Below are 183,112 nucleotides of genomic sequence, written 5' to 3'. Positions count from 1 at the left end.
CGAGCCGCTCCTGAAGGGCATTCCCTTCAAGGACGGCACTCCGGTGATTGAAAGCACACCGGCTCCTCAAGCGCTGGCCGCCTGATCATGCCGCCTGACCCGCGTACACCACTCTTGACGATTGCTCTCAAATTTCTGTTGATTTATGTTTTGCTCGGATTACTACTCGCCGCTTTTTTGCTTATGAGCATCCTCGGTAGCTTGGGGAAATTTGAGAGTAACGGCCATAAGCACTCGCTGACTGAACCACACTTCAGCGGATCGTGGCCCGCGCTTGGACTAACGGAGGTGACCCGTCGCGCAGGGAAGAACAAATCTGCTGTTAAAGAATTGGCGGATGGCTGTCGTAAGACAAAAATAGTGAGAGAGAACAACAGAACATGAAAAACTTGATGCGTGGTCTTCGTTTTTTGACTTCGATTACGATTTCGCTCTTTTTTCTTTCTATAGCGCCGAAGTGTCTCGCGTTCGACGAGTGGGGCTTTAAAAGTGGAACACTTAAAGCTGAGATCGAGCAGACTGCGCGATCAGGCGGTGGAAGCATTTCACAGTCTGGTGATGCGACAACCGTTGCACGATTCGATCCTGTCAATGGTCAAGCATCAATATTCATCTTGCGATTCTGTGACGATCGCCTAACTAGTGTTTTGAAAACGGAATCATTCACTCCGACAAAGTTAATTGATTTGCAATTTGATCTCGTGAAACAACACGGAAGTCCGGTGCTGTCAGCGCAAGATAAATCGATAAAAACAAAGATGGGTGCCTTCGTTTCCCGCGAGCTGGATTACACTTGGGAACTAGCGAATGATAAGACTCAAATTATAGCAACTGTGCCTATCTCCTCACCTTTTCAGATCAATCCCGGCCTTTCCGTGGTTCACAGTGACTCGTCAGTATGCTTGAACCGGGACGGAGAGCGACCAGCGGTCAATGAGTGACGCAACGAATTTCGACGGTGACAGATACTTCATTGTTTCCGCTTAGCGGTTGCCGACCGCCCGATTTAGGTGGTGGCTACCTACGAGGTGCAAATGGCCGCTATTAGCAGGCTCGAAGGTCTCTTCCGGGTCGGCGGCTGTCTTCGGCGTTGCGTTTTCCGGCAGTGCTGCGCGCGTATCATCGTTGGGTCAAGCTCGGCTATCTTGCGACTTTCGACAGCGTGGCTAGAATCGTCGACAATCCACAGACTTACCGTTGGTGGGAATCGAAAGCAACTGATGAAGAACAAACGAAATCTCGCTCGCCTTGCTCTATGCGTGTTTTTCCTGGCCGCGACCTCGTTGGCACTTGCTGGATGGTACGACATTGACAACTACGCCGGCACGATCGGTAGCCTGCCTATTCATGTGTCGTTGCAGACCTACGATGATGTCCACCGTGACGAGCCAGGACAGCGGCGCGTCGACGGCAGTTACTATTACGATACCCACCGCATTCCGATTCCGTTGCAAGGGAAACGCCAACCCGATGGAACGATACAGTTGTGCGAAGCAAACGCGCCAACTTCCTCGGCAGATTCACCCACCGTGCCGGCCGCTTCGGCAACGCACCCCGTCCCTTGCCCTATAACGTTGAAAATAATTGGTACTGGGGCATCCGGCGAGTGGCGCGACGACAAACGCGTTCTACCGATCGCGCTCCATCAGGTCGGAAGTCTCAACGACACCGGCCTGCAGCCTGTTCGATTAGACGGTGTCGTTGAAGTCCCAATGTGGTATCACACAAAAAATCATCTATTGCTCGGTGTCTATGATTCTTCCAAGGATTGCCCGCTGTCAATGGCCCGCTTGCGACTCGTCAATCTCAGAAGTGGACGAATCGACAAGGAAATGAAATTTCCCTGTGGCACGGGCGTCGTGTCCACCCCTATCTTCGGAAACGTTTATCGTGCGGGTACCCCCCGCCATGTGACCGTCATGTTTCAGGGCGGTTATCATGGGATGGGCGACGACCGGGACGTTGCAGTCGAACCATAAATCTTCACCTTGTTATGAATGCTAGTCGGGTAGTGTGCCCGTTTTTCGTTTGCATTTTGGCGGCATCCTTTTGTACTTGTTCGGTTGCAGGGATTCGAGAAAATCGCTGTGGCTGGTTACAGAACCCGACGCCCGCAAACTGGTGGCTTGACGACAAGGATGGAAGTTGGACTCTATCTGTTATGGGCGGGAGGCCGGTACCCGGGTTCGATGATCTGCCTGACACGACCACGCATGATTGGGTCGTCACCAATGCGGGCGGGCACGGCCACGGATGCGCCTGCATCGATATGGAAGTCGACAAGGGCACAGGTGACGTCGTACGGATCTATTCGGCAAAGGCGCTTCCACTAAAGCGTTGCAAAGCCGATCGCTCGCTGCCGCGGCCGTAAGCATGTGGTGAAGCGGGTGCGCGCGATGTGTGACGACGGTGTCGGAGCGGCCAAAAACGGCTGGTCGACGGACGGCTGGAGATCGCCGACAATTCAGACAATGTTAGAACGGTGGGTTGCAGGTAAATGCGCATTACGATTGCACTGCTTGCCTTCATGGCCGGCAGCCATGCTTGGGCCGGGTACGACGTTCACATCACCCGGAAGTCGTTTTGGGCGGACACAACGGGCCCGAGGATCACACTCGAGCAATGGAAGGCATACGTCCGTGGCGACCCGCAAGTAGTGAATGATCCTGCGAACGGTCCGACAGACTTTCTCGTTACAGTCAGAAGCGCAGCGTTCCCGCTTTGGTACAACGTGGAGCTGGGTGAGCTCTACACAAAGGATCCGACGGTCGAAGCGGTTCGCAAGCTTGAGGATATCGCTAGGGGGATGAGAGCGAAAGTTCAAGGTGATGACGGCGAACCGTATCCTGCTCCGCCATGACCTCTGGTACATGCACGCTGGCCGTCAGCCAGCTTTGGTTATTCGAATTCTAGCTTCGAATCGACGACAGTACTGAGGTATAGACCTAGGCCAACCCGCCTCCCGGCTGCTGCCTTCTGTTCCTTAAAGGCCCAGCGCTGGTCGCCAATGAACAAATGGTGGGTACGGGACACCGTTGAAGAAGGCCGGAAATACTTCGACAACTTGGTCAGCCATGAACCATTCATCTGAGCGCATTGGAATGTTGCCCGCCCGGAAGACCAAGACTGTGCCATCGGGGCGCACGGGTGACGGTTTGTCGTGGAATGCCCTCCACCGCTGCGCACCAAACTCGTAACGCTCGATCATGCAACTAGTACTGCCACCCGCTACCTGCACGTAGCTACCACGAGCGTCAGTCAACGACGCATAAGAAGATTTGCCATAAGTTCGCAGCGATTGCAGTGATCGGGTGATCTGTCGTGGAGTTGGCGAGATGATTTCCGCTTTCCCTTCGATCTCGAATTTCATTTGCTGAATCGCTCCGATTCATCCGACCAGACGTGAATCCTACCAGCGCCAAAGCCTGATGCTGAACGGCCGTTAGCTGCAAAGCTGATTGGCCGTTTCGGGTCGGTAACTACCGCCTGCGCCCGGCAGCGGCCAACGGCTTATGGTGAGAAGGAGCGGCCGAACTGGATCATCGCGATCGCGCCGCACCTTGCTCGGGTACACTCATAGCTCCGCCACGCGCTCCGCAATTGCATGGACACTCAACTCTGGGCCATATGCGGGCTTACATTCGTAATCCACGTGATCGCGACATTGGCCTATGCAGTGCGGATCGCTGGCGTTCGCACGCGCCGCATCGCCTTGTCGTTTTCCCTTTTCGGGATCATCGCGCTGGTTTCCAGGACGGCCAATTCCTTTCAGGGGCCATTCATTGCCAAGCGCGTCGAAGTGGACATTGCGCATCACATGGGAAGGGGATTGCTCGCCGACTTTCGGCTGTTTCTGCTGACCGCCACTGTGGCAACCATTGCCGGATCATTCCTGATTCCCACGTTCCAGCGGTACTTCAGCCGGGCGGTCGATCACTTTCAGATGTACCGCTCGATCCCACGTCTACTGCTGGACGCATTCAGCCGTGCCGGCTTCAGCTACCTGCGTATCGGCGCGCGCGTTCCTTCCCGCCACAACGTTACGCAACTGGCAGGTAATACGGGTCTGTCCTGGAAGGTCATCGTGCTGAATGTCGTTGCAATGGCGATCTGGACAGTCGGCGTATTCGCATCGCTGTATGCCGGTTATCTGAAGCCCGAGCTCAGAGTGACATGCGCTAATCTTTCATCGGTCATCAACGGCTTCGCGACTGTGGTCCTGACAGTCGTCATCGACCCGCAGGTTTCCGTAATGACCGACGATGTTATCGAAGGCCGGCTATCGGAAAACTGCTTCAGGCGGGCGATCACGGCGCTCGCGGGTGCCCGCGTTCTCGGTACATTGTGCGCCCAGGCTGTACTTCTCCCCGCGGCCCTCATAATCGTCCGCGTCGCAGAAGTCATTTAGCGCGACGGCCGGCACGATTCCGTCTGGACTGATCTCGCCTGTCTTGTCGATGCCCCAATGAAGGCTTGGGAGTGCCCCGGCTTGCCGTTGGCGTTCTTTACGGCGACGACGTAACGCGCGTCAAAGGTCTCCTTGGGACGACGCACGTTCCAATATCGGTTTCGGAAATCCGCATCGGCACACGTCTTCTCTCGATAACCGTTCTCCGATTGATGCAATGGCTACGTTCTCAGCCGGAGCGCTTGAATAGGCCATCTATTGCGGCTTTCTGCCGTGCATTTAAAATGCGCTCTGGTTGCGCCGATCAAAGAGCCATAATGGCAGCGATGTAAAGATAGGCTCGCTTCTGGAATGTATTTTTTACTGGACTAATTTCAAGATTTAACGATAAAGAAAAGAAAAGGGGTAAAAATGACTGGCGCGCTATACAGGGCGATGCGCGATGGATATGTGCAGGCTAACCGGCTGATCAGGCTAGACACGTCGCTCGGGGAAGACTGGCTCATTCCGCTTCAGGTCAAGGGTTCCTCACGGCTGGGCCGCGATTACGAATTCACGGTCGACGCCGTCAGCGCACGTGGCGATCGCGTGAAGCTCAAGGCGTTGATCGGCCAGGCCGTCACGCTGTGGATTCAGCAGACCGACGGAAGCTATCTGCCCCATCACGGCTATGTCCACCATTTCAGCCGGCTGGGATCGGATGGTCCGTTGACCTGGTACCAGCTGCGCTTCTCGTCATGGATGTACTACCTGCGCCTGCGCCGGGATATGCGTGACTGGCAGGAGCAGGGCGGCGAGCAGATTCTGTCGGACGTGTTCGACGAGCACCCGCAGGCCAAAGGCGCCTACCGTTTCCAGCTCAGCCGCTCGCTGCCGTCCTATTCAAACCGTGTGCAGTACGAGTACGACTGGAACTTCGTGCACCGCAGCCTCGAAGAAATGGGCTTGTTTGGCTACTTCGAGCAGGCCAGCGACGGCAAATCGCACACCCTCGTTCTGATGGACGACCTGTACCACGCGCCGCAGCTCGCCCAGCGCACCGTCTGGTTTGCTCGCGGTGGCATCGGTGAGGAAACGGATGGCCTCACGCAGTGGAACGAGCGGCTGCAGATCGACAGCGAACAGCTCACCACGCGCACGTTCAACTACAAGCGTGAGGACTTGACCAACGAGGCGAGCGGTTCAGTCGGCGAGGCCAACGGTGGGTTACCCGCACAGGGCGAGGTGTACGACTACACCGGGGCCTATACCGGTTCGAGCCGCGACCAGCGTGAGCGGCTGCTCGGCATCCGGCTAGAGGAACGGCTTTCGCGCATGAAGCGCTTTCACGGCACGGGCGGGCTGCGCAGCGCGATGCCGGGGTACTGGTTCGAACTGCAGGGTCATCCTGTGCACGATGCCGGCACGCAGCAGGACCGCCAGTTCGCGATCCTTGCGGTCGACTGGACAATCCGCAACAACCTCCCTGGTCTCGACGGCATTGCGGACCTGCCGGGCAGCCTTGGTGCAGAGGTTGCGCAGGCCGTCACGTCGAAGCGTGGCGCGACGGTGAGCCATGCGGACGGCAGCGAAGGCCACTTCCTGGTGCAGATCGAGGCACAGCGTCGGCGCGTTGCGTTCAGGAGTCCCTTCGAGCACAGGAAGCCGATTATGCAGCTACAGTCGGGCATCGTCGCCGGTCCGGAGAAGGAGGAGGTGTACACCGATTCACTGAACCGGGTGAAGGTGTGGCTACCGTGGAACCGCCGCAACGGCCGGAACGAGACTGCGTCATGCTGGATACGCGCTGCGTTTCCTGATGCCGGATCGCGCCGGGGCGGGCACTTTCCGCTGCGTACGGGCGATGAGGTGATCCTCGGCTTCATGGAAGGTGACTGCGACCGGCCGGTCATCCTGAGCAGAATGCACGGCGGCTCGACGCCGCCGGTCTGGAACACTAACGGGCTGCTGTCGGGACACCGGTCGAAGGAATACGGAGGCAACGGCTACAACCAGTTGCTCTTCGACGATTCCACCGGCCAGAACCGCATTCACCTGTACTCGACGAGCAGCCAGTCGCACCTGCATCTGGGGTACCTGGTACAGCACGCGGACAACACGCGCGGCGCTTTCATCGGCAATGGCTTCGACCTGAAATCCGACGCGTATGGCGCGATCCGCGCCGGTCAGGGGCTGTACGTCTCGACACACGCCACGTCGGTCGCCCAGCCGCTGAATGCGACGCAGGCCAGCCGGCAGCTCGTGAGTTCGGAGTCGCTGGTCGAAACGCTGTCACAGGCAAGCGTTGCGGCCCGTGCCGAGAGCCTGCAGGCCGGTCAGGAGGCTCTGCGGGCGTTTACCGACGCCACCCAGCAGAGCGTGGCAGGGAACGCATCCGGCGGGCGCACGGCCGGCGGCGGCGCGGGTAATGCGAACGGCTTCGCGAAACCGGTGCTGCTGATGGCAAGCCCGGCTGGTGTGGCGGTCTCCACGCAGCAGTCGGCCCAGATCACCGCTGACCAACACGTGAACGTGGTGAGCGGCCAGAACACGCACCTTGCCGCCGGCAAGTCGCTGGTCGCGAGCGTAGCGGAGAAGATCAGTCTGTTCGTGCAGAACGCGGGCATAAAGCTGTTCGCGGCGAAGGGCATGGTGGAAATCCAGGCGCAGACCGACGGGATGGCGCTCACTGCGCTAAAGGATCTGAAGATCACGAGCGCGAACGGACGGCTCGTGCTGACCGCAGAGAAGGAGGTGTGGATCGGCGCGGGTGGCTCGTACATCAAGATCGGACCGAACCTGATCGAGAACGGCACGGCGGGACAGATTCTCGAAAAGTGCGCGTCGTGGGACAAGCCGTCGGCGGCCTCCTCGAAGCTAACGGGCAACCTCGCGACGCCGGGTGACATTGCGACGAAGCCGGGGCACCTGCTGGACTACTCGGGCTAGGGACGAAGCCTGTCCGCAACGCAACCCGGTACCCACAGAATGATCGCAGACCATGAGCACGAAGAACGATACGCATAACAAACCGGCGCCGCCCCCGACGACTGCCGCGCCCCAGCCGCTCCAGCCGCTCAGGAACTGGAGTTATCCGTTCGCACCGAACAACGCGAGAGCAGTCGGTGCCCAATCCTGTTTCGAGGCACTGGGCAAGGCCGAAGATGGCTTCTTTCCGCTCGGGGCGAACGGCATCTGGCATGGCGGTATCCATTTCGGCAAAGGTACCGAAGGGATGCTGAAGCAGGACGAAGGCGTCAGCGTCATCGCAGATGGCGAGATCGTCGCCTACAGGCTCGACAGCAAGTATCCGGAACTGGACTATCCGGATGGCAGGAAGGGGCTGTACTCAACGAGCTTCGTGCTGGTACGGCACAAGCTCGCCATTCCTACGTCACAACCACCATCCACTTCCTCTGGAACGCAATCATTGTCGCAAGCGCCTAGTGCCCAAGGCGCCTCGACATCAGCACTGCCGGCAACTACCGCGGAGCCGCCTTCGGACGACGTTCTGGAGTTCTACAGCCTCTACATGCACCTGCTCGACTGGGCGCATTACCAGTCGACCGGCAAAGATGCTGATACGGCAAACGGCACACCCGCCGTCCAGCGAATGCCTTTCTGGAAAGGTGACCGATGCTTCGTGGTGGGTAGCAAGGCGAAAGATACGCAGGCAGCGGCGAGAGTGCCGGAATCTGTGAGTGGGGACCCCATCGGCGACCTGATCGCCAACGACTTTCAGGTACGGGTTCAGACACCCTCCATCACAGGCCTTCATATCCGTGAACTTCCGCAGGGAAAGATCATCGGACTGTTGCCTCGCGGTAGCGAAATCACAGTTGTCGGCACCGCAAAGAGCGGCTGGGCGCGCATCGATAAAGTGCAGAAGGGTAGTCCCGTTGCCGCAACTGAGAGCGAGGACCCTCCCGTCACCGCCGCAACAGGCTGGGTCTATATCGATGAACTGGATTCGAAGATTACGCCGAATCCGCTCGATGCAGTCGTCGTGCTTGACACGCCGTTTCCGGTCAAGGCGGGCGACAAGATCGGCCATCTTGGACATTTCCTGCGATATCGCGAATCAACGCAATTACCTCCACAGGCTTCCAGGCCGCTACTGCATCTGGAAGTCTTCGCGGGCGACAAGCTCAAGGCATTCATCGACAGGTGCCGCTCTCGGGCCGATAGTCTCCCGAAGACTATGCTGGTTGTGTCGCCGGGGGCAATGCTGGTGACCCCGTCGGAACCCGACCAGACCATCGATATTGGCCTCACGCTCAAACCCGTTGCAGGCAGCCCTTCGAAGGGCCCGTGGGTGAGGGTGCAACCAATGCAGATGCCTACGTCGGGCACCTCCGGTCATTCGCATACTCATCATGCGAAACACAAGGCAAACGGCACGCCGAAGGGCAATCCGCTGTGGGTCGAGCGATCATTGAGCGGCCAGGTAACCGAGCGTGTCACCGACGGCTGGAACGAATTCCCTTTGAAGCTTGCGAATGCCAAAGGGCCGGCAGCAACGTTCCAGGACGTATTCACACAAAGCGAATTGCAACAGATCGAATCGGCCGAAGACGACCAACGGCAGCACTGGTGGAAAATCACCATCGGGACCGGAAAGGGCGACAGCACTACAGGCTGGGTGTGCGATAAAGGTCATCCGAACACGTCGTGGCAGAGCCAGTGGGCATGGCCCGGATTTGAGATCGTTGATAACACCAGCATCTCGATCGTCGACTCGTTCAAGCGGGCGGTCTACGTGACCAAAGAACTGCTGGACGGGGAGGAAGACGAATTCAAGCCCTCAGCGTTGGGCGTAAACAGCAGCGAACTCATTACCAAGCTGGAAAAGGCCATCGACCACGATGGAAACGGCACATTAACCGCAGCCGAGCTGGCGAAGGCGCAGGAGATCCCGTGGCTGGCAGAAGCACTATCACATCTGATCGTGCGCTACGAAAGCGAATGGGGCGGCAGTATGGGGAAATGGGACCAGCTGTCGGCGCTCATGAAGGAGCACAAGCAGATCTGGCAAAGCGAGCTCGAGCGTATCGAGAAACTTCAGTGGTGGAATAAAGTCGCCACCGTTAATGGTTTCCCAGATTCGCCAGTCGTATATCATATCCATCCGATCGGGCTGATCGGGAATTTTGCGTCGAAAAACTTAACTCTGGAAGAGGCGCGTGTTCGCGCTTTTCTTCGAATGATTCGAGTGGGGGAGGGGACTGAAGGAGAGGCCGGTTACGAAAGACTGTTCGGCGGGGAGTCATTTATCAAGAACTATGGTCGAGATTTCAGTGATCACCCGAAGATCCTCATAACGCGGACAAACAGTCGTGGCAAAACGCTGAAATCGACCGCTGCGGGAGCGTACCAGGTCATGGGCTACACATGGGACGATCCAACGTTCATAAGTTACCGACAGCAGTATGGGATCGATAATTTCACACCTGCATCGCAAGATCGATTTTGCGTGGTTTTGTTGAAATTCAAGAGAAACGCAATTGAAGATATAAAGAAAGGTGATATTCAGAGAGCTATATTCGATGACGGATGTAACAAGGAATGGGCCAGCTTGCCCGGGGATATGTACGGCCAGGGTGGTGTAAGTATGAACACCGTCAATCAGAAATTTTCTACGTATCTCGATGATGAATTGAGCGGAAATAGCGATCTGGCCGTTCCTGTCGGTGAGTTGGATGATTTGATCAAATGACCGGAGTTGCAATGCGCGCAAGGTTCTTTTTCGTGGTCTTTCTAGGCATCGTCTCCTGCAATGCCCGGGCCTTCACGGCCGAAGGTGCCGCTGCACCCAAGTTTTCGGACTATCCCTCGCCGATATACAACGGGAACATTCACACTCCCTCTTATTACGTCAAATCAGGCGACACGTGGAGGGACGACATGGGGAAGGAGGTTTCTCCTCCAAGGGTTAATTTTGCGGGCAAGTACTACATTGGGCTCCACAGTTGCGGAACGGAGTGTCGTTACTACACGTTGTCGGACTTGGCCACGGGCAAGGACTCCAAGGCTCTGGACATGTTCTCGTCGGATGGAGAAAAGCCGCAAAAGACCAGTGACGGACGTAACTACGTAACTGAATTGCTTAGTCACCCGGACAGCAGGTTGGTGATCGCCCAGTACCACATCGAGCAAATCCCCGGAAAACCGGGCGAGTGCCGCGAAAGGATGTTCGTGCTGAGCGACGACGGCGAGAAGGTGGCGCCGGTAACGAAGACTCTTGATGGCTGTCAGCCACGTTGAGCTGCATCTGGTTCGGCCGATATTGCGTTCTTGATTTCGACACATCAATGATGAACTTGATACGCATCGACGACGATACTGATCATGGTGGAAAAGTTATCACTGCGTCGTCCACCATGAGCTTCGATGGTCGTTTCGTCGCCCGTAAGGGCGACGAAGTGTCTTGCCCGAAACACCCTGACACGAAGCCGAATGTCATCATCGAGGGGGACACGTCAATGACGGACGATGGTATTCCGATCGCGCGACATGGCCATCGCGCAACCTGTGGATGTCATCTGATATCGAGCCTGAGCGATCCCTCATGATGTCAGGCAGCCGGTGACCTTACCCCTTCGAGTACACCACTCGTAAGTTAGTGGGCTTGCCGGTTTTCGGTTAATGCAGTTGCCGGAATTGGTCCGGCGCCAGTTGCCCTAAGGCACTATGCGGGCGCACCGAGCTGTAGTCAGTGCGCCACGCTTCAATTCGCCTGCGCGCATCATCGAGACTGACGAACGCATGCTTGTTCAAACATTCTTCGCGCAGTCGGCCGTTGAAGCTTTCGATGTACGCGTTTTCCACCGGCCTGCCTGGACGGATGAACTGCAGCCTGATGCCATGTTCGTGCGCCCAGGCATCGAGCGCCTTGCTGACGAACTCCGGTCCGTTATCCACCTGAATCAGGCCGGGGCATCGTCCGCGTTGCCGCAACTGCTCGAGCACACGCGCCACGCGAACACCGGTGAGCGAGAAGTCGACCTCGATGTGCGGGCACTCGCGGTTCCACGCGTCGATGATGGTCAACATGCGAATGCGTCGGCCATGCACCAGTGCGTCAGCAACAAAGTCCATCGCCCAGCTTTCGTCTGCGCCGCCGGGCGCCGGCATTACCGCGCGTAGATGCCCCGGGCGCTTCTTTCGACGTTTCAGGCGAAGCGACAGGCCTTCTGCGCGGTACAGCCGCTCAGTGCGCTTGTGGTTCTGGACCAGACCCTCCCGGCGGAGCAACACATGCAGGCGGGGCGAACCAAACCGTGGCCGCTCCTGTGCCAGCTCGCGCAGCCTGCCGAACTTCGCGGTCGGCGTCAGGCAGCACCGGCCGTCGGAACGTCCGGCGGTTCACGCCAATGAGCGCGCACGCCCGGCGCTCCGAATAGTCGTGCTGGTCAATCACCTGCTGCACAATTTCCCGGCGCTGCGCGGGCGAACTCACTCCTTTTCCGAGAACGTCCTTCAGAACCCGGATGTCCAGTGCCTGGTCGGCCACCAGCTGCTTGAGCCGCTGGTTTTCTTCCTCCAGTTGCCGCAATCGTCGCGTTTCCGACACATCCATGCCGCCGTAGCGGCTACGCCAGTTATAGAACGTCGCATCCGATATGCCGTGCTTGCGGCGCAGGTCTGCGACCTTCATGCCTGCGTCGGCTTCCTTCAGCACCCCGATTATCTGCTCTTCGCTGAACCGGGACCTCTTCATGACAAGGGTTTTCCTGCGGCCTTGCCACTAACTTTACAGTGGGATACTTCAGAGGGGGAAGGTCAGAAACTTGCAGACTGCTTTTCTGCCGGGTGCAGCGTATGGATCTCCAACTCTCGATAGCGTCGTTCGACAAAGTCGCGTCCAGTTACCCAGCCCCAATGCCGGCATGGCAGGCAGCCGAATTCAGCATGTCGATCACGCGTCTCCTGGAGGCGTGACGGTATACGAACCACAGAAAACGGCCGTATACCGTCAGAAATACCGTCACCAAACCGTAGATTCAGCGAGATTCAGCGATACAACAATAGACAGTCAACGCGCCAAGAACTGAATCATTTCAACGGCTTATAGTCATCCTGAGCCGTCCCGAGCATCCGCTCCACATACCGCGCAATCAGATCCACCTCGAGATTCACCCGTGTGCCTGCCGCCAGATGCTTGAGCGTGGTGACCTCGACCGTGTGCGGAATCAGGTTGATCGAGAATTCGCAGCCGTCGGCGCGGTCTTCCACCGAATTGACGGTCAGGCTCACGCCGTTCACCGTAATCGAGCCCTTGTACGCCAGATAGCGGCCAATCTCGCGCGGCGCCAGCACGCGCAACTCGTGCGACTCGCCTACCTGCGCGAAGCGCGTGACCTGGCCCAAACCGTCCACGTGGCCCGAGACGATATGGCCGCCCAGCCGGTCATGTGCCCGCAATGCCTTTTCCAGGTTGACCTCGCCGGTTTCGGCCAGGCCCACGGTGCGGTTCAGGCTTTCGCGCGACACGTCCACGTCGAAGCTGCGCGCCGTCTTTTCGATCACGGTCATGCAGGCGCCCTGAATCGCGATGCTGTCGCCGATCTGCACGTCCGCGAGATCGAGGCTGCCTGCGTCCACGCTGAGGCGCACGCCCGCGTCCGGCGTGGTGCCGAGCGGGCGGATCGATTCGATGCGGCCCACTGCCGCGACGATTCCCGTAAACATCGTGTCGTTCCCTGTCAGTGTTGTCAGTGCGAAGGTTGAGCGGGCGTGAGGCGCGCGAGGATGCGCAGATCGGTGCCGATCCGCTCCACCTGGTGAAACTCGAAGCGCATGCGCTGTTCGAGCGAGTCGGGCGCGAGTACGTTGACCATGCTGAGCGAATTTGCGCCGAGCAGCGTGGGCGCCAGATAAACGAGCAGTTCGTCCACGCAGCCTTCGCGCAGCAACGAGCCATTGAGCTTGTAGCCCGCCTCGACGTGCAGTTCGTTCACGCCGCGTTCGGCCAGTTCCTTGAGCATGCCGGGCAGGTTCACCTTGCCGTGCTCGTTGGCGAGCGCGACGATTTCGGCGCCCCGCGCGCGCAGCGCTTCGGCGCGCTCTGCGTTGCGCTCGTCGAGCGCGGCGCAAAAGATCAGCGTGGGCGGGCCGGCCAGAATGTGCGCGTCGGGCGGCACTTCGAGCTTGCTGTCGATCAGCACGCGCCGCGGCTGGCGCGGCGTTTCCACGGCGCGCACGGTCATGCGCGGGTTGTCTTCCTTGACCGTGCCGATGCCGGTGAGAATGGCCGATGCGCGCGCCCGCCAGGCGTGTCCGTCGGCGCGCGCGGCCTCGCCTGTGATCCACTGGCTTTCGCCGGAAGGCAGGCCGGTGCGTCCGTCGAGCGAGGCCGCGACTTTCATGCGCACCCACGGCCGTGCCCGCGTCATGCGCGAGACGAAGCCGATGTTGAGTTCGGCCGCTTCGTTTGCGAGCAGGCCGCAGCGCACGTCGATGCCTGCGTTGCGCAACATGCCGAGCCCGCGGCCTGAGACCTGCGGATTCGGGTCTTCCATCGCCGCGATCACGCGCGCCACTTTGGCTTCGATCAGTGCGTTCGCGCACGGCGGCGTGCGGCCGAAGTGGCTGCACGGTTCGAGCGTGACGTAAGCGGTGGCGCCGCGCGGATCGTTGCCGCGCGAGCGCGCGTCTTTCAGCGCGCGAATTTCAGCGTGATCCTGGCCTGCGGGCTGCGTAAAACCTTCGCCGATCACCTCGCCGTTCTTGACCAGCACGCAGCCCACGCGCGGATTCGGGTCCGTGGTGTAGAGACCGCGCGCCGCAAGCGTCAGCGCGCGCTGCATGTGGACAAAGTCGGTTTGCGAGAACATCGGCTGGGTTTCTCCGCGGCGGCGTTCAGTAAGGGCGAGCAGGGCACGGCGGCCGGGCCGCCAAGGCGGGCATCGATCAGGCAGCGAGCGCGGCGAACGCGCCGCGCGCAGCGTCGATCGTCTCGTCGATCACGTCGTCGCCATGCGTGCTCGACACGAAGCCCGCTTCGTACGCGGACGGCGCGAAGTACACGCCGGCGTCGAGCATCCTGTGGAAGAACGCGTTGAAGCGCGCGATGTCGCTCTTCGTGACGTCGGCAAAGCTCTCGGGTACGTGCTGCGTGAAATAGAGGCCGAACATGCCGCCGAGCGAATCGGCCGCGAACGGCACGCCGGCTTCGCGCGCCACATCGGCAAGGCCGCGCACGAGCCGCGCCGTTTGTGCGCCAAGGCGCTCGTAGAAGCCCGGCGCCTGGATCAGTTCGAGCGTCTTCAGGCCCGCCGCCACCGCCACCGGATTGCCCGACAGCGTACCCGCCTGGTAGACGCCGCCCGTTGGCGCGAGGTGGGCCATGATGTCGCGCCGGCCGCCGAATGCCGCCGCGGGCATGCCGCCGCCGATCACCTTGCCGAGGCACGTGAGGTCCGGCGTGATGCCGAAGAGTTGCTGTGCGCCGCCCAGCGCCACGCGAAAGCCGCACATCACTTCGTCGAAGATCAGCACGCCGCCGTACTCGTTCGTGAGGCGCCGCAGTGCGTTGAGGAACTCCGGCGTCGCCTTCACGAGGTTCATGTTGCCGGCCACGGGTTCGACGATCACGGCCGCGATCTCGTTGCCGAATGCCTTGAACGCCTCTTCGAGTGCGGCGACGTTGTTGTACTCGAGCACCGTGGTGTGCTTCGCGATGTCGACGGGCACGCCCGCCGAAGTCGGATTGCCGAACGTGAGCAGCCCCGAGCCCGCTTTCACGAGCAGGCTGTCGGCATGGCCGTGATAGCAGCCTTCGAACTTGACGATGCGGCTGCGGTTCGTGAAGCCGCGCGCAAGACGCAGCGCGCTCATCGTGGCCTCGGTGCCGCTCGACACCATGCGCACCTGTTCCATCGACGGCACGAGCTTGCAGATCACCTCGGCGATCTCGATTTCGGCCTCGGTGGGTGCGCCGAACGAGAAGCCCTTCACCAGCGTGCGCTGCACCGCTTCCAGCACCTCGGGATGCACGTGGCCCACGATCATGGGGCCCCACGAGCCGATGTAGTCGATATAGCGTTTGCCGTCGGCATCCCAGAAGTACGGGCCTTCTGCGCGTTCGATGAAGCGCGGCGTGCCGCCCACGGAACGGAAAGCGCGCACGGGCGAATTGACGCCGCCGGGGATGGTGCGCTGGGCGCGTTCGAAGAGAGCCTGATTCCTGGACTGGGTGCTGGACATGAGTGACCTGACCTGCTGTGACGTTGAATGAGCGTTGAAATGCGCGTCGGGCGTGAATGAAGGGCGTCGTCGCTGCGGTGGGCGTCTTGTGTGCACGGGGTGGTGCGTCTTGTTTCGTGCGCCTTGCCGCGCGTTCCCTGCTGCCGATGCCCGGGCGCGCCCGGCGAGGCGCTGCGACCGGATAGTTCCTCGAAATTGTACCGGACTCCCGCGCCGCGAGCCGGGCCGCTGCCTGTGGCGCGCGCTACCGCCGCCGGGGCGACGGCCCCGCCGGCAGCGACCCCGGCACGGGCCGCTTGCCCGTGAGCGCCGCCCAGCGCTTTTCGAGCGCCCCTTCGGCAATCGGCTTGATGGTCGTGCCCGAACTCTGCGCGTCCCAGGTCTGCACGGAAAACGGATGTTCGCGCAGCGCCTCGCGCCCGATCACGACTTCTTCGTGCGCATCGACGAGCCAGTCGTAGACGAAATCGATGCAGAGCCGATAGCCGCGCTTGTAGGCGGGATCGGGCCCCTCGTAGGGCGCGCGCGTGACGTATCCCGACCCGAACAGGCCGCGCGGCTCCGACGCCACGCGATGCAGGAACACGCGGTCGCCGGGCAGGATGCCGCGGGCGAAGCCGCACCCCCAGACGTCGGCGACGGCTTCGCCTGCGGCAACGCGCCGCGCCACGTCCGGCAACTCCGGCCACGGCCACTTCTTCGGGCTCCAGATCAACAGGAAGGCGGTCATGCTGGCTGTTTCGAGGCGCAAGGGGAAGGAAACCGCGAGCTTAACGCATCGAAGCGGCAAGCCGCGTGCGGATTAAGCACCGGGTTACAATCGGCTCTGCTCCGCCTTTCACAAGGCCTGAACCGCCGCCGTAGCGTTGCGGGAACAGGCCGATTCTTCCGGATTCCCATGTCTCACGTCGTCAGACGCCGGCCCGATGCCCGGCTGATCCTGCTGCTCGGTGCGCTTGCCGCGTGCGGGCCGCTCGCTACCGACATGTATCTCCCGAGCCTGCCCGCCATCGCGCAAACATTCGGCGTGGCGCCCGGCGTGGCGCAGTCCACGCTCACGAGCTTCATGGCCGGCTTTTCGATCGGCATGCTGCTGTACGGCCCGGTTTCGGACGCCTATGGCCGGCGGCCGGTGCTGCTCGGCGGCATCGCGCTCTTTACGCTGTCGAGCGTGGCCTGCGCGTTCTCGTTCTCGGTCGGCTCGCTCGTGTTCGTGCGTTTTCTCCAGGCGCTCGGCGCCGGCGCGGCGTCGGTGCTGGCTCGCGCCATTGCGCGCGATGCCCACGAACCCGCCGACGCGGCCCGCGTGCTCTCGATGGTCGCGATCGTCACGGCGGTCGGGCCACTGCTTGCGCCGCTGATTGGCGGCCAGTTGCTGTTACTCGGTGGCTGGCGCGTGGTGTTTGCCGTGCTGACGCTGTTCGGCGCGCTGTGCGCTACCGCCGCGTGGCTGCGGGTGCCCGAGACGTGGCCGCGCGAAAAGCGTGCAAGCCCGGCCGTGCTGAAGTCGTTCGCTGCGTACGGCCGGCTGCTGCGCGACCCCGTGGTCTGGGGGCACATGCTGTGCGGCGGCATGGCGTTCGCGTCGATGTTCACGTACATCTCCGCCACGCCGTTCGTGTACATCGAACACTTTCACGTCTCGCCGCAGCGCTATGGCTTCTTCTTCGGCGCGAACGTGTTCGGCATCATGATCGGCAACTTCCTCAACACGCATTTCGTAGGTCGCTTCGGCTCGCTGCGGCTCATCTCCGTGGCGGCCACCGTGAGCAGCATCGCGTCGCTGTTCGTCGCACTCGTCTGCGTGACGGGGTGGGGCGGTTTGTGGTCGATCGTTGCGGGGTTGTTCTTCGTGGTGGGCGTGGTCGGGCTGCTGTCGGCAAACTGCGCGACCGACCTGATGCATCGCTATCCGCACAATGCCGGCGCTGCGGCGGCCGTATTCGGCGCAATGCAGCTCGCGCTGGGCGCGCTGGCGAGCATCGTGGTCGGACTCTGGCACGACACGACGCCCACGGGCATGGGCTTCACGATCGGCGCCGCAGGGCTGCTGTGCTACACGGGCCGTCTGCTGCTCGTGCGCTGGCATGACCGGCCGGTCTCGGGGTCGGCGACGGGACGCGTCGCGCCCTAAAGGCTGCGCACTGCGCACGCGACGGCCGGGAAGCGACCCGGGCACACAAAACAAAAGGGCCGTGATGCAACGAAGCATCACGGCCCTTGTTGTTTCATCGTGCGGGCGGCAGCGTTATGCGCTCAGCCGCCCGCCGTTCCTAGTCCTTCCCCGAGTACGCCGCGCCGTGGCTCAGCCAGTCGAGCACCGCGCTCGCGTCGTCGTCGGCGCTTTCGCGGGCTCGTGCCACCGCCTCGCTTACTTCGGCGTCCGGCGCTGCACGGCGAATGGCCACGCCCACCGCGAGGACGTCGATCATGAGCAGGTGCAGGATGCGCGAGATCATCGAAAGCTGCGACTCGCGCATCTCGATGTGATCGGTTTCGAGCGCCACCGTTGCGCGCTTGGCGAGCGGCGTATTGCTCGAGGTGATCGCGATCACCTTTGCGCCCGCCTGCATTGCCACTTCGAGCACGCGCAGCAGTTCCGGCGCGCGGCCCGACTTCGACACCGCCACGATCACGTCGCCCTTGCCGAGTAGCGCCGCGGACGCCGCCTGCATGTACAGGTCGCCGTAAGCGATCGTCGGGATACCGAAGCGGAAGAACTTGTAGTGTGCGTCCTGCGCGACGATGTTCGAGTTGCCGAGCCCGTAGAACTCGATGCGCCGCGCGCCGTTGAGCAGCTCGATGGCGCGTTCCACGTGCTCGAAGTTCAGGTGCTCGCGCAGCTGCAGGATGGCCGAGACGGTGTTGTCGAGCACCTTTGCGCCGAAGTCCGTAGCGGTGTCGCCCAGGTGCACCTGGCTGTGGCTCACGGGAATCGTGCCGGTGAGACCGGTGGCGAGCTTGAGCTTGAAGTCCGAGAGCCCCTGGCAGCCGAGCGAACGGCAGAAGCGGATCACGGTGGGCTGGCTCACGTCGGCCTTGCGCGCGATGTCCACGATCGGGTCGTTGATGATGGAGCGCGGATGGTTGAGCGCAAGATCGGCCACGCGGCGTTCGGCGGGCGTAAGTGCGTCGCGCATCTGGCGGATGCGCTCGAACACGGCCGACGAGCCGCCGCCCGCGCGATTCGACAACTGCTCCGCGAGAATTGCCGAGACGCCGAGGAACGCCGGGTATTCGGCGGTGATGACGTAGGTCGGAATGTTGGCGAGATAGGTCTCGAAACGGCCCTTCGCCTCGAAGCGCTGGCGGAACGACGAGCGCTCGAAGAACTCGCCGAGCCGCGGCACCACGCCGCCGCCGATATAGATGCCGCCGAGCGACCCCAGCGTCATCGCGATGTTGCCGGCGAACGTGCCCAGAATGCCGCAGAAGCATTCCACGGCTTCGGCCGAGAGCTCGTCGCCCTGCAGCGCGCGCTTGACGACCTCCGAGGTATCGAGCGAAGCGGCAACGCGTTTCTTGTCGCGCGCGGCGAGCGCCCGATAGATCACTTCGATGCCAGGCCCCGCGGCCACACGTTCGAACGACACATGCGACCACTTCTTGCGCGCGTACTGCAGCACGAGGTCTTCGCGTTCGTCCTGCGGCGAGAAGCTCGCGTGGCCGCCTTCGCTGCCGAGCGCGATCCAGCGGTCGTCGGCGGGAATGAGGCCCGACACGCCAAGGCCCGTGCCCGGCCCGAGCAGGCCGATCACGCTGTTGGGCCGGCGCTGGCCGCCGCCCACCTGCACGCGTTGCGCGTCGGTCAAGCCCGGCAGCGCCATGGCGAGCGCGGTGAAGTCGTTGACGACGAGCAGCGTGTCGAAGCCGAGCGCGCGTCGCGTGGCTTCGATCGAGAAGCTCCAGTCGTGATTGGTCATGCGGACCTGATCGCCGTCCACGGGGTTCGCGATCGCGATGGCCGCATGATTCACGCGGCCGATCTTCGTGTCCTTCAGGTACTTCTTGATGACCTCGGCTACGCCCGGGTACTCGGCGCAGGGGTAGACCATGACCTGCGAGATGTCGCCCGGTCCCGTCTCCAACGCGAAGCGTGCGTTGGTTCCGCCGATGTCGGCGAGCAGCCTCGGTCCGTCGGCGTGCTGGCCCGCGCCGGGGGCTGTTCTAGTTTGCACACCAGTAGACATCGAGTCTCACTCCCTTGTCGTTCGCCAACATCGAAATGGCGTTTTTTTGTTGGACCGCGGCGGCCTGTTGGAGAACTTCGAGCTTGCGCTCGCCCGCGATCAGCAGGAACAGTCGATCCACCTGCTTCAACGCGCTGAGCGACCAGCTCACGCGCGCATGCGGCGCGTTGCCGGGATGCACGGCGACGAACGGCCGCGGCGTCGAGATCGCGAAGTCCCATTCGGGCGCATCCGCGAAGATCGACGCGGTGTGGCCGTCTTCACCCATGCCGAGCACCGCGACGTCGGGCAGCTTGCGCTGCGCGTCGGCGTTGAGCGCGGCCACGTGGGCGTCGAGCGTCTGCGAGACGTCGACGAGCGGCAGGAAATGCGCGTGCTGCGCCGCGTTTTGCAGCAGCGTTTCGCGCACGAGGCGCGCGTTGCTCGCGCTGTCGGTCTCGGGCACCCAGCGGTCGTCCACGAGCGTCACGTCGATGTGCGCCCAGTCGAAGGCATGGGTCGAGAGGTCCTGCAGGAACGGACGGGGGCTCGTGCCGCCGGAAACGGCAAGCGTTGCGTGGCGTGCGCCGGTCACGGGCGCGGCCGCCTGAGCAGCAAGCGACGCCTGTAATGCGTCGCCCACCGCTCTCGCCAGCGCGTCGCGTTGGACGCGCGGGTCGTCGAAAGCGTGAAGCTCGATCACTTCTCCTCCATGCTGCTTTCTTGTGGTGCGGGGCGGATCATGCAGTGCGGCCGCCGCGCGGAACGACGCAGGTTACGCGTTCCGCGCGAGGGCCGTCGCCCCGCGCGAATCCATCAATTCTCTTCTTCCAGCCAGCAGGTGCCGTGCTGTGCCAGCATCGCGCTCGATGCCGCCGGTCCCCAGGTGCCCGCCGCATACGGCTTCGGCGGCTTGTTCGAGTTGGCCCACTCGCCAAGGATCGGCTCGACCCAGCGCCACGCGGCTTCCTGCTCGTCGCGCCGCACGAAAAGCGCGAGGCGCCCGCTGATGACGTCGAGCAGCAGACGCTGGTACGCCTCCATCTGGCCTTCGCGGAAGAACTGGTCGAACGCGAGGTCGAGGTGAACGCTGGCGAGATTCATGCCTTCGCCGGGTTGCTTGGCGAGGCAATACAGGCGAATTGTTTCGTTGGGCTGCAGGCGGATGACGAGCCGGTTCGCGCCGGGCCGCAATGCCGTCGCGCCGAGCGCTGAGTGCGGCACGGGGCGGAAGTTCACGACGATTTCCGCGACGCGGTCGGCGAGCCGTTTGCCGGTGCGCAGGAAGAAGGGCACGCCGGCCCAGCGCCAGTTTTCGATCTCGACCTTCAGGGCAACGAACGTTTCTGTCGTGCTGTCGGGCTTCACGCCTTTCTCGGTGGAGTAGGCCGGGACCGGCGTGCCGCGAATGCCGCCCGCATGATACTGGCCGCGCACCGCGACCTTGCTGATGTCGCGCGGGTCGATGGGCTTGAGCGAGCGCAGCACGCGCAGCTTCTCGTCGCGTACGGCGTCGGCATCCATGGAGTGCGGCGGCTCCATCGCAATGATGGAGAGCAACTGGAGCAGGTGGTTCTGCACCATGTCGCGCAGCGCGCCGGTGTTGTCGTAGAAGTCGCCGCGGCCTTCCACGCCGAGTTCTTCGGCGATGGTGATCTGGATGCTTTCCACCCATTCGCGGCGCCACAGCGGCTCGAAGAGCGCGTTGCCGAAGCGCAGCGCGAGCAGGTTCTGAACCGGTTCCTTGCCGAGGTAATGGTCGATCCGGTAGATCTGGCCTTCGGCGAAGATCTCGCCCACCGCGTCGTTGATCGCGTTCGACGAACGCAGGTCGTAGCCGAGCGGCTTTTCGAGCACGATGCGCGCGTTTTCGTTGAGCCCTACCGAAGCGAGCGCACGGCAGATCGGTACGAAGAGCGACGGGCCGGTGGCGAGATAGAACACGCGAATGCCGGGCAGCGTGCCCACTGCGTCGCGCAGCACGCCGAAGTCTTCGGGACGCGACAGGTCGAGCTTCACGTAGAGCACACGCTCAAGAAAACTCGTCCACGCTGCCTCGTCGAGCCCGTTCTTCGAGACATGCGGCTTCACGTGCTCGTTGACCCACGCGAGGTACGCGTCGCGATTGTCCTCGTGGCGCGCGACCGCGACGATCTTGCCGGCTTCGGCGAGCAGGCCCGCGCGGTGGGCTTCATAGAGGGCCGGCAGGATCTTGCGCATCGACAGGTCGCCGGTGCCGCCGAACAGCACGAAGGTGAAGCTTGAATCGGTTTGCATGAGTCTCCGTCGCCAGTCCTTGAGGGCCGTCAGACGCGGCCGTAGTCCGATAAAGTTTTTTTTGACACTGAATTGTAGTTTAACTACAATCCAAATCAAGAGGTAACGCTCATTCGATAAAAAAGCCGTGCGCCGCCTGCGGTGTACGTGTTTTCCCGAAGGAGCGGAACGTTCCTGCATGTTAACGGACAACGCACTCGCGCATTGTATGGCTCGCCTGCCGGGCCGCCGTGATGCAAGGATCGCTCCGTGTGACGCACGCGGTACCTCGGGCCAGCCACCGGATCGGGCAACGTACCCGGTGCTGGCGAAAACCAGAAGAGGAGACAGTCAGTTGCATTCCGAACCACTCATCTCTTGAGCGTCCCGCGGCCGGACACCGGCACGCGGCCCTGCATCCGCAGGTCAGCACCGACGCCCGACCGCCCAGTGTTTTGCCTGTTTGAACCAACCATCGCACCCTGGCGACATCAGGGGCTCATCGTTTTTTGTTCAGGTGTCTGGAGGAGATAAGCAATGAAATTCCGTGCGATCATGGGCGCCCTGTGCGCCGCAGGTCTGATGTGTGGCGTGTCGGCGGTGCAGGCGGCCGAGTCGGTCGAAGTGCTGCACTGGTGGACCTCGGGCGGCGAATCGAAGGCGGTCGGCGTCCTGAAAGACGACATGCAGAAGCAGGGCTACACCTGGAAGGACTTTGCGGTGGCGGGCGGTGCGGGTGCGGCAGCCATGACGGCACTCAAGACGCAGGTGATCTCGGGCAACGCGCCCACCGCGGCGCAGATCAAGGGCCCGCTGATCCAGGAATGGGCGCAGCAGGGCGTGCTCGTGAACATCGATTCGGCCGCAACGGACTGGAAGAAGAACCTGCCGCCTGAAATCGACAAGATCATGCACGCGGACGGCCACTACGTTGCCGCGCCGTTCTCGGTGCACCGTGTGAACTGGCTGTACATCAACAAGGCGGCGCTCGACAAGGTGGGCGGCAAGGTGCCGACCACGTGGCCGGAATTCTTCGCCGTTGCCGACAAGATGAAGGCCGCGGGCATCATGCCGGTCGCGATGGGCGGCCAGCCGTGGCAAGACCTGACGCTGTGGGAAGACGTGGTTCTCTCGCAGGGCGCGGACTTCTACAAGAAGGCGCTGGTCGACCTCGACCAGAAGACGCTGACCTCGGACAAGATGCTCCAGGTGTTCGATACGGTGCGCAAGATTCAGGGTTACTTCGATAGCGGCCGCACGGGCCGCGACTGGAACCTCGCCACGGCCATGGTCATCAATGGCAAGGCCGGCATGCAGTTCATGGGCGACTGGGCGAAGGGCGAGTTCGCAAACGCGAACAAGAAGCCGGGTAGCGACTACATCTGCGCCGCGGTGCCGGGCACGGAGAAGGCCTATACGTTCAACGTCGACTCGTTCGTGTTCTTCCAGCAGAAGGGCCAAAGCGCCGCAACGCCGGGCCAGCTCGCGCTCGCGAAGACCATCATGAGCCCGGCCTTCCAGGAACAGTTCAGCCTCTACAAGGGCTCGATCCCGGTGCGCCTCGGCGTTTCCATGGCGAAGTTCGACGACTGCGCGAAGAAGTCCTACGCGGATGAGCAGACGGCCATCAAGTCGGGCGGCTACGTGCCGTCGCTGGCGCACGGCATGGCTCAGCCCGATGCCACGGCCGGTGCCATCACCGACGTCGTGACGAAGTTCATGAACTCGTCGCAAGACTCGAAGAGCGCGGTGGAAGCGCTCGCGAAGGCGGCAAAGACGAAGTAAATGTGCAATACGGAACGCCCGGTGTACGCTCGCGCATACCGGGCGTTTCGTTGAGCGGTTGCAGTGCAACAGAGTCACATCAGCTGGCGCAGCATGAGGCGCCGGCATAGCTCAGGAGTCGAGTAGTGGCTGCCTCTCTTAGCGGAAACGGAAAGAACGCCGCGGCCCGCCGCGCGTCGCCCATGGCCGCGCTTGCCGACCGCTGGATTCCGAAGCTGGTGCTCGCGCCCAGCATCGCGATCAGCCTGGTCTTCATCTACGGTTTCATTCTTATCACCGGCTATCTGTCGCTCACCAACTCGCGACTGATGCCGCGCTACGACTTTGTCGGGTTCGCCCGCTACAGCGAACTCTTCCAGAACGACGTGTGGTGGACCTCGGCGCAGAATCTCGGCTGGTTCGGCATCCCGTTCATCGGGATCTGCGTGGCGCTGGGCCTGTTTCTCGCCATCCTGCTCGACCAGCGGATTCGCAACGAAGGCGCGCTGCGCGCGATCTTCCTGTATCCGATGGCGCTGTCGTTCATCGTGACGGGCACGGCGTGGCAGTGGATCTTGAACCCCGGCCTCGGCCTCGAGAAAGTGATGCACGACTGGGGCTGGACGAGCTTTTCGTTCAACTGGCTGGGCGACCCCGACAAGGCCATCTTCTGTATCGTGATTGCCGCCGTGTGGCAGTCCACGGGCTTCGTCATGGCGCTCTTCCTCGCCGGTCTGCGCGGCGTGGACAGCGAAATCTTCAAGGCGGCCCAGGTGGACGGCGCGACGCTGCCCACCATCTATCGCAAGATCGTGATTCCGAGCATGCGCCCGGTGTTTTTCTCCGTGCTGCTGATTCTCTGCCACATCACGATCAAGACCTTCGACCTCGTCGTCGCGCTGACGGCCGGCGGCCCCGGCACCTCGTCGTCGCTGCCCGCCATCTTCATGTACACGTTCTCGTTCAACCGCGGACAGCTGGGCGTGGGCGCGGCGTCTTCGGTGATGATGCTGGCCACGGTGGTCGCGGTGCTCGTGCCGCTCATGTATATGGAATCGAGGAGCACCCGCAATGCAGCCTGACGTGCAACAACCCCCGCGTTCGCTGCCCCCCGTGGGGGCTTCCAGTACGCTTGGGAGCGGCCCGGCGCGTACTGGAATGACGATCAGCCGCGCTGTCATTTACGCGGCGCTGATCCTGTTCGCGCTTTACTTCCTGTTCCCGATCTACGTGATGGTGTCCACGTCGTTCAAGGACATCGACCAGCTGCGTACCGGCAACCTGCTGACGCCGCCGTCGCACTGGACCGTGGCGCCGTGGGTGAAGGCGTGGAGCGAAGCCTGCACGGGCGTGCGCTGCGACGGCATGAAGCCGTTCTTCCTGAACTCCGTGCGCATGGTGGTGCCCGCGGTGCTGATCTCGTCGCTGATCGGCGCGTTCAACGGTTACGTGCTCACGCACTGGCGCTTTCGCGGCGCGGACGCGCTCTTCACGATGCTGCTGGTCGGCTGCTTCATTCCGTTCCAGGTGATCCTGCTGCCCATGGCACGCGTGCAAGGCATGTTCGGCATGGCCAACACCATCACGGGTCTCGTGTTCGTGCACGTGGTGTACGGCATCGCGTTCACCACGATGTTCTTCCGCAACTTCTACGTGAGCGTGCCCGCCGAACTCGTGAAGGCGGCGCGCATTGACGGCGCGGGTTTCTTCACGATCTTCACGCGCATCCTGCTGCCGGTTTCGCTGCCCATCTTCATGGTCTGCCTGATCTGGCAGTTCACGCAGATCTGGAACGACTTCCTGTTCGGCATCGTGTTCTCGGGCGTCGATTCGATGCCGATCACGGTCGCGCTGAACAACCTCGTCAACACGTCCACCGGCGTGAAGGAATACAACGTCGACATGGCCGGCGCCATCATCGCCGCGCTGCCCACACTGCTCGTCTACGTGATCGCCGGCCGCTACTTCGTGCGCGGCCTCACCGCCGGCGCGGTGAAGGGCTGACACCCTATCAGAGAGAAGAGGATTCACAGCATGGCAAGTCTTTCCATCCGTGACGTGTACAAGACCTACCCGAACGGGGTGCCGGTTCTGAAGGGCGTCAACATTGACATCGAAGACGGGCAGTTCCTGATTCTCGTGGGCGGCTCGGGCTGCGGGAAATCGACGCTGCTCAACATGATCGCGGGCCTCGAGACGGTAACGAAGGGCGAGATCTCGATCGACGGCAAGGTGGTGAACAACCTCTCGCCGAAAGACCGCGACATCGCGATGGTGTTTCAGTCGTACGCGCTCTATCCGTCCATGACGGTGCGCGACAACATCTCGTTCGGCCTCAACATCCGCAAGGTGCCGAAGGACGAGCAGAACCGCATCGTGGACCGCGTCTCGCAGATGCTCCAGATCCAGCACCTGCTCGACCGCAAGCCGGGCCAGCTCTCGGGCGGCCAGCGGCAGCGCGTGGCGATGGGCCGCGCACTTGCGCGCGACCCGGTGATGTTCCTGTTCGACGAGCCGCTCTCGAATCTCGACGCGAAGCTGCGTATCGAGATGCGCTCGGAAATCAAGCTGCTGCATCAGCGCCTCGGCACGACGATCGTCTACGTGACGCACGACCAGATCGAAGCGATGACGCTGGGCGATCGCATCGCGGTGATGAAGGACGGCATCGTCCAGCAGTTCGGCGCACCGCAGGACATCTACGATTCGCCGTCGAACCTGTTCGTCGCCGGTTTCATCGGCGCGCCGCCCATGAACTTCATTCAGGGCAAGCTGGTGGAGCAGGGCACGGGCGTGGGCGTCGAGCTCGACACGGGCGTCGGCCGTTCCGTGCTGAACCTGCCGTTCGAGGCGGGCAAGCTGAAGTCGCACGTGGGCCGCGAAGTGATTTTGGGCCTGCGTCCCGAGCGCATTACCGACGCGCGCAGCTCGCACAACGGCCACGGCGGCGAGTTGCAGGCGGTGGAGGTGAAGGTGGACGTGATCGAGCCGACCGGCCCGGACACGCTCGTGTTCGCGCAGGTGAACGGCAAGCGCATCGTGAGCCGCGTGCACCCGGGCTCGAACCCGCAGCCGCTCTCGAACATGACGCTGCTGTTCGATGTGTCGAAGGCCGTGCTGTTCGATCCGGCGACGGAAGAGCGGATCGCTTGATCGGCGAGAGAGGGTTGTGATGTGAATCGAGGCGCCCAGGCATTAGCCGGGCGCCTCGATTCGTTTGGTGCGCCGTATTCGTGTGAAACGCGCGCGGCTCAGTGCGGCAGCCGCACGTCGAGCCGGAACGTGATGAGCCGCGCCAGCAGAATGAAGGCGGTCGCGATCAGTACGCTATAGACGTTGTCGAAGCTGCTTCGGGCGAGCAGCACGTAGAGGCAACAGCCCGCGAACGCACAGGTCGCATAGGGCCGCGAGTCGCGCAGGATGAGCGGCACGTCGTTGCAGAGCACGTCGCGCAGCACGCCGCCGAACACACCCGTCACCACGCCCATCATCACGCAGGTGAACCAGGGCAACTGGGCGTCGATTGCGAGCGACGTTCCCGAAATGCTGAAGAGCCCGAGACCGATGGCGTCGGCCACGAGCAGCGTGCGCTCCGAAATCAGCCGCGTGGCCCACTTGAGCAGCCACGGCGCAAAGAGCGAGAGTACGAAGATCGCGATGACGTAGTCCTGATGCTCGACCCAGTAGAACGGCCGGCGCTCCAGCAGCACGTCGCGCACGGTGCCGCCGCCGAACGCGCTCGCCATCGCGACGAGGAACATGCCGACGGCGTCGAGCCGGCGCTTGCGCGCCTCGATCAGGCCCGAGATGGCGTAGGCGAAGATGGCGAGCGCTTCCATGAGGGAGAGCGCGAGCGTGAGGCGCGGATGAATCACCGGTGCTCCGTGGCGGCTGGATTCGAGGCTCGGGTCGATGCCTGATTCGTGGCTTGATTCGAGGCCTGAATGAGGGCCCGGCTCAAGGCTCGAATCCGGGTTTGATCGCGGCGCTTTGCGGGCTTGCGAGCTGCGGTTGCAGCAGAACGAGCACGGCGCCCGATCCACCGTCGTGGCCCCGAGCCTCGCAGAAGGCGATCACCTCCTCTTTCTGCACGAGCCACGTGCGGACCTTGCCCTTCAGGACCGGCTCCTTGCCCACCGAACCGAGCCCCTTGCCGTGGATCACCCGCAGGCAGCGCAGGCCGCGCTTCACGGATTCGCGGATGAACGTCTGCAGCGCCTCGCGCGCCTCGTCGCGGCGCATGCCGTGCAGGTCGAGTTGCGCCTGCACGATCCACGCGCCGCGCCGCAGCTTGCGCACGACCTCGGCACTGATGCCGGGGCGGTGGTAGTAGAGCGTGTCGTCGGTATCGAGCAGGGCTTCGGGGTCGAATTCGTCGGAAATGGCTTCGTGCAGCACGGCTTCTTCGTCGCGCTGCGTTTGCACGGGCAGCGGCACGGGCGGCGCGACGGTGCGCGGTGCGCGCGCGGCAGCGGCGAGCGGCGATACGGCGCCGATCTCGCGGCGGAACAGGTCCGCGTCTGCCGCGGCTTCGCGGCGTACCTGCGCGGCGGCCGTCTGCTCGCGTTCACGGCGCGCGGCATCGGCCTTCAGTGCGTCGCGCAATGCGCCGAGGCCGGCCAGTCCGGCCGCCGCCTGAGGTGCGGGTGCCGCGGGTGCGGCCGGCGCTGCGTTGGGCGCGGCTTGCTGCGCCGTGGCGCGCGGGCGCTTCGGCTCGCCCGGATGAGGGACGTTTTTCGGCATGGCGGTGACGAACTGCGAATAACTGCGAATAACTGAGGCGATAAAACGACGCGCGGTGCTGTCGGATGCTTCGATGGTGCGAAAGCGGTGCGGCGCAATGCGGCCGGGAGAGGCGGCCGCGCGGAATGCATAAGGGCCGCGGCGATCCGCCTGCGGCCCTTATTCGATGCACCGGCCGCCTGTTTTCACACCCAGGACGCTATTCTAGCGACCCGGCGGCAGACAGCTTGCGCAGCCCGGCAGCCCGCGCCGGGCCCGTGCCCGCTTCAGCGGTCCGCTTCCTGGCTCATCACGTGCGGCGCGCTCACTTCGTGGATGCTTTCGAGGTAGCGCTGTGCGTCGAGCGCGGCCATGCAGCCCGTGCCCGCGCTCGTGATCGCCTGGCGATACACGTGGTCCTGCACGTCGCCCGCGGCGAACACGCCCGGCACGCTCGTGCCCGTCGCGTTGCCGTTCAGGCCGCCGTTCGTGATGATGTAGCCGTTCTTCATCTCGAGCTGGCCCGCGAAGATGTCGGTGTTCGGCTTGTGGCCGATTGCGACGAAAAGGCCTTGCAGATCGACGTCGGTCGTCTCGCCGGTCTGGACATGCTTGATCCGCAGGCCGTTCACGCCCGAGTCGTCGCCTTTCACTTCGTCCAGCACGTGGTTCCACTTGATCTCGACCACGCCTTCCTTTTCCTTCTCCAGCAGGCGGTCGATCAGGATCGGCTCCGCGCGGAACTTGTCGCGGCGGTGGATCACCGTGACCTTCTTCGCGATGCCGGCGAGGTAGAGCGCTTCCTCGACCGCCGTATTGCCGCCGCCCACCACGGCGACGTGCTGCTGCCGGTAGAAGAAGCCGTCACACGTTGCGCAGGCCGATACGCCGCGGCCCATGAACGCCTCTTCCGAAGGCAGGCCGAGATACTGCGCGGAGGCGCCGGTGGCGATGATGAGCGCGTCACACGTGTATTCGCCCGAGTCGCCGATCAGGCGGATCGGCTTCTCGTCCAGCTTGGCCGTGTGGATGTGATCGAACACGATTTCGGTGTTGAACCGCTCCGCGTGTTCGAGAAAGCGTTGCATCAGTTCGGGGCCCTGCACGCCGTTCGGGTCGGCGGGCCAGTTTTCGACGTCTGTCGTGGTCATCAGCTGGCCGCCCTGCGCGAGTCCGGTGATGAGCAGCGGCGAGAGATTCGCGCGCGCCGCATAGACGGCAGCCGTATAGCCGGCCGGGCCGGAACCGAGAATCAGGACTTTGGCGTGTTTGCGTGATGACATGATCGAAATCCGTAACGAGATTCGGGTAAATGCGCGCTCCGTGCGGCCTGTGAGACCACTTCGGACGCCCGGCGCGTGGGCGCGCCGGCACAGCGGCAGGTGTTACATGAATTGGGTATCAGTCCGCGATTATAAAGGTGGGGGCCGGGTGCCGCTTCATGAAGCTTTCCGATCGCGGCGATAGCGCCGGGCGCAACGGCGGCCCAATAAGGGCGCATGAGGTGGCATTCGAGAGCGGCCCGCGGCGACATGGCGTCGCAGGCGGTCGTGCGGGCCGCCGTTACCGTCATTTACAGCCCCGGCCCCTGCAACGCGTTTACAATAGCCCGGATCGCAAAACGGGCACCCCGCGTCACCATGGCTGCCCGGCCGTAGCGGGCGCACACGCCCGCGCCGCGGTTGCATGAAGGATCAGCACCACCAGGATCAATGGCCAAAACTCCCTATTCGACGACCGCCACCAACGCGACGAATGCGCAGGCATTGCCGCATCGCATGTCGCGTCTTTTCACCGAAATCCGCTGGATTTTGCAGGTCGCGCTCGGCGTTTTCCTGCTGATGGCGCTTGTCAGCTATAGCCGGCGCGATCCGAGCTGGACGCACGCCGCTCAGGTGGACCACATCTCGAACTGGGCGGGCCGCGTCGGCGCGTGGACCTCGGACATCCTGCTGCTGCTCTTTGGCTTGTCCGCTTACTGGTGGGTCGTGCTGCTCGCCCGGCGTATTTCGGCCAACTACCGGCGCATCACGCGCGAAGCGATCGAAGACGATGCGCCGCGCGACCATGGCTGGCTGGCGGAAGCGGTGGCGTTCGTGGTGGTGCTGCTCGCCTGCGACGGCATCGAGGCGCTGCGCATGTGGTCGCTCAAGGTGCAACTGCCGCGCGCGCCCGGCGGCGTGATCGGCGAAGCCGTGGCGCGCGGCGTGTCGCACGCACTTGGTTTCACGGGCGGCACGCTGGCTTTGCTGGTGCTGCTCGCCGTCGGTCTTTCGCTGTATTTCCGCTTCTCGTGGCTTTCGGTGGCCGAGAAGGTGGGTGACTCGATTATCTCGGCCGTCACGCTCGCGAAGCTGCGCCGCGAAGCGGGCCGCGACCGGAAGCTCGGCGAGGCCGCGGCCGTGAAGCGCGAAGGCAAGGTCGAACAGAGCCGCGTGAAGATCGAAGAGCACGAGCCGGTCACCATCGTGCCGCCTGTCGCGCCGCAACGCTCGGAACGCGTGGAGAAGGAGCGCCAGGTGCCGCTCTTCACCGACCTGCCGGGCGACTCCACGCTGCCGCCCATCGCGCTGCTCGATCCGCCGCCCGCCTCGCAGGAAACCATTTCGCCGGACACGCTCGAATTCACGTCGCGTCTGATTGAAAAGAAGCTCAAGGACTTCGGCGTCGACGTGAGCGTCGTGGCGGCCTACCCCGGGCCCGTGGTGACGCGCTATGAGATCGAGCCGGCGGTGGGCGTGAAGGGCAGCCAGATCGTCAATCTGGCGAAGGATCTGGCGCGCTCGCTCTCGCTCGTGTCGATCCGCGTGGTCGAAACGATTCCCGGCAAGAACTACATGGCGCTCGAACTGCCGAACCAGCGCCGCCAGACGGTGCGCCTCTCCGAGATTCTCGGCTCGAGCGTGTACGGCGATGCGCCTTCCATGCTGACGATGGGCCTCGGCAAAGACATCAGCGGCAAGCCCGTGTGCGCGGACCTCGCCAAGATGCCGCACCTGCTCGTGGCCGGCACGACCGGCTCGGGCAAGTCCGTGGGGATCAACGCGATGATTCTCTCGCTGCTCTACAAGGCGACCGCCGAGCAGGTCCGCATGATCCTGATCGACCCGAAGATGCTCGAAATGAGCGTCTACGAAGGCATTCCGCATCTGCTGTGTCCCGTGGTCACCGACATGCGCCAGGCCGGCAACGCGCTCAACTGGACCGTGGCCGAGATGGAGCGCCGCTACAAGCTCATGAGCAAGCTGGGCGTGCGTAATCTGGCGGGCTACAACAACAAGATCGACGAAGCGACGAAGCGCGAAGAGAAGATTCCGAATCCGTTCAGCCTCACGCCCGACGAACCCGAGCCGCTCGCGAAGCTGCCGCACATTGTCGTCGTGATCGACGAACTGGCCGACCTCATGATGGTGGTCGGCAAGAAAGTCGAAGAACTCATCGCGCGGATCGCGCAAAAGGCGCGCGCAGCGGGCATCCATCTGATTCTGGCGACGCAACGTCCGTCAGTGGACGTGATCACGGGGCTCATCAAGGCCAACGTGCCGACGCGTATCGCGTTCCAGGTATCCTCGAAGATCGACTCGCGCACCATTCTCGACCAGCAGGGCGCCGAGTCGCTGCTGGGCATGGGCGACATGCTCTATCTGCCGCCCGGCAGCGGCCTGCCGGTGCGCGTGCACGGCGCATTCGTTTCCGACGAGGAAGTCCACCGCGTGGTGGAAAAGCTCAAGGAGCACGGCGAGCCGAATTACATCGACGGCCTGCTCGAAGGCGGCCTCGCGGGCGAGGGCGACGAAGGCTCGGCCGGCGAGGGAACCGGCGCGGCAGGCGGCTCAAGCGGCGAGTCCGACCCGCTTTACGACCAGGCGGTGGAGGTGGTGATCAAAAACCGCCGCGCGTCCATCTCGCTCGTGCAGCGCCATCTGCGCATCGGCTACAACCGCGCGGCGCGGCTCTTGGAGCAGATGGAGCAGTCGGGGCTCGTGTCGGCGATGTCGTCCAACGGCAACCGCGAAATTCTCGTGCCCTCGCGCGAGACCGAATGAGCGCCGACGGTCTTCGCTGCGATCCGCCTCGCCTGGTCTCTGCCACCCTCAATTTCTTGCCTCGTTCCAGTTTCAACACGGAGAGTCACATGCAGCATCACGCATCGTCCGGTGCCGATTCCAGTCACGGCGGCACCGTCCGCCGATCAACGTTTGAGCGGGCAGCGTTTCACCGCAGCCTTGCGCTGCTTCGCGCGCTGCCTCGCGTAGCGGGCAATCTGGCGGTGGGCGCGTCGCTGCTCGTCGCCTCGCATGCCTTTGCAAGCGGCACGGAGCAGCTCAAGCAATTCGTCGCGCAGGTGCATTCGGCGCGCGGCGCGTTCGTGCAGAAGGAGGTGAAGGCGCCGAGCAACGCGCAGGGCGCGAGCGGCACGCTCTCCACGGCTTCGCGCATGGGCGGCACGTCGAGCGGCACGTTCATGTTCGCGCGTCCGGGCAAGTTCATCTGGGAATACCAGAAGCCCTATGAGCAACTGCTGGAGGCCGACGGCGATAACCTCTACGTCTACGACAAGGACCTGAACCAGGTCACGGTGCGCAAGCTGGGTGGCGCGTTGGGCGCGAGTCCGGCGGCCATCCTGTTCGGCAGCAACGATCTGGAGAAAAACTTCACGCTGCACGACGCGGGCGTGAAGGCCGGTATCGACTGGCTCGAGCTGATTCCGAAGTCGAAGGACACGCAGTTCCAGCGCGTGGGCATCGGCTTTCGCGACGGCAACCTCGAAGCCATGGAGCTGCACGATGTGTTCGGCAACGTGACGCTACTCACGTTCTCGAACATCCAGAAGAATCCGCCGCTGCCGGCGGATCAGTTCAAGTTCAACGTGCCGAAGGGCGCGGACGTCATCAACGGCTGATCGTCCTGCGCCCCTGCGCCCCTGCGTTGCTACGTCGCTGCGTGCGGTGGGCTCCTAGGCGAAGGCCTGCCGCCGCACGCCGGCCAGCACCAGATAGCAGAGCGCGCCGGCGGCGAACGCCGGCAGCGTGGCGCCCACGTTCGGCAGCCACTGGTTGATCGCGTGATAGGCGGCGATGCCCGCGGCCCACGCCACGAACGCGCTCAGATGCCAGCCGCCCGAGTAGCCATAGCGGCCGCGGGAATCTGAGAGCGCGGCAGCGTCGATGCGCCGTCTGCGCACCACGAAGTGATCGGCGAGCACCATGCCGAAGAGCGGCGCGAACACCGAGCCGATCAACAGCAGGAAGTTTTCGTAACGCGCCATCGGCACGACGAGCGCGATCAACGTGCAAAGCGCCCCGAACGCGGCCGACAGCAGCGGAATGCTGCCGCGCGCCCACAGCGTGCCGGTCGAGACGGCGGCCGAATGGATGTCGGCGAACGCGTTGTCCGCTTCGTCGATCAACACCAGCAAGAGCGCAATGCCGCCGCCCGCCTGGGCCAGCGCCGTGGTGAGCAGCGCGTCGCCGCCGCCGGCGGCGAGTCCGTAGATCGCGCCGAGTACGTAAAACCATACGTTCGCAATGCCGTAGCCGATCAGCGTGCCGCGGAAGGTTTCGCCTGCGCGCCGGCCAAAGCGCGTGTAGTCGGCGATCAGCGGCAGCCACGACAACGGCATGGCGACGACGAGGTCGATGGCGCTGCCGAGCGGCATCTCGCCCGTGCCGGGCCGGGCGAGCAGCGCGGCGAGATCGTGTCGCGCGAGCACGTTCCACGTGAGCCAGCCCGCGCCGGCCAGCAGCAGCCAGAGTCCCCACGTGCGCAGGAAGCGTCGCACGAACGAGAGCGGGCCGCTTACCGCGAGCAGCGTGGCGAGCAGACCGAAGACGAGCGTCCAGACGAGCGGCGACGAGAAGCCGAAGGATTGCCTCGCGAGCGCGTCGGCGGAATCGCGCATGACGATGATCTCGAAGGCGCCCCAGCCCACGAGTTGCACGGCGTTGATCACGGCGGGCACCGAGGCGCCGCGCACGCCCAGCGTCGGCCGCAGCGACGACATCGCGGCAAGGCCGGTGTCGGTGCCGATTACGCCGGCGAGTGCAAGCAGTACGACGCCGACCGCGCTGCCCACGGCGATGGCGACAAACGCTAGCGGCAGCGAGAGCCCCGGCACGAGCAGCGCGCCGGCCTGAGCCACCAGGAGCCCGATGCCGAGCGAAAACCATAGTGCGAAGGCGTCGCCGGTGCGGAACTGGCGGCGTGCATCGGGCACCGGCGTGAGCGGCGCGTAGGTGGGGCCGGCGTTGCCGGCGAGCGGGTCTTGTGCCATCGAGAACGTTCCCTGTCTGTCGATCTGTTTGCGTATCGTGGCGACCACGAAGGGTCGCGGGTTCATTGCTTTGCGGTGATTCGTAGCCATTTGCCCGGGACGGCAAGACATCTGCGGTTGTCTGCGACGGTGCTCGGCGGGAATGGGCCTTGTTGTGACCGGCGATCCATCATCCCGGCGCGCGAAGCATGCTTTCGCAAGCGCGCTTGCCGCTGTCCCGCCCGTCGCCCCTGGGCGCCGGCTGTCATAATGCAGAACTACCCCGTTTCGGACGGGCCGCTGCGGTATCGCGCGGCACCGTTGAACCGTCGGACTGCTGTGCCGCGTCATGCCGCCTTGCCCGAACTGCACGGCAAAGTGCGGCGATGGCCAGCGCCTGCCGCCTGAAAGGCGACCCACAAAGCCGACATTATCGCGAAATCGCCATGTTTGAAGAAACCCGCGCCAACGTACCGCTTGCCGAGCGACTGCGCCCGCGCACTATCGACGAAGTGATCGGACAGAAACATCTGCTCGGTCCGAACAAGCCGCTGCGCGTCGCGTTCGAATCGGGCGAGGCGCATTCGATGATCCTGTGGGGACCGCCCGGCGTCGGCAAGACGACGCTCGCGCGGCTCATGGCGGATGCGTTTCATGCGGAGTTCATCGCGCTATCCGCCGTGCTCTCGGGCGTCAAGGACATTCGCGAGGCGGTGGAGACGGCGCAGATGCACCGCGCGCATGGGCACCAGACGCTCGTGTTCGTCGACGAGGTGCATCGCTTCAACAAGAGCCAGCAGGACGCATTCCTGCCGCACGTGGAGTCGGGGCTGTTCGTGTTCGTCGGCGCGACCACGGAGAACCCGTCGTTCGAAGTGAACAGCGCGCTGCTTTCGCGTGCCGCGGTGTACGTCCTGAAGAGCCTCGACGACGATGAGCAGCGCGAACTGCTCGATCGCGCGCAACGCGAACTCGGCGGCCTCACGTTCACCGACGAGGCACGCAACGCGCTGATTGCCTCCGCCGACGGCGACGGCCGCAAGCTGCTCAACAACCTCGAAATCGTGGCGCGGGCGGCGGCGCAGCAGAAGACAACCGAGATCGACGGCGCGCTGCTCGGCAGCGCGCTCGCCGAAAACTTGCGCCGCTTTGATAAGGGCGGCGACGCGTTCTACGACCAGATCAGCGCGCTGCACAAGTCGGTGCGCGGCAGCAACCCGGACGGTGCGCTGTACTGGTTCTGCCGCATGCTCGACGGCGGCGCGGACCCGCGTTACCTCGCGCGCCGCATCGTGCGCATGGCCTGGGAGGACATCGGCCTTGCCGACCCGCGTGCGGCGCGCATCGCGCTCGACGCCGCCGAAACCTATGAGCGACTTGGTACGCCCGAAGGCGAACTGGCGCTGGCGCAGGCCATCATCTATCTCGCGGTTGCGCCGAAGTCGAACGCGGGCTACATGGCGTACAACGAGGCGCGCCGCTTCGTCGGCAAGGACCAGTCGCGGGCGGTGCCCGTTCATCTGCGCAACGCGCCGACCAAGCTGATGAAGGAACTGGGCTACGGCCACGAGTACCGCTACGCGCACGACGAGCCGGATGCCTATGCGGCCGGCGAAACCTACTTGCCCGACGGCATGCGCGAGCCGCACTGGTATATGCCGACGCCGCGCGGCCTCGAAGGCAAGATCGGCGAGAAGCTCGCGCGGCTCTCGGAACTCGACGCGCAATGGCGCAGCGAGCACAAGACGAAGAAGGGATGACCCTTGCGGCCGGGCACCGCCGGCTGCCTTCCCGCGACACGTCCACGCGCCGGCAGACCTGGCCGGTGCGCTAAAATCCGTCTTTCACACAACGAAACTCCGTTCTCCCCATGCTCGACATCCAGCTGCTGCGCAAAGACCTCGACGGCGTTGCGAAACGCCTCGCCGACCGCGGCTATTCCCTCGACGTGGCGGCGTTCTCCGCACTCGAAGCGGAGCGCCGCGCCATCCAGACCCGCACCGAAGAACTGCAGGCGCGCCGCAACAGCCTGTCGAAGCAGATCGGCGCGATGAAGGGCCGCGGCGAGGACACGTCGGCGGTGATGGCGGAAGTGGGCGGCATTGGCGACGAGATGAAGACGTCGGCGGCGCAGCTCGACGAGATCCAGAAGCGTCTCTCCGATCTGATGCTGGGCGTGCCGAATCTGCCGCATGAAAGTGTGCCGGTGGGCAAGGACGAAAACGACAACGTGGAAGTGCGCCGCTGGGGCGCGCCGCGCCAGTTCGAGTTCACGGTGAAGGATCACGTGGACGTGGGCACGCCGCTCGGTCTCGACTTCGAGACCGGCGCGAAGCTCTCGGGCGCGCGCTTCACGATGCTGCGCGGTCCGATCGCGCGACTGCATCGTGCGCTTGCCCAGTTCATGATCGACACGCACACGCAGCAGCACGGCTATACGGAAATCTATACGCCGTACATCGTCAACCCCGAGATTCTCTACGGCACCGGCCAGTTGCCCAAATTCGCGGACGACATGTTCCGCGTGGAGAAGGGCGGCGGCGAGAACGTCGTGACGCAGTACCTGATTTCGACGTCCGAAATTTCGCTGACGAATACGGTGCGCGAAAGCATTGTCGAAGGGAGCGCGCTGCCGATCAAGCTAACGGCCCATTCGCCGTGCTTTCGCTCGGAAGCGGGTTCGTATGGCCGCGACACGCGCGGCATGATCCGCCAGCACCAGTTCGACAAGGTCGAGATGGTGCAGATCGTGGCGCCCGAAGCGTCCTACGACGCGCTGGAGCAGATGGTCGGGCATGCGGAGACGATCCTGCAGAAGCTCGAACTGCCTTATCGCGTGATCACGCTGTGCACGGGCGACATGGGTTTCTCCGCGGCCAAGACCTACGACCTCGAAGTGTGGTTGCCGGCGCAGAACACGTATCGCGAAATTTCGAGCTGCTCGAACACTGAGTCTTTCCAGGCGCGACGCATGCAGGCTCGCTACCGGAATGCGCAGGGCAAGCCGGAACTCGTGCATACGCTGAACGGGTCCGGGCTCGCCGTGGGGCGCACGCTCGTGGCCGTGCTGGAGAACTTCCAGAATGCCGATGGATCGGTGACGGTGCCGGCCGTGCTGCGCCCGTATCTCGGCGGGCTTGAACGTATCGAGGCAGCGGCCTGACGGGTTGTCTCAGATGAGAGCCGCTTGATGGTTTGCTGGCTCGTTGGATGGATGGCTGATACGCGCGTTCCGCAAAAAAAACTTGGAAAGCCGTATCGGCTGTTCTATAATCTTCGCTTCGCCAAGCAGCGACCCGCTTGGTGAGAAGTCAAAAGCCGAGTCAAACTCGCACGATTTCACGTGGTTTCAGCGCCTTCCAAGGCGCGTTGCATGTGAAGTCATCCATCCCGGAAAGGTGGCAGAGTGGTCGAATGCGCCGGACTCGAAATCCGGTATACGGTTATACCGTATCGTGGGTTCGAATCCCACCCTTTCCGCCAGGATTCAACAGAAAGCCCCGCAAGTTCAAGCGACTTGCGGGGCTTTTGTTTTTCCAGTCCGGATTTGGCGCCGTTGCATGGGGAAATGGAAAAGGGCGGTTGGCGCCGAATGCGCCAACCGCCCCATGCCTTCAATAGCGTGCCGGAGGCTTCGTCAATCGCGGGCCGGGCAAATCATTCACCCGGTCCGCGGTACGACTGAACTACCACTGATAGCTGGCACCTGCCCCGTAGGTCTAGCCTCCGGAGCACGCCACCCTTGATTTCAGGTTCTCCGTAATGCGGGCGCTGAAGCCAAGTGCTGCGGCGCGTGTTTCCGGTGGACCCGACAGAGACCGTGTTCGCCTCGTTCGCCACGGAATTGGCGCCCAGGGCGACCGCGCCTGTACCGGTTGCGACGTTCGGGTCGCCGATGGCGACTGCGCCATTTCCGGATGCCGTGTTGGCTACGCCGATCGACACTGCCTGACCGTTCTGCGCGAGCGCGGCACGGCCAATGGCGATGGCGCTATCGGAACTTGCCGTCGCACCGTAAGCAGACTCGTTTCTCGTGGTGAGCCGCATGGCGTCTGCAGAAAGGGAGTTTGATCGTGACGTCCGGTGCGGAGGTCGTGGCCATTGCGGATGCATTGCAACGCCAAATCGACGCCAAATCGTTAGTGCCCGGCGTCCAGCGTCCTGTCCGGATTGAAGTTTTGTCGCTCGTGTAATGGTCGAGGACGAAAGCGCCGGTGTAGTCCCACGAGAAAGGGCTGCACAGCATCACGGCCGGCCGCGATTTTCAGTGGCTCACGGCGCAAGGGCAGGGGACTGCCGCAACGTTTGGCGACAGCCCCCGAGAGCGGGATTTTGCGACGTCTACGTTGATGCGTCGCCGCTATTTGTGCGTGAGCGCCGCGAGCGTGCCGTCGATTTGCGAGCTTTTTTTGCCGGCGCAGTTTCGCCGTTATTCCCGATTTGTTCTGACGCTGATGCCGGCGCTGCTTCTTTCGCCCGCGGCGATGTGTCGACTTCAGGCGCGTCGTCACTCTTCTTCGCGGACTTGCGCGACGGGCGCTTGCCTCGTGGGGTAGATTTCGCAGCGTCGTTCAATTCGTCGCGGGTAGCGACCAGGGGCTTCGCGCTTTGCGTGTCGGCCTGTTCTTCCCTTGCCGGCTCGGCTGGGGCGATTTCGGTCCGCTGCGGTTCCGCCTCCTCCATGGGTGCTGCCGCTTCGTTGCTCGCACCCGTCCCAGCGGTGGCGTGGGTATCGTGGGTGTTGGACCGTGAGCGCTGTCGGCGCCGTTGTGCGCTTTTCTGGACGTCGCTCGCTTCGCCGTCGCGGTGCGTGTCGTCCATGTCATGAACTGCATCGCCGTTTCCGCTCGCGTCGGGGCCCCCGGGACGCTGCACGAACGTCCCCGACTTCTCGTCGCGCCCGATCTCGAGGAGCCCACGCGCCTGCGCTTCTTCGAGCAGGTTGCCGAACGCGCGGAAGCCGTAGCGCGATTCGTTGAAGTCCGGCCGGCGTCGCTTGATCGCGCTTTTCAACACCGATGCCCAGATCTTCCCGCTGTCGCCGCGTTCGGAGGCGAGCGCGTCGAACGTGTCCACCGCGAGTGCGATGGCCTTTGCCTTGCGATCTTCCTGGTCGGGCTTCGCTGCGCGCTCGTCGTTGGCGGGGCGCTTTGCCGCGGCGCTTTTCTCGCTCTTTTCGCGTCGCGCGGCTTCACGTTGCTGCTCGCGCACGAGATCGTCGTAGAAGATGAATTCGTCGCAGTTCGCCACCAGCAGATCGGACGTCGAGTTCTTCACGCCCACGCCGATCACCTTCTTGGCGTTCTCGCGCAGCTTCGAGACGAGCGGCGAAAAATCGGAATCGCCGCTCACGATGACGAACGTATCGACGTGCGACTTCGTATAGCAGAGGTCCAGCGCGTCCACTACGAGCCGGATGTCGGCCGAATTCTTGCCCGACTGGCGTACGTGTGGAATCTCGATCAGCTCGAAGCTCGCTTCGTGCATGCCCGCCTTGAACGTCTTGTAGCGGTCCCAGTCGCAGTAAGCCTTCTTCACGACGATGCTGCCCTTGAGCAGCAGCCGCTCCAGCACGGGCTTGATGTCGAAGCGGTCGAACTTCGCGTCGCGCACGCCGAGGGCGACGTTCTCGAAGTCGCAGAACACGGCCATGCTGACGCTTTCCTGGGGTGAAGCCATGAATTCTCCAACGGTGTTTCGCGACGGGTCGCCGGGGTTGGGCGTCGCCTGCGCCGCCACGATGCGGATGGGATTCCCGAAGTTTATGCCGAAGCTTGTGCCGGCCCGCGTTCGTTTATAGCGCAGGTGGACGAGGAAGTGCTGAATCTCACGCAAAAATGGCCGATCGGCCAGGAGATAGGGCCCTTCAGCGGCCCTGTACAATTGCTCCTGTCGTGCTGCCCGAGGCACCGTGGCGCACCCGGTGCGCCACGGTGCCTCGGGCAGGCACAGGGCGCCGTGCGGCGCCGCCCGAACTTCTTTGCCTCCATCACGATGGCCATTACCTACAAGACTCCTGACGACATCGCGCGGCTGCGCTTATCCGGCCGGCTTGCGGCCGAAGTGCTCGCGATGATCGGCGAATACGTGCAACCGGGCGTGTCGACCGACGAACTCGACGCCCGCTGTAACGACTACATCGTCAACACGCTGAAGGCCGTGCCTGCGAACGTGGGCTATCTCGGCTTTCCGAAGACCGTCTGCACGTCCGTGAACCAGGTGGTTTGCCACGGCATTCCGGATCGCAAGGAGATTCTGAAGGAAGGCGACATCATCAACATCGACGTCGCCGTGATCAAAGACGGCTACTTCGGCGACACGAGCCGCATGTACTGCGTCGGCCAGCCGAGCACGGTCGCGCAAGTGTTGATCGATACCACCTATGACGCGATGGTGGCCGGCATCCGCGAAGTCAAGCCGGGCGCCACGCTCGGCGACATCGGTCATGCGATCCAGAAGCGCGCGCAACGCGACGGCTTTTCGGTGGTGCGCGACTACTGCGGTCACGGTATCGGCAAGGTCTATCACGAGGAACCGCAGGTGCTCCACTTCGGGCAACCGGGGCAGGGTGTGCGCTTGCGCCCCGGCATGGTTTTCACCATCGAGCCCATGATCAACGCGGGCCGTGCCGGTACCACCGTGCTGCGCGACGGTTGGACGGTGGTCACGAAAGACCGCTCGCTCTCCGCCCAGTGGGAGCACATGGTGGCCGTAACCGACGACGGCTTCGAACTCCTTACGCCCTGGCCGGACGGCACGGGCCGCTACGAAGCGCCGTAAGGCGACGCGAGCGGCGACCGCGTCATGGCCGCGCCTGTCAGGCGCCGGACTGCCGCGGCATGGTGTTCATGATCGAGCCTGCGGGGATTTGACTCTCCGCGCCGTTCGGTTAAAGCTATATGGAAGCGTCCTACCGAGGTTCACGTCTGCATGAATCCTTCATTGACCGTTCGCCGCATCGCCGCTAATCAGGGCGTCGTGTTTCGCGAACTGCGCACTGCATCATTGCGCGATGCGCCCTACGCTTTCGGCGACACGCTGGAAGAAGCGCTGGGCGCGGACGCTTCCGTCTTCGAGGCCACGGCAGGCGAGCATGCCGTTTCCCGCACTGCCGCAACGTTCATCCTCTATACCGAAGGCCATCCGGCCGGACTCATCGGCGCGTGCTTCGACGACACACCGCAGCGCCGCGCGTTCGTGCGCGAGTTGTGGGTGGCGCCCGCGGTGCGCCACCTGCGCGGTGGCGAGTTGCTCGTGAATACCGCGAGCGAATGGCTCGCGAGCGAAGGGGCACGCGAGATCCATGCATGGGTGGCCGACGAGAACCGCACCGCCATGCGCTTCTACGAGCGCCTCGGCTTCGGACCCACCGGCGACCACGTCCGCATTGCACGGGCGCCCGATCAATGGGAAACGCTGCTCGTGCGCGACGTGCGCTTTGCGCCGGGTGTGCAGGAGCACTGACTGCCTCTGCGCGTGGTGGCTTCACCGCCTGCCATGCAAACTTCCTCCTGTGACGACGCTCGTGCTCGCCTGCCGGTGCGCGCGGCGGGCCGGCTCATCTAAAAATACTGATCGCGCGTCAGGACGCCTGTAAAATACGCAAAATTTTTTGCCGAACGCCATGTCGCCCAGGAAATCGCCTTACTTTGAACTGAAGAGCGGGACCGTCGATACGCTCCTGTTCGTGGTGAAAACGACCGAGCTCGACGCAATGCGCGCCGAACTCACCCGGCGCTTCGAGGCGACGCCCGAGTTTTTCGCGAACGACGTGGTGGCGATCGACGTGCGTCGTCTCGGCGAGCAAGAGCGCGTGCCGGTTGCCGAAATCGCGCAGTTGCTCGAGAGCGTGCGCATGAAACCGGTCGGCGTTGTTGCAGACGCCGCGCAGCACGAATGGGTGGCCGAAGCCGGGCTGCCGTTCCTCGAAGCGCGCGACCGCCGTTCGGCCAGCGCGAAAGCTGCAGACGACGAACGTGAAGCGCCAGTCGTGGCTGAGGTCCCGGAACCGGCCGGCGCGGCCACGTCTGCTGTTGGCGAGGCAGCAGCGGCTGCGCAAGCCGAGTCTCAATCCACCGCCGCTGTTTCGGCGGCAGCCGCCCAAACGCTCGTCATCGACAAACCTCTGCGCTCTGGGCAACGCGTCTACGCAAAGGGCGATCTGGTCGTGCTCGCAATGGTGAGCAACGGCGCGGAAGTGATCGCGGAAGGCAACATCCATATCTACGCGCCATTGCGCGGTCGTGCGCTCGCTGGCGTGCACGGCAACCACGACGCGCGCATTTTCTGCACGTGCCTTGAACCGGAGCTGATCTCGATCGCAGGCATTTACCGCACGACCGAAAATCCGTTGCCGGCGGACGTGCAGGGCAAGCCGGTTCAGGTCCGGCTCGACGAGGAAAGACTGATATTCGAACCGTTACGGCTCACGTGAAGGCGCCGCAGCGTGCGCGATGCGCGGGCGGCGAACCCGGTAGACGAAAATTGACGAACGCAAGGTAAGGGAATGGCAAAAATCATTGTGGTGACTTCGGGCAAGGGTGGCGTGGGCAAGACGACCACGAGCGCGAGTTTTGCGTCGGGCCTCGCGTTGCGCGGCCACAAGACCGCCGTGATCGACTTCGACGTCGGCCTGCGCAATCTCGATCTCATCATGGGCTGCGAGCGTCGCGTGGTGTACGACCTGATCAACGTGATCCAGGGCGAAGCGAACCTCAACCAGGCGCTCATCAAGGACAAGAAGTGCGAGAACCTGTTCATCCTGCCGGCCTCGCAGACGCGCGATAAAGACGCGCTCACGCAGGAAGGCGTGGAGAAGGTCATCAACGACCTCGTCGCCATGGACTTCGAGTACATCGTCTGCGATTCGCCGGCGGGTATCGAGTCGGGCGCGCTGCTCGCCATGCACTTCGCCGACGAGGCGCTGATCGTGACGAATCCCGAGGTGTCGTCGGTGCGTGACTCAGACCGCATTCTCGGCATTCTGTCGTCGAAGACGAAGCGCGCGATCGAAGGCAAGGAGCCCATCAAGGAGCACCTGCTGATCACGCGCTACAACCCGAAGCGCGTGAGCGAAGGCGAGATGCTTTCGCTGACCGACATCCAGGAGATCCTGCGCATCGAGCTGATCGGCGTGGTGCCCGAATCCGAAGCCGTGCTGCACGCGTCGAACCAGGGCGTGCCGGCCGTGCATCTCGACGGCACCGACGTCGCCGAAGCGTACAAGGACGTGGTTGCGCGTTTCCTCGGCGAGGACAAGGCGCTTCGCTTTACCGATTACCAGAAGCCGGGCCTGTTGCAGCGCCTCTTCGGCACCAAGTAAGGGGGGCGCACCTAATGTCGATTCTTTCGTTTTTGCTGGGCGAGAAGAAGAAGTCCGCGTCGGTAGCGAAGGAACGCCTGCAGCTGATCATTGCCCATGAGCGGGCCGGCGGCCATGCGCCTGCCGATTATCTGCCGGCGTTGCAGCGTGAACTCGTCGCGGTGATCTCGAAGTACGTGAAGATCTCGGACGACGATATTCGCGTGAGTCTGGAACGTCAGGACAACCTCGAAGTGCTCGAGGTCAAGATCGAGATTCCGCAGGCGTGATGCCTGGGGCGCGCCGGGGCACGGGTTATTCCGGTTATGCCCCGATCGCGTTTCTTCGCGACTCCCCACCGTCTCCGATCGAGGCTTTACGAGTTAGCGGCGTGGCCCGGCGTCTGACGCGGCGGCAGTCTGCTCGGGCTCGGTGACGTTCAGTGCCTCCGGTACTTCCGGCACAGGCGCCGGAGCCGGCTGCGGCAGCGGCGCCATATAGCGCTCGGAGAGCGATTCATATAGCGGCGGTGCCAGGAGCCTCGACACGCGGCTTGCAACGAGCGCGGTGGCCATCAGCGAAATCACCAGCGCGTGGCCATTGATCATTTCCATCACGATCACGAACGATGTGATAGGCGACTGCGTCACGGCCGCCAGATAGCCCACCATCGCGAGCGCGATGAGCATCTGCAACTGCAAACTTCCGAACACCATGTGCAGCAGATTGCCGAAGCCGGCGCCAATCGAGAGCGACGGCGCGAAAATGCCGCCCGGAATGCCGGGCAGGTACGAACCCACCATCGACGCCATCTTCAGGAACGGATAGAGCACGGAAAGCTGCTCATGGCCGTCCAGCAGTCCGCGTGCCTCTGCATAGCCGCTGCCGAACGTCGTGCCGCCCGACACGGCGCCGATCACCGCGATGCCGAGTCCGCACAGCGCGCCGAACACTATCGGCTGCTCTCCATGCAGCTTGCGCAGCGGTGCCGGGATCCAGCGCGCCGTATTGAGCGGCAGCCACGCAAAGACGCCGCCTGCGATGCCGGTCACGATGGCGGTCAACAATACCGCTACGGCAAGCAGATCCGGAAAATGTGCCCCGATCTGAATGGTGCCGAAGTAGGTGTAGTTGCCGTTCAAACCGAGCGCGATGACGCCCGCAATGATGATGGCCGTGATGAGCACGCCACTGGCGCGTGCCTCGAAGCTGCGTGTGAGTTCCTCGATGGCGAACACGATGCCCGCCAGCGGCGTGTTGAATGCCGCGGAGAGCCCGGCCGCCGCGCCGGCCAGCACGAGTTGCCGTTCGATCAAGGCGTTGGACCGCGGATAGAGCTTTCGCAAGTTGAACATGAGCGCGGCGCCAACCTGGACAGTGGGGCCTTCGCGCCCAATCGTGAAGCCGCCCAGGATGCCGAGGAACGAAACTGCGATCTTGCCGCACAGGATGCGCAGCGTAAGAAGGCGCGCACCCGATTCCCCTGGTTTGGCGTGGAGCGTCGCGATGACCTGCGGAATCCCGCTGCCTTCCGCGCCGCGAAAGAGGCGTCGCGTGAGCCACACGGAAGCCGCGGCGACGGTCGGCGTGATGATGAACGGAAGCCACGCGTGATCGTGCTGCGCGTTGCGGAACACGCCATACCCCCAATCGATGAGGCGTGCGTAAAAGACGGCGATCAAGCCCACCGCGATGGCGCCTAGCCAGAACACGCCGTACTGGCGCCAGAGGCGCCGCGCACGGCGTCCGACATGGGAAGGGAAGGAGGGCAGCGTCCGGCGCATCGGTATTCCGCCGTGAAAAGGCGCAAGTATACCGGCCGCATCATTTCGGTGCTCGGTCCCAACGCGTTCTTCCATGATGTGAAAGCAGGCCGGTAAAGGCGGCTCTGGCAGCCTTCGCATTTACATCTTGTAATACGAAGGCTTTCGCGCCCTTAATCCAGGAGCCTGATTTCCTTCTGTCGATGAAAGGATCGTCCGCTAAAATCTGCGTGGCAAACGATAAAACGAAACGCAACAATGAAACGAATTCTCATCGTCAAGGTGACCTCGCTCGGCGACATCGTGCAGGCCCTGCCCGTGGTAGCCGATATTCAGCGCGCATTCCCGGGCGCCAAGGTCGACTGGGCGGCAGACGAAGCGTTCGCGGACGTCGTGCGGTGGAACCGCGGCGTGGACCGCGTACTGTGTGCGCCCTTGCGGCGTTTCAAGAAGGCGCGGCGGTGGGCCGACTTCAAGGCGATCGCAGCGTCGATCGCCGAGCTGCGCGCGCACCGCTATGACGCCGTGATCGACATCCACGGTGTCTACAAGAGCGCCATCATCGCCTGGCTTGCACGTGCATCGCGGCGTTTCGGCTACCGTTCTAGGGATCTCGGCGAGCGCGGTGCTGCGTTCGCCTATAACGGTCGCTTCGGTCCGCGTCCCGATTGCGACGCGTGGCATGGCATGCGCATCAGTACGGGTGAGGCGCTCGGCTACCAGGTGGAAGGGCCGCCTGTCTACGATCTTCGGGTGCCGCGCAATACGCCGGCTGAAGCTGCCATGCCAATGGCGTCAGGCGCACAACCGCTCGCGCTGTTTTTTCACGCCACGTCGAAGGACGAGAAGAAGTGGCCCGTATCCCGCTGGGGCGAGCTGGGCCGTGAACTCGCAAGGCGCGGTTACCGTATCGCCCTGCCTTGGGGCTCGCAGGTCGAACATGCGGCCGCGGTGCAGATTGCGAGCCTCGTGCCGGGTGCAACAGTCTTGCCGCCGCTCTCAATCGTGGAACTCGCGCGCAAGATCGAGGAAGCGTCGCTCGTGGTAGGCGTCGATACGGGCTTCGTGCATCTCGCCCATGCATTGATGAAGCGCACCGTGATGATCTTCACGGCCACTTCCAAGGACCATTGCGGCGTGCATGCGCCGTTCCGCTCCACTTCCCTGGGTGGTCCTGGGCAGATGCCCGAGGTCAGGGACGTGCTCGATGCGATCGACTATGTGCATGGCGATCCGCGTATCGAGGAGCCGATGAGCCTCGGCTCCGTTGCCGCTGCCTGATATCTACACGACACTTGCCGGCAAGCAGGCACCGCGCGTCGGCTCATGCCAGTAGCATTTCCAGCGCAACCACCGTGCCGATGGCTACCACGTTCGCCGCGACCGCCTCGGCCAGAATGCCCTTCCACGTAGACGGGCGAAAGCGGATAGCGAGAAGCAGCGCCCCGATCAGCGCCAGCGCGATGACAGCTACGACGTCGGCATTGCTCAAGTGAAACTTCATGGTCGGCTCCCTGCAAGGCCCCTCATTTCGTCCCTTCGCATCCCGCGCGGCGGCTTCGCGCCGCGCGTGAGGGACTGCGTGTTTCGAGTATAGGCACGCCAATGAGCCCTGCAATTCGGGGAAAGCACGCAGGCTGCCGTTCCCCGCGCCGGTTGCGCTACATCAGATTTGCGTCGCGGGTCTCGCGCATGCAGAGTACGCCCACGAGGCTCACCACCGCCGCCGCGGAAACGTAGCCGCCCACCCATGCAAGCCCGCCGTGCGCCGCGAGCAGCTGTGCAATATAAGGCGCCACGGAGGCGCCCAGAATCCCGCCCAGGTTGTAGGCCACGCCCGCGCCGGTGTAGCGCACCCGCGTGGGGAAAAGCTCGGGCAGGAGCGCGCCCATCGGCGCGAAGGTCACGCCCATCAGGAACAGCTCGATTACGAGAAACAGCAGCACGAGCGGCGTCGATCCGCTGCCGAGCAGCGGTTGCATCGCGAAGCCGGAGAGAATCGCCGCGACGATGCCGACGACGAGTACCGGCTTGCGCCCGAAGCGGTCGCTGGCCCAGGCTGACAGCGGCGTGGCGAGCCCCATGAAAACTACGGCCACGCACAGCAGACCGAGGAACGCCGGACGAGAGAAGTGCAGCGTCGAGACGCCGTACGAGAGCGAGAACACCGTCGAGATATAGAACAGCGTGTAGCAGACCACCATCGCGAGCGCGCCGAGCACGGTCGCTCCGCCGTGTTGGGTCAGCAGCGTCGCGAGCGGCACGCGCACGCGTTCTTCGCGTTCGACTGCTGCCTTGAACGCGGGGGTTTCGGCGATCTTGAGCCGCACGTAGAGGCCGAGCGCGACCAGCACCGCGCTCACGAGGAACGGCACGCGCCAGCCCCAACTGCGGAATTGTTCGTCCGAGAGCGACAGGGCGAGACCGAAGAAAAGGCCGTTCGAGACGAGAAAGCCAACCGATGGCCCAAGCTGCGGGAACATGCCGAACCAGCCGCGCTTGCCGGCTGGCGCATATTCGGTGGCGAGCAGCGCCGCGCCGCCCCATTCGCCGCCAAGACCGATGCCCTGGCCGAAACGCAGCAGGCACAGCAGAATCGGCGCAAGGCTCCCGATGCTGTCGTAACCGGGCACGAAGCCGATCAGTGTGGTGGAGAGCCCCATGACGAGCAGGGACGCGACGAGCGTCGACTTGCGGCCGATGCGGTCGCCGAAGTGGCCGAACAGGAACGACCCGATCGGCCGCGCGATGAAGGCGATGCCGAACGTAACGAACGCCGAGAGCGCCTGCGCCGTGGCCGACCCGTGCGGAAAAAATACCGGGCCGATCACGAGCGCGGCTGCGGTGGCGTAGACATAGAAATCGTAGAACTCGATGGCCGTGCCGATGAAGCTCGCGAAGATGACGTGCGAAGTTCTGGTCGATGCGGCGGCGTTCTGTGCGTCCGCACGTGCGGAAGAAAGCGGCGATGTGGACATGCAGTGTCTCCTGTTCGAGGCGGCACGCGGCGGCTGTGCCCGCGGCGTGGCGGCCCCGCGCTCGAGGCGCAGGGTGTGTGTTGTCGTTCGGTTGTTATTGCCGTGATGGCGGTTGCTGTGATTCTCGTCGGCCCTTTGGCTGCCTCGCTTCGCGTGGCATGAAGCGTCTGGAGGCTCGACCAGGCTTCTGACCGCACGCGCGGCCTGCGCGGGTGGCGTGGCTGCATGGCGGTTGGAGCTTGCTGGCGCAGTGGGGTGGCGCGCTGCAAGTGCCGGCGCGCCGGCAGGGAAGTCGCGGGAAATTATAACGAGCGTGCGACAGGCGTGCCAGGCGCATGCGGGCACACGTGGAGGGTGCCGAGGACGGGTGTTGGCCGCGCGTCAGTTGAAATTCCGGGCCTGCGGCGAGGCGAGCGTGCGCAACTGGAACTTGCCGTTGTCGTTGAAAAGCCAGTCTTCCATCAGTTCGAGCTGGCCGCGCGTATTGAGCAGCTTCGAAGGTGGCTGCGGCAGCGGCGAGGCGCGCTTGAGGGTGGCGAGCGCGGTGCTCTCCGCTTCGTCGTCGCCATTGGTGCGATATACCGACTCCGTCACGACGCCGCCGCGGCTATCCACGGTGAACGAGACCACTACGAGAGAGCGCAGCATCGCTTGCGGCGAACCATGCAGCACGTAGGACGGATTGCGTTCGAGAATGCGTTGGGCGACGGCGGACCGGTACTGGTCCAGCGTGAGGCTGTTGACGGCGGCGGGCGGTGTGATGAGTGCCGGACGGCCCGGTGGCGTGACCGTAAAGTTGCAGGCCGACACGGCGAGGGCGAATACCAGGGCGGTCGCGCCGCGGGTGACGCGCGGCAGGCCTCGCGCACAAGCCGTAATGAAGCAATGAAGGTGACGTACGCAAGGGCGCATCGCCAGAAGCTCAGGTGCCGAACGTAATTCGATGCTAGGTCAAATTCGTGCGGTTGCAATCCGCATTCGCCCTGCGCGACTTCGTTGAAGCGTGCGCAATGAGCGATGACGTACAGAGCGGCTCGCGCTTCGGCGAGGTGCGCCTGCAGGCAACAAAAAGATCGGGTGTTGAGCTCAGCCGTGAATGGCTTGAGCGGATGATTAGCGTCGCGTGACGAGAAGCGACGTGCCGACGCCGTGAATCACTCGACAGGCATCTGCGCGCAGGGCTGGCTCATCGCCGAGGCGCACATGTACGAGTACTCCGTGCTCTTCAGGACGAGCTCCTTGCCTTCATGCAGACCGAAGCGGAATTCGGGCGAACTTTCGTACGCGATGAAGGCCGAGCAGAGAAGCGCGGCGAGCACGACGAGCGAAAACGCGATTCTTTCAACAAGCTGAAAACGGGCGGGCATGGCGGTATCTTCCAGGACTGCCCGCCATGATACCGGATCTAAGGGTTTTCACCTAGATGTGCGTGCGCCGCCGTTGCGTCCTTGCAGCGCTTGCTGGTTCCATTCCAACGGTGTTTCTATGCCGTTTCTGCCCCGTTCGCCCGCCGGACGGGCCTTTGCGCTCGTCCGGCGTTCCGTGCAATGCGTTCTCAATGGTTGATCGACTCGAGCGCCTGACCCCGCGTGGACGGCCCGAGCAGAATCATGCAGATGCCGACCACCATGGACGCCCCAATGAACACCGCGACGCCCGGCACGCCGTACAGATGCAGCAGGATGCCGATGGCGAGCCCCGCGAACGCGGCGGAGATCCGGCTCCACGAATAGACGAAGCCCACGGCGCGGGCGCGCACGCGCGTGGGATACAGCTCGGCCTGGTAGCCGTGGTAGGCATACGACATGATGTTCGAGGCCAGCGTGAACACCACGCCGAGCGCGATCAGCAGCCAGGGCTCGGACGTCTGCGAGAAGATCGCGATGACGATGCCCATCACGAAGAGGCCCGCGCAGATCTGCGTCTTGCGCTCCAGCCGGTCGGCGAACCAGGTGCCGAGCAGCGGTCCGAACGGATTGGCGATGGCGATGATGAACGCGTATTCGAGGCTCGCCGTCACGTGGATGCCGCGGTGAATCAGCAGCGTCGGGACCCACGCGGCGAAGCCGTAGAAGCCGATCACCTGGGCCATGTTGAACACTGAGAGGATGATCGTGCGTTTCAGGTAGAGCGGGCCGAAGATTTCGGCGTAGGAGCCGCGGCCTTCCTTCTCGGGCCGCGCCGGCTGGGGCGGCGGCAGCGTGATGTCTTTCTCGGCGGCCACCCGGCGTTCGATGTCGGCCACGATGCGTCCAGCCTCTTCGAACCGGCCGTGGCGGGCGAGCCAGCGCGGGCTTTCCGGCACGTTGCGGCGAATGATCCACACGAGGAGCGCGCCCACTGTCCCGATCAGGATCACGACGCGCCAGTAGTCGAGGCCGAACGGGTGTGTGCCCTTCAGCGCATAGGCGAGGAACGCGACCACCGGCACCACGAGGAACGTGATGAACTGGTTGGTGGCGTACGCGCGTCCGCGTTCGGCGCTCGGGATCAGCTCGGAGATGTACGAGTCGATGGTGACGAGCTCGACGCCGATACCGATGCCCGCGATCAGGCGCCAGATGTTGAGTTCGAGACCCGTCGTCTGGAACGCCATGATCGCCGTGCAGACCATGTACCAAACCAGCGACCAGGTGAAGATGAAGCGCCGCCCGAAGCGGTCCGCGACGAAACCGAAGACGAGGGCGCCAATCCACAGGCCTGCAAACGTGGAGAAGACAAAGGTGCCGAAGCCCGCGACCGCGAGCGGCTGGAGCGCCGCGAAGAAGCCGAGCGATTCCGGCTTGAACAGTCCGGACTCCACCATGCCTGGCGCCACGTAGCCGGTGAAGAACAGGTCGTAGAACTCGAAGACGCCGCCGAGGGAGATCAGGATCACCATCGTCCACACGGTGCGTGAGGGGGGCAGGCGGTCGATGCGCGCAGCAATTTCCGCCGATTGTTGTTCTGACACGTGGGCCTCTTGATTGTGATTGTCGAAAAGTTTGTAAGGACTTCCTGTGGAACAGGCTCATTTCACACGGCATTTCGACAATGTTCAAACCGGGGCAATACGGATATCGGCGAAGCAGGCGGGGGCGAAGCTCAACGATGGCCGCGATGTGATCAGGGCAGGCGCGGCGCTTTAGTGGGGAGCCGCATGCGTCGCGTGCCCACGGTTGGAGAGCGCGCGAGCGCGGATGGAAAGAGCGGAAAAAGGCGAGGCCAGAAAGCAAAAACGGGCCTGGCGGCCCGTAGTTGTCGACGTTCTGGCGGAGGCGGTGAGATTCGAACTCACGGAAGGGTTGCCCCTTCGCCGGTTTTCAAGACCGGTGCATTCAACCGCTCTGCCACACCTCCGAAGCCCGGCATTGTAACCTGGAACCGCCGTCCGACAGCATGGTCAGGCTGGGCATCAGAACGTAGCGCCGCGCCTTACGCGTCGTCTTTGAGAAAGAGCGCCTGCAGGTCGTTCAGGAAGCGCTGCCCGAGCGGTGTCGGGGCAATCGTTTCGTGGTCGCGCGCGATGAGGCCGCGTTGTTCGGCTTCCTCAAGCGCGGGCTCGATCGACGTCATGGGCAACCCCGTGCGCTCGACGAAGCGATGCACCGGAAAGCCTTCCACGAGGCGCAGCGCGTTGAGCATGAACTCGAAGGGCAGATCGTGCGGGCCCACCTCGTGTTCCTCTTGCACCGGCGTGCCGGCACGCGCCTGCTCGATGAATGTGGCCGGATGCTTGTAGCGCGCCTGCCGCAGCACGCGATGCGGAAACGAGAGCTTCGTGTGCGCGCCCGCGCCGATGCCCAGGTAGTCGCCGAAGCGCCAGTAATTGAGGTTGTGCTTGCACTGCCGATTCGGTTTTGCGTACGCCGAGACCTCGTAGTGTCCGTAACCCGCGGCGGCCATGTGCTCGTGAATCCAGTCCTGCATGTCCGCGGACGCGTCGTCGTCGGGCAGCGCCGGCGGAAACTTCGCGAACAGCGTGTTCGCCTCGAGCGTCAGGTGGTACAGCGACAGATGCGGCGGCGCAAACGCGAGCGCCGTTCCGATGTCGGCCTGACATTCGGCCAGCGTCTGTTGCGGTAGGGCGAACATCAGGTCGAGATTGAAATTGTCGAACGTGTTCGCCGCCACTTCGACGGCATGGCGCGCCTGTGCGGCATCGTGAATGCGCCCCAGCGCCTTGAGGTGGGCCTCGTTGAAGCTCTGGATGCCCACCGAGAGCCGGTTCACGCCGCTCGCGCGAAACTGCGCGAACTTCGCCGCTTCGAACGTGCCGGGGTTCGCTTCGAGGGTGATTTCGGCGTCGGCGTCCAGCGGCAGCAGCGCGCGCACGTCGGAGAGCAGCCGGTCGAGCCCGGCGGCCGACAGCAGACTTGGCGTGCCGCCACCAATAAACACCGTATGCACCTGACGGCCCCACACGAGCGGCAGCGCCTGTTCGAGATCGGCACGCAGGGCGTCGAGATAGTCGTTCTCGGGAAACTGGTCGCCCTTCCATTCGTGCGAATTGAAGTCGCAATACGGGCACTTGCGCACGCACCAGGGGAAGTGCACGTACAGCGCCAGTGGCGGCAGCGAGGTAAGGCGAATGCGGCCCGGCATCGTGAACGCGCCTACGACGTTCGCGCTCGTCGCCGCGGCGCTCACGCTTCCTCCTTCAGTCGCGCGAGCAGTTGGCGCAACGCCATGGCGCGATGGCTCGCCGCGTTCTTGATGGCCGGCTCCAGCTCTGCCGCCGTGGCGCTGAGCGCCGGCACGAAGAAGTACGGATCGTAGCCGAAGCCGTTCGCGCCGCGCGGCGTGTCGAGCACGAGGCCGTGCCAGCGGCCTTCGGCGATCAGCGGCTCCGGGTCCTCAGCGTGCCGCACGAGCGCGAGCACGCAGTAGTAGTAGGCGCGACGGTCGTCGTGTCCTTTCAATTGATCGACGAGCCGGGCGTTGTTCGCCGCATCGCTTTTTTCGCCGCCCGCAAGCTGCGCATAGCGCGCGGAGTACACGCCGGGCGCACCACGCAGGGCACGCACGCACAGGCCCGAATCGTCGGCGAGCGCGGGCAGGCCGGTCAGCGCCGCCGCATGACGCGCCTTGGCGAGCGCATTTTCGACAAACGTGGGATGCGGCTCCTCGGCCTCCGGCACGCCCAGCTCGCCTTGCGGCACCAGCTCGATGCCGGCCGCGCCGAGCAGTGCGGAGAATTCGCGCAGCTTGCCTGCGTTGTTCGAGGCGAGCACCACGCGCGTGAGCGTGCTGTCGCTCGTTGCGTGCGGCGTCTGAGCGTTCTGGTTCGTCACGCGGCGTTCTCCAGCGCGGCCTTTTGCATGTCGATCAGCGACCGGATGCCGGACTGCGCGAGATCGAGCAGCGCGTTCATCTCGTCGCGCGTGAACGGTACGCCTTCAGCGGTGCCCTGAATTTCGACGAAACCGCCGCCGCCCGTCATGACGACGTTCATGTCGGTATCGCATTGCGAGTCTTCGTCGTAGTCCAGATCGAGCACCGGCACGCCGTCGAAGACGCCCACCGAAATGGCCGCGACGTAATCCGTGATGGGCGATGCTTCGATGCGTCCCGTGGCGAGGAGCTTCGCGACGGCGTCATGCGCCGCGACGAATGCGCCTGTGATGCTCGCGGTGCGCGTGCCGCCGTCGGCCTGGATCACGTCGCAGTCGAGATGAATGGTGCGTGCGCCGAGCCGTTCGAGATCGAACACCGAGCGCAGCGCGCGGCCGATCAGCCGCTGGATTTCCTGCGTGCGGCCGGTCTGCTTGCCGCGTGCCGCTTCACGGTCGCTGCGCGTGTGCGTGGCGCGCGGCAGCATGCCGTACTCGGCGGTGAGCCAGCCCTGGCCGCGGTCGCGCAGGAATTCGGGGACGCGCTCCGTCACGCTGGCCGTGCAGATCACCTTCGTGTCGCCGAACTCGACGAGCACCGAACCTTCGGCGTGCTTCGTGTAGTGGCGCGTGATGCGTACATCGCGCAACTGGTCGGGACGGCGGCCGCTCGGGCGTTTCGTGGTGTCGTTCATCGTGGGGAGTGTGAAAGCGAAGGGGAACTGCGCATTTTAGCGCCGTTCGGAGAAGCGCAATGGCGCCCCACCGCGGGCCTTTTCCCGGCGTGCCGCCTGCGCCGGGCTTCGTAGCCAAAAATGGGATAATGTCAGTCTTGCGCGCCCCGCGTCTCGTACACGCCGGGCGCCTCACATCCAACGCCATGCGCGATCCTGGCGTCGCGCATCGGCCTTTTCGCGAGGCGAACGATGATCTACAGCATGACCGGCTATGCGAGCGCGACGCGCGAACTCACCTCGGGCGAGGGTAACGGCGGCGTGAGCGTGTCTGTCGAACTGCGCACGGTGAACTCGCGCTTTCTCGACCTGAACTTTCGCATGCCTGAAGACGTGCGCGCCTGCGAGCCCACGCTGCGCGAAATGCTCATGACGAAGCTCTCGCGCGGCAAGGTCGATATCCGCATCAACCTGCAGCGCAGCGAGCAAGCCGCCAACGCCGGTGCGCTGAACCGCGATTCGCTCGAACAACTGGCCGTGCTGCAGCGCACCGTGCTCGCCGCGTTCCCCGATGCGGGGCCCCTGCGCACGGGCGAAATTCTGCGCTGGCCGGGCGTGCTCACGGAAAGCGAAATCTCGACGGATACGCTGCGCGAGGCGGTGCTCGAATGCGGCAAGCGTGCCATTGCCGATCTGATCGACGTTCGCGCCCGCGAAGGCGCGCAACTGGCCACCATGCTGCTCGGCAACGTCACGGAAATGGAAGCGATCGTCGCGCGCATCACGCCGCTCGTGCCGGAGCTGATTGCCAAGCATCAGCAGAAGATCGTCGAGCGGCTGCAGGAGGCACTGGGTATCGCGGCGGCGGACCAGCCGGCGACCATCGTGTCGCGCGAGGAAATCGCCGAGCGCATCCGCCAGGAAGTGACGATGTACGGCATCCGCATCGATATCGCGGAAGAGCTCTCGCGGCTCACCGCGCATCTGAACGAAACGCGTCACGTCATCGAGAAGGGCGGCAAGGTCGGCAAGCGGCTTGACTTCATGATGCAGGAACTGAATCGCGAGGCGAACACGCTGGGCTCGAAGGCGGCGGCCAAGGAACTCGCGGATGCGTCGATGACGCTCAAGCTCCTCATCGAGCAGATGCGCGAGCAGGTGCAAAACCTCGAGTAACGGCAGCAGCAGACACAATCAGATATAGACGGAAGGACTTCGGCAATGACCGGACAAAGCAGCGAAAGCCCCGATTCGAGCAAGCGCCGCAACCCGTACGCGGGCGTTTATCCGGGCAATCTCTTCATGGTGGTGGCGCCCTCGGGCGCCGGCAAGTCGACGCTCGTGAACGCGCTTCTCGCAGAAGACGAAGCGATTCGTCTGTCGATCTCGTACACCACGCGTGCCCCCCGCTCGAAAGAACGCGACGGCGAGCACTATCACTTCACGACCGTCGACGACTTTCTCGCGCGCCATGCGGCCGGCGAGTTCCTCGAGAGCGCGGAGGTGCATGGCAACTACTACGCGACCTCGCGCGTGTGGATCGAAGAGCAGATGAAGATCGGCCACGATGTGCTGCTCGAAATCGACTGGCAGGGCGCGCAGCAGGTGAAGAAGCAGTTTCGCAACGCGGTGGAAATTTTCATCCTGCCGCCGTCGCTGGAAGCGCTTGAAGAACGACTGAAAAAGCGTGGCCAGGACGAGCCCAACGTCATCACACGGCGCCTGCTTGCAGCGGGCAGCGAGATGGCGCATGCGGCCGAAGCCGAGTACGTCGTGATCAACGAAAACTTCGATCGCGCGCTTGCCGAACTGCGTTGCCTCGTGGCTGCCACGCGGCTGCGTTTTGCGTCCCAGTACGCACGCCATACGGAGCTCTTCGTTCAGCTCGGCATTCACCTGCCTCAGCCCGGCGCATCCGGCACATAAGGTAGAATAGACACCATATCGAGAAGGAAGACCAACATGGCCCGCATCACCGTCGAAGACTGTCTCAAACAGATTCCGAACCGCTTTGAACTGGCGCTCGCCGCCACTTATCGTGCCCGTCAGCTGGCACAAGGCCATACGCCGAAGATTGAAAGCCGCGACAAGCCCACCGTGGTTGCGCTGCGCGAAATCGCGGCCGGCCAGGTCGGGATCGAAATGCTGAAGAAGGTGCCGGTATAAGGCACTCGCAGGCACTCGCGTTGATCGCACCCGCGATTGCCATTTGATTCACACCGCGTGCAGACATTCGAGCGCCACGCTGCGGCTAACCTGCGACTCACCTGATACGGAGGCGAACATGAGCACGACACCGTCGCCCGCCGCCACGGAAGTGGAACAGGAAACCGAGACGAGTTCGTCTGCACGCAACTACATCGACGCAGTCCTCGAACAGTCGTTCCGTCACCTCTTCGGACCGACTGCCACGCCGGAGCAGCCACGCAAGCACGGCGTCGTTTCCATCGCGAACCTGACGAGCGCGCTCTCCACGTATCTCGCCGCTGACGAGATCAAGGAAGTCAAGGCCGCGTTCCATTTCAGCGACGAGGCCCACCTCGGTCAGTATCGCCAGAGCGGCGAACCCTACATCACCCATCCGGTTGCCGTCGCGGAAATCTGCGCCGGCTGGAAGCTCGACGCCCAAGCCATCATGGCGGCGCTTTTGCACGACGTGATGGAAGACCAGGGCGTGACCAAGGCCGAGCTCGCCGAGCGCTTCGGCGCGAAGGTGGCCGAACTGGTGGACGGCCTCTCGAAGCTGGACAAGATGGAGTTTCGCAATCGCGAGGAAGCGCAGGCGGAAAACTTCCGCAAGATGCTGCTCGCGATGGCGCGCGACGTGCGCGTGATTCTCGTGAAGCTCGCCGACCGGCTGCACAACATGCGTACGCTCGGCGCCGTGCCGATGGAAAAGCGCCGCCGCGTGGCGCGCGAAACGCTGGACATCTATGCGCCCATTGCGCACCGGCTGGGGCTGAACAATACGTATCGCGAGTTGCAGGACCTGAGTTTCGCGAACTTCAATCCGAATCGCTACGCCACGCTCGAAAAGGCCGTGAAGGCGGCTCGCGGCAACCGGCGCGAGGTGGTCAGCAAGATTCTGGAGTCGGTGCAACGCGCACTGGCCGAGGCGAAAATTTCAGCCGAAGTTACGGGCCGCGAGAAAACCATCTTCAGCATCTACAAGAAGATGCGCGACAAGCAGCTGTCGTTCTCGCAGGTGCTCGACGTGTACGGTTTTCGCGTCGTCGTGGAAACGCCGCTCGAGTGCTATACCTGCATCGGCGCACTGCATGCGCTCTACAAGCCCGTGCCCGGCAAGTTCAAAGACTACATCGCGATTCCGAAGGTGAACGGCTACCAGTCTCTGCATACGACGCTGGTGGGGCCGTTTGGCGCGCCGATCGAGTTTCAGGTGCGTACGCGCAAGATGCACGAGATCGCCGAGGCCGGCGTGGCCGCGCACTGGATGTACAAGAACGGTGGCGCCGACCTCAATGATGTGCAGAAACGTGCGCATCAGTGGCTCAAGTCGCTGCTCGACATTCAGAGCGAAGCTGGCGATTCGAGCGAGTTCCTCGAACATGTGAAGATCGACCTCTTCCCGGATGCGGTCTACGTGTTCACGCCGAAGTCGAAGATCATGGCGCTGCCACGCGGTGCCACGGCGCTCGACTTTGCGTATTCGATCCACAGCGACCTCGGCAATCAATGCGTCGCCGTGAAGATCAACAACGAGCTGCTGCCGTTGCGCACGGAGCTCAAGAGCGGCGACATCGTCGAGGTCATCACAGCGCCGTACTCGAAGCCGAATCCGGCGTGGCTCGGTTTCGTGCGCACGGGCAAGGCCCGTTCGGCGATCCGCCACTACCTGAAGACGATGCGGCTCACGGAGTCGGTGCAGCTCGGCGAGCGGCTCGTGGATCAGGCGCTCAAGGGCTACGGCTACGCGCTCGCGGACGTGACACCCGAGGTGTGGGACAAGCTCGTGCAATGGACGGGCAACAAGAACCGCCAGGAAATCTTCGCCGACATCGGTCTTGGCCGCCGCGTAGCCGCGGTGATGGCCAAGCGCATCGAGGTGCTGATGAGCGGCCACGACGCGGATGACGACGAGCATCCGCGCGGCGAAGCCGCCCATCATCCGCATGCGCCGCCCGTCGTCATCACGGGAACTGAAGGCATGTCGGTGCAACTCTCGGCGTGTTGCCGCCCGATTCCGGGCGACAACATCATGGGCTACATCGGCATCGGCCTTGGTATGGCGATTCACACGACGGATTGCCGCGTCGCGCAGCGCATTCACCGTCGCGATCCCGGCCGCTGGATCGACGTCGCCTGGGCGCCGCAACCGGGTCGCCTGTTCGATGTAGCGGTGAAGGTGCTGGTCAAGAACACCAAGGGCGTTTTCGCCCGCGTGGCGGCCGACATCACGTCCGCTGACGCGAACATCGTTCACATCGCGATGGATGAAGACCTGTCGCAGGAATCCACCTTGCTTCGCTTTGTGATCCAGGTGAGCGACCGCGTCCATCTGGCGAACGTGATGCGACGGGTGCGGACGAATCCGGATGTGATGCGGATCGCGCGAGAACGGCCGAGCGAAGAGCCTCACCATCGCCACGATGGCGGAATGCGCATCGACCGGGAGCGGGCGGACTATTGACGGTCCGGACTGCCTGGCAGGCCTGTCTCCACGCTTACCAGCCAGGTGTGGGAGGGACGACGTGATGAAGGTAGCTGACTTGACAGGCGTGGCGCTCGATTACTGGGTCGCCCGCAGCCTGCATGACTTCGTGCGGGAAATCCATTTTACCGATAGCGGCAACACGGTCGCCGTTCGCGGCACGGACCGTGGCCGCCCGTGGGATGGCCGCTTCACGCCGTCCACGTCTTGGGATGCTGCGTCGGTGGTGCTTGAACGCACGCAGCGGCTCGAAGTGCAGGAGCCTGCCCATCAACGAGGCTCCGCTCATTGCGTGGCGCAGTTCGAGGGTAGCCATCGGACGGTGGAAGGGCGGGGCGAATCGTTTCGCATCGCGCTGCTCCGCGCGTTCGTGGCGAGCCGCTTCGGCGATACCGTGGGTGATGTGATGCGGCAGGCGCAGGCGCTCATCGGGCCGCGAGCAGAGCCGATTGCCGAGCAAAGTGCGCTGTGGTCGGTGGAAGACACGCCGAGGCCGGACATGCATATCGGCGATATCGGATCGGCCCCGCGGCCCTGATAAGCCATGGCTGGGCGCCCGGAGTGCGGCATTCGCGGATGGAGCCAAAGAAAAAGGGCCTTCCGATGGAAGGCCCTTCATAGGTGGCGCGGCTGGCAGGATTCGAACCCACGACCCCTTGGTTCGTAGCCAAGTACTCTATCCAACTGAGCTACAGCCGCACGCAAACCGGGTACTGCGTAAGCAGTGTGAAACGAAAGGGCCTTCAGGAAGAAGGCCCTTGAAAAAGGTGGCGCGGCTGGCAGGATTCGAACCCACGACCCCTTGGTTCGTAGCCAAGTACTCTATCCAACTGAGCTACAGCCGCACGCAGAAGCGAAATTATAGCAAAGCTGCGGAAAAAGGGAAGCGTCTCGACGCGGTTTGTATCGTCCGGGCGTTCGTGTAACCTTGGGAACGATGTCTATTGCGGTTGCGGATTATGAACAAAGCCTTCGTTAAAGAGTCGAGTGAGGACAGTGACGACGATCTCGACGTCGCCCAGGCCGAAATCCCGGCAGGTGCCAAAAACTACATCACGCCAGCGGGTTACGAGCGCATGCGCAGCGAACTGCTGCATCTCATCGACGAAGAACGGCCAGATGTCGTAAAACTCGTGTCGTGGGCGGCGTCGAACGGTGACCGCTCCGAAAACGGGGATTACATCTACGGCAAACGTCGCCTGCGGGAGATCGACCGGCGCATCCGCTTTCTGACCAAGCGCCTGGATCTTGCCGAGGTCGTGGATGCGAGCCGTCAGGAGAATCTCGATCAGGTTTTTTTCGGGGCGACGGTGGATTATGCGACGCAAGACGGCGAGGAACATACCGTAACCATTGTGGGTATCGACGAAGTCGACCTGGATCGCGGTCACGTGAGCTGGATTTCGCCGGTGGCGAGGGCGTTGCTCAAGGCGCGCATTGGAGAGCAGGTGACGCTGCACACGCCGGCGGGACCAGAGCCCATCGATGTGCTCGACGTGAGATACCCGCCGCGGCAATAAGCGTCTTCAGACGTTCGCCGAGACTTGCAGGATGTCGCTCTTTGCGGCGCGGCGAAACGAAAAAAGGCGCCGCAAGCGGCGCCTTTTCATGCTGCAGTGCTACCTGTCGCTTTAGAAGCGGTGACGCAGACCCGCCGTCACAGCGACCTGGTTGTTCGTGCTCGAAGCAGCGCCCAGGCCGTTGATGTTCGCAGTCAGGCCCGAACCTTCGTTCACAGTCTGATACACGCCTTGCAGGTAGACGTCGGTACGCTTGGACAGCGCGTAATCCGTCTGCAGGTTGACCTGGTTCCAGTGAGCGTGGACACCGCCGAGGCTTGCGCGCGTGTAAGTGTATGCGCCAGCCAGGCTCAGTGCCGGGGTCAGAGCGTAACGAACGTTGCCTTCGAAGTTCTGGAAGTGCGCGCTGTTGCCACCGAAGCCCGTGATGCCGTTCGAGAAGCCCGAAGCTGCCGACGAGATGCTGTTGAGGCCCGTCAGGTTGGTCTGCGTGTACACGATACCTGCGGTTGCCGGGCCGAACGTGTAGTTCGCGCCTGCGCCCCACGTTTGCTGGCGCTTGGCGCCGAACGTGAAGTCATCCGACACTGCGCCGCCGGCATTACCCGTACCGGCGTTGTTCAGTTGCAGGAAAGCGGCGCCGACGTTCAGGCCGTTCCACGAGTACGAACCACCGGCGCTGTATGCGCGGTTGTTCGAGAAGCCGCCAGCCTGGTTCGAGAAGCCATACAGGCCGCCGAACTTGAAGCCAGCGTAGTTCGTGCTCGTGTACTTGATCGAGTTGCTGACGCGGAACGAGTTGTTCAGGTTGTCGTTGTCGAACGGGTGCGCGAACTGCGTGCCGCCGTATTGCGTGCCGGTCAGCGCCAGCGGGCCGACGAAGTCGACCATGCTGTCATACTGGCGACCCAGCGTGACGGCGCCGAATTGATCGCTCGCCAGACCCACGAAGGCTTGACGGCCGAACTCACGACCACCTTGCTTGAACGTGCCGTTGTTGATGCCGAAGCCGTTTTCCAACGTGAAGATAGCCTTCAGGCCGCCACCCAGGTCTTCCGCACCACGCAGGCCCCAGCGGCTGCCGTTGATCGACCCGCTGGTTTCTTGCCAGGCGGCGTGGCCATGCTGGTTGTTCGTGTACGTGATACCGGCGTCAATCAGGCCATACAGCGTAACGCTGCTCTGTGCGTGAGCTGCCGTAGCAAAAACGCCCGACAGGGCAGCGACCATGAGAGTCTTTTTCATCTTTGTAAACTCCGAGTACAGGATGGGTTTTGTGGAACCCAGGCTTGAAGGAAACCCATCACGCGAGCGCTGCGAGAGGCGGAATTCGCGTGAAAGCGCGCAGACAAGCGAGCGCGCCGGTTTCCGGACAGGCAAAGTGTAGAGAGGCGCCTCGTCCCAGCGCATTCCGATTTCCGCAATAAAGTATTACTCTGCGAGAAATTATGTCGAAATGTGACTGGATGCCTTGCTGGAAAAGGCTTTGAGGTTGATTCGCCGTCTGGGCGACAGCGTGTCAATTGCGAGGCGTTGTGCGATTACGACACAACTCAGGAGGAAGCAACAATGCAAAAATTGGTAAAAATCAGATTGTTGCGGTATGAGGAATAGATGGTTGTCTAGTGTGCTGTTAATTGGTTCTAGTGCGGCCAGTTATACTGGCGCCACTGCTTTTCGAAGCAGACTTTTTCGTTGACGAAAAAGATCTCCAAACCTTTGTCAGCGCGGCTTCCGCCGCGCTTTTTTTTGGCCTTTGCTTTCGCGTGGCCTGCGGCCCTATTGCTTGGCCAATATTCCAGTCGGCTCCGGCTGAAATGCGGCAACGACGCTCCAATCTTCCATGACGTAGTGGCGTGCGTCCATAGGGGCTGACAGCAAGTTCTGCCAGTGGTCGCCATGCCATGTAGAGTCCAGCAGGGCTGACGACGATGGTGTGGACGCGACGGGCCGAACAAGTGATGCGGCGAGATGAAAGAGTTTGCTCAGCAGCATGGCCCTCTCCCTGAGTAAGGCGCAATTAATAGCTCCCATGTTGAGTTGAAGGGAGGCGCCGAACAACCGGTGGAAACACTTACGATTGACATGTTTTGTTACAAATCGGCAAGTATTTCCTGTCCTGTTCGTCCAATGCGTAATTAATGCTGATTTGCGTCGTTGGATGCTGCCTGATGGCAGTTTTTTCGCACTCGTTTTATGCATGTTGCCTCTGTTCTGCCGGGTGCGAATCTATTCTCTAAAATTCTCTTGACGCCTCATTGGACCGCCATTATAAAAGCATGGCTGATTTTCGACGTGCGACCGGTCTGTGGAACATTCACCGCACTCTTTCCGCGATGACGGAATACCGCTTCGTTTTTCGGCGTATGGGCTTGGCCCGCTTTTTTAAAATTTTGAGGGAAACTGCAACATGGAAACCGGTATCGTCAAATGGTTTAACGATGCTAAGGGGTTTGGCTTCATCACGTCGGACGCAGGCGGTGAAGATCTGTTCGCGCACTTTTCGGAGATCCGCGCCGACGGCTTCAAATCGCTGAAGGAGAACCAGCGCGTCTCGTTCGACGTCAAGGTCGGCCCGAAGGGCAAGCAGGCGGCGAACATCCAGCCGCTGTAAGTCCGCGCGCCCCTGTGGCGCCAAAGTGTCGTCGAGCCCCGGCATCTCAACCGGGGCTTTTTATTTTTACTTGACAGCAATGTCGATTCAAATTCGCCATTGAATGTCGCCAGGCTGCGTATTCGAGTAATCGGGTTAACCCTGAGATAATCGCGCTCGTTGAGTGGAGTATTGGCTGTCTGGGTAATGTGGCCGCATTACGGTCCACCTAAATTGTGCGCATCGCGTGTTGACGAAGACGCCACCTTATCGACCGGTATTGGAACTCGCGCGCGTTAAAAAAGCGTCCCAGACGGTGCATGCAATATCCGCGTGGACCGCTGACTCCGTTATGTCGCGCCACGAACTGGTGCATACTTTGGCCCACACCGCGCGCGCCACCGTAACATTTGCCATGTCCGAACTCTCTTCGCCATCCGTTCCCGTCATCGATCTGCCCATCGTTTTCGTCGACCTCGAGACAACCGGGGGTTCGGTTGGGGTCGATCGCATCACCGAGGTTGGCGTAGTGGAGGTCGGGGCGGGTGGCGTGACGCGCTGGAGCACGCTCGTCGATCCCGCCCGGCCCATCCCCGCGTTCATTCAGCAACTCACGGGCATCAGCGACGCCATGGTTCGCGGTGCGCCCACCTTCGAGGACATTGCGCCATCGCTCTTCGAACGGCTTGCGGGCAAGCTGTTCGTCGCCCACAACGCCAGTTTCGATCGCGGATTTCTGCGGGCGGAGTTCCAGCGGGCCGGCCTGGCGTTCAATCCCGACGTACTGTGCACGGTTCGCCTGTCGCGCGCGCTGTTTCCGGCTGAAAAGCGCCATGGGCTCGATGCACTCGTCGAGCGGCATGCGCTTGTGCCGGCGGATCGGCACCGCGCGCTAGCGGACGCCGATCTGCTCTGGCAGTTCTGGGGCCGCCTTCACACGCTCGTGCCGGCGGAGACCCTGCGCGTGCAGATTGACCGCACGACACGACGCTATCGGCTCGCGGGCGAAATTACGGACGACCTGATCGAGAGCGCGCCGGCCGGATGCGGAGCGTACGTGTTTTACGGCGAAGCGGGCGAGCCGCTCTACGTCGGACGCAGTGTGCGGGTGCGCCAGCGTATTCGCGCACATCTTTCCGGCGAACGACGATCGTCCCGCGAATTGCGCATGGCGCAGCAGGTACGCCGCGTCGAATGGCGCGCAACCGGCGGCGAATTGGGTGCGCTGCTGCTCGAGGCTCAGTGGATCGGCAGTCTGCGGCCCGCGTTCAACCGCGTGCCGCGCGTTTCAAAAAACGACCCCGTCGACGCGCCGTGGCCGTTCGACAGCGCGGTGGCATTCGAAGAGCAAGACGCGGCCGGGGACGTGCGCGCCTTCCACGTGGTCGACCGCTGGCGCTACATCGGGCACGCACCTTCGCTGGACGAGGCGGCCGCGCTTGCCGCTGCAGCCGCTCCGGGGGCGTTCGAGCTTCCCACTTACCGAATTCTCCAGACTCACCTCGCTCGCGGCCTGCGAGCGCTTCCGCTCGCGGGGCTCGCGACAGCCGGCGAACAGATGAGCGCGGCTGTCTGAGCTGTCTCAGGCGACGCCGCCCACGCCGCCCGACGCGCATACGTGCTGGAGCGCCTTTGTGAGCGCTTCGGCGCGCGCCGCGTCGTACCGCGTGAGCGATTTCCAGTTGGCGATGCCGCGGGCGACGCGCGTCGGACAATCCGACGCACTCCGCACCGGCTGAACGCGCGCAAGGCCGGCAATGAGCGACTGTGTCAACTGATCGAGTCGGGGCCGAGTGCTGGTTGCCAGATCGGGCGCCGGGCCCTCAGGCGGGCGCGTCGCTCGCCAGTTTTCGAACAACGCGTTTTGCACGATCTTGCTGGCTTCGATCTGATCCTGAAAGAACGCGCGTGCGTAGGCGGGATCGACGTTTGCTGCCGTGGCCCGTTTTTCGACATCGGCGAGCAAGGCGGCTTCTCGCGGTGCATCAGTGATCGATTGATGATGGGCCCACTTCCACCGTGCAACCGGCTCGGCAAGCGACAGCCGTTCGGAGGCGAGAGCAATCAGGTTGGTGAGGGCCGTATCGTCGCCGTCCGCATGGACGGTTCGAGGGAGGGCGAATGTCGCGATGAGCGCGACCACGACGGAAGACGCGGCGAGGCGAAAGGAGAACGTCATCGGGAAAGGGCCCGCGGAGGGCCGAAGCGGAAAAATCGCAGGATAGACGATGTGCCGCGCAGGTGTCGGCGACGCCGGCAACCCTGGTTAAGGCTGGTGCCGCGTAGGGGCATCCCTTCCCAGGCAGGAGAAAAACCGTCAGGCGAGTGCGATCAGGCGGCGTGGAAGGCCGCCGCGCGATTGGCGATGCGCGCGCGTAAAAACACCCGCCGCGCCATTGGTGCGGCGTCGCGCGGAATGGCCTTCAGCCGTCGCGTCATTTCGGTTCGTGCGCCTTGCGTTGCTCTTCGAAAAAAGCGCGTACGTGTTCAGGCAACTCAGCCCCGAGGAACTCGACGCCTGCGGGCTCCGGATCCGGGCTGAACACCTTGTCCGGGGTCGGAATCGTCGGCGGTTTGGCATCCATGATCTTTCTCCTGTGTAGGCCGATTATCAGCCTCGGCTCTTCGTTTGCGCCAGTGGCCCGGCGCGGCGCAATGTTTCTGGCTGCGCTTTTGTTGCTTTAACGGCACAAGGCCGCAGTATTTAAAGCATTGGGAATAAAATTTTCTGGTTGCGTCTAATTCCTCACGTCGCGTTCATCGGCACTGTTCGGTACCCGGCACTTACTTCCGTCAGTTGATGAGCGAGTCGGTCACTTCTTCCTCTCTTCCTCGGCGTGGCCGCGCCCGTTTGTGGGTCAGCCTCATCGACCTTCCTGCCTTCCGTTCTTTCTCAACGACTGATCTGCGCGTTGCGTTGACGCTTCGCGCCTGAAATGGTCTGTTCCCTCTGCGCGAAGGAATGAACGTGCGAGCGGGGCCTTTAGCGCACGTTCGTTAAACCGGTTTAAATCATTTTGCTAGAGATAAATCGCCTGTCTTGGGAAATGGCTCAGACTGAAGCGAAACGCTTGGCAAATGGGGCAGACGAGGCGGGTGAAGCAGAACAGGTCGGCGCGTTGTGCGCGGACTGTGTAAGGGAGGATGCTGCTGGGGAGAGGGGCACGGCCGAGCGGCCGCGCAAATGAAAAACCCGCATGGTCTTTCGACGATGCGGGTTTCTCGAATGATGCTTGGTGCCGGAAAGAGGAATCGAACCCCCGACCTTCGCATTACGAATGCGCTGCTCTACCGTCTGAGCTATTCCGGCATCAGGAGAAACGCGATTATAGGGACTTCTTCATTGGCTTGGCAAGACCCCTGCTCACTTTTTTGCTTCGAGGTGATAGCGCGTCACGCGATCCACCTCGTTCTTCGACCCGAGGAACACGGCCACGCGCTCGTGCAGGCTCGTCGGCTGGATGTCGAGAATGCGCTGTTCGCCGTTGGTGGCCGCGCCGCCGGCCTGTTCGACGATGAACGCCATGGGGTTCGCTTCGTACATCAGGCGTAGTTTGCCGGGACGGTCGGGCGTGCGCTTGTCCGCGGGGTACATGAAGACGCCGCCCCGGTTCAGGATGCGATGCACGTCGGACACCATCGAGGCGATCCAGCGCATATTGAAGTCGTGCTGCCGCGGGCCTTCGCTACCGGCGTTCAGCTCACCGATGTAGCGTTGCACCGGCTCGTACCAATGGCGCGCGTTCGACGCGTTGATCGCGTATTCGCGCGTTTCCACCGGGATGCGCATGTCGCTCTGCGTGAGTACCCACGAACCGAGCTCGCGGTCCAGCGTGAAGCAGTTCACGCCGTTGCCCGTGGTGAGCACCAGCACGGTCTGCGGACCGTACACCGCATAGCCCGCCGCAACCTGGCGCGTGCCGGGCTGAAGGAACGACTGCTCCGTAGCCAGTTGACCGTCCGGGCAGCGCAGTACGGAGAAGATCGTGCCGATCGACACGTTCACGTCGATGTTCGACGAGCCGTCGAGCGGATCGAACACCAGCAGGTACTCGCCCTTCGGATAGTTGGCCGGAATCGGGAAGAACGTCTCCATTTCCTCGGACGCCATCGCGGCCAGGTTGCCGCCCCATTCATTGGCGTCGAGCAGAATTTCGTTGGAAAGGATGTCGAGCTTCTTCTGCACCTCGCCCTGCACGTTCTCGCTGCCGGCCGAGCCGAGCGCGTCGCCCAGCGCGCCTTTGCTGACGTGATAGCTGATCGCCTTGCAGGCCCGCGCGACGACTTCGATCAACAGGCGCAGGTCGGCGGGCAGATTGTTGTTCTCCCGCTGCTGCTCGATCAGGTACTTCGTGAGAGTGGTACGACGTTGCAAGGACATTGCTGTGCTCCGGGGATGCCAGTGAATACCCCGAATTCTAACCGCTCACCTCCGCCGGGCTTGGCACTTCTTTCGCGCCCGGCAACGTGGCGATGCAGCGTCGGCTTGCAATCGGCAGGTGGATGGCGACCGTGAGCCCGAACGTGCGCGGCTCCGGTTCGATGCCAGCCGCCGTCGCATGACGCGCTGTGGCCTCAGCGTCGGCCCTTCGATGCATCACGGGTAACGGCGAGGCCACTGGCTCGACCGACGTCGAGGCCGACGTCAGGACTGCGGCCCGCAGCAGAGACGCGTGCGTGCACGAATACACGCATGCCGCCGCGGGCCGCTCTCGCTTCAAAGCTTCAAAGCTTCACAACCTCAGGCGAGGGCTTTCTCTACGATCTCGCGCACGTCGCGCGACTTCGCCTGCGCTGCTACTTTCTCGAGCGCAGTGCGCATCTTCTCGCGCAGCGCGGGCGTGAAGCGGCGCCACAGTTCGAGCGCGCGGGCAAGGCGCGCCGCGACTTGCGGGTTGAGCGCGTCGAGGGCAATCACCTGCTCGGCCCAGAACGCGTAGCCGGAGCCGTCGGGCGCGTGGAACTGCGCCGGGTTGCCCGAGCAGAAGCTGAAGATCAGCGAGCGCGCGCGATTCGGGTTCTTGAGGTTGAACGCGCGATGCGCCATCAGCGCGCGCACCGTCTCGATTACCGGCCGCGCCTTGGTGCCGCGCTGCGTGGCCTGTAGGGCGAACCACTTGTCGATGACGAGCGGCTCGTTTTCGAAGCGGCGGTAGAAGTCGTCGAGCGGCTCGTCGGCCCAGGCGCCGCCTGCTGTCGCCGCGGCATTGAGCAGCGTGCCGAGCGCGGCGGCGCGATCCGTCATGTTGTTCGCCGCGTCGTATTGCGCGCCCGCGAGGCGCACCGCCTCGGCCGGGTCTTCGAGTTCCGCCAGGTACGAGAGCGCGAGATTCTTCAACGCGCGACGGCCCGCAGCCTCGGGCGTGGCCTGATAGGCGCCCGGCGTGCGGTGACGCTCGTAGATGGCGAGCCAGTCGGCCTTCAGCGCCTGCGCAAGACGCCGGCGGACGAACTGGCGCGCCGTGTGCACCGCAGCCGGATTCGATTCGGCCATCTGCTCGGCGAGATACGCTTCCGACGGCAGCATCAGCGCGAGCTCGCGGAACGCGGGCGAGAGCGTCTCGTCGTTGAGCACGCGGCCGAACGCGGCCACCACGGCGTCGTCGAGCGTAAGCGGTGCGTCGCTGGCGGCGCGTGCGGCGAGCGCCAGCAGCTCGCGCGTGGCGAGGCGCTGGCCGGCTTCCCAGCGGTTGAACGGATCGCTGTCGTGCGCCAGCAGGAACGCGAGCTCGTCGTTGCTGTAGTCGTACTCGACGATCACCGGCGCCGAGAAGTTGCGCAGCAGCGAGGGCAGCGGCTTCGCGGCGACGTCCTCGAACGTGAAGGTTTGCGCGGTTTCGGTGACTTCCAGCACGCGCGTCGTGCCGCGCGCCTGCGTTTCGCCCTCGAGGCGCAGCGGCAAATCTTGACCGTCCGGTCCGATCAGGCCAATCGCGAACGGGATCAGCAGCGGTCCCTTTTGCGTTTCGCGCGCGGCGGGCGACGCCTCGCCGTAGCCCTGGGCGAGCGTCACGACATAGCGGCGCGAGGCTTCGTCGTAGCGCGTTTGCACCGTCACGCGCGGCGTGCCGGCCTGGCTGTACCAGCGCTCGTATTGCGCGAGGTCGCGGCCGTTGGCGTCCGCCATTGCGTGGCGGAAGTCGTCGCAGGTCACGGCCTGGCCGTCGTGCCGCTTGAAGTACAGGTCCATGCCCTTGCGAAAGCCTTCGCGGCCGAAGAGCGTCTGGTACATCCGCACGACTTCCGCGCCTTTCTCGTAGACGGTCATCGTGTAGAAGTTGTTGATCTCGACGTAGCTTTCGGGGCGCACCGGGTGCGCCATCGGGCCGGCGTCTTCGGCGAACTGCATCTGGCGCAGCACGCGCACGTCTTCGATGCGCTTCGTTGCGCGCGCCGCGGCGCCGCCGCCGTTATCAGCGCTGTTGTTCAGACTACCGGCTTCCATGTCCGCGGAAAACTCCTGGTCGCGAAACACCGTCAGCCCTTCTTTCAGGCTCAGCTGGAACCAGTCGCGGCAGGTTACGCGGTTGCCGGTCCAGTTATGGAAGTACTCGTGGCCCACCACGGCTTCGATGTTGGCGAAGTCGGTGTCCGTCGCGGTCTCGGGGTTCGCCAGCACGTATTTCGTGTTGAAGATGTTGAGCCCCTTGTTCTCCATCGCGCCCATGTTGAAGTCGCCCACGGCGACGATCATGAAGCGGTCCAGATCCAGTTCGAGCCCGAAGCGCGCTTCGTCCCAGCGAATGGCGTGGATCAGCGAATCCATGGCGTGACGCGTCTTCGGCAGGTCGTGCGGTTCCACCCAGACCTGCAGCAGCTTTTCCTTGCCCGAGGCCGTGCGGATGCGCTCTTCGAGCGCCACGAGCTTGCCCGCCACCAGCGCGAAGAGGTAGCTCGGCTTGCGGAACGGATCTTCCCAGCGCGCAAAGTGCCGACCATCGGGCAGATCGCCTTCCTCCACGAGGTTGCCGTTCGAGAGCAGCACCGGGTAGGCGGCCTGGTCGGCGCGCAGCGTGACCGTGTAGGTGGACATCACGTCGGGACGGTCGAGGAACCACGTGATGCGGCGAAATCCTTCCGCTTCGCACTGCGTGAAGAAGTTGCCGCTGGACACGTACAGGCCCGAGAGCGTGGTGTTTGCCGAGGGATTGCAGATGCCGACGAGCGTGAGTTCGAACGCATCGGGCACGTTCTCCACGGTGAGCCCGTGCTCGTGCACGCGCACGGCGGCGTAAGCCTCGCCGTCGAGCGCGGCGCTCACGAATTCGAGCGCTTCGCCCATCAGCTCGAGATGCGGTGCGCGGCCGGCCGCGTTGGCGGCATCGGGATTGCGGCGCACGCGCAGGGTGCTCTTGACCGTGGTGCGTTCGGCGACCAGATCGAATTCGAGCGCGACGGTGTCGATCAGAAAGGCGGGGGGCGCATAGTCGGCGCGGCGGATGACGGCGGGCGTGGCGGTATCGGACATGGCGTATGAGGTAGGAACGGGGGAGCCGCATCCGGAGGGCGGGCGGCGGGCCATGAGCCTTGGGCCTGCGCCTTTCTCGCCCGGATGGCGGGCGCGTCGGGCCATTGTACAAAGCCTTGCGCAAGACGTGCACGGCGAACTTTTGGCGGGCGGCGCGGGTGAGCGTATCATCGGGCCGCCGTCGGCTTTGACCCGCAACGTCCGTACCGCGGCGCCCGTACCGCCGCATCTGCACCAATAAGGAAGACCATGAAGTTCGACCAATGGACGCGCCGCGCGCTGCTGATGCTGGCCACGCTCGCCGTGACGCTCTCGGGATGCACGACCTACGTGACGACGCAGGTGACGGCGTTTTCCGACTGGAGCGGCAGCGACGCCACGCGCACCTACGCGTTCACGCGCACCGCACAGCAGCAAAACAGCATCGAACAGCGTACCTACGAAGGGCTGGTTGCGAACGAACTGGAGACGTACGCGTTCCGCCAGACGCCTGTGGACCGCGCGCGTTATCTCGTGGCGCTGACCTACGGCAGTCACACCGACCAGATGACGGTCGCCCAGCCGGTCTACTACAACTACAACCCGTGGCCGGGACCGTTCTGGCGTCCGTACGATCCGTGGGGGCCGCTGGGTCCGTTCCCGCCCACCTACGTGAATCAGACCTACGCGGTATTCACGCATTCGCTCGGCATCCGGATCACCGAGCGTGCGACGGGCAAGGAGGTCTATAACGTGACGGCGCGCAACGCAGGCGACGAGCCCTCGCTGGTTCGCGCGATGCCGTATCTCGTGCGCAGCGCGCTTGCCGATTTTCCGTTGTCCAACGGCGCGGTGCGTACGGTGAAGCTGCCGGTGGACCGGCATGGCGGGGTGGCATCGAATGAGGTGCCTGTTGAGCCTGCTGCACCTGCCGGAGCGTCCGCGCCTGCGGCGGCGAAGAATCCGCAGTAAAGAGCGCGCTGAAAATGACGCTCTAAACGCCGCTCCAAACCGCAGCGGCGCCCGTCGTCAACTTCATCTCACGCTGGCGGGCACGGCCAGCCGGCCTGCCCGCCTTATGTGGCCCGCGCGCTTACGTTGTGGCACGGGCCCACACAGCCTTTCTGTCAAATCCCCACGCCCAGCAGCGCCAGCACGCCCAGCACCACGAACAGCACGGCGGCGATGCCGTGCACGAGCTTCGTCGGCAGTCGGTGAGCGAAGCGGTCGCCGAGCAGGATGGCCGGCACGTTGGCGATCATCATGCCGAACGTCGTGCCCGCCACCACGCCGAAGAAGTCGTGGAAACGCGCCGCAAGGGCCACCGTCGCGATCTGGGTCTTGTCGCCCATCTCCGCGAGAAAGAAGGTGAGGACCGTGGTGCCGAACACGCCCAGATGCGAGCGCGTCAGGTGGGTTTCGTTTTCGTCGAGCTTGTCGGGCACGAGAATCCACAAGCCCATCACGACGAACGAGAGCGCGAGCGCCCAGCGCATCACGGAAGGTGTCAGGAGCGTGCCGAGCCACGCACCGAGTGCGCCCGCGCCGGCATGGTTGATGAGGGTGGCGGCCAGCACGCCGAGGATGATCGGCATGGGCTTGCGGTAGCGTGCCGCGAGGACGAGCGAAAGCAGTTGCGTCTTGTCGCCGATTTCGGCGAGAGCGACCGCGCCGGTCGAAATCAGAAAGGCTTGTTCCACGTTTTGATGATCCCCGGGCCGAGATGTGTGCGAGCGACGACCCACGGCTCGCCGGGCCCTGTGACGGCGGCGGTGGGTCATCGGTCTCGCCAGGCCAGAGGCTGTGTCCGCCATGGCCGCGCGGGCCAAGTCTGTTGACGGACACCCCCGCTCGCGCATGCACATACGGAACGAGGCGGCTACTCCCCAATGAGCGGCGGAGTATAGCAGCAATCGCGGCGGCAAAACCCGAATTGCCCGAATCGCTGTATGGGCGGCGCGGAAATTGCGCCGCCGGCAGCCTTCCTTTCCCGCCGCTTCAAGGCGTGTTTCGTCTCGTCTGCCCGTGCCGGTTCCGCACCGAATCCAGCGAAGTCAGCGGTCAGTGCGTAGCCTGAAGCGCTGCCGGCCTGGCCCCGGCGCCGATCGCTGCCCCGCGCCGTCCGTCGCGCCGATGCACGCACTGGCCGGCGGCATAGGTGGCGAAGACCGCGCGGTCGTCGCCGAGCAGCGCGAACGCGAACAGCAGTTCTTCGAGCGACTTGGCACGTGCCGTGCGTCGCGCGAGCAGCGGCGTCGCCTGCGGGTCGAGTACGACGAAATCCGCCTCGGCGCCAGGCGCGAGCGTGCCGACCTTGTCCGCCAGGTCGAGCGCCGCTGCCGCCCCCGCTGTTGCAAGCCAGAACATGCGTGTGGCCGTGAGATGGTGGCCCGTGAGGCGCGCCACCTTGTGGGCCTCGTTCATGGTCTGAAGCATGGAGAACGACGTGCCTCCGCCCACGTCCGTGGCGAGTGCGACGGGCATGCCCGCCTGCCCGGCCTTCTCGAAATCGAACAGGCCGCTGCCGAGGAAAAGGTTCGACGTCGGGCAGTGCGATGCCACGGAGCCGGTCTGCGCCATCCGCGCGCGGTCTTCGTCGTCGAGATGGATGCAGTGGCCGTACACGGCGCGCCGGCGCAGCAGTCCATAGTGATCGTAGACGGCGAGGTAGCTGCGATGACCGGGAAACAGCTCGGCTACCCACTTCACTTCGTCGAGATTCTCGGCCACGTGGCTCTGGATAAAGACGTCGGGGTGGCGCTTCGCGAGCTCGCCGCACGCCGTGAGCTGCGCTTCGGTGGACGTCGGTGCAAAGCGCGGCGTGAGCGCATAGAGTTGCCGCCCGCGGCCGTGCCAGCGTGCGATGAGTTCCGCGCTGTCGTCGTAGCCCGATTGCGCGGTGTCCTGCAGGAACTCGGGGCAGTGGCGATCCATCAGCACCTTGCCCGCCACCATGCGCAGATTGCGCGCCTCGCTTTCGGCAAAGAACGCATCGGCCGACTGCTTGTGCACCGTGCAGTAAACGAGCGCCGTCGTCGTGCCGCAGGCGAGCAGTTCGTCGATGAAAAAGCGCGCTGTCTCGCGGGCAACGGCCTCTTCGGCGAAGCGTCGTTCGGTGGGGAACGTGTACGTCTCCAGCCAGGGCAGCAGGCCCGGCGCCGGCGACGCGATCATGTCCGTTTGCGGATAGTGGATGTGCGTGTCGATGAAGCCGGGCACGATCAGCTTGTCGCGCATTTCGTGCACCTGTGCGCCGGGCGCGAGCCGCGAGACGAGCGCCGCGTGCGCGCCCGCCGCCACGACGCGGCCGTCTTCGACGATCACGAGGCCGTCTTCGTCGAATACCGCCGCGCTGGACGATTGCGCGGGGTCGCCGGTGAAGGTCAGCAGTTGCGCGCGGTAAGCCGATTGAGTCATGGGTACGACGTCTCCTGAATCCTGAAGAGAGAGGTGTGCTGTTGTTGTGTTGTTATGAGCCGCTCGCGCCGACGCTACCGCCGTGCTCACCGTGCCCGCCGTGCCAGTAAGCGTCGAGCGTCGCGATCAGTGCAGCGCGCTCCTCGGGCGTCACGAACGAGGCCTCGAAGCTGTTGCGCACGATCGTGTACACCTCAGCGTCGTCGAGCTTCAGCGCCTCGATGGTGGCGAGATAGTTGTCGTTGACGTAGCCGCCGAAGTAGGCCGGGTCGTCCGAGTTCACGGTGACGGCCACGCCGCGATCGAGCAGGTCTTTGAGCGTGTGCTTCGTCATGTCGTCGAATACGCAGAGCTTCACGTTCGAAAGCGGGCACACCGTGAGCGCGATGCGCGTGTCCGCGAGGCGTGCCACGAGCGCCGGGTCTTCGATGCTGCGCACACCGTGATCCACGCGATCCACCTTGAGCAGATCGAGCGCTTCGTACACGTACGAAGGCGGCCCTTCCTCGCCCGCGTGCGCCACGAGCTTGAGGCCTTTGGCGCGCGCCTTCGCGAACACGCGCTCGAACTTCGACGGCGGATGGCCGCGCTCGGACGAATCGAGGCCCACGCCGATCAGCCGGTGACGGTACTGCTCAAAGAGCGGCAGCGCCGCGTCGAAGGTGGCGAGCGCGTCTTCTTCGGAGAGGTGGCGCAGAAAGCAGAGGATCAGCTTGCTCGACAGGCCGCGCTTTTCCGCGTCCGCGAGCGCGCGGTCGATACCGGCCACCACCGTGGCAATCGGCACGCCGCGTTCGGTGTGCGTCTGCGGATCGAAGAATATTTCGGTATGCACGACGTTGTCGGCGAGCGCGCGCTCCACGTAGGCGGCGGTCATGTCGTAGAAGTCCTGCTCCGTGAGCAGCACGCTCGCGCCGGCGTAGTAGATGTCGAGGAACGATTGCAGATTCGTGAACGCGTAGGCCGCGCGCAGCGCCTCGATGGAGTCGTACGCGAGCTTCACGCCGTTGCGCTGCGCGAGGCGGAAGATCAGCTCGGGTTCGAGCGAGCCTTCGATATGGATGTGCAGTTCGGCTTTCGGTGCGCCGGCGGCTTTCTGTACGAGAGAGGCGGGGACGGAACTATTCATGTCGAGATCGAATTATTTTCAGTGCCTGGGGTAAAGAATGACGTGTAGGGTGCGCGCCCCGCGGTATTCACGCGGGCTCGCGCGTATGCACGTTTGCTTCCACAGCCTGCAGCAATTGCGCAGCCGCCGAGATCGCGATCACTTCGGGTGCCTTATCGACGATGCCGTCCACGCCGATCGGGCACTTCATGCGCGCAATCTGCATCGGATCGATGCCGCGCGCCGCGAACTGATGCTCGAACTGCTTGCGCTTCGTATGCGAGCCGATCATGCCGAAGAACGCGTAATCGCCGCGGCGCAGAATGCGTTCCGCGAGCACGAGATCACGCGCGTGGTCGTGCGTCATCACGATGAAGTACGTGCCGGCGACCGCGGTATCGACGGCTTCGTCGGGCGCGTCGCCCGGCTCCATGACGACGTTCGGCGCGCCGTAGGTGGCGAAGACATCGGGTGTGGGGAACGCGGCTTCGCGGCGGTCGATCCAGCGCACGCGGCAGGGCAGCGTGCCGAGCACGCGCACGAGCGCGTGGCCCACGTGCGAGGCGCCGAACAGCAGCACCTCGAATTCGTTGGGCGCGATGGTTTCGGTCAGCAGCGCGCCGTCGCTGCCGAAGCCCGCGCCTTCCCAGAGCAGGCAGTCGGAGCCGTGCACGCCGGGCTCGGGATCGGAGAGCATCACGGCGTCCGGGGCGGGGCCGAACGATACGCTGCGAACGGTCGAGGCGCCGGCAGCCAACCGCTTGGCAAGCGAGGCGAGCCAGCCCAGGTCGCCGATGTCGAGCCGTTCGAACGCGAGCACCACCGAGCCGCCGCAGCACTGCCCGAGACTCGGGCCGAGGGCGAGACGTTCGAGCCGCCGCGCGTGCGGCGTGCGCATGCCGTCACGCAGCACCTGGCGGGCGATCTCGATGGCTTTCCATTCCAGGTGCCCGCCGCCAATGGTGTGGCGCGCGCTGTCGCGCGTGACGATCATCTTCGTGCCGGCATCGCGCGGCACCGAGCCTTCCACGCGCGCGACCGTGACCAGCACGGCGGCGTCGCCGTGTGCCAGCAGGTGTTGCAGATCGGTGAGCCAGGCATGCATGCGGCTTTCTCCAACTGGGCCGCACGAACGCTCGCGGGAGCGCACGGGCGGCGGATTGATCGTTTCAGTTTCTACGTTGCACCGGAATCGTAGGGCCTGAAGGCGCGCGAACGTTCAGTACATCTTCGCGTATCGATCAGGTTCGTGGTGGCAAGTGCGCGGGGCGTGGGCCGGCGGTTGTGCGGGCGCGATACGGCTTCACGCCGCGACGCGGCCACGATGCGCGTGACCGGGACGCGGTGCATTTCGTGGACCGCGCCACGAGGGAAGAAGCGGATGGTTTGCGTTGTCATGGTGAATCCAGGAGACATTGCGGATCGGGCGCGCGTTACGCATCGGGCTGCCGCAGCCGGCCTCGCGCACGTAGATCGCCATCCAGGTTCGAAGATAGCACTGCTCGCGGCCAGAAATATTTCCCGCGCATGATGAAGCCTATCAGCCGGCTGTCATGGCCCTCTTACGATCCGGCTACGGGGAAGAAGTTGCGCGGCGGCCGTGGGTCAAAGGGGCGTTGAGGCGCATGGCAGGCGCTGCTGCAGAGCAGATGGCCGGTCTAGCGGCCGCAGAGGCGCGAAGAAGCAACCGCGGATCCGGGCAGACGGCGCGAAACACGCGGTGCAAAGGCGCGAGGCAAACGTACCAGGCAAACGCACAACCCAGGAGCGGACACCGCGCAGACCAAGCGCCACCGCCGCGCTTCGCTGCGCCTAACGATTCAACCGCGCGGCTTCAGCGCCGGCCGCGATTGCCCCACAGGCTCAACACGAGCGATACGAACGCGAGAGCAAAGCCGACGAGCGCCCAGGCCGGCAGCGAGAGGCCGAGTATCGGCGGATACGGCGTTTCGCACAGGCCGGCCACCTTGAAGACGCCGGGCAGCCAGTGCGCGGGCGGCAGGCTGTCCACGAGCGGTTGCAGTGCGTCGAAGCCGCAGCTGAAGCCCGGATGAGCCTGCACATAGACATGGCGCACCGCGGTAATGATGCCGCCTAGCGCCGAGAGTGCCGCCAGCGCTTCGAGCACGCGCACGCCGCCCCAACTGCGAAAGCGCGCGCCGAGGAACGCGAAGACGGCGATCAGCAGGAAGAAGTAGCGCTGGATGATGCACAGCGGGCACGGGTCTTCGTTCTTGAAGTATTGCAGCCAGAGTGCGCCGCCCACGAGCGCAAGGCAGATGAAGCCGAGCAGGACCAGCAGGGAGCGCTCGCGGCGCAACAGGGCATCGTTGTAGTTCATATCGGGTCGTGTGGCGAATCGTGTGCGAATTGTGTGGATTAAGTCGGGCGAAGCGTTGCGCGATTCTAGCGCGAAGCGTGTGACGGTCGTCGCGGCGCCTCGCCGGTTCCGCGGCGCCGGTCCGGGTCTAGCGGATCGTGCTCAGCACCGCTTCCACGGCGCGGCCCGTGGCGAGCAGGACGTCGTCCGCCCAGGGCGCGCTGGCGAGCATCAGCCCGACCGGCGCCGTGCCGCGCGCGTGGCACGGCAGCGAGAGCGCGCAGGCGTCGAGGAAATTGAACGCGGACGGGTTGCGCAACACCAGGGCGTTGGTGCGGCCGAACGCGTCGTCGTCGTGTTCGAGGTCGGCCACGCGCGGCGGCGCGATGGGCACCGTGGGCGCCACGACCGCGTCGAAGCGCTGCCACAGCGTGGTTTGCGCCGCTTCGAGCATCGCGGCGCGTTCGGCCATGAGGTCGAGATAGTCGGCGGCCGTGGCCGGTTCGCCCTTCAGGATGCGAGCGAGCACACGCGGATCGTAAGCGTCGCGGTGCTCGGCGAGCAGCGGACGGTGCCACGCGTAAGCCTCGATGGGCGAGAAGCCGAAGCGGTTGATCTCGGGCAACCGGTCGAACGGCGCGAACCGAACCTCACTTACGATGGCGCCCGCGGCTTCCAGGTGCTTGAGCGCCGTATCGAGCGTTGCGGCGACGGCGGGCTCCACGCCATCGGTCACGTAGTTCGTCAGCACGCCGAGCCGCAGTCCTTCAATGCTGCGTGCCGCCGGAACATGCGGCTCGAGTCCCGCGAGGATGCGGTCCACGAGTGCGCAGCACGCCACGGTCATGCCGATCGGCCCGAACGAATCCAGTGTGGTCGATAGCGGCACGCCGCCCTGTCTGGGAATGCGCGCGGCCGTGGGCTTGAAGCCGGTCAGGCCGCACAGCGCGGCGGGAATGCGGATGGAGCCGCCCGTGTCGGTGCCGAGCGCCACGGCGGCCATGCCGTCCGCGACCGACGCCGCCGCACCCGACGACGACCCGCCCGCCACCCGCTCGTCACCTTTCACGTTGCGCTGCCAGGGCGAGAGCGGATGCCCGTAATGCGGATTGAGCCCGAGCCCGGAGAACGCGAACTCGCTCATGTTGGTGCGTCCCACGATCACGGCGCCTGCGCGTTTGAGCCGTGCCACGGCGACCGCGTCGGTCGTGGCCGGTGCCGCGTTCGCGAGCGCGCGGGAACCGGCGCGAGTCACCTGGCCTTCGACGTCGAACAGGTCCTTCACCGACACGGGAATGCCCGCAAGCGGCGAGAGCACCGTACCGGCGGCGCGCAGGCGGTCGTGGGCGTCCGCGGCGGCGCGGGCGCTCGCGGCATCGACGTGAAGGAACACGGTGGAACCCTGGCCCGCCGGGTCGGCGATGCGTTCGAGCGCGGTCTCGACGAGCGCGCGACTCGTGGTGCGGCCCGCGGCGAGGTCGGCGGCCAGCCGGGCGAGCGGCGGGAAGGGGAGGGAGGCGTCGGCGTGGGTCGTCATGGTCGTGCGGCGTGCAGTGGTGGGGCTCGCTTCGCTTTGAGTGCTGAGGCGCTCGGGCGGCGTGGGCGTGGACGTGGGCCACATTCTAGGGCCTGTCCGTGCCGGCGACCGGCTTGCGCTCACCGCCAGAAGGGTCGGGCGCCATGCCGCTCACGTTTCGGCCTCTTCGTCGCCTGCGGTACCATCGCACTTCACATTACTGTTCGTAAGGAATCGTCTTCATGCACCACGGCATCGGCTTCATTCAGGACCTGGCGGTCGTGATGGTGCTCGCAGGTATCGTCACCGTGCTGTTCCATCGCCTGAGGCAGCCGGTGGTGCTCGGGTACATCGCGGCCGGCGTGATCATCGGCCCGTACACGCCGCCGTTCCAGCTGATTCACGACGAACAGACCATCCAGACGCTCGGTGAGCTTGGCGTGGTGTTCCTGATGTTCTCGCTCGGCCTCGAATTCAGCCTGCGCAAGCTCTTTCGTGTGGGCGCGACGGCCGTGGTGGCCGCGCTCTCCGAAATCGTGCTGATGCTGTGGATCGGCTTCGAGATTGGCCGCGCGTTCGGCTGGAGTCCGATGGACTCGCTCTTTCTGGGCGCCATTCTTGCCATTTCGTCCACGACGATCATCGTCAAGGCGCTCTCCGAACTCGGCCTCAAGCGCGAAAGCTTCGCGCAGCTCGTGTTCGGCATTCTGATCGTCGAGGACATTCTCGGCATCGCGATGCTCGTGCTGCTTTCGGGCATCGCTCAGACGGGGCAGCTTTCGGCGGGCATCGCCTTCGTCACGCTCGGCAAGCTGCTGCTCTTCATGACCGTTTCGCTGGTGGCGGGCATTCTCGTTGTGCCGCGCGCGCTCGCCTACGTGGCGCGCACGGGTAGCGACGAGATGCTGCTGGTCGCCGTGCTCGGCTTCTGCTTCGGCTTTTGCCTGCTCGTCGTGAAGCTCGACTACAGCATCGCGCTGGGTGCCTTTCTGATCGGCGCGATCATGGCCGAGTCACGCCATCTGCATCGCATCGAGCATCTCATCGCGCCGCTGCGCGACGCGTTTTCGGCCATCTTCTTCGTGACCATCGGGCTGATGCTCAATCCGCTCGTGCTCGTGGACTACGCGCTGCCCATCGCGACGATCACGGCGGCGGTGATTCTCGGCAAACTGGTGTCGTGCGGACTCGGCACTTTTCTCGCGGGCAAGGACGGCCGCACGGCGATGCGCGTGGGCATGACCGTTTCGCAGATCGGCGAGTTCTCGTTCATCATCGCCTCGCTCGGGCTCACGCTGAAGGTGACGAGCGCGTTCCTTTACCCCGTGGCGGTATCGGTCTCCGCGCTCACGACGCTCACCACGCCTTATCTGATCCGCGTGGCCGACCCGCTCTCGCGGCGTGTGGCGAACGCGATGCCGCCTACGCTCGCGAACGTCTTCGGCCTGTACGGCCAGTGGTTGCGCAGTCTGCGGCCGGCCAGCGGCGAGCCGACGGTGCTCGGCATGACGGGGCCGATCGTCGTACAGATCGCCGTGAATCTCGCGCTCGTTGCCGCGATCTTTCTTGGCGTGTCGTACAGCGCGCCCTGGACGAGCGGCTTGCTCGCCAACTGGCTCGGCGAGGAGTCGATGCGGCGCGTGGTGCTCTGGAGCGGGGCGCTCGTGCTCTCCATGCCGTTTCTCGTCGCGGTGTGGCGCAAGGCGACGTCGCTTGCGATGCTGCTCGCCGAGGTGAGCGTGCAGCCGGCCACGGCGGGGCGCTTCACGGGCGCGATCCGACAGACGATTGCGCAACTCGTGCCGGTGGTGTCGATGATCGGGGTGTTCCTGCTGGTGGCGGCGCTCTCGGGCGCCATCCTGCCGCCCGTGGGGCTGCTCGCAGCGGTGCTTGTCTGCGCGGCGCTCTTGATGGCGGTGCTCTGGCGCTGGTGCGTGAAGATTCACGCGAGCATGCAGATCGCCTTCAAGGAAACGCTCAACGAGCAGCCGGACCCGTGAAATGCGCGACGCGGCCGGCGCGGCAGAAGGGGCATGACGGAATGGGCACGACGAAGGGCCGCGAAGATGGGGCACGAAGGGCCGGTTTGCCGCGCGGCGACGTGCTGGCGGATAATCGCGCTATGTCCACCCGTTTGCGTGCGGCGCGCGCCTGACCCGAAGTCATGAGCGAAAACAATCCTCTTCCCACCGGTCTTGCCGGTTCCCCTTCCGCTTCTTCCACCGAACTTCCTGGCGCGTCGAATATGGCGAGCACGCCGACCGCGGCCGCCGCGCGTCCAACGCCGCCAGAAGAGGCGCCGGGCAAGGACGCCTCCGCGGCGGAGCGTGCGTCCACCGATGCCCCCTCCAGTGCCTCGACCGTAACGACCACGGAGCAGAAAGCGCCGCAAGGCGCGGCGCAGCGGGCCACCGCCCAGGCGGAAGCGGCTGCGGCGCAAGCTGCACAGGCCGAAGCCGCGCGGGCGTCGTCGTCTTCCGTCGATGCTGCTGCCTCGGCCTCATCGACTTCATCCAGCCAGGCATCCGGCTCACGGCCCGGCACCGCGCCGGCCGGTTTCGGCCAGGCGCCCGACTTCACCGCGCAGAATCCGCCGCCGCCTGGCGCCTTGCCGCCCGGCGCGCCGCGCTACCTGCACCAGAACGATTCGGCGTGGTCGGTGTTCGGGCGCATCATCGCGGCCCGCGCGCGGCAGATTTTCGACCGCGCCGGGCAGCGCATCACGCAGCGCACGCTGCGCATCGGCGTGTCGGCGCGCATCTTCCACCCTGAGCCGGGGGCGGTCGGCCTGCGGGGCAAGACGCTGCAGTATCTGGAGGAATCCATCGCGCACTGGGTGATGTCGCGTGACGTGCTGGTGTTCATGATCCCGACAGTCGGTCATCAGGGCATGTTGCACCCGAGCAACATCCGCCTGCGCGACTACGCGAAGCATCTCGACGGGCTGCTGTTGCAGGGCGGTGCGGACGTCTCGCCGCAAACCTATGCCGACGGCGCCGCGCGGCCCGAATGGCCCGGCGACCGCGTGCGCGACATGTACGAACTGGAGCTGCTGCACGAATTCGTCGAGTCGGGCAAGCCGGTGCTGGGCGTGTGCCGCGGCTGCCAGCTGATCAACGTCGCGTTCGGCGGCACGCTCTACCAGGACATCGCGACGGACGTGCCGACCGCGGGCGTCCACGTGAGCGAGCATTACGACCAGCATCGCCACGCCATCCATTTTCCGGAGGGCTCCACGCTCTCGCACATGTTCCCGGGCCGGCGCGAGGCTATCGTCAACTCGATTCACCATCAGGCCGTGAAGACGCTGGGCCGCGACCTGAACGTGGAGGCGGTCTCGGCGGGCGATGGCCTGATCGAAGCCGTGCGCTACCGGCGCGCGCCGTTCGTGGTGGGCGTGCAGTGGCACCCCGAATTTCACCGCGCGGGCGGACCGGAACTGCTCGACTGCACGCCGCTGCTCGATACCTTCCTGCGAGTGGCGCGCGAAACGCGGTTCTAGCGCCTCGCCTCGCTGTGGCGGCTGCGCTCAGCCCTGCGCGTGGAGCCGGTAGACGTAACGCAGCGCGGTGATGTCGATGCCGCCCATCTTGTCCGGTTCGGCGCCCGAGTATTGCCAGCCCTGGCTTTCGTAGAACGCGATGGCCGGGGCATTTCCTTCCAGCACGTATAGGTAGAGCTGCGTCTCGCCCTGTTCGCGTGCCCAGTCTTTCGCTGCGCGCATCATCAGCTTGCCGGCGCCCATGCCTTGCCATGCCGGCATCGCGTGAAGGTTGTCGAGCAGCACGCCCCATGGCGAGCCGATCTGCCGCTCCACGCACATGAAGCCCACCGGTTCGTGCGGCGCGCGCTCGGCGATCTGCACGAGCCGCCGCTCTTCGCCCGGCGCTTCGAGCCGCGCGCGCCAATAGGCCGCACGGTCATTGCTCACTTCGGTATCGAGGAACGTGTCGGGCAGCAGCCCGCGATAGGTGGCCTGCCAGCTCACCGCATGCATGGCGGCGATGAGCGGGGCGTCGGCGGGTGTCGCGGTACGCAGGGACAACGTGAGCGGGGTAAGCGGGGCAGGCGTGGCGGAGCGGTCGGCGTGCATCGGGCTGCATCGAAAACGGAGGGGAGGGTAGAGTGTACTGCCACCTTCCGTCGCCTTCTGCCGCGTTTGCGGCGGGCGGCGTACGCGAAAGATAGGCAGGGCGCGGCGGCTCGCCTCATGGTGCCAGGCGGCGCGTGGTTCGACGAGGCGCAGCCGGATGCTCGCTGGATCAGGTTTAACCCTGATATCGACGCCTCGACGAGCCGCGCATAATGGCCCGCCCCAGCGCGATAAGGGTAGACCCTATCAGGGATATCCCGAGGCGTCCCGCTCCGGCGCGGCGCCCCAGTCGTCAACTCAGAGCCGTGCGGCCGTGCCGCGCGGCGCGCTATTCAGAGAGTGTCATGTCTACTGCGTCCCACGCATCGCCCAACGAGTCGAAAGCCCGGACTGTGTTCCGCGTCGTCAGCGGCAACTTCCTGGAAATGTACGACTTCATGGTCTACGGCTATTACGCATCGGCGATTGCCAAGACCTATTTCCCGAGCGGCAACGCCTTCGCTTCGCTCATGCTGTCGCTCTCCGTGTTCGGCGCCGGCTTTCTGATGCGACCCATCGGCGCCATCGTGCTCGGCGCCTACATCGACCATCACGGCCGCCGCAAGGGCCTCATTCTCACGCTCGCGCTGATGGCGCTCGGCACGCTCACCGTGGCCGCGATTCCGGGCTATGCGACGATCGGCGCGCTCGCGCCCGTGCTCGTGCTCGCGGGACGCCTGCTGCAGGGCTTCTCGGCCGGTGTCGAGCTGGGCGGCGTCTCGGTGTATCTCTCGGAGATCGCGACCAAGGGCAACAAGGGCTTCTATACGTCGTGGCAGTCGGGCAGCCAGCAGGTGGCGGTGGTGTTCGCCGCGCTGATCGGCGTGTTCCTGAACCGCCTGCTGCCCGCCGAGGAAATGACAGCCTGGGGCTGGCGCGTGCCGTTCCTGATCGGCTGCCTGATCGTGCCGTTCCTGTTCCTGATTCGCCGCTCGCTCAAGGAAACCGATGAGTTTCTCGCGAAAAAGCATCGTCCGTCGATGAGCGAGATCCTGAGGTCGATGGCGCAGAACTGGGGCGTTGTGCTGGCGGGCATGGGCATGGTGATCATGACTACCGTGTCGTTCTACATGATTACGGCCTACACGCCGACCTTCGGCAAGGAAGTGCTCAAGCTCTCCGCCATCGACACGCTCGTCGTGACGGTCTGCATCGGTCTGTCGAACCTGATCTGGCTGCCGCTTTCGGGCGCACTGTCGGACCGTATCGGGCGGCGTCCCGTGCTGATCGCCTTCACGGTTCTCACGATTCTCACGGCGTACCCGGCGGTGCAGTGGCTCGTGGCCGATCCGTCGTTCGGCCGCCTGCTCGCGGTCGAAATGTGGCTCTCGTTCCTGTACGGCAGCTACAACGGCGCGATGGTGGTGGCGCTCACCGAGGTGATGCCGTCCGACGTGCGCACCGCGGGTTTTTCGCTCGCGTACAGCCTTGCGACGACCATTGGCGGCTTCACGCCCGCCATCTCGACGCTGCTCATTCACGTGAGCGGCAACAAGGCAGCGCCGGGCGCATGGATGGGCGTGGCCGCGATCTGCGGGCTCATCGCGACGCTCGTGCTCTATCGCACGCCCGAAGCGCGCAATCAGTACAAGACGGCATGAATGCTGTGGCGGCCCGCTGCCCCGTGGATGTTCAGGCGCGGTGACGAAGGCTGCGACGCGGCGTAGCGGTGAAAGCCGCGAGGGTTAAAGCCGCGAGCCCTCAAAGCAACAGCCCCGCACTCGATTCGCGAGTGCGGGGCTGTTGTGTTTTTATGGCTTGCTGCACGGGCCGTTCAGGGCTAATCGGACGATGAAGCCGAACTGCTAGCCGTGTCGCAGCGCCGCAGCCACCCGCTCCACCACGCTTGCCCAATCTCCCGGCTGCGGCTGACGAACGAGCGTGGCCGCCGGATACCAGGGGCTTTCGTCTGTGCCCGTGAACCAGCGCCAGTCGGCGGCGAACGGCAGCATCACCCAGAGCGGTTTGCCGAGCGCGCCGGCCAGGTGCGCAATCGACGTGTCGATGGTGACCACGGCATCGAGCCGTTCGATGATCGCGGCCGTATCCGCGAAGTCCGCAATGCGATGACCGATACGGTGGATCGTGCCGGCGCGCGGATGGGCGTCGAGCGAGGCCTGTTCCGCGGCGCTGAGGTCGGGCTGCAGCACGAGCCAGTCGATGCCCGGAAGCGCGAAGAGCGGCTCCAGCGCGGCGAGCGGCATCGTGCGGTTCTCGTGCTTCTGGATGCGGCCCGACCACGCGAGCCCGATCTTGCGCTTCGCCTGGCCGCCGAGCGAGCCGCGCCACTTGCGCCGGTACGCGGCTGGCGCCGCGAGGTAGGGCGTGCGTGAAGGCATCGTGTCGAAGGTCATGCCGAGCGCGAGCGGCAAGCTGAGCAGCGGACAGTGCAGGTCCGCCGCCGGACGCGGGCCGCATTGCGAGCCATCGGCGTTGCGTGCGAGGTTGCGTGCGACCAGCGTGATGCGCCAGGCTTCGGCTGCGGGCGCGATCAGCGGCATCAGTTCCGGCTGCACTTCGAGCACGATGCGCCCCACGCGCTGGGCCACAAGCGGAATGAAGCGCACGAACTGCAGCGTATCGCCGAAACCCTGCTCGGCCTGGATCAGCAGCGTGCGGCCCGCAGCCGGCTCGCCTTGCCAGCGCGGCAGCGCCGGTGTACGGGGCGATGGCGTGAGCGCTGCGGCATCTGCCGCGCCGGTTGCCGTCGGGTCGACGGCGAATGCGCCGTGCGCGAGCGCATCGAGCCGCCATTCGTACTCGGGCAGGCCGCGTGCGAAGTCGCGCAGCGTAAGCCACGTGAGCGCGCGATTCAGGTGGGCGGCGGCGAGATCGGGGCGCAGGCGCAGCGCTTCGTCGAACGCGCGCAAGGCAGCGGCGTGCCGACCAAGCGCATGGTGTGCTGTACCGAGCGCGAGCCACGCGAGCGCGAATTTCGGATCGTGACCGATGGCGCGCTCGAAGCGGGCTACCGCTTCCTCGTGCCGGCCCAACCCGGCAAGCGCATTGCCGAGTGCGAAGAGCGCAGGGGGCAGGTACGGTTGCTGCGCAAGAACGGTCTCGAAGGCGTCGATAGCCTCTTCGTGACGGCCGAGCGCGTCGAGCGTATTGCCCAGGTTGAACTGGGCAGCGGTGAACTGCGGTTCGGCTTTGAGCGCCTCGCGAAATTGCAGCAGCGCTTCGTCGGTGCGTTCCAGCGCGTTGAGCGCCATGCCGAGGTTGTTGTGCGCGCCGGCATGCCGGGGCCGCAACGCGAGCGTGCGTTTAAACGCTTCGATCGCTTCTTCGTGACGGCCGAGCGCATGCAGGGCATTGCCGAGATTGTTGCTGGCGGAGGCATCGTCGGGCTGCAGCCGCAGCGCGCGATCGAACGCGTGCGCCGCGTCTTCGTGGCGGCCCAGCGCAGCGTAGGCGTTGCCGAGGTTGTAGTGGGCGAGCGCGAAAGTGGGCGCGAGCGTGAGGGCGTTGCGAAAGCGCTCGATCGCGCGATCGATCTGCCCCATCGCCTTGAGCGCGTTGCCCAGGTTCAGTTGCAGCGCAGCGTCTTCGGGGCGCAGGTCCACGGCGCGGCCCACGAGATCCGCGGCCTCGGCGTGCTGCCCCTGCTGGTGACGCAGCACGCCGAGCAGGTGCAGCGCATCGACGTGCACGGGGTTGGCGTCGAGCGTCGCGCGGTAGCCGCGCTCGGCATCGTCGAGCCGGCCGTCGCGGTGGGCCGCGTAGGCGCGGGCAAAAACCTGTTCCATGACGGTCGGGGAAGGCCTGCAAAAACAAAACGCCGCATTTTCCCACATTCGCCGCGGCGTTCTACGCGCCCCGAATTTGATGCGCTGCGATGCGAGGGCCGCTGCGCGAAGTTGTCGCGTGTTGTCACGCGAAGTTGTGAACGACAGCGAAATGGGGCGGCGTACACTAACCGGCATGTCGACCTTCGGAGGTTCGATGCATGGCTGCCGTTTCTGACCTGCAGCCGGTGCTCGTCGTCGGCGCCGGCCCGACGGGGCTCGCCGCTGCGATGAGCCTTGCGCGCGCGCACATTCCCGTGCGTCTGATCGACCGCGCGCCCGAGCCCGCCCGGCATTCCCGCGCCATCGGCATTCAGGCCCGCACGCTCGAACTCTTCGAGCAGCATCGCGTGGTCGAGCCGTTTCTCGAACTCGGTCATCGCGCTCGGGTGGCCAACCTCTACTCGAACGGGCAGCGCCGCGCGCGGCTCGATTTCGATCCGCTGCAAACCCGCTATCCGTATCTGCTGTTTCTGGACCAGACGGTGACGGAGCGCATTCTCGCCGCGCATCTGGAATCGTTCGGCGTGAAGGTGGAGCGCGGCGTGGAACTCGTGGAGTTTTCGCAGGGATCGGCCGGCGTGCACGCCACGTTGCGGCGCACCGACGGCCATACCGAAACGCTGCGGCCTTCCTATCTCGTCGCCGCGGACGGCGCGCACAGCACGATTCGCCATCGGCTCGGCATGAGCTTCGTGGGCAAGGCTTTCGAGCAGACTTTCCTGCTCGCCGACGTGAGCGCCGAAACGGAATGGCCCGATGACGAGTTCCATCTCTTCGCGTCAGGCGAAGGTCTTGTCGGCCTGTTTCCGCTCGGCAAGGGCTGGTACCGGCTGATTGCCGATCACACGCCGGCGGGGATGCCGACTGCGAAGGGCGAGGAAGCGGATGCCAGCGGGCACGTGCCGGATGGCGGGGCCGCGGCTGCGCCCTCTCTCGACGAGTGCCGGGCCGTGGTCGAACGGCGCGTGCATCACGTGGTGATGCTCTCCGAACTCTCGTGGTCTTCGAACTTCCATGTGAACAGCCGCATGGTGGAGCAATTGCGCGTGAACCGCGTGTTTCTTGCCGGAGACGCCGCGCACGTACACAGTCCGGCCGGCGCACAGGGCATGAACACGGGCATCCAGGAGGCGTTCAATCTGGGCTGGAAGATTGCGCGCGTGCTCGCGCACGGCGCGCCGGACCGGTTGCTCGACACCTATCACATGGAACGGCATCCGATCGAGCGCGACGTGCTGCGGCAGACGAGCTTCGTCACGCAGTTGGTCGGCGCGGAGCACGGGCCGCTCAAGCTGCTGCGCGAGCGCGTGATGCCGCTGCTCGCTGCGTTCGGCCCGCTGCGTGACGCGGCGCGCGCCACGGTCAGCGAGCTTGCGATCCAGTACCGGCGCAGCCCGCTCACGCTGGAGCGCGTGCTGGACGGCGGACCGCGAGCCGGCGAACGGGCGCCCGACGCGCTCGTTCACGTCGTTGACGGTCCGCTAGGCAAGGCGCCCGGCAAGGGCTGCATTTTCGACCTGCACGATCCCGGCTGCTTTTCGCTGTTCGTGCTCGTGGAACGGGAGGCGGAAGCAGCGGAAGCGGCGGATGCGCTGGACGTGGCCACAGAGTCTGCGCCGGCAGTTACGGCCATGAACGAGCGCCTCACGCTCGCCGCAGCGAACGGTGGCGATGGCGACAAAGACGACCTCACGCGCCTCGTCTCCGCCGTGGAAGGGCTGCTCGGCGAAGCCGTGCGCATCTGGCGCGTGACGGACACCGAAGGCGAGGGCGCGGCGCCCCTCGTGGAGTCGTATGGCCGCACGCGGCCGGCGTTCTACCTCGTGCGGCCCGACGGCTATATCGCAGCGCGCGGCCGCCCCGCGTCGGACCTCAATGCGCTGCTGCGCCACTGCGAGGCCTGGTTTGTGCGCGGTGCGGACGAGACCGGCGCCGCGGCGCAGGGCTGATCTTGCGACAGCCGACCACGGTCGGCCGACCGCAACCCTTTAGGCCGCAACGGGCGTCAACTGCTCGCGATACTTCGTGAGCGCGTTGCTCACGATCTCCGACATGCCGGGCGTGCCGGCGTCGAAAGCTGCATACAACGCACGCCGCATGCGCGGTTCCCAGAAGCGGCGGATGTGATCGGCAACGCTGGCCGTGGCTTCTTCCCGGTCCGGCATCGATTCGAAGAAGCTGCCGATCTGGTTCGCCATCTCGATCAGGTGGTGTTGATCCATTGCGTCACTTCCCTGCGGTCACGGATTCGGTCGCACCGGCCGCGCTTCGCTGCCGCAACAGTTCGAGCTGCTCGGCGTTGAAGCGCGAGTAATCGCGCTGCCACTGCGACGGCTGCTGCACGAGGTTCACCTGCACCGCGGTCACCTTGTACTCGGGGCAGTTGGTGGCCCAGTCGGAGCTGTCCGTCGTGATAACGTTCGCGCCCGACTCGGGGAAGTGGAACGTGGTGTACACCACGCCCGGCTGCACGCGGTCCGTCACCTTCGCGCGCAGCACGGTCTGCCCCGCGCGCGATTCGATGCCCACCCAGTCGCCGTGACGAATGCCGCGCTCCTCGGCGTCGTGCGGATGGATCTCGAGGCGGTCTTCCTCGTGCCAGCGCGAGTTCTCGGTTCGACGGGTCTGCGCGCCCACGTTGTATTGCGTGAGGATGCGGCCCGTGGTGAGCAGCAGCGGATACTTGCGCGTGACCTTTTCCGGCGAGGCGATGAACTTCGTGATGACGAAACGGCCCTTGCCGCGCACGAACGTATCGACGTGCATGGTCGGCGTGCCTTCGGGCGCTTCCTCGTTGCACGGCCACTGGATGCTGCCGAACTGGTCGAGCTTCGCGTACGAGACGCCGTGGAAGGTGGGCGTGAGTGCCGCGATCTCGTCCATGATCTCGGACGGGCTCGCGTAGTCCATCTCGTAGCCGAGCGCCCGCGAGAGCAGCAGCGTCACTTCCCAGTCCGCGTAGCCCGCGAGCGGCGGCATCACCTTGCGCACGGGCGAGATGCGGCGCTCGGCGTTGGTGAACGTACCGTCCTTTTCGAGGAACGACGAACCCGGCAGGAACACGTGCGCGTACTTGGCCGTCTCGTTGAGGAAAATGTCCTGCACGACGATGCATTCCATCGACGAAAGCGCCGCCGCCACGTGCTGCGTGTTCGGGTCCGACTGCACGATGTCTTCGCCCTGGCAGTAGAGGCCCTTGAAGCTGCCGTCCAGCGCGGCGTCGAACATGTTCGGAATGCGCAGGCCGGGTTCGGGCTGCAGCGTGACGTTCCAGGCGTCCTCGAACAGCGCGCGCACCTTTTCGTCGCTGATATGGCGGTAGCCCGGCAGTTCGTGCGGGAACGAGCCCATGTCGCACGAGCCCTGCACGTTGTTCTGGCCACGCAGCGGATTCACGCCCACGCCTTCGCGGCCGATGTTGCCGGTGGCCATCGCGAGGTTCGCAATGCCCATCACCATCGTGGAGCCTTGCGCGTGTTCGGTCACGCCGAGGCCGTAGTAAATGGCCGAGCGTCCCGCGGGCATGCCGGGCGCGCTGCCACCGCGCGCGTAGAGGCGCGCCGCTTCGCGTACCTGGTCGGCGGGCACGCCGGTGACGTCGGCGGTGGCTTCCGGCGAGTTTTCCGGCAGCGCGACGAACGTGCGCCATTGTTCGAACGCACGCGGCTCGCAGCGCTCGGCCACGAACGCTTCGTTGAGCAACCCTTCCGTCACGATCACGTGCGCGAGCGCATTGACGATGGCGACGTTGGTGCCCGGGCGCAGTTGCAGGTGATACGAAGCCTGCACGTGCGGCGTATCGACGATGTCGATGCGCCGCGGGTCGATCACGACCAGCTTCGCGCCTTCACGTACGCGGCGCTTCAGGCGCGAGCCGAACACGGGGTGACCGTCGGTGGGATTCGCGCCGATCACGACGATCACGTCCGCGTGCTCCACCGAAGCGAAGGTCTGCGTGCCCGCCGATTCGCCCAGCGTCGTCTTCAGGCCATAGCCCGTCGGCGAGTGGCACACGCGTGCGCAGGTATCCACATTGTTGTTGCCGAAGGCCGCGCGCACGAGCTTCTGCACGAGGTACGTTTCCTCGTTCGTGCAACGCGACGACGTGATGCCGCCAATGGAGTCGCGGCCGTGCTTGTCCTGAATGCGGCGGAACTCGGAAGCTGCGTAGCGGATCGCTTCGTCCCAGCTGACTTCGCGCCACGGGTCCGTGATCTTTGCGCGGATCATCGGCTTCGTGATGCGGTCCTTGTGCGTGGCGTAGCCCCAGGCGAAGCGGCCCTTCACGCAGGCGTGGCCTTCGTTGGCCTCGCCGTTCTTGTACGGCACCATCCGCACGACCTGCGAGCCTTTCATCTCGGCCTTGAACGAGCAGCCCACGCCGCAATACGCGCAAGTCGTGATGACCGAATGCTCGCCCTGACCCAGCAGCGTCACGCTCTTTTCCTGCAGCGTTGCGGTGGGGCATGCGGCCACGCACGCACCGCACGACACGCATTCGGAGTCCATGAACGGCTGGCTTTCGCTCGCCGCCACACGCGACTCGAAACCGCGGCCGGCGATGGTGAGCGCGAACGTGCCTTGCGTCTCTTCGCACGCGCGCACGCAGCGGTTACAGACGATGCACTTCGACGGGTCGTAGGTGAAGTACGGGTTCGATTCGTCTTTCGTGTCGCGCAGGTGGTTCGCGCCGTCGAAGCCGTAGCGCACTTCGCGCAGGCCCGTCACGCCCGCCATGTCCTGCAGCTCGCAGTCACCGTTCGCCGGGCACGTGAGGCAGTCGAGCGGGTGATCGGAGATGTACAGCTCCATCACGTTGCGGCGCAGCTTTTGCAGGCGATCGCTTTGCGTGCGCACCTTCATGCCTGCTTCGACAGGCGTCGTGCACGAGGCCGGATAACCGCGCCGGCCCTCGATTTCCACGAGACACAGGCGGCACGAGCCGAACGGTTCGAGCGAATCGGTGGCGCAGAGCTTCGGCACGTTGACACCCGCCTCGATCGAGGCGCGCATCACCGACGTGCCTGCCGGCACCGTGACGCTCTTGCCGTCGATTTCGAGCGTCACGTCCACGTCGGCGTGACGCAGCGGCGTGCCGTAGTCGGTGTCGTCGAACGGATTGCGGGCGGCGCGTTGCTGCGCCTGCGACTTGCAGCTGCAGTTGCCTGAACCGCAACCGCCCGTGCTGGAATTGAGCGCGTCTGACATCCTTGTCTCCATCGTCAGGCCGCCGCCGCAGCAGGACGCTGCGACGCGGTGTCGAGACCGAAATCTTCGGGGAAATGCTCGAGTGCGGAGATCACCGGGTACGGCGTCATGCCGCCCATGGCGCACAGCGAGCCGGACACCATCGTGTCGCAGAGGTCGCGCAGCAGTTCGACCTGCTTCGGCGAGCGATCGCCGTTGCGAATGCGCGCAATGACCTCGACGCCGCGCGTGGAACCGATGCGGCACGGCGTGCATTTGCCGCACGATTCGATGGCGCAGAAGTGCATGGCGTATTGCGCGAGTTCGGCGAGGTTCGACGTGTCGTCGTGCACGACGAGCCCGCCGTGACCCACCACCGCACCCACGGCCGCGTAGGCTTCGTAGTCGACCGGAATGTCCCACTGGCTCTCGGGCAGATAGGTGCCGAGCGGGCCACCCACCTGTACGGCGCGTGCGGGCCGGCCGCTTGCCGTGCCGCCGCCGTAGTCGTAGAGCAGCTCGCGCAGCGTCACGCCGAATGCGAGCTCGACGAGTCCGCCCTGGCGCACGTTGCCGGCCAGCTGGAACGGCAGCGTGCCGCGCGAGCGGCCCATGCCGTAGTCGCGATACGCCGCGGCCCCGCGCGCGAAGATGATGGGCACGGTGGCGAGCGTGATGACGTTGTTGATTACCGTCGGCTTGCCGAACAGGCCCGCGAGGGCGGGCAGCGGCGGCTTGGCGCGCACGATGCCGCGCTTGCCTTCGAGCGATTCGAGTAGCGCGGTTTCCTCGCCGCACACATAGGAGCCGGCGCCCTTGGCGACATACAGATCGAAACGCCGGCCGCTGCCGAGTACGTTGTCGCCCAGCCAACCGGCATCGCGCGCCTTTTCGATGGCGGTTTCGAGCACCGCGATGGAATGCGGATACTCGCTGCGCACGTAGATGTAGCCGATCGTCGCGCCTGCCACGATGCCCGCGATGGTCATGCCTTCGATCAGCACGAACGGGTCGCTTTCCATGACGAGGCGGTCGGAGAAGGTGCCCGAGTCGCCTTCGTCGGCGTTACAGACCACGTACTTCTGGTCGGCTTGGGCGCCGAGCACCGTGCGCCATTTGATGCCGGCCGGGAAGGCGGCGCCGCCGCGTCCGCGCAGGCCCGATTCGATGAGCGCTTCGCAGGCATCCGCGGGCGTCATGGCAATGGCGTGACGCAGACCGTCGAGGCCGCCATGGGCCACGTAGTCTTCCGGCGAGAGCGGGTCTGTAATGCCGATGCGGGCGAATGTGAGCCGCTGCTGGCGCTTCAGATACGGAATCTCGTCGACGATGCCCACGTGGCGCGCGTGCTCGCTACCTTCCAGAAAGCCCGCGTCGAACAGCGAGCCGACGTCGCTTTCCTCGACGTTCGAGTAGCCCACGCGACCGCGCGGCGTTTCCACTTCCACAAGCGGTTCGAGATAGAGCAGGCCGCGCGATCCGTTGCGCACCAGCTCTACGGCGACGCCGCGGGCCGCGGCTTCGCGGACGATCGCGGCGGCAACGGCATCGGCGCCCAGTGCGAGTGCCGACGAGTCGCGGGGAACGTAGACGCGCGTCATGCCGGCTCCTTCGTGTGGGTTTTCGTCTCGCTCCTCGCTTCGCCCTTCGCCTCGCGTTCAGCCGCTTCAGTGGCGGCGGCGAGGAGCGTATCGAATTTCTGCGGCGTGACTTTGGCGTGGAGCGTGCCGTTCACGGTCATCGCAGGAGACAGCGCGCATTGGCCGAGGCAATAGACCGATTCGAGCGCGACCGTGCCGTTGTGCCCCGTGTCGTGGCCCTGATCGAAACGGCAACCGGTGCGTGCCTCCATGTGCTGCGCGAGCGCTTCCGTCCCCATGCTGCGGCACGCCTCGGCACGGCACAGCTGCACGGTGACCGGCGCGGCAGGCGAGGTACGGAAGTGGTGATAGTAGGTCAGGACGCCGTGCACTTCGGCGCGCGACAGGTTCAGCGCGCGCGCAAGCGGTGTGACCACGGCGGGCGGCACGAAGCCGGCTTCGTCCTGAATGGCGTGCAGCACGGCCACGAGCGACCGGCCAGGCTGCGCATGGCGCCGGACGAGATCGTCGGGCGCGAGGGAGGGTGTCTCGTCCAAAGTGGGGCTCCTCGGAAAGTCATATATGCACTTGCCCTTCATAAGGCGCGCACGTATGCTTTCTTATCTCATAAACGTTTAGCCGAACAATAGGCCGCTGCCATGACTTGCGCAATAGGAAACCGGATTGCATAAATGATCCAGATAAAGTGCCATGCCGAGCTGGTGGTGCGCGACGTAGACGGCCGCGAAGCGAGCCTCACCGACGTGGTGCCGTTGCTCGCGCTCGTCGATGAAACGGGGAGCATCGCGCAGGCGGCGGAACGGCGGGGGCTCTCGTATCGCCACGCCTGGGGTTTGCTGCGCGCGCTCGAGGAGCGTCTGGGCGGCGCCCTGATCGCGAAGGAGCGTGGTCGCGGCTCGCAACTCTCGGCGCTCGGCGAGGCGGTATTGCGGGCGCAGCGGCTGTGCGTGGAGCGGCTGGACGGGAATATGCAGGCGCTCGCGAGCGAAGTGGCAAGCGACCTGAACCGCTGGCTCTCGCCGCCGTCGCTGAACGTGCGCATCTACGCGTCGCACGGCTATGCGGTAGCGGCGCTCGTGACGGCACTCGTCGCGTCGGATTTGCCGGTTGATATCAAGTACCGCGACAGCGCCGACGCGATTGCCGCCCTCGCGCGCGGCGAGTGCGATCTGGCCGGCTTTCACCTGCCGCGCGGCGAGTTTCGCGACGCGTGCGCCGCGGTCTACCGGCGTTGGCTCGATCCAGACCGCCACGTGTTGATTCATCTGACGCGCCGCAAGCAGGGCCTCTTTCTCGCACGAGGTAATCCGAAGCGGATCGGGTCGCTGCGCGATCTGTCCCGCGACGACATTCGCTTCGTCAACCGGCAGCCCGGCTCGGGCACGCGCATGCTGCTCGATCTCGCGCTCACGCGCATCGGTATCGATCCGGAACGCGTGAACGGCTATGCGTCGGCGGAACTCACGCATTCGGCCATTGCGGCGTTTGTCGCGAGCGGCATGGCGGATGTTGGCTTTGGCGTCGAGCCGGCCGCACATCATTTCGGACTCGACTTCATTCCCGTGGTGGACGAGGACTATTACTTCGCCTGCGAGCGCGCGCGCCTCGCGCGCGAGCCGCTCGCCGCCGTGGTCGCTTTGCTGCGCAGCGAAGCGTTTCATGCCAGCGTGGCCGGATTGCAGGGCTACGACCCGCGCGCATGCGGCACCGTGGTGGGTCTGGAAGAAGGGCTCGCGGTGGCCTCCGCCGATGATTCCGGTAAGACGCAGTAACGCGAGGCAAGAGGCGGCGCGACGCAAGCACGCTGCAACAGGCCGTCGTTTTTGCGATACTTTGCGCTACGTTTTGCTTTCTGCCGCGCGACCGCCGCGCCCATCCGACATGAAATTTCTGCTCAACGCATGCGTGGCCGCCGCGACGGCCGGTACGCTCTTCGCCACCGTTTCGATTGCCTTTGCCCAGAACTCGCCTGGTGTGCCGGGCGGCATCCTGCAGGACGAGTTTCGTTTGCAGGAGCATCCGCAGATGCAATTCGCGGCATCGGCGCCCTCGAAGAAATACCAGAAAGGCGCGCCCTCGAAGATGCGTCGTCGCGGTGACGATGGCGATCCGAATGGCTGCAACCTGCAGTGTCCGCAGGATTGAACAGGCAACAAAAAACCCCGAGGGCGTTCAGCCGTCGGGGTTTTTTGCTATCCGTGTCCAGATGCTCGAAGGTGTCTTGGTGGAGCCGGCGGGAATCGAACCCGCGTCCGCAAGTAGTCCACAACCAGTTCTACATACTTAGTTCAGTCATTTGATTTAACCGCACCGACGCGGACGAACACGCTTCGTTACGGCGAGTCACTTGATTTTCGGCCCCGGCGCCGTGACATCGCTGAGGATTATCTGACGTGAATGACCTCGCTGGTCTTGCGACCCTGACCCGTCAGCGAGTCAGTGCGAGGTTGGCGGGGTTAAGCCGCCAATGCGTACGTTTCGTCGTTCGCAGTTACTTAAGTCCCATTGATTTACGAGGTGACGGGTCCTCGGTATGCCCTGAGCTGCTTCATTACCCACGTCGAAACCAGGTCGGCCCCAAGTGGAACAAGCATTATCCCATAGAAGCGGATGTTGGGCTAACTGACGGGGTTTCAAGAGGTGGGGTTTCAAGAGGTCGCTTCGAAGAAGCGACTGAAGAGACGCCCCTCAGCTGATGTCGCGCAGGAGCAGACGCAGCTGGGCCGTGGATTCGACGACGTGCTGCGCATGCCAGTGGGAGGGGGGCAGGTCGTCGCCACAATAGCCGTAGGCCGCCGCGACGGTAACCATGCCGGCCGCAAACCCTGCCTGGACATCCCGCAGATCGTCGCCGACATAGACGACGCGCTCCGGCTCCATGTCGAGCGCCTTCGCGGCATGGAGCAGCGGGGCGGGATGCGGTTTGGAGTGCGGTGTGGTGTCGCCGCTGACCACGCAGCTCGCGCGTTCTTCGAGACCGAGCAGCGCAACAAGCGGTTCGGTGAGCCGTGTGACCTTGTTCGTCACGATGCCCCAGCGCACGCCGCGCGCATCCAGCTCGTCGAGCACCGTATCGATGCCCGGGAAGAGCGTCGTTTCGATGCACAGGTCGGCCTCGTAGTTGGCGAGGAATTCTTCGCGCAAAGTGGCGTAATCGTGATGATCGGGCCCGATACCAAACGCGCCGCCGATTAGACCGCGTGCACCCGCCGACGCAAGCGGCCGCAGCTTGTCGAGCGGCACCATTTCCAGGCCGCGTTCGTGTCGCATGCGGTTCACAGCAGCAGCGAGGTCAGGCGCCGTGTCGGCAAGGGTGCCGTCCAGATCGAACAGCACAGCCTGACAGAGACGGATGGAGGCGTCGTCGTTTTCGCGCTGGGGCAGGGGCGTCGGGTCGCTCATGAACGTGGTTTTGGCGTGCGAACGGTAGAGGCTCAGGCCTCGCGCCGGCAGGCGAGCAGGTAGTTGACGCTGGTATCGTCCGACAGCGCGAAATGCTTGCTGATCGGGTGGTAGACAATGCCTTTGATGTCGGCCGTGTTCAGCCTGGCGGCGCGCACGAAGCCGGCGAGTTCGGACGGACGGATGAAGCGCGCGTAGTCATGCGTGCCCCGCGGCAGCATGCGGGCGATGTATTCGGCACCGACCACGGCAAGCAGATACGACTTCACGTTGCGGTTGAGCGTGGAGAAGAACAACCAGCCGCCTGGTTTGACGAGCGCTGCGCAGGCCGCGACGATCGCCGCCGGCTCCGGCACGTGCTCGAGCATTTCCATGCAGGTCACGACGTCGTACGAGGCCGGCTCGCGGGCCGCAAGCGCTTCGGCGGCAATCTCCTCGTATTCGACCGTGACGCCGCTTTCCAGGCTATGCAGGTCGGCGACGCCGAGTGCCTCGTGGGAAAGGTCGATGCCCTTGACGTTCGCGCCAAGCCCGGCCATGGATTCGGACAGGATGCCGCCGCCGCAGCCAATGTCGAGCACGCGCTTGCCTGCAAGATGCGCGTGCGCGTCGATCCAGTCGAGCCGCACCGGATTCAGCTCGTGCAGCGGCTTGAACTCGGCATTCGGGTCCCACCAACGATGCGCGAGATCGCTGAATTTCTGCAGTTCGTGGGGATCGGCGTTGGTCATGGGTCGGACGGCCTTGATTGGGGCGCGCGGAGCGGGGAACGGGGATAAACCCGGAGTATATAGGCGGCGTGCCATGGCGGCAAAATGCAGCACTTCCGGATTGCGCGCGGTCAGCTGTCGCGCGGGCGACGCAGGACGGAGCCACTTTGGGCGAGCGCCAGACGAAAAAAAGCCCCGCCGAAGCGGGGCTTTGGATGCTGCGGTAACTTGCTGCTTACTGCTTCGAAGTACCGACAACTTCGACTTCCACGCGACGATCCGGTGCGAGGCAGGCGATGAGTTGCTTGCGGTTCTTCTGGTTGCAGCCCGTCGTGACCGGGTTACGCTTGCCCTTGCCTTCCGTGTAGATACGGTTGGCGTCGATGCCCTTGCTGACCAGGTATGCCTTCACAGCTTGAGCGCGGCGCAGCGACAGACGGTCGTTGTACTTGTCCGAACCGATGCGGTCCGTGTAGCCCGTTGCAACGACCACTTCGAGGTTCAGGCCCTGGATCTTCGATGCGAGCTCGTCAAGCTTTTGCTTGCCGGCCGGCTTCAGGACAGCCTTGTCGAAGTCGAACAGCGTGTCGGCTTGATACGTGATCTTCTGGCTCGTGATGGGAGCCGGTGCCGGCGGTTGAGCGACCGGCGGTTGCGGTGCCTGGGCGACCAGTGCGCCGTCGCACTTTGCGTTAGCCGTTGCCGGCGTCCAGAACGCATCGCGCCAGCAAAGCTCGTTCGTGCCGTTCATCCACACGTATTCGCCGGTGCCGTTCACCCAGTTGTCATTCGTGGCTTGTCGCGACGCCGGCACGGACTGTGCCGAAGCGGATGCAGCCATAACTGCGGTAGCTGCAATGAACGCGAGCTTTGAAAGTTTATTCATATTTCTCCTCTCGAAATTGAGATTACCGCAGGTTTACTGCGAGCCTGATGACGAAGACAAGTCATACATTGCTCGAAGTATAACATCGGTGCGTTGTGAGCGACGCTTTGTATAGACTTCGAGCAGCGTCTGACTTTGTGCGTTGGCATTTTGCCATATCGTTCCCGTCCGACGATAAAAAAAGCCGCCCCTCCTGGTAGCCCGGTTCCAATTGTGGTGCATGCGCAACAAAAGGCCGCCCGGCGTGGGTTTGCGGCCGCATAGCCGACCGAGTGCCATTGGTGGCGTGTCCCGTTGATCCCTTCGGTGGTCTTTTTGACGCAGCTTCGAGGCGTCGGCCCGGCTTCCCTCTAATAGGTATACGTAGGCGCGGGGCGGGAGTTGGCGCGTGGTAGAATCGCGTGATGCCCTGCGCCCTGCCACCGCTTTGCTTTAGCCAGCAAAGCACGTGTGCGAAGGAGGGTGCGGCACCCGAGCAAGTACGCACAAGACACGGATAAATGGATCAATTCGCCAAAGAGACCCTGCCCATCTCCCTCGAGGAGGAAATGCGTCGCTCGTATCTCGATTACGCGATGAGCGTGATCGTGGGGCGTGCGCTTCCGGACGTCCGCGATGGCCTGAAGCCCGTTCACAGGCGCGTTCTCTACGCCATGCACGAGCTCAACAACGACTGGAACCGCGCCTACAAGAAGTCGGCGCGTATCGTCGGCGACGTCATCGGTAAGTACCATCCTCACGGCGACACGGCGGTCTACGACACGATCGTGCGGATGGCGCAAGACTTCTCGCTGCGCTACATGCTCGTGGACGGTCAGGGCAACTTCGGCTCCGTGGACGGCGACAACGCCGCCGCCATGCGGTACACCGAAATCCGCATGGCCAAGATCGGCCATGAACTGCTCGCCGACATCGACAAAGAAACGGTCGACTTCGGGCCCAACTACGACGGCAGCGAAAGCGAGCCGCTGATCCTGCCGGCCCGCATCCCGAATCTGCTGATCAATGGTTCGTCGGGCATTGCGGTCGGCATGGCGACGAACATCCCGCCGCACAATCTGAATGAGGTCGTCGATGCGTGCCAGCACCTGCTGAAGCACCCTGAGGCGACGATCGACGAATTGATCGAGATTGTCCCGGCCCCCGATTTTCCGACGGCCGGCATCATCTACGGCGTCGCCGGTGTGCGCGACGGCTATCGCACGGGCCGCGGCCGCGTCGTGATGCGCGCGGCGACCCACTTCGAGGAAATCGATCGCGGCCAGCGCATGGCGATCATCGTTGATGAGCTGCCGTACCAGGTCAACAAGCGTTCGCTGCTCGAGCGCATCGCGGAACTGGTCAACGAGAAGAAGCTGGAAGGCATCTCGGACATCCGCGACGAATCCGACAAGAGCGGCATGCGCGTCGTGATCGAGCTCAAGCGCGGCGAAGTGCCCGAGGTCATCCTCAACAATCTGTACAAGGCCACGCAGCTGCAGGACACCTTCGGCATGAACATGGTTGCGCTCGTCGACAACCAGCCGAAGCTGCTGAACCTCAAGGAAATGCTCGAGTACTTCCTCGCCCACCGGCGCGAAGTGCTCACCCGGCGCACCATCTACGAACTGCGCAAGGCGCGCGAGCGTGGCCATGTGCTGGAAGGTCTCGCCGTTGCGCTCGCCAATATCGACGAGTTCATCGCGATCATCAAGGCAGCGCCTACTCCGCCCATCGCCAAGCAGGAATTGATGGCGCGGTCGTGGGACTCGTCCCTCGTGCGCGAGATGCTGACGCGCGCAGAGTCCGAGAACGCCACCGCCGGCGGCCGCGACGCGTACCGTCCGGAAGGCTTGAGCCCGGCGTTCGGCATGCAGGGCGACGGACTTTACCGTCTGTCGGATACGCAGGCGCAGGAAATCCTGCAAATGCGGCTGCAGCGCCTCACGGGTCTCGAGCAGGACAAGATCATTGGCGAGTATCGCGAAGTCATGACGCAGATCGCCGACCTGCTGGACATCCTGGCCCGGCCGGAGCGTGTAACGTCTATCATCTCCGACGAACTCGCGGCGATCAAAACCGAATTCGGCGACAAGCGTCGCTCGAAGATCGAGATGAACGCCACAGAGCTCAACACCGAAGACCTCATCACGCCGCAGGACATGGTCGTGACGATGTCGCACACGGGCTACGTGAAATCGCAGCCGTTGTCGGAATATCGAGCCCAGAAGCGGGGCGGTCGCGGCAAGCAGGCCACCTCGATGAAGGAAGACGACTGGATCGACACGCTGTTCATCGCCAACACGCACGATCACATTCTGTGCTTCTCGAACCGCGGCCGCGTTTACTGGGTGAAGGTCTACGAGGTGCCCCAAGGCTCGCGCAACTCGCGCGGTCGCCCCATCGTGAACATGTTCCCGCTGCAGGAAGGCGAGAAGATCACGGTCGTGCTGCCCGTGAAGGAATTTTCGGCCGACAAGTACGTTTTCATGGGAACGGCGCTCGGCACGGTCAAGAAGACGCCGCTGGAGGCTTTCAGCAGACCATTGCGCAAGGGTATTATTGCGGTCGGTCTGGACGACGGTGATTACCTGATCGGCGCGGCCATCACCGATGGCCAGCACGACGTGATGCTGTTTTCCGACTCCGGCAAGGCGGTTCGCTTCGACGAAAACGACGTGCGCCCCATGGGGCGCGAAGCGCGCGGTGTGCGCGGCATGCAACTCGAAGACGGCCAGCAGGTAATCGCCATGCTGGTGGCCGGCGACGAGCGGCAGTCGGTGCTAACGGCCACGGAAAACGGTTTCGGCAAACGCACGCCGATTACGGAATACACGCGTCACGGCCGCGGCACGAAGGGCATGATCGCGATCCAGACGTCGGAGCGCAACGGCAAGGTGGTCGCCGCGACCCTCGTAGACCCGGAATCGGAAATCATGCTGATTACGACGACGGGCGTGCTGATTCGCACGCGCGTGTCGGAAGTCCGTGAAATGGGACGCGCAACGCAAGGTGTTACACTCATCAGCCTTGACGAAGGAACGAAGCTTTCGGGTCTGCAACACATTGCAGAGGCGGAGGCCGAAGCTGAAGGAGACGCCGACGCGTCGGCTGCCGACGGTGGCGAAGCGGCTGACCCGGGTGAAGACGGCGCGGAGAGTTAAAACCGCGCCCGCCCGCAGGCAATGGTTAGGCCTTGCAGGCTGGAAGCGGCGCCAGACGAGAACAGATGGCGCCGTTTTTTTGAGTCCGCAGGCGAGAGTTCGACTAATTTCTCTTAGGGAGTAATGATGCAAAAACGATTCAAGCAGGTAATGTTGCTGGCCGCTCTTGTGCCGACCTTCGCAATGGCTCAGGCTCTGCAGAGCCAGGCGCCGGCAGCGAGCGCGACTGCAGCACCGGTCGATCCGGCCAAGCAGGCCGCGATCAAGGACCTGCTCGACGCAATCGATGCACAGAAGCTCGTCGGTGCCATCGGCAACAGCGCCCAGATGCAGGCCAAGCAACTCGTGCCGGCCATCCTGTCGGACGCGCTGTCGGAGAACAAGACGCTGTCGGACAAGCAGAAGCAGGCCGCCGTGCCGACCCTGCAGAAGAATGCCGTGCCGAAGCTGGTTGACTCGGCAGGCCAGGTTTTCGCCACGGACCAATTCCGCCAGGACGCCATGCAAGCTCAGTACGACGCCTACGCGAAGTACTACAGCGCGCAGGAAATCAAGGACCTGACCACGTTCTACAAGAGCCCGACGGGCCGCAAGTTCATCCAGGTGCAAGACCAGGTGGGCCGCGACGTTGTGAACGGTCTGATGCAGAAGTACATGCCGCAATCGATCAAGGCGACCCGCGACCAGGCTGACAAGGAAGTCGCTTCGGTCAAGCCGGCCAAGTAAGAAGACGCGTCGCCACACCGGCGGCGCCAGTCTTTCTCGCCACGCTCCGGCGTTTGCTCGCGGCATCGTTCGTTGCCTCGGGCGGCGCGCCTGAAAGCCTCGCGGCATAGGCCGCCTGGTTTGGCGGGTTGGTGGCGAGGGTGCGATAATGGCCGTTTGCGCGATCTGCGCAAGCGGCCTTTTTCTTTTCTGGGCGCGGTATCGCGGTATTCGGTCTTTCTTTGCCGCAGCGCCTGCCTCGGGGTTCTTCACATGCGCGTCTTTAACTTCTCCGCCGGACCAGCGGCATTGCCCGAAGAAGTGCTTCGCCAGGCCGCCGACGAAATGCTCGACTGGCACGGCAGCGGCATGAGCGTCATGGAAATGAGCCATCGCGGCGCGGAGTTCATGTCGATCCACCAGGAGGCGCTCGTCGATCTGCGCGAGTTGCTCGAGGTGCCGGCGAGCCACCACATTCTTTTCCTGCAGGGTGGCGGCATTGGCGAAAACGCCATCGTGCCCATGAACCTGTTCGGTTCGAAGCCGCGCGCCGACTTCATCATCACGGGTTCGTGGTCGCAGAAGTCGTTCAAGGAAGCGCAGAAGTACGGCACCGCGCATGTCGCGGCAACCGGCAAGACGGAAGACGGCTTCACGCGCGCTCCCGCGTGCACCGAATGGCAGCTTTCCGAGGACCCGGCCTACGTGCACCTGTGCACCAACGAAACGATCAACGGCGTCGAGACGTTCGATATCCCCGATCTGGGCGACATTCCGCTCGTGGCAGACGCTTCGTCGCACATCCTTTCGCGTCCCATGGACATCGCCAAGTACGGCGTGCTCTATGCTGGCGCGCAGAAGAACATCGGCATTGCCGGTGTGACGGTGGTAATCGTGCGCGAGGACATGCTGGGCCGCGCCATGTCGATCTGCCCCTCGGCGTTCGAATGGAAGACGGTGGCGGAGAACAACTCGATGTTCAACACGCCGCCCACCTACGCGATCTACATTTCGGGCCTCGTGTTCAAGTGGCTCAAGCGTCAAGGCGGCCTCAAGGCGATGGAGGCGCGCAACATCGAAAAGGCGAAGCTGCTTTACGATGTCATCGATTCGAGCAGCTTCTACATCAACAAGGTGGAGCGCCATGCGCGCTCGCGGATGAACGTACCGTTCTTCCTCGCCGATGAGTCACGCAACGAAGATTTCCTTGCCGGCGCGAAAGCGCGCGGGCTGTTGCAGCTGAAGGGCCACAAGTCCGTCGGCGGCATGCGGGCGTCGATTTACAACGCGGTGCCGCTCGAGGGCGTGAAGGCGCTCGTCGAGTACATGAAGGAATTCGAAGCGCGTTGCGCCTGACGCCATGCGTCTGCGCGCACTTCCTTTCTGTCCTTTCTGATACGGCCGGTTTCACGCATGGACGACGAACTCAATTCACGCCTCAAACCCTTACGCGAGCGCATCGACGCGATCGACGCCCAACTCATTGCGCTCCTGAACCAGCGCGCGGCGGTCGCGCTCGAAGTGGGCGAAGTCAAGAAGCATTTCAACGCGCCGGTGTTTCGCCCCGAGCGCGAGCAGCAGGTGATTGCGCGCCTGCAGTCGATGAGCGCAGGGCCGCTCGCCGCCGGGCACATCAGCGCGATCTGGCGCGAAATCATGGCCGCCAGCCGTTCGCTGGAAAAGAGCATCAAGACCGCTTTTCTCGGTCCTGTCGGCACTTACAGCGAACAGGCGATGCACGAGTACTTCGGGCAATCGATCGAAGGGCTGCCGTGTCCGTCGATCGACGAGGTGTTTCGCGCCGTCGAAGCGGGTGCCGCCGAATTCGGCGTGGTGCCGGTCGAGAACTCCACGGAAGGCGCGGTCTCGCGCACACTCGATCTCTTTCTGCAAACGCAACTCGTCATTGGCGGCGAACTGGCGCTGCCCATCCATCACAACCTGCTGACGCTTTCGGGCAACCTCACCGGCGTGACACGCATATGCGCCCATGCGCAAGCGCTCGCGCAGTGCCAGCACTGGCTCACGGCGAATGCGCCGCACCTGGAGCGCCAGGCGGTATCGAGCAACGCCGAGGCCGCCCGTATCGCTTCCGAAGATCCGACCGTGGCCGCGATCGCGGGCGACCGCGCGGCCGCACACTATGGCTTGCAGGTGGCGTACGCATTGATTCAGGACGATCCGCACAACCGCACGCGCTTCGTGATGATCGGCAAGGAGCCTGCAGCGCCAAGCGGCTACGACCAGACGTCGCTCATCGTCTCGGTGCAGAACGAGCCGGGCGCGATGTTCCGCCTGCTCGAACCGCTTGCGCGCCACGGCGTCTCGATGACGCGTTTCGAGTCGCGGCCCGCGCGTTCGGGCACATGGGCGTACTACTTCTATATCGACCTGGAAGGCCATCGCGACGACGCGCCGGTTGCGGCTGCGCTCGCTGAGCTCGAAGAGAAGGCAGCGTTCCTCAAGATTCTCGGTTCGTACCCGCGTTCGCGTTGAACGACAGGGGGCGCCGTCCTGCGCGGCGTTGTGTTGGCCATGCACCGTCCTTGCACCGGCTTTCCGATGCGCCGGCGCCCTGGACGCCATGCGAGGCCGGCACTTCGGCCGTTCCCCGGCAGCGCGTAACGAGTCACTAACGAGCTATACCGACCACAACCTGGCGCGCTGCCCCGTCAGCCCAATTACCTTCGTCGCACACAGCCATCGCCGATCTGGAGCCATCATGACAATGCAATTCGGTCCTACCTACGTGCGCGCCATCGCGCCCTATGTTGCCGGCAAACCGATCTCGGAAGTCGCCCGCGAATTCGGGCTGGACGAGGCGCGCATCGTCAAGCTCGCGTCGAACGAGAATCCGCTCGGCATGCCGGAGTCGGCACAACGCGCGATGGCGCAGGCCGCAAGCGAACTGGGCCGCTATCCCGACTCGAACGCGTTCGAGCTGAAGGCCGCGCTGGCGGCGCGCTACGACGTGCCGGCCGACTGGATCACACTCGGCAACGGCAGCAACGACATCCTCGAACTCGCGGCGCACGCGCTGGTGGAGAAGGGGCAGTCGATCGTCTACTCGCAGTACTCGTTCGCCGTCTACGCGCTCGCGACGCAAGGGCTGGGCGCGCGCGCCATCGTGACGCCCGCCGTGCATTACGGCCACGATCTCGAGGCGATGCTGGCCGCGATCGCCGACGACACGCGGCTCGTGTTCGTCGCGAACCCGAACAACCCGACCGGCACGTTCATCGACGGTGCTACGTTGGAGGCGTTCATCGCGAAGGTGCCGCGCCACGTGGCCATCGTCCTCGACGAGGCGTACACCGAATACCTGCCCGCTGAAAAGCGCTACGACGCAATGGGCTGGGTGAAGCGCTATCCGAACCTGATGGTCTCCCGCACGTTCTCGAAGGCGTACGGTCTGGCCGGCCTGCGCGTGGGCTTCGCGATTGCGCAGCCGGAACTCACGGATCTGCTGAACCGCCTGCGCCAGCCGTTCAACGTGAACACGCTCGCACAGGCCGCGGCGATCGCGGCGCTCAACGACAGCGCGTTCATCGAGCGCAGCGCCGCGCTCAATGCGCAGGGCTATCGGCACCTGACCGAGGCGTTCGAGCGCCTCGGGCTCGAGTACGTGCCTTCGGACGGCAACTTCGTTCTCGTGCGCGTGGGCAGCGACGACGGCGCGGGCAACCGCGTGAATCTGGAACTTCTGAAGCAGGGCGTGATCGTGCGGCCCGTCGGCAACTACGGTTTGCCGCAATGGCTGCGCGTGACGATCGGTTTGCCCGAGGAAAACGAGGCATTCGTCGCGGCGCTCGAGAAGACGCTCGTCGCGGCATGAACCTCTCGATGGGGCGTTGAACAGTATGGCGTGGCGCAGCCCGCAGGGGCGCTGCGGCACGTCTTCTTTCCGGTTGGGCAGCGTGGTGGCGTTCTCTTTCGACAAACTTGTGATTTTCGGCGTCGGGCTGATCGGCGGGTCGCTCGCGCGCGCGTTGCGCGAGCGACCCGACGTGGCCGGCGCGCGTGAGGTGATCGGCGTCGCGCGTTCGGTAAGTTCCGCTGCGCGCGCGGTTGAACTCGGCGTGACGGACGCCGCCGTAGCGCTCGGCGACGACCGCGCGCTTGCCGCGGCGCTCGCCGGCGCCGATATCGTGCTGCTCGCCGCGCCCGTCGCGCAGACGCGTCCGCTCATGGAGCGCATCGCGCCGTTCCTCGACGCCGCCACGATTGTCACCGACGCGGGCAGCACCAAGTCCGACGTCGTCGCGGCCGCGCGCGCGGCGCTCGGCGAGCGCATCGGCCAGTTCGTGCCGGGCCACCCCATCGCAGGTCGCGAGTCGAGTGGCGTGGACGCGGCGCTGGCCGACCTGTACGTAGGACGCAACGTCGTACTGTGCCCGCTGCCGGAGAACGCGCCGCAGTCGGTGGCACGTATCGAGGCGATGTGGCGCGCGACGGGCGCGGTAGTGGGCGCGATGTCCGCCGCGCAGCACGACCGCGTGCTGGCATCGGTGAGTCACTTGCCGCATGTACTCTCGTACGCACTCGTTGAGCAGATTCTCGGTTCGCCCGACGCGGAGTTGAAGTTCTCGTTCGCCGCTGGCGGTTTCCGCGATTTCACGCGCATCGCCGCGTCGAGTCCCGAAATGTGGCGCGACATCTGCCTCGCGAACCGCGAGGCGCTGCTCGACGAACTGGACGCCTATACCGCGGTGCTCGCGCGTCTGCGCGTGGCGATCGACGCCGGCGACGGCGCCGCGCTCGAAGCGGTATTTACGCGTTCGCGCGTCGCCCGCACCGCGTGGCAGGAGCGTGGCGGCAAGCTGGCAACGAGCGGCGAAGCGGCTGACGCACCCGCCGCAGCAACACCCGAGGCGCCGCCCGAAGACGGCGCGCCCGCTGAATAAACAGGACACGCATATGGACTACCTCGACCTCGGACCGTTTACCCGCGCCGAAGGCACCGTTCGCCTGCCCGGTTCGAAGAGCATTTCGAACCGCGTGCTGCTGCTTGCCGCGCTGGCGGAAGGCGAAACCACGATCACGAACCTGCTCGATTCCGACGACACGCGCGTGATGCTCGACGCGCTGCAGAAGCTCGGCGTGCGGCTTCAGCGAGACGGCGACACCTGCGTCGTGCAGGGCACGCGCGGCGCGTTCACGGCGAAGACGGCGGATCTGTTCCTCGGCAATGCGGGCACAGCCGTGCGGCCGCTCACGGCTGCGCTGGCCGTCAACGGCGGCAACTACCGTATTCACGGCGTGGCACGCATGCACGAGCGGCCGATCGGCGACCTCGTGGACGGACTACGCCAGATCGGCGCAAAGATCGACTACGAGGCGAACGAGGGCTACCCGCCGTTGCGCATCCGCGCGGCGCCGCTCTCGGTGGACGCGCCGATCCGCGTGCGCGGCGACGTGTCGAGCCAGTTCCTCACTGCGCTCCTCATGAGCCTGCCGCTCGTGCGCGCGAAGGAGGGCTTCACGACCGTCGAAGTGGACGGCGAGCTGATTTCGAAGCCCTACATCGACATCACGATCCGCCTGATGGCGCGCTTCGGCGTGACGGTTGCGCGCGAGGACTGGCAGCGCTTCACCATTCCCGCGGGCGTGCGGTACCAGTCGCCGGGCCGCATCATGGTGGAGGGCGATGCGTCGTCGGCGTCGTATTTCATCGCGGCGGGTGCCATTGGCGGCGGACCGCTGCGCGTGGAAGGCGTGGGCCGCGCGAGCATCCAGGGCGATGTGGGCTTCGCGGATGCCATCGAGAAGATGGGCGCCGACATCATCATGGGCGACGACTGGATCGAAGTGCGCGGCAGCGGGCGCGTGGGCGGCGGGCTTGAAGCCATCGACATGGACTTCAACCTGATTCCCGATGCGGCCATGACGATCGCCGTGACCGCGCTTTTCGCGCGCGGCACGACGACGCTGCGCAACATCGCGAGCTGGCGCGTGAAGGAAACCGACCGTATCGCCGCGATGGCCACCGAACTGCGCAAAGTGGGCGCGCAGGTCGAGGAAGGCGCGGATTACCTCGTCGTGACGCCGCCCGAGAAGCTCGTACCGAATGCCGCCATCGATACCTACGACGACCATCGCATGGCCATGTGCTTTTCGCTGGTGAGCCTGGGCGGCGTGCCGGTGCGCATCAACGACCCGAAATGCGTCGGCAAGACGTTCCCTGACTACTTCGAGCGCTTCCTCGCGCTCGCGAAAGCCTGACCTGATGAAACCGACCCGTCCCTTTTACCAGACGCCCGTCATCACCATCGACGGCCCGACCGCCTCGGGCAAGGGCACGGTGGCCGCGCTCGTGGCGGCGCACCTCGGCTTTCACCTGCTCGACAGCGGCGCCCTGTACCGGCTCGCCGCGCTCGCCAGCGTGCGCTACGGCATCGCGCCGGAGGACGCCGACGGTCTTGCAAAGCTCGTCGACGACCTGCACATCACGTTTCGCGAAGGTCTTGCCCAGCTGGACGGCGTGGACGTATCGACGGAAATCCGGGCCGAAGAGATCGGCAAGCGCGCCTCGGCCATTGCCGTTCATCCCGCGGTGCGCGCGGCGCTCGTGGCGCGCCAGCGTGCCTTCCGCAAGCCGCCCGGCCTCGTCGCGGACGGCCGCGACATGGGTACCGTCATCTTCCCGGACGCCGCGCTGAAGGTCTTTCTGACGGCAAGCGTGGAGGCCCGTGCGGCGCGCCGGCATAAGCAATTGATCCAAAAAGGTTTTTCTGCTAATATGGATGACTTGCTCCGGGATTTGCGTGAACGCGACGAGCGCGACAGTACGCGTGCGGCCGCGCCGCTCAAGCCTGCGGCAGATGCAAGGCTGCTCGATACCTCGGCGCTCTCCATCGACCAGGCGGTTGGTGAAGTGGTGCAGTGGTACCGCGCAGTGCCGGGCGCCCAGCATGACGGTGCCCACGGCAGACAGTAGGCAGCAAGAATTAGCAGTAAGCAGCGAGCAGTAGGTGCTCCGCCGTGAAACGCGGAGCGTGTGTTAAACCCTTTAACCCCGTATGGCTTTCGCATCGGGCCGCGAACGTTTCCGTTGCGGCGCAGCAGTCGGCAGGCGTGCCACCTGGCGCGTCCAGCAAGTCGAGCGGCGAAAACCATGCAACTTCCGATTTTTATGTCCGACCTGCAAACCTCTACCCCGAATACCGAATCTTTCGCGGCTCTGTTCGAAGAGTCGCTGACCCGCCAGGACATGCGCGCCGGCGAAGTCATCTCTGCCGAAGTCGTGCGTGTCGATCACAACTTCGTGGTCGTCAATGCCGGCCTCAAGTCCGAGGCCTACATTCCCATCGAGGAATTCCTGAACGACCAGGGCGAGGTTGAGGTTCAGGCGGGCGATTTCGTTTCCGTCGCGATCGACGCGCTGGAAAACGGCTATGGCGACACTATCCTGTCGCGCGACAAGGCGAAGCGTCTGGCTTCGTGGCTGTCGCTGGAAAAGGCCCTCGACAACAACGAACTCGTGACCGGTACGATCACGGGCAAGGTGAAGGGCGGCATGACCGTGATGGTCAACGGCATCCGCGCGTTCCTGCCGGGTTCGCTCGTCGACACGCGTCCGGTCAAGGACACCACCCCGTACGAAGGCAAGACGCTCGAATTCCGCGTCATCAAGCTCGACCGCAAGCGTAACAACGTCGTGCTGTCGCGCCGTGCCGTGATCGAAGCTACCCAGGGCGAAGAGCGCGCGAAGCTGCTCGAGACGCTCAAGGAAGGCGCGATCGTCAACGGCGTGGTCAAGAACATCACCGACTACGGCGCGTTCGTGGACCTGGGCGGTATCGACGGCCTGCTGCACATCACCGACATCGCATGGCGTCGCGTGCGTCACCCGAGCGAAGTGCTGTCGGTTGGCCAGGAAGTCACCGCGAAGATCCTCAAGTTCGACCAGGAAAAGAACCGCGTTTCGCTCGGCATCAAGCAGCTCGGCGACGATCCGTGGGAAGGCATCTCGCGCCGCTACCCGTCGGGCACGCGCCTGTTCGGCAAGGTCACCAACATCACCGACTACGGCGCGTTCGTCGAAGTGGAATCGGGCATCGAAGGCCTCGTCCACGTGTCGGAAATGGACTGGACCAACAAGAACGTTGCACCGTCGAAGGTCGTGCAGTTGGGCGACGAAGTCGAAGTCATGGTCCTCGAGATCGACGAAGACCGCCGCCGTATCAGCCTCGGTATGAAGCAGTGCAAGCCGAACCCGTGGGACGACTTCAGCCGCAACTTCAAGAAGGGCGACAAGATCAGCGGCGCCATCAAGTCGATCACCGACTTCGGCGTGTTCATCGGTCTGCCTGGCGGCATCGACGGCCTGGTTCACCTCTCCGACCTGTCGTGGAGCGAGACCGGCGAAGAAGCCGTGCGCAAGTACAAGAAGGGCGACGAAGTGGAAGCGGTCGTACTCGGCATCGACGTCGAGAAGGAACGCATTTCGCTCGGCATCAAGCAGCTCGAAGGCGACCCGTTCAGCAACTTCGTGGCCATGAACGACAAGGGCTCGATCGTCGACGGTACGGTCAAGGCCGTGGACGCGAAGGGCGCTGTGGTGCAGCTCACGGCTGACGTCGAAGGCTACCTGCGCGCGTCGGAAATCGCTCAGGACCGCGTCGAAGACGCACGTAACGTGCTGAAGGAAGGCGACAAGGTCAACGCGATGATCATCAACATCGATCGCAAGTCACGCGGCATCAACCTGTCGATCAAGGCGAAGGATTCGGCCGAGCAGCAGGAAGCCCTGCGCACCATCTCGTCCGACACGAACGCGGCGGCAAGCGGCACGACGAACCTCGGCGCGCTGTTGAAGGCCAAGCTCGACGGCCAGAACCAGTAAGCCTCGAGGAGGCTCGCTGAAGTATGACCAAATCTGAATTGGTCGCGCAGCTGGCTACGCGATTTCCGCAACTTGTCCTCAAGGATGCGGATTTCGCGGTCAAGACGATGCTCGACGCGATGTCCGAAGCGCTTGCGAAAGGACATCGCATCGAAATTCGCGGCTTTGGCAGCTTCGGGCTGAACCGCCGTCCGTCACGCGTCGGGCGCAATCCGAAGTCGGGCGAGAAGGTGCTGGTACCGGAGAAGCACGTACCGCACTTCAAGCCGGGCAAGGAACTGCGCGAGCGTGTGGACCGGCGTTCGGGCGAACCGCTCAAGGCCGAGGAGCCGGACGACGATCAGTAAGCGCCGTCTTCCGATGGTCCTGCATGCAGCCGGCGGCTAACGTCAGACGGCATTGATTAAAAAAGCGCCTCCGGGCGCTTTTTTTCTGCCTGCTTTCCGCGGCTTACCGCCTACGTCTGTTGGGCCAGGGCTTCATTTACAATACGGGTCACTTCGGCGCGGACCTTCCGTGGTGCGGCATCCCACGGCCGGCGCCGCCCTGCAACTGCCAAGAGACCTCTTCATGAAATTTATCGCCTGGCTGATTCGTGTGCTGGTGTTCGTCTTGCTGCTCGTGCTTGCGCTTGCGAACACGCAGAGCGCTACGCTGAATTTCCTTGCCGGCTATGCGTGGCAGGCGCCGCTGATCCTGATCGGCCTCGTCTTCTTCGTGGTTGGCCTGCTGGCGGGCCTCGTTTCGCTGCTGCCGCAGGTGTTTCGATTGAGGCTTGAGAACGGCCGCCTGAAGCGCGATCTTCGCGCCGCGCGCGAGACGCCGGCGCCGGTGGCCGAGCCGCCCATGCCGCCGCTCATCTGACCCAACTCCCGTCGCCGCGCGCCGTTCGCGCGCGGCTTTGTTCCTGCCTTTACCATCGTTCGCATGGATCTGGATTTCTGGTGGCTCCTCGTCATACCGGTCGCGTTCGCGCTCGGCTGGATGGCGGCGCGCTACGACCTCAAGGCGTTGCTTTCCGAAAGCGCCAATCTTCCGCGTTCGTATTTCCGCGGCCTCAACTTCCTGCTCAATGAGCAGCCCGACAAGGCGATCGATGCCTTCATCGAGGTTGCTAAGCTCGACCCCGAAACCGTGGAGCTGCACTTCGCCCTCGGCAACCTGTTTCGTCGTCGCGGCGAAACGGACCGGGCGATCCGCGTGCATCAGAACCTGCTCTCGCGCGCCGACCTGCCCGCGAGCGAGCGCGATCACGCGCTCTATGAGCTGGGTCAGGACTTCCTGAAGGCAGGCCTGCTCGACCGCGCCGAAGAGACGTTCCGGGTGCTCGAAGCCGGCGATTACGCGCTGGGCGCACAGCGCGCGCTGCTTACCATCTACGAGATCGAAAAAGACTGGAACCGCTCCATCGATACGGCCCGCAAGCTGGAGACGATGGGCGCGGCTTCGCTCGATCTCGAAATCGCGCAGTTCCATTGCGAACTTGCGCAGGAAGCGCTGCAGCAGAAGAAGCCCGACGAGGCACGTCGTCAGCTCGATCTCGCGCTGAAGGCGAATGCCCAAAACGTGCGCGCCACGATCCTGACGGGCGACGTCGACGCGGCGGCCGGCCATCACGAGGCCGCGCTCGCGCAATGGCGCCGCGTCGAGGAGCAGAACGCATCGTATCTGCCGCTCGTCGCCGAAAAGGTAATGAAGACGTACGAGACGCTCGGCCGTGCCGAAGAGGGCGTGCAGTTGCTCACGTCGTGGGTGGACCGCTATCCGTCGAACGATCTGCTCGACGTGGCGTACCGCTATGTCGAGAACCTGCGCGGTCTCGACGCTGCGCACGCGCTCGCGCGCGCGCAGATGCAGAAGTCGCCGAACCTCGCGGGCATGATGCGCTTGCTGGAAGCCCAGCAAGCCACCGCCGAGGAACCGCGTAAGAGCGAACTCGAACTCATGCGCACGCTGATCCGGCAGCGCACCAAAAATCTGCCACGGTATACGTGCCAGAATTGCGGTTTCCGGGCGCGTCTCTTCTACTGGCAATGTCCCGGCTGCAGCGGCTGGGAAACCTACGCGCCGCGCCGCGTCGAGCCGATTACCGCTTCGAGCTGAGGCGCCGCAGCAGCCCCGTTCGCGCGGGCGCTTGCTGCACGAAGATTGCCCGGGCCTTCCCGGAACCCGTCAACGAACTTCATGACCGGAATCTAGACCCGGAACACGTATGAAAATCACCATCATCGGCACCGGCTATGTCGGCCTCGTCACGGGGGCCTGCCTCGCTGAAATCGGCAACGACGTCTTCTGTCTCGACGTCGATCCGCGCAAGATCGGCATTCTGAACAACGGGGGCGTGCCCATTCACGAACCCGGCTTGCAGGAGATCATCGCGCGCAATCGTGCGGCAGGACGTATCACGTTTTCCACCGACATCGAAGCGAGCGTCGCGCATGGCGACGTGCAGTTCATCGCCGTGGGCACGCCGCCCGACGAAGACGGTTCCGCCGACCTCCAGTACGTGCTCGAAGCGGCGCGCAACATCGGCCGCTACATGGACGGCTTCAAGGTGATCGTGGACAAGTCCACGGTGCCGGTGGGCACGGCCCGGCGCGTGAGCGACGCGGTGCGCGCCGAGCTCGCGCAGCGTGGCCTTGCGGGCAGCGCGCAGCATCGTTTCTCGGTGGTGTCCAATCCCGAGTTCCTCAAGGAAGGCGCGGCCGTGGACGACTTCATGCGACCCGACCGCATCCTCATTGGTAGCGATGAAGACGAGGACGGTCTGGTTGCGCGCGAGAAGATGAAGCGGCTCTACGCGCCGTTCAACCGCAACCACGAGCGCACGCTGTACATGGACGTGCGCTCGGCGGAATTCACGAAGTACGCTGCGAACGCGATGCTCGCCACGCGCATCTCGTTCATGAACGAACTCGCGAATCTGGCCGACCGCGTCGGCGCGGATATCGAAGCCGTGCGTCGCGGCATTGGTTCGGACCCGCGCATCGGTTACCACTTTCTCTATGCGGGCTGCGGCTACGGTGGCTCGTGCTTCCCGAAAGACGTCCAGGCGTTGATCCGCACCGCGGCAGAGATCGGCGAGCATCTGCGCATTCTCGAAGCGGTCGAGGACGTCAATCATGCGCAGAAGGAAGTCCTCGTGCGCAAGATCACGAAGACGCTCGGCGAAGACCTGCGCGGCCGTACGTTCGCCGTGTGGGGGCTCGCGTTCAAGCCGAACACGGACGACATGCGCGAGGCTCCGAGCCGCCGCGTGATCGCCGATCTGCTCGCACGCGGCGCACAGGTTCGCGCCTACGATCCCGTCGCGACCGAGGAAGCGCGCCGCGTCTTCGCCATGGACCTGGAGAATGCACCGGACCATCTCGCGCGCCTGCATTTCACAGGCACCCAGGACGAAACGCTCGCGGGCGCGGACGCACTCGTGATCGTGACCGAATGGAAGGAATTCAAGGCACCGGACTTCGCGCATCTGAAGGCCGTGCTCAAGACGCCGCGTATCTTCGACGGTCGCAACCTCTACGAACCGGACGCGATGAGCGAACTCGGCATCGACTATTACTCGATTGGACGGCCCCATGTCGCAATCCAGAATGGCTCCGGCGTCGCAGTCTGACGGCGCGCGCGCCATGGCGCCGGGAAGCAGGCTGGCTCCCCAGGTCGGCATCGTGCCGCGCGAGCGGCTTGCCGGCGCGCGCGTGCTCGTGGTGGGCGATGTGATGCTGGACCGCTACTGGTTCGGCGACGTCAATCGCATCTCGCCCGAAGCGCCCGTGCCCGTGGTGCACGTGCAGCGCCAGGAGGACCGGCTCGGCGGCGCGGCGAACGTCGCGCGTAACATCGCCGCGCTCGGCGCCCAGGCGGGGCTGCTCTGCGTGGTGGGCCACGACGAGCCGGGCGAGCGCATCGTCGAACTGCTCGACGCGAGCGGCGTCACGGCGTATCTGGAGCGCGATCCGGCGCTGCCGACCACCATCAAGCTGCGCGTGCTCTCGCGTCAGCAGCAATTGCTGCGCGTCGACTTCGAGAACACCCCGGCGCACGAAGTGCTGCTTGCTGGGCTCGCCCGTTTCGACGCGCTGCTGCCCTCGCACGACGTGATCCTGATGTCCGATTACGCGAAGGGCGGGCTTACGCACGTCACGCGCATGATCTCGAAGGCACGCGAGGCGGGCAAGGCCGTGCTCGTGGACCCGAAAGGCGACGACTGGGAGCGTTATCGCGGCGCGAGCATCATTACCCCGAACCGCGCCGAATTGCGCGAGGTGGTGGGCAAGTGGAAGTCGGAGGAAGACTTGCTGGCTCGCGTCACGAAACTGCGTACTGATCTGGACCTGGGCGCGCTGCTGCTCACGCGCTCGGAAGAAGGCATGACGCTCTTCTCGGACGACGGCATCCTGCACGCGCCGGCGGTAGCACGCGAAGTGTATGATGTTTCGGGCGCTGGCGACACGGTGATCGCCACGCTCGCCGTCATGCTGGGCGCGGGCCTGTCACTCTTCGAGGCCGTGTCGCTAGCCAACCGCGCGGCGGGCATCGTCGTCGGCAAACTGGGTACGGCAACGGTCGACTACGACGAACTCTTCAACTGACACCACGATCATGACTCTCATCGTGACCGGCGCGGCCGGCTTCATCGGCAGCAACATCGTCAAGGCGCTCAACGAGCGCGGCGAACAACGCATCATCGCCGTCGACAACCTCACGCGCGCGGACAAATTCCGCAACCTCGTGGACTGCGAGATCGACGACTATCTGGACAAGACCGAATTCGTCGAGCGCTTCGCACGCGGCGACTTCGGCAAGGTACGCGCGATCTTTCATGAAGGCGCCTGCTCGGACACCATGGAAACCGACGGCCGCTACATGATGGACAACAACTTCCGCTACAGCCGCGCGGTGCTCGACGCGTGCCTCGCGCAGGGCACGCAGTTCCTGTATGCGTCGTCGGCGGCGATTTACGGCGGGTCGAGCCGCTTCGTTGAAGAGCGCGAGGTGGAAGCACCGCTCAACGTCTACGGCTATTCGAAGTTCCTGTTCGATCAGGTGATTCGCCGGGTGCTGCCGCAGGCGCGCAGCCAGATTGCGGGCTTTCGCTACTTCAACGTGTACGGGCCGCGTGAAACGCACAAGGCGCGCATGGCGTCGGTGGCGTTCCACAACTTCAACCAGTTCCGCGCCGAAGGCAAGGTGAAGCTGTTCGGCGAGTACAACGGCTACGGGGCGGGCGAGCAGACGCGTGACTTCGTCTCGGTCGAAGACGTGGTCAAGGTCAACCTGTTCTTCTTCGATCATCCCGAGAAGTCGGGCATTTTCAATCTCGGCACAGGCCGCGCGCAGCCGTTCAACGACATCGCGACGACCGTGGTCAACACGCTGCGTGCGCTCGCGGGCGAGGCCCCGCTTTCGCTCGCCGAACAGGTGCAGCGCGGGTTGATCGAGTACGTGCCGTTCCCCGACGCGCTGCGTGGCAAGTATCAGTGCTTCACGCAGGCCGACCCCACGAAGCTGCGCGCAGCGGGTTACGACGCGCCGTTCCTTTCCGTCCAGGAAGGCGTGGACCGTTACGTGCGTTGGCTATCCGGCCAGGTGTGATTCCGGCTTCGGTCTCCCTACACTGAGGTCTCCTGCTGGCGATGGGCGCCAGTCAGGAGTCCAGAGGGAGATCCAGCATGTTCAAAAAAATTCTCGCTGCCGCGGCGCTCGTTGCCGCGTTCGGTCAGGCGTTTGCCGCCGTCGACGTCAACACGGCCAACGAAGATGCACTGCGCGGCATCAAGGGCATTGGCCCGGCGAGAGCCAAGGCCATTCTCGACGAGCGCGGCGCGCACGGCCCGTTCAAGGACCCCGCCGATCTCGGCAAGCGCGTGAAGGGCATGGGCGGCCATACGGTCGAGCGGCTGCAGGCCGAAGGTCTGAGCGTCGGGCCATCCACACCGGCTACCGGCTCGCAAACCGCCGCGGTTGCACAGGCGCACGCTACGCCGGCCGCCGGCACGCAAAAACCCGCGCCTGCCACCCCGGCGAAGAAATAGGCGCGACGCGCGGCATTCCGTTTCAGGTCACGTCCCCTGCGTGCACGTCGCCACCCTCGTGTACGCGCCCAGAGCGGGTTTCGGGTCCACGACGAAACACGCTCCTTCAGCCGTCCTTCAGATGACTGGCTCCCGCGGCCTTGGCCGCGGGCTTTTTGGCGTTCGACGTTCCGTGCGACACGCGTCATTCAGTTCGATGCACTTCCCTTCACTTGCCTTCACCTCCCTTCGCGCAGAAGGGTCGGGCGGCACCCGCGGGCGGCGTGGTTTAGAATCGGCGAATTCATCCCCTGTTTGCGCAACGTTTCATCCTGCGCCCGACTGCGATCCGCGTATGGCCTACAAGACAATCGAAGACACGATCGGCAATACCCCGCTCGTGCAACTCGTCCGGCTTTCGGACGATGAAATCCGCAGCCGCAACAATGTCGTGCTCGGCAAGCTTGAGGGCAACAACCCCGCAGGCTCCGTGAAAGACCGCCCGGCGCTCTCGATGATCCGCAAAGCCGAAGAACGCGGCCGCATCAAACCGGGCGACACGCTCATCGAAGCCACGAGCGGTAACACCGGCATTGCGCTCGCGATGGCCGCCGCCATTCGCGGCTACAAGATGGTGCTCATCATGCCGGAAGACCTTTCGGTAGAGCGTCGCCAGAGCATGGCGGCCTACGGCGCGCAGATCGTGCTCACGCCCGTGAAGGGCGGCATGGAGTACGCGCGCGATCTCGCCGAGCAGATGCAGCGCGACGGCAAGGGCATCATCCTCGACCAGTTCGCCAATCCCGACAATCCGCTTGCGCACTACGAGACCACGGGGCCCGAAATCTGGCGTGAGACCGAAGGTCGCATTACCCACTTCGTATCGTCGATGGGCACGACGGGCACCATCATGGGCGTGTCGAAGTATCTGAAAGAGCAGAACCAGGCTGTCGAGATCGTCGGTGCCCAGCCCGAAGAGGGCTCGCGCATTCCGGGCATTCGCAAGTGGCCCGAAGCCTATCTGCCGAAGATCTTCGATCGCAGCCGCGTGGATCGTGTCGAGAACGTGAGTCAGGCTGCGGCGGAAGCCATGGCGCGGCGTCTCGCTTCGGTCGAAGGGATCTTCGCGGGCATCTCGTCGGGCGGTGCGTGTGAGGTCGCGTTGCGCATTGCGCGCCAGGTCGAGAACGCCACGATCGTGTTCGTGGTGTGCGACCGTGGCGACCGGTATCTCTCGACGGGTGTGTTCCCCGCCTAAAGCGCGCAACGTTTCAAAAAAACGCGGAGCATGTCACCGCGTCCGCTGAATGACAAAACGCCGGCAATGTCCGGCGTTTTGTTTGTTTAAGCGACGACTCACGAATCAGGCGGCGACGATAGACCGCCTCAGTCTGCGGAAGGTGCAGCGGGCGTCGTGGGCGCCACAGGCGTTGACGGCGCGGGTACCGTTCCGCCCGCGGCGGAGTTGCCCGGCGTAGCTCCGTTCTGCGCAGGAACGCCGGCCGCGGGAACGCCGCCCGACACCGAAGCTCCCTGCGGCGCGAACGCGGGTGCCGCGGCGCCGGAAGCAGCGGCGCCCGAGCCCGCGCCAGGTATGCCGCCGTTGCTCGCCATCATTTGCGCCTTCACTTTCTGTCCGAGTTGATACACCGCAAGCGCGTAGAAGAAGCTGCGGTTATAGCGCGTGAGCACGTAGAAATTTCTGAGTCCCAGCACGTACTCGGTAGCGCGTCCCGGCGTTGGCAGGTCCACGATGGTGACCGGCGTGCCCGCTTCCGAGGCGATGTCGATGTCGGGCTGGTTCAGCACAAGGCCGGCGCGCAGCAGTTGCTCGAGCGGCCAGTGCGGCTCGGGCTGTCCATCGGCGGCGGCCTGCGCGACACCCTGGCTACCCGGGTCGCCCGCAATCTTCCACACCACGGGGCGTCCCGTTTCCCAGCCGTTCTGCTTGAGATAGTTCGCGACACTGCCGATCGCATCCGCCTGGCTCGTGCGCAGGTCGATCTGTTTGTTGCCGTCGTAACTCACCGCGTATTTCACGATGCTGCTGGGCAGGAACTGCGGAATGCCGATTGCGCCCGTGTATGAGCCCAGCACGCTGGTTGGATCGACCTGTGAGTCGCGCGTCCACACCAGGTAGTCTTCGAGGTTCTTGCGGAACGTCGCCATGCGATCGGCGCGGTTCGGGGTATCCGGGTAGTCGAAGGTCAGCGTGGTGAGCGCATCGAGCACGCGGAAGTTGCCCATGAAACGTCCGTAGATCGTCTCGACGCCAATGATGCCGACGATCACCTCGGGCGGCACGCCGAACTCGTCGTAGGCGCGTTGCAGCGTCGCCTGGTTCTCGCGCCAGAAGCGCACGCCCGCATTCACGCGTATCGCATCGAGAAAGCGCGCCTGATAAGCGCGCCAGTTCTTCGCCGCGGGCGTGGGCGACGGCAGCACGAGCTTCACCGCGGTTGCCGAGTAGCTCGCGTGCGCAAAGAGCGCATGCAGGGCAGCAGGATCGAAGTCGTAGCGGGCAACCATGTCGTCGACGAATGTGTCGACGTTGGGATTGTTCGCGTAACGCTGCGGGATGATCTCTTCTTCGAAGGTCTGCCCCTGCGGTACGGGAGCCTGCGGCTGGGCCTGGGCGAGACGCATGGCGGGCGTGGAACTGCCGGTCTGAGCGAATGCCGTAGAGGGTGCCGCGAGCGTCTGTAGCGCAATGCATGTCGCAGCGGTGAGCGTCGAGGCGGACAGGCGGCGGAATACGGGCGAAGCAGACTTGAAGATCATGGGCAGCAAGGCGGGAGAACAGACGGAGCAAAACGGTTCGGCGCAGTATAACCGACGACTCTGGCGCAACTAACCTCGCCGAACGACAGGGCGCGGGCCCTTGCGGCATGGGGTCGAGTCGCGGCGTCGTGTGGTAACGTGACGGTTATTACCCGCGGCGCGTTGCCGCGCGCATATGAAGGAGACCTGCCGCGCACGAGCCGACGGCGCGCGCCGCAGAACGAACGAATCATGGCAACAGCCTTCTACTCCCACGCCGATTGTCTGCTGCACGAGATGGGACAATGGCACCCCGAGTGTCCCGCGCGGCTGCAGGCGATCGAAGACCAGCTGATCGCAAGCCGCATCGACGCGCTGATCGAACGCGAGCCGGCGCCGCTCGCCGACGAAGCCGCGCTACTGCGTGTCCATACGAAGGCGCATGTCGATCACATTCGGGACACCTCGCCGATCGAGGGCTACGCGCCCATCGATCCCGACACGTCGATGAATCCGCACACCTGGCAGGCAGCGCTGCGCGCAGCGGGCGCGGCCATTGCCGCCACGGACGCCGTGATCGCGGGCCAATACGACAACGCGTTTTGCAGCGTGCGTCCACCGGGACATCACGCGGAGCCGGCACGCGCCATGGGCTTCTGCTTCTTCAACAACGTGGCGATTGCGGCGCGACATGCGCTCGACGTTCACGGCCTTGCGCGCGTGGCGATCATCGACTTCGACGTGCATCACGGCAACGGCACCGAGGCCGCGTTCGCCGCAGACCCGCGCGTGCTGATGTGCAGCTTCTTCCAGCATCCGTTCTATCCGTTCACGGGCGCGGACAACCAGGCGCCGAACATGGTCAACGTGCCGATGCCGGCGCGCTCGAAGGGCATGGCGGTGCGCGAGGCGGTGGACGTGCTGTGGCTGCCGCGGCTCCACGACTTCAAGCCCGAGATGATCTTCATCTCCGCCGGCTTCGATGCCCATCGCGAGGACGACCTCGGCAACATGGGCCTCGTTGAAGACGACTACACGTGGATCACCGACCGCGTGCGCGACATCGCAAACCGCTATGCGCGCGGGCGCATCGTGAGCTGTCTCGAAGGCGGATACAACCTGTCTGCGCTCGGCCGCAGCGTCGTCGCGCACATTCGCGCGCTGGCGGAGGTTTGAGGAGGCGAGCATGAGCACGCAAACCGTTTCGTCGAAGGCGAGCGAAGCCAGCCCGCTGGTCGAGCTAACCCGGGACGCCTACGGAGTGCATGGCGTGACGGCCGTTACGCTTAATCGGCCGGATGCGTTCAACGCGCTATCCGAAGCGCTGCTCGACGAATTGCAGACTGCGCTCACGTCGATTGCAGCGAGCGACGCCCGTGTCGTCGTGATTGCCGGCGCGGGACGCGCTTTCTGCGCGGGACACGACCTGAAGGAAATGCGCGCGGCACCGTCGCTCGAGTACTACCAGGCGCTGTTCGCGCGTTGCACGAAGGTGATGCTGGCGATCCAGCGCATGCCGCAGCCCGTGATCGCGCGCGTGCATGGCATCGCGACCGCCGCCGGCTGTCAGCTGGTGGCGATGTGCGACCTCGCGGTGGCATCGGACGAAGCGCGTTTTGCGGTCTCCGGCGTGAACCTCGGGCTCTTCTGTTCGACGCCTTCCGTGCCGCTCACGCGCAACGTGTCACGCAAGATGGCCTTCGAAATGCTGATGACCGGCGAGTTCATCGATGCGCACGAAGCCCGGCGCCGCGGGCTCGTGAACCGCGTGGCGAGCGCTGCCGAACTGGACGCCACGTTGGCAGCGCTCGCCGCGAGCATCTGCGCCAAGCCGCGTGCCGCGGTCGAGGCGGGCAAGGCGTTGTTCTACCGGCAGCTCGAAATGGGTGTCGAGGCCGCTTATCAGCTTGGGGGACAAACGATGGCCTGCAACATGATGGAGGACGCCACGCTGGAAGGTGTGCAGGCCTTCATCGAAAAGCGGGCGCCGCGGTGGTGAAGTGAAACGGGGCGAAACACGAGGCGAAGTGCCTCAACTCCGCGCCGCTATCCAGTCGATCAACGCTCCGATCACGCGATCGCGGTCCAGGTCGTTCATCGTTTCGTGGTAGCTGCCTTCGTAGAGCGTGAGCGTCTTGTCGGGCGAGCCGACGTGGCTGCCGAAATCGCGGCTGCCTTCGGGCTCGGTCAGCTTGTCCCGCGTACCGTGATAGACGAGAACGGGCAAGCGCAGACCCACGCGGCCCCGCTCGATGCGTTCCATGGCAGCCAGAATCTCCGCGCCCGTGCGAGCGGGAATTGCCCCGTGATGGACGAGCGGATCGCAGCGATTCGCTTCCACCACGGCGGGATCGCGCGACAGTAGCGCTGCGTCGATTTTCATGGCGGGAAACCGGGGCCACACGCGGCTCATGACGCGGCTGGCCGCGATCATCCAGCGGGGCACGTCGCGTCCAGGCGCGAGCGCCGGGCTCGACAGGATCAGGCCCGCGACGTCATGACGGCTCGCCGGCAGCCGTTCCACGGCATAGAGCGCAGCCACTGCGCCGCCCATGCTGTGGCCCATCAGGAAGAGCGGGCCGCCGTGCTGTGAAGCGGCGTCGATGAGCGCTTCGGCGTCGAGCAGGTAGTCGTCGAAGCGCGACACCCATGCGCGGGGGCCGGGCGCCTGTCCGTGTCCGCGCAGATCGATAGCGACCAGTTCGATCCCGACGGCATTGAGCTGTGCCGCGAGCGCCGCATATCGCCCGGCGTGTTCGGCGAGACCGTGGACAAGCGCGACAGTGGCTCGTCGTGTTCCGACGGCGGGCCAGCGGTAGAGCGGCAGGTCAGTGCCGTCCGCGGCCGTTACGGTGTCCGTGTGCGGCGGCGAGGTGTCCGAGCCCTCGCCGTTCCCGCCTGGGAGCGTCTGCGTTGCGGCCGCACTTCGCTGGGTTGCGGCATCGAAAGGCTTTGTCGTCTCCATGACTGATTGCCCGCCGTTTCATATTGATAATGCGACGGATCATAGCCGCGCCCGCGTATCTCAAGCGAGCGCGGTCGGCGGCGTGCCGCTCTAATTCCCTCGCGTTATGAAAGGATCGAAATTGATTATTAAAGAGAATTTCGCGGCCAGGTTAAAATCGCGGCCCACACACCAATAAAACAGCGGCGGCCATTGCCGGCGTGCATCGGCCCAAGGCCTGCCCGGCAGTACCGCCGTTTCGTTTTTTCATGATCGAACTACGCAATGTGTCGCAGTGCTTCGCGGGGCCCCGAGGCTGGGTCGAAGCGCTCCACAACATCAACCTCACGATTCCCCCAGGCGAAGTGTTCGGCATCATCGGCCGCAGCGGCGCCGGCAAGAGCACGCTGGTACGCACCATCAATCTGCTGACGCGGCCTACCGAAGGCGAGATCGTCGTGAACGGACGGGCGCTCACGTCGTTGCCGGCTGCTGAGTTGCGTGCTGCGCGTCGCGAGATCGGCATGATTTTCCAGCACTTCAACCTGCTGTCGTCGCGCACCGTCTACGAAAACGTTGCGCTGCCGCTCGAGCTTGCGGGCATGAAGCGCGCAGAGATTGAAGAAGCGGTGTTACCGCTGCTCGAACTGGTTGGCCTGACCGCGCAGAAAGACCGCTACCCGGCGCAGATCAGCGGCGGGCAGAAGCAGCGCGTCGGCATTGCGCGCGCCCTTGCCAGCAAACCGAAGGTGCTGCTTTCCGACGAAGCTACGTCGGCACTCGACCCCGAAACCACGCGCGCCATTCTCGATCTGCTGCGCAAGATCAATCGCGAACTCGGGCTCACCGTCGTGTTGATCACGCATCAGATGGAGGTCATCAAGCAGGTGTGCGATCGCGTCGCGGTGCTCGATGCGGGCAAGGTGGTGGAAGAAGGTCGCGTGATCGACGTGTTCCTGCAGCCGCATCACGAAGTCACGCGCGCGCTGCTGGGCGACGTGATTGCCCAGGAATTGCCGCCCGCGCTCAAGGTGCGCGTGGCCGAGCGTCTGAAGACGGGCAACGGACATCTGCTGCGCCTCGCCTTCACGGGCTCGGGCGTGGACCAGCCGGTGCTCTCGGAAACCATTCGCCGCTACGAACTGGACTTCAATATTCTGCACGGCCAGATCGACGAGATTCAGGGCCAGGCGTTCGGGTCGCTCGCGGTGCTTGCGAGCGGCGAGGCGGTGAAGGTCGCGCAGGCCATCGCCTGGCTGCGCGAGCAGGGTGTCGTCGTGGAGGAGCTCTCGTATGTTGAGTGAAATGCTCGATATGTTCGTGCAGTCGTTCTGGGAGACGCTCGTGATGGTCGGCATCTCGGGCTTGATCGGCGCCCTCGTGGGGCTGCCGCTCGGCGTGCTGCTCCATCTCACCGACCGTCAAGGCGTGCTGCAGAACCTCGCCGTGAACCGCGCGATGGGTATGCTCGTGAACGCTGTGCGTTCGACGCCGTTCATCATCCTGCTCGTCGCAGTGATTCCGTTCACGCGCCTCGTGGTGGGCTCCTCGATCGGCACGGCCGCGGCCGTCGTGCCGCTCACGATTGCCGCTGCACCGTTCATTGCGCGACTCGTCGAGACGGCGCTGCGCGAAGTGGATCGCGGCCTGATCGAGGCCGCTCAGGCGATGGGCGCCACGACGCGCCAGATCGTCTTCAAGGTGCTGCTGCCCGAAGCGCTGCCAGGCATCGTGGCCGGGCTCACCATTACGTTCGTCTCGCTCGTCGGCTATTCGGCGATGGCGGGCGCGATCGGCGGTGGCGGACTGGGCGATCTGGGCATCCGCTATGGCTATCAGCGCTTCGAGCCCGAAGTGATGGTCGCAGTGGTCGTGATTCTGATCGTCTTTGTTCAGCTCGTGCAGTCGTTCGGCGACTGGCTCGTGCGGCGCCTGGGTCATCGCTGAATCGATGCAAGGCCCGTGGCGTTCGCGACGCGGGCCATGCGTCAGTGCGTCAATAGACAACACACGAAACAACACACGTTTGGGGATTGAGTTATGCAACGTCGCTTCGTATTGAAACTGGCCGCCGTGCTCGGTGCCGCCACGCTGTTTGCCTCGGGCGCCGCGCGCGCCGACGAAACCATCAAGGTGGGCGTGACGGGCGGCCCGCACGCGCAACTGATGGACGTCGTGAAGACCGTGGCCGCGCGTAACGGCCTCAACATCAAGATCGTCGAGTTTTCGGACTACGTGCAGCCGAACGCGGCACTGGCAGGCGGCGACCTCGACGCGAACAGCTATCAGCACGAGCCGTATCTGCAGGCGCAGGTGAAGGACCGCGGCTACAAGATCATCAAGATCGCGGATACGGTGACGTTCCCGATGGGCATCTACTCGAAGCGCGTGAAGTCGCTGGCGGCGCTGCCCGTGGGCGCGAAGATCGCCGTGCCGAACGACCCGACCAACGGCGGCCGCGCGCTCCTGCTCCTGCAAAAGCAGGGCCTCATCAAGCTGCGCGCCGACGCGGGACTGAAGGCCACGCCGATCGATATCGTCGACAACCCGAAGAAGCTGAAGATCGTGGAACTGGACGCCGCGCAGATTCCGCGCTCGCTGGGCGACGTGGACGCAGCGGCCATCAATACGAATTTCGCGATGGAAGCGGGCCTCAAGCCCAGGCAGGACGCCATTGCCATCGAAGATCCGAACGGCCCGTACGTGAACATCATCGCGATTCGTGAGGCTGACCGTAACAAGCCGTGGGTGGCGAAGCTCGTGGCGGCGTACCACTCGCCGGAAGTGAAGCAGTACATCGAAACGAAGTTCGGCGGCGCGGTGGTGGCGGGCTGGTAATAGGCTGCGCAAAAACGGCGCGAGCAATATGGACGGCCGGTCCCGCGAGGCGGGCAGCAAAATTAGAGGCACCGGTCGGAGCCCGGGCTTGGCGCCTGGGTTTTTTCAAGGCTAAAATCGCACGACCGTTCGCTATTTCCGACGCCCAGCCCAAGGGCGGTATTGTTGATCGAAACGGCCTGCGGCGCCGCGGTGCGCAAGGGGCTGTCGCTATAATGTCCCGCAGGTTGACGTATTCGTAACTTTGGAGCGTGTGCATGAAAATCCTGGTGCCAGTCAAGAGAGTGGTCGACTACAACGTGAAGGTCCGCGTGAAGACGGACGGCACGGGCGTCGACATTGCAAACGTGAAGATGTCGATGAACCCGTTCGACGAAATTGCCGTCGAGGAAGCCGTGCGCCTGAAGGAAGCGGGCGTGGCGACCGAGGTGATCGCGGTGTCGGCGGGCGTGGCGCAGGCGCAGGAAACGCTGCGCACGGCGCTGGCCATCGGCGCGGACCGGGCCATCCTGATCGAATCGAACGAAGACCTGCAGCCGCTCGCTGTGGCGAAGCTGCTCAAGGCGCTCGTGGACAAGGAACAGCCGCAGCTGGTCATCCTGGGCAAACAGGCCATCGACGACGACTCCAACCAGACCGGCCAGATGCTTGCCGCACTCGCGAACCTGCCGCAGGCGACGTTTGCCTCGAAGGTGACGGTTGCAGACGGTAAGGCCACGGTGATGCGCGAAGTGGACGGCGGTGCCGAAACGCTCTCGCTGAAGCTGCCCGCCGTGGTCACGACCGACCTGCGCTTGAACGAGCCGCGCTACGTGACGCTGCCCAACATCATGAAGGCGAAGAAGAAGCCGCTCGAAACCATCAAGCCCGAGGATCTCGGCGTGGATGTGACGCCGCGCCTGAAGACGCTGAAGGTTGCCGAGCCGCCGAAGCGCTCGGCCGGCGTGAAGGTGCCGGACGTGAAGACGCTGGTGGAGAAGTTGAAGACCGAAGCGAAGGTGCTGTAAGGGAGCGACGACAAATGACGATTCTGGTAATTGCGGAACACGACAACGCGACCGTGAAGGGCGCGACGCTGAACACGGTGGCGGCTGCGACGAAGATTGGTGGCGACGTGCACGTGCTGGTGGCCGGCCACAACGCGCAGGGCGCGGCCGAAGCGGCGGCGAAGATTGCGGGCGTATCGAAGGTGCTGCTCGCCGATGCACCGCAGCTCGAAGCGGGCCTCGCGGAAAACGTCGAGGCGACGGTACTGAACATCGCGAAGGACTACTCGCACATCCTCGCGCCGGCCACGGCGGCGGGCAAGAACGTGACGCCGCGCATCGCGGCGAAGCTCGACGTGGCGCAGATCAGCGACATCACGGCCGTGGTCAGCGCCGACACGTTCGAGCGTCCTATCTACGCCGGCAACGCGATCGCAACGGTGCAGTCGGCGGACCCGATCAAGGTCATCACGGTGCGCACCACGGGCTTCGACGCCGTGGCGGCCGAAGGCGGCAGCGCGTCCATCGAGAAGATCGAGGCAGCGCCGGACGCCGGCATCTCGCAGTTCGTGAGCCGCGAAGTGACGAAGCTTGACCGTCCCGAGCTGACGAGCGCGAACATCATCGTCTCGGGTGGCCGGGGTCTCGGCAGCGGCGAGAACTACACGAAGGTGCTGGAGCCGCTCGCCGACAAGCTGGGTGCAGCGCTGGGCGCCTCGCGCGCGGCGGTGGACGCGGGCTATGTGCCCAACGACTACCAGGTGGGCCAGACCGGCAAGATCGTGGCGCCGCAGCTGTACGTGGCGGTGGGCATCTCGGGTGCGATCCAGCATCTGGCCGGCATGAAGGACTCGAAGGTGATTGTCGCGATCAACAAGGACCCCGAAGCACCGATCTTCAGCGTGGCCGACTACGGCCTCGTCGGTGATCTGTTTGCGCTCGTGCCCGAACTCGTCGGCGAACTCGGCTAAGCGCGGCACCCGCGCCTCGCAGAAGGCTATCGGCACACGAAGGGGGCGCGCACGGCGCCCCCTTTTTTATTGATATCAGGCAGTAGAGGAGACTGACTCAATGAGCTACACCGCCCCCGTCAAAGACATGCTGTTCGTGATGAACGAGCTTGCCGGCATCGATCAGGTCGCAAGCCTGCCCGGCTTCGAAGACGCTACGCCGGAGACGGCCCAGGCCGTACTGGAAGAGGCCGCGAAGCTGTGCGGCGACGTCATCGCGCCGCTCAACGTGGAAGGCGATCGCAACCCCAGCAGCTGGCACAACGGCGAAGTGAAGGCGACGCCCGGTTTCGCCGACGCTTTCCGGCAGTTCGCCGAAGGCGGCTGGCAAGGCGTCCAGCATCCTACCGATTACGACGGTCAGGGCCTGCCGAAGCTGATCGCCACTGCGTGTATCGAAATGCTCAATGCCGCGAACCTGTCGTTCGCGCTGTGCCCGCTGCTCACCGACGGCGCCATCGAAGCCCTGCTGACCGCAGGCACGGAGGAGCAGAAGCAGCGCTACGTGCCGAAGCTGATCTCCGGCGAATGGACCGGCACGATGAACCTCACCGAGCCGCAAGCCGGCTCCGATCTCGCACTCGTGCGCACGCGTGCCGAGCCGCAGGGCGACGGCACGTACCGTATCTTCGGCACGAAGATCTTTATCACGTGGGGCGAGCACGACATGGCGGGCAACATCGTGCATCTCGTGCTCGCGCGCACGCCTGGCGCGCCGGAAGGCGTGAAGGGTATTTCGCTCTTTACCGTGCCGAAGTTCCTCGTCAACGACGACGGTTCGCTCGGCGCGCGCAACGACGTGCATTGCGTGTCGATCGAACACAAGCTGGGCATCAAGGCGAGCCCGACGGCGGTGCTGCAGTTCGGCGATCACGGCGGCGCGATCGGTCAGCTCGTGGGCGAAGAAAATCGCGGCCTCGAGTACATGTTCATCATGATGAACGCGGCCCGCTTCGCGGTCGGCATGCAGGGCGTGGCGGTGTCGGACCGCGCCTACCAGAAGGCGCTCGCCTATGCGAAGGAGCGTGTGCAGAGCCGGCCCGTGGACGGATCGGCGAAGCAGGCCGTCACGATCATCCACCACCCGGACGTGCGCCGCATGCTGGCCACGATGCGCGCGCTTACGGAAGCGTCGCGCTCGCTTGCCTACGTGGCGGCCGCGCACTGCGATATCGCGCATCGCCACGCGGACGCTGCGACGCGCGAGCGGCATCATGCGATCTACGAGTTCCTCGTGCCCGTGGTGAAGGGCTGGAGCACGGAGCTTTCGCTCGAAGTGACGAGCCTCGGCGTGCAGGTGCACGGCGGCATGGGCTTCATCGAGGAAACGGGCGCGGCGCAGTACTACCGTGACGCCCGCATCCTGACGATCTACGAAGGCACCACGGCGATTCAGGCAAACGACCTCATCGGCCGCAAGACGGTTCGCGACGGCGGTGCGGTGGCGAAGGCCCTGATCGCGGAGATCGGGCAGACCGTCGAAGCGCTAGGCGCGCACGAAGGCGCGGCATTCGGTGCCATGCGCACGCAGTTGGCGCAAGGTCAGCGTGCGCTGCAGTCGGTTGTGGAGTATGTCGTTGCCAACGCGAAGGGCGATCCGAACGCGGTGTTCGCGGGCAGTGTGCCGTATCTGAAACTGGCCGGCATCGTGCTGGGCGGCTGGCAGATGGCGCGTGCCATGCTGGCCGCGGCCAGCAAGCGCGCGGAGGACCCGGCGTTCTACGAAGCGAAGATCGCCACGGCACAGTTCTTCGCGCAGCACGTGCTGCCTCAGGCTGGCGCGTTGGAGGTGTCGATCGTCAGCGCGAAAGGTGGCGAAGGCGTGTTTGCACTTGGCGAGGACCAGTTCTGAAACTGATGGGCCGGACGCCCTGCGAGAAGCGGGGCGCCTTGCGCGCGGAACGCGTTCCATAAGACAGAAGGCGCCCAATGTGGGCGCCTTCTTTTTTGCTTCTGCGAGCGTCTCGTGTGCGGCTCGCGCCAGTCGAATCAGGCGTATGCAGGACGCCCCGTGCCGCCCGTTTCGCCGAGGTAGCGATGGACGGAGAGGTCGTCGGCGCGAATGGCGGGTTGCTTGCCCGACATCAGGTCTGCGAGCAATTGGCCCGAGCCGCACGACATCGTCCAGCCCAGCGTGCCGTGTCCCGTGTTGAGGAACAGATTGGGCATCGGCGTGCGGCCCACCACCGGCGTGCCGTCCGGCGTCATCGGGCGCAGGCCGGTCCAGAAGGTGGCGTTCGAGGTGTCGCCGCCGCCCGGGAACAGGTCGTTCACGCACATTTCGAGCGTCTCGCGACGCGCATCGCGCAGGCGCTTGTCGAAACCGACGATCTCGGCCATGCCACCCACGCGGATGCGGTCGTCGAAGCGCGTGATGGCGATCTTGTACGTTTCGTCGAGCACCGTCGAAACCGGCGCAGCCTTGGCATCGACAATCGGTGCCGTGATCGAGTAGCCCTTGAGCGGATACACGGGAATCTTCACGATGCCCGACAGCAGCTTCGTCGAGTACGAGCCGAGGGCCACGACGAAAGCGTCGGCACGCACGAGTTCGCTGCCGCACTGCACGCCGGCAACGCGCCCACCCGCAACGGCGAGGCCATCGATGGCCGTGTTGTAGCGAAAACGTACGCCGAGTTCGCCGGCAAGCGCGGCAAGGCGCGTGGTGAACAACTGGCAGTCGCCGGTTTCGTCGCCGGGCAGACGCAGGCCGCCCGTGAGCTTGTGCGACACGGCGGCGAGCGCCGGCTCGGCACGCGACAGCTCTTCGGGCGTGAGCAACTCGTAGGGCACGTTCGCGTCTTTCAGCACGGTGATGTCTTTCGCGGCGCCCTCGAGTTGCTGCTGCGTGCGGAACACCTGCAGCGTGCCGCCCTGGCGGCCTTCGTACTCGATGCCGGTTTCGGCGCGCAGCGCTTGAAGGCAATCGCGGCTGTATTCGGCAAGGCGAACCATGCGGCCTTTGTTGACGGCGTAACGCCCGGCCGTGCAGTTCTGCAGCATTTGCCACATCCACTGCAGCTGGAAGCGCGTGCCGTCGAGGCGGATGGCGAGCGGCGCATGCTTCTGGAACATCCACTTCACGGCCTTGAGCGGCACGCCGGGAGCGGCCCAGGGCGAGGCATAACCCGGCGAGATCTGGCCTGCGTTCGCGAAACTCGTGTCGAGCGCAGGGCCGGTTTCGCGGTCGATCACCGTGACTTCGTGACCGGCGCGCGCCAGATAATAGGCGCTCGTCACGCCGACGACGCCACTGCCCAGAACGACGATTCGCATAGCTGCTCCATCCAGAAAGGGAAACTGGTCTGCGCGTCCGGAAAACCATGAAATATCGCGCGTATCCAGTATTTACGGCTATGCTATTGGTGTTGAGGTAGGTTTTGTTATTGTATTTTTCCAGTTTTCAGTAGAAAAACCATGCGCACACAACGCCAGCCCGTCCGGACCCTCGATCGCATCGATCACCGCATCCTGAAACTGCTCCAGCAGGACGGTCGCATGGCGATGAAAGACCTCGCCGAGCAGGTCGGTCTCTCGGTCACCCCGTGCACGGAGCGGGTGAAGCGCATGGAGCGCGACGGCATCATTACTGGCTACTACGCGCGGGTGAATCCCGGCATGTTGGGCGCGGCGCTGCTCGTGTTCGTGGAAATCACGCTCGATCACAAGAGCGGCAACATGTTCGAGCAGTTTCGCCGCGAGGTGCAGAAGATTCCTGAGGTGCTGGAGTGCCACCTCGTGTCGGGCGACTTCGACTACCTCATCAAGGCACGCATCGGCGAGATGGCGGACTACCGCAAGCTGCTCGGCGACATCCTGCTGCAGCTGCCCGGGGCGGTTCAGTCGAAGAGCTACGTGGTGATGGAAGAGATCAAGGAAACGCTGACGATCGCTGTGGGCGATTGACTGAACTGCGGCTCGAAGAACGGCTCGACAAACGGCCGAAGTACTGTATATTTATACAGCACTTCGGCCGTTGCCTCGTATGGCGCGGTCGCTTTCCGTTTGTCGTGTGCCGCCGTGAACGATCCCGACGCCGAATATTCCGAGTATCCCGTTGCCCCGCCCGCCCCATACAAGGGGCGCGGCGCCGTAACGAACCTGCAGGGCCGCTACGAAGTCAACCAGCGCGAAGCGTTCGACGACGGCTGGACACACCTCGACTCCCCGGAGGGCGACGTGCCGCCCCCGCTGCGCACGCAGGTGTTCGAGGAGCGCGCGAAGAGCATCCTTACGCGCAACCAGTCGCCGGATATTCCGTTCAGCATTTCGCTGAACCCGTACCGCGGCTGCGAGCACGGCTGTATCTACTGTTTCGCGCGCCCCACGCATGCCTATCTGGGCCTGTCGCCGGGCCTGGATTTCGAAAGTCGCATCTATGCGAAGGTCAACGCGCCGGAACTGCTGGCACGAGAGATTTCGAAGAAGTCCTATGTGCCGGAACCGATTGCGCTCGGCGTCAACACGGACGCATGGCAGCCCGTGGAGCGTGATCTGCGGCTCACGCGTCGCGTGATCGAGGTGCTGCACGATCGTCATCATCCGTTCGCCGCCATCACGAAGTCGTCGCTGATCGAGCGCGACCTCGACCTGCTGGCGCCGATGGCGGAACGCGGCCAGGTGATGGCTGCCATCACCATCACCACGCTCGATGCAGGCATTGCGCGCACGCTGGAGCCTCGCGCGGCGTCGCCCGCCCGGCGCCTGCGCACCATTCGTACGCTCGCTCAGGCGGGCGTGCCGGTGGGCGTGAGCATTGCGCCGGTGATCCCGTTTGTAACGGAGCCCGACATGGAGCGTATTCTCGAAGCGTGTACGGAGGCCGGCGCGACGAGCGCGAGTTACATCGTGCTGCGGCTGCCATGGGAAGTCGCGCCGCTATTCAAGGACTGGCTGGCAGCCCATTTTCCGGACCGCGCGGACCGCGTCATGAGCCGCGTGCGCGACATGCGAGGCGGCAAAGACTACGACGCCTCGTTCGCACGCCGAATGAAAGGCGAGGGGCCGTGGGCCGATCTGCTGAAACAGCGCTTCGGGAAAGCCGTGCGACGGCTCGGTCTCAACGAGCGGCGGCGCGGCATTCTCGACATTTCGCAGTTTCGCCGCGAACCGGTCGTGTTGCGGCGTGCGGCGGATGACCCGCAACTCGATCTGTTCTAGGCGGGCTGCCGGCTTGTGCGGCGTCGTGTCTCTTGCCGGTCCGATTACTGCGATAGCGACTTCGCCGCTTCGACCTGCGACTCGAAATAGGTCTGGAACGAGAGCGCAAGTCCCGTCATCAGCAGGAAGGCGCCGATCAGCAGCGAAAAGATGACGATGAAGATGACCGTCCAACCCGAGCGACTGCGACGGCCGGCCTGCGCGTTGAACTGCGCGTCCCACTTCTCGTCGGGGCGCAACCCGTAGACGATGGCGGCGAGAAACGCGGCCAGCAGCGACACTGCGCCGGGTAGCGCGAGTGACCATCCGAGGGCAGACTCGCGCTGGGTGGCGACGAGCAGCAAAAAGCCAGGAATGCCGATCACGGTGCCGACCAGATGTGCCCATCCCCAGACATCGCGCGGGCCGTATAGATAGAAGCGATGGGCTCCGATGCTGCCGAAGAAAAAGGCAAGAGCAGCGGTGAGCGTTTTGGAACGAAAGCGCGATGAATTCGAAGCGGTGGACATGGGAACGAGTGATGGTGGAGAGCGCCGCCGCTGCCTGTTGTGCCTGCGTCACGCTGCTCGGGATTCCGGCCGAGCCGAATTCTACGCCGACGGGACGGCGTAAGGCAGGTGGGACCGTCGGCGAATGCGTCGCGGCGAGAGTGACCGGGATGGGCTGGTTGCGGCGCCCGAATACGGTCGGCAGGGGTGCGGGCATAGGTACGGAATAGGCCCGCGGGCAAAGGCACGTCGGGTGGCAAGCCGCTTTGTGCCACCTTCGCGCAGCCGGGCCTGCATTGCCGTCACAGCCCGATTTGCAAGGTTCTCCGTTAAGTGTTTGTTATGGCGTTGGTTTCAGGCTATAATCGCCGGTTTCAGTGGTCCCGAACCCCCGGTTTTCAAGGATTCAAGTATGGTCATCATCCGTCTGGCTCGCGGCGGCTCGAAGAAGCGCCCGTTCTACAACATCGTTGCAACCGATTCGCGTAACCGTCGCGACGGCCGCTTCATCGAACGCGTCGGCTTCTACAATCCGGTCGCGACGAAGGGCGAAGCGCTGCGCATCGCGCAAGATCGCGTGACGTACTGGCAAGGCGTGGGTGCCCAGCTGTCGCCGGCCGTGGAGCGTCTCGTGAAGCAGGCGCAGAAGGCGCAGGCAGCAGCTCCGGCTGCGTAATCTGCTTGCATGAGCCGCGTGCATGAGCTTGTCCGGCTCCGCAGGGTCCGCGCTTGTGGGTGTGCATTCCCGGTTGCGTCGCGCAAACTCTGCGATGCCTGGCCGGTCGAGTGTGCCCCGGCAATTGAAACTGGCTGCGAGGTTCGCTGATGTCCGCACGTGATTCCGAACGATCGGGACGCGCTGGACCGGTGGAGCGCAGCCAGCGTCGCGTTCAGCCGTCGGCTTCCGGCGAAGGCGTCGCACCGTTCGGTGCATTCGTGCGCAAACCCGGCCGCAGCCGTGAAGCAACACGCGGCGAGTCGCAGGGCGCAGCAGAGGCGCCGGGCATGCGGCTCGAGTCGGAACAAAGCTGGCCGGTCGACGCGGTGGAAGTCGGCGCGATCGTCGATGCCTACGGTCTGAAAGGCTGGGTCAAAGTGGCGGCGCACGCGCAGGCCGGTCGCGGCGGCGATGCCCTGCTGGCTGCGAAGCGCTGGTGGCTCGAGAAGGGCCGCGAGCGCAAGTCGGTGCCAGTCGTGCTCGCCAAAACGCACGGCGACGCAGTGGTGGCGCAATTGGGCGGCACGGACGATCGCGATGCGGCACTCGCGCTGCGTGGTCACCGCGTGTATGTGAGCCGCACCGAGTTTCCGGCGCTCGAAGCCGACGAGTTTTACTGGGTCGATCTGCTCGGCCTCGAAGTTGTCAACGAAGGCGGCGAAGTGCTCGGCAAAGTGGCGAGCATGATCGACAACGGCGCCCACTCGGTGCTGCAGGTCGAGTATCCCTCCACCGGGAAAGACGGCAAGCCACTAACCGGCGAGCGGCTGATTCCGTTCGTCGGCGTCTATGTGAAGTCGGTGGACCAGGCGGCGAAGCGGATTGTCGTCGACTGGCAAGCCGACTATTGAACACGATTCGCTGAACGGAGAGAGCGATGCAGTTCGATGTCGTGACGCTCTTTCCTGAGATGTTCCGTGCGCTGACCGATTGGGGCATTACCAGTCGGGCCGCGAAGCAGCAGCGCTACGGGTTGCGTACGTGGAATCCACGCGATTTCACCACCGACAACTACCGCACGATTGACGACCGTCCCTACGGGGGCGGGCCCGGCATGGTAATGCTCGCCAGGCCGCTCGAAGACGCGATTGGCGCGGCGAAAGCGGCTCAGGCGCAACAGGGCATTACCGGTGCGAAGGTCGTGCTGATGTCGCCGCAAGGCGCGACGCTTACGCATGAACGCGTGATGCAGTTCGCACAGCAGCCCGGCCTCGTATTGCTGTGCGGGCGGTATGAAGCCATCGACCAGCGCCTTGTCGACCGTTGTGTCGACGAAGAAGTGAGCCTCGGCGACTTCGTGCTGTCAGGCGGCGAGCTGCCGGCCATGGCGCTGATGGATGCGGTGGTGCGACAGCTGCCGGGCGTGCTCAACGATGCGCAGTCGGCGGTGCAGGACAGCTTCGTGGACGGACTGCTCGATTGTCCCCATTACACGCGCCCTGAGGAATACGACGGCATGCGCGTGCCGGATGTGCTGCTCGGCGGGCATCATGCGGAAATCGAGCAGTGGCGCCGCCGCGAGGCATTGCGCAACACACTCTACAAGCGGCCCGATCTGATCGAGAAGGCCAGGAAGAACAAGATGTTGAGCCGCGCCGACGAGGCATGGCTCGCAAGTCTCGCGAAGGAAGCGCGGAAGGCATCGTCTTCGGCGGCCACTAGCGAGGCAAAAGGCGGCGCCGCTCCATGCGTGGACGGTGCCTGATGTGAACCCATCCTCTATCGGGGCCGTGGTGCCGGAATGCTGCTCAAGCCGGTACGGGCACGAACGCCGACAAGATGGCTTACGGAGTCAGTGATGAACCTCATCGGAAAACTCGAGCAGGAAGAAATCGAGCGCGTGCTCGCAGGCAAGACCATTCCCGAATTCGCCCCCGGCGACACGGTGGTGGTGAACGTGAACGTCGTGGAAGGCAACCGCAAGCGCGTTCAGGCGTACGAAGGCGTCGTGATCGCGAAGCGTAATCGCGGTCTGAACTCGTCGTTCATCGTGCGCAAGATCTCGTCGGGCGAAGGCGTCGAACGGACGTTCCAGACGTACTCACCGCTGCTCGCCAGCATCGTCGTGAAGCGTCGCGGCGATGTGCGTCGTGCGAAGCTGTACTACCTGCGCGAGCGTTCGGGCAAGGCTGCCCGGATCAAGGAAAAGCTGGTGTCGAAAGACCGCGCAGCTGCCGCAGAGTAAAAGCTGTAAGAAAAAGCACCCTTCCCGGGTGCTTTTTTGTTTGCCAGGTCAAAATAGCGATATGTGCAGATGTCCGCGCGACATCGCTATGTTCGCTGTCCGGCGGTAGCGCCCCGCCACGCACGCCGGTGCCCGTTCCGGGAGACCCGTTGATCCGTCCTGTATTCGAGCCTGAAAACCTGCCGGTCGAGTCGACCGGCACGGACCTGCCGCCTGTGCCGTCTGCCCGTTTGACGCCGGACGGCTTGCGCGCGCGCTTCGAGCAACGCCTGCTGTGGTCGCCTGAACCGTTCGAGCCGCGTCTCACGGAAGACGTCGACCCACGCGACGCAGCTGTGCTCGTACCGCTCGTAGTGCGAGAGGAGGGGCTGACGGTGCTGCTCACCCAACGTGCCGATCACCTCAACGATCACGCTGGCCAGATCAGTTTTCCCGGCGGCCGCCGGGAACCGGAAGACGCGGACGCCTTTGCCACCGCGCTGCGCGAGGCGAATGAGGAAGTGGGCCTCGATTCCGGACGCGTGGAAGTGCTGGGGGCCTTGCCGGACTACATCACGGGCACCGGCTTTCTGGTGGCGCCCGTGGTGGGTCTTGTGCATCCGCCCTTCACGGTGTCAGCGGATACGCTCGAAGTGGCGGACATCTTCGAAGTGCCGCTCAGCTTCCTGATGAATCCGAGGCACCATGAGGTGCGCGTGTTCCGCTGGGAAGGCGGCGAGCGACGCTTCTTCTCCATGCCGTATCCGCGCGGCGGCAGCACCGGTGGTCATTACTTCATCTGGGGCGCGACGGCCGGCATGTTGCGTAATTTCTATCGCTTTCTTGCGGCATGAAACGCCATGCCGACTGGAATGTGGCTCGTGCACATCACGCCGTTGTTGTTTCGATGTTGCGCCGCGGCCCGCGCGCATTCAGGCCCATCTGACCCTGTGCTATCGTTATAAAAGAATTCCAAACTTCCGAATCGCACGGCGCGTCGCATGACTTTTTTCTCCGTATTGCTGGCCCTCATCATCGAACAGGTGCGCGCGCTGTCGCCGACCAATCCGGTGTCCGCGCTGCTTCAATTTCACGCCGAGTCCGCGGCGCAAGGGTTCGACGCCGGCAAGAAAAAGCATGGGTTGCTCGCGTGGCTTGCGGTGGTGTTGCCGTGGACACTCGCGGTCGCGCTCGTCTATTACGTGTTGTATCGCATCAGCTTTGTGCTGGCGTTCCTGTGGAACGTCGTCATCGTCTATTTCACGCTCGGCTTCCGGCAGTTCAGCCACTATTTCACGGACATTCATCTCGCTCTGAATAGCGACGACGTGCCGCGCGCCCGCGAAATTCTCAATGAATGGACTGGCATGGACACCGTCGACATGCCGGTCGGCGAAATCGTGCGTCACACGCTCATTCACGCGGTTGTGGCGTCGCATCGGCACGTGTTCGGCGTGTTCTTCTGGTTCCTCGTGCCGATCGGACCCGCCGGCGCGGTGTTGTACCGGATTGCGGAATATCTCGCCCGCACATGGTCGCGGCCCGCCGACGATCGCACCGCGGCATTTTCCAGCTTCGCGCAGACCGCGTTCTTTCTGATCGACTGGGTGCCCACACGGCTCACGTCGCTGGGTTTTGCGATTGTCGGCAACTTCGAAGACGCGATTTACGCCTGGCGCAATCATGCGCACACGTGGCCAGACACCAACGAGGGGGTATTGCTCGCCGCGGGCAGCGGTGCATTGGGCGCGCGTCTCTCCGGGCCGCTTGCCGAGCCGTCGAGTCTCGATGCCCTGGCCACGGGCGACGGCGGTCCGCTGCAGGTTGGCGACGATTGCACGCCGCGTACGCTGCAATCCGCAGTTGGGCTGGTGTGGCGTGCGGTGATCCTGTGGATGCTGCTGCTCCTCATGCTCACCATCGCGATGTGGTTCTAACCCACCCGCGCTCGTAGATCCGCTTCAGCCTCTCCTTTCCGTTTCAGCGCCGCTGGTTTCAGTCAGTCCAGCGGATTGCGTGCCGTCCCGCATTGCCAGCACACGGTAAATTGCGCTTCCAGCGTTTCGCCGCATTGGCGGCAGCGCCACGGCGCCGCGTCCTTCGGCGGTCCGCTCATCGCGGCGGCGAGCAGCTTGCGCGCCACCGCCTCGTCGCGTTCGTCAACGAGCCACAGTTCCGGCGCACATTGTTCCGCCGGAATCTCGCCCATCGCGCCACTCAGATAGCGGTTGTGCATCTCGCACGCAATCCCGGCTGTCTCGAGTACGTTCAGCCAGTGCTGTGCGGTCAGCAGGTTCGGCGCGCTCGTGAGCTTGAGCATAGCGGTGGGCGGGCTGCGGCGACCGGATGGTCAACGCACGATCTGGCTCGCTTCGTGAACGAGCTGCGCGTAGAGCGCATGCCGTTCGCGGGCGATGCGGCCATCTTCGACGGCGGCGAGTATCGCGCACCCAGGCTCGTGCAGATGATGGCAGTTGTAGAAGCGGCAGTGCGCGAGTAGCGGCCGGAATTCCGGAAACGCGCGCTCGAGCCGTCCTTCTGTGAGATGGTGCAGCCCGAACTCCTGGAAGCCCGGCGAATCGATCAGCGCCCCGCCGCCCGCAAACGGGTAGAGCCGCGTGAAGGTCGTGGTGTGTCGGCCGCTGTTGAGTGCCGTCGAGATTTCGCGCGTGGCGGCTTCCGCGTCTGGAATCAGCAGGTTCACGAGCGTCGATTTGCCCATGCCTGACTGGCCGAGCAGCAGCGTGTCGTGGCCGTGCAGGTGCTCGGCGAGCACGGCCTGCGCTGCCTCCGGCGCCGCCTTGATCGATACTTCGAGCACGGAATAGCCAAGCGCGCGGTAGCGTTCGAGGCGCGCACGCGCCGCTGGCAGCGCGGCCTCTACGTCGGTCTTGTTGAGCAGGATGATCGGCTTCAGCTCGTTCGCTTCGGCCGCGACGAGTGCGCGGCCGAGCAGGTCCTCGCTGAAGTGCGGTTCGGTGGCGAGCACGATCAGCAACTGGTCGAGATTCGCCGCGAAGAGCTTCGACTTGTACTGATCCGAGCGGTAGAGCAGATTGCGCCGCTCGCCGATGGCCACGATTACGCCCTGGTCCGCGGAGGTCGGCTCATAGGTTACGTGGTCGCCCACGGCGACCTCGCTGCGCTTGCCGCGTGGAAAGCACTGCAGCGCAGCGCCGCCAGCGTCCGGGGTCACGAGGTAATGGCGGCCATGCGCTGCGATCACGCGTCCTTCCATGCGCTTACCTTGCGCGCGGTTTTCCGCGGCGCCTTGCGCCGCTTTCGGTGCGCGCCGCGTCATGCGTGCCGCAGCAGCCGGTCGATGCGCTGCGAAGCGGGCGGATGCGAGTAGTAAAACGCGGTGTAGATGGGGTCCGGCGTGAGCGTGGAGGCGTTGTCTTCGTAAAGCTTCACGAGCGCATTCACAAGATCTTTCGCGTCCGTTTGCGTGGCGGCGAACGCGTCGGCCTCGAACTCGTGCTTGCGCGAACTCAGGCTGCCGATGGGCGTGACGAAGAACAGGAACACCGGGACCGCGAGGAAGAACAGCACGAGCGCGAGCCCGCTGTTGTCGCCGATGAGCGACGGCCGCACGCCGAGTCCTTCGTAGAACCACACGCACTGCGAGAGCCAGCCGAGCAGCGCGAGCATGGCGAGGCTGATCGCGAAGGTGACGATCATGCGCTTGATGACGTGATGGCGCTTGAAGTGACCGAGCTCGTGCGCGAGCACGGCTTCGATCTCGCTGCCGGAGAGGCGCGAGAGCAGGGTGTCGAAGAACACGATGCGCCTTGCCGACCCGAAGCCTGTGAAATAGGCGTTGCCGTGTGCCGAGCGCCGGCTGCCGTCCATCACGAAGAGGCCCTTGGCCGCGAAGCCGCAGCGCTTCATGAGCCCTTCGATGCGCGTGCGCAGTGCGTCGTCCTTGAGCGGTTCGAACTTGTTGAAGAGGGGCGCGATGACCGTGGGGTACAGCACCAGCACGAGCATCTGGAACACGACCCAGACGACCCACGTCCACAGCCACCACAAGCTGCCCGCCTGGCGCATCAGCCACAGCACCACGAACAGCAGCGGCAGGCCGAACGCGGCGCCGAGCAGCACGCCCTTGAGGCGGTCGGCGAAGAAGATGCCCTTGCCCATGCGGTTGAAGCCGAAGCGCTCTTCGATCACGAACTGGCGGTAATAGTCGAACGGCACCTCGACAATGCCCGAAATGGCGACAACCGCTGCCACCAGTACGATCTGGCCGAGATACCCGCGGCCGAGCCACTCCGAAATTGCCAGGTCGAGCACCTGAACGCCGCCCACCAGCGTGAGCCCGATCAGCACCGCCGCGCCCACCACGATCTCGACCATGCCGAGGCGCGTGCGCGCAACCGTGTAGTCGGCGGCGCGCTGGTGGGCGGAAAGCGGGATGGACGTCGCGAACTGGTCCGGCACGATCTCGCGGTGCGCGGCGACGAAGCGGATCTGGCGCGAGGCGAGCCAGAGTTTCGTGACGACCATCGCAAGCACGGCGACGGCGAACAGCACGGTGAAGTACAGGGTAGGCATCCGGGGAATCCGTGGTATCTATGCGACAATTATATGTTCTCGCCGACCGGCCGGTGCGCCCTGCACCCCGCGACACACAAGGTTGCTTTCATGACTGACACTCTCGACTCCGTCACGCCGCCCGCGCTCGCGCGCAGCGACATGAATCTCATCTGGCTCGACATGGAAATGACGGGGCTCGATCCCGACAACGACCGCATCATCGAAGTCGCCGTCGTCGTGACGAATTCGACGCTGGACAAGATGGTCGAAGGGCCGGTGCTGGCCATCCACCAGAGCGACGAAACGCTCGGCAAGATGGACGAGTGGAACCGCAACACGCATGGCCGCTCGGGCCTGACTGACCGGGTGCGCGCCTCGACGGTGGACGAGGCTTCGGCCACGGAACAGCTCATCGCCTTTCTGTCGCAATACGTGCCGCCCGGCAAGTCGCCGATGTGCGGCAACTCGATCTGCCAGGACCGCCGCTTCATGGCGCGGTGGATGCCCGACCTCGAGCGCTTCTTTCACTACCGCAACCTCGACGTGAGCACCTTGAAGGAGCTGTGCCGCCGCTGGCAGCCGGCCATTTACAAGGGCTTCCAGAAGCGCGCCATGCACACCGCGCTCGCCGACATTCACGAGTCGATCGACGAACTGCAGTACTACCGCAAGCACTTCCTGATTCCGGCGGCCAGCGACTCGCTTGCCATCGACGCGAGCGCAGCGCAGGTCGACAAATAAGCCGGCCAATGAATTGGCGGCGGATGAGCCGACAAGCCCGCCGGCCACCGAGCGACCACGCTACCCGCGCGTACTGACCACGCGCATATAGCGCATACCGTGCGTTATGCCGTGCGCGGCGCCCGCCGCGCGCTCTTGGGCCGGAATGCCGCCACGACCGCGTCGTTGGTTTCCACGTACGGCCCGCCGATCAGGTCGATGCAATACGGCACGGCCGCGAAGATGCCCGGCACCTTCACGGCACCGCTCTCGTCGCGCAAACCTTCCAGCGTTTCCTTGATCGACTTCGGCTGTCCCGGCAGGTTGACGATCAACGCCGCGTGCGTCGCCGACGTCTGGCTTTCGCGGATCACCGCGACCTGGCGCGAGAGAATCGCGGTGGGCACGAAGTTCAGGCTGATCTGCCGCATCTGTTCGCCGAAGCCCGGCATTTCCTTCGTTGCCACGGCAAGCGTGGCTTCGGGCGTCACGTCGCGCCGCGCGGGGCCGGTGCCACCCGTCGTCAGCACGAGGTCGCAGCCTGCCGTGTCGACGAGTTCCACGAGCGTCGCGGAAATGGTCGCTGCATCGTCGGGGATGAGCCGCGTTTCGGCGCGCCACGGCGAGCTCAGCGCCGCGCCAAGCCAGGCGGTGAGCGAGGGAATGCCTTCGTCCTGATAGACGCCGCTCGTGGCCCGGTCGCTGATGGACACGAGGCCGATCACGATTTCGTCGGGATGGTTACGCGTGGGAGTCGTCATCGTCGGTTCCTTCGCCTGCGTCGCCGGTGTCTTCGTCGGTGCTGCCGCTCACGTCCTTGATCCACTGAAAGAGTTCGCGGAAGTAGCGGGGCGGCTTGCCCATCTGCGCTTCCTTGCGCGCGTTGCGGATCAGCGTGCGGCCTTCCTGGGCGTCGGCGGCGGGGTGCTCGCGCAGGAACGCCGTGAACGCGGCGTCGTCGGCGAGCAGTTGTTCGCGGGTACGTTCGATCCAGTGGAGTTGTGCCGTGGCCGCGCGGTTCACGCCGCGGTAGGTTTCCAGCGCCGTGCGCAACGCTTCGGTCTCTTCGTCGGCCAGTCCGCGCATCACGCGGCCGACGTACTGCAGTTGGCGGCGCTTGCCTTCGTGGTCGGTGATGCGGCGCGCTTCGGCAACGGCGTCGGCGAGATGCTCTGGCATCGGCATGCGCTTGAGCGCGTCTTTCGGCAGTTCGACGAGCGCCTTGCCCAGCTCCTGCAATGCGTGCATTTCACGCTTCAGTTGGGATTTGCTGGGGCGATCGTAGCCGTTGTCGTCTTCCTCGACGGCCGCGTGCATAGGTTGGATGCGGGTTTTGCGTGTCATGGGCCGTATTGTAGCGTGGGCCTGTCACGGGACAGCTCCGGCCCGGCCCGCCGGCGCGCCGCACAGCCGCGCCGGCCAACGCCGTCAGGCTGCGGCGCATGTCTTTGCGCGGACCTTGCTATGATCGCGTGATACGTGACGAAATTGCCACGCACCTTATCCCGGGCCACCCAGGGCCCCGAACCCGGACAGCAAACACAATGGCAGCAGACATCGAAGCCCGGCAACGCTTTTTCCCGCACACCCAGGACGAGCTCAAGGAGATCGCGTCGGACATCCTCCGCCACGCGAAGGCGCTCGGCGCGACCGATGCCGGCACCGAGATTTCCGAAGGCGACGGCCTCTCGGTGTCGGTGCGGCGCGGTGAAGTCGAGACCATCGAGCACAACCGCGACAAGATGGTGGGCGTGACGGTCTACATCGGCAACAAGCGCGGCAACGCGAGCACCTCGGACTTCTCGTCGCAGGCGCTCAAGGACACCGTTGCGGCCGCCTACAACATCGCCCGTTTCACGGCTGAAGACGATTGCGCGGGCCTCGCCGAGGCCGAACTGCTGGAAACGGCGCCGCGCAACCTCGACCTCTACCATCCGTGGAATCTCACCGCCGACGAGGCTGTCGCGCTCGCGCGTCGCGCCGAAGAAGCCGCTTTTGCCACCGATTCCCGCATCCGCAACTCGGAAGGCGCGAGCGTGTCGGCGCAGCACTCGCAGTTCGTGCTGGCCACCACGCGGGGCTTCCTCGGGGGGTATCCGTATTCGCGCCACTACATCGCCTGTGCGCCGATTGCGGGCGAAGGCCGCCACATGCAGCGCGACGACTGGTACTCGTCGAAGCGCAGTGCGGCAGAACTGGCGCAGCCCGAGGCCGTGGGCCGCTACGCCGCCGAACGCGCGCTCGCCCGCATGGGCGCGCGCGGGCTCGATACGCGCAAGGTGCCGGTGCTGTTCGAGGCGCCGCTCGCCTCCGGCCTGCTCGGCGCGTTCGTGCAGGCCACGAGCGGCGGCGCGCTGTACCGCAAGACCTCGTTTCTGGTCGACAGCCTCGGCAAACCCGTGTTCGCGCCGCACATCCAGATCGTCGAAGACCCGCACGTGCCGCGCGCCATGGGCAGCGCACCGTTCGACGAAGAAGGCGTGCGCACGAAGCAGCGTTCGGTCGTGAAGGACGGCGTGGTGGAAGGCTATTTCCTCTCCACGTATTCGGCGCGCAAGCTCGGCATGCAGACCACGGGCAACGCGGGCGGCTCGCACAACGTCTCGCTGCTCAGCACGCAAACGCGGCCCGAAGACGACTTCAAGGCGATGCTGAAGAAGCTCGGCACGGGCCTGCTGCTCACGGAGTTGATGGGGCAGGGCGTGAACTACGTGACGGGCGACTATTCGCGCGGCGCCTCGGGTTTCTGGGTCGAGAACGGCGAGATCCAGTATCCGGTGGAAGAGATCACCGTGGCGAGCACGCTTCAGGAGATGTTTCGCAACATCGTTGCAGTGGGCGCCGACACCATCGTGCGCGGCACCAAGCAGACCGGTTCGGTGCTGATCGAACGGATGACGGTGGCAGGGCAGTAAATAGCAGGCGCAAGTTACCGCAACAGCGGGCGGGCCTGCGCGGCGGGTTGGCACAGGCCGCCGCTCTTTGTGTCACATCGGTGAGCGGCGCATTCGGCCGCTCGCCTCCCTCGCAGTTCTTTCCCCGAATACGCCTCAAACCCCCGGCTTGCGCGCGTAGACCACAAACGCGAATTCGAAGTCATTGGGCGCCGCGGCCCGGTGGGCTTCGCGCGAGACTTCGTCCCACGTGAGCGGGTCCGGCGCCGGGAAGGTGGTATCGCCCGCGAAGTCCGCGGCAATCTCGGTGACGATCAGTTTTTGCGCCCGCTCAAATCCTTCGCGGTAAAGCTCGGCGCCGCCAATCAGGAATGCCTCTGCGGCGCCGTCGCGCGCGGCGAGCGCGAGCGCGTCGTCAAGACCCGTCACGGTGTCGCAGCCTTCGAAGTGGCGCGCCGGGTCGCGCGTGACGACGATGTTGCGCCGGCCCGGCAGCGGCCGGCCGATCGACTCGTGCGTCTTGCGCCCCATGATGATGGGCGCGCCCATCGTGGTGCGTTTGAAAAACGCGAGGTCTTCGGGCAGCCGCCAGGGCAGTTGGTTGTCGCGGCCGATTACGCCGTTGCGCGCGCGCGCAACGATCAAGGTGAGCGTCGTCATGAAAACAGGAAGGGCAGTCGTGAATCTCGCGATTCTAACCGACCGCCCTTCGTCGCCCGGCTGCGTGCGCGGCGTTACTCGTGTCCTTCCGCTTCCCCGCCGAACAGGTTCTTCTCGTCGCTTGCGCTCGCGTCGCGCAGGCCGTGCGCGCCCATCAGCCGGTACAGCGTCACGCGCGAGATGCCGAGGTCGGTGGCCGCTTCGTTGAGCCGGTGCCGGTGGCGCAGCAGCGCCGACTCGATCGCGCGCTTCTCGGCGGCCTCGCGCGCCTGCGCGAGCGTCATGGTCTGCTGCGCCGTGAAGTGCTCGAGGTCGAGGTCTTCGGCCGAAATCAGCTTGTTCTCCGCCATCACGATGGCGCGGCGCACGCGGTTGATGAGTTCGCGCACGTTACCGGGCCAGTTGTAGTTGTACATGGCCTCGATGGCCGACGGCGTGAAGCCGCGAATCTTGCGCGCGCTGTCGGTCTTGAATTTGTGCAGGATGTGATGCGCGAGGATCTCGATGTCCTTGCCGCGCGCGCGCAGCGGCGGTTCGTCCACGCGCAGCACGCAGAGGCGGTGAAAGAGGTCCGCGCGAAAGCGGCCGTCGCGCATCGCCGCTTCGAGATCCACGTGGGTCGCCGAGATGATGCGCACGTCAACGGGAATCGACTCGTGCCCGCCCAGCCGCTCGATCTTGCCTTCCTGCAGAAAGCGCAGCAGGCTCGCCTGGCTTTCGAGCGGCAGGTCGCCGATTTCATCGAGGAACAGCGTGCCGCCGTCCGCGGCTTCCACGCGGCCGACCTTGCGCTGGTTCGCGCCCGTGAACGCGCCGCGCTCGTAGCCGAAGAGTTCGGACTGCAGCAGGTGATGCGGAATCGCGCCGCAGTTGATCGGCACGAAGGTGGACTTGCGCCGCTGCGAGCGCTCGTGGATGGCGAGCGCGGTGAGTTCCTTGCCCGTGCCCGATTCGCCCGAGATGAAGACGGTCGCGTCGGTGTTCGCCACCTTCCGGATGGTGCGAAAGAGCTGCTGCATTGCCTCGCAGGTGCCCACCATTTCGTCGTCGCCGGCGGTGGCCACGCCCGCCACGAAGTCGAGATCGCAGAGCGTGACCATGCCGTAGGCGTGGCCGACGAGATAGTCGATGGTTGCATTGGCAACCGGGATCTTCACGTAGTCGAAGCAGTAGTGGCGAATCAGGCGGCGCACTTCCGGGTCGGCAAGCCGCTCGCTGTTGGCGAGCGCAATCCAGCCGATCTGCTGCTGGCGCAGCGCGGATTCGAGCCCGGCAACGTCGCGGGCGGCGAAGCTCGTGAGATCGACAATGCCCGCGCAGGTTGCGTCGGGCTTGGCCAGCCGGGCGACGTCGTGCGCGGAGCGGGCGACTGAAATGTTCCAGCCGCGGCTCTTCAGGTGTGCCGCCAGGTCGTCGTCGGGGGAGCGCGCGACGTAGAGCAGCAAGCGTTCGGCCTGAGCAGTCGTCAAAGGTGTCGTGTCCTCGGTTCGGGCGGGCGAAGTGTTCTTGTGGCGCTGCGCTTCGATCTTGTCCGGGCTCGTCATGACGAGACGGGGGGCCGAGCCCGCTAACGACGTAACTGTACCGCTCAAGTGGGGTGATTCGCGCACGATGAGCCTCTTACATCAGAAAGTGTAGGGAAAGCGCACGCCAACCACGAAGTTCGGCGTATCGGGCGTGAGGCCGATCGATACCGAGCCGTTGATGGTCAGATGCTTGTTTACCACGTGATTCAGGCCGAACGTCACGGCGGAGGCGGTGGTTTCGCTGCCCGGCACCTTCGACCAGGCACCGCCGGGCGCCTTCGTTTCGGTGGCGGGTTCCAGCGCCATGGTGTAGGCCACGCTTGCCGAGTCCTTGTCGGAGAAGGCGAGCGCGACGCCGCCGCCGAACTGGATCACGTCGCCCAGCTTGACGGTGGCGGGCTGCGTCTGCCCGACCACCGACGAGATGTCCGCGAACGAGCGCGACACGTTGTACGTGTACGAGAAGCTGCCGAACAGCACGACCGGGTCGTAGGTCTTCAGCACCGACACGCCGCCCGTGATGTTCCAGAAGCCCGTGCCCGTGGGCAGCTTGGTCGGCGCGACGAGGTTGGTATTGTCCGCATCCACCTGCACGACCTTGATGCCGAAGGGCGAGGTGCCGGTGGGCGCCTTCACGCGCAGGCTCGCCACCACGTCGGGCAGATTGCCGGTCTCCTTGAGCAGCTGATAGTAGAGGCCGAAGTTGACGTCGCCGAGCGCATGCGAGCTGGCGGACGCATCCGACATCGTGCTCGCCGACCCGCCCGCGCCGCCCACGATGAAGTTGCTCGTGCGGTACATGTAGGGCACGTCGGCGTCGATGCTGATGCGGTCGGTGAGCCCGTAGCGCACGTCGAGGTCCGACATGACCTGGTGCGACTTCGTCTCGCCCAGGTTGATGTTGCCGAGGAAGATCGCGTCGAGCGCGAGGAAGCCGGAAAGCTGCAGTTGCCGGCGATCGTAATAGGTGTCGTTGATGCCCCAGTCGAGCGTGAGCTTGTGGTCGAAGAGCGGGGCGTGTTCGCGTTGCACGACGGCTTCTTCGGCCTGGGTGCGGGCGGGCTCGGCGGCCTTCTGGGTCTGACCGATCGCGCCTGGCGATTCGCCTGACGACGGCGCGCCGCCTGTCCCTCCACCCGTGCCTGCGGCCTTTGCGCTCGCGCCTTCAGGCACCGGCGGCGTGACCGGCACGCCCGTGGCCGTGCCCGTGCTGCTGCCTGGCGCATTCGCGTTGGGATTGATCTGTGCGAGCGGCGGCAGCGGCACCGGCAGGCCGTCGGCGCCGGGCTGCTGGGCAGCGGTGCTGTCGGCTGCGCCGTTGTCGGCGGGCGCGGCGCCTGCGCCGGGCAGCCCGCGCCCGCGCTGTGCCATCTGGAGATCCGTCACCTGGCGCTCCAGCGAATTGATCTGTCTCTGCTGCTCATCGACCACACGCATCAGCGTGTTGAGCCGGTCTTCCAGCGACTGATGCGCAAGCGCCTGCGCGCCTGCTCCCTGCGATATGGCGAGCAGCATCACTGCTGCCGGAATGGCCGCCAACGCCATGCGCGGCCCCCTCGTCCTCTGCAAGCGGTTCATTGTTGGTCCCCCGGTGTTGCGGCCGCGCAGCACCGGTCTCCTGTGATGTGCGCGACTGCGTTCTTCTTCCGTGTACTGCCTTTGTTTCTGCGCGTCCTCGGTGACGCGCGTGCGGGCCGGCTGCCCGCCTATCTCCTCACACCGTTCTGCAGGGCTTGTAGTACGCCGAGCTGGCGTAGCGCGTCGGCCGACATCGGCTGCGTCTGCAGATGCAGTTGCAGCTGGTTGGCCACTTGCTGGTTATTGCCTGCGATCTGAAGGAGTTGCCCGATCATGCTTGCCTGTTGGGCGTTGGTCGGTGCAACCGTTTGCGTGGCGATGCCTGCGGGTGTTTGCAGGGCCACCTTGATGCCGCCGCTGCCGAACGTGATGCCGGCTTTGACCGAACCGTCGGCACTGCTGGCGGCAGCCGAGGTCGCGTTGTTCCAGGCGGCGGGCGATGTGTGAGCGTTGGTGGCCGCGTTGAAGTCGATGGCGGCCTGGTTGCTGCCGATGTTGCTGTTGCCCGCGATCTGGGTGATCTGCGAAACGCCGTTGACACTGACGTTTTCGCCACCTGCGGCGCCCGCGTTCGGATTGGCGCCGCCGCTTGCGTTGTGCGCTGGCTCCGTGACCGAAGCCTGCGAACTCACCTGGGCGGCCACCTGGTTGAGCTTGCCGGTCACGAGCGAGAGCGCGCCTTGCGCGACGGCCGTGGCCCCGTTGGGCATTTTCCAGCTGGAGAGCAGTTCCACCACCACGCCCGAGATGATGTCTCCAGCCAGCCCCTTGCCGGTTTGTGCTGCGAGCACGTTGTCGTCCACGGCCTGAAGCCTGAGCGCCGGGACGTTGTCGAAAACGGTCGAACCTTGCCCGGCAGCATGGGCGACCGAAGCCAGACCGAGCGTGGTGATGCACAACGCGCAGCCGGCGGTGAGAAGGTTTCTATCCATGACGAGTCAGAACAACTCTGCCTTGATCAGACCGAACTCTACGAAGGGAATCGCTGCACTTCCGTCTTCCAGCGCACGTTGGCGCAGCTTGAGCGCATGCGATTCGTTGCCCTGCAAAAGCGGAGAGTCCTCCAGAAAAGGTTTGCCGACGACGGCAAAGACGAGCCCGTTCCACTTCTTCACGAAGTCGTCTTCGAGCACGATGCGGTTGCCGAGCGCGGGGTCGGCGACGAAGATGCGGCCGTACTCCGCGTGCTTGACGATGACGAAGTGCTCGTAACCGTCGCTGTTCATCAGCACGAGCACGGGGATCTGCAGGTGGTAAAGCGCCTCGGAGGTGACGCGAAAGCCGCGGCCGCGCAGCCCGATGGTCTCGACGAACTTCTTCATGTCGAGCATCGAAAAGCCGTTCTTGACGACGACCTCGGGAGTCGAGAACGCCATCATGCGGGCGATGAGTTCGCTTTCGGGAATGTCGATGCCGTAGCCGTACTTGAGCAGCGTGGCAAGCGCAGCGGACCCGCAGCTGTAGTCGAACTGCTGCGTGACGATGTGGTTGTAGCGCAGCTCGCGCACCGAGCGCACCTTCACGTTGAAGGGCACGCCGGCCGCGGCGTTCATGTTGAGGGAAGACTGCGCGCGCACCGCGTGCGGCACGACGCATGAGACGGCCAATGCCAGCGCGGACAAAGCAGCGGCCCTGCTCGTTCCAACGAACATGATGTCCCCCTTGGTGATGCGGGCCGACCGGCCTCGACATCAGGTCCGGACCGGCCTCGACGCCGATGTCGAGGCCGGCCGGTTTTTCCCCGTGCAGTGCTGTTGCCTGCGGTGGGAGGTGGCTTAGTGCGATGCCACGCTCGCGACTGCGAGGCCGTTGTGCTGCAGGTTGCCCACGCCCGACGCGATGTTCACGCCGATGTTGCCCGTGGCGCCTGCAAGCGCGCCGGCGCCGAGGTACGACGAGCCGGTGAAGCTGCCCTTCACGCCGGCTTCGGCGGTCTGGCAGTTCTGGTCGCTCGCGATGACCTCGCCGCCGTTGCCGCTCTTGCTATGTTCATCCCAGCCCCTCGGGTCGCTCTTCGAGACCGTCGTGGACGACACGGCGAGGCTGTTGTTCTGCACGTTGCCCGCGCCCGACGCCACGTTCACGCCGACATTGCCCGACGCGCCGGCCAGCACGCCGGAGCCCACGGCCGCCACGAAGTTGAGCGGACCCACCTTCGCCTTGCCCGACGAGCTTTGCGTCGAGAAGATCTGCGCGCTGCCGAACACCGGGCCTACGTCCATGTTGGCGAGCGCGGCGTCGTTGGACTGCGCATTGTTGGCACCCGTGGCCATGTTCACGCCGATGTTGCCCTGTGCGCCTGCGAGTGCGCCCGAGTCGATCGTCGCGGCCATCGTGGTGGTCTTGCGCGTGTCGATGTGCTCCGTGACCGAGCCCGTCACCGTCACGCGGCCGGCGTCTTCGGCGTAGTTGCGGTTCCAGCCGTAGGCGTGAGCGTGAGCCGAGTAGTCGTTCGACGTGAACGAGCCGCTGCCGCTGTTGGTGTGCGTCGCGCTGCTCTGGCCGCTTGCCGCGAAGCCGCCCCATGCCACGTCGTAGCCGCTCGCGTTGCCGTGGAAGCCGCCGCCGAAGTTCGACGATTCGTGCGTGTTGAGCGCACCGGCGAAGCCCGCCGCCACGCCGCCGAAGATCACGCCGGGGCCGCCGCCCAGGCCCGCGATGAAGCCCGCCGCGATGAAGCCGTTCGCGGACTGATGCGTGTTCGCGTACTGGTAGCCGCCATAGTTGGCCGAGATGCCCGAGGCGAAGCCGCCACCCTTCACGAAGCTGCCGCTCTTCGACCAGTTCGAGGTGCTCGTATGCGTGTTGTTGTACGCATAGCTGTCGTTCTTGTACGAGTCACTCACGCTCCAGCTGCTGCCGCTGCCGCTTGCGTTGTCCCAGGCGTGCGTGGTGTTCACGTTCGTCGTGATGTTGCCCTTGGTGTACGACTGCGGCGGACCTTGCATGTCCACGCCGCCGATGTTGACGCTCTGCGAGTTGTTGACCGTCGCGCCCGAGCTGGCCGCCACGTTCACGTGGCCACGCAGCGTGATGAAGCCGAATTCGCCGATGTCGGTGTAGATGTTGGTGGCCGTGAAAAGCTCGGCGGGGTCGCAGCCGGATCCGCAATTGCGTTCGCCCGCGTAGGCGCCGGTGACCATCGTCGACAGAACAGCCGCTGCAATGAGAGTGCGTTTCATGATTACGCTCCGAAAAACATCAAGTTAAAAAAAGGTGCCCGCCGGGGGACGGAGCACAAAACTGTTGGAACTGACGTTGCCTGCTCCGGCTGTCTGGTTGATCTGCAAGACGCCGTTGACGTTGGCGAAAGCGCCCGCACCGATGGACGCCTGCTGCACGTCGTGGCTTCCCACGGACCTGGCCAACCCACTGCCGTTGGCGGTCGTAGCGGATAGCACCCCATCCGATACGATCTCCGCTTCACCCGAAGCAGCGCCGATCAAGGCGCTGTTCCGCTGAAGATTCGCTACGCCTGCCGACTGATTCAGCTGAATCACGCCGGAGGCATTGGAAAATGCGTTGCTCGCGATCACGCTCGCCGCATTCGTGGCGCGCGCATTGGCGCTCGCGCCTTGCGCGCTTGCCGTGAGGTCGATCGGCATCGCGCCGGTCGTGACCACCGCCTGGTTCGCCTGAACGTTGTCGAGGCCGCTCGCCTGGTTCACGGCGACCACGCCCACCGCGCCAGCGACCGCCGCGCTGCCGATCACGGAGAGCGCGTCGACGCGCTCCGGCACGGTTTGCGCGTGGGCGGCGAGGCTCGCCGCGCTGCTCGCGCCTGCCACCGCGCAGGCGACTAACGTGCGGCCGAGCACACGGCCAACGGCGCGGCCTGAGCCAACATGCCGATCGATGGCAGTCGCGAAGAGAAGACGATGCAGAAGGCGCGGCGCGCTCATTTCGTGGCTCCCAGTGCGGCGCCGAGCGGCGCCAGCGCGCTCGTCACGGTCTGTGAGATCGAGCTGCCGAGACCGGCGAGGCCTGCGCCCGCCGTTGCGTTCGCACCCACGGGAACGGAGTTGCCTGTGGCGCCGAGCACTTGCCCCATGCCGCCGACGCTCGCAAGCGTGGAGCGCACGCCGCTGCCCGCAATGCCGCCCGAACCGTGTGCGCCGTTCAGGTCGAGGTCGGTGGCCATGGACGCCATGGCCCCGTTGAACGTGGCGCGCGGGAAGGTCTCCACCTGGACTGCGATGGGATCCTGACTCTTCGGTACCGGCACGAACGCATCGCGCGGCGTGATGGTGCGCTCGATCACGAGATTGCCAGGCTGCGTGGTGGGCTGCATGAGTTGCTGCGCGGCCGCGGGCGTTGCCGCTGCGGCGGCTGCGCTGGCGAGTGCGCACAGCAGCGCGGCAAACGGGACGCCGCGGCGTGGCACGGGAGATGAGGCGATCATGTCGGTTCCTCGAAACTGGCGGGCGATGTGGGCGCGTGGCGCACGATGCCTCGCCCAGTGGCTCTTGATTGCTCTTAGTTGCCGTTGCGCTGATACGTCGTGACGTTGCTCTGTGCGGCGCGCGCAGCGTCCACCGGAATGGGCAGCGGCGCGGGCGGGGCGATTTCGTCCCACAGCGTCACGCCGTTGCCGCGCATCAGTTGAGGCGTGGCGGCGACCATCATCATTCCCACCGCACCGCCGCGCTGACGCGAGAGCACCTGGTCGTCGAGCGGGATGTCGCTCAAGGTGGTCGCGCCGGGAACGGCCATTGCTCGCGTGAACAGGATGGCTGCGGTGGTGGGGGCCCTGCCGGTGTCGGCCTGGGCCACCGTCTGCGGCGGCGTCACCGCTGCGGACGGTGTGTCCACGAGGGTGGCGACCGCCGGGTCGGGTGAGGCGATGGCTGCGGCTTCCTGCGCCGAGGCAGAGGACGCAGCAAATAGCAGTGCTAGCGAGGCGGCGAGCACGAGCGGAGCGCGCCTGGCAATGCATCGTTCTACGCAGTCAACGAGTCGCATGATGTTTCTCCCTGGTGGCCCACGTTTAGCGAAACGTGTGCCATCGCGCGGAAACCATTGACGCGACAGGAGAAGCTGAAATTGGCGCCCGGGCCCAGGTCCGAAATCGCGCCGAAACGTTTCAGCACTGAAACGGCGGGAAGAAAATACCGCTTATTTCGCAATGCGACAGTCACATTACCAGGGTAATCATGGTAATGGCGCAGAAAACGTTTTATGTAATTCGTCAGACATGCGGCCATGCCGCACAGCCTTGCGGGATATGGGCTCCGAGGATTTTATTTGCATATTTGCTGTTGCCCGAACGACGCGTATAGTAAGCTCCTGACACGAGCCGATTTTTAAAAAACCTCAGCATTCGGCCGTTTGAACGCACACATGCCGCTTTCGGGTATCAGCAGTCCACAGGAAATGGAATGGTCGTTCGGTATTTTTTGCCATTAGGCAAATGCCGCCGCCCGTCCGCATGTCCGGAGAATCAGGTGCGTGCTGTCGGATTTTCGGGCGCACGTTGACGAGAGGATCTGAAGAATGGAACCCGCAACACGGCAACTCGTTTATGTCACCCGCAACCCCAGCCCGGAGTTGAGTTCGCGCTTTCGTGACCGTGGCTGGCAGGTCGATGTTGTGGAAAGCGCGCGCGACGTGCGCCGCGCGGTGCGCCCGGGTGCCACTGCGGGCGGTCTGCTGGACCTCGCCAGCCGTTTTCAGCCGCATGAAATCGTGACCTTCGAGTCGTGCCTCACCATGCCCAACGTGGGCTGGGTGGCGGCCACGACGGCCGGGCAACTGCAGGACGCGTCGCTGCGCCGGCTGGTCCGTGATTACTGTTTCGACTATGTAACGATGCCGTGGACGGGCGAACGCGTGGTGGATTCGGTGGGCCACGCGTTCGGCATGGTGGAGCTGGGGGAGCCGGCGTCGAACGAATCGGGCGCGGGCGCCGAGGGCGAAATGGTCGGCTCGTGCGACGCGATGCTGGCGCTCTTCCGCTCCATCCGCAAGGTTGCGATGACCGATGCGCCCGTTTTCATTTCGGGCGAATCGGGCACGGGCAAGGAATTGACCGCGGTCGCCATTCATGAGCGCTCCGCGCGACGCAATGCCCCGTTCGTGCCCATCAACTGCGGCGCCATTCCGCCGCACCTGTTGCAATCGGAACTGTTCGGCTACGAGCGCGGCGCGTTCACGGGCGCGAACCAGCGCAAGATCGGGCGCGTGGAAGCGGCCAATGGCGGCACGCTGTTCCTCGACGAAATCGGCGACCTGCCGCTCGAAAGCCAGGCGAGCCTGCTGCGCTTTCTCCAGGAAGGCAAGGTGGAGCGGCTGGGCGGGCATCAATCCATTCCCGTGGATGTGCGCATCATCTCGGCCACGCACGTGGACATGCAGACGGCGATGATCGAAGGGCGCTTCCGTCAGGATCTCTATCACCGCCTGTGCGTGCTGCAGATCGACGAGCCGCCGCTGCGCGCGCGCGGCAAGGACATCGAGCTGCTCGCGCGGCACATGCTCGAACGCTTTCGCAAGGACGCGAGCCGCCGTCTGCGCGGCTTCTCGCCGGATGCCATCGCGGCGCTGCACAACTACAGCTGGCCCGGCAATGTGCGCGAGCTGATCAACCGCGTGCGCCGCGCCATCGTGATGTCGGAGGGCCGTGCCATCACGGCGCGTGACCTCGAACTCTCGGAGTACGTGGAGATCGTGCCGGTCTCGCTCGCCCAGGCGCGCGAGGCGGCGGAGCGCCAGGCCATCGAGCTTGCGCTCTTGCGCCATCGCGGACGGCTTGGCGACGCCGCGCAGGAACTCGGCATCTCGCGCGTCACGCTGTACCGGCTGCTGTGCGCACATGGCATGCGCCACATGGAGGGCGATCTCGGCCATCAGGGCGGGGACTTGCCGGCGAGCGTGCCGCATCTGTGAGAGGGCATGACGCGGCATACCGCGGCATGGCCTGACGTTCGGGCACGCGGATGCCGGGCGATCTGTCGGGTGCGATGCCCAATGAGCGATGCCGAAGGCGGCGCCAGGTGAGGCGCACGCGCGCTTGCTAGAATCGGGGGCTTCAGTTCATCCAAACGGCGCCGCGCCGGCCCGAAGGAAGCCCCCGAATGAAACAGTACCTCGACCTCGTCCGCACGATTCTCGACACCGGCACGTGGCAGGAAAACCGCACCGGCATCCGTACCATCAGCATGCCGGGCGCGATGATGCGCTTCGACCTCCAGCAGGGCTTTCCCGCCGTCACCACGAAGAAGCTGGCGTTCAAGTCGGCGGTAGGCGAACTCGTGGGCTTTCTGCGCGCGTCGCGCAGCGCCGCGGACTTCCGCGCGCTCGGCTGCAAGGTGTGGGACGCTAACGCGAACGAGAACGCCCAGTGGCTCGCGAATCCGTACCGCGAGGGGCCGGACGATCTGGGCGACGTCTACGGCGTGCAATGGCGCCGGTGGCCGGCCTACAAGGTGCTCGAGGCATCCGCAACGGCGCAACTCGCCGACGCGCAGGCGAGCGGCTTCAAGGTGGTGACACAGTTCACCGAGGACGGCACGCAGAAGGTGCTGCTGTACAAGGCAGTCGATCAACTGCGCCAGTGTCTCGACACGATCATGCAAAACCCGGCGGATCGCCGCATCCTGTTCCATGCGTGGAACCCTGCAGTGCTCGACCAGATCGCGCTGCCGGCCTGCCATCTGCTGTACCAGTTCCTGCCGAACGCCGCGCGGCGCGAAATTTCGCTGTGCCTCTACATCCGTAGCAACGACGTGGGACTGGGCACGCCGTTCAATCTCACCGAAGGGGCGGTACTGCTTCATCTGGTGGGTCGCCTGACGGGCTACACACCGCGCTGGTTCACCTATTTCATCGGCGACGCGCACATCTACGAGAACCAGTTGCCGATGCTGCGCGAGCAGCTTACGCGCGAGCCGTACGAGAGCCCGCGGCTCGCCATTTCGGACCGTGTGCCCGACTACGCGCAGACCGGCGTCTACGAGCCGCAATGGCTGGAGCAGATCGAGCCATCTGATTTCTCGCTGGTGGGGTATCGGCATCACGAGCCGCTGACGGCGCCCATGGCCGTTTGAATCGACGGGCAGCGCAGCTTCTGCTGCGCTCGTGCCGCTGCTGTGCGCGGCTTGCTTTTTGTCCCGTTCGTCCGGCTTGCGCCGATGCGCCGCAGGCATCCCGCCGCTGCGTTGCAGGTCTGAAACGGTCGCGCCGCTGGTAAATCACAGCATCACGCCCGCTTCGCGATATCGCGGAGCGGGCGTTTTCTTTTGCAAGTGAGACTTTCCCTTCGCGGAAAAGCCCCGCCTAGCCGTGATGGTGCTCGTCGCGCTGGCCGGCTGCAGGCGCGGGTGCGGCGTGCGGCTGAACGGCCTGCGGCTGTGGATGGAATTCCTGACGCGGCGGGGGCTGCGGTTGCGGCTGAGGTTGCGGATGGAATTCCGCGCGCGGCTGAGGTTGAGGCTGCGGACGGAACTCGGCACGCGGTTGCGGCTGAGGCTGTGGACGGATTTCCGGACGCGGTTGCATTGCCTGCGGTGCGCGAACTTCTGGCCGTGGTTGCTGCACCTGGGGTGCCGCCATCGGAGCGCGCGGCTCAAACTGCGGGCGCGGCGCCTGGGCCGCTGCCTGCGGCGCGCGGACGGTTTCGCGCGGCTGCTGTACCTGAGGCTGGCCGCCGCCCGGCTGCGCGCGCATTTCAGGCGCATGCGGCGGCTGCGCGCCGCCTTGCGGCATGAGCGCCTGACGTTGTTGGCCTTGCACTTCCGGCGCATGCGGCACCGGCTGTCCGCCCTGCGGCGCAAACGCCTGACGTTGCTGGCCCGCAGCCTCCGGTGTGCGGGGCATCGGTTGTCCGCCTTGAGGTGCAATGCGCGATTCTTGTGGCGCCGCTTGTGCGCCGTTGACGCGCGGCTGCCCTTGCATCGCCATCGGCGTGTGGGGTTGCGTCCAGACCGGCTCGCGCCGCGCGTTTGCCTGGGCCGGCTGCGGCTGCTGGCCGCCGGCGGCAACAGCGCCGCGCGGCATGCCGTTCTCGGGTCGCACGCCGGGTTGTGGCGGCCTTGGCACACCGTTGCCGGGCCGGGGCTGCCGCTCGAGCGCGGCCATCGGTGCACCGGGCTGCGGCCGGGCGCTGCCGCCTGGTACGGCCCCCATGCCCGGCCGTTGCGCTGCCTGAGGACCGGCCCCCGCTGCCGGCATGCCGGGCTGCGCGCCCGGTTGTCCGGCTCGTTCCGCTTGTCCATTCATGGGCGGCTGATGCCCCGGCCCAGCGGCGGCCAGCGTCGGCGAATGCGGCGGCACGAGTCTCACATTCGGAATCGCCTGCACGGCCGGATTACGCGGCACGTTGCCGATGAACCCGCTATGCGCGGGCGCGGAAGTCCTCACCACCGGCGCGCCCGCGCCCGGCACCACGCCGCCATGCGCCGCACGTTGTGCGAGCGCGTCGTGGAAGGCCGGCGGCGCGACGGGCCGCCGCGTGGCGACGACCTGGCGCTCGCCCGCGCTCGCGGGCGGTCGGAACCCGGCGTTGCGCAAACCCGGGCCGAAACTCTCGCGCACTGGCGCGATGCCAGGTGTGCCCGATTCGATCCTCGCGTGTTGCCACTGCCGCGGATCCACCTTCTGCGCGAACCGCGACGCGGGCTGTCCGTGAACGAACGCCGTGGCCGGCACAGCCGTGATGGCCCCCGGCGCCCGGTAGTTGATGTACGTGTTGTGAACATTCGTGATGTTGGTGATGTTCACGTTGTTGCGGTAGTTGTTGATCACAACAGGCTGATTCACCCGTTCGTAGTAGTGCGGACTCCAGTTGCACCAGCGCGGATGCCACGGCTCGCCGGGGCCGAGCGGGAACCACGCCACCCCGGCCGCCGCCACGCCGCCCAGCGTGAGGCTCACGCCCCAGTCGACGCCTCCGCCTCCGCCACCCACGAACGCCACCAGCGCCGGCGCATAGACAGGTGGCGCCGCCTCTACGACCGGACCCGGCACCCAGGCCCATGTGTCGTCGACGTAAGCCCAGCGGCCGTAGTGGTAGGGCGCGAAACCCCACGGAGCGTCGTCGACCCAGGTCCAGCCCCACGGTGCTTGCCATACCCAGTGTCCGTCGTGATAGGGCGCCCATCCCGCGGGCACGGCGTTGGGCACCCAGACGTCGCCGTACTGCGGGTCGTCGCGCCAGGAGCCGTTCGCGTCGAGATCCTGGTAGCCCGGCATTTCGCGCGAGACGTAGCGCGCGGACACCGAGCGGTCTTCGGCTGCGTCGCGCGCGCCGCTCCACTGGTCGAACACGTCGGGCGCGGGGGCGCCGCTCGCCGCGACCTGCTGCAGGTTCGTACCGGCGAACTGGACCTGCTGACCCGCCTCGACAGGCATCTGCCCGCCGTCGCCGTACACGGTAGCGCTGCCGCGCCGCACCGTGACGGTAGTGGTGCTGCCGTCGGGCGCGACGTCCACGCGGTAGTCGCCGGGGCCGTTCACGCCGAGCGCGAGGTTCGGTGTGTCGATCTCATAGCTGCTGCCGGGCGGCAGCGAGCGAACGTGGGTGGACAGCGTGCCCTGCGCGACCTTCAGTTGCGTCGAGGTGTCGTCGAGGTTGAGGACGTCGAGACTCGTCTGTTCGTCCATGCGTACCGCGGTGGAGCCGATGTGCAGTTCGGAGCGCGCGTTGCGGTCGTTCCAGAGCTGGTCGCCGGTGGTGAGCGGCCGGTTCAACTGCGCGTATGACCAGTCCGATGCACCGGCGGGCTGCGTAGTCACGGCACCGGCCATGTAGTCGAGCCGCGCCACACGGCCGGGCGGGTCGCCTGCCTGCGTGACGGCTGCGCCGGGGGCCACAGGCGGCGTTTGCGCGAGCGCTGGCAAGGCTGCGACGTTGAACGCGGCAAGCACCGCGCAGACGATGATGGCGGGGCGGCTTATGCGTCCCGTGCGGCTGGCGCGAGTCGCGGAACTGGCGCGTCGAAATAGCGTGAGCGATGTGGCTGGCGTTTTCATTGTGTGTCTCCGACGGAGCGGGGCGGCCAAGCGCGATCGCGGCCGGCACGGCGCGCCCTCGGAATTCACTCTATCCGCGGTGCATGTTTCAAGGGGCAGTCATTTGTAAGGGCGTCATGGTGCGCTGTAACAAAATTTGTCCCGGATGCGGGGGCCTTTCGAGCGCCTTGCGTCTGAAGGTCGCGCAAGGCGCTTGCCAGACCGCGCCTTGCTGCTTTGCCGGGCTGTACGGCCCGGTTGGGGCGGCAGCTGGCCGGGCGGCTGACCCCGCGGTTGATCCGGTGTTTGATCCAGTTGACGCGGCAGTAGGCGCAGCAATCATCTCGACAAGAATTCGTCGAACGCGCGTTGCCCGGGCGGCGTGATACGGAGAACGCGCGGGCGCTCCGCGTGTTCCACCCAGCCGCGTGCGGTCCAGGCGTCGAGCAGGGCCGCGCCGAGCGAGCCGCCCAGATGCGGCCGGCGTTCGCTCCAGTCGGGGCAGGTGCAGGCGAAACGCCGCCGCCGTCGGCGCTGTGCGACAACGTCGATGCCCCAGTCCGCGAGGCGCGCTGCCCCGGCCGGCGTGGCGTCGAGTTCGTCGCCGTGGGCGCTCAGCAGTCCATCGCGGACGAGCCGGTCGAAGACGTTCACGGCCAGCTCGCCCGCCATATGGTCGTAGCAGGTGCGCGCGTAGCGCATGTCGAGCGGCACGGTGCGGGCCGGGCGCGGTGCCGGCCGTTGCGGTGCGGCGGCTTCGGCCAGATGCGCGAGGGCTTCGATCGACGCCGCGATTTCGGGCGTGGCGATGCGGAAGTAGCGGTGGCGGCCGCGCACTTCGAGCGCGAGCAGGCCGCTTTCCGTGAGCCGCGCGAGGTGGGCGCTCGCGGCGGAGGGCGAGAGTCCGGCGATCAGCGTCAGTTCGCCAGCGGGGCGCGCGCTGCCGTCCATGAGCGCCCACAGCATGGCGGCGCGGCCAGGGTCGGCGAGCAGCGCGCCGATGCGCGAGAGCCCGGGGAAATGGCTCGAATCGGCGGAGTGGGGAAGGGACATCGGAACCTCCTTTCGGTGCGCCAGCGTAGCAACGCAATGCGGCGTGCTGCGGTTGGCCTCTTTCGTCGGAACTGGTCTGCACTGTAGCGGATGCCGGCATTCGACGTTTCAGGCTGACGTGAAGCGTGGAGTGCACGGCGACGATTCGTGCCGAGCCTGGTTCACCTGCGGCGCTCACAGTCCCTGCGCTAGAATCGGTGGCTCCAGATTTCGAACGTCAGTCGACCAGCCAGCCATGAAATTTTCCTGGGTCGTTGCCGCCGTGCTTGCCGGCATTCTGTGCAGCGCCTGTGCCGCAGGCGGACCGTCTGCATCGTCGGGCGGCGGGAGCGGCATCACGATGTACGGCACCATCGACGAAGGCATCAGCTACCACAGCAAGTAACGCGGCCACGCGCGGCCGCCGCATCTCCGACAGAACCACCGCGCTTTATGGCGCCCCGTATAATCGGCTCCTTCCATATACATCCGCACGAGCGGAGTCAATGACCGGAGTCAAGATGAGCACCCCTTCGAACGCACACGACCGTTCCGAAACCACGTTCCGGTTTCTGGCCGAGCCGAGCTCGGTGAATTTCGGCGGCAAGGTCCACGGCGGCGCGCTCATGAAGTGGATCGACGAAACCGCCTACGCCTGCGCGGCCGTGTGGTCGAGCCGCTATTGCGTGACGGTGAGCGTGGGCAACATCCGGTTCCGGCGTCCCATTCATGTCGGCAACATGGTGGAGCTGCGCGCGCGCGTCGTGGCGACGGGCCGCACGAGCATGCATATCCACGTTTCCGTTCACGCGGGCGACCCGAAGAGCGGACAGTTGCGCCAGACCACCGACTGCCTCGTCGTGTTCGTCGCCGTGGACGAGACGGGCACGCCCATGCCGGTGCCGTCGTTCGTGCCCGAGACGGACGAGCAGAAGCGCCTTGCCCGTTACGCGATGGACGTGAAAGAGGCGCTCGACGCGATCGTGGAACTCAAGCCCGAAGAGGTGGCAGCGGGCGCGGTTTGAAGGGTTTGAAGCGCTTGAAGAGCTTTAAGGGCTCGAGCGGCATGGCGCAGGCGTTCACCGCCTACGCCACGGCCGAGGTACTCGCCGGCGCCATCAACCCTTGCCCGGCACTTGTCCCACCATGTCCTGCGGCCGCACCCACTCGTTGAACTGCTGCTCCGTCACGTAGCCGAGCGCGAGCGCCGAAGCCTTGAGCGTGGTGCCTTCCTTGTGCGCTTTCTTGGCGATCTGCGCGGCCTTGTCGTAGCCGATGTGCGGATTGAGCGCGGTCACGAGCATCAGCGACTCGTTGAGCAGCGCATCGATGCGCTCGCGATTCGGCTCGATGCCCACCGCGCAGTTGTCGTTGAAGCTGCGTGCGCCGTCGGCGAGCAGCCGCACCGATTGCAGCACGTTGTGCGCGATCATCGGGCGATACACGTTGAGTTCGAAATTGCCGCTCGCCCCGCCCATGTTCACGGCCACGTCGTTGCCGAACACCTGGCAGCACAGCATCGTCACCGCTTCGGACTGCGTGGGATTCACCTTGCCCGGCATGATCGAGCTGCCCGGCTCGTTCTCTGGAATCGACAGTTCGCCGAGTCCGCAGCGCGGGCCGCTTGCGAGCCAGCGGATGTCGTTGGCGATCTTCATGAGGCTTGCGGCCACCGTCTTCAGCGCGCCGTGCGCGAAGACGAGCGCGTCGGCGGCGGCCATCACCTCGAACTTGTTGGGCGCCGTGACAAACGGCAGCCCCGTCAGCTTTGCGATGGCTTCGGCCACTTTCCGGGCGAATTGCGGATGCGCATTCAGGCCCGTGCCCACCGCCGTGCCACCCTGCGCAAGTTCGTAGAGGTGCGGCAGCGTCGACTCCACATGGCGGATGCCCTGGTCGAGCTGCGCCACATAGCCCGAGAACTCCTGGCCGAGCGTGAGCGGCGTGGCGTCCTGCAGATGCGTGCGGCCGATCTTCACGATGTCCGCGAAGGCCTTCGCCTTGCTGTCGAGCGTCTCGCGCAGCGTCTTCAGCGAGGGCAGCAGATGCGTGACGATGCCCACCGCGGCGGCGACGTGCATCGCGGTGGGGAACACGTCGTTCGACGACTGGCCGCGGTTCACGTCGTCGTTCGGATGCACCTTGCGCGCTTCGCCGCGCACGCCGCCCAGCAGCTCGCTCGCGCGGTTCGCGATCACCTCGTTGAGGTTCATGTTGGTCTGCGTGCCCGAGCCCGTTTGCCACACGGCGAGCGGAAACTCGTTGGCGTGTTTGCCCGCGATGATCTCGTCCGCGGCCGTCATGATGGCGCGCGCCTTCGCTTCGTCGAGCACGCCGAGGTCGAGATTCACTTGCGCCGCGGCGCGCTTGATGGTGGCGAGCGCGGTGATGATTTCGGGCGCCTGCTTTTCCGTGGAGATGCGGAAGTTCTGCAGCGAGCGCTGCGTTTGCGCGCCCCATAGCTGCGTGTTGGGCACGGCGATTTCGCCGAACGTGTCGCGCTCCATTCTGACGTCTTCGGTCATAGCTTCGCTCCGTATGACGAGCGTTGCCGGTCGCGCGATGGTTGCAACCGGCAGAGGCTCTGGGTGGATGGCGCATCGTCGCGAGACGGTGCGCCGCAGTTCTTCGCTGCAGTTCTTCGCCGCAGTTCCTCGCCGCAGTTCCTCGATTCAGGGACGTTCGCGGGGGCAGGTCGTTCAGGGGCGCAGTGGGCTTCAGAGCTGATCGTCCACCGGCAACAGCAAGAATAGCCCGGTCAGCAGATTCCTGTAGAAACCCGCCTGCGGGTCGAAGTTGTAGGTACGCATCTCGCCGTCGTCCTCGCCCGTCCAGACGAGCGGCGAGGGCGGCGCGCCGATGCGCCGCAGCGAGGCGGCTTCCTGCGGCGAGGCCAGTTGCACGCGATAGCTCGCCGTGGGCGCGGTTGCGCTTTTGAAGAGCGCCGCGGCCTGACTGGCGATCTGGGGGCTGTGCACGATGAGCGCGAGTTCGGTATTCAGATGCACCGAGCGCGGATCGAGATTCAGCGAGCCGATCACGAGCGTGCTGCGGTCGATGATGTAGGCCTTCGCGTGCAGGCTTGCGCGCGAGCGCGAGCCCGTGAAACCCACGCTGCGTTCGCGTTGCACGGGCTTGAATTCGTAGAGGTCGACACCGTGTTCGAGCAGCGGCACGCGATAGGGACTGTAGCCGGCCTGCACGGCGACGGCGTCGGTGGCCGCCAGCGAGTTCGTGAGAATCGCCACGTGCACGCCGCGTGCCGTCAACCGCGAGAGCGCTTTCACGCCCACTTCGTGCGGCACGAAGTAGGGCGAGAAGACCTGCAGACTCTCGTGCGCGCCGCGCATCAGTTCGAAGAGCCGCTGTGCGGGCGGGCTCTTGTAGTCGGCCGTCGGCACGGCCACCTTGTCGGGCGTGTCGGCCTTGAATTCCGCGGGCGCCCAAACGAGACCCAGTTCGTCACGCGCGATCTGCTGCGCAAGCGGTGTCGCGTTGATCGGCTTCGCGTCGTAGGGATCGGCGTTTTCGCGCCAGTGCTCGCGCAGTGCGTCGCGCGCGAGGTCGAGATCGTGCGGGTCGAAGCTTTGCCGGTTGAGCACGCGCAGCGGGTAGGCGCTCGCGCTGTTCCAGTACCGGTCGAAACTCGCGGAGATGTCCGCGACGATGGGACCGGCGGCAAGCATGTCGAGATCGCGGAACTCCAGCGTGGGGCTCGCGTTGAAATACTCGTCGCCGAGATTGCGGCCGCCCACGATCGCGAGCTGGTTGTCCACGATCATCGCCTTGTTGTGCATGCGGCGCGTGAAGGTGTCGATGCGCGTGAACAGGTCCGTGGTGCGCTCGAACATGCTCAACTGCTCGCTGCCGAACGGATTGAACACGCGGATCTCGATCTTCGGATGCGTGTTGAGCGCGGCCATCAGCTTGTCGATGTCCTTGAAGTTCAGGTCGTCGACCAGCATGCGCACGCGAACGCCCTGATCGGCCGCATAGAGTGCCGCGCCGAGCAGCAGCTTGCCGGTGGTGTCCTCGTTGGCGATGTAGTACTGCATGTCGAGGGTTTTCGTGGCGGCGCGCGCGAGCGCAATGCGCATCTGCAAGGCTTCGGTGCCGGCGGAGAGCAGTCTGAATCCGGACTGGCCGCCATGGGCCTTCACGGGCGCGTCGAGCGCTTCGGCAAGTGGCGTGGAAGCGCCGGGCGGCAGTGCGTGCGTGACGTCGCGCGGATAGGCGGTAGCGGGTGGGCGCGTGGCGCAGGCGCCGAGCGCGAGCGTTGCAACGACGGTAACCAGAAGGCTTGAGAGCAGGCGCGCCAACCCGGTGGGCGTCTCATGGCGGACGCAGGCAGCAGGCGTCGCGCGGACGCGCTTGCGCCACAGGGCTGCGACGGACCGGTCGATGTACGGCAGCACGCCTCGTCCTCCACGGGTGGTGTTGTCGGCGCCGGCCTGACGGGGCCGGTACCCTGTGGAGAACATTCTACGGGCAATTGTTAAGGCAGGCTGTGGGGCGGTACCGCACGTGGGTGCGCGGTCGATGGGGCGGCGCGGGCGTGAAAAAAAGCCCGCGCAGTGCGCGGGCCCAAACCCTGTCAGAGGAGTGTCACGGAAAACGGCTTCATCGTAGCGTGCACGCCATGTGCCACCAACCAACGATCCGTGCGTTGCTTATCGTCGGCGCGCTGCGATGCTTCGCTCCCGCGTTGTTCTGACGTTTCAATCAACCGCTGTCTTGCCCTGCGCCCGGCCCACGCTGAAGGCTCAGGCGGTGAAAGCGCAGCGTCATCAGAACAGCCACGCTCGCGAGCCCCGCGGCGAGCCCCCACCACAACCCGCGCGCGCCCAGGCCGAAGTGAAACGCGAGCGTGTAGCCCGTCGGAAAACCGATGCCCCAGTAGCCGAACGCAGCCGCGATCATGGGAACGCGGGTGTCCTTGAGGCCGCGCAGGCAGCCCGAGGCCACCGTCTGCATGCCGTCCACGATCTGGAAGATCGCCGCCACGCCGAGCAGCGACGCGGCGAGCGCGACCGTGTTCGCGTTGGCGGGGTCGTCGAGCTTGAGGTAGAGCCCGACGATCCAGTGCGGCGCGACGATCAGCACGAGCCCCGAGAGCGACATGAACGCAACGCCGAGCACGAGCGCGACGAAGCCCGCATGGCGCGCGGCAAGCGGCTGCGCCGCGCCTTCCCAGAAGCCGACGCGCACGTTGGCCGCCTGGCCGATCGAGAGCGGCACCATGAACGACACGGACGCTACATTGAGCGCAATCTGGTGCGCCGCGAGCTGCGATTCGCCCAGCACGCCCACCATGAGCCCCGTGGCGAGAAAGAGCGTCGATTCGACCCCGTAGGTGATCGCCACTGGCCAGCCGATGCCGAACAGTTCACCCATCAGCGGCACGGTGGGGCGCCGGGCAGAGACGAAGTGCCGGTAGCGCGGCCGCAAATGGAGCAGCGCCGCCAGCACGAGCGCGGAGAGCCAGACGGTGAGCGTCGTGGCCGCGGCCGAGCCGAGAAAGCCGAGCCGCGGCAGCCCATACGCGCCGTGGATGAGTCCGTAGTTGAGAAACGCGTTGACGAACACGCTCGCAATCGAAACGCCGAGCAGCCGCCGCGCTGCGCCAATGGCGGGCAGAAACGAGCGCAGCAGCCCGATGCCCGCAAGGCTTGCGGGCGCGGCCCAGCGCAACACCGCGCAGTACTCGCCCACGTTGCGCGCGAGCAGCGGAGGTTCGCCGAACGCGAGCAGAATCGGCGTGGCAAACGAGAGCAGCGCGAACGCCGGCACGGTGAGCAGCAGCGACAGCACGAAGCCGGTCCAGTAGATGTGCGGCACGTGATGCTCGTTCTGCGCGCCGCGCGCGTTGGCCACGGTCACGCTCACGGAGGTGAGCACGCCTTGCAGCAGCGTGACGACGACGAAGTAGAGCGCGGCGCCGAGGCCGCCGGCGGCGAGCGCATCGGCGCCGAGCGAGCCGAGCAGCACCGTGTCGGTCACGCTCATGGCCATCTGGGCGAGCTGCGCGATGGCGAGCGGGGCGGCGAGGCGGGCGGTGTCGGCGGCGTGGCGGGAAAGCGTGGGCGGCCTCGTGCCCACGCGCGAGAAGCTCGATTGCTGGGTCATGGGAAGGGAAAAACGGCGCGAGCGTACGGGCGCGCCGCGATTCTTATGATGTCTTTCGGGACGGACAGCTTATTGCGGGAACGGGCAGTTGTCGATGGAAAAGCCCGTTTTTGGTGCAGTTTCTTTCAATCGGCTTCGCGCACGGCGATGCGTGTATCGCCGAACAGCACGACCTGGCCCGCGCGGATCTTGCACGTCTTGCGCAGCTCCACCTGACCGTCCACCTTCACTTCGCCTGCGGCCACCAGCTGCTTGGCCGCGCCGCCGCTGTCGGCGAGGCCGGTGATCTTCAGCAGGTTATGGAGTTCGACGTAGTCGCCGGTGAGCGGGAAATCGAGATTGGGCATGGCGCACGCGAGGGAACAGGTTCAAGGGCTCGCATCATAAGCCCGCGGGCGCGGGCGCGTCGAACGGATTGCGTGGAGGCCGCGGGTGCGTGGGCGAGCGAGGGTTCTGCGCGCTTGTCTCACAGGGGTGTATGGATATACAGTATGCGTCGCCATCTTCCCATTCTGCCCGCGCCGTGCCTTCCGCTTCCGTTCCGGTTTCCGCTTCTGTTCGCGATTCGTCTGCCCTCGTCGAGCGCCCCGCCGCGCATGGCGGCGCAAGCCCGACGCCTGAAATAGCGGCCGAGGTCGCAACGAAAGTCGCCGCCTGGCTCGCGAAGCTCAACGACGCCCAGCGCGCGGCCGTCGAGCACGGCGTCGGCGAGGCCGGCGCGCCCGCGCCGCTCGTGGTGATCGCGGGCGCGGGCTCGGGCAAGACCAATACGCTTGCGCATCGCGTGGCCCATCTTGTCGTGAACGGAGCGGACCCGCATCGTATTCTGCTGCTCACCTTCTCGCGCCGCGCCGCCGACGAAATGACGCGCCGCGTGACGCGCATCGCCGCCGGCGTGCCGGGCGCGTCTGCGGCGCTCGCGCACGGGCTCATGTGGGCCGGCACGTTCCACGGCGTGGGCGCGCGGCTCTTGCGCGAGTACGCCGAGCGCATCGGCCTCGCGCCGGGCTTCACCATCAACGACCGCGAAGATTCCGCGGACCTCGTCAACCTGGTGCGCCACGAACTCGGTTTGTCGGCGAAGGAACGGCGGTTCCCGTCGAAGTCGACGTGTCTCTCGATCTATTCGCGCGTCGTGAATACCGGTGCGTCGCTCGCCGATGTGCTCGCCCGTGCGTTTCCGTGGTGCTGCGAGTGGGAGGCGGACCTGCGCGCGCTCTTTGCCCGCTACGTCGAGGCGAAACAGGCGCAGAACGTGCTCGACTACGACGACCTGCTGTTGTACTGGGCGCACATGGCCGCGGAGCCCGCGCTCGCCGCCGAGCTTTCCGCGCGCTTCGATCACGTGCTCGTGGACGAGTACCAGGACACGAACCGCCTGCAGGCGTCGATCCTGCTCGCCCTCAAGCCCGACGGGCGCGGCCTGACGGTGGTGGGCGACGACGCCCAGGCCATCTACTCGTTTCGCGGCGCCACGGTGCGCAACATCCTCGACTTTCCCACGCAGTTCGATCCGCCCGCGCGGCAGGTCATGCTCGAGCGCAACTACCGTTCCACGGCGCCCATTCTCGAGGCGTCGAACGCGGTGATCGGGCTCGCCAAAGAGCGCTTCGCGAAGAACCTCTGGACCGACCGCGCGAGCGAGCAGCGTCCGCGGCTCGTTACCGTGGCCGACGAAGCCACGCAAGCGCGCTATGTCGTCGAGCAGGTGCTCGAGGCGCGCGAAGCGGGCATGAAACTGAAGTCGCAGGCGGTGCTGTTTCGCGCGGCGCACCACAGCGCGGCGCTCGAAGTGGAGCTGGCTCGCCGCAACATTCCGTTTGTCAAGTTCGGCGGGCTGCGTTTTCTCGATTCCGTGCACGTGAAAGACGTGCTCGCCGTGCTGCGTTGGGCGGAAAACCCGCTCGACCGCGTGGCGGGCTTTCGGGTCGTGCAACTGCTGCCTGGCGTGGGGCCGGCCACGGCGGCGCGGCTGCTCGATCAGGTCGCAGCCTGCAAGGGCACCTGGCCTGCCGCCGACGCGCTCGCGGCATTCGCGCCGCCACCGCGCGCCGCAGAAGACTGGGCCGCGTTCGTCGCGATGATGTCGACGGTCTGCTCGCGCACGAGCGCATGGCCTGCCGAGTTCGAGCTGATCCGCCGCTGGTACGAACCGCATCTGGAACGCAACCACGAAGACGCTGCCATGCGTCACGCGGACGTGCTGCAGATGGAAAGTATTGCGGGCACGTACCCGTCGCGCGAACGCTTTCTCACGGAACTCACGCTTGATCCGCCCGATGCAACGAGCGGCGAGTCCGGCGTGCCGCTGCTCGACGAGGACTACTTGATCCTCTCCACGATCCATTCGGCGAAGGGCCAGGAGTGGCGCAACGTGTTCGTGCTCAATGGCGTGGACGGCTGCATTCCGTCCGACCTCGGCACCGGCAGCGACGAAGAGATCGACGAGGAGCGCCGCCTGCTCTACGTGGCGATGACGCGCGCGAAGGAAGACCTGCACATCGTCGTGCCGCAGCGCTTCTATGTGCACAACCAGACGCAATCGGGCGACCGGCATGTCTGGGCCTCGCGCACGCGCTTCATTCCGGCGCCGCTGTTGCCGCTCTTCGAGGCGCGTGCGTGGCCGCCCGTGCCCGTCGCTGCCGCGCCGACAGCGGCGGGGCTGGCTGCGGCGGCTCACGCCAAGGTGGAGATTGCGGCGAAGCTCAGGAAGATGTGGGACTGAGCAGGGTTATTGCATCCGAGGCCAAGGCGGCTGGCGTGCTGGCTTCAGCGCTGCGCCCTCAGCGCGACTGACGCTGCTGCTGTTGCTGGTTGCGCACGGGCGGCGTGAAGACGTTGCGCAGCCAGGCCGCGAGGCGAGCGAATACGTCGTACGGTTCTTCGACGAAGATTTCGGGCTTGAGCAGGCGCAGGTATTCCATGATCTGCTGCGCTTCCTGCTTCTGGAACGAGCCGTGCGAAATGCCAAGGCGCAGCAGCCCGCGCAACTCGCCCAGCTTTTCGCGCGACGCGCTGCCCACACTCGTTTCGCAGGCGATCTTCGCCTCGTAGATGCGCTGGCGCAGCGATTCCGCGAGCCGCCACGCCGGCGTCTGCATCACTTCTTCGAGCGTCTGGATGTCCTGCACGGCCGACTTGATCTGCGCCGAGAGCGGATCGATCAGGTTGGGCGCGGCCTGCGCCTCGTTGACGATCGCCGTGGCCCAGTCGCGACAGTGCTTGGCGAGCTCGTCGGGCGTCCATTCGGAGCGGGCGGCGAAACCGAAGCCGTACTCGGCGGCCTGCCGCATCAGGATGGCGACGACGTCCGGAAATTCCTTGTCGAGCGTGCGTTTTGCCCACGCGTACTGGCCGCCCTGAAGCATGCGCTGCACCGCGTGCTCGGTGAGCGGCACCATGTTGTCGAGCAGCTTCGCACGCAGGAAGTCCTCGAACGAGGGCGTCGCGAACTGCGGGTCGAGCTTGAGCGACACGCGCAGGAACGCGTCGAAATCCTTGCGTAGCGACACAAGGGTTTCTTCCTTCAGCGTAAGGGTGATCTGGCCCATGTTGTTATCCCGTTTCCCCGGTCCGCCCCTCTTCGTGGCGCCGTGGCGTATCTGCTGTATGCCGGCGGAGCGTCCTTCGCGCGGGTTGCCGGCGTCTTCACGTTCGTGACGGCGCGGTGAACGGACGACGCGCGTCGCGCGATCTGCGTGCGATCCGGGCGCATTGCGCGCCGCCAGGCCGGCGGGCACCAGGGCCGGAGCCGGCGCGAAAAGCGGATTTCGATCGGCGGACTTCGATCTGTTTAACGGCGTGCGGTGGGCAAACTTGAGGAAGTCATGACGCAGCGCACGAAACGCCGGCCTCCGGGGCTGGCGCGCCGGGGGCTCACGTTCGGCGGACAGGGAAGGGACGGGTGGCGCTAACGCAGCACGACGCCTTGCCAGACAAAGAACACGGCGAGCCCCACGGCGATGGTGAGCAGTGGGCGGCGCGTGAGCGCACTCACGGCAATGGCCGCGAGCGCGCCGACGAGCTGCGGATTGCGCCACGTCAACTCAGGGCTGCCGTGCGGGGCGACCGCCATGGGGACGATGAGTGCGGTGAGCACGGTGACGGGCACGAAGCCGAGTGCCGTGCGCACGAGCGGCGGAAAGACGACGCGGTCGCCCAGCACGAACACGGCCGCGCGGATCGCCCAGGTGATGAGCGCCATGCCGAGAATCAGGAGCGCGTAGTTCATCGGCTTGCCTCTGCGGTGCGTCCGCGCGAGGCGCCTGGCAACGACAGCGCGACACCCACCGCGACGCCCGCGAGCACGGCGCCCAGCAGTCCGAGCTTGTAGGGCCACGTCTGCCAGAGCAGCGCGAGCGTGCCCGCGGTGACCGCGGCCGCGAAGTAGCGAACGGCCACCAGCTGCGGCACGACGATGGCGATGAAGGTGGCGACCATCGCGAAGTCGAGCCCGAGCGACTGCAGTCCCGGAAAGGCCGCGCCGAACAGCAGCCCGGCCGCCGTCCAGAGCTGCCAGTTCACGTACATGGCGAGCCCGGAGCCGAAGAAGTACCAGGGGCCGATGGCGTCGAACCGGCCATGCGGCTGACGACGATAGTGGGCCCAGGCCACGGCGAATACTTCGTCGGTGAGCAGGCCGGCGAGCACCAGCCGCCAGCGCAGCGTCAGATGCGCCACATAGGGCGCGAGCGTCGCGCTGTACAGCAGATGCCGCAGATTCACCACGAGCGTCGTGCCGAGCACGACCGGAAAGCTCGCGCTGCCCGCAATCAGGCCGAGCGCAATGAACTGCGCCGAGCCGGCGAATACCGCGAGGGACATCAACTGCCCTTGCCACACGTGAAGCGGTCCCGACGTGACGAGCGTGCCGAAGATGATGCCGAACGGGGCGGCGCCGACCATCATCGGAATCGTGTCGCGCGCGCCCGCCGTGAATTCCTTGAAGCGAATGGAACGGGTCACTCTCTCCTCCTTTTGCCGCGAGCTTAACGGAGGGCGTAGGCAGCTGGCTTGTACGTTCTTGCGGCGGGGTGGGGGATGTTGCCGGGGCGGTTATGCCGCTTGCCAGCGCCCCGGCGGCACGCCGAACATGCGGCGGAAATGGCGCGTGAAGTGGCTTTGATCGACGAAGCCGGTGGCCGCCGCGACCTCGGCCACCGGCCGGCCCGCGCGCAGGGGCGCAAGCGAGCGTTGCAGGCGCATCTGGTTGCGCCACGCGTGCGGCGGTAGCCCCGTAGCCTGGGCGAAAAGGCGTGCCGCGTGAAAGGGCGAAAGGCTGACCGCTGCCGCGAGGTCGGCAAGCAGAAGCGGCGTGGCGAGATGGCTGGCGAGGTGTTCCTTCATCGTTGCCACACGCGGGTCGCGCGCCGGGCGCAGCAGATGTTCCGGCGGCGTGCGGCCGTAGCGGACGAGCAGCGTGGAGAGCGCGTCGAGCAATGCCGATTCGGCAGCGAGCGGGTCCGCCGTTGGCGTAGACGTCAGAGCGGGCAGTCCGGCGGCGCCGGCTTCGAGTAGCTGGTGCGCACGAGAGAGGCGGCGCGCCAGGTCGGCGTCGCGAATCACATCGGCGTCGAACCACGGCAGCGGCTGCGCGCCGCCCGCGATGTCCTGCGCGAGGCTGTGCATGTACTCGATCGGCACGTACATCACCCGATAGCGCCAGCCTTCGTCCACGGCACGCGAGCCCGTATGCACCTCGCCGGGATTGATCACCGGCACGCTGCCCGCTTCGGCGACGTAGTGCGTGGCGCGATAGCGATAGCGTTCCGCGCCTTCCTCGATCACGGGAATCGTGTAGGCGTCGTGCCAGTGCGGTGTGAACTCGTGATCGTGATATTCCGCGGTGAGCAGGTCCGCGCCGGGCAACAGCGGCGTGCGCCAGTAATGGGCGGAATCGCGGAAGCGGGTGACGGTCATGGCTTCGGGCTTGCAGGTCTCTCGAGTCGGGTGCGGTAGGCGTGTGCGGCGCGCCTACTTCAACGGAATCGGCGTGCCCGCGGGGACGGGCACGGCGCTCACGCTGTTCTTGGCGCTGCCGCTTACCACGCGGTCGCTGTAGGTCAGATAGACGAGCGCGTTGCGCTTTGCATCCACGACGCGCACCACGTGCAGCGTCTTGAAGATGAACGACATGCGTTCCGTGAACACGTCCGACTGCTGCTTGAGGTTGCCTGTGAAGTGGATCGGCCCGACCTGGCGACATGCGATGGACGCCTCCGTCGGGTCTTCGGCTACGCCCAGCGTGCCCTTGATGCCGCCTGTGCGTGCCCGCGAGACATAGCAGGTGACGCCATCCACGAGCGGATCGTCATAGGCTTCGACCACGACGCGGTCGGAGCCCGTGATGCGGAAATTCGTGTTGACGCTGCCGATCTCCTCGCCGTATGCCGCGCCTGTCGTGGCCGCGAGGAACGCGGTACCGACTGCGGCAGCGCATCGTGCGGTGACGCGCAGGCGCGGGTTTCGCGTCGTGGAGAAGTCGTGAGTGCGTTTGGCGAGGTTCATCGTGGATCGATCGGCGGGAATGACAGATCCACATTATCGACGAACTCGCGCGGCGACTCGCCGCCGCTCTGCCGGAAAAGAAAAAAGGGATTACGTGAAGACACGTAATCCCTTCGATATCTTTTGGCTCCCCGACCTGGGCTCGAACCAGGGACCTACGGATTAACAGTCCGGCGCTCTACCGACTGAGCTATCGGGGAACAGCAATACAACCGTTCACTACGTAAAAAAGCCCGTTATGGCTAACGGGCTTTTGCAATTTCTTGGCTCCCCGACCTGGGCTCGAACCAGGGACCTACGGATTAACAGTCCGGCGCTCTACCGACTGAGCTATCGGGGAACAACAAAAGCAGAGAAGCGAGATTCTATGAGGTACTTCAGACGCTGTCAATACTTCGGGGCTTCGGCGAGGCGTATTTCCTGCGTGCGCTTCTTGCCGTAGCGCCTGCCGGACCGGCCTGATAGACAAGCCCCGATGTCGCTTAGCGCTGCAGCAGCGACAGCTTGTCCTTCACGTCCTTGAATTCGTCGGCTTCCGGCAGCGGCTGCTTGGTCTTCGTGATGCTCGGCCATGCCTTCGCCAGTTCGGCGTTCAGCGGAATGAAGTCCTGCTGGTCACCCGGCACGTCTTCTTCGGCATAGATCGCGTTCACCGGGCACTCGGCCACGCACACAGCGCAGTCGATGCACTCGTCCGGGTCGATCGCGAGGAAGTTGGGACCTTCGCGAAAGCAGTCCACCGGGCACACATCGACGCAGTCGGTATAGCGGCACTTAATGCAGCTTTCGGTCACAACGTGAGTCATTCAGGCAGCTCCTGCGTGCAGTATCAGGGGTGGCGAAACGCCAAAACCGGTATTGTAACTGAACGTCAAAAGACGAATCCACACGCTGACAGGCCGGCTTATATCGTTTGGTGATTAGTTTATGGGTCGCGCCGCGGCTGTCATGGCGCGATGAGCCTTGTGCAGCCGGTGTGCTGGCACGTGCCGTGCCGACGCCTTGCGGTAACATGGCGACCAAAGGGCGCGGGGGACGTGCCCTGCAAGCGCGGGCGTGCGGACGTCGTGACCGCGCGACCGTCCGACCGCAGTTCAGCCGCCACACCATGATCATTACTTCGCTGCTCGATACCGATCTGTACAAGTTCACGATGATGCAGGTGGTGCTGCATCATTTCCCCGCCGCGAGTGTGGAATATCGCTTCCGTTGCCGCACGCCGAATGTCGACCTGGTTCCCTACATCGACGAGATTCGCAGTGAGCTGCGCCTGCTTTGCAAATTGCGTTTCACGGAGCCCGAACTTGACTACCTGCGGCAGATGCGTTTCATCAAGAGCGATTTCGTCGACTTTCTGGCGCTCTTTCAGCTCAACGAAAAATACATTTCGGTGACGCCGTCGCCGAAGGGCAACGGCGAGATCGACATCGAGATCAAAGGGCCGTGGCTGCACACCATTCTCTTCGAGATTCCGGTGCTTGCCATCGTCAACGAGGTCTACTTCCGCAACACGCAGCAGCAGCCCGACTACGCCGTGGGCCGCGAGCGGCTGCGCGAGAAGATCACGCTGCTGGGCGCGAAACCGGAGTTCGCCGACTGCAAGATCGCCGACTACGGCACGCGCCGGCGCTTCTCGAAGCGCTGGCATGAGGAAGTGATCCTGACGCTCAAAGACGGCCTGGGCCCGCAGTTCGCCGGCACGAGCAACGTGTTCTATGCCATGAAGCACGGCCTCACGCCGCTCGGCACCATGGCGCACGAATATCTGCAGGCGTGTCAGGCCTTGGGTCCGCGGCTGCGCGATTCGCAGACCTACGGTTTCGAAATGTGGGCGAAGGAGTACCGCGGCGACCTCGGCATCGCGCTTTCCGACGTCTACGGCATGAAGGCGTTTCTGCGCGACTTCGACATGTATTTCTGCAAGCTCTTCGACGGCGCGCGGCACGACTCGGGCGATCCGTTCGACTGGGGCGAGCGCCTTATCAGCCACTACGAAGCGAATCGCTGCGACCCGCGTACCAAGGTGCTCGTGTTCTCCGATGCGCTCGACATCCCGAAGGTGCTGCAGCTCTACGAGCGCTTCCGCGGGCGCTGCAAGCTGGCCTTCGGCGTCGGTACGAATCTCACCAACGACCTCGGCTACAACCCGCTGCAGATCGTCATCAAGATGGTCCGTTGCAACGGGCAGCCTGTGGCGAAGCTCTCCGACTCGCCGGGCAAGAACATGTGCGACGACAAGGCGTACCTGGCCTACCTGCGCCAGGTGTTCGGCATCGAGCAACTGGCCGACGACGAGATCTCGGGCAAATAGATCGCGCTGTGCGGCGCCGCCGTGGAGCGACTTGATCGCTCATTCTGCGATGGCCGCGCGTTTGCCGCCATCCGGCCGCCTGGAATAGGCCGTTTGCCCCCGCGGCGGTGCATCCCCCGCCGGTATAATTCCGCGATACTCGATCTGCCCACGACACGAGGACCGCTTCATGGATACATCCACTGCCCGTCGCAACATCCTCGCGCGCATTCGCGCTGCGCAGGGACGCGACGCCGAGCCCACCGCGCCGGAGCGCGAAGCGGTCGTGGACTACCTCGCGCGTCATCCGCAAGGCCCGCGTCCGCCATTGCCCGCCGATCTGAAGGCCTGCTTCATCGAGGCCGCTCACAAAATGGCCACCACGGTGGACGAAGTGGATACGCTCGCCCAGGTGCCCGCCGCCGTGCGCCGCTACCTGGAGACGAACGGCTTGCCGCTCACCGGCGTGGCGTGGGCGACGCTCACGGAGCTTGCCTGGGTCGACGCGGGACTCGCCATCGAATTCCGCAAACCTGTGGATACCGATCTTGTCGGCGTAACCGGCTGCTTTTGCGCGGTCGCGGAGACGGGCACGCTGGTGCTGCTCTCCGGACCCGAGACGTGGGCGTCCGGGGCGCTGCTGCCGGAGACGCACGTTGCGATCGTGCCGGCTTCGCGCATCGTGGCCGGACAGGAGGATGCGTTCGCGCTGATTCGCGCCGAACGCGGCGAACTGCCTCGTGCCGTCAATTTCGTTTCGGGGCCGTCGCGCACCGGCGATATCGAACAGACCATCGTGCTGGGCGCGCACGGTCCTTATCGCGTGCATGTGGTGATCGTGCGCGGGGCGTGACACGTGTGCCGCGCGGCCGCATGCGCGCGGCACGGCGGCTTGCTGCGTGCCGGTGCGCCACGCGTTCGACGCCGGACCTGCGGGATAGCCGGACAGCCGGACAGGCGAAACACCAACCGGACACGCCACACTGACGGGTCGCCCGGAACTTCGTGCTTCGTGCTCGCGCGTTGAACCCGTTTCGCCGACCGCGCTGCCGCCACGCTCCACACTGACGGCGCATCCACGGCGTTTCTACAACAAACAAGGACCTGAACATGACACGACACGCCGCGAGTGCAGGCGTGGCCCTCTTTGCTGCATATGCCGCGTTTGCATTGTTGGCCGTGTGGCCCGCACTCGCCGTCGCCGCGACGCTCGATGGGGCTGCCTTGTCGGCGTGGTGGACGGTGCCGTTCGCCGGCATGCTGCTCTCCATCGCCATCTTTCCGATTGTCGCGCCGGCCTTCTGGCATCACCACTTCGGCAAGATCGCCGCGGCGTGGGCAGCGCTCTTCATCGTGCCGTTCGGCGCAGCGTTCGGCTTGGGGGCCGCGTGGCGCACGCTGCTGCACGCGCTCGTCGAGGAATACGTGCCGTTCATCGTGTTGCTGACGGCGCTCTATACCGTGGCCGGCGGCATCTGCGTGCGCGGCAATCTGCACGGCTCGGCGCGCGTCAATACCGCGATGCTCGCGCTTGGCACCGCGCTCGCCAGCATCATGGGGACGACGGGCGCGGCCATGCTGCTGATCCGGCCGCTGCTGCGCGCCAACGACAACCGCCGGCACGTCGTCCATGTCGTCGTGTTCTTCATCTTCCTCGTGGCGAATGCGGGCGGCTCGCTGTCGCCGCTCGGCGATCCGCCGCTCTTTCTCGGCTTCCTCAATGGCGTGGGCTTTTTCTGGACGACCCAGCATCTCGCGTTGCCCATGCTGTTCGTCTGCGGCGTGCTGCTGGCAGTGTTCTTTGCGCTCGATAGCTGGTACTGGGCGCGGCGCGAAGAAGCGCGGCCGGCGAGACTCGATCCCACGCCCGATACGGTGTCGTTCGGCATCGACGGCAAGATCAATCTGTTGCTGCTCGCGGGCGTCGTCGCGCTCGTGCTCGCGAGCGGCCTGTGGAAGCCCGGCGTAACCTTCAATCTGATGGGCGTACACGTCGAGCTGCAAAACGCGGTGCGCGACGTTGCGCTCGTTGCGATCACGCTGATTTCGCTTGCCGTGACGCCGCGTGTGGCGCGCATCGGCAACGGCTTCAACTGGGCGCCCATCGAGGAAGTCGCGAAACTCTTTGCCGGCATCTTCGTGACCATTGCACCCGTCATCCTGATCCTGCGCGCGGGCGAGGGCGGTGCCTTCGGCGGTATCGTGCACCTGGTCAACGACGCCGCTGGCCAGCCGCGCGAGGCCATGTATTTCTGGGCGACGGGGCTCCTCTCGTCGTTCCTCGATAACGCGCCCACGTACCTCGTGTTCTTCAATCTCGCGGGCGGCGACGCGCCGTCGCTGATGACCACGGGCGCCACCACGCTCGCGGCGATTTCGGCCGGGGCGGTATTCATGGGTGCGAACAGCTATATTGGCAACGCGCCGAATTTCATGGTGAAGGCCATTGCGGAGTCGCGCGGCATTCGCATGCCGAGCTTCTTCGGCTACCTGCTGTGGTCGGGCGGCGTGCTGTTGCCGGTGTTTCTCATGACGACGTGGATATTTTTCTGACGCCAACTGGCGCGCAAACAGAAACAGAGTAAGCGGAGAAAACCGATGCAGAAGATTCTCGTGGCACGTCCCATCTTTGCGGACGTGATCGAGCGGTTGAAGCAGCACTTCGAAGTGGAGTGGAACAACGGCGACGTGCTGAGCGCCGACGAACTCGCACGACGTCTCGCGGACAAGGACGGCGCGCTGACGGCGGGCGACCCGATTGGCGCGGCGACGCTCGCGGCGGCGCCGAAGCTGCGTGTCGTGTCGAACATGGCCGTGGGCTACAACAACTTCGATATGGCCGCGTTCAACGCGGCGAACGTGCTCGGCACCAATACGCCGGATGTTCTCAATGAATCCACGGCCGATTTCGGCTGGGCGCTCATGATGGCGGCTGCGCGGCGCATCGCGGAATCCGAGCACTGGCTGCGCGCGGGCCACTGGCAGAAGTGGTCGTATGACGGTTTTCTCGGCGTCGATCTCTACGGTTCCACGCTGGGTGTGATCGGCATGGGGCGCATCGGTCAGGCGCTGGCGCGCCGCGCGCGCGGCTTCAACATGCGCGTCGTCTATCACAACCGTTCGCGCGTTGCGCCCGAAATCGAAGCCGGACTGAACGCCACCTATCTGCCGAAAGCCGAGCTGCTGCGCGAAGCCGATCACGTCGTGCTCGTGCTGCCGTACACGGCCGAGAACCACCACACCATCGGCGCTGCCGAACTCGCGTTTATGAAGCCCACCGCCACGCTCACGAACATCGCGCGCGGCGGGATCGTCGACGACGCCGCGCTCGCTGAAGCACTGCGGGAAAAGCGCATTGCCGCAGCCGGCCTCGACGTGTTCGAAGGCGAGCCGAACCTCAACCCCGCGCTGCTCACGGTGCCCAACGTGGTGCTCACGCCGCACATCGCGAGCGCGACGGAGCGCACGCGCCGCGCGATGGCCAATCTCGCTGCCGACAATCTGATTGCCGGCCTGGGCGAAGGACCGCGTGCCGGACAGCCGCCGAATCCCATCAATCCTGAAGTGATCGGAAGGGCACGCTCATGACGGCGATGCTGTTGATGTCGATTGCCGTGATCGTGCTGGCCACGGCGCTCGTGATCGTGCTCGTCGTGGCGATGCGCGGGCGCGACGGCTCGGCGCAGGCGGGGCTCCACGAGCTGGCCGACCGGCTCGCGGCATTCAATGATGTGCAGTCACGTACCGCCGAACGGCTCGAACGCGAGCTGCGCACGGACATCGCGCAGACCGCGCAGGCCTCCCGCACTGAACTGGGCAGCGGCCTCGCGCAATTTCAGCAGACGCTCGCGACGCAGCTCACGAGCATCGCGACCGTGCAGAACAACCAGATCGACGGCTTCGCGCAACAGCTCGTCAAGCTCACCGAGACCAACGCACAGCAGCTCGAAGCCGTGCGCCAGAGCCTGCAGCAGCAGGCGCTCCAGGCGCGTGACGAGCAGGGCTCGGCGCTCAAGCGTTTCGGCGACACGCTCACGCTGCAACTTTCGCAGTTGACCGAAGCGAACGACCGGCGCTTTGCCGAAGTGCGCGCCACCATCGAGCAGCGGCTCAAGGACATCGAGGCGAACAACGCGACGAAGCTCGAAGAGATGCGCCGCACCGTGGACGAAAAGCTGCACGCCACACTCGAGCAGCGCCTCGGCGAGTCGTTCAAGCTGGTGTCCGACCGGCTCGAGCAGGTGCATCGCGGGTTGGGCGAGATGCAGACGCTGGCGGCGGGCGTCGGTGACCTGAAGAAGGTGCTGACGAACGTGAAGACGCGCGGCACGTGGGGCGAAGTGCAGCTCGAAGCGCTGCTCGAACAGATGCTCACGCCGGACCAGTACGCGAAGAACGTCGCGACGGTGCCGAAGAGCGGCGAGCGCGTGGAGTTCGCGATTCGACTGCCGGGCCGTCCCGACGCGACGGGCACCGTGGCGCCGGTGTGGCTGCCCATCGACGCGAAATTTCCGCGCGAGGACTACGAGCGGCTGATTGACGCGCAGGAGCGTGCCGACGTGGCGGCCATCGACGAGGCAGGCCGTGCGCTCGAAGCGCGCGTGCGCGGCGAGGCGCGCACCATCGCGGAGAAATATCTGGCGCCGCCGCATACCACCGACTTCGCGCTGCTGTTCCTGCCCACCGAAGGGCTGTACGCGGAGATCTTGCGGCGCCCTGGCCTCACCGACCTGTTGCAGCGCGACTATCGCGTGACCATCGCGGGGCCGACTACGCTGACGGCGCTGCTGAACAGTCTGCAGATGGGTTTCCGCACGCTCGCCATCGAAAAGCGGTCGAGCGAGGTCTGGCAGGTGTTGGGCGCGGTGAAAACCGAGTTCGGCAAGTTCGGCGACGTGCTCGCGAAAACGAAGTCGCAGCTCGAAACGGTGACGCGCTCCATCGAGGCCGCCGAGGTGCGCACGCGTGCGATGAACCGCAAGCTGCGCGACGTCGAGGCACTGCCGGGTGAAGAGGCGAGCGGCGTGCTGGGTGAGGCGCTTTCAGGCGCGGACTCGGACGAGCCCTGAACTTGCGTTGACCGCGGCGTAGTGAGCGCGGTCAACGCGGCGGCTGTGCCCGTTCTTGGCGAGTCTGCACGCTGGCGGGCGGCGCTGTGTCGGCGAGGCGGTCGATGGCGTCGCCCGTCATGCGCACGATGCGCCAGTCGGGCAGCACGGTGGCGCCCAGCTTCTCGTAGAAATCGATGGCCGGCTGGTTCCAGTCGAGCACCGACCATTCGAAACGTCCGCATTGGCGCTCGCGTGCCAGCGCCGCGAGGCGGCTCAGCATGGCTTTGCCGAGCCCCGTGCCGCGCTGCGACGGCTGCACGTACAGGTCTTCGAGGTAGAGCCCGCGCCGGCCGAGAAAGGTCGAGAAGTTGTGGAAGAAGAGGGCGTAGCCGACCACGCGTCCGTCGTCGTCGGCGACCAGCGCTTCCGATGCCGTCCGCGGACCGAACAGCGCGTCGTTGAGACCCGCTTCGGTTGCAACGAACAGATGCGTGAGCTTTTCGTATTCGGCCAGTTCGTACATCAGCGCGAAGATCGCGCCGACATCGGCGGGCGTTGCGGGACGAACGACGGCGGTCATTTACGCTTCCTCGGGCACATCGGAGAGATGGATTTCGATGCCGCCGAAACGCGAGGCGACCCAGTTGTACGCGTGGCACGCAATCCACAGCAGGATGAAACCGAGAATCGCGTTGAGCAGGAGCGCGCTGAACACGGTGCTCAGCTCCACCGAACCGTAGCGAATGAACGCCACGAGCACGCCGAGCAGCACGATCGGCACGCTGAAGGTCAGGTAGACCAGGATGAGCGCTTTGGCGGTCTGCCCCGGAGCGATGAAGGAGATCTGCTTTTTCATTGAGTCGAGACCCGTGGTCGTGTGTGTTGGTTGGTGAAAGACGGTGATTCAGACGAGTGCATCGAACAGCATGATGTCGACGCGGTCGCCTGCGTCGAGATCGGCGGCATCGTGCGCAAGGACGACGAAGCAGTTGGCCTCGCTCATCGAACTCAGCGCCGCCGAGCTTTGCGAGCCCGTGGGCGTGACGTGCCATTGGCCGTGCGCGTCGCGGCTGGCGATGCCGCGCTGAAATTCCGTGCGGCCGGGCCGCTTGCGGATAGCGACCGTGCAGGCGGCGTCGATCAGCGGCACCGGGTTCACCGAGGCCCCGGTCATCGCGATCAGCGCCTCGCGCACGATCTGGTAGAACGTGACCATCACCGCGACCGGGTTGCCCGGCAAACCGAAGAACAGCGCGGGATGGCCGTCGCCGGCACGCGCCCCGGACCAGATGCGGCCGAAGGCGAGCGGACGGCCGGGCCGCATGGCGAGGTTCCAGAACGCCACGTCGCCGATGGTGTCGAGCAGTTTGCGCGTGAAGTCGGCTTCGCCCACCGACACGCCGCCCGAGCTCAGCACGACGTCGGCATTGGCGGCTGCATTGCGAATGGTGGCTTCGAGTGGGCCCGGTTCGTCGCGCACAACGCCGAGGTCGATGGCTTCCACGTTGAGGCGGCGAAGCATTGCATAGAGCGTGTGCCGGTTGCTGTCGTAGATGCAGCCTGCCGCGAGCGGCTCGCCGATGGAACGCAGCTCGTCGCCGGTCGAGAAGAACGCGACGCGCAGACGCCTGTGCACCGGTACTTCGGCGATCCCGAGCGAGGCCACGAGGCCGATGTCGGCGGCGCGCATCCAGCGGCCCGCACGCAACGCCGGCTGCCCTGCGGCCAGGTCTTCGCCCGCGCGTCGCCGGTTGGCGCCTGGCCGAACGGTGCTGGCGGCGAACGATACCGTCTCGCCTTCCACCTTCGTGAGTTCCTGAGGCACGACCGTGTCGCAGCCGGTGGGCATCGGCGCGCCGGTCATGATGCGCACGCACGTGCCGCGCGCGGCCTTGCCGTCGAACGGGTGTCCGGCGAACGCCTTGCCGGCAATCTTCAGCTCGACGGTGCGCGGGGCGTCGCCGCTCGCCGCGCTTGTGCCGAGGGCTGTGCCGTCGAAGGCGTAGCCGTCCATGGCGGAGTTGTCGTGCGCGGGCACGTTGATGGGAGAGACGATGTCTGCGGCGAGCACGCGGTCGAGCGCATCGCGCAGCGGCACGCGTTCAGCAGCCGTGACGGGCGTGGCCCACTGGCGCACGATGGCCTGGGCGGCGGCAACGGGCAACGCCTCGGGATCGTAATCGGCGACGCAACGGGACAGGTTGTTAAGCGTGGTCATTGATTGGAGATGCGTCGCGCCCGGAAGGAATCCGGCGGTCGTACCAGGATGAGCGGCGGTGTCTTGCGGACCCCGCACACGCGCGCATCGTGGCGCGCCTGGCATGGTCACGCGCGCCCGGATTCGGCGAGTTCCTGCAATGAATTGATATTGTAAAACG

At 64.8% G+C, this 183,112-nt stretch carries 162 protein-coding genes, 7 tRNA genes, 1 other RNA gene and 1 riboswitch (1 of these 171 running past the window's edge); of the genes, 84 read left to right on the top strand and 86 right to left on the bottom strand.

Features of this window, described 5'->3' with window-relative positions:
* Window positions 1–380: 380 nt before the first annotated feature.
* The 3 genes from PKKP23_RS09805 to PKKP23_RS34975 all read left to right on the top strand — a co-directional run bounded on the left by PKKP23_RS09805 (window position 381) and on the right by PKKP23_RS34975 (window position 2,371).
* Window positions 381–941, top strand: coding sequence for a hypothetical protein (locus PKKP23_RS09805; RefSeq protein ID WP_126876722.1), 561 nt, complete (start codon window positions 381–383; stop codon window positions 939–941).
* 279 nt (window positions 942–1,220) lie between these two features.
* Complete coding sequence (locus PKKP23_RS09800; RefSeq protein WP_081601797.1) at window positions 1,221–1,979, top strand: hypothetical protein; 759 nt, start codon at window positions 1,221–1,223, stop codon at window positions 1,977–1,979.
* A 14-nt stretch (window positions 1,980–1,993) separates the two neighbouring features.
* Window positions 1,994–2,371, top strand: coding sequence for a DUF4087 domain-containing protein (locus PKKP23_RS34975; RefSeq protein ID WP_081601798.1), 378 nt, complete (start codon window positions 1,994–1,996; stop codon window positions 2,369–2,371).
* Window positions 2,372–2,983: 612 nt separating this feature from the next.
* Here the strand turns inward: PKKP23_RS34975 and PKKP23_RS09785 are convergent.
* Complete coding sequence (locus tag PKKP23_RS09785; RefSeq protein ID WP_126876721.1) at window positions 2,984–3,370, bottom strand: hypothetical protein; 387 nt, start codon at window positions 3,368–3,370, stop codon at window positions 2,984–2,986.
* A 234-nt stretch (window positions 3,371–3,604) separates the two neighbouring features.
* Here PKKP23_RS09785 and PKKP23_RS09780 point away from each other — a divergent pair, with 234 nt between their 5' ends.
* The 5 genes from PKKP23_RS09780 to PKKP23_RS09760 all read left to right on the top strand — a co-directional run bounded on the left by PKKP23_RS09780 (window position 3,605) and on the right by PKKP23_RS09760 (window position 10,959).
* Window positions 3,605–4,408 carry a lipid II flippase Amj family protein gene (locus PKKP23_RS09780; RefSeq protein ID WP_017774497.1) on the top strand — a complete coding sequence of 268 codons (804 nt, stop codon included), beginning with the start codon at window positions 3,605–3,607 and terminating at the stop codon, window positions 4,406–4,408.
* A 411-nt stretch (window positions 4,409–4,819) separates the two neighbouring features.
* On the top strand, window positions 4,820–7,336 hold the full coding sequence (locus PKKP23_RS09775; protein ID WP_168724552.1) for a type VI secretion system Vgr family protein: 2,517 nt from the start codon (window positions 4,820–4,822) through the stop codon (window positions 7,334–7,336).
* Window positions 7,337–7,388: 52 nt separating this feature from the next.
* Entirely contained in the window at window positions 7,389–10,103 is a 2,715-nt protein-coding gene (locus tag PKKP23_RS09770) for a glycoside hydrolase family 24 protein (RefSeq protein WP_126876720.1), read from the top strand.
* Window positions 10,100–10,651, top strand: coding sequence for a hypothetical protein (locus tag PKKP23_RS09765; protein ID WP_240658850.1), 552 nt, complete (start codon window positions 10,100–10,102; stop codon window positions 10,649–10,651). The genes PKKP23_RS09770 and PKKP23_RS09765 overlap by 4 nt, the downstream gene beginning before the upstream one ends.
* Window positions 10,652–10,698: 47 nt before the next feature.
* Complete coding sequence (locus tag PKKP23_RS09760) at window positions 10,699–10,959, top strand: PAAR domain-containing protein (protein ID WP_081601851.1); 261 nt, start codon at window positions 10,699–10,701, stop codon at window positions 10,957–10,959.
* A 70-nt stretch (window positions 10,960–11,029) separates the two neighbouring features.
* Here PKKP23_RS09760 and PKKP23_RS09755 read toward each other — a convergent pair.
* The 5 genes from PKKP23_RS09755 to PKKP23_RS09735 form a co-directional block, all read right to left on the bottom strand.
* A protein-coding gene (locus PKKP23_RS09755; RefSeq protein WP_420873207.1) for an IS3 family transposase occupies window positions 11,030–12,107 on the bottom strand; the annotation gives its coding sequence in 2 pieces (ribosomal slippage) (window positions 11,030–11,711 and window positions 11,710–12,107; 1,080 coding nt in all).
* 335 nt (window positions 12,108–12,442) lie between these two features.
* Window positions 12,443–13,078 carry a riboflavin synthase gene (locus PKKP23_RS09750; RefSeq protein WP_017774502.1) on the bottom strand — a complete coding sequence of 212 codons (636 nt, stop codon included), beginning with the start codon at window positions 13,076–13,078 and terminating at the stop codon, window positions 12,443–12,445.
* Window positions 13,079–13,101: 23 nt separating this feature from the next.
* The gene (gene ribD / locus PKKP23_RS09745) at window positions 13,102–14,223 is read right to left on the bottom strand and encodes a bifunctional diaminohydroxyphosphoribosylaminopyrimidine deaminase/5-amino-6-(5-phosphoribosylamino)uracil reductase RibD (RefSeq protein ID WP_126876719.1); all 1,122 of its coding nucleotides are present in this window, start codon (window positions 14,221–14,223) and stop codon (window positions 13,102–13,104) included.
* Between the two features lie 76 nt (window positions 14,224–14,299).
* Entirely contained in the window at window positions 14,300–15,595 is a 1,296-nt protein-coding gene (gene hemL / locus PKKP23_RS09740) for a glutamate-1-semialdehyde 2,1-aminomutase (protein ID WP_126876718.1), read from the bottom strand.
* A 244-nt stretch (window positions 15,596–15,839) separates the two neighbouring features.
* Entirely contained in the window at window positions 15,840–16,325 is a 486-nt protein-coding gene (locus PKKP23_RS09735; RefSeq protein WP_126876717.1) for a hypothetical protein, read from the bottom strand.
* A 168-nt stretch (window positions 16,326–16,493) separates the two neighbouring features.
* On the opposite strand from PKKP23_RS09735, the gene PKKP23_RS09730 reads away from it, so the two are divergent.
* Entirely contained in the window at window positions 16,494–17,729 is a 1,236-nt protein-coding gene (locus PKKP23_RS09730; protein ID WP_126876716.1) for a Bcr/CflA family multidrug efflux MFS transporter, read from the top strand.
* A gap of 139 nt (window positions 17,730–17,868) precedes the next feature.
* On the opposite strand, the gene PKKP23_RS09725 is transcribed toward PKKP23_RS09730, so the two are convergent.
* From PKKP23_RS09725 to zwf, 3 genes are all read right to left on the bottom strand, one after another.
* Window positions 17,869–19,785 (bottom strand): bifunctional transcriptional regulator/glucokinase, encoded by a 1,917-nt coding sequence (locus PKKP23_RS09725; RefSeq protein WP_026121373.1) that lies wholly within the window; start codon window positions 19,783–19,785, stop codon window positions 17,869–17,871.
* Window positions 19,763–20,467 carry a 6-phosphogluconolactonase gene (gene pgl / locus PKKP23_RS09720; RefSeq protein WP_126876715.1) on the bottom strand — a complete coding sequence of 235 codons (705 nt, stop codon included), beginning with the start codon at window positions 20,465–20,467 and terminating at the stop codon, window positions 19,763–19,765. Before pgl ends, PKKP23_RS09725 begins: the two co-directional genes overlap by 23 nt.
* A gap of 113 nt (window positions 20,468–20,580) precedes the next feature.
* A complete protein-coding gene (zwf, locus tag PKKP23_RS09715; RefSeq protein ID WP_017774509.1) occupies window positions 20,581–22,041 on the bottom strand; it encodes a glucose-6-phosphate dehydrogenase in 1,461 nt (486 codons plus the stop codon).
* 516 nt (window positions 22,042–22,557) lie between these two features.
* On the opposite strand from zwf, the gene PKKP23_RS09710 reads away from it, so the two are divergent.
* The 4 genes from PKKP23_RS09710 (at window position 22,558) to PKKP23_RS09695 (ending at window position 26,937) form a co-directional block, all read left to right on the top strand.
* On the top strand, window positions 22,558–23,805 hold the full coding sequence (locus tag PKKP23_RS09710; RefSeq protein ID WP_017774510.1) for an ABC transporter substrate-binding protein: 1,248 nt from the start codon (window positions 22,558–22,560) through the stop codon (window positions 23,803–23,805).
* A gap of 125 nt (window positions 23,806–23,930) precedes the next feature.
* Window positions 23,931–24,866 carry a carbohydrate ABC transporter permease gene (locus PKKP23_RS09705; protein ID WP_026121374.1) on the top strand — a complete coding sequence of 312 codons (936 nt, stop codon included), beginning with the start codon at window positions 23,931–23,933 and terminating at the stop codon, window positions 24,864–24,866.
* Window positions 24,867–24,942: 76 nt separating this feature from the next.
* Window positions 24,943–25,788, top strand: coding sequence for a carbohydrate ABC transporter permease (locus tag PKKP23_RS09700; RefSeq protein WP_017774512.1), 846 nt, complete (start codon window positions 24,943–24,945; stop codon window positions 25,786–25,788).
* A gap of 30 nt (window positions 25,789–25,818) precedes the next feature.
* A complete protein-coding gene (locus PKKP23_RS09695) occupies window positions 25,819–26,937 on the top strand; it encodes an ABC transporter ATP-binding protein (RefSeq protein WP_017774513.1) in 1,119 nt (372 codons plus the stop codon).
* A gap of 98 nt (window positions 26,938–27,035) precedes the next feature.
* Here the strand turns inward: PKKP23_RS09695 and PKKP23_RS09690 are convergent, their stop codons facing one another.
* The 3 genes from PKKP23_RS09690 to trxB form a co-directional block, all read right to left on the bottom strand.
* Window positions 27,036–27,656 carry a trimeric intracellular cation channel family protein gene (locus PKKP23_RS09690; protein WP_126876736.1) on the bottom strand — a complete coding sequence of 207 codons (621 nt, stop codon included), beginning with the start codon at window positions 27,654–27,656 and terminating at the stop codon, window positions 27,036–27,038.
* 85 nt (window positions 27,657–27,741) lie between these two features.
* Window positions 27,742–28,527, bottom strand: a complete 786-nt coding sequence (locus PKKP23_RS09685; RefSeq protein ID WP_126876714.1) for a Smr/MutS family protein — start codon at window positions 28,525–28,527, stop codon at window positions 27,742–27,744.
* A gap of 266 nt (window positions 28,528–28,793) precedes the next feature.
* Complete coding sequence (gene trxB / locus PKKP23_RS09680) at window positions 28,794–29,789, bottom strand: thioredoxin-disulfide reductase (RefSeq protein WP_017774516.1); 996 nt, start codon at window positions 29,787–29,789, stop codon at window positions 28,794–28,796.
* A 429-nt stretch (window positions 29,790–30,218) separates the two neighbouring features.
* On the opposite strand from trxB, the gene PKKP23_RS09675 reads away from it, so the two are divergent.
* Window positions 30,219–32,552: a DNA translocase FtsK gene (locus PKKP23_RS09675; RefSeq protein ID WP_126876713.1), complete on the top strand. Its 2,334-nt coding sequence runs from the start codon at window positions 30,219–30,221 to the stop codon at window positions 32,550–32,552.
* An 89-nt stretch (window positions 32,553–32,641) separates the two neighbouring features.
* Window positions 32,642–33,409, top strand: coding sequence for an outer membrane lipoprotein chaperone LolA (gene lolA, locus PKKP23_RS09670; protein ID WP_240658848.1), 768 nt, complete (start codon window positions 32,642–32,644; stop codon window positions 33,407–33,409).
* Window positions 33,410–33,463: 54 nt separating this feature from the next.
* Here the strand turns inward: lolA and cytX are convergent, their stop codons facing one another.
* Window positions 33,464–34,780 carry a putative hydroxymethylpyrimidine transporter CytX gene (cytX, locus tag PKKP23_RS09665; protein WP_126876734.1) on the bottom strand — a complete coding sequence of 439 codons (1,317 nt, stop codon included), beginning with the start codon at window positions 34,778–34,780 and terminating at the stop codon, window positions 33,464–33,466.
* A 425-nt stretch (window positions 34,781–35,205) separates the two neighbouring features.
* On the opposite strand from cytX, the gene PKKP23_RS09660 reads away from it, so the two are divergent.
* The 3 genes from PKKP23_RS09660 (at window position 35,206) to PKKP23_RS09650 (ending at window position 38,242) form a co-directional block, all read left to right on the top strand.
* On the top strand, window positions 35,206–36,519 hold the full coding sequence (locus tag PKKP23_RS09660) for a replication-associated recombination protein A (RefSeq protein ID WP_026121377.1): 1,314 nt from the start codon (window positions 35,206–35,208) through the stop codon (window positions 36,517–36,519).
* Between the two features lie 110 nt (window positions 36,520–36,629).
* Window positions 36,630–37,922, top strand: coding sequence for a serine--tRNA ligase (gene serS, locus PKKP23_RS09655; protein WP_126876712.1), 1,293 nt, complete (start codon window positions 36,630–36,632; stop codon window positions 37,920–37,922).
* Between the two features lie 229 nt (window positions 37,923–38,151).
* Window positions 38,152–38,242: transfer RNA gene (locus PKKP23_RS09650), tRNA-Ser, on the top strand.
* Between the two features lie 174 nt (window positions 38,243–38,416).
* On the opposite strand, the gene PKKP23_RS34910 is transcribed toward PKKP23_RS09650, so the two are convergent.
* A complete protein-coding gene (locus PKKP23_RS34910) occupies window positions 38,417–38,806 on the bottom strand; it encodes a hypothetical protein (protein ID WP_338120142.1) in 390 nt (129 codons plus the stop codon).
* Between the two features lie 294 nt (window positions 38,807–39,100).
* On the bottom strand, window positions 39,101–40,438 hold the full coding sequence (locus PKKP23_RS09640; protein ID WP_168724551.1) for an NYN domain-containing protein: 1,338 nt from the start codon (window positions 40,436–40,438) through the stop codon (window positions 39,101–39,103).
* Window positions 40,439–40,753: 315 nt separating this feature from the next.
* Between PKKP23_RS09640 and map the strand changes: the two genes are divergently transcribed.
* The 5 genes from map to minE all read left to right on the top strand — a co-directional run bounded on the left by map (window position 40,754) and on the right by minE (window position 44,350).
* Entirely contained in the window at window positions 40,754–41,539 is a 786-nt protein-coding gene (map, locus tag PKKP23_RS09635) for a type I methionyl aminopeptidase (protein WP_017774524.1), read from the top strand.
* Window positions 41,540–41,689: 150 nt separating this feature from the next.
* Window positions 41,690–42,223 (top strand): GNAT family N-acetyltransferase, encoded by a 534-nt coding sequence (locus PKKP23_RS09630; protein WP_026121378.1) that lies wholly within the window; start codon window positions 41,690–41,692, stop codon window positions 42,221–42,223.
* Between the two features lie 160 nt (window positions 42,224–42,383).
* The gene (gene minC / locus PKKP23_RS09625) at window positions 42,384–43,193 is read left to right on the top strand and encodes a septum site-determining protein MinC (protein WP_126876710.1); all 810 of its coding nucleotides are present in this window, start codon (window positions 42,384–42,386) and stop codon (window positions 43,191–43,193) included.
* A 72-nt stretch (window positions 43,194–43,265) separates the two neighbouring features.
* Window positions 43,266–44,081, top strand: a complete 816-nt coding sequence (gene minD / locus PKKP23_RS09620; RefSeq protein WP_017774527.1) for a septum site-determining protein MinD — start codon at window positions 43,266–43,268, stop codon at window positions 44,079–44,081.
* A 14-nt stretch (window positions 44,082–44,095) separates the two neighbouring features.
* Window positions 44,096–44,350 (top strand): cell division topological specificity factor MinE, encoded by a 255-nt coding sequence (gene minE, locus PKKP23_RS09615; protein ID WP_017774528.1) that lies wholly within the window; start codon window positions 44,096–44,098, stop codon window positions 44,348–44,350.
* Window positions 44,351–44,443: 93 nt separating this feature from the next.
* Here the strand turns inward: minE and PKKP23_RS09610 are convergent, their stop codons facing one another.
* Window positions 44,444–45,844 (bottom strand): chloride channel protein, encoded by a 1,401-nt coding sequence (locus PKKP23_RS09610; protein ID WP_126876709.1) that lies wholly within the window; start codon window positions 45,842–45,844, stop codon window positions 44,444–44,446.
* 237 nt (window positions 45,845–46,081) lie between these two features.
* Here PKKP23_RS09610 and waaC point away from each other — a divergent pair, with 237 nt between their 5' ends.
* The gene (gene waaC / locus PKKP23_RS09605) at window positions 46,082–47,104 is read left to right on the top strand and encodes a lipopolysaccharide heptosyltransferase I (RefSeq protein WP_126876708.1); all 1,023 of its coding nucleotides are present in this window, start codon (window positions 46,082–46,084) and stop codon (window positions 47,102–47,104) included.
* A gap of 43 nt (window positions 47,105–47,147) precedes the next feature.
* Here the strand turns inward: waaC and PKKP23_RS09600 are convergent, their stop codons facing one another.
* The 9 genes from PKKP23_RS09600 to rph form a co-directional block, all read right to left on the bottom strand.
* Window positions 47,148–47,327, bottom strand: a complete 180-nt coding sequence (locus PKKP23_RS09600) for a hypothetical protein (protein ID WP_017774531.1) — start codon at window positions 47,325–47,327, stop codon at window positions 47,148–47,150.
* A 157-nt stretch (window positions 47,328–47,484) separates the two neighbouring features.
* Window positions 47,485–48,801: an MFS transporter gene (locus tag PKKP23_RS09595; RefSeq protein ID WP_126876707.1), complete on the bottom strand. Its 1,317-nt coding sequence runs from the start codon at window positions 48,799–48,801 to the stop codon at window positions 47,485–47,487.
* A gap of 381 nt (window positions 48,802–49,182) precedes the next feature.
* On the bottom strand, window positions 49,183–49,713 hold the full coding sequence (locus tag PKKP23_RS09590; protein ID WP_017774533.1) for an energy transducer TonB family protein: 531 nt from the start codon (window positions 49,711–49,713) through the stop codon (window positions 49,183–49,185).
* A 242-nt stretch (window positions 49,714–49,955) separates the two neighbouring features.
* Window positions 49,956–50,168, bottom strand: a complete 213-nt coding sequence (locus PKKP23_RS09585) for a hypothetical protein (protein ID WP_017774534.1) — start codon at window positions 50,166–50,168, stop codon at window positions 49,956–49,958.
* Window positions 50,169–50,356: 188 nt separating this feature from the next.
* Window positions 50,357–51,682, bottom strand: coding sequence for an MFS transporter (locus tag PKKP23_RS09580; protein ID WP_176048907.1), 1,326 nt, complete (start codon window positions 51,680–51,682; stop codon window positions 50,357–50,359).
* 368 nt (window positions 51,683–52,050) lie between these two features.
* Window positions 52,051–52,140: transfer RNA gene (locus tag PKKP23_RS09575), tRNA-Ser, on the bottom strand.
* 75 nt (window positions 52,141–52,215) lie between these two features.
* A complete protein-coding gene (gene hemW / locus PKKP23_RS09570; protein ID WP_240658859.1) occupies window positions 52,216–53,385 on the bottom strand; it encodes a radical SAM family heme chaperone HemW in 1,170 nt (389 codons plus the stop codon).
* A gap of 41 nt (window positions 53,386–53,426) precedes the next feature.
* A complete protein-coding gene (gene rdgB, locus PKKP23_RS09565; protein ID WP_126876704.1) occupies window positions 53,427–54,074 on the bottom strand; it encodes an RdgB/HAM1 family non-canonical purine NTP pyrophosphatase in 648 nt (215 codons plus the stop codon).
* The gene (rph, locus tag PKKP23_RS09560; protein ID WP_126876703.1) at window positions 54,071–54,808 is read right to left on the bottom strand and encodes a ribonuclease PH; all 738 of its coding nucleotides are present in this window, start codon (window positions 54,806–54,808) and stop codon (window positions 54,071–54,073) included. Before rph ends, rdgB begins: the two co-directional genes overlap by 4 nt.
* Before the next feature lie 231 nt (window positions 54,809–55,039).
* Here rph and PKKP23_RS09555 point away from each other — a divergent pair, with 231 nt between their 5' ends.
* The 5 genes from PKKP23_RS09555 to PKKP23_RS09535 all read left to right on the top strand — a co-directional run bounded on the left by PKKP23_RS09555 (window position 55,040) and on the right by PKKP23_RS09535 (window position 59,997).
* Entirely contained in the window at window positions 55,040–55,963 is a 924-nt protein-coding gene (locus tag PKKP23_RS09555; RefSeq protein ID WP_017774539.1) for a YicC/YloC family endoribonuclease, read from the top strand.
* A 45-nt stretch (window positions 55,964–56,008) separates the two neighbouring features.
* Window positions 56,009–56,713, top strand: coding sequence for a guanylate kinase (gmk, locus tag PKKP23_RS09550; RefSeq protein WP_017774540.1), 705 nt, complete (start codon window positions 56,009–56,011; stop codon window positions 56,711–56,713).
* A gap of 36 nt (window positions 56,714–56,749) precedes the next feature.
* The gene (rpoZ, locus tag PKKP23_RS09545) at window positions 56,750–56,953 is read left to right on the top strand and encodes a DNA-directed RNA polymerase subunit omega (protein ID WP_006999799.1); all 204 of its coding nucleotides are present in this window, start codon (window positions 56,750–56,752) and stop codon (window positions 56,951–56,953) included.
* 118 nt (window positions 56,954–57,071) lie between these two features.
* Window positions 57,072–59,438, top strand: a complete 2,367-nt coding sequence (locus PKKP23_RS09540; protein ID WP_126876702.1) for a RelA/SpoT family protein — start codon at window positions 57,072–57,074, stop codon at window positions 59,436–59,438.
* A 64-nt stretch (window positions 59,439–59,502) separates the two neighbouring features.
* Window positions 59,503–59,997, top strand: a complete 495-nt coding sequence (locus tag PKKP23_RS09535; RefSeq protein WP_026121381.1) for a phage protein NinX family protein — start codon at window positions 59,503–59,505, stop codon at window positions 59,995–59,997.
* An 84-nt stretch (window positions 59,998–60,081) separates the two neighbouring features.
* Here the strand turns inward: PKKP23_RS09535 and PKKP23_RS09530 are convergent.
* Window positions 60,082–60,158: transfer RNA gene (locus PKKP23_RS09530), tRNA-Arg, on the bottom strand.
* A gap of 69 nt (window positions 60,159–60,227) precedes the next feature.
* Window positions 60,228–60,304: transfer RNA gene (locus PKKP23_RS09525), tRNA-Arg, on the bottom strand.
* Window positions 60,305–60,418: 114 nt separating this feature from the next.
* Between PKKP23_RS09525 and greB the strand changes: the two genes are divergently transcribed.
* Complete coding sequence (greB, locus tag PKKP23_RS09520) at window positions 60,419–60,979, top strand: transcription elongation factor GreB (RefSeq protein WP_126876701.1); 561 nt, start codon at window positions 60,419–60,421, stop codon at window positions 60,977–60,979.
* Between the two features lie 111 nt (window positions 60,980–61,090).
* Here the strand turns inward: greB and PKKP23_RS09515 are convergent, their stop codons facing one another.
* Both PKKP23_RS09515 and PKKP23_RS09510 read right to left on the bottom strand, forming a co-directional pair.
* Entirely contained in the window at window positions 61,091–62,224 is a 1,134-nt protein-coding gene (locus PKKP23_RS09515) for a porin (protein ID WP_126876700.1), read from the bottom strand.
* 534 nt (window positions 62,225–62,758) lie between these two features.
* Window positions 62,759–62,974 carry a hypothetical protein gene (locus PKKP23_RS09510; protein ID WP_081601801.1) on the bottom strand — a complete coding sequence of 72 codons (216 nt, stop codon included), beginning with the start codon at window positions 62,972–62,974 and terminating at the stop codon, window positions 62,759–62,761.
* Between the two features lie 415 nt (window positions 62,975–63,389).
* Here PKKP23_RS09510 and PKKP23_RS09505 point away from each other — a divergent pair, with 415 nt between their 5' ends.
* Entirely contained in the window at window positions 63,390–63,593 is a 204-nt protein-coding gene (locus tag PKKP23_RS09505; protein ID WP_017774545.1) for a cold-shock protein, read from the top strand.
* A 394-nt stretch (window positions 63,594–63,987) separates the two neighbouring features.
* Window positions 63,988–65,148, top strand: coding sequence for an exonuclease domain-containing protein (locus PKKP23_RS09500; protein WP_126876699.1), 1,161 nt, complete (start codon window positions 63,988–63,990; stop codon window positions 65,146–65,148).
* Window positions 65,149–65,154: 6 nt separating this feature from the next.
* Here the strand turns inward: PKKP23_RS09500 and PKKP23_RS09495 are convergent, their stop codons facing one another.
* The 5 genes from PKKP23_RS09495 to pepN form a co-directional block, all read right to left on the bottom strand.
* Window positions 65,155–65,751 carry a chorismate mutase gene (locus tag PKKP23_RS09495; RefSeq protein WP_033350957.1) on the bottom strand — a complete coding sequence of 199 codons (597 nt, stop codon included), beginning with the start codon at window positions 65,749–65,751 and terminating at the stop codon, window positions 65,155–65,157.
* A 256-nt stretch (window positions 65,752–66,007) separates the two neighbouring features.
* On the bottom strand, window positions 66,008–66,157 hold the full coding sequence (locus PKKP23_RS34075) for a hypothetical protein (protein WP_017774549.1): 150 nt from the start codon (window positions 66,155–66,157) through the stop codon (window positions 66,008–66,010).
* A 649-nt stretch (window positions 66,158–66,806) separates the two neighbouring features.
* A tRNA-Thr gene (locus PKKP23_RS09490) sits at window positions 66,807–66,882 on the bottom strand.
* Between the two features lie 54 nt (window positions 66,883–66,936).
* Window positions 66,937–67,953 carry a class 1 fructose-bisphosphatase gene (locus PKKP23_RS09485; protein WP_017774550.1) on the bottom strand — a complete coding sequence of 339 codons (1,017 nt, stop codon included), beginning with the start codon at window positions 67,951–67,953 and terminating at the stop codon, window positions 66,937–66,939.
* Between the two features lie 360 nt (window positions 67,954–68,313).
* Window positions 68,314–71,040, bottom strand: coding sequence for an aminopeptidase N (gene pepN, locus PKKP23_RS09480; RefSeq protein ID WP_126876698.1), 2,727 nt, complete (start codon window positions 71,038–71,040; stop codon window positions 68,314–68,316).
* A gap of 249 nt (window positions 71,041–71,289) precedes the next feature.
* Between pepN and PKKP23_RS09475 the strand changes: the two genes are divergently transcribed.
* Window positions 71,290–71,991, top strand: coding sequence for a DUF4136 domain-containing protein (locus tag PKKP23_RS09475; protein WP_126876697.1), 702 nt, complete (start codon window positions 71,290–71,292; stop codon window positions 71,989–71,991).
* 155 nt (window positions 71,992–72,146) lie between these two features.
* Here PKKP23_RS09475 and PKKP23_RS09470 read toward each other — a convergent pair whose 3' ends face one another.
* The 6 genes from PKKP23_RS09470 to PKKP23_RS09440 all read right to left on the bottom strand — a co-directional run bounded on the left by PKKP23_RS09470 (window position 72,147) and on the right by PKKP23_RS09440 (window position 79,401).
* Window positions 72,147–72,719, bottom strand: coding sequence for a TMEM165/GDT1 family protein (locus PKKP23_RS09470; protein WP_017774554.1), 573 nt, complete (start codon window positions 72,717–72,719; stop codon window positions 72,147–72,149).
* A gap of 55 nt (window positions 72,720–72,774) precedes the next feature.
* Window positions 72,775–72,919, bottom strand: a riboswitch (yybP-ykoY riboswitch).
* 161 nt (window positions 72,920–73,080) lie between these two features.
* Entirely contained in the window at window positions 73,081–74,436 is a 1,356-nt protein-coding gene (gene guaD / locus PKKP23_RS09465) for a guanine deaminase (protein ID WP_126876696.1), read from the bottom strand.
* A gap of 52 nt (window positions 74,437–74,488) precedes the next feature.
* Window positions 74,489–75,565, bottom strand: a complete 1,077-nt coding sequence (locus PKKP23_RS09460) for an adenosine deaminase (protein WP_126876695.1) — start codon at window positions 75,563–75,565, stop codon at window positions 74,489–74,491.
* A gap of 67 nt (window positions 75,566–75,632) precedes the next feature.
* Complete coding sequence (gene xdhC / locus PKKP23_RS09455) at window positions 75,633–76,649, bottom strand: xanthine dehydrogenase accessory protein XdhC (RefSeq protein ID WP_126876694.1); 1,017 nt, start codon at window positions 76,647–76,649, stop codon at window positions 75,633–75,635.
* 729 nt (window positions 76,650–77,378) lie between these two features.
* Window positions 77,379–77,885 carry a disulfide bond formation protein B gene (locus PKKP23_RS09445; protein WP_017774558.1) on the bottom strand — a complete coding sequence of 169 codons (507 nt, stop codon included), beginning with the start codon at window positions 77,883–77,885 and terminating at the stop codon, window positions 77,379–77,381.
* Window positions 77,886–78,012: 127 nt separating this feature from the next.
* Window positions 78,013–79,401 carry an amidase gene (locus PKKP23_RS09440; RefSeq protein WP_126876732.1) on the bottom strand — a complete coding sequence of 463 codons (1,389 nt, stop codon included), beginning with the start codon at window positions 79,399–79,401 and terminating at the stop codon, window positions 78,013–78,015.
* Between the two features lie 221 nt (window positions 79,402–79,622).
* Here PKKP23_RS09440 and PKKP23_RS09435 point away from each other — a divergent pair, with 221 nt between their 5' ends.
* Together PKKP23_RS09435 and PKKP23_RS09430 are read left to right on the top strand one after the other, a co-directional pair.
* Window positions 79,623–81,380, top strand: a complete 1,758-nt coding sequence (locus tag PKKP23_RS09435) for a cation:proton antiporter (RefSeq protein ID WP_126876693.1) — start codon at window positions 79,623–79,625, stop codon at window positions 81,378–81,380.
* A 164-nt stretch (window positions 81,381–81,544) separates the two neighbouring features.
* The gene (locus PKKP23_RS09430; RefSeq protein ID WP_126876692.1) at window positions 81,545–82,882 is read left to right on the top strand and encodes a gamma-glutamyl-gamma-aminobutyrate hydrolase family protein; all 1,338 of its coding nucleotides are present in this window, start codon (window positions 81,545–81,547) and stop codon (window positions 82,880–82,882) included.
* A 27-nt stretch (window positions 82,883–82,909) separates the two neighbouring features.
* Here PKKP23_RS09430 and PKKP23_RS09425 read toward each other — a convergent pair whose 3' ends face one another.
* Window positions 82,910–83,473: a GNAT family N-acetyltransferase gene (locus PKKP23_RS09425; protein WP_126876691.1), complete on the bottom strand. Its 564-nt coding sequence runs from the start codon at window positions 83,471–83,473 to the stop codon at window positions 82,910–82,912.
* A 344-nt stretch (window positions 83,474–83,817) separates the two neighbouring features.
* Between PKKP23_RS09425 and tcuC the strand changes: the two genes are divergently transcribed.
* Window positions 83,818–85,113: an MFS transporter gene (tcuC, locus tag PKKP23_RS09420; protein WP_026121385.1), complete on the top strand. Its 1,296-nt coding sequence runs from the start codon at window positions 83,818–83,820 to the stop codon at window positions 85,111–85,113.
* A gap of 204 nt (window positions 85,114–85,317) precedes the next feature.
* On the opposite strand, the gene PKKP23_RS09415 is transcribed toward tcuC, so the two are convergent.
* Window positions 85,318–87,258 (bottom strand): tetratricopeptide repeat protein, encoded by a 1,941-nt coding sequence (locus PKKP23_RS09415; RefSeq protein WP_126876690.1) that lies wholly within the window; start codon window positions 87,256–87,258, stop codon window positions 85,318–85,320.
* A gap of 200 nt (window positions 87,259–87,458) precedes the next feature.
* Between PKKP23_RS09415 and PKKP23_RS09410 the strand changes: the two genes are divergently transcribed.
* Window positions 87,459–89,249 carry an FAD-dependent monooxygenase gene (locus PKKP23_RS09410; RefSeq protein WP_126876689.1) on the top strand — a complete coding sequence of 597 codons (1,791 nt, stop codon included), beginning with the start codon at window positions 87,459–87,461 and terminating at the stop codon, window positions 89,247–89,249.
* A 39-nt stretch (window positions 89,250–89,288) separates the two neighbouring features.
* Here the strand turns inward: PKKP23_RS09410 and PKKP23_RS09405 are convergent, their stop codons facing one another.
* Genes PKKP23_RS09405 through PKKP23_RS09390 form a run of 4 tightly spaced genes read right to left on the bottom strand, consistent with a single transcriptional unit; the run spans window position 89,289 to window position 94,666 of the window.
* Entirely contained in the window at window positions 89,289–89,522 is a 234-nt protein-coding gene (locus PKKP23_RS09405) for a formate dehydrogenase subunit delta (protein ID WP_017774566.1), read from the bottom strand.
* A gap of 4 nt (window positions 89,523–89,526) precedes the next feature.
* On the bottom strand, window positions 89,527–92,508 hold the full coding sequence (gene fdhF / locus PKKP23_RS09400; protein ID WP_126876688.1) for a formate dehydrogenase subunit alpha: 2,982 nt from the start codon (window positions 92,506–92,508) through the stop codon (window positions 89,527–89,529).
* A 14-nt stretch (window positions 92,509–92,522) separates the two neighbouring features.
* A complete protein-coding gene (locus tag PKKP23_RS09395; protein ID WP_126876687.1) occupies window positions 92,523–94,088 on the bottom strand; it encodes an NADH-ubiquinone oxidoreductase-F iron-sulfur binding region domain-containing protein in 1,566 nt (521 codons plus the stop codon).
* Window positions 94,085–94,666, bottom strand: coding sequence for an NAD(P)H-dependent oxidoreductase subunit E (locus PKKP23_RS09390; protein WP_420873206.1), 582 nt, complete (start codon window positions 94,664–94,666; stop codon window positions 94,085–94,087). The genes PKKP23_RS09395 and PKKP23_RS09390 overlap by 4 nt, the downstream gene beginning before the upstream one ends.
* 93 nt (window positions 94,667–94,759) lie before the next feature.
* Here PKKP23_RS09390 and PKKP23_RS09385 point away from each other — a divergent pair, with 93 nt between their 5' ends.
* Both PKKP23_RS09385 and PKKP23_RS09380 read left to right on the top strand, forming a co-directional pair.
* Window positions 94,760–95,860, top strand: coding sequence for a substrate-binding domain-containing protein (locus PKKP23_RS09385; RefSeq protein ID WP_017774570.1), 1,101 nt, complete (start codon window positions 94,760–94,762; stop codon window positions 95,858–95,860).
* 109 nt (window positions 95,861–95,969) lie between these two features.
* Window positions 95,970–96,233 carry a hypothetical protein gene (locus PKKP23_RS09380; RefSeq protein ID WP_017774571.1) on the top strand — a complete coding sequence of 88 codons (264 nt, stop codon included), beginning with the start codon at window positions 95,970–95,972 and terminating at the stop codon, window positions 96,231–96,233.
* Window positions 96,234–96,310: 77 nt separating this feature from the next.
* On the opposite strand, the gene ssrA is transcribed toward PKKP23_RS09380, so the two are convergent.
* The 4 genes from ssrA to ompA form a co-directional block, all read right to left on the bottom strand.
* Window positions 96,311–96,667: a transfer-messenger RNA gene (gene ssrA / locus PKKP23_RS09375) on the bottom strand.
* 109 nt (window positions 96,668–96,776) lie between these two features.
* Window positions 96,777–97,490: a phosphoglycolate phosphatase gene (gene gph / locus PKKP23_RS09370; RefSeq protein ID WP_017774572.1), complete on the bottom strand. Its 714-nt coding sequence runs from the start codon at window positions 97,488–97,490 to the stop codon at window positions 96,777–96,779.
* A gap of 32 nt (window positions 97,491–97,522) precedes the next feature.
* Entirely contained in the window at window positions 97,523–98,221 is a 699-nt protein-coding gene (ubiG, locus tag PKKP23_RS09365) for a bifunctional 2-polyprenyl-6-hydroxyphenol methylase/3-demethylubiquinol 3-O-methyltransferase UbiG (RefSeq protein ID WP_126876685.1), read from the bottom strand.
* A gap of 214 nt (window positions 98,222–98,435) precedes the next feature.
* The gene (gene ompA, locus PKKP23_RS09360) at window positions 98,436–99,086 is read right to left on the bottom strand and encodes an outer membrane protein OmpA (protein ID WP_026121386.1); all 651 of its coding nucleotides are present in this window, start codon (window positions 99,084–99,086) and stop codon (window positions 98,436–98,438) included.
* A gap of 500 nt (window positions 99,087–99,586) precedes the next feature.
* Here ompA and gyrA point away from each other — a divergent pair, with 500 nt between their 5' ends.
* The 17 genes from gyrA (at window position 99,587) to cysM (ending at window position 119,054) form a co-directional block, all read left to right on the top strand.
* The gene (gene gyrA / locus PKKP23_RS09355) at window positions 99,587–102,229 is read left to right on the top strand and encodes a DNA gyrase subunit A (protein WP_126876684.1); all 2,643 of its coding nucleotides are present in this window, start codon (window positions 99,587–99,589) and stop codon (window positions 102,227–102,229) included.
* A 126-nt stretch (window positions 102,230–102,355) separates the two neighbouring features.
* Entirely contained in the window at window positions 102,356–102,955 is a 600-nt protein-coding gene (locus tag PKKP23_RS09350; protein ID WP_026121387.1) for a DUF2059 domain-containing protein, read from the top strand.
* A gap of 252 nt (window positions 102,956–103,207) precedes the next feature.
* Window positions 103,208–104,290, top strand: coding sequence for a 3-phosphoserine/phosphohydroxythreonine transaminase (serC, locus tag PKKP23_RS09345; RefSeq protein ID WP_126876683.1), 1,083 nt, complete (start codon window positions 103,208–103,210; stop codon window positions 104,288–104,290).
* 57 nt (window positions 104,291–104,347) lie between these two features.
* Complete coding sequence (pheA, locus tag PKKP23_RS09340; RefSeq protein ID WP_017774578.1) at window positions 104,348–105,430, top strand: prephenate dehydratase; 1,083 nt, start codon at window positions 104,348–104,350, stop codon at window positions 105,428–105,430.
* A gap of 226 nt (window positions 105,431–105,656) precedes the next feature.
* A complete protein-coding gene (hisC, locus tag PKKP23_RS09335) occupies window positions 105,657–106,769 on the top strand; it encodes a histidinol-phosphate transaminase (RefSeq protein WP_126876682.1) in 1,113 nt (370 codons plus the stop codon).
* A gap of 73 nt (window positions 106,770–106,842) precedes the next feature.
* Window positions 106,843–107,838 carry a prephenate dehydrogenase gene (locus PKKP23_RS09330; RefSeq protein WP_240658857.1) on the top strand — a complete coding sequence of 332 codons (996 nt, stop codon included), beginning with the start codon at window positions 106,843–106,845 and terminating at the stop codon, window positions 107,836–107,838.
* 13 nt (window positions 107,839–107,851) lie between these two features.
* Window positions 107,852–109,156, top strand: a complete 1,305-nt coding sequence (gene aroA, locus PKKP23_RS09325) for a 3-phosphoshikimate 1-carboxyvinyltransferase (RefSeq protein WP_126876681.1) — start codon at window positions 107,852–107,854, stop codon at window positions 109,154–109,156.
* Between the two features lie 4 nt (window positions 109,157–109,160).
* Window positions 109,161–109,871: a (d)CMP kinase gene (cmk, locus tag PKKP23_RS09320; protein ID WP_126876680.1), complete on the top strand. Its 711-nt coding sequence runs from the start codon at window positions 109,161–109,163 to the stop codon at window positions 109,869–109,871.
* Window positions 109,872–110,048: 177 nt separating this feature from the next.
* Window positions 110,049–111,779 carry a 30S ribosomal protein S1 gene (gene rpsA / locus PKKP23_RS09315; protein ID WP_081884853.1) on the top strand — a complete coding sequence of 577 codons (1,731 nt, stop codon included), beginning with the start codon at window positions 110,049–110,051 and terminating at the stop codon, window positions 111,777–111,779.
* Between the two features lie 23 nt (window positions 111,780–111,802).
* A complete protein-coding gene (locus PKKP23_RS09310; protein WP_017774584.1) occupies window positions 111,803–112,126 on the top strand; it encodes an integration host factor subunit beta in 324 nt (107 codons plus the stop codon).
* Window positions 112,127–112,349: 223 nt separating this feature from the next.
* Window positions 112,350–112,643: a LapA family protein gene (locus PKKP23_RS09305; protein WP_017774585.1), complete on the top strand. Its 294-nt coding sequence runs from the start codon at window positions 112,350–112,352 to the stop codon at window positions 112,641–112,643.
* Window positions 112,644–112,706: 63 nt separating this feature from the next.
* A complete protein-coding gene (lapB, locus tag PKKP23_RS09300) occupies window positions 112,707–113,882 on the top strand; it encodes a lipopolysaccharide assembly protein LapB (protein ID WP_126876679.1) in 1,176 nt (391 codons plus the stop codon).
* 109 nt (window positions 113,883–113,991) lie between these two features.
* Entirely contained in the window at window positions 113,992–115,398 is a 1,407-nt protein-coding gene (locus PKKP23_RS09295; protein ID WP_017774587.1) for a UDP-glucose dehydrogenase family protein, read from the top strand.
* A gap of 13 nt (window positions 115,399–115,411) precedes the next feature.
* Window positions 115,412–116,374 (top strand): D-glycero-beta-D-manno-heptose-7-phosphate kinase, encoded by a 963-nt coding sequence (rfaE1, locus tag PKKP23_RS09290; RefSeq protein WP_126876730.1) that lies wholly within the window; start codon window positions 115,412–115,414, stop codon window positions 116,372–116,374.
* A gap of 10 nt (window positions 116,375–116,384) precedes the next feature.
* Window positions 116,385–117,377 (top strand): ADP-glyceromanno-heptose 6-epimerase, encoded by a 993-nt coding sequence (gene rfaD, locus PKKP23_RS09285; RefSeq protein ID WP_017774589.1) that lies wholly within the window; start codon window positions 116,385–116,387, stop codon window positions 117,375–117,377.
* A gap of 77 nt (window positions 117,378–117,454) precedes the next feature.
* Window positions 117,455–117,817, top strand: a complete 363-nt coding sequence (locus PKKP23_RS09280) for a ComEA family DNA-binding protein (RefSeq protein WP_126876678.1) — start codon at window positions 117,455–117,457, stop codon at window positions 117,815–117,817.
* Window positions 117,818–118,151: 334 nt separating this feature from the next.
* Window positions 118,152–119,054, top strand: a complete 903-nt coding sequence (gene cysM, locus PKKP23_RS09275; protein ID WP_017774591.1) for a cysteine synthase CysM — start codon at window positions 118,152–118,154, stop codon at window positions 119,052–119,054.
* Window positions 119,055–119,182: 128 nt separating this feature from the next.
* On the opposite strand, the gene mltB is transcribed toward cysM, so the two are convergent.
* Entirely contained in the window at window positions 119,183–120,577 is a 1,395-nt protein-coding gene (gene mltB / locus PKKP23_RS09270; protein WP_126876677.1) for a lytic murein transglycosylase B, read from the bottom strand.
* A gap of 231 nt (window positions 120,578–120,808) precedes the next feature.
* Here mltB and PKKP23_RS09265 point away from each other — a divergent pair, with 231 nt between their 5' ends.
* On the top strand, window positions 120,809–121,732 hold the full coding sequence (locus PKKP23_RS09265) for a histone deacetylase family protein (RefSeq protein WP_126876676.1): 924 nt from the start codon (window positions 120,809–120,811) through the stop codon (window positions 121,730–121,732).
* 10 nt (window positions 121,733–121,742) lie between these two features.
* Window positions 121,743–122,555 carry an enoyl-CoA hydratase gene (locus PKKP23_RS09260; protein ID WP_126876675.1) on the top strand — a complete coding sequence of 271 codons (813 nt, stop codon included), beginning with the start codon at window positions 121,743–121,745 and terminating at the stop codon, window positions 122,553–122,555.
* A gap of 33 nt (window positions 122,556–122,588) precedes the next feature.
* Here PKKP23_RS09260 and PKKP23_RS09255 read toward each other — a convergent pair whose 3' ends face one another.
* Complete coding sequence (locus PKKP23_RS09255; RefSeq protein ID WP_126876674.1) at window positions 122,589–123,521, bottom strand: alpha/beta hydrolase; 933 nt, start codon at window positions 123,519–123,521, stop codon at window positions 122,589–122,591.
* 248 nt (window positions 123,522–123,769) lie between these two features.
* Here PKKP23_RS09255 and PKKP23_RS09250 point away from each other — a divergent pair, with 248 nt between their 5' ends.
* The 6 genes from PKKP23_RS09250 to PKKP23_RS09225 all read left to right on the top strand — a co-directional run bounded on the left by PKKP23_RS09250 (window position 123,770) and on the right by PKKP23_RS09225 (window position 130,186).
* Complete coding sequence (locus tag PKKP23_RS09250) at window positions 123,770–124,804, top strand: methionine ABC transporter ATP-binding protein (RefSeq protein WP_126876673.1); 1,035 nt, start codon at window positions 123,770–123,772, stop codon at window positions 124,802–124,804.
* Entirely contained in the window at window positions 124,794–125,447 is a 654-nt protein-coding gene (locus PKKP23_RS09245) for a methionine ABC transporter permease (protein WP_026121722.1), read from the top strand. The genes PKKP23_RS09250 and PKKP23_RS09245 overlap by 11 nt, the downstream gene beginning before the upstream one ends.
* A gap of 93 nt (window positions 125,448–125,540) precedes the next feature.
* Window positions 125,541–126,338, top strand: coding sequence for a MetQ/NlpA family ABC transporter substrate-binding protein (locus PKKP23_RS09240; RefSeq protein WP_126876672.1), 798 nt, complete (start codon window positions 125,541–125,543; stop codon window positions 126,336–126,338).
* A gap of 257 nt (window positions 126,339–126,595) precedes the next feature.
* Window positions 126,596–127,345 (top strand): electron transfer flavoprotein subunit beta/FixA family protein, encoded by a 750-nt coding sequence (locus PKKP23_RS09235; protein ID WP_114810210.1) that lies wholly within the window; start codon window positions 126,596–126,598, stop codon window positions 127,343–127,345.
* Between the two features lie 14 nt (window positions 127,346–127,359).
* Entirely contained in the window at window positions 127,360–128,295 is a 936-nt protein-coding gene (locus tag PKKP23_RS09230) for an electron transfer flavoprotein subunit alpha/FixB family protein (protein WP_017774600.1), read from the top strand.
* A gap of 100 nt (window positions 128,296–128,395) precedes the next feature.
* Window positions 128,396–130,186, top strand: a complete 1,791-nt coding sequence (locus PKKP23_RS09225) for an acyl-CoA dehydrogenase (protein WP_126876671.1) — start codon at window positions 128,396–128,398, stop codon at window positions 130,184–130,186.
* A 137-nt stretch (window positions 130,187–130,323) separates the two neighbouring features.
* Here PKKP23_RS09225 and PKKP23_RS09220 read toward each other — a convergent pair whose 3' ends face one another.
* Entirely contained in the window at window positions 130,324–131,610 is a 1,287-nt protein-coding gene (locus PKKP23_RS09220) for a D-amino acid dehydrogenase (protein WP_126876670.1), read from the bottom strand.
* 141 nt (window positions 131,611–131,751) lie between these two features.
* Here PKKP23_RS09220 and PKKP23_RS09215 point away from each other — a divergent pair, with 141 nt between their 5' ends.
* A complete protein-coding gene (locus PKKP23_RS09215; RefSeq protein WP_017774603.1) occupies window positions 131,752–132,240 on the top strand; it encodes an Lrp/AsnC ligand binding domain-containing protein in 489 nt (162 codons plus the stop codon).
* Window positions 132,241–132,354: 114 nt separating this feature from the next.
* A complete protein-coding gene (locus PKKP23_RS09210; RefSeq protein ID WP_126876669.1) occupies window positions 132,355–133,494 on the top strand; it encodes a PA0069 family radical SAM protein in 1,140 nt (379 codons plus the stop codon).
* 44 nt (window positions 133,495–133,538) lie between these two features.
* Here the strand turns inward: PKKP23_RS09210 and PKKP23_RS09205 are convergent, their stop codons facing one another.
* On the bottom strand, window positions 133,539–134,003 hold the full coding sequence (locus PKKP23_RS09205; protein WP_126876668.1) for an NINE protein: 465 nt from the start codon (window positions 134,001–134,003) through the stop codon (window positions 133,539–133,541).
* Window positions 134,004–134,394: 391 nt separating this feature from the next.
* On the opposite strand from PKKP23_RS09205, the gene rpsP reads away from it, so the two are divergent.
* The 6 genes from rpsP (at window position 134,395) to PKKP23_RS09175 (ending at window position 138,801) form a co-directional block, all read left to right on the top strand.
* The gene (rpsP, locus tag PKKP23_RS09200; RefSeq protein ID WP_017774606.1) at window positions 134,395–134,658 is read left to right on the top strand and encodes a 30S ribosomal protein S16; all 264 of its coding nucleotides are present in this window, start codon (window positions 134,395–134,397) and stop codon (window positions 134,656–134,658) included.
* 149 nt (window positions 134,659–134,807) lie between these two features.
* A complete protein-coding gene (gene rimM / locus PKKP23_RS09195; RefSeq protein WP_126876667.1) occupies window positions 134,808–135,551 on the top strand; it encodes a ribosome maturation factor RimM in 744 nt (247 codons plus the stop codon).
* Between the two features lie 26 nt (window positions 135,552–135,577).
* Window positions 135,578–136,405 carry a tRNA (guanosine(37)-N1)-methyltransferase TrmD gene (gene trmD / locus PKKP23_RS09190; protein ID WP_126876666.1) on the top strand — a complete coding sequence of 276 codons (828 nt, stop codon included), beginning with the start codon at window positions 135,578–135,580 and terminating at the stop codon, window positions 136,403–136,405.
* A 93-nt stretch (window positions 136,406–136,498) separates the two neighbouring features.
* Entirely contained in the window at window positions 136,499–136,885 is a 387-nt protein-coding gene (gene rplS, locus PKKP23_RS09185; RefSeq protein WP_017774609.1) for a 50S ribosomal protein L19, read from the top strand.
* Window positions 136,886–137,034: 149 nt separating this feature from the next.
* Entirely contained in the window at window positions 137,035–137,718 is a 684-nt protein-coding gene (locus tag PKKP23_RS09180) for a CoA pyrophosphatase (RefSeq protein ID WP_017774610.1), read from the top strand.
* A 147-nt stretch (window positions 137,719–137,865) separates the two neighbouring features.
* The gene (locus PKKP23_RS09175) at window positions 137,866–138,801 is read left to right on the top strand and encodes a CobD/CbiB family protein (protein ID WP_017774611.1); all 936 of its coding nucleotides are present in this window, start codon (window positions 137,866–137,868) and stop codon (window positions 138,799–138,801) included.
* 62 nt (window positions 138,802–138,863) lie between these two features.
* Here PKKP23_RS09175 and PKKP23_RS09170 read toward each other — a convergent pair whose 3' ends face one another.
* From PKKP23_RS09170 to PKKP23_RS09160, 3 genes are read right to left on the bottom strand one after another with little or no spacing between them, the layout of a single operon-like run.
* Window positions 138,864–139,184, bottom strand: coding sequence for a putative signal transducing protein (locus PKKP23_RS09170; protein WP_017774612.1), 321 nt, complete (start codon window positions 139,182–139,184; stop codon window positions 138,864–138,866).
* 30 nt (window positions 139,185–139,214) lie between these two features.
* On the bottom strand, window positions 139,215–140,165 hold the full coding sequence (rsgA, locus tag PKKP23_RS09165; RefSeq protein WP_017774613.1) for a ribosome small subunit-dependent GTPase A: 951 nt from the start codon (window positions 140,163–140,165) through the stop codon (window positions 139,215–139,217).
* Window positions 140,162–141,421 (bottom strand): M48 family metallopeptidase, encoded by a 1,260-nt coding sequence (locus PKKP23_RS09160; RefSeq protein WP_017774614.1) that lies wholly within the window; start codon window positions 141,419–141,421, stop codon window positions 140,162–140,164. Before PKKP23_RS09160 ends, rsgA begins: the two co-directional genes overlap by 4 nt.
* Window positions 141,422–141,511: 90 nt before the next feature.
* Between PKKP23_RS09160 and orn the strand changes: the two genes are divergently transcribed.
* Complete coding sequence (gene orn, locus PKKP23_RS09155) at window positions 141,512–142,144, top strand: oligoribonuclease (protein ID WP_126876665.1); 633 nt, start codon at window positions 141,512–141,514, stop codon at window positions 142,142–142,144.
* Between the two features lie 104 nt (window positions 142,145–142,248).
* Here orn and mog read toward each other — a convergent pair whose 3' ends face one another.
* Entirely contained in the window at window positions 142,249–142,884 is a 636-nt protein-coding gene (gene mog / locus PKKP23_RS09150) for a molybdopterin adenylyltransferase (protein ID WP_126876664.1), read from the bottom strand.
* On the bottom strand, window positions 142,865–143,467 hold the full coding sequence (gene yjgA, locus PKKP23_RS09145) for a ribosome biogenesis factor YjgA (RefSeq protein WP_275094564.1): 603 nt from the start codon (window positions 143,465–143,467) through the stop codon (window positions 142,865–142,867). Before yjgA ends, mog begins: the two co-directional genes overlap by 20 nt.
* A 200-nt stretch (window positions 143,468–143,667) precedes the next feature.
* Here yjgA and pmbA point away from each other — a divergent pair, with 200 nt between their 5' ends.
* On the top strand, window positions 143,668–145,038 hold the full coding sequence (gene pmbA / locus PKKP23_RS09140) for a metalloprotease PmbA (protein ID WP_017774618.1): 1,371 nt from the start codon (window positions 143,668–143,670) through the stop codon (window positions 145,036–145,038).
* A gap of 135 nt (window positions 145,039–145,173) precedes the next feature.
* Here pmbA and PKKP23_RS09135 read toward each other — a convergent pair whose 3' ends face one another.
* The 9 genes from PKKP23_RS09135 to PKKP23_RS09095 form a co-directional block, all read right to left on the bottom strand.
* The gene (locus PKKP23_RS09135) at window positions 145,174–145,677 is read right to left on the bottom strand and encodes a dihydrofolate reductase (protein ID WP_126876662.1); all 504 of its coding nucleotides are present in this window, start codon (window positions 145,675–145,677) and stop codon (window positions 145,174–145,176) included.
* Window positions 145,678–145,751: 74 nt separating this feature from the next.
* Window positions 145,752–147,221 (bottom strand): sigma-54 dependent transcriptional regulator, encoded by a 1,470-nt coding sequence (locus PKKP23_RS09130; RefSeq protein ID WP_240658847.1) that lies wholly within the window; start codon window positions 147,219–147,221, stop codon window positions 145,752–145,754.
* A gap of 81 nt (window positions 147,222–147,302) precedes the next feature.
* Window positions 147,303–148,748 carry a SlyX family protein gene (locus PKKP23_RS09125; protein WP_126876660.1) on the bottom strand — a complete coding sequence of 482 codons (1,446 nt, stop codon included), beginning with the start codon at window positions 148,746–148,748 and terminating at the stop codon, window positions 147,303–147,305.
* Between the two features lie 161 nt (window positions 148,749–148,909).
* Window positions 148,910–149,713 (bottom strand): hypothetical protein, encoded by an 804-nt coding sequence (locus tag PKKP23_RS09120; protein WP_017774622.1) that lies wholly within the window; start codon window positions 149,711–149,713, stop codon window positions 148,910–148,912.
* Window positions 149,714–149,719: 6 nt separating this feature from the next.
* The gene (locus PKKP23_RS09115) at window positions 149,720–150,433 is read right to left on the bottom strand and encodes a C39 family peptidase (RefSeq protein WP_051061991.1); all 714 of its coding nucleotides are present in this window, start codon (window positions 150,431–150,433) and stop codon (window positions 149,720–149,722) included.
* A 123-nt stretch (window positions 150,434–150,556) separates the two neighbouring features.
* On the bottom strand, window positions 150,557–151,963 hold the full coding sequence (locus tag PKKP23_RS09110; RefSeq protein WP_126876659.1) for a hypothetical protein: 1,407 nt from the start codon (window positions 151,961–151,963) through the stop codon (window positions 150,557–150,559).
* Between the two features lie 24 nt (window positions 151,964–151,987).
* On the bottom strand, window positions 151,988–152,683 hold the full coding sequence (locus PKKP23_RS09105; RefSeq protein ID WP_126876658.1) for a hypothetical protein: 696 nt from the start codon (window positions 152,681–152,683) through the stop codon (window positions 151,988–151,990).
* Entirely contained in the window at window positions 152,680–153,183 is a 504-nt protein-coding gene (locus PKKP23_RS09100) for a hypothetical protein (RefSeq protein WP_126876657.1), read from the bottom strand. The genes PKKP23_RS09105 and PKKP23_RS09100 overlap by 4 nt, the downstream gene beginning before the upstream one ends.
* 74 nt (window positions 153,184–153,257) lie before the next feature.
* Window positions 153,258–153,743 (bottom strand): hypothetical protein, encoded by a 486-nt coding sequence (locus PKKP23_RS09095; protein ID WP_126876656.1) that lies wholly within the window; start codon window positions 153,741–153,743, stop codon window positions 153,258–153,260.
* 531 nt (window positions 153,744–154,274) lie between these two features.
* On the opposite strand from PKKP23_RS09095, the gene PKKP23_RS09090 reads away from it, so the two are divergent.
* Together PKKP23_RS09090 and PKKP23_RS09085 are read left to right on the top strand one after the other, a co-directional pair.
* Window positions 154,275–155,666: a sigma-54 dependent transcriptional regulator gene (locus PKKP23_RS09090; RefSeq protein WP_026121398.1), complete on the top strand. Its 1,392-nt coding sequence runs from the start codon at window positions 154,275–154,277 to the stop codon at window positions 155,664–155,666.
* Between the two features lie 188 nt (window positions 155,667–155,854).
* On the top strand, window positions 155,855–156,826 hold the full coding sequence (locus tag PKKP23_RS09085) for a thymidylate synthase (RefSeq protein ID WP_126876655.1): 972 nt from the start codon (window positions 155,855–155,857) through the stop codon (window positions 156,824–156,826).
* Window positions 156,827–157,055: 229 nt separating this feature from the next.
* Here PKKP23_RS09085 and PKKP23_RS09080 read toward each other — a convergent pair whose 3' ends face one another.
* Together PKKP23_RS09080 and PKKP23_RS09075 are read right to left on the bottom strand one after the other, a co-directional pair.
* On the bottom strand, window positions 157,056–159,749 hold the full coding sequence (locus PKKP23_RS09080) for a DUF6600 domain-containing protein (RefSeq protein ID WP_126876654.1): 2,694 nt from the start codon (window positions 159,747–159,749) through the stop codon (window positions 157,056–157,058).
* Window positions 159,750–160,067: 318 nt separating this feature from the next.
* Window positions 160,068–160,781, bottom strand: coding sequence for an ArsR/SmtB family transcription factor (locus PKKP23_RS09075; RefSeq protein WP_126876653.1), 714 nt, complete (start codon window positions 160,779–160,781; stop codon window positions 160,068–160,070).
* Window positions 160,782–161,016: 235 nt separating this feature from the next.
* On the opposite strand from PKKP23_RS09075, the gene PKKP23_RS34070 reads away from it, so the two are divergent.
* Both PKKP23_RS34070 and PKKP23_RS09070 read left to right on the top strand, forming a co-directional pair.
* The gene (locus tag PKKP23_RS34070) at window positions 161,017–161,166 is read left to right on the top strand and encodes a hypothetical protein (RefSeq protein ID WP_017774633.1); all 150 of its coding nucleotides are present in this window, start codon (window positions 161,017–161,019) and stop codon (window positions 161,164–161,166) included.
* A gap of 115 nt (window positions 161,167–161,281) precedes the next feature.
* Window positions 161,282–161,785: an acyl-CoA thioesterase gene (locus PKKP23_RS09070; RefSeq protein ID WP_026121399.1), complete on the top strand. Its 504-nt coding sequence runs from the start codon at window positions 161,282–161,284 to the stop codon at window positions 161,783–161,785.
* A gap of 93 nt (window positions 161,786–161,878) precedes the next feature.
* Here PKKP23_RS09070 and fumC read toward each other — a convergent pair whose 3' ends face one another.
* The 4 genes from fumC to PKKP23_RS09050 form a co-directional block, all read right to left on the bottom strand.
* The gene (gene fumC / locus PKKP23_RS09065; RefSeq protein ID WP_126876652.1) at window positions 161,879–163,285 is read right to left on the bottom strand and encodes a class II fumarate hydratase; all 1,407 of its coding nucleotides are present in this window, start codon (window positions 163,283–163,285) and stop codon (window positions 161,879–161,881) included.
* A 192-nt stretch (window positions 163,286–163,477) separates the two neighbouring features.
* Window positions 163,478–165,172 carry a phospholipase D family protein gene (locus tag PKKP23_RS09060; protein ID WP_420873209.1) on the bottom strand — a complete coding sequence of 565 codons (1,695 nt, stop codon included), beginning with the start codon at window positions 165,170–165,172 and terminating at the stop codon, window positions 163,478–163,480.
* Window positions 165,173–165,482: 310 nt separating this feature from the next.
* Complete coding sequence (locus PKKP23_RS09055) at window positions 165,483–166,886, bottom strand: MATE family efflux transporter (protein WP_126876650.1); 1,404 nt, start codon at window positions 166,884–166,886, stop codon at window positions 165,483–165,485.
* Window positions 166,887–167,011: 125 nt separating this feature from the next.
* Complete coding sequence (locus PKKP23_RS09050; RefSeq protein WP_017774638.1) at window positions 167,012–167,233, bottom strand: RNA-binding S4 domain-containing protein; 222 nt, start codon at window positions 167,231–167,233, stop codon at window positions 167,012–167,014.
* A 275-nt stretch (window positions 167,234–167,508) separates the two neighbouring features.
* Between PKKP23_RS09050 and PKKP23_RS09045 the strand changes: the two genes are divergently transcribed.
* Window positions 167,509–169,611 carry an ATP-dependent helicase gene (locus tag PKKP23_RS09045; protein WP_126876729.1) on the top strand — a complete coding sequence of 701 codons (2,103 nt, stop codon included), beginning with the start codon at window positions 167,509–167,511 and terminating at the stop codon, window positions 169,609–169,611.
* 58 nt (window positions 169,612–169,669) lie between these two features.
* On the opposite strand, the gene PKKP23_RS09040 is transcribed toward PKKP23_RS09045, so the two are convergent.
* From PKKP23_RS09040 to fdxA, 8 genes are all read right to left on the bottom strand, one after another.
* On the bottom strand, window positions 169,670–170,437 hold the full coding sequence (locus tag PKKP23_RS09040) for a DUF4088 family protein (protein WP_017774640.1): 768 nt from the start codon (window positions 170,435–170,437) through the stop codon (window positions 169,670–169,672).
* Between the two features lie 359 nt (window positions 170,438–170,796).
* Window positions 170,797–171,117 carry an AzlD domain-containing protein gene (locus PKKP23_RS09035; RefSeq protein WP_126876649.1) on the bottom strand — a complete coding sequence of 107 codons (321 nt, stop codon included), beginning with the start codon at window positions 171,115–171,117 and terminating at the stop codon, window positions 170,797–170,799.
* Window positions 171,114–171,794 carry an AzlC family ABC transporter permease gene (locus PKKP23_RS09030; protein WP_240658854.1) on the bottom strand — a complete coding sequence of 227 codons (681 nt, stop codon included), beginning with the start codon at window positions 171,792–171,794 and terminating at the stop codon, window positions 171,114–171,116. The genes PKKP23_RS09035 and PKKP23_RS09030 overlap by 4 nt, the downstream gene beginning before the upstream one ends.
* Before the next feature lie 147 nt (window positions 171,795–171,941).
* On the bottom strand, window positions 171,942–172,805 hold the full coding sequence (locus PKKP23_RS09025; RefSeq protein ID WP_126876647.1) for an AraC family transcriptional regulator: 864 nt from the start codon (window positions 172,803–172,805) through the stop codon (window positions 171,942–171,944).
* Window positions 172,806–172,859: 54 nt separating this feature from the next.
* Window positions 172,860–173,393 carry a CreA family protein gene (locus PKKP23_RS09020; protein ID WP_126876646.1) on the bottom strand — a complete coding sequence of 178 codons (534 nt, stop codon included), beginning with the start codon at window positions 173,391–173,393 and terminating at the stop codon, window positions 172,860–172,862.
* Between the two features lie 124 nt (window positions 173,394–173,517).
* A tRNA-Asn gene (locus tag PKKP23_RS09015) sits at window positions 173,518–173,593 on the bottom strand.
* Window positions 173,594–173,657: 64 nt separating this feature from the next.
* A tRNA-Asn gene (locus PKKP23_RS09010) sits at window positions 173,658–173,733 on the bottom strand.
* A 142-nt stretch (window positions 173,734–173,875) separates the two neighbouring features.
* On the bottom strand, window positions 173,876–174,199 hold the full coding sequence (fdxA, locus tag PKKP23_RS09005; RefSeq protein WP_017774646.1) for a ferredoxin FdxA: 324 nt from the start codon (window positions 174,197–174,199) through the stop codon (window positions 173,876–173,878).
* 302 nt (window positions 174,200–174,501) lie between these two features.
* Here fdxA and pncB point away from each other — a divergent pair, with 302 nt between their 5' ends.
* The 5 genes from pncB to PKKP23_RS08975 all read left to right on the top strand — a co-directional run bounded on the left by pncB (window position 174,502) and on the right by PKKP23_RS08975 (window position 180,752).
* Window positions 174,502–175,704 (top strand): nicotinate phosphoribosyltransferase, encoded by a 1,203-nt coding sequence (pncB, locus tag PKKP23_RS08995; protein WP_126876644.1) that lies wholly within the window; start codon window positions 174,502–174,504, stop codon window positions 175,702–175,704.
* Window positions 175,705–175,873: 169 nt separating this feature from the next.
* The gene (locus tag PKKP23_RS08990; RefSeq protein WP_126876643.1) at window positions 175,874–176,536 is read left to right on the top strand and encodes a LutC/YkgG family protein; all 663 of its coding nucleotides are present in this window, start codon (window positions 175,874–175,876) and stop codon (window positions 176,534–176,536) included.
* A 257-nt stretch (window positions 176,537–176,793) separates the two neighbouring features.
* A complete protein-coding gene (locus PKKP23_RS08985; protein ID WP_126876642.1) occupies window positions 176,794–178,236 on the top strand; it encodes a sodium:proton antiporter in 1,443 nt (480 codons plus the stop codon).
* A 45-nt stretch (window positions 178,237–178,281) separates the two neighbouring features.
* A complete protein-coding gene (locus tag PKKP23_RS08980) occupies window positions 178,282–179,271 on the top strand; it encodes a 2-hydroxyacid dehydrogenase (RefSeq protein ID WP_126876641.1) in 990 nt (329 codons plus the stop codon).
* The gene (locus tag PKKP23_RS08975; protein WP_126876640.1) at window positions 179,268–180,752 is read left to right on the top strand and encodes a DNA recombination protein RmuC; all 1,485 of its coding nucleotides are present in this window, start codon (window positions 179,268–179,270) and stop codon (window positions 180,750–180,752) included. The genes PKKP23_RS08980 and PKKP23_RS08975 overlap by 4 nt, the downstream gene beginning before the upstream one ends.
* 31 nt (window positions 180,753–180,783) lie before the next feature.
* On the opposite strand, the gene PKKP23_RS08970 is transcribed toward PKKP23_RS08975, so the two are convergent.
* From PKKP23_RS08970 to mobA, 4 genes are all read right to left on the bottom strand, one after another.
* A complete protein-coding gene (locus tag PKKP23_RS08970; protein WP_126876639.1) occupies window positions 180,784–181,314 on the bottom strand; it encodes a GNAT family N-acetyltransferase in 531 nt (176 codons plus the stop codon).
* Window positions 181,315–181,590 (bottom strand): hypothetical protein, encoded by a 276-nt coding sequence (locus PKKP23_RS08965; protein WP_017774653.1) that lies wholly within the window; start codon window positions 181,588–181,590, stop codon window positions 181,315–181,317.
* 48 nt (window positions 181,591–181,638) lie between these two features.
* The gene (gene moeA / locus PKKP23_RS08960) at window positions 181,639–182,952 is read right to left on the bottom strand and encodes a molybdopterin molybdotransferase MoeA (protein ID WP_126876638.1); all 1,314 of its coding nucleotides are present in this window, start codon (window positions 182,950–182,952) and stop codon (window positions 181,639–181,641) included.
* 107 nt (window positions 182,953–183,059) lie between these two features.
* Window positions 183,060–183,112, bottom strand: partial view of a molybdenum cofactor guanylyltransferase MobA gene (gene mobA, locus PKKP23_RS08955; RefSeq protein ID WP_126876637.1) — the end only. The gene runs 562 nt beyond the window's last position; the window shows 53 of its 615 coding nt (coding positions 563–615); its start codon lies off the right edge, out of view; its stop codon occupies window positions 183,060–183,062.

It is taken from the genome of Paraburkholderia kururiensis JCM 10599 = LMG 19447 (assembly GCF_003986935.1).
In the GTDB taxonomy this organism is placed as follows: domain Bacteria; phylum Pseudomonadota; class Gammaproteobacteria; order Burkholderiales; family Burkholderiaceae; genus Paraburkholderia; species Paraburkholderia kururiensis.
Note: the sequence above shows the minus strand (reverse complement) of the source record. Positions and strands in the feature narration are given on the sequence as shown.

What these genes read in the sequence shown, in the direction of transcription:
- rpoZ (WP_006999799.1), top strand. Translation starts at nt 56,750, where the DNA reads ATGGCCCGCATCACCGTCGAAGACTGTCTCAAACAGATTCCGAACCGC.
- greB (WP_126876701.1), top strand. Translation starts at nt 60,419, where the DNA reads ATGAACAAAGCCTTCGTTAAAGAGTCGAGTGAGGACAGTGACGACGAT.
- PKKP23_RS09220 (WP_126876670.1), bottom strand. Translation starts at nt 131,610, where the DNA reads ATGCGAATCGTCGTTCTGGGCAGTGGCGTCGTCGGCGTGACGAGCGCC.
- PKKP23_RS09215 (WP_017774603.1), top strand. Translation starts at nt 131,752, where the DNA reads ATGCGCACACAACGCCAGCCCGTCCGGACCCTCGATCGCATCGATCAC.
- PKKP23_RS08970 (WP_126876639.1), bottom strand. Translation starts at nt 181,314, where the DNA reads ATGACCGCCGTCGTTCGTCCCGCAACGCCCGCCGATGTCGGCGCGATC.
- PKKP23_RS09095 (WP_126876656.1), bottom strand. Translation starts at nt 153,743, where the DNA reads ATGCGACTCGTTGACTGCGTAGAACGATGCATTGCCAGGCGCGCTCCG.
- PKKP23_RS09170 (WP_017774612.1), bottom strand. Translation starts at nt 139,184, where the DNA reads ATGCTCAAGCTCACGAGCGCGCCGAACCTGCTGACCGCACAGCACTGG.
- PKKP23_RS09090 (WP_026121398.1), top strand. Translation starts at nt 154,275, where the DNA reads ATGGAACCCGCAACACGGCAACTCGTTTATGTCACCCGCAACCCCAGC.
- rplS (WP_017774609.1), top strand. Translation starts at nt 136,499, where the DNA reads ATGAACCTCATCGGAAAACTCGAGCAGGAAGAAATCGAGCGCGTGCTC.
- PKKP23_RS09100 (WP_126876657.1), bottom strand. Translation starts at nt 153,183, where the DNA reads ATGATCGCCTCATCTCCCGTGCCACGCCGCGGCGTCCCGTTTGCCGCG.
- hisC (WP_126876682.1), top strand. Translation starts at nt 105,657, where the DNA reads ATGACAATGCAATTCGGTCCTACCTACGTGCGCGCCATCGCGCCCTAT.
- PKKP23_RS09225 (WP_126876671.1), top strand. Translation starts at nt 128,396, where the DNA reads ATGAGCTACACCGCCCCCGTCAAAGACATGCTGTTCGTGATGAACGAG.
- PKKP23_RS09700 (WP_017774512.1), top strand. Translation starts at nt 24,943, where the DNA reads ATGACGATCAGCCGCGCTGTCATTTACGCGGCGCTGATCCTGTTCGCG.
- ubiG (WP_126876685.1), bottom strand. Translation starts at nt 98,221, where the DNA reads ATGACCAACGCCGATCCCCACGAACTGCAGAAATTCAGCGATCTCGCG.
- PKKP23_RS34975 (WP_081601798.1), top strand. Translation starts at nt 1,994, where the DNA reads ATGAATGCTAGTCGGGTAGTGTGCCCGTTTTTCGTTTGCATTTTGGCG.
- ompA (WP_026121386.1), bottom strand. Translation starts at nt 99,086, where the DNA reads ATGAATAAACTTTCAAAGCTCGCGTTCATTGCAGCTACCGCAGTTATG.
- pmbA (WP_017774618.1), top strand. Translation starts at nt 143,668, where the DNA reads ATGGCAGCAGACATCGAAGCCCGGCAACGCTTTTTCCCGCACACCCAG.
- rpsA (WP_081884853.1), top strand. Translation starts at nt 110,049, where the DNA reads ATGCAACTTCCGATTTTTATGTCCGACCTGCAAACCTCTACCCCGAAT.
- xdhC (WP_126876694.1), bottom strand. Translation starts at nt 76,649, where the DNA reads ATGCATGCCTGGCTCACCGATCTGCAACACCTGCTGGCACACGGCGAC.
- rfaD (WP_017774589.1), top strand. Translation starts at nt 116,385, where the DNA reads ATGACTCTCATCGTGACCGGCGCGGCCGGCTTCATCGGCAGCAACATC.
- PKKP23_RS09775 (WP_168724552.1), top strand. Translation starts at nt 4,820, where the DNA reads ATGACTGGCGCGCTATACAGGGCGATGCGCGATGGATATGTGCAGGCT.
- rpsP (WP_017774606.1), top strand. Translation starts at nt 134,395, where the DNA reads ATGGTCATCATCCGTCTGGCTCGCGGCGGCTCGAAGAAGCGCCCGTTC.
- PKKP23_RS09055 (WP_126876650.1), bottom strand. Translation starts at nt 166,886, where the DNA reads ATGACCCAGCAATCGAGCTTCTCGCGCGTGGGCACGAGGCCGCCCACG.
- moeA (WP_126876638.1), bottom strand. Translation starts at nt 182,952, where the DNA reads ATGACCACGCTTAACAACCTGTCCCGTTGCGTCGCCGATTACGATCCC.
- rph (WP_126876703.1), bottom strand. Translation starts at nt 54,808, where the DNA reads ATGAACGACACCACGAAACGCCCGAGCGGCCGCCGTCCCGACCAGTTG.
- serS (WP_126876712.1), top strand. Translation starts at nt 36,630, where the DNA reads ATGCTCGACATCCAGCTGCTGCGCAAAGACCTCGACGGCGTTGCGAAA.
- PKKP23_RS09395 (WP_126876687.1), bottom strand. Translation starts at nt 94,088, where the DNA reads ATGACGCGCGTCTACGTTCCCCGCGACTCGTCGGCACTCGCACTGGGC.
- PKKP23_RS09305 (WP_017774585.1), top strand. Translation starts at nt 112,350, where the DNA reads ATGAAATTTATCGCCTGGCTGATTCGTGTGCTGGTGTTCGTCTTGCTG.
- PKKP23_RS09425 (WP_126876691.1), bottom strand. Translation starts at nt 83,473, where the DNA reads ATGCACGCCGACCGCTCCGCCACGCCTGCCCCGCTTACCCCGCTCACG.
- lolA (WP_240658848.1), top strand. Translation starts at nt 32,642, where the DNA reads ATGCAGCATCACGCATCGTCCGGTGCCGATTCCAGTCACGGCGGCACC.
- PKKP23_RS09580 (WP_176048907.1), bottom strand. Translation starts at nt 51,682, where the DNA reads ATGGTGATCCTGATCTCCCTCGGCGGCGTCTTCGAGTTCTACGACCTG.
- guaD (WP_126876696.1), bottom strand. Translation starts at nt 74,436, where the DNA reads ATGACTCAATCGGCTTACCGCGCGCAACTGCTGACCTTCACCGGCGAC.
- PKKP23_RS09770 (WP_126876720.1), top strand. Translation starts at nt 7,389, where the DNA reads ATGAGCACGAAGAACGATACGCATAACAAACCGGCGCCGCCCCCGACG.
- minC (WP_126876710.1), top strand. Translation starts at nt 42,384, where the DNA reads ATGTCGCCCAGGAAATCGCCTTACTTTGAACTGAAGAGCGGGACCGTC.
- PKKP23_RS09125 (WP_126876660.1), bottom strand. Translation starts at nt 148,748, where the DNA reads ATGGCGTTGGCGGCCATTCCGGCAGCAGTGATGCTGCTCGCCATATCG.
- PKKP23_RS09245 (WP_026121722.1), top strand. Translation starts at nt 124,794, where the DNA reads ATGTTGAGTGAAATGCTCGATATGTTCGTGCAGTCGTTCTGGGAGACG.
- cytX (WP_126876734.1), bottom strand. Translation starts at nt 34,780, where the DNA reads ATGGCACAAGACCCGCTCGCCGGCAACGCCGGCCCCACCTACGCGCCG.
- PKKP23_RS09080 (WP_126876654.1), bottom strand. Translation starts at nt 159,749, where the DNA reads ATGAAAACGCCAGCCACATCGCTCACGCTATTTCGACGCGCCAGTTCC.
- lapB (WP_126876679.1), top strand. Translation starts at nt 112,707, where the DNA reads ATGGATCTGGATTTCTGGTGGCTCCTCGTCATACCGGTCGCGTTCGCG.
- waaC (WP_126876708.1), top strand. Translation starts at nt 46,082, where the DNA reads ATGAAACGAATTCTCATCGTCAAGGTGACCTCGCTCGGCGACATCGTG.
- PKKP23_RS09260 (WP_126876675.1), top strand. Translation starts at nt 121,743, where the DNA reads ATGAGCACGCAAACCGTTTCGTCGAAGGCGAGCGAAGCCAGCCCGCTG.
- trmD (WP_126876666.1), top strand. Translation starts at nt 135,578, where the DNA reads ATGCAGTTCGATGTCGTGACGCTCTTTCCTGAGATGTTCCGTGCGCTG.
- PKKP23_RS09115 (WP_051061991.1), bottom strand. Translation starts at nt 150,433, where the DNA reads ATGTTCGTTGGAACGAGCAGGGCCGCTGCTTTGTCCGCGCTGGCATTG.
- PKKP23_RS09075 (WP_126876653.1), bottom strand. Translation starts at nt 160,781, where the DNA reads ATGTCCCTTCCCCACTCCGCCGATTCGAGCCATTTCCCCGGGCTCTCG.
- PKKP23_RS08965 (WP_017774653.1), bottom strand. Translation starts at nt 181,590, where the DNA reads ATGAAAAAGCAGATCTCCTTCATCGCTCCGGGGCAGACCGCCAAAGCG.
- fumC (WP_126876652.1), bottom strand. Translation starts at nt 163,285, where the DNA reads ATGACCGAAGACGTCAGAATGGAGCGCGACACGTTCGGCGAAATCGCC.
- PKKP23_RS09710 (WP_017774510.1), top strand. Translation starts at nt 22,558, where the DNA reads ATGAAATTCCGTGCGATCATGGGCGCCCTGTGCGCCGCAGGTCTGATG.
- PKKP23_RS09175 (WP_017774611.1), top strand. Translation starts at nt 137,866, where the DNA reads ATGACTTTTTTCTCCGTATTGCTGGCCCTCATCATCGAACAGGTGCGC.
- PKKP23_RS09805 (WP_126876722.1), top strand. Translation starts at nt 381, where the DNA reads ATGAAAAACTTGATGCGTGGTCTTCGTTTTTTGACTTCGATTACGATT.
- PKKP23_RS09020 (WP_126876646.1), bottom strand. Translation starts at nt 173,393, where the DNA reads ATGAACCTCGCCAAACGCACTCACGACTTCTCCACGACGCGAAACCCG.
- mog (WP_126876664.1), bottom strand. Translation starts at nt 142,884, where the DNA reads ATGACGACTCCCACGCGTAACCATCCCGACGAAATCGTGATCGGCCTC.
- PKKP23_RS09780 (WP_017774497.1), top strand. Translation starts at nt 3,605, where the DNA reads ATGGACACTCAACTCTGGGCCATATGCGGGCTTACATTCGTAATCCAC.
- fdhF (WP_126876688.1), bottom strand. Translation starts at nt 92,508, where the DNA reads ATGTCAGACGCGCTCAATTCCAGCACGGGCGGTTGCGGTTCAGGCAAC.
- ribD (WP_126876719.1), bottom strand. Translation starts at nt 14,223, where the DNA reads ATGTTCTCGCAAACCGACTTTGTCCACATGCAGCGCGCGCTGACGCTT.
- PKKP23_RS09435 (WP_126876693.1), top strand. Translation starts at nt 79,623, where the DNA reads ATGCACCACGGCATCGGCTTCATTCAGGACCTGGCGGTCGTGATGGTG.
- PKKP23_RS09730 (WP_126876716.1), top strand. Translation starts at nt 16,494, where the DNA reads ATGTCTCACGTCGTCAGACGCCGGCCCGATGCCCGGCTGATCCTGCTG.
- gmk (WP_017774540.1), top strand. Translation starts at nt 56,009, where the DNA reads ATGACCGGACAAAGCAGCGAAAGCCCCGATTCGAGCAAGCGCCGCAAC.
- PKKP23_RS09640 (WP_168724551.1), bottom strand. Translation starts at nt 40,438, where the DNA reads ATGGCTTCACCCCAGGAAAGCGTCAGCATGGCCGTGTTCTGCGACTTC.
- PKKP23_RS09205 (WP_126876668.1), bottom strand. Translation starts at nt 134,003, where the DNA reads ATGTCCACCGCTTCGAATTCATCGCGCTTTCGTTCCAAAACGCTCACC.
- PKKP23_RS09785 (WP_126876721.1), bottom strand. Translation starts at nt 3,370, where the DNA reads ATGAAATTCGAGATCGAAGGGAAAGCGGAAATCATCTCGCCAACTCCA.
- PKKP23_RS09235 (WP_114810210.1), top strand. Translation starts at nt 126,596, where the DNA reads ATGAAAATCCTGGTGCCAGTCAAGAGAGTGGTCGACTACAACGTGAAG.
- PKKP23_RS09685 (WP_126876714.1), bottom strand. Translation starts at nt 28,527, where the DNA reads ATGCCGAAAAACGTCCCTCATCCGGGCGAGCCGAAGCGCCCGCGCGCC.
- PKKP23_RS09440 (WP_126876732.1), bottom strand. Translation starts at nt 79,401, where the DNA reads ATGACGACCCACGCCGACGCCTCCCTCCCCTTCCCGCCGCTCGCCCGG.
- map (WP_017774524.1), top strand. Translation starts at nt 40,754, where the DNA reads ATGGCCATTACCTACAAGACTCCTGACGACATCGCGCGGCTGCGCTTA.
- PKKP23_RS09385 (WP_017774570.1), top strand. Translation starts at nt 94,760, where the DNA reads ATGATCCAGATAAAGTGCCATGCCGAGCTGGTGGTGCGCGACGTAGAC.
- PKKP23_RS09295 (WP_017774587.1), top strand. Translation starts at nt 113,992, where the DNA reads ATGAAAATCACCATCATCGGCACCGGCTATGTCGGCCTCGTCACGGGG.
- PKKP23_RS09590 (WP_017774533.1), bottom strand. Translation starts at nt 49,713, where the DNA reads ATGCGCCCTTGCGTACGTCACCTTCATTGCTTCATTACGGCTTGTGCG.
- minE (WP_017774528.1), top strand. Translation starts at nt 44,096, where the DNA reads ATGTCGATTCTTTCGTTTTTGCTGGGCGAGAAGAAGAAGTCCGCGTCG.
- PKKP23_RS09410 (WP_126876689.1), top strand. Translation starts at nt 87,459, where the DNA reads ATGGCTGCCGTTTCTGACCTGCAGCCGGTGCTCGTCGTCGGCGCCGGC.
- PKKP23_RS09630 (WP_026121378.1), top strand. Translation starts at nt 41,690, where the DNA reads ATGAATCCTTCATTGACCGTTCGCCGCATCGCCGCTAATCAGGGCGTC.
- PKKP23_RS09600 (WP_017774531.1), bottom strand. Translation starts at nt 47,327, where the DNA reads ATGAAGTTTCACTTGAGCAATGCCGACGTCGTAGCTGTCATCGCGCTG.
- minD (WP_017774527.1), top strand. Translation starts at nt 43,266, where the DNA reads ATGGCAAAAATCATTGTGGTGACTTCGGGCAAGGGTGGCGTGGGCAAG.
- PKKP23_RS09460 (WP_126876695.1), bottom strand. Translation starts at nt 75,565, where the DNA reads ATGAATAGTTCCGTCCCCGCCTCTCTCGTACAGAAAGCCGCCGGCGCA.
- trxB (WP_017774516.1), bottom strand. Translation starts at nt 29,789, where the DNA reads ATGTCATCACGCAAACACGCCAAAGTCCTGATTCTCGGTTCCGGCCCG.
- PKKP23_RS09110 (WP_126876659.1), bottom strand. Translation starts at nt 151,963, where the DNA reads ATGAAACGCACTCTCATTGCAGCGGCTGTTCTGTCGACGATGGTCACC.
- PKKP23_RS09030 (WP_240658854.1), bottom strand. Translation starts at nt 171,794, where the DNA reads ATGATGGTCGGCGCCGCCCCGTTCGGCATCATCTTCGGCACGCTCGTC.
- rsgA (WP_017774613.1), bottom strand. Translation starts at nt 140,165, where the DNA reads ATGACGCGGCGCGCACCGAAAGCGGCGCAAGGCGCCGCGGAAAACCGC.
- yjgA (WP_275094564.1), bottom strand. Translation starts at nt 143,467, where the DNA reads ATGACACGCAAAACCCGCATCCAACCTATGCACGCGGCCGTCGAGGAA.
- PKKP23_RS09505 (WP_017774545.1), top strand. Translation starts at nt 63,390, where the DNA reads ATGGAAACCGGTATCGTCAAATGGTTTAACGATGCTAAGGGGTTTGGC.
- PKKP23_RS09405 (WP_017774566.1), bottom strand. Translation starts at nt 89,522, where the DNA reads ATGGATCAACACCACCTGATCGAGATGGCGAACCAGATCGGCAGCTTC.
- PKKP23_RS09555 (WP_017774539.1), top strand. Translation starts at nt 55,040, where the DNA reads ATGATCTACAGCATGACCGGCTATGCGAGCGCGACGCGCGAACTCACC.
- hemL (WP_126876718.1), bottom strand. Translation starts at nt 15,595, where the DNA reads ATGTCCAGCACCCAGTCCAGGAATCAGGCTCTCTTCGAACGCGCCCAG.
- PKKP23_RS09250 (WP_126876673.1), top strand. Translation starts at nt 123,770, where the DNA reads ATGATCGAACTACGCAATGTGTCGCAGTGCTTCGCGGGGCCCCGAGGC.
- PKKP23_RS09025 (WP_126876647.1), bottom strand. Translation starts at nt 172,805, where the DNA reads ATGACCGTCACCCGCTTCCGCGATTCCGCCCATTACTGGCGCACGCCG.
- orn (WP_126876665.1), top strand. Translation starts at nt 141,512, where the DNA reads ATGACTGACACTCTCGACTCCGTCACGCCGCCCGCGCTCGCGCGCAGC.
- zwf (WP_017774509.1), bottom strand. Translation starts at nt 22,041, where the DNA reads ATGCAAACCGATTCAAGCTTCACCTTCGTGCTGTTCGGCGGCACCGGC.
- PKKP23_RS09540 (WP_126876702.1), top strand. Translation starts at nt 57,072, where the DNA reads ATGAGCACGACACCGTCGCCCGCCGCCACGGAAGTGGAACAGGAAACC.
- PKKP23_RS09255 (WP_126876674.1), bottom strand. Translation starts at nt 123,521, where the DNA reads ATGGAGACGACAAAGCCTTTCGATGCCGCAACCCAGCGAAGTGCGGCC.
- PKKP23_RS09485 (WP_017774550.1), bottom strand. Translation starts at nt 67,953, where the DNA reads ATGTCCTTGCAACGTCGTACCACTCTCACGAAGTACCTGATCGAGCAG.
- PKKP23_RS09050 (WP_017774638.1), bottom strand. Translation starts at nt 167,233, where the DNA reads ATGCCCAATCTCGATTTCCCGCTCACCGGCGACTACGTCGAACTCCAT.
- PKKP23_RS09390 (WP_420873206.1), bottom strand. Translation starts at nt 94,666, where the DNA reads ATGAAGGGCAAGTGCATATATGACTTTCCGAGGAGCCCCACTTTGGAC.
- PKKP23_RS09535 (WP_026121381.1), top strand. Translation starts at nt 59,503, where the DNA reads ATGAAGGTAGCTGACTTGACAGGCGTGGCGCTCGATTACTGGGTCGCC.
- PKKP23_RS09135 (WP_126876662.1), bottom strand. Translation starts at nt 145,677, where the DNA reads ATGACGACGCTCACCTTGATCGTTGCGCGCGCGCGCAACGGCGTAATC.
- cmk (WP_126876680.1), top strand. Translation starts at nt 109,161, where the DNA reads ATGAAACCGACCCGTCCCTTTTACCAGACGCCCGTCATCACCATCGAC.
- PKKP23_RS09380 (WP_017774571.1), top strand. Translation starts at nt 95,970, where the DNA reads ATGAAATTTCTGCTCAACGCATGCGTGGCCGCCGCGACGGCCGGTACG.
- PKKP23_RS09130 (WP_240658847.1), bottom strand. Translation starts at nt 147,221, where the DNA reads ATGACGAGCCCGGACAAGATCGAAGCGCAGCGCCACAAGAACACTTCG.
- PKKP23_RS09350 (WP_026121387.1), top strand. Translation starts at nt 102,356, where the DNA reads ATGCAAAAACGATTCAAGCAGGTAATGTTGCTGGCCGCTCTTGTGCCG.
- PKKP23_RS34910 (WP_338120142.1), bottom strand. Translation starts at nt 38,806, where the DNA reads ATGCGGCTCACCACGAGAAACGAGTCTGCTTACGGTGCGACGGCAAGT.
- PKKP23_RS09085 (WP_126876655.1), top strand. Translation starts at nt 155,855, where the DNA reads ATGAAACAGTACCTCGACCTCGTCCGCACGATTCTCGACACCGGCACG.
- PKKP23_RS08975 (WP_126876640.1), top strand. Translation starts at nt 179,268, where the DNA reads ATGACGGCGATGCTGTTGATGTCGATTGCCGTGATCGTGCTGGCCACG.
- PKKP23_RS09800 (WP_081601797.1), top strand. Translation starts at nt 1,221, where the DNA reads ATGAAGAACAAACGAAATCTCGCTCGCCTTGCTCTATGCGTGTTTTTC.
- PKKP23_RS09495 (WP_033350957.1), bottom strand. Translation starts at nt 65,751, where the DNA reads ATGACGTTCTCCTTTCGCCTCGCCGCGTCTTCCGTCGTGGTCGCGCTC.
- PKKP23_RS09035 (WP_126876649.1), bottom strand. Translation starts at nt 171,117, where the DNA reads ATGAACTACGCGCTCCTGATTCTCGGCATGGCGCTCATCACCTGGGCG.
- PKKP23_RS09735 (WP_126876717.1), bottom strand. Translation starts at nt 16,325, where the DNA reads ATGACCGCCTTCCTGTTGATCTGGAGCCCGAAGAAGTGGCCGTGGCCG.
- rimM (WP_126876667.1), top strand. Translation starts at nt 134,808, where the DNA reads ATGTCCGCACGTGATTCCGAACGATCGGGACGCGCTGGACCGGTGGAG.
- PKKP23_RS09120 (WP_017774622.1), bottom strand. Translation starts at nt 149,713, where the DNA reads ATGGATAGAAACCTTCTCACCGCCGGCTGCGCGTTGTGCATCACCACG.
- PKKP23_RS08985 (WP_126876642.1), top strand. Translation starts at nt 176,794, where the DNA reads ATGACACGACACGCCGCGAGTGCAGGCGTGGCCCTCTTTGCTGCATAT.
- PKKP23_RS09265 (WP_126876676.1), top strand. Translation starts at nt 120,809, where the DNA reads ATGGCAACAGCCTTCTACTCCCACGCCGATTGTCTGCTGCACGAGATG.
- PKKP23_RS09240 (WP_126876672.1), top strand. Translation starts at nt 125,541, where the DNA reads ATGCAACGTCGCTTCGTATTGAAACTGGCCGCCGTGCTCGGTGCCGCC.
- fdxA (WP_017774646.1), bottom strand. Translation starts at nt 174,199, where the DNA reads ATGACTCACGTTGTGACCGAAAGCTGCATTAAGTGCCGCTATACCGAC.
- PKKP23_RS09160 (WP_017774614.1), bottom strand. Translation starts at nt 141,421, where the DNA reads ATGCCTACCCTGTACTTCACCGTGCTGTTCGCCGTCGCCGTGCTTGCG.
- PKKP23_RS09280 (WP_126876678.1), top strand. Translation starts at nt 117,455, where the DNA reads ATGTTCAAAAAAATTCTCGCTGCCGCGGCGCTCGTTGCCGCGTTCGGT.
- PKKP23_RS09595 (WP_126876707.1), bottom strand. Translation starts at nt 48,801, where the DNA reads ATGTCCACATCGCCGCTTTCTTCCGCACGTGCGGACGCACAGAACGCC.
- PKKP23_RS09765 (WP_240658850.1), top strand. Translation starts at nt 10,100, where the DNA reads ATGACCGGAGTTGCAATGCGCGCAAGGTTCTTTTTCGTGGTCTTTCTA.
- PKKP23_RS09500 (WP_126876699.1), top strand. Translation starts at nt 63,988, where the DNA reads ATGTCCGAACTCTCTTCGCCATCCGTTCCCGTCATCGATCTGCCCATC.
- tcuC (WP_026121385.1), top strand. Translation starts at nt 83,818, where the DNA reads ATGTCTACTGCGTCCCACGCATCGCCCAACGAGTCGAAAGCCCGGACT.
- PKKP23_RS09675 (WP_126876713.1), top strand. Translation starts at nt 30,219, where the DNA reads ATGGCCAAAACTCCCTATTCGACGACCGCCACCAACGCGACGAATGCG.
- PKKP23_RS09230 (WP_017774600.1), top strand. Translation starts at nt 127,360, where the DNA reads ATGACGATTCTGGTAATTGCGGAACACGACAACGCGACCGTGAAGGGC.
- PKKP23_RS09475 (WP_126876697.1), top strand. Translation starts at nt 71,290, where the DNA reads ATGAAGTTCGACCAATGGACGCGCCGCGCGCTGCTGATGCTGGCCACG.
- rfaE1 (WP_126876730.1), top strand. Translation starts at nt 115,412, where the DNA reads ATGGCGCCGGGAAGCAGGCTGGCTCCCCAGGTCGGCATCGTGCCGCGC.
- PKKP23_RS09445 (WP_017774558.1), bottom strand. Translation starts at nt 77,885, where the DNA reads ATGAACTACAACGATGCCCTGTTGCGCCGCGAGCGCTCCCTGCTGGTC.
- PKKP23_RS09760 (WP_081601851.1), top strand. Translation starts at nt 10,699, where the DNA reads ATGATGAACTTGATACGCATCGACGACGATACTGATCATGGTGGAAAA.
- PKKP23_RS09695 (WP_017774513.1), top strand. Translation starts at nt 25,819, where the DNA reads ATGGCAAGTCTTTCCATCCGTGACGTGTACAAGACCTACCCGAACGGG.
- PKKP23_RS09750 (WP_017774502.1), bottom strand. Translation starts at nt 13,078, where the DNA reads ATGTTTACGGGAATCGTCGCGGCAGTGGGCCGCATCGAATCGATCCGC.
- cysM (WP_017774591.1), top strand. Translation starts at nt 118,152, where the DNA reads ATGGCCTACAAGACAATCGAAGACACGATCGGCAATACCCCGCTCGTG.
- PKKP23_RS08980 (WP_126876641.1), top strand. Translation starts at nt 178,282, where the DNA reads ATGCAGAAGATTCTCGTGGCACGTCCCATCTTTGCGGACGTGATCGAG.
- PKKP23_RS09610 (WP_126876709.1), bottom strand. Translation starts at nt 45,844, where the DNA reads ATGCGCCGGACGCTGCCCTCCTTCCCTTCCCATGTCGGACGCCGTGCG.
- PKKP23_RS09415 (WP_126876690.1), bottom strand. Translation starts at nt 87,258, where the DNA reads ATGGAACAGGTTTTTGCCCGCGCCTACGCGGCCCACCGCGACGGCCGG.
- PKKP23_RS34075 (WP_017774549.1), bottom strand. Translation starts at nt 66,157, where the DNA reads ATGGATGCCAAACCGCCGACGATTCCGACCCCGGACAAGGTGTTCAGC.
- pepN (WP_126876698.1), bottom strand. Translation starts at nt 71,040, where the DNA reads ATGTCCGATACCGCCACGCCCGCCGTCATCCGCCGCGCCGACTATGCG.
- gph (WP_017774572.1), bottom strand. Translation starts at nt 97,490, where the DNA reads ATGAGCGACCCGACGCCCCTGCCCCAGCGCGAAAACGACGACGCCTCC.
- PKKP23_RS09430 (WP_126876692.1), top strand. Translation starts at nt 81,545, where the DNA reads ATGAGCGAAAACAATCCTCTTCCCACCGGTCTTGCCGGTTCCCCTTCC.
- mltB (WP_126876677.1), bottom strand. Translation starts at nt 120,577, where the DNA reads ATGATCTTCAAGTCTGCTTCGCCCGTATTCCGCCGCCTGTCCGCCTCG.
- PKKP23_RS09070 (WP_026121399.1), top strand. Translation starts at nt 161,282, where the DNA reads ATGAGCACCCCTTCGAACGCACACGACCGTTCCGAAACCACGTTCCGG.
- PKKP23_RS09040 (WP_017774640.1), bottom strand. Translation starts at nt 170,437, where the DNA reads ATGGGCCAGATCACCCTTACGCTGAAGGAAGAAACCCTTGTGTCGCTA.
- PKKP23_RS09310 (WP_017774584.1), top strand. Translation starts at nt 111,803, where the DNA reads ATGACCAAATCTGAATTGGTCGCGCAGCTGGCTACGCGATTTCCGCAA.
- PKKP23_RS08990 (WP_126876643.1), top strand. Translation starts at nt 175,874, where the DNA reads ATGGATACATCCACTGCCCGTCGCAACATCCTCGCGCGCATTCGCGCT.
- hemW (WP_240658859.1), bottom strand. Translation starts at nt 53,385, where the DNA reads ATGCCGGGCCGCATTCGCCTTACCTCGCTGCCGCCACTGGCGCTGTAC.
- pncB (WP_126876644.1), top strand. Translation starts at nt 174,502, where the DNA reads ATGATCATTACTTCGCTGCTCGATACCGATCTGTACAAGTTCACGATG.
- PKKP23_RS34070 (WP_017774633.1), top strand. Translation starts at nt 161,017, where the DNA reads ATGAAATTTTCCTGGGTCGTTGCCGCCGTGCTTGCCGGCATTCTGTGC.
- serC (WP_126876683.1), top strand. Translation starts at nt 103,208, where the DNA reads ATGCGCGTCTTTAACTTCTCCGCCGGACCAGCGGCATTGCCCGAAGAA.
- PKKP23_RS09105 (WP_126876658.1), bottom strand. Translation starts at nt 152,683, where the DNA reads ATGAGCGCGCCGCGCCTTCTGCATCGTCTTCTCTTCGCGACTGCCATC.
- aroA (WP_126876681.1), top strand. Translation starts at nt 107,852, where the DNA reads ATGGACTACCTCGACCTCGGACCGTTTACCCGCGCCGAAGGCACCGTT.
- PKKP23_RS09515 (WP_126876700.1), bottom strand. Translation starts at nt 62,224, where the DNA reads ATGAAAAAGACTCTCATGGTCGCTGCCCTGTCGGGCGTTTTTGCTACG.
- PKKP23_RS09510 (WP_081601801.1), bottom strand. Translation starts at nt 62,974, where the DNA reads ATGCTGCTGAGCAAACTCTTTCATCTCGCCGCATCACTTGTTCGGCCC.
- PKKP23_RS09660 (WP_026121377.1), top strand. Translation starts at nt 35,206, where the DNA reads ATGTTTGAAGAAACCCGCGCCAACGTACCGCTTGCCGAGCGACTGCGC.
- PKKP23_RS09725 (WP_026121373.1), bottom strand. Translation starts at nt 19,785, where the DNA reads ATGTCTACTGGTGTGCAAACTAGAACAGCCCCCGGCGCGGGCCAGCAC.
- PKKP23_RS09585 (WP_017774534.1), bottom strand. Translation starts at nt 50,168, where the DNA reads ATGCCCGCCCGTTTTCAGCTTGTTGAAAGAATCGCGTTTTCGCTCGTC.
- pheA (WP_017774578.1), top strand. Translation starts at nt 104,348, where the DNA reads ATGGACGACGAACTCAATTCACGCCTCAAACCCTTACGCGAGCGCATC.
- gyrA (WP_126876684.1), top strand. Translation starts at nt 99,587, where the DNA reads ATGGATCAATTCGCCAAAGAGACCCTGCCCATCTCCCTCGAGGAGGAA.